The sequence below is a fragment of the Aeromonas sp. DNP9 genome, assembly GCF_001728955.1.
Taxonomy (GTDB): domain Bacteria; phylum Pseudomonadota; class Gammaproteobacteria; order Enterobacterales; family Aeromonadaceae; genus Aeromonas; species Aeromonas veronii.
Genome location: NZ_LYSQ01000006.1, coordinates 1 through 180,713, shown reverse-complemented (window position 1 = coordinate 180,713; position 180,713 = coordinate 1). Strand labels below are relative to the sequence as shown.

Sequence of the window (180,713 nt, the reverse complement as noted above, 5' to 3'; positions counted from 1 at the left end):
TTGATAACCATATCCAGCTGACCCGACATGAACATGGCTGCCTGCAGTTCGAGGTGACGCAAAGCAGACTCAACCCCTCCCGCTTCGAGGTCTGCGAGACCTTTCGCGATCCCACCGCCTTTGCCGCCCATCAGGCCCGGGTCAAAGCCTCCCGCTGGGGGGAGATCACGGTCAATGTCGAGAGACACTATACCGTGACGGGACTTGGCCAATAGCCGTGGCACCGCGCTCGCCCCTTTTCCACCGTCAATGATTGAGAGACTTATGATCCGCCCATTATCCAAATCCGATCTCGATGCCGCAGTCGAGCTCTGGTATCAGGCATCGGTACAAGCCCACGACTTTATTCCAGCAGCCTTCTGGCATGCGCAACGCACGGCGATGCGGGATATCTATCTGCCCGCCAGCCAGAGCTGGGGTTATGAGGAGGATGGACAGCTACTGGGCTTTATCTCCTGGTATCAGGGATCTGTTGCCGCACTGTTTATCTCCCCAGATCACCAAGCACACGGGTTGGGTCGCCAACTGCTCGAACACCTCAAAGCCCAATATGATCGACTCGAGTTGACGGTCTACGCCGAAAATGAGCAGGCGCGGCGCTTCTATTCCCGCAACGGTTTCAAAGAGGGTGAGCAGCAGTTGTGCGAGCATAGCGGCCACCCCGAGTTGGTGATGCATTGGCAACGAGGATAAGCGGGTCGCCCATAGCGATGGCGAGCACACTTTGCCTGTTTTGTGGTCGCCTTGAATGCCATGACGGCATTCTCTACAATGACCCACTTTTTATTCATTTCGGGTTATATCGATGAGCGATACCAGCACCAAACCGGCTCTGCCGGATCACCTCTCCTGCAATCCCCGCAGCCCTCACTATGTGGCCGCCTGCTTCGAGCACCCGATCGGTATTCGCCTGAACGGCAAAGAGCGCACCGATGTCGAGGAGTACTGCATCAGCGAAGGTTGGGTAAAGATCCCCTCCCCCAAAGCGCTGGATCGCCGTGGTCAGCCCATCCTGATCAAGCTCAAGGGCACCGTTGAAGCCTTCTACAGCTAATCAGCGCGCTGCAGTTTAATAAACAACAAGGCCACCCTCGCGGTGGCCTTGTTGTTTCCGGTATTGATGCTGGCGTCAGCGTTATCTAAGCGGCAGCCACCAGCCCACATTTCTCGCAGAGCGGCTCTTATACCCCCAGCCGATCGCGCAGGGTGTACCAGGCGGCGCCCGCGGCGGTGAAGGGGATACGGAACAGCCGACCACCCGGGAAGGGGTAGTGCGGCAGTTTGGCAAAGGCATCGAAACGCTCCGCCTGACCGCTCAGCACCTCGGAGAGCAGCTTGCCCGCCAGATGGGTACAGGTAACGCCGTGGCCGCTGTAACCCTGCATGTAGTAGATGTTGGGGCCGATGCGACCAAACTGCGGCAGGCGCGACAGGGTGAGCAAGAAGTTACCAGTCCAGGTGTACTCCACTTTGACGTCGGCCAGCTGCGGGAAGGTCTTGAGCATCTTGGGGATGATCAGCCGCTCGATATCCGCCGGATCCCGCGCGCCATAGACAACGCCGCCGCCATAGAGCAGCCGGTGATCGCCGGAGGTACGGTAGTAGTCGAGCAGATAGTTGCAATCCTCCAGACAGTAGTTCTGCGGCAGCAGTGAACGGGCCCGCTCCTCTCCCAGCACTTCGGTGGCGATCACCTGGGTGCCACAGGGCATGCTCTTGCTGGCCAGTTCCGGCACCAGATTACCGAGGTAGGCATTGCCCGCCACCACCACAAAGCGCGCCTTCACCGCCCCCTTGGCGGTCTTGACCAGTGCGGGCTGCCCCGGAGTGATGCTGGTGACGGCGGATTGTTCGAAGATCTGCCCGCCCTGGATGCGGATGGCTTCAGCCTCCCCCAACGCCAGGTTGAGGGGGTGGATATGACCGCCGCTCTTGTCGAGCAGGGCGCCGACATAGCGATCACTCGCGACCACCTCGCGCACGCCTTTGGCATCGAGCAGCTCCAGCTGGTCGTTGCCCCACTTCTCCCAGCGCGCCTTCTGCGCCTTGAGCTCGTGCAGCTGCTTCTCGGTCTCGGCGGCAAAGACCCCCCCCTCCTGCAGATCGCACTGGATGTTGTAGCGCTTGATCCGCTCGCGGATGATCTGGCCCCCCTCAAACAACATGGAACCGAGCAGCCTGGCCTGATCCGGCGGGCAGTTCGCTTCTATGGTGTCGATGTCGCGGCTGTAGGAGTTGACGATCTGGCCGCCATTGCGGCCGCTGGCGCCAAAGCCGACTCGTGCGGCCTCCAGCACCACCACCTTGTAGCCCTTTTCTACCAGATGCAGGGCGCTGGAGAGGCCGGTATAGCCCGCCCCGATGACGCAGACATCGCACTCCAGCTGCTCGTTCAATGTCGGATAGGGCGCGTGTTTATTGGCGCTGGCTGCGTAGTAACTGTTTACATGTTCGGTCATGATCCCTGTTTCCTTACCGGTTCGGTTGCCAAACTACTGTCAGGATTAAAAGCTCGCCGGGGTGTGGGCGCTGACGATGCGACAGGTCTCCCCCGACGGATTGCTGAAGCTGTGGGGCTCGCCGGTGTCGATCACATAGCTGTCGCCCGCCTCCAGCGGATAACTCTGGCCCGCCACCGTCAGGATCACCGACCCCTCCAGCACAGTGCCGACCTCTTCCCCCTGATGGGTCACCTGACCTCCGGTGTCGGTGCCGGGGGGATAGGTTTCCAGCATAAAGCCGAGCTGGCGGCGGTTGTTGCCGTTGTGCACCAGCTTGAGGGAGACCCCCTGACTGCCCAGCTCGATCAGCTGATCAGCCTTGATCACCACCTCCGGAGTGCGGCTCTCCTCCTCGGCGAAAAAGCGCGACAGCGGCAGGCCATAGATGGTGAGCAGCTTTTGCAGGGAGGCGACCGAGGGGCTCACCTTGTCCTGCTCGATCATGCAGATGGCGCCATGAGTCAGGCCGCTCAACTCGGCCGCCCGCCGCTGGGATAGCCCCAGCTGATGGCGTACCGCCGCCAGCCGTTCCCCCATGGTGCAAGCCCCGGCATCAGCCCCACTCAGCGGTCGAGCCACGCCCTCCCGGCTCTGTGGCCCGCTCATGAAAGACCCCCTGCTGCGCTATCTCTGCATCCTTGCATCATCAGCCTCTCCTGCTTGCGCGTGATCGCATCGGATCAGGCGCTGCCTGTTTACCCTGCTGGTTAAAATAGCCAACCAGCTTTCCCTTGCCGTTCACTATGTTACACAGCACTGCCGTTCATTATTTTGCACACCTGATTTACCATCTCCCGGTCGTCTGCCCACTTGCAGCCTGCAAGCGAACCGGAGAAAGCGCGCTACACAGCCCATTTTCTAGCATGGCGCCCCCCAGCAATTCAAATATATTTAACACTTGAAAAACATTTCAGCTCAAATTATGGTCTTCCTGTGCTTATTATTTTATACGGCAGCGGCGCAGGAAGGGTCGGCTCACTCCGGCAACCAGCTGCTCTGACCCACACTCGAGGCTTCTCATGTCAGGAACAACATCCCACTCCAGCTTGATCACATCCCGCGCCTATATAGATGGACAGTGGTGCGAGGCCGCCAGCGGCCGCACCTTCGAGGTCACCAACCCCGCCAGCGGTGCCGTCATTACCCAGGTGCCCGACATGGATGCCGAGGATACCCGCCGCGCCATCGCGGCCGCCCACGCGGCGCAACCCGCCTGGGCTGCGCTGACGGCCAAGGAGCGCAGCAACAAGCTCTACGCCTGGTTTGCCGCCATCACCGCCCACAGCGACGAGCTGGCCCGCATCATGACCTGCGAGCAGGGCAAGCCGCTGGCGGAAGCAAAGGGCGAGGTGGCTTACGGCGCCAGCTTTATCCAGTGGTTCGCCGAGGAGGGCAAGCGCGCCTATGGCCGCACCATCCCGGGCTTTAGCGGTGATCGCCGGTTGGCCACCATCAAGCAGCCGGTGGGCGTGGTCGCCGCCATCACTCCGTGGAACTTCCCCATTGCCATGATCACCCGCAAGGCGGGCCCTGCGCTGGCCGCCGGTTGCACTATCGTCATCAAACCTGCCGCCGAGACGCCGCTCTGCGCGCTGGCGCTGGCGCTGCTTGCCGAGCAGGCGGGCATCCCCGCCGGAGTCATCAATATCGTCACCAGCCATCAGGCGAGCGCAGTAGGCAACGAGCTGTGCAGCAATCCGGTGGTGCGCAAGCTCTCCTTCACCGGCTCCACCCGCATCGGCAAACTGCTGATGCGCCAGTGCGCCGACACCATGAAGAAGCTGTCGCTGGAGCTGGGTGGCAACGCCCCCTTTATCGTCTTTGACGACGCCGACCTCGATGCCGCGGTGGCCGGGGCGCTCGCCTCCAAATACCGCAACGCCGGGCAGACCTGTGTCTGCGCCAACCGCATTCTGGTACAGGCCAGCGTCTATGACGCCTTCGCCGAGAAGCTGACTGCCGCCGTCAAGGCCTTCAAGGTGGGGGATGGCATGGCGGAGGGCTCCCAGATCGGCCCGCTCATCAACCCCGCCGCCGCCAGCAAGGTGGCCGAGCTGGTGCAGCAATCGGTCGCCGCCGGTGCCGAAGTGCTGCTGGGGGGCGAAGCTCACCCCGCCGGTCTCCTCTTCTACCAACCCACCATTTTGGGCAAGGTGGATAAAACCAACCCCATCCTGCAGGAGGAGATCTTCGGCCCGGTCGCCCCGCTGGTGCGCTTCGAGACAGAAGCCGAGGCCATCGCCATTGCCAACGACACCCCTTATGGCCTGGCCGCCTACTTCTATGGCCGCGATATCGCCCGGGTATGGCGCGTCGCCGAGCAGCTGGAATACGGCATGGTCGGCATCAACGAGGGGATCATCTCAACCGAATTGGCTCCTTTTGGCGGGATCAAGGAGTCGGGGCTGGGCCGGGAAGGGGCAGCCGAGGGACTGGAGGAGTATCTCGAGACCAAATACCTCTGCTTTGGCGCCATTCGCTAGGGCAGCAACAGAGAGACAAGGCGCCGCCGATCTGGCCGATGGGCTGATCGGCGGTGATGGGCGCCACAACGCCTGCCACATTTTCAGGGAATATCGGGGGCTGCGGCCCCTCAGGGAGGAAAGATGAGTCAGTCAGAATCAAACAAGGCGTGGCAAGCGCGCCGCGAAGCAGCCGTGGTCAACGGCGTAGGCACCCTGCTGCCGGTCTTTATCGACCGGGCGCAAAACGCCGAGCTGTGGGATGTGGAGGGCAACCGCTACATCGACTTTGCCTCCGGCATCGCCGTGCTCAACACCGGCCACAACCATCCGAAAGTGGTGGCGGCGGTGCGTGAACAGCTGGAAAAGTTCAGCCACACCTGCTTTCAGGTCACCCCCTACCCCGGCTATATCGAGCTTGCCGAGAAGCTCAATGCCCTGGTGCCCGGCCCGACGCCGAAGCGCACCCTGTTTCTCTCTACCGGCGCCGAGGCGGTCGAGAACGCCATCAAGATTGCCCGCGCCCACACCGGTCGCAGCGGCACCATCGCCTTCAAGGGGGGCTTTCACGGCCGCACCATGATGGGGATGGCGCTCACCGGCAAGGTGGTGCCCTACAAGACCGGCTTTGGCCCCTTCCCGGGGGAGGTCTACCACATCCCCTTCCCCGCCGATTATCTCGGAGTGAGTGAAGAGGATGCCCTGCACGCCCTCGAGCTCTGCTTCAGCGCCGACATCGAGCCCTCCCGCGTTGCCGCCATCATTATCGAGCCGGTACAGGGCGAAGGGGGCTTCTACCCTGCCTCCCCGAGCTTTATGCAGAAGCTGCGCAGCGTCTGCGACCAGCACGGCATTCTGCTGCTCTGCGACGAGATCCAGAGTGGTTTTTGCCGCACCGGCAAGACCTTCGCCACCGAGTATGCCGGCATCGAGCCGGACATCATGACGTTGGCCAAGAGTCTGGCGGGGGGCTTCCCTCTCTCGGCGGTGGTGGGCAAGGCGGAGATCATGAACTCGGCCAAGCCGGGGGGCCTGGGTGGCACCTATGCCGGTTCCCCCATCGCCTGCGCCGCCGCGCTGGCGGTATTGCAGGTGATCGACGAGGAGAAACTCAACCAGAAAGCGCTGGATCAGGGGGAGCAGATCAAGGCGGGGCTGGAACGCATAGCCGAGCGTTTTGACTGCATAGGTCAAATTCGCGGCCCCGGTGCCATGGTGGCCATGGAGCTGGTGAAACGCCGTGATGCCAGCCAGCCCGATCCCGACCTTACCAAACGACTGGTGGCCGAGGCGGGCAAGCGCGGTCTGGTCCTGCTCTCATGCGGGGTGCGCGCAAATGTCATCCGTTTTCTCGCCCCCCTGACAGCCCCTGCGGCAGTGATTGACGAGGGGCTACAACTCCTTGAAAAATCACTGGAGGCCGTGCTGGCCTGACCAGCAGGAAAGTGACCACTCACCTGTGCAAATAAATGCAATTTTACCCCCTTTTTTTCTTGTCAAGGGGGCCCTGCAAATGCACAATGCGCCGCCACTGAAAGAACCGATGCAAAACAATGGCATCGGTTCTTTTTTAGACAGTGAACAAACCCATAAACGAGGCCGGATCACCCCCGGAAAAGATAGCGAGATTGGCAGCAGTCTCCCGACACCAAGTCTAGTGAGGAACAACATGGGGCATCTCAATGCTTTCCAACCGGCCATGGCCGGTGTGCGCCGCCCTGGCGCCCTTGATTCCCGGGCCTCTCTCCCGGTTTCGTTGATGGACCGTGCCACTCTGGCACTGCATGAGGAACATGCATAATGGCGGCCCAGCAGGTTGGTCTGAAAAAGACCCTCAAGCTGTGGCAGGTCGTGGTTATGGGACTGGCGTACCTCACCCCCATGGCTGTGTTCGACACCTTCGGCATCGTCACCGAGATCACCGAAGGCCATGTGCCGACCGCCTACCTGTTTGCCCTCATCGGCATGCTGTTCACTGCCCTGAGCTACGGCCATCTGGTGCGCAAGTTCCCGTCAGCCGGCTCCGCCTATACCTATGCCCAGAAGGTGTTTCACCCCTATGTCGGCTTTATGGTGGGCTGGACCTCCCTGCTCGACTACATGTTCATGCCGATGATCAACATGCTGCTGGCCAAGATCTATCTGGAAGCCCTCTTCCCGAACGTAGAGCCCTGGACCTATATCTTCGGTCTGGCGGCGGTGATGACAGCCCTCAACCTGCGCGGCATCAAGCTGGTGGCCAACTTCAACAGCCTGATCGTGGTGATGCAGTTCAGCATCATCGCCGTCTTTATCGGCCTGATCGCCTGGGGCGTTCACAATGGTGAAGGGTTGGGGACCGTGGCCAGCAGCCGTCCCTTCTTCTCCGAGCAGATCCAGGTGTCACCGCTGCTGATGGGGGCCTCCATCCTCTGTCTGTCGTTCCTCGGTTTTGACGCCATCAGTACCCTGTCGGAAGAGACCCCGGACGCGGATCGGGTGATCCCCCGCGCCATCGTGCTGACGGCGCTGATCGGCGGTGTGCTGTTCGTCACCACCTCCTACTTCCTGCAGCTCTACTTCCCGGACATCTCCCGCTTCCAGCATCCGGATGCGGTATTGCCGGAGATCGCCCTCTATGTCGGCGGCAAGCTGTTCCAGGCGGTGGTGCTGGTCTGCACCACAGTAGCGGTGCTGGCCTCGGGGCTCGCCTCCCACGCCGGTGTATCGCGCCTGCTCTACGTGATGGGTCGTGATCGCGCCCTGCCCGCCCGCTTCTTCGGTTACATCCATCCGAAGTGGCAGACGCCGGCGTTCAACGTACTGCTGGTCGGCCTGCTGGCCCTCTCTGCGGTGTCGCTGGATCTGGAGATGGCGCTGGCGCTGATCAACTTTGGCGCCCTGGTGGCCTTCACCTTCGTCAATCTGGCGGTGATTGCCCACTTCTATGTGAAGCTGGGCCGCAACAAGTGTCTCAAGGACCACCTGATGTATCTGCTGCTGCCGCTCTGTGGCGCCGCCTGCATCGGGGTACTGTGGCTCAACCTCGAGCCCTCCTCCTTCGAGCTGGGGCTGATCTGGGCGGCGCTGGGGGCCATCTACCTGTTCCTGCGCCTGACTGTGTTCCGCATCCCGCTGCATACCGCCGACAAGGTGGAGATCGCCCAGTAACCGCTGGCGCCCCTACCCCCGATAGCGAACAAGGAGCCTGCGGGCTCCTTGTTGTTTTTGCGGTGCTCTGGTGGCCAGCAGCACGGGTTGCCAGAAACGCGCTTTCTGCAGGAAGTGTGACTGATTTCAAATAACTACCCAGCCGGGCTGCTCGCCGTGCCATGGCTCGAGCCACCTTACCTCCTATTCATAGTCATTATAATGAATGGATATGCAAACCATCTTTTTCCATCTCTCCCCCTCTCATCCTCTGCCAGCCGATAAAATAGTAGGACTCGTGCCTGGGGAAGCTCCGGCAAATATGATCAGGATCAATGTTGAGGCGCTATGCACCCTGCAGCCCCGATTTGCCGATTTTTCATACGCCATGACAGGGTTCTCTTCCCCCCCGAAAAAGGGGGAGCGGCTCGGGGACGGCTGCAGGGGGCGAGTGACCACTTACCTGCTCCGTGCGTATGCAAAAAAATGCGTTAATCCGCCCTTTTTTGCTTGTCAAGGGGGCTGACCGAATGCACAATACGCCGCCAATAAAGGACCGATGTTCACTGCGACATCGGTTTTTGTATTTTTGAAGTGCAGTACAAACCCACCACAAGAGGCCGGAACGTTTCCGGAAGTGATATTCGAGATTGCCAAACAATCTCCCGACGTTGAGAGGATAACAATGGGGCGTTTTAATGCTTTCCTGCCGGTACAGCCCGGTATGCGCCTCCCCGGCGCCCTTGATGTACAGGCTTGCGAATCCATCGTATCCCTGCGCTCGTTGCAAGCACGTGCTGCGGCACTGATTGAGGAGAAAGCGTAATGGCATCGCAAAACGCCAAGCTGCTCAAGACCCTTACCCTGACACAAGTGATTGTGATGGGTCTGGCCTATCTGACCCCCATGGCTGTCTTCGACACCTTCGCCATCGTCGGTGACATCACCGATGGCCGGGTCGCCACCGCCTATCTGCTGGCTCTGGGTGGCATCCTGCTCACCGCTCTCAGCTACGGACATCTGGTACGCAAGTTCCCCTCTGCGGGCTCTGCCTATACCTATGCCCAGAAGGTGTTCAACCCCTACGTCGGTTTCATGGTCGGCTGGTCCTCCCTGCTCGACTACATGTTCATGCCGATGATCAACATTCTGCTGGCCAAGATCTACCTGACCGCCATGTTCCCGGGCGTCGAGCCCTGGGTGTTCATCTTCGGTCTGGTGACCGTAATGACCTTCCTCAACCTGCGCGGCATCAATCTGGTGGCCAACTTCAACGGTCTGATCGTGGTGATCCAGCTGGCCATCATCACCCTCTTTATCGGCCTGATGGCGTGGGGCATCTACCACGGTGAAGGGGCTGGCACCCTGATGAGCAGCCGTCCGTTCCACTTCGAGTCAGCACAGCTGGTACCGCTCTTTACCGGTGCGACCATCCTCTGCTTCTCGTTCCTGGGCTTTGACGGTCTGAGCTCTCTCTCCGAAGAGACTCCGAATGCCGGCAAGGTGATCCCCAAGGCGATCGTGCTGACTGCCCTGATCGGCGGCATCATCTTCGTGGTGGTCTCCTACTGCCTGCAGCTCTACTTCCCGAGCCTCGCCCGCTTCCAGCATCCGGACGCGGTACTGCCGGAGATCGCCCTCTACGTTGGCGGCACCTTCTTCCAGTCCGTGGTGCTGGTCTGCACCACGGTCGCGGTACTGGCCTCCGGCATGGCGGCTCACGCCGGTGTGTCGCGCATCCTCTACGTGATGGGGCGTGACCGCATGATCCCGGAGCGGGTGTTTGGCTACATCCACCCGAAATACCGTACTCCGGCCATCAACGTGCTGATGGTGGGCGGTCTGGCCCTCTCCGCCGTGTCGTTTGATCTGGATACCGCGCTGGCGCTGGTCAACTTCGGCGCACTGGTGGCCTTCAGCTTCGTCAACCTGTCGGTGATCGGTCAGTTCTGGGTGCGCGAGAAGCGCAACAAGACCCTCAAGGATCACGTCATCTACCTGTTGATGCCGCTGCTCGGTGCCGCCACCATCGGTGCCCTCTGGATCAACCTGGAGCAGAGCTCGCTGGAGCTGGGCCTGATCTGGGCTGGCCTCGGCGCAACCTATCTGTTCCTGCGTCTGGCGGTGTTCCGCATCCCGTTCCGTCAGTACGAGGAAGCGGCTGACGCCTGATCCTTTGCGGATAACGGATAGACAGAAGGGGAGCCATGGCTCCCCTTTTTGCTGCCGGTCTGTTGCCGGCCACACGGGCTTGGGCCCGGTCTGCTTACTGCTTATCCAGCACCGCGGTCGCCGCAGCCTTGAGCGGATCGCGAGCGATGGTTTTGGCATCCTGCTCTGCCTTGTGCAACTGCTGGTTTGCCTTGTCCATCTTCTGCTGCATACCGTTACTGCTCTCCTTGAGGTTGGCGCGCTTCTCGCCCAGCAGGTCGGTGCGGCTTTTTTGCACCTCGGCTTTCACCTTCTCTTTCTCCTGCTTCACCAGCTTGCTGGTATCACAGTTGCCCTTGACCCCCAGAGTGGCATTCACCGCTTCGTTTTTGAGGGCCTTGTCGAGGTTGCAATCTGTTTTCAACAGGCTGGCCTGTGCCCCCGCCGAGAGCAGCCCCAGCGACAGAGAGAGGATCCATGCACGCATCATCTTGTTTACTCCTGCTTGCCAATAAAGGGGCGCAGTGTAGCGATCACGTCCCGGCTGGCAAGGCGGCAGTGCCTTCGTTCCCCCTTTTGCCTCCCAGAGCCAACCGGCTCGGTCAGCGCTTGTCGCCGCAGTTCGTCGTCATAAAAACATCATCGAAATGTCACGTTGTCATATTTCTGTCATTAACCACTGATTAAATGCGCGGGTCATCAACAACCCAAGACGGAACGACCGTCTCAAGAGGCTTTATGCAACACCATCACTCCTTGTCACAGCCGCCCGCGACCCGCGCCCTGTTCAACTGGATGAGTGTCATCGTACTGGTCTACCTGATCCTGGTCGCCGTGGGCGCCATCTCCCACGGCTTCAAAGATTTCTCCGGCGGCGCCGAGGGCGCAGCCCAGATCTTCGCCTTTGCCAACAACCCCTTTGTCGCCCTGCTGCTGGGTATTCTCGCTACCGCGCTGGTGCAATCCTCCAGCACCGTCACCTCGGTGATCGTCGGTCTGGTGGCTGGCGGCCTGCCCATCAGCATGGCCATCCCCATGGTGATGGGTGCCAACCTCGGCACCACCATCACCAACACCATCGTCTCCATGGGCCATGTGCGGGATCGCGCCGAGTTCCGCCGCGCCTTCGCCGCCGCCACCGTGCACGACTTTTTCAACCTGCTGGCGGTGTTCATCTTCCTGCCGCTGGAACTGATGTTCGGCCTGCTGCAACACAGCGCCGAGTGGCTGGCCAACCTGCTGGTAGGCTCCGCCAACATGTCGATGAAGGGCATGGATTTCATGAAGCCGCTGACCGCACCGGCCCAGCAGCTGATTGACAGCGCCGTGGCCTTCCTGCCGGGCAAGGGAGCCGCCATCGCCACCATCATCATCGGTATCCTGCTGATCCTCGCCTGCGTCACTTATCTGGGCAAAGTGCTGCAACAGGTACTGGTTGGCCGTGCCAAAGAGGTACTGCACAAGGCGCTGGGCCGTGGCCCGCTGACCGGCATCACCTCCGGTGCGCTGGTGACCATCATGGTGCAGTCCTCCTCCACCACCACCAGCCTGATGATCCCGCTGGCTGGCGGCGGCGTGTTCAGCACCCGTCAGCTCTACCCCTTCACCCTGGGGGCCAATATCGGCACCACCATCACCGCCCTGCTGGCTGCCACCGCCATCAGCGGAGCCGGTGCCCAGCTGGCCATGACCATCGCGCTGGTCCACGTGCTGTTCAATCTCTTTGCCGTGGTGCTCATCTATGGCATCCCCTTCCTGCGTGACCTGCCGGTTCGCGCCGCCGAGGGGCTTGCCCGGGTAGGCAGCGAGAACAAGCTGTTGGCACTGGGTTATGTGGCGGGTCTCTTCTTCGCCCTGCCCGCCCTGATGATGGTGGCTGCCAAGTAAGCGTCACAACCATGACAAGGGGCGAGTCAGCGACTCGCCCCTTTTTGCGTCCAGCTCGCCGGGCTTTGCCTGCCTGCTCACATCCTCCCGCCCTGTGGCTCGCCATCAGGAGCGGTGCGCGATAAGATGGCGTCCTCATTGCACTTTTTACATTTCATGGAACAGGAAAAACCGATGAAATTCATACTGATCGCACTGCTCATCGCCGGTGTGGCCTACTACTTCTACTCCAGCAGCAACAACAAGAAGCTGGCGGCCGACAACGTGCGGATTGGCGCCGAGTTCCTCGCCAGCAACAAGGAGAAGCCGCTGGTGACCACCACCGCCTCCGGCCTGCAGTACGAAGTGCTGACCCCGGGCACCGGCACCGTTCACCCCACCGCCACTAGCAAGGTGAAGGTGCACTACGAGGGCAAGCTGCTGGACGGCACCGTCTTTGACAGCTCGGTCGCCCGTGGCGAGCCCATCGAGTTTGGCCTCAATCAGGTGATCGCTGGCTGGACCGAAGGGGTGCAGCTGATGGTGGAAGGTGAGAAGACCCGTTTCTACATCCCCGCCAACCTCGCCTACGGCGACCGTGCAGCAGGCAAAATCCCGCCGGGATCAGTCCTGATCTTCGACGTGGAGCTGTTGGGTATCCAGTAACTCGCTCTGCCATGCACTATCAGCAACAAGGCCAGCATCATGCTGGCCTTGTTGCTATGGGAGCGTCACTCCCCCTTGGCGATCCCTTCCCGGCGCGGATCCGCTGCGCCAAACCAGCCGCCAGCGTTGCGCTCAACCCCCTGCAGGCCGGAAGTTTGTTCATTGAGCACCACTTCGTGTCCCCTCGCCTTCAATCCCTCGACCACCGACATGGGGGTGCGTCCCGCTTCCAGCTCGGTGGGGCCGTTGCGGCTGCCAAAGTTGGGCAGGTTGATGGCCTGTTGCAGGTTCAGGCCCCAATCCTGGGTGCCGAGCAGGGTCTTGCCCACGTAGTTGATGATGGCGGAGCCCCCCGGCGAGCCCAGCGTCATGGTCAGCTCGCCGCTTGGCTTGTCAAACACCAGCAGGGGTGACATGGAGGAGCGGGGCCGCTTGCCCGGCTCCACCCGGTTTGCCACCGGCAGACCGGCGGCATCCACCGAGGTGAAGGAGAAATCGGTGAGCTGGTTGTTGAGCAGGTAGCCGTTGACCATCTGACGCGCTCCAAAACCATCCTCGATGGAGCTGGTCATGGAGATAGCCATCCCCGCCTTGTCGACGATCGAGACATGGCTGGTAGAGGGGAGTTCCGGAGTCGCATCCTTGCCGCGCACCAGCGCCAGTGGCGGCGTACCGGGCTTGGCAATCCCCATGGAGTGCTGACCGACAAGCTTGCCGCGCTCGGCCAGATAGCCCTTGTCCAGCAACCCCTTCACCGGCACCCTGACAAAATCGCTGTCGGCGACGTACTGGTTGCGATCGGCGAAGGCCAGGCGCGCCGCTTCACTGTAGAGGTGGATGGCCTCGCTGGAGGCAGCCAGCCCCCCCTCCTTCGTGGTGATCGGCTTGAGGGCCGCCATATCGCGGCTCTCCAGCATGCCGAAGATCTGGCCGAGTGCCAGAGTGCCGGACGAGGGAGTGGGAAAGCCGCAGATCTTGCTCTGGCGATAGTCAAAGCAGAGGCCATCCCGCACTTTGGCCTGATAGCTGGCCAGATCGGTGGCCGCCAGTACCCCGGGGTTGGTGGGATGTTGGCGTACCTTGGCCACCATGGCATCCGCCAGCGGCCCCCGATAAAAGGCATCTGCCCCCTCTGTGGCCAGAGTGCGCAACACCTTGGCCAGCGCCGGGTTGGTCAGCCGGGTGCCCGCCGTTTTGGGGCTGCCATCAACCTGATAGAAGTAGGCTCGCGCCTGCGGATCCCGTGCCAGATAGGGATCCTTGGCCAGCAATGTGGCCAGTCGTGGACTTATCACAAATCCTTGCTCTGCCAGCGTGATGGCAGGCTCGAACAGCGCAGCCCAGGGCAGCTTGCCATAACGCTGATGGGCCAGTGCCAGAGCGCGCAGGGTACCGGGAACGCCGACCGAGCGGCCCCCGACCACCCCGTCATAAAACGCCAGCGGCTTGCCATCTTGCATAAACAGCTGGTCGGTGGCGGCAGCCGGCGCCGTCTCGCGGCCATCCACCGCACTCACCTTGCGCCCATCCCACACCAGCAGCAGCGTCCCGCCACCGATCCCGGAGGATTGCGGCTCCACCAGCGTCAGCACCAGCTGCACCGCAATGGCGGCATCGACGGCACTGCCACCGGCCTTGATGATCTGGTAGCCCGCATCCACCGCCAGCGGGTTGGCGGCCGCCACCATGAAGTCATGGCCCTGCCAACCCTGTTTGTCGGTCCAGCCACTGGCCGCCTCCGGCGCGATCAGGGTCTGGGCTGGCGGGGTGTAGTGAAAGCCGTTGTCACTGGCACAACCGGCCAGCAGGGCAAGGGCGATAGCGAGCCCCAGAGGTTTGCGCAACATGACACTCTCCTTGTCTGTTTTATGACCATGAAGAGGGACTATGTCACGATTGGCGCTGGTAGCTCAAGTTATTGAACAAGATCAATATCTTACTCATCTATCAATAATGGCTATCCGTAACAGATATAAAAAAACCGCCCGAAGGCGGCTTTTACGATGGGATGGCAGAGGCCAAACAGGCGCAAGTCCGCTTAGATGGACTGCTCTTCGCCACCCAAGGCGGCAAACAGCGCCGGGATAAACTGGGACAGCTCGGCGGTGACCAGCGCGAAGTCGGCATCCAGACGGGCGGCCGGATCTTCGCTGGTGACGTCGTCGTTCTGCTCGCGCAGCTCTTCGCTGAATTTCAGGCGCTTGATGGAGAGATCATCCCCCAGCACGAAGCTGACGGTCTCGCCCCAGTTGAGGGCCAGCTTGGTCACCAGCTTGTCGTTGGCCAGGTGGTTCTTGATTTCATCCGTCATCAGATCCTGCTGCTTGCAGCGGATGATGCCACCGTGCTCCATGGCACTGCGCAGCTCGGCTTCATCTTCCAGGGTGAACGAAGCAGGCAGGTTGCCCTCGTTCAGCCACTCGGTCATGGTGATTTCGGGCGGGTTCTTGAGGGCCACCGGCACCACCGGCAGGGAGCCGATGGATTTGCGCAACAGTGCCAGCAGATCGTCCGCCTTCTTGGCAGAACCTGCGTCCACCACCATCAAATTGTCGGCCGGATTGATCCAGGCGAAAGTCTGGCTGGTACGACTGAAGGCACGGGGCAGCAGGGTGTGGAGGATCTCCTCTTTCAGCGCTTCCTTCTCTTTCTTTTTGAGGGCGCGTCCCTGTTCGAACTCGATCGCCTCTACCTTCTCGGCCAGCATCTCCTTGACTACGGTACCGGGCAGCATCTTCTCCTCTTTGCGGGCGCAGATGAGGATGTGACCGGAGGCAGAGTGGGTCAGGGTTGAGCCGAATTTGCCAAGGGGCTTGACCCACCCGAAACGGGAGATGTCCTGACTGCCGCAAGGGGTGAAGGCACAGGCTTCCAGCTGGGTTTCCAGCTGATCAACGGTCAGGTCAAAGGGGCGGGTAAAGCGATAAATCTGCAGGTTTTTAAACCACATGGCGTCCTCGGTCTCTAGATTGTCCGGCGGGCATTGTACTAGAGAGGCGCTTTGTGATCAGCCAATCATTCTCGCTAAATAAAGGGCGATCGACCTCACAGGGTCTCATTTATGTCACCAGTTTGTTCATCAAGTTCTCCTAGACTGCGAAAGTAAATTGTTAATAAGGATGAAGGTATGTTGCGGCCCAGTCGCCCGGAAGACATGGAAGAGATCGTCGAAATCTGGTTGCTGGCCTCCCTGCAGGCCCACGATTTCGTCGATGCCTCCTGCTGGTGGCAGGCCCAGGAGGATCTGCGTACCCGCTATCTCGATCGCGCCGCCATCTGGGTGTTCGAGGAGCGCGGCGATCTGCTCGGTTTCATGGCACTGGTGGACAACTATCTCGCCGCCCTGTTCGTGCGCCCCGACCGTCAGGGTCGCGGCGTCGGCCACGCCCTGCTGCAGGAGGCAAAGCGTCAGGGGGCGTCGCTCCACGCCCGGGTCTTTGTCGAGAATGATCAGGCGGTGCGTTTCTATCGCCGCCACGGCTTCGTCATCGAGGCCGAGGAGTCCGATCCCCTTACCGGCCACCCCCAATACCGGATGTGCTGCGAACCTGCCTGAATCGATGCCAGCCCCCTGTTTTACTTGAAAAAAGCACGGGGCATCCTCATCTTGTCACCATCGGGTGCCACCGGCACCGTCCCTGCAACCGGGCTGCTTTCCAATGAAAATCCTCCATACCGCCGACTGGCACCTTGGCCATCAACTCCATGGTCATGACCGCCGTTTTGAACACGATGCCTTTCTCGACTGGCTGAGCGACACCCTCAAGGCACGCGAGATCGACGCCCTGCTGGTGGCGGGTGATCTGTTTGATACCGCCAATCCGCCCGCCAGCGCCTGGCAGCAACTCTACCGCTTTCTGGCCAGACTGCGCGCCGAAATGCCCCGCCTCAACATGGTGCTGATCGGCGGCAACCACGACTCCCCCTCCAAGCTCGATGCCCCCCACGAGCTGCTGCGCGCCTTTGATCTGCATCTGGTGGGCAGCATCAGCCGCGACAGTGAGGGCAAGCTCGAGACCGACCGTCTGCTGGTACCGCTGCAAGACAAGGAGGGCAAGATCGCCGCCTGGTGCGCCGCCGTGCCGTTCCTGCGCAGCAGCGATCTGCGGGTGGAACAGCTGGCTGAGGGGCAGGACAGGCTGATCGAAGGGGTACGGCAGGTCTATGCCGAGGTGCTGGCCGAAGGGCGTGCTCGCTGCGGGGAGGCGCTGCCGCTCATCGCCATGGGCCACGCCTATCTGGCGGCGGGCCAGCTCTCGGAGCTGTCGGAGCGGCGGGTGCTTGGCGGCAACCAGCACGCCCTGCCTGCCGATCTCTTTGCCGCAGCCAACTACACGGCGCTCGGTCACCTCCATCTGGCCCAAAGCCCGGCCGAGGGGGTGCACTACAGCGGCTCGCCACTACCGCTCTCGCTTGCCGAAGCCAACTACAACCATCAGGTGCTGGAAGTGACCTTTGCAGAAGGCAAACTGACCGGATTGGAGCGGATCCCGGTGCCCCGCGCGGTGGAGATGATCCGCCTGCCCCAGAGCACCCTCGACGACGCACTCAAAGCCATCGCTTCGCTCGAGCTGCCTGCCTGTCCACAAGAGGCACAACCCTTCCTCGAAGTGCGGCTGCTGCTACCCAAGCCCGAGGCCCGCATCCGCGAGCGGATTCTCGCCGCCATCGCAGACAAACCGGTGCGTCTGGCCCGCATCAGCACCCAGTATCAGGGCTCGGGCGAAGGGCTGGCCGATGGTTGCGAGCGGCGCAGGCTCGATGAGCTCTCCCCCACCGAGGTGTTTCGCCTCTGCTATCAGCGCCAGTTTGAAGGGGAGCCCGAGGCTGGGTTAGTTGCCTCGTTTGAAGAGATCCTGGAGCAGGTGAAGGAGTCAAACCAATGAAAATCTTGTCTCTGTCAGGTGAGAATCTGGCCAGTCTGACCGGCCCCTTCACCATCGACTTTACCAAGGGGGCGCTCGGCGCCGCCGGTCTGTTTGCCATCACCGGCAATACCGGCGCGGGCAAGAGCACATTGCTCGACGCCATTTGTCTGGCCCTCTACGACGAGATGCCGCGCTTTATCGCCAATCGCAAGAACGTGGCCGAAGTGGGCCGCATGGATGATGAGGAGAAACTCAAGGCCAACGACGTGCGCGGCATCCTCAGTCGCGGCCACGCCAGCGGCTTTGCCGAGGTGCAGTTTCGTGACTGCGATGGTCGCATCTGGCTGGCCCGCTGGGCGGTGCGCCGGGCGCGCAACCGCTCGGAGGGGCGTTTTCAGGCGCAGGAGCGCACCCTGACCGATGTGGAGTCCGGGCAAGTTTTCTCCGGCAGCAAGCGGGAGCTGCAGGATCGCATCGATGAGCTGGTGGGTCTCTCCTGGGAGCAGTTCCGCCGCGCGGTGATCCTGCCGCAGGGGGAATTTGCCGCCTTCCTCAAATCGGATGCCAACGAGCGCTCCGCCCTGCTCGAACGGATGACCGGCACCGAGCTCTACTCCGCCATCTCCATCCAGACCTATGAACGGGCGCGGGAAGAGCAGCAGAAGCTGGCCACCATCGCCCAGCGCCTCGGTGACGTGGCGCTGATGGACGAAGCGACCCGCGAACAGTGGGTAAGCCAGCAGATAAGCCTCTCCACCACCCTCAAACATGAACAGCAACAGCAGCAGCTGATGCAGGACTTGCGCGACCTCAACAGCCGCATTGCTGCCCAGTTGCAGGGCTGCGCCGAGGGACAGGCGGCACTCGATGCCGCCCTGCAGGCCCACGGCGCCGCCGCCCCCGAGCGCGAGGAGTTTGCCCGTGCCGAACAGGCCCAGGTGGCCCGAGCCGATCACGACGAGCTGGCCCGCCTCACCCTTGAGGTACAGCAGCAGGAGAAGCTGATCGCCGAGCTGGGGCCTGAGCTGGCCAAGCTCGAGGAGCAGACCCAGCAGAGCGCGCTGACCGAGCAGCAGCTGCTGGCGGAGAAGATCGCCGCCGAGCGCGAATGGGGCGCCCTGCAACCCGAACTCAAGCGGGCGCAGGAGCTCGATACCCGCATCCGGGAAAAAGTGCAGCAGTTGCAGAAGATCCAGCAGGAGGGGGCGCAGGAGCGAGAAGTGCAGCTCACCCTCGAGAAGGGCTGGCGCGAGCAGAGCCGACAGGTGGAACTGCTCAAGCAGCAGCACCAGCAGTGGGGGCTCTGGCTCGAAGAGCACAAGGAGCTGGCACCGGTTGCCCGCCAGTGGCAGCCCCTGCTCAGCGCCATGCAGGATTGGGCCGAGGATGCCGACAAGCTGCAACAGCTGCTCACCCTGCGCGATCACAAGCTGCGCGCCCTGCAACAGTTGCAGCGCCAGCTGGAGCAAGGTCAGCAGGAGCGCGACTACTGGCAACATGAACAAGCTCGGCTGCAACAGCAACAGAACGAGCTGCAGGAGCAGCAGTGGGAGAGCCGCCTCGCCAAGGCGCAGGAGCAGTGGCAGCAGCAGACCGAACAACTGGGTCAGCTGCGCCAGTTGCTGGAGCTGGCCGATTATGGCCGCAACCACGGCGAACAGCATGACCGCTTGCAGCAGGAGATTGCCCAGCTGGAGCAGGCGCTCGGCAAACTCGCCACCCTTGGCGAAGAGCTGGCCCCCGCCCGCGAGCGGCTCGCCCTGCAGCGGGATGAGGCGCGCCATGCGCTGGAGCAGTCCCGCGCCATCGCCAGCTTCGAGCAGTATCGCCATATCCTGAGCGATGGCGAACCTTGCCCGCTGTGCGGTTCCGGGGAGCACCCCTACAGCCAGAGCCAGCCACAGGTGGCCGGCATTCTTGGTCAACTGGCGGAACGGGCCCGCAGTCTGGAGCTGGAGTGGGAGCGGCTCAATCATCAATACATTCAGTGCGAGAGCGAGCGTCAGGAGCTGGCCCGCCAGCTGGCGGTACGCCAGCAGCACCTGCCAGAGCTGGAAAACCGCGCCGAGCAGCTGACCCAGCGCTGGCAACAGCTGGGGGGAGATACCCTGCTCGGCCATCCGCTGCCGCTGCGCCAAAGCCCCATTGAGTGGAACGAGCTGATGAGCACCTTGCTTGGCCGTGGCCAGGCACTGGAGCAGGGGTTGGCCCAGAGCCAGCAGCAGCTGCGTCAGGCCCAGCTCGGTCAGCAACAGCTGCAAGGGGTACGTCAGCAACTGAGCCAATTGGCAGCCCAGCACCAGCAGTTTGACCAGCAGTGGCAGGAGGCCGACCGCCAGCGCATCGCGCTGGAAGGGGAAGTGAAGGGGATGGGTGAGCAGGAGGCGACCCTGCGCCAGCGCCTCGAACAGGGGGCCCACCGCCTCGATGAGCAGATGGGTGGCCAACCTTGGCGCCAATGGCTCGGCAGCCAGCAGTGGCACGAGTGGCAGCGAGCCTGCGAAGCCTGGCTGCACGGCCAGAGCGAGTGGGAGCGGCTGGCCAGCGAGATCGCCAGCCTCACCCCGGCCCTGAGCGCACAGGAGGCGCGCCTGCAGACCCAGCGCGAGCTGCTGCACAAGCTGGAGCGGGACTACAAGGAGCACGAGCAGCAGCGTCAGGGGCTGCTCACCAGCCGCGCCGCCTGTCTGGGTGGCGAGGAGATCCCGCTGGTCGAGAGCCGCTGGCAACAGCAGCTGCAACAGCTCGCCAGCGAACTGGAGCTGATGCAAAGCAGTGCCCGCGCTCTGCGGGAGCGGCAGACCGAACTCAAGACCCGCCTCACTCATGTGGAGCAGGAAAAGCAGACCAGCAGCCGCCGCAAGCGGGAGGTGCTGGGGCGCTGGGCTGCCCATGCCAGCACCCTCGGCATTGCCGAGTATGACCTTCGCCGCCTGCTCGCCATCACTCCCGATGAGCTCAAGGCGCGCCGCACTGCCCTGCAAGGGCTGGAAGATGCCCTTGGCGAGGCGCGTACCCGTCTTGCCGAGCGGCAACGGGCGCTGGCACTGGAGGAGAGTAAGCGGGATCGCTATCGCGAGCACCACCCCGAGCTGGCCGCCCTGCCGGATGCTGAGCTGAGCGAGCAGTTGGTGGCGCTCGATGCCCGCTGCCGCGCCCTTGAAGAGCAGCTGTTCGAGTGCAAGAGCAAGCTGGCACAGGCAGAAGCCGCCGCCCTCAAGGCGGGCAGCCTGCAACAGGAGCTGACCGCCCAGCAGGCGGTGGCCGACCACTGGCAGCAGCTGTGCGATCTGATCGGGCAGGCCAACGGCGCCAAGTTCCGCACCTTCGCCCAGAGCCTTACCCTCGAGCGTCTGCTGCTGGAGGCCAACGCCCAGCTCGCCGAACTATCACCGCGCTACCGGCTGGAGCGGGTACCCGGCACCGATCTGGCGCTGCAAGTGGTGGATCTCGACATGGGGGATGAGGTGCGCTCGGTGGACTCCCTCTCCGGTGGCGAGAGTTTTCTGGTGTCGCTGGCGCTGGCGCTGGCCCTCTCCAGCCTCTCGTCACGGCAGACCCAGGTCGAGTCGCTCTTTATCGACGAGGGGTTTGGCACCCTCGATCCGGACAGTCTGGATCTGGCGCTCGCCAGCCTCGACTCCCTCCAAGCCGCCGGTCGCCAGATCGGGGTCATCTCCCACGTCCAGACGCTGGTGGAGCGGATCGGCGTGCAGATCAGGGTCGAAGCCCTCGGCGGCGGCGAGAGCCGGGTGGTGGTCCCCTGAGTAGCATCAGTTCCATCACCAATACCATCGGCTCAACCCCCACGCCGTAAACAACAAGACCCCGCCAATTGGCGGGGTCTTGTTGAGAGGCAATCAACCGAAGCGGTAGGCCCCCATATAGAGGCTGCCGCCATCCCAGCTCTCGTGCAGCCGGGTCGGTGCCGCACCATCGGCTGCCCCCAACGCCACAAAGAGCGGGCGCAGGTGGTCATCGTGGGGATGGGACTCCACCGCTCCGGGGGCCTGCTGGCGATAGTCGAGCAGCGCCAGCCGATCCTCGTCGGCCATCTTCTGCTCCAGCCAGTCGACAAACTGGCTGGCCCACTCCGGCACCGGCGAGCCTTCCGGTGCCAGCGCCCGCAGGTTGTGGGTGATGGCACCGGAGGCGAGGATGCCAATCCCCTGACTGCGCAGCGCCCCCAACACCTCTCCCAACTGCCACAACTGGGCCGGGGTGAAGCTCGCGGGAATGGAGATCTGCACCAGCGGGATCTCGCTCTCAGGGTCGATCAGGGAGAGCGGCGACCAGACTCCGTGATCCAGCTCGCGCCGCACCGGGGTTGCGGTCAGTCCGGCCAGTGCCAACTGGTCGCTCACCCCTTGTTGCAGCCACTCGGGGCTGCTGGCAGGCCAGCGCATCCGGTAGAGGGGCTCGGGGAAGCCGTAAAAGTCGTACATCAAGGCCGGTTTGGGCTCGACGTTGATCTGCAGTTCGCGGCTGAACCAGTGGGCGGAGATGACCACCAGCCCCTTGAGCTCACCCAGACGCAGGGTTCGCAGAAAGCGGGTGGCGGGTTGCTCACGCAGCACCAGATCCGGTGCGCCGTGAGAGATAAACCAGACGGGGGCGAGGGACATAAAACGGACTCCAACAAAGTATCAGGGGCGATACCGGAGGGGATATCGCTGTTGGAATCGATTATCCCCCCGCCATTAAAGGTGAACAATCCAGCAAGATAGATAAGAACTATCAACCAATGGTTGATAATTTCACGCCTTCACGACCGGTAAACAGCAATAGATATCAAGGCTAAGGAGCATCCGGCAGTGGTCGGGCTGCACGAAGCGCCATCCGGGTCGCTGCACTGTGATCCTGCCACTCTCGCCACGCCAATCCCTCGGCGGCCGCCTCCCCTTTCACTGGATGGGAGAAGATCGCCAGCAGACCGGCATTATCAGGCCAGTAGCGAGCTGGAAGCGTCTGAACCAGCAGCAGGGCGGCGCCCAGCAAGAGCAGCGCCCATCCGGTTTCATGGCTGTTTTTCATCCCGACCTCCTTCACCCGCGCGCCAATGAACTAACATTTTTGCGCAAGCCGGTGACAAGACGGTGACAGCGAACGGGTGGTCATTTTACAACATCTGAACCTCAACCCGGCCAAACAACCACAGATGGCAACATTTGTATCCCTTCAGCCCGAACCTGTGGCCGTATGCTCTAAAATGTGACTCACAGGAAAACGTTATCCCTGAAAAGAAAACGTTATCTGGTCAAAACGTTGTTTCTGGATCATAAAAAGATTCCAAAAACTGGTGTATATTGCTCGGCGGAAATTCCTTAACCATGAAGATTGACATGAAAAAGACCAAAATTGTCTGCACCATCGGTCCGAAGACCGAATCCAAAGAAATGCTGGCCAAAATGCTGGACGCCGGCATGAACGTCATGCGCCTGAACTTCTCCCACGGTGACTACGCCGAGCACGGCAGCCGCATCAGCAACCTGCGCGCTGTGATGGCCGAAACCGGCAAGCACGCAGCTATCCTGCTGGACACCAAGGGTCCGGAAATCCGAACCATGAAGCTGGAAGGCGGCAACGACGTCGCGCTGGTCGCTGGCCAGACTTTCACCTTCACCACCGACCAGACCGTGGTTGGCAACAAAGACAAAGTGGCCGTGACCTATGCTGGTTTCGCCAACGATCTGCGCGTCGGCAACCGCATCCTGGTTGATGACGGCCTGATCGGTCTGGACGTTATCGAAATCACCGAGCGCGAAGTTATCTGTAAAGTGCTGAACAACGGTGACCTGGGCGAGAACAAAGGCGTTAACCTGCCGGGCGTCTCCATCAAGCTGCCGGCCCTGGCCGAGAAAGACAAGCGCGACCTGATCTTCGGTTGCGAGCAAGGCGTTGATTTCGTTGCTGCTTCTTTCATCCGTAAGAAAGAAGACGTTCTGGAAATCCGTGAGCACCTGAAAGCCCACGGCGGCGAGAACATCCAGATCATCTCCAAGATCGAAAACCAGGAAGGTCTGGACAACTTCGACGAGATCCTGGCTGTTTCCGACGGCATCATGGTTGCTCGTGGCGACATGGGTGTAGAGATCCCGGTTGAAGAAGTTATCTTCGCCCAGAAGATGATCATCGCCAAGTGCAACAAAGCCCGCAAAGTGGTTATCACTGCCACCCAGATGCTGGACTCCATGATCAAGAACCCGCGTCCGACCCGCGCCGAAGCTGGTGACGTGGCCAACGCCATCCTGGATGGTACCGACGCAGTGATGCTGTCCGGTGAATCCGCCAAGGGTAAGTACCCGCTGGAAGCCGTGACCATCATGGCCACCATCTGCGAGCGTACCGATGCCGTGATGCCGTCCAACCTGTCTGCTGCCAACGACAGCAACAAGCTGCGCATCACCGAAGCCGTATGTAAAGGCGCCGTAGAGACCTCCGAGAAGCTGGACGCCCCGCTGATCGTGGTCGCAACCGAAGGCGGCAAGTCTGCCAAGGCCATTCGCAAGTACTTCCCGAAAGCCTGGATCCTGGCTATCACCACCAACAAGAAAACTGCTGCCCAACTGGTTCTGACCAAGGGTGTAGTTGCTCACGTGGTTGACAGCATCGCCTCTACCGACGATTTCTATCGCATCGGTAAAGAAGCCGCGCTGGAAATCGGCATGGGTCTGAAAGGTGACGTGGTTGTGATGGTCTCCGGTGCTCTGGTACCGAGCGGCACCACCAACACCGCTTCTGTTCACGTTCTTTAATCAGAGCTGAACGAGTTGAAAACGGCGCCTGCGGGCGCCGTTTTTTTTGTCCCTCCCCCCTGCTTACCTGACAAGCCCGGTGTTAGAATCCACGCGAATTTAATCTATGCGGGAAATCTCCCGAATATCGCGTAATAACCCGGAAGTTATATGCCCTCAATACGTTTTAAAAGAGTCTCGGCCACCCTGTTGCCGCTGCTCTGTCTCCTCGCCAGCCTCTGCGTCCCGCAAGCCATGGCGCAAGATGTCCCCTCTCGCAACGCAGTTCAGCGAGCGCTGGATGGTCTGGGTAAATCAGAGACCCTGACCGTCAGTCAGCAAGCGGATCAGAAGTTGCTGACCGAAACCCTCGGTCTGCTCGACAGCATCGACAAGGAAGAGGCGAAGGCCAAGACCCAGGCCCAGCGGATCCGCAACCTGCCCACCGAACTCAGAGAGATCAGTGCCAAGCTCGATGCCCTGACCAAGGGCAAGAGTGCCGAGCAGATCAAGAGCGAATACGCCAGCATGAGTCTGGCAGAGCTCGACAGCCGTCAGCCGGAAGTGCTGGCCAACATGCAGGCGGCCCAGGAGGCCCTCGGCGCCATCGGCAGCCAGCTCACCAGCTTGCAGACCCTGCCGGAGCGGGCCCAGGCCAGCATGAGCCGTGCCTACCAGCGCAGTCAGGAGATCCGTACCCGCCTCAACGCCGGTGAAAGCGTCTCCAGCGCCGAGAAGATGAAGCTCGGTGCCGAACTGGCCCTGCTCGACCTGCAACTGGCCCACCTGCAAAAGGAGCTGGATAACCGTACCAGCATGCAGGATCTGGCGATCAAGCAGCGCGACTACCAGAGTGCCCGTCTCGCCAGCGAAGAGCAGAAACTGCAGCTGTTGCAGGATCAGAGCAGCGCCAAGCGCCTCGGCGACACCGAAAAAACCGCCGAGCAGACCGGTGAACTGGTGGCGACCGAAGACAGCCCGCTGGTGCAAAAAGAGCAGGAACTCAACCACCAGCTCAGCCAGCAGCTGATCGGTGCCACCACCAGCCTCAACTCGCTGGTACAGAAAAACCTGCAAGCCAAGAGCTGGCTGGAGCGCGGCATCCAGACCGAGCGCAACCTCAATGAACAGGTGCAGATGCTCAAGGGCAATCTGCTGCTGTCACGCATCCTCTATCAGCTCTACCAGCAGCTGGAAGCGGCGCCCACCATCGCCGTCAAAAATCTGGAAGAGCAGATTGCCGATCTGCATCTGGCCCAGTTTGAACTGAGCCAGCAGCGTGACCAGCTGTTCCAGAAGAACCTCTATCTGGACAATCTGATCGCCGGCAGCAAGGATCCGGTCAGCGAGGAGGACAAAGAGAGCCTTGCCAAGCTGCTCGACACCCGCATCAATCTGCTCGATCAGCTCAACCGCCAACTCGACAGCCAGCTCACCAACGCCATCAGCCTGCAGCTGACCCAGCAGCAGCTGGCTCGGGTCTATGCCTCTATCGAGTTTACCCTGCAGCAACACATCTTCTGGGTAAGCAGCAACAAGCCCATCGACAGCAAGTGGTTTATCAGCTGGCCCGCCCAGGCCTACAAACAGGCCTCCGACTGGGTATTGAAACCGGACTGGAAACGCTGGCGCGAAGAGCTCTTGGGGATCTCCCTGCTCGCCTTCCCGCTGCTGCTGATCGGCGGCCTGCTGGTCTGGAAACGTCCGGCGCTGGTTGAGCGCGAGAAGAAGATCACCAAGGACCTTGGCCGTTTCCGTCAGGACAGCCAGTGGCACACCCCGCGCGCCCTGCTCTATACCGTGCTGCAACGCCTGCCGGGCAGCATGTTCATTCTGGCTGGCGGTCTGCTGCTCACCTACTGCGGTCTGCTCAGTCCCAAGCTGATGTTCCAGATCACCCTGAACCTCGCCCTCGGTTATCTGGTGTTCAGCGTCTATCTGGCGGTGATGCGCCCGGGCGGCATCGCCGAAACCCACTTCCGGATCCCGAAAGCGGAGCTGCAGGCCAAGCGCAACAGCATGCGCTACATCTGGTTGCCACTGCTGCCGCTCATCATGCTCGCAACCAAGGCGGTGGTTGAACCCTCCACCCTGGGCAACGACGTGATCGGCCAGGCCATGACCCTGACCCTGCTGGGGCTGGCCGCCTATCTGGTGTTCCCCATCTCCCGCGCCCGCATCAAGGGCGAGGCGAGCATGCAGAAGTCGCTGATCGCCATCGCCCTGGCGCTGGCGCCGGTGGCGCTGATCGTGCTGGCGGTGCTCGGTTACTACTACACCGCGCTGAAGCTGACCGGTCGCCTGATCGAATCCTTCTACCTCATCATCATCTGGAGCCTGGTCTACCGCACCGCCCTGCGTGGTCTGGAGCTGGCTGCCCGTCGTCTGGCCTACCGCCGTGCGGTGGCCAAGCGTGAGCATAAATCTTCGGAAGATGCGGAAGGTGGCGAGTCCATCGAAGAGCAGCCCATGGATCTGGAGGATGTCAGTCAGCAGTCCCTGCGTCTGACCCGTACCGTGCTGATGCTGATCTTCGGTGTCGCCTTCTACTGGCTCTGGTCTGATCTGGTCGCGGTCTTCTCCTACCTCGACAGCATGGTGCTGTGGCACCGCAGTGAAGGCACCGGCGCCAACGCCGTGCTGTTCCCCATCAGCCTGAGTGATGTGCTGATCGGCTTCCTGCTGCTCGGCGGTGCCTGGTCACTGGCGCGCAACCTGCCCGGCTTGCTGGAGGTGCTGGTGCTCTCCAAGCTCAACCTGGCTCAGGGTACCGCCTACGCCATCACCACCATGCTCAACTACGTGCTGATCGGCTTTGGCTCCCTGACCGCTCTCTCCATGATGGGCGTGCAGTGGGACAAGCTGCAGTGGGTAGCGGGTGGTCTGTCAGTCGGTATCGGTTTCGGCATGAAGGAGATCCTCTCCAACTTCGTCTCCGGCATCATCATCCTGTTCGAGCGTCCGGTGCGGATCGGTGACACCGTCACCATCGGCTCCTTCTCCGGTACCGTCTCGCGGATCCGCATTCGCGCCACCACCCTGACCGACTTCGACCGCAAAGAGGTGATCATCCCCAACCAGCAGCTGATGACAGAACGGCTCATCAACTGGTCCCTGAGTGACACAGTCACCCGGGTGATCGTGCGGGTGGGCGTGGCGTACGGCTCGGATCTGGAGCTGACCCGCACCCTGCTGAAACAGGCGGCCGACGAAAACAGCCGCGTGCTGAAAGACCCGGCACCCATCGTCTACTTCCTCACCTTTGGCGCCAGCACTCTGGATCACGAGCTGCGCTTCTTCGTGAGCGAACTGGGGGATCGCAACCCGGCGGTAGACGAGTTGAACCGCAAGATCGACCAGCTGTTCCGCGAGAACGGCATCGAGATCGCCTTCAACCAAATGGATGTCTACATCAAGAACATGCAGGGCGAAGAGCAGAAGGTGGAGTCCAACTCCGCCGCCCTGCCGCCGCCCGCGGAAGATGGCAAGCAGCCAGCCTGATAGCGAACTGCATGAATCTGATGGCAACAGCCGCTCACCCTGGTGAGCGGCTTTTTTATGCCCTGTTTATGAAGATAGAGACGGCTATCCACCGCCAGCATGGCTGGCCGCCGCACAACAGGCAGCCACCACTCTTGATAAAATATAAAGAGAAATAAAAGTATAAAAACAAACACTTGCCCCACACCACTACTTACCGCATGGATGAAACCTGCGCCCTTCTCCCCTCACCGCGCCCCCCATACCGCGCTCGCTCCGGCTCCCGGACTTTTATAACTTTTTTTAATTTTATTTGAGTGTCCTCTTCATCCTGACCATTGCAAAGTGGCGCCATTCCAGCGCCGGGCCCAGTGACCACCGCCCGGCTGACACCGACTTGCTCATTTGATAATTGAAAGGATCCGAGAGATGAAACACCCCTTGATGGTAATGGGAATAGCCGCCTGTCTGGCATTAAGCGGCTGCCAGAATATGGACACCAAGAAAGTCCTGATAGGTGCAGCTGCGCTGGGGGCCATCGGCGCCGCTGGCTATTACGCCGGGAAAAAGCACAGCGATAACAAACACGAGCATGATGGCCAGCATGACGATAGCGATGACCAGCATATGGCCACCAGCAAGATGCCCCGTTACTGCTCGGGGGAAGCGGCCAGCAAATTCCATGTTTCCCCGCGCGATATCACCACCGAGTCGGCAGAAGAGAGTGGCCAGAGATACAAGGTCTATGGCCAGTACGAGACCGACGATGATGCGGTCGACTTTACCTGCACCTTCAATCACGACGGGCGCTTCCTCTCGGTCGTTCGCAGCTGATTGGCCAGCGGTTACAGCCAATTCACCACAGGCATCCCATACAGGACACTCACGATGAAACAGCAACGCAGCATGATCGTCAGCCTCATTGCGCTGGCTCAGACACGGATACCGGATGACATGCCGGCGTTCTGCCACGCCTTTGCCATCAAACCGGAAGACAAGCTCTATCTGCCACCTTCCGAGCGTGTGAAGATTTGGTGACCATCAGCAGGGGCCCTGGCCCGAAAAGCTCCAGCAGATGGACCACATCCACCTGAGCTGAAGATGACCGACACAGGAAGTATCTGTTTTACCCGGTCTGGTTTTTCCCGACCCGCATGTGCCTGACCATGTGGGCTTTTTTGATCTTATTGCTCCTCCCCCCTGCCCAACCAGCTTTCACTCGGCACTGTCGCAGCAAGCAACACCGACTCTTTTTCGCGTTTGCTATTGGCTGAAAATCCAGTGATGGAACCGCTATAAATCGGTTTACCGCCACACAGGTCTGACCTATGGTAAAGCATGCAAAAGATGCATCGTGGAGCCGCTTTTCCTATGAATGACCGAGAACTGCAACAGATCCTGTTTCGCTCCTTCGATGTGATCCCGCTGCCTATTCTGGTGTCAGAATCCATTGCCCGTCACGATGACTACTCACCCGACATGATCCCGCAGCGGCGCCACCGCTTTCTGAATAAAGCCTTTATTGAGCAGCTGGGCTACAACCTTGACGATCTGCCGGACATGGCCTCCTGGTTTCAGGTCGCCTACCCGGATGAAGGGTATCGCCGCACCATCATCGACTCTTGGCACTCCCAAGTGGAACAGAGCTTGTCGCAAGGGCTGGAGGTCGCCGAGATGCCTGCGCTGATCCGCTGCAAAAGCGGTCAGTCGCGCTGGTTTATCGTCACTGCCCAGCTGGGAGCCGATGCCATCCCGGATGGCCATATCGTCACCTTTCGCGATATCCACGACCTGCAGTGCATGGTGGAGGAGGTGAGCCGCCTCTCCTGCACCGATCCGCTCACCGAACTGACCAATCGGCGTGGCGCCCAGCAACAGTTGCAGGCCCTTTGGTTGCAAGGTGAGCCCCTCTCCGTGGTGCTGGGAGATATCGACCATTTCAAACAGGTCAATGACCGCTATGGCCACCCTGCGGGTGATGCCGCGCTCTGCGCCGTCGCCCACGCCATGGCGAGCCAGCTGTTGCCGGGAGAGAGTCTGGCCCGTTGGGGTGGAGAGGAGTTCCTGCTGATCCTGCCTGGTTGCGATATTGACCAGGCGGCACGGCGCGCCGAACAGCTGCGCCAGCATGTCACTACCACCCGCTTGCCATGGCAGGGGGATCAGCTATCCCTCACCATCAGTCTGGGGTGTGCCAGCATGAAGGGGCAGGAGGGCATCGACTATCTGCTGATGATGGCAGACCGGGCCCTTTATCAGGCCAAGGATCAGGGCCGTAACCGGGTTGTCATCTCGATGGAATAGAGTGGTAACCAGAATGGAAAGCCGACTCGCGGCCATAAAAAAACCGAAGCACAAAGCTTCGGTTTTTTACTGCGCAACTGGCGTGAGCCAGCCGGGCATTACTTCTTGATACGGATAACCGGGGTCTCGCCCACAGTCACGGCACCAGTCATTTTGATCAGCTCTTTGATCTCGTCCATGTTGGAGATGACAACCGGAGTCAGGGTAGACTTGGCTTTCGCTTCCAGAACGGCCAGATCGAACTCGATGATGGTGTCGCCGCGCTTGACCTGTTGACCTTCCTGAGCGATACGCTTGAAGCCTTCGCCTTTCAGTTCAACGGTGTCGATACCGAAGTGAACGAACAGCTCGATACCGGAGTCGGATTCCAGAGAGAACGCGTGGTTGGTCTCAAAAATCTTGCCGATGGTGCCGTCGCACGGAGCAACCATCTTGTTGCCAGCCGGCTTGATGGCGATACCGTCACCAACGATCTTCTCGGCGAAGACAACGTCAGGCACATCTTCGATCGGCACGATTTCGCCAGACAGCGGAGCAAAGATTTCGATGCCGCCGGTGTCAGAGCTATCGTCGGAAACCAGTTTCTTCAGTTTATCAAACAGACCCATATAAAGCTCCTAGAGATGATTTGTCGCTGTTTGCAGCCGATCTTAGCAGACTGCCTTCTGCTTAATAAAGTTATCTACGCATGCTTCGATTTCAGCGGCGGTGGCAAAGCTCAGTGCTTGATCAGCCATTGCCTTCACATCTTCGAAGTTGGTGTTGCGGATAAGCTTCTTGATACGCGGTACAGAGATGGCGCTCATGGAGAACTCATCCAGACCCATACCCAGCAGCAGCAGGGTAGCGCGCTCGTCACCAGCCAGTTCACCACACATACCGGTCCACTTGCCTTCGGCGTGGGACGCATCGATAACCATCTTGATCAGGGTCAGGACGGAGGGTGACAGCGGGTTGTACATGGCGGAGATCATCTCGTTACCACGATCGACAGCCAGGGTGTACTGGGTCAGGTCGTTGGTACCGATACTGAAGAAATCCACTTCCTTGGCCAGATGATGAGCCATCACGGCAGCGGCCGGGGTCTCGATCATGATACCCACTTCGATGGATTCATCAAAGGCTTTGCCTTCGGCACGCAGTTCGGCTTTCAGCGTCTCTACGGTAGCTTTCAGGCTACGGAACTCTTCGACAGAGATGATCATCGGGAACATGATGCGCAGTTTGCCGAAGGCAGAGGCGCGCAGAATGGCCCGCAGCTGAGCGTGCATGATGTCTTCGCGGTCGAAGAAAATACGCACGGCACGCCAGCCCAGGAAGGGGTTCATCTCTTTCGGGAAATTCATGTAGGGCAGCTCTTTGTCGCCGCCAATGTCCATGGTACGCACGATGATCGGCTGATCCGGCATCGCTTCGGCCACTTCTTTGTAGGCTTTGAACTGCTCTTCTTCGGTCGGCAGCGCGTCACGATCCATGAACAGGAACTCGGTACGGTACAGACCCACGCCTTCGGCGCCATTACGGATGGCACCTTCGGTATCCTTGACGGTACCGATGTTGGCGCACACTTCAACCTGGTGACCATCCAGCGTGATGGCAGGCAGATCTTTCAGCTTAGCCAGCTCATCTTTCTCGGCCTGGAACTGAGCCTGGAACTTCTTGGCTTCGGTCAGCTGTTCAGCGGTCGGATTGATGATGATCTGGTTGTTGATCGCATCCAGCACCAGCATGTCACCGTTCTTGACGCGCTCGGTGATGTCGTTGGTGCCTACCACGGCCGGCAGCTCCAGGGAGCGGGCCATGATGGAGGTGTGAGAGGTACGGCCACCGATGTCGGTGACGAAACCCAGCACATATTTCAGGTTAATCTGAGCGGTTTCAGACGGGGTCAGGTCTTTGGCGACCAGAATCACCTCTTCGTCGATGGTGCTCAGGTTGACAACGGCGATGCCCAGTACGTTCTTGACCAGACGGGTACCGATGTCACGGAAGTCGGTAGCGCGTTCGCGCAGATAAGGGTCATCCAGCTCGGCCATCATCTTGGCGTACTGTTCGATCACCTCATAGATGGCTTTGTCAGCGGAAGCCTTGTTCTCTTTGATGAAGGATTTGATATCCCCTTCCAGCTCCTCATCTTCGAGCAGCATGATGTGGCCTTCGAAGATGGCCTCTTTTTCCTCACCGAAGGTGCGACCGGCCATCTCTTTGATGGCTTCCAGCTGGGTAGCTGACTTGGTACGAGCTTCGAGGAAACGGTTGATCTCGGCATCAATCTGGTCAGCAGAGATTTTGCCCTGATTGATAACGATTTCATCTTCTTTAAGAAGAAGCGCCTTACCGAATGCGATACCGGGGGACGCAAGAATGCCAGATATCATAATCCTTCCTATTAAAACGACTGTGGGGGAGGAATCTAAAGCTGGATTACTCCAGCTCGTCCATCAGGGCAACCAGCTTCTCAACAGCTTGCTGAGCATCCGGGCCGTCAGCCTGGATAGTTACGTTGGTACCCTTGGTCAGGCCCAGGGTCTGCAGCTTGAACAGGCTCTTGGCGCTGGCGGACTTGCCACCGGAGACCACAGTGATCTCGCTTTGGAATTCTTTGGCTTCTTTCACGAACTGAGCTGCCGGACGGGTGTGCAGGCCGTTTTCAGCAGTAATAACAACAGACTTCTCGTACATGGTTTCACCCCATATTATTGATATTTTTTGGTGGATTGGTCGTTTTTGAAGCAACCTGACCCACCGTGTCAGTATGGATATGTTGTAAAGTAACGAAAGCAGACCCGCAATGGTTTAATCCAGGTCAAGTTTCTGTGCAGTAATCGGCGCGCTGGTTGGCAATTTTCAGTTATTGGGCTACAAGCCGCATCAGGACTGGCCTGAAATTATTTTATAACGAAAAATAACACTTTGTTACTTTGTGATACCCAGCCAGCAAACACCGCGTGACGCCGCACAGGATATGAGATTTAGAGCGGAATGTCTGCTTTTTTTCTCACTCCGGAACTTGTTATTTTACCCCAAAAAATAAGGATCAAGTGACACTAACAGGGGTTGAGTCTAGCCCATAAAGAAGCGGCGCTCCTGGGAGCGCCGCTGTTTTGAAAGATTCCGATCAGTTACTGCTGCAGTTCCTGCTCGCTGAACACCCCGGCAAACAGGGCGCTGGAGAGGTAACGCTCCGCCGCGCTCGGCAGGATGACCACTATGGTTTTGCCCGCAAATTCCGGCAGCTCGGCCAGACGGCTGGCAGCCACCACCGCAGCACCGGAGCTGATACCGGCCAGGATCCCCTCCTCCTCCATCAGGCGACGGGCCATCTCGATGGCTTCGTCACTGGTCACCTTCTCCACCCGATCGATGAGGGAGAGGTCCAGGTTACCCGGGATAAAGCCGGCACCGATCCCCTGGATCTTGTGGGGGCCCGGTTTGATCTCTTCCCCGGCCAGCTTCTGGCTGATGACCGGCGACTCGGCCGGTTCGACCGCGACAGAGACCACGGCCTTGCCTTTAGTCTGCTTCAGGTAACGGGAGACACCGGTAATGGTGCCGCCGGTGCCGACCCCGGCCACGAACACATCCACCTCACCGTCAGTGGCATCCCAGATCTCGGGGCCGGTGGTCTTTTCGTGGATCTCCGGGTTGGCCGGGTTTTCAAACTGTTGCAGCAACACATACTTGCCCGGCTCGGACTCGAGGATCTCGTTGGCCTTGGCAATGGCCCCTTTCATGCCGAGGGGCCCTTCGGTCAGCACCAGATTGGCACCGAGTGCCTTGAGCAGCTTGCGGCGCTCCAGACTCATGGTGGCCGGCATTGTCAGGGTGATGGGATAGCCGCGAGCTGCCGCGACAAAGGCCAGAGCAATACCCGTGTTGCCGCTGGTGGGCTCGATGATCTCCTTACCCTTGGTCAGGATGCCGCGCTTCTCGGCATCCCAGATCAGGTTGGCACCGATCCGGCACTTGACGCTGAAGCTGGGGTTACGGCTCTCGATCTTGGCCAGCACGCGGCCTTTGGTAACACGGTTGAGACGAACCAGCGGGGTGTGACCGATAGTCTGGCTGTTGTCCTCAAAAATTTTGCTCATGGCGCTATCCCTGTGTTTGTTACGACGATGAAACAAGATTACCCTGTGGTTTCTGAATGAGAAGTGACTATTCGTTATAACCATATGGTATTACAACATATAGAGCTTATTCTCTCTGGCCCCTGACTCCGGGCGCCAATCGCCAAAGGAACCGACGTTATGGGATTTTCAGGAAGCAGCCAGTATCTCGCCTCCGATGCATTGAAGATGGCGGTCAATGCCGCCATCACCCTCGAAAAACCGCTGCTGATCAAAGGGGAACCGGGCACCGGCAAGACGGTGCTGGCAGAAGCGGTCGCCGACCATCTTGGCACCGATCTCATTGCCTGGCATATCAAGTCCACCACCAAGGCTCAACAGGGACTCTACGAATATGATGCGGTGGCCCGGCTGCGCGACTCCCAGCTCGGCGACCCCAGAGTGGCCGATATCAGTCACTACATTCGTAAAGGCAAGTTGTGGCAGGCTTTTAGCGCCGAGCAGCGACCTGTGCTGCTGATCGACGAAATCGACAAAGCCGACATCGAATTCCCCAACGATCTGCTGCTGGAGCTGGATCGGATGGAGTTCGACGTCTATGAGACCGGCGAGCGAGTCAGGGCGCGCCAGCGGCCGGTGGTCATCATCACCTCCAACAATGAAAAAGAGTTGCCGGACGCTTTCCTGCGCCGCTGTTTCTTCCACTACATCCGCTTCCCCGACAAGGCCGAGATGCAGGCCATCGTCAAACTCCACTACCCCGACCTCAAGGAGAACCTGCTCGGCGAGGCGATGGATCTCTTTTTCGAGCTGCGCGAGGTAGAGGGGCTGCGCAAGAAGCCCTCCACTTCCGAGCTGCTGGACTGGATCCGCCTGCTCTTGGCCGACGATATCGCCCCCGAGGCGATGCGCGCCCGCGAGCCCGGCAAGCTGGTGCCCGCGCTATACGGTGCTCTGCTCAAGACCGAGCAGGATCTGCATCTATTCGAGAAGATCGCCTTTTTGGCCCGGCGCGGCAGCTGACTCATGCTGATCGACTTTTTTACCCACCTGCGCCGCCACAAGCTCCCGTGCAGCCTGCGCGAACTGCTGGACTTGCACGCCGCGCTGGCTGCCAGGCTGGTCGCTGTCGATATGGACGAGTTCTACCAACTCTCCCGCTGCCTTCTGGTAAAAGACGAGGCCCACTACGATCGCTTCGATCGCGCCTTCGCCGAATACTACGAGGGGCTGGACGCCATCCCCCTGCTGCCGGAGAGCCTGCCCGAGGAGTGGCTGCGCAAGGAGTTCGAACGGCTGTTGAGCCCAGAGGAGAAGGCGCTGCTCAAATCCCTCGGCGGACTCGACAAGTTGCTTGAAACCCTTAACCAGCGCTTAAGCGAGCAGAAAGAGCGCCACGCCGGCGGCAACAAGTGGGTAGGGACCGGCGGCAGCAGCCCGTTTGGCCATGGCGGTTTTCACCCCGAGGGGGTGCGCATGGGTGGAGAGGGGCAGCATGGCAAGGCGGTCAAGGTGTGGGAGGCCAGACATTATCGCAACTTCAGCGACGATTCACCGCTGGGGCAACGGGCCATCCAGCTGGCGCTGCGCAAACTCAGACGCTGGGTGCGCAAAGGCAATCCCGACGAGCTGGACCTCGACGACACCATAAAAAGCTCTGCCCGGCAGGGTTGGCTCGATGTGAAGCTGCGGCCCGAACGCCACAACGGGGTGAAGCTATTGGTTTTCTTCGATGTGGGAGGCTCCATGGATGCCCACGTGGCCGAGGTGCAGCGTCTCTTCTCTGCCCTGCGCCATGAATTCAAGCATCTGGAGTACTTCTATTTTCACAACTGCCTCTACGACTTCGTCTGGAAAGATAACGAGCGCCGCTTTGAGGAGCGGTTCGATACCCTGCGGCTGCTGCGCACCTACGGCAGCGACTACCGGGTGATCCTGGTGGGGGATGCCACCATGGGCCCCTACGAGATCACCTGGCCGGGCGGCAGTGTCGAGCAGTGGAACGAGGAGTCGGGTCAGGTGTGGCTCACCCGCTTGCAGCAGCACTTTCCCAAACTGGTGTGGATAAACCCCACCCCGCGGCGGGAGTGGCTCTGGCATCCCTCCATCAAACTGATGAATGACGTGGTTGGCGGACGGATGCATCCGCTGACCCTGGCGGGTCTCGCTGCGGCGATTGACCAGCTGTAACCCTCTCACCCCTATAAACCGACAAGCCGGGAACGCACCCGGCGAGGAGCAAAGATGACCTCTATCGTGATCAGTGGCTCAGGCCTCTATACCCCACCCTTTGCCGTCAGCAATGAAGAGCTGGTAGCCGCCTTCAACCAGTATGTGGATCTCTACAACGAGGAGAACGCCTCCGCCATCGATGCCGGCCAGCTTCCCGCCAAGCAGCACTCCAGCTGCGAGTTCATCGAGAAGGCCTCCGGCATCAAGAGTCGTTATCTGGTGAGCCGAGAGGGTGTGCTCAACCCCGACATCATGCAACCGCTGATGGCGGAGCGGCCCGATGAGATGCCCTCCATCATGGTGGAGATGGCGGTGGCCGCCGCCGAGCAGGCACTGATCGCCGCCGGCCGCGAGCCTGGCGAGATCGATCTGGTGATCGTCGCCGCCTCCAACATGCCGCGCCCCTACCCGGCGCTGGCCATCGAGCTGCAGCACTATCTGGGGGCGAGCGGCATGGCCTTTGACATGAACGTGGCCTGCTCGTCTGCCACCTTCGGGATCAAGACAGCCGCCGACATGCTGGCGGCAGGCAGCGCCAAACTGGCGCTGGTAGTCAATCCGGAGATCTGCTCGGGGCACCTCAATTTTCGCGATCGGGATAGCCACTTTATCTTCGGCGATGCCTGCACCGCGGTGCTGCTGGAGCGGGAGGCCGATTGCAAGGTGGCCAATCCGTGGCAACTGGTAGCCAGCAAGCTGGTGACCCAATACTCCAACAACATCCGCAACAACTTCGGCTTTCTGAACCGGCTGAGCCCGCGCACCCGCTACGGCGACGACAAGCTGTTCCGCCAGCAGGGGCGCAAGGTGTTCAAGGAGGTGTTGCCGCTGGTGTGCGAGCAGATAGCCAACCAGCTCGATGAGCAGGGCTGGCCCGCCGAGAGCCTGAACCGGCTCTGGCTCCATCAGGCCAACCTCACCATGAACCAGTTCATCGGCCGCAAGCTGCTGGGCCACGATGCCAGCCAGCAGGAGGCGCCGGTCATTCTTGATAGCTATGGTAATACCAGCTCGGCGGGTTCCATCATCGCGTTTCATCTGTACAATCGCGACCTTCCTGCGGGAGCCCGCTGCGTACTGTGCTCCTTTGGCGCAGGCTACTCCATCGGTAGCCTACTGCTGCGGCGCCTGTAATGGCGGGCCTCCCGCCGACATAACAACAACCAGCAACATGGGTGGGAATATGCAGAGGATCACGGGGCGCTGCGCCCTGCACTACGGGGTAACCCTGTCACTATTTTGTCTCTATGGCTGGCAGGTTTGCCCGTTTCTCGAGAGTCTCACCCTGCCCCAGTTGCTGGGGCCGACCCTGGTGACGTTCGCCATCATGTTCGCCGTGCGCAATTGGCTGCTCTCAAGTCGGCCCTTGGCGCTCAACGGGCTGGACGGGTTTGGACTGGAGGTGGGTTTCTACCTGCTGGGAGCACTGCTGCTGTCGGGCTACAACGCTCTGGCCCACGACTTCCCGCTGGAGAGTCACCTCAAGGTGCTGCTGGGGATGACCACCCTCGGCTTTCTGGTGGCGGCCGATCTGACCCTGGAGCGGGATTGGAATCGGGCCAGAACACGGCAAGCCGAGCAGAGCCTGGCACTGAGCCACCCGCTGGCCATGCCGCTGCCACGCAAGTTCACCCTCTTTACCCTGGCGACCCTCACCCTGCTGGGGGGGGTCTTCTTCTTGCTGTTCAACAAGGATCTGGAGTGGCTGGTGACGGTGGAGCGCAGCCTGCCGAGGGTCGATGCCCAGCACTACATCCTGTGGGAGATCGCCTTCGTAATGACGGTGACCTTCTGTTATCTCGCCCTCATTATTCACGGTTATGGTCGCAATCTCGGCCTATCCCTGCGCCAGCAGACCCGCACAATGGCCAGAGTACAGTGCGGTGACTTCGACGCCCGGGTGCCGGTCACCCGGGATGACGAGTTCGGTCTTATCGCCGCCAGCACCAATCAGATGATCGGCGAGCTGAAATCCCGCAGTGACGAGCTCAACCTGACCCGCGACGTGGCCATCCTCGGCCTCGCCTCGCTGGCAGAGACCCGGGACAACGAGACCGGCGCCCATATCATTCGCACCCAGCACTATGTGAAGGCGCTGGCGCAATACCTCAGTCGCAGTGATTGGGATCGCTATCAGCTCGATGACGCCACCATCGACCTGTTGTTCAAGTCGGCTCCCCTGCACGATGTGGGCAAGGTGGGCATTCCCGATGCCATCCTGCTCAAACCGGGCAAGCTGACCGACGAGGAGTTCGCCATCATGAAGCGCCACCCGCAGATCGGCGCCGATGCGCTGGCGAGTGCCGAGGCGCAGCTGGGCTCCAACTCCTTCCTGCGGCTGGCGCGGGAGATCTCCCTCACCCACCACGAGAAGTGGGATGGCAGCGGCTATCCGGCAGGGCTGGCGGGTGAGGATATTCCCCTCTCCGGGCGTTTGATGGCGGTAGCGGATGTCTACGATGCCCTCATCTCGAAACGGGTCTACAAACCCGCCTTCAGCCATGAGGACGCGAAGGAGATCATCGTGAAAGGGAGCGGCAGTCATTTCGACCCGAACATAGTCAAGGCGTTTCTCGCCTGCGAGGCGCAGTTCAAGGAGATAGCGGCCAAATTTCAGGATCATCGCTGAGTCGGCAAACCCGTTAACGAACCGACAGGTGAAAACTTCGCCTCCCCAAGCTGTTGACAATAAACTTATTTTTGCAAATCACCGCTATTTTTTGACCATTTGAGCGGCACAATCCCGACTCTGGATCACAAGATGAAGGGAAAGTGCCGTCATTTGTCTCTTGTCCACTCGGATAGCTTCCAATGAGTGCGAGGTTTGCTATCATCCGGAGACATTTTTACCTGTAACCGGTCACAAAAGAATCCCTCATGTACACACAGTTCTTTGGCCTCTCGGAACACCCGTTCTCCATCTCGCCCAATCCCAAATATCTCTACATGAGCGAGCGGCACGGGGAGGCTCTGGCCCATCTCAGCTACGGATTGCAGGATGGCGGCGGCTTTGTGCTACTAACCGGCGAAGTGGGCACCGGCAAGACCACGGTCTCCCGCTGCCTGCTGCAACAGCTGCCCGCCGAGACCGAGATCGCCTATATCCTCAACCCCTCTCTGACCGAACGGGATCTGCTGGCCGCCATCTGTGACGAGTTTCAACTCCCCTATCCCGAAGATGCCGGGATCAAGCGGCTGTTCGACCTTATTCGCGATCACCTGCTGGCCAACCTGGCGGCAGGCAAGCGCAGCGTGGTACTGGTGGATGAGGCGCAGCACCTGCTGCCCGGCGTACTGGAGCAGCTGCGTCTGCTCACCAACCTCGAAACCGACGAACGAAAACTGCTGCAGGTGGTGCTGATCGGTCAGCCCGAGCTGCAACAGATGCTGCGCCAACCCCTGCTGCGCCAACTGGCCCAGCGCATCACCGCCCGCTACCACCTGCTGCCCCTCTCCGCCACCGATGTAGATGCCTACGTCCGCTTCCGGCTGCAAGTTGCAGGCTGCGTACAACCCATCTTCACCCCGCGCGCCATCAAGACGCTTCATCGCCTGAGTGGCGGCATCCCCCGTTTCATCAACCTCATCTGCGACCGCGCCCTGATCGCCGCTTTCGCCCGTGGCAGCTACAAGATTGTCCACAGCGATATCAGCCAGGCTGCCTTCGAGGTCAATGGCGTTCGGGACGAAGGAAGCTGGGCCTCCGGTCTGATGGTGACGCTGGCGGGCTCCCTGCTGGTGGCCGCAGGCTGGTGGGGCTGGCAATTTTTCGGCGTGTTCCCCACCCGTCCGGTAGTCAAGGTCGAGGTGCCGGTCACCATCGACGAGACCGCCGAGCAGCAGGAGCAGCTGACCGAGGCGATCAATCAGGCCATCGACCCCGACAGCGCCATGCAGAATCTCTATCGGGTCTGGGGTTATGAACCGGAACCGTTCGAGGCAACCTGTGACAATGCCCCCCGTGCCGGTCTGCGCTGTCAGGAGGGAGAGGCAAGCCTCGACGAGCTGCGCGCCCTGCAGTATCCCGCCATGATCACGCTCACTGACCAGACTGGCGGCCTCTACTATGCGACCCTGGTCAATCTGGGGCCGAACAAAGCCAGCCTGATGATCGGTGACCAGAGCTGGCAGGTGGATCGCCAGTGGCTCAGCGACAACTGGGGCGGCAGCTACACCCTGCTCTGGCGCATGCCCAAAGGGGGCGTCAGCCTGATCGCCAGCAATGCCGGTCAGACCCAGATCCAGTGGCTCGACAACGCCCTGAGCCGTGCGTTGCAACAACCCGAGCGCAAGGTGCGCCGTTTCGATGGCGAGCTCAAGAACAAGCTGCAGCAGTTCCAGCGAGATCAGGGGCTCACCCCTGATGGCATCGCGGGCAGCAACACCCTGCTGCGTCTCAACGCCCTCTCCGGTGAACCCATGCCCAGACTGGAGGAGGCCTCCTGATGTCTACCCTGCTCAAGGCGCTGCGCCGTGCGCAGCAACCGCAACTCTCCGCCCATATTCCGGCCATGGGCTTGCCCATGCCCCGGGAAGAGGAGCGCAGCCCACGCCGCATCGGCTGGCTGCTGGCACCCCTGGCCCTGTTGCTGGGGGCGGGCGCCAACTATGGCTGGCATCTGCTCCACCTGCGCCCCATCGAGGAGAAGGTGGAGGTGAAAGAGGTGATCACTCCGCCCTTCGTGCGGGTCGAACCCAAGGCAATGGTGACCCGTCCACTGCCCCCGCCCCTGCCGGAGCCGGTGGTACAACCCAGAGCCGTGGCCAAAAACGAGGGGGTGAGTCAGGGGAATACCCCCACGCTGAGTCTGGCCGAGCAGCTGATGAAAGCCCTCAATGAAACCCCATTGCAGGAGACGCCACACGCCACTAGCCAGAACGTGCAACCGGCCCAGTTGATGGCGCTGGGCTCGGCGCCCCAGTCGGTGCGCCAGCAGGTGCCACAGCTGAGCTATGGCTCTCATGTATTCTCCTCCAACCCCGCCAAGCGCGCCGTAGTGCTCAATGGCCGGGAATACCGGGAGGGGAGCGAAATCGCCCCGGGAGTCGTGCTCGCGACCATCGACCAGCAATACATAGTGCTTCAGGTCGCCGGACAGAGCGTGACCCTCAAGGCGCTGCAGGATTGGCGAGGGTGAGTACGTACCGTACCCTAATGTTCGCTGGCAAGCAGGATGCACCTCACCTGAGTGCCACTTTTGTGAGCATTCAAAGGTTTACGGTGTGATGAAATATCCATTTTTACGGTTTGGTGCGCCCGGACCCGTTGTGTCACAGCCACCGGCCGTACACAATACGCAGCCGCCCCAGAGCCTGGAATTTGTTGATTAATATGACGCTACGATTCAGGGATGACATCTTGACCATGCTGCTGGCCCAGTGCCGGCGGCTTCCCATGACCAGAGTCACCCAGGTGGCCTTTCTGGCGCTGCTGATCATGCTGGCCCAGCAGAGCGCCGCCCTCACCTGGCGTCTGCTCACCCTGGCAAGCCCGCAAACCAGCCAACCGTGGCAACCCTCCGCCGTGGCGGTCAGCGGCGAGAACAACCCGCGCCTTGAACTGGGCGAGGTAAGCCGACTGGCGCTGTTTGGCAAGGCGATCCCCAAGGCACAGGCCAAAGCCGCCGTGGCCGCCAATGCGCCGCGTACCCAGCTCAATGCCCAGCTCAACGGGGTGTTGGCCAGCTCGGATCCCGCCAAATCCATCGCCATCATCGCCATGTCCGGCATCCAGAACTCCTATGGGGTCGGTGACATGATTGACGGCACCCAGGCGCGGATCCGGCAGGTCTATCCGGATCGGGTGATCATCGAGCGGGATAGCCGCGACGAGACCCTGATGCTGGATGGCGAGGAGTATGGCAAGCCGCTGCCGCAGACCAACGCTGCCCCCCTTGGCTCCCTACGCAGCGAGCTGATGGCCGATCCGGGCAAGATCACCGATTACCTCAATATTTCACCGGTTCAGGTGGATGGTCGCATGACCGGCTATCGCCTCAACCCGGGCAGCAATCCTGAGTTTTTCAACCAGAGCGGGCTGCAGGCCAATGACCTGGCCATCAGCATCAACGGGCTGGATTTACGGGACAACATGCAAGCCATGCAGGCGATGCAGCAGATGGCTGGCGCAACGGAAATGACAGTGACCGTCGAGCGACAGGGCGAACAGTTCGACATCTATGTGCGCTTGTCAGAATAATGATTTGGAGTCGTACCAATAATGACCACTAAAGGGAAAAGCTGGCGTCTGGCCACTATCGCAGCGGCACTGATGATGGCGGGCTCAGCCTGGGCCACCGAATACTCTGCCAGTTTCAAGAACGCCGACATTGAAGAGTTCATCAATACGGTGGGCAAGAACCTCAATAAAACCATCATCATAGAGCCCTCGGTGCGCGGCAAGATCAACGTGCGCAGCTACGACCTGCTCAATGAGGAGCAGTACTACCAGTTCTTCCTGAGCGTGCTCGACGTCTACGGCTTTGCCGTGGTACCGATGGACAACGGGGTGCTCAAGGTGCTGCGCTCGCGGGATGCCAAAACCTCCGCCATTCCGGTGGTGGATGGCAGCAACCCGGGCTCCGGCGACGAGATGGTGACCCGTGTCGTGCCGGTGCGCAACGTCTCGGTCCGTGAACTGGCGCCGCTGCTGCGCCAACTCAACGACAACGCCGGTGGTGGCAACGTGGTGCACTACGAGCCCTCCAACGTGCTGCTGATCACCGGCCGCGCCGCCGTGGTCAACCGTCTGGTAGAGGTGGTGAACCGGGTCGACCGCGCCGGCGATCAGGATGTGGACATCATCAAGCTCAAGTTTGCCTCGGCGGGGGAAATGGTACGGCTGGTGACCAACCTCAACAAGGATGGCAACCCGCAGGGCGGCACCGCCTCCCTGCTGCTCTCCCCCAAGGTGGTGGCCGACGAGCGCACCAACTCGGTGGTGGTGAGTGGTGAGCCGAAAGCGCGCGCCCGCATCATCCAGATGGTGCGCCAGCTCGACCGCGACCTGCAAAGCCAGGGCAACACCCGGGTCTTCTACCTCAAATATGGCAAGGCCAAAGACATGGTCGAGGTGCTCAAGGGGGTCAGCTCCAGCATCGAGGCCGACAAGAAGGGCGGCGGCGCAACCACAGGTGGCGCCAGCATCGGCGGAGGCAAGCTGGCCATTTCAGCCGACGAGACCACCAATGCGCTGGTCATCACCGCCCAGCCGGACGTGATGTCCGAACTGGAGCAGGTGGTGGCCAAGCTCGATATCCGCCGCGCCCAGGTGCTGGTGGAGGCGATCATCGTTGAGATAGCGGACAGCGATGGCCTCAACCTTGGCGTCCAGTGGGGCAATGCCAATGGCGGCGGCACCCAGTTCACCAACACCGGCCTCCCCCTCGGCGGCGTCATTGCGGCCGGCAAGGATTACCAGAACGGTGATTCGACTGCAGCCAGTAAACTTTTGGAAAACTTTAACGGCATGGCTGCCGGTTTCTATCACGGCGACTGGGCCATGCTGGCCACGGCGCTAGCCTCCAATACCAAGAACGATATTCTCTCTACCCCCAGTATCGTTACCATGGACAACAAGGAGGCCTCCTTCAACGTCGGTCAGGAGGTCCCGGTCCAGACCGGCTCGCAAAGCTCCACCTCCGGCGACAACATCTACAATACCATCGAACGCAAGACAGTGGGCACCAAGCTGGTGGTGACCCCGCAGATCAACGAAGGGGATTCGGTGCTGCTCACCATCGAGCAGGAGGTCTCCAGCGTAGCAAACAAGCCCGCAGAGGGGACAGCAAACCTTGGCCCCACCTTCGATACCCGTACCGTCAAGAACGCGGTGCTGGTCAAAAGCGGCGAAACCGTGGTGCTGGGCGGTTTGATGGACGAACAGACCAAGGAGTTGGTGTCCAAGGTGCCGCTGCTTGGCGATATTCCGGTGCTGGGCTATCTGTTCCGCTCCACCTCCAACAGCACCTCCAAGCGCAACCTGATGGTCTTTATCCGGCCAACCATCTTGCGTGATGCAGACGTCTACTCCGGCATATCCAGCAACAAATATTCTATGTTCCGCGCCGAGCAGCTCAATGCCGCTTCGCAGGAGGGGTATCTCACCTCCCCCGCCCGTCAGGTATTGCCTGCCTACGGTCAGGATGTGATGGTGTCGCCCGAGCTGCAAAAAGAGATCCAGAAGCAGATCAACGAGATGCGGAACAGACAGCAAAGCACTGTCGAGACCACCACCCCGTTTGTGCAGAGTAAGCCCTGATGAGTGCCTACCATCTGGATGGAAGCGCCGGGCCTGCGCCACTGCCCGAGCTCCCCTTTGTCTTTGCCCGCAACTTCGGGGTGATCCTGATTGAGCGGGACGGCGCTCCTGTGCTGCAGTGCCGCCCTGGCGTCACCCCGCAGGCCCTGCTGGAGGTGCGGCGGGTCGCGGGTTGCAGCTTCGCGGTTGAGCAACTCGACAACGACGCCTTCGAAGAGCTGCTGATGGCTCACTACCAGCGCGACTCCTCCGAGGCGCGTCAGCTGATGGAAGATCTTGGCAACGAGATGGACTTCTTCGCCTTGGCCGAAGAGCTGCCGCAAAGCGAAGATCTGCTGGACGCCGATGACGACGCCCCCATCATTCGCCTCATCAACGCCATGCTGAGCGAGGCGATAAAAGAAGAGGCTTCCGATATCCATATCGAGACCTTCGAGCGGGCGCTGGTGATCCGTTTTCGCATCGATGGGGTACTGCGGGAGATCCTGCGCCCCCATCGCAAGCTGGCCTCACTGCTGGTCTCGCGGATCAAGGTGATGTCGCGCATGGATATTGCCGAGAAGAGGGTACCGCAGGATGGCCGTATCTCGTTGCGTATCGGCGGTCGCGCCGTCGACGTGCGGGTCTCCACCATGCCGTCCAGCTACGGCGAGCGGGTGGTATTGCGTCTGCTCGACAAGAACAACGTGCGCCTCGAGCTCAAGCAGCTGGGGATGACCGCGGCCAACCGCACCATCATCAGCGAGCTTATTCGCAAGCCCCACGGCATTATTCTGGTCACCGGCCCGACCGGTTCCGGTAAATCCACCACCCTCTATGCGGCGCTGTCAGAAATCAACTCGCGGGATCGCAACATCCTGACGGTGGAAGACCCTATCGAATACGACCTCGAAGGGGTGGGCCAGACCCAGGTCAACAGCAAGGTGGATATGACCTTCGCCCGCGGCTTGCGCGCCATTTTGCGTCAGGATCCGGATGTGGTGATGGTGGGGGAAATTCGAGATCTGGAAACCGCTCAGATCGCGGTACAGGCGTCGCTGACCGGTCACCTGGTGATGTCGACCCTGCACACCAACACCGCCATTGGCGCCATCACTCGGATGCGGGACATGGGGATCGAGCCCTTCCTGCTCTCCTCGTCGCTCTTGGCTGTGCTGGCCCAGCGGCTGGTGCGCACCCTCTGCCCCGATTGCCGCGCCCCGCGCCCCATTACCGAGCAAGAGCGCCTCGCCATGGGCATCGAGCTGGCCCCCGATCAGCAGGTGTGGCGTCCGGTCGGGTGCGAGCTGTGCAACCACACCGGCTACCGTGGCCGGACCGGCATTCACGAGCTGGTGGTGATCGACGAAGCGGTGCGTGAAGCCATTCACAGTGCCAGCGGCGAGCTCGCCATCGAGCGACTGATCCGCGGCCACACCCCCAGCATCCGCCGTGACGGCATCGACAAGGTCCTCAAGGGGCAGACCAGCCTCGAAGAGGTGCTGCGCGTGACCCGGGAAGATTGAGATGGCGGCATTCGAATACAAGGCCCTCGACAACAAGGGGCGCAGCAAGAGCGGCGTAATGGAGGGCGACTCGGCCCGTCAGGTACGCCAGCTGCTGCGCGAGCAGGGGCTCACTCCCCTCGAGGTGAACGAGACCACCGAGAAGGCGAAACGGGAAGCGACCCGCTTCGCCCTGTTTCGGCGCGGTGCCAGCACTGCCGAGCTGGCCCTGATCACTCGCCAGCTGGCCACCCTGGTGGGGGCCGGGCTCACCATCGAAGAGGCGCTCAAAGCAGTCGCCGAGCAATGCGAAAAGGCCCACCTGCGCTCTCTGGTGGCGACCGTGCGCAGCAAGGTGGTGGAAGGTTATTCACTGGCCGACTCGCTGGGGGCCTTCCCCCATGTGTTCGACCAGCTGTTCCGTTCCATGGTGGCGGCCGGTGAAAAATCGGGCCATCTGGAGAAGGTGCTCAACCGCCTCGCCGACTACACCGAGCAGCGCCAGCATATGCGCACCAAGCTGCTGCAGGCGATGATCTACCCCATCGTGCTTACCTGCGTGGCTATCGGGGTTATCTCGATCCTGCTTACCGCCGTGGTGCCCAAGGTGGTGGCCCAGTTTGAACACATGGGCCAGCAGTTGCCGGGCACCACCCGCTTTCTCATCGGCACCAGCGAACTGATGCAGGCCTACGGCCTCTGGTTCCTGCTGCTGATCTTCCTTGGCAGCTTTGTCTGGCGCTGGTGGCTCACCGATGAAAAGCGTCGCCGACGCTGGCATCAAGTGCTGCTCGGCCTGCCGGTGATTGGCCGGGTCAGCCGCGGTCTCAACACCGCCCGTTTCGCCCGTACTTTAAGCATCCTCAATGCCAGTGCGGTGCCGCTGCTGGAGGGAATGAAGATCTCCGGTGAAGTGCTCTCCAACGACTTTGCCAGAATGCGCATTCTCGAGGCCGCCGAACGGGTGCGCGAGGGGACCAGTCTGCGCAAGTCGCTGACCGAGACCAAAATTTTCCCGCCCATGATGCTGCACATGATCGCCTCCGGCGAGCAGAGCGGCGAGCTCGACAGCATGCTGGAGCGGGCGGCAGACAACCAGGATCGGGAGTTTGAATCCCAGGTCAATATCGCCCTCGGGGTGTTCGAACCCATGCTGGTGGTCTCCATGGCCGGGGTGGTGCTGTTTATCGTGATGTCGATCCTGCAGCCGATCCTCGAGCTCAACAATATGGTGAATATGTAAGTTTCCGGTGTTCGGTGGCGCCGCTGGCGGCCCGTCGAACCCACCCTGTGATCACTCTCTGATGGGCTATCCCATCTCATTCGTTACGGAGCAACTCATGAACAAACGTCGTCAATCCGGTTTTACCCTGCTGGAAGTCATGGTGGTCATCGTGATCCTCGGCATTCTGGCCAGTCTGGTGGTGCCCAACCTGATGGGTAACAAGGAGAAAGCTGACCAGCAGAAAGCGGTCTCCGATATCGTGGCGCTGGAAAATGCCCTCGACATGTACAAGCTGGACAACAACCGCTACCCGACCACCGAACAGGGTCTGGATGCGCTGGTGGCCAAGCCCTCCATCGATCCGGCGCCGCGCAGCTACCGCGATGGCGGCTACATCAAGCGCCTGCCGCAAGATCCCTGGGGCAACCCGTACCAGCTGCTGAGCCCGGGCCAGTTCGGCAAGATCGACATCTTCTCCATGGGTCTGGATGGCGAAGCCGGTACCGATGACGACATCGGCAACTGGAACCTGAAGGATTTTCAATAAGTGATATGCCGCCACCGCACTCCTTGTGAGCTGACTGCATGAAGCGATCTCTCTCCTTTCATCGCCAATCCGGCTTTACTCTGCTGGAAGTGTTGCTGGTCGCCATGCTGATGGGGCTGGTGGCCACCGCCGTCACTCTCAGCATGGGAGGCGCCAGAGGGGATAGGGAGCTGGACAGGCAGGCGCGTCGCCTGATGGCGACGCTGCAGCTGGCGCAGGAGTACGCGGTGATGGATGGTCGGCTGGTAGGCATTCGCATCGAGGATAACGGCTGGCAGTTTATGCAGCGTCAGGCAAAGGATCGCAAGTGGCTGGCCCTGACTGGCGACAAGCAACTTGGGCCGGTGCAACTGGCCGAGAACATGACGCTGGCGCTGGAGCTGGAAGGCTTTGGCTGGCAGCCGGACTCCGACGAGAAAACCGAACAGAAGCGCGACGAGAAGGAGCGCACGCCACAGCTGCTCATCTTCCCGGGCGGCGAGCTGAGCCCGTTCGTGCTCACCTTCACCCAGCAGGATGAGGATGCCCGCTACACCCGCATCGTCAAGGGGGACGAGTTCGGCCGCCTCACCCTGCTCACCGGTGATGAAGATGAAGAGGTGAGCGAATGAACGCCCGCGGTATGACGTTATTTGAGAAAGGAGTGATGGTGGCGCCACCTCTGTGCCAACAACATGTGCAACGGGTGGCACGATGAACGCACGGGGCATGACATTACTCGAAGTGATGGTGGCGCTGGCAGTCTTTGCCATCGCGGGTCTCGCGGTAATGAAAACCGCCAGCGAACACCTCTCGGCCCTCAACTATCTGGAGCAGAAGACACTCGCCACCTGGGTGGTAGAGAACCAGCTGGTGCAACAGAAGCTCGAGAACAAGTGGCCCGGCGACAGCTGGGTGGAAGGGGATGAGCAGATGGCGGGCAGCACCTGGTACTGGCGCTATCGCGGCGTCGCCACCGCCGACAACAACTTCCGGGCACTCGATATGGAAGTGCGTACCGAGGCCAAGGCCGAGAACCCGGTCGCCATGATGCGGACCTATATCAGCCGATGACCCAGCTATCCGCCCGCACGCCTCGCCCCGTCGGCCATGCCGGTTTTACCCTGCTCGAAATGCTGGTGGCGATCGCCATCTTCGCTACTCTCAGCATGGGCGCCTATCAGGTGCTGCAGGGGGTGCTCACCAGCGACGAGGTAGCCAAGCGCAAGGAGGCCCGCCTCAACGAATTGCAGCTCGCCTTCACCCTGCTGGAGCGAGACATCACCCAGATGGTGCCGCGCAGCGGTCGCATCGAGGGGGAGAACAACAAGGTGCTACTGGCGGCTTCCCGGTTCGGCCAGCAGAGCGATGACTGGGGCATGGCCTTTATGCGCAGTGGCTGGCTCAACCCGGACGGCATGCTGCCTCGCTCCCATCTGCAACGGGTCGGTTGGCGCCTCAAGGAGCAGAAGCTGGAGCGCCTGAGCTATCTCTATCCGGATCCGGTGATCGGCACCGAGCCGCGCATCCAGCCGGTGCTGGCGGGAGTCACGGCGTTTCGCCTCTACTTCTTCGACAAGGGCAACTGGAAAGAGGAGTGGACCCAGCGCAGCGTGCTGCCCCACGGGCTGGCAGTGGAGCTGGATCTGGAAGATTACGGCACCATTCGCCGTCAGTTCCTGATTGGCGCCGGTGGCCAGCGCGCCGAAGAGAACAGCCAGAGCAGCAACCCCGACCAGGGGGGCGGCAACAACAGCAATAACGGGAACAACGGCGGCAACGGCAATACCAATGGCGGTAATGGTGACAGCCAGAACGGAGGGGACGCCAATGCGGGCTAATCTCGCCGCTCCCGGTCGCCAGCGCGGCATGGCGCTGCTGGTGGTGCTGCTGATCCTCTCGGTGATGGTGATCATTGCCAGCAATATGAGCGGCCGCCTGCAGCTTGAGCTGCGCCGCACCGCCAATATCACCACCGGCAAACAGGCGTGGTGGTATGCCCTCTCGGCGGAAGCGCTGGTGAGCAAGGTGCTGACGCAGGATTTCAAGGACAACCCCGAGGTGGTCAACCTCAGCCAGAACTGGGCCCGCAAGAACACTGTGTTTCCGGTGGACGATGGCCAGCTCAAGGGCGAGGTGACCGACCTGCAATCCTGCTTCAACCTCAACAGCCTGAGCGTGGCCTCCAAGGCGGGAAGCGGCGAGGAGCTGGCGCAGCAGCCCTATCCGGTGCAGGTGTTTCGCGAACTGCTCAAGCAGCTGGCGATGGATGATTACGAGGCGGCCCAGCTCACCGATGCTATTCGTGACTGGACCGACAAGGATACGGTGCTGGTCTCCAGCCTTGGTGCAGAAGACGCCTATTACGAGGGGCTCAAGCCACCCTATCTGACCGCCAACCAGTGGATGCTGGGCAAGGATGAGCTGAGGGCGGTGCGCGGGGTGACAGCCAGGGTCTATGCCAAACTGGCCCCCTACGTCTGCACCCTGCCTAACGACAAGTTGAAGATCAATATCAATACCCTTGCCCCCCAGCGCCCCGAGCTGCTGGTTGCCCTCTATCTGGGCACTATCGGGCTAGATGACGCCAAGCGGGTGCTGAACGAGCGGCCACAGAAGGGGTGGAAAGAGAGCAAGCTGATGACGGACATGCTCGCTCCGGTCGATTCGGTGAAAGGACTGAAAGAAGCGCTGGTGGTCAAGAGCGACTTCTTCGAAGCCCGAGTCGTGGCCGAGGTCGGCGACAACCGGGCCTGGCTCGAAACCCTGTTCCAGCGGGGCAAGGACAATAAACTGGTCATGCTGCGCCGCCTCAGTAGCGGCGCCGAATAAACAGCGCACCTGCAGGCCATCGCCTGCGGGTACGAGAGATGTTGGATGCAGCCTGCGGGCTGCGCACCGGTTGCCAGGGCGCACAACGCCCTTTGCAAACCGGTATCGCAGGAGAGAGATGCGTGAGCGAAAGTCTGGTCATCCGACTGGGGACCAATAAACAACAACCCGTGACCTGGCTGGTCTGGTCCGGTCAGGAGCAGGAGATCATCGCCTCCGGCACCCTGCCCTCGGCCGATGCCCTGGGCGAGCTGCAGGAGCGGGCCGGTGGCCGCCCCGTGGTCACGCTAGTGCCGGGCAGCGATCTGATCTTCCGGCGCGTCACCCTGCCGGGTCGCTACAACCGCCAGTCAGCGGCAGCCCTCCCCTACCTGCTGGAGGAGCAGATCGCCTCCGACGTGGACGAGCTCCATCTGGTGGTGCTGGCCCACGAAGGGCAACAGGTCGACCTGATGGCGGTGGATCGGCAGAAGATGGCCGAGTGGCTCGGCTGGCTCGATGCCGCTGGCCTCAAAAGCCTGCAACTGCTGCCCGATGTGCTGGCGCTGCCACAGGCCGCTGATGGCTGGTCAGCCCTGCAACTCGGCAGCGAGTGGCTGGTACGCCAGGGCCCCTGTCAGGGGATCGTCGCCGACGAGCCGCTGCTGGCCATCTTGCTGGCCGCCGAAGCGGAGCCGGTCACCATCCACAGCCACACACCGGTGCCCGCCATTGCCGCCGCCAACTGGCAGGCGGCGGAGCCTGAACTCCCCATGCTGCTGCTGGCCAAGGGGGCCCTCACCTGCCGGGCCAACCTGCTGACCGGCCCCTACCGGCCGCAGACCGAATATGCCCGCTATTGGTTGCAGTGGCGCAAGGTAGCCATCACCGCCGGTCTGTTGCTGCTGGTGGCCCTCGGCCAGCGCGGGGTGCAGCTCTATCAGCTCACCGAGCAGGACAAGGCGCTGAAAGCGGAGATCCGTGCCGTCTATACCCGCATCTTCCCGGGTGAGAGCCGCATCGTGAACGTGCGCAGCCAGATGAACCAGCATCTGCAACAGATGGGACAAGCCCCACAAAACGGCGTGCTGCTGATGCTCACCGAGCTGGCCCCCACCTTTGCCGAAATACCCGGTCTGAAACCGCAGGTGATGCGCTTTGATGCCAGTCGCCGCGAGCTGCGGCTGCAGGTGACCGCCCCCGGCTTTGCCGAGATCGAGCGGTTCCGCGAGCTGGCCGGCAAGCAATTCGAGGTACAGCAAGGCGAGGTGCGCAGCACCGAGGGCAAGGTAGAGGGCGCACTGGTGCTCAAGGGTAAATCATCATGATGGAAAAATTGCAGGGCTGGTGGCACGGCATCACAGCACGGGAACAGCGGCTGGTGGTCGCAGGCGGCGTTCTGCTGCTGGTCGGTCTCTTCTACTGGAGCGTCTGGCAGCCCATCGCCAACCGCATCGCAGAGAGGGAGCGGCAGGTGCAAAACCAGCAGCAGACGCTCGCCTGGCTCAAGGAGAAGGGTGAAGAGGTGCTGGCCATGCAGGGGGGCTCGGGTCGCCAGATCGACACCAGCGGCACCCTGGAAGGGGTGGTCAACCGCACCGCCTTCAACCACAAGATCAAGATTGCCCGGCTGCAACCCCAGGCGCAGGAGCTGCAAGTGTGGATCGACACGGTCCAGTTCGATGACTTGCTGCTCTGGCTCTCCACGCTGGTGGAGCAGCACGGCATTCAGGTTCAAATCATCGAGATCGCCCGCGAGGATCTGGCCCCGGGTCTGGTCAAGGTCAGACGTTTGCAGTTGAGTCGTCCACAATGAAAAAACGCATCCTGATTGCCAGCCTGTTTATGGCCGCCTATCTGCTCTTCCTGCTGGCCACCCTGCCCGCGGCACTGGTGGCTCGCCATCTGCCGCTGCCTGCCAACGTTGCAAATCTGCTGAAACTGGAAGGGGTGAGCGGCACCCTCTGGAGTGGCCAGATTGCCCGACTGCAATATGCCAGCGAATCGGTGAACCAGCTGCGCTGGGATCTCAACGGCTGGTCGCTGCTGCGCTTCGCCCCCGAAGTGGCCATTCGCTTTGGCGATCGCAACGGACTCAATGGTCAGGGCGTTGTCGGCTGGAATGGCGCCGCCTTCGGCCGGGATCTGACCCTCAACGCCCCCGCCCCCTGGTTGCTGAGCCGTGTGCCGATGCGCCTGCCGATCCCGATCTCCGTCAGCGGCCAGCTGCAACTCAAGGTGGAGCAATTTGCCCAAGGAACCTCCTGGTGTGACAACCTCTACGGCAACCTCGACTGGTACAATGCCAGCGCCGATACCCCGGCGGGCAAGCTGGATCTGGCCGACCCCGAGGTGAAACTCACCTGCCTCGACTCCAAACTGGTGGCCGAACTCAAGCAGGGCTCGGATGCGGTGCAGACCATGGGTCGCCTCGAGCTGCAACCCAATGGCCAATACCTGTTCCAGGGCACCCTGAAACCGGGCCCAGAACTGCCACCGCAGATGCAACAGGGGCTCCCCTTCCTCGGCCAGCCCGACAGTCAGGGCCGCTTCCCCCTGCGCTATCAGGGGCGGATCTAACCCCTATCCCGCTGACCCCGGAGCCACTCCGGGGTCAGCTTGTTTATCCCTTTGTGCCTTCTCCTCTCACTGCACTGACCCCCTCAGCCCTTCCTCATTTAACTCTGACGTACAGCCACGTCCCCTGTAAGAGTGTCTGATCCCCCTCTCTTTCAACCCGCTCTGCGCAGCAACAACCAGCCTCACTCGTCAATCCACTTGCCGCAAATGGTCAATGAGCGCACACCTCATTCAAAAAGTGGCAACTCGCCACAGCCAAATTAAATATCAATAAGATTGCATCATTTGATAAATGTGAGCTGTCACCCGTTATTGATCTTTTCCAGCCACATTCCAGCCACCCACAAAAGCATAAAAATAACTAGCTGAAAAATAACGATAAAAAATGAAAATCATCCTCTTCACGCCCCATTCAATCTCATTTCCTTTGTGCCAACCCATCAGAAATGTGAGCAACGGCAAAACAACAGGTCAACCAGAGACTATTGATAAAAACATCTAAATACCAGATGGAACCCAGAGACCGATACAATGAAGTCAATTTGAGATGATTGATGTGTCTTGATAACACAACAGGCAACCATCTCGACCGATCTGTTCATTTGGTTTTCAAGCGTTGAGGGAAGGGTTATGGAAAAGAAGCGTATCTACCTGTTTTGCTCTGCCGGGATGTCCACTTCACTGCTGGTTTCAAAGATGAAGGCGCAGGCAGAAAAATATGATGTGCCGGTGCTGATCGATGCCTATCCGGAGACCCTGGCTGGCGAGAAGGGACAGGATGCCGATTTGGTGCTGCTGGGCCCGCAAATCGCCTACATGCTGCCGGAGATCCAGCAGCAACTGCCGGGCAAGCCGGTCGAGGTGATCGACACCCTGCTCTACGGCAAGGTCGATGGCCTCGGCGTACTGAAGGCAGCGGTCGCCTCCATCAAGAAGAGCCTCGCGCAGTAAGGAGACCCCTGTGAGCAACATCATCGCATCGTTGGAGAAGGTCATACTGCCCATAGCCGTCAAGCTGGGCAAACAACCTCATGTCAACGCCATCAAGAACGGTTTTATCAAGCTGATGCCCCTGACGCTGGTCGGGGCCATGTTTGTTCTCATCAACAACGTCTTTCTGAGCTTTGGCGAAGGCTCCTTCTTCTACTCTATCGGCGTGCGGATCGATCCCGCCACCATCGCCACCCTTGATGGCCTCAAGAGTATCGGCGGCAACGTCTATAACGGCACCCTGGGGATCATGTCCCTGATGGCCCCCTTCTTTATTGGTCTGGCACTGGCCGAAGAGCGCAAGACCGACCCCCTGGCCTCCGGTTTGCTGTCGGTTGCAGCCTTTATGACCGTCACGCCGTTCAGCGTGGGCGAAGCCTATGCGGTCGGCGCCAACTGGCTGGGCGGAGCCAACATCATCTCCGGCATGCTGATCGGTATCGCCGTGGCCGAAATGTTCGCCTTTATCGTCCGTCGCAACTGGGTCATCACCCTGCCAGACAGCGTTCCAGCTTCTGTCTCCCGCTCCTTCTCGGCTTTGATTCCGGGCTTTATCATCCTCTCCATCATGGGGGTGATCTCCTACCTGCTGAACAATGCCGGCACCAACTTCCACCAGCTGATCATGGACTGTATCTCCACCCCGCTGGCCAATATGGGGGGTCTGGTGGGCTGGGTCTATGTGATCTTCTCCTCCTTCCTCTGGTTCTTCGGTGTACACGGCATGCTGGCGCTCACTGCGCTGGAGTCAGGCGTACTTTTCCCCTTCGCCCTGGAAAACGTAGCCCTCTACAACCAGTACGGTTCGGTCGAAGCGGCGTTGGAGGCAGGCAAGCAGTTCCACTTCTGGGCCAAGCCGATCACCGACTCCTTCGTCTTCCTCGGCGGCACCGGTGCCACGCTGGGCCTCATCATCGCCATCTTTATGGTCTCCCGTCGCGATGACTACCGTCAGGTCGCCAAGCTGGGTCTGCCCTCCGGCATGTTCCAGATCAACGAGCCCATTCTGTTCGGCTTGCCGGTCATCATGAACCCCATCCTGCTGGTGCCCTTCATCCTGGTGCACCCGGTACTGATGGGGATCACCATGGTGGCCTACTACGCCGGGATCATCCCGCCGATCACCAACATAGCGCCATGGACCATGCCGACCGGCCTGGGTGCCTTCTTCAACACCAACGGCAGCGTGGCCGCCTTCTGTCTGGCGATATTCAACCTTGGCGTCGCGACCATGATGTATATCCCCTTCGTGCTGATTGCCAACAAAGCGCAGAACGTCATCGATGAAGAAGAGGAGAGCGAAGAGGATATCGCTCTGGCTCTGAAGTTCTGATAACAGCCATTCCAATGACAGCAGGGGAGGAGCAAAACGCCTCCCCTAACAGCCTGGAGAAGTAACCCATGCAGTATCGTTTTCCGGATAACTTCTGGTGGGGCAGCGCCAGCTCGGCCCCGCAGATGGAAGGTGCCGCCAACCGCGGTGGCAAATCCGCCAATATCTTTGACTACTGGTTCTCCATCGAGCCACAGCGTTTCCACAACGGGGTCGGCCCGACCGACACTTCCGCCTTCTATGACAACTTCGAGAGCGACATCAAGCTGCTCAAGCAGCTGGGGCACAACAGTTTTCGCACCTCCATCTCCTGGTCACGGCTGATCCCGGACGGGGTGGGCGAAATCAACCAGGAGGCGGTCAGCTTCTACAACGCCGTCTTTGACCGGCTGCTGGCCGAGGGGATCACCCCGCTTATCAACCTCTACCACTTCGACATGCCGATGTGCATGCAGGAGTGTGGCGGCTGGGAAAGCCGGGAAGTGGTGGCCGCCTATGTGCGCTACGCCACCCGCTGCTTCGACCTGTTTGGCGGTCGCATCAAGCACTGGTTCACCTTCAACGAGCCGATCGTGCCGGTCGAGTGTGGCTACCTTGGCCACTACCACTACCCCTGCGTGGTGGATTTTGGCCGGGCGGCCACCGTCGCCTACCATACCGCGCTGGCCCATGCCGGTGCCGTGCAGGCCTATCGCGCCTGTCAGCATGATGGCGAGATCGGCATCATCCTCAACCTGAGCCCGACCTATCCCCGCTCACAGGATCCGGCTGATCTCGCCGCCTCCCGCATCGCGGATCTGCTGCTAAACAAGAGCTTCCTCGATCCGGCCCTGAAGGGGAGCTACGACCCCGAGCTGGTCGCGCTGCTAGAGCAGTACGACTTGCTGCCGCAGATCGAAGAGGGTGACAAGGCGCTGCTCGCCGCCGGCAAGGTGGATATCCTCGGCATCAACTACTACCAGCCGCGCCGGGTCAAGGCCAAAGAGGTGGCGTGGCAGGGTGTACCGCGCACGCCGGAAGATCTGTTCGACTACTACGAGATGCCGGGCCGCAAGATGAACCCCCACCGCGGCTGGGAGATTTACGAAAAAGGGATCTACGACATCCTCACCGACCTGCGAGTCAACTACGGCAACCTGCCCTGCTACATCTCGGAAAACGGCATGGGGGTCGAAGGGGAAGAGCGCTTTATCGGTCCCGAGGGACGGGTGGAGGATGACTACCGCATCCAGTTCATTCGCGAGCACCTCCAGTGGCTGCATCGCGCACTGGAAGAGGGCAGCGCCTGTCGCGGCTATCACCTGTGGACCTTTATCGACAACTGGTCGTGGCTCAACGCCTACAAGAACCGTTACGGCTTCGTCCGCCTCGATCTGGAGAGCCAGCAGCGCACCATCAAGAAGAGCGGCTACTGGTTTGCCGAGGTAGCGCGCAACCATGGTTTTAATTAACGGTTTCAATTAACGCATTTACGTAAGGAACGACACATGTTCGATCTGGACAACATCACTGAAGAGGCCACCACCAGCAACGATCTGGAAGAGGTGGTTATGGGGCTTATCATCAACTCCGGGCAGGCCCGCAGTCTCGCCTACACCGCGCTGAAAAAAGCCAAGGAGGGGGATCTGGCCGCCGCTCACCAGCTGATGGCCCAATCCCGCGAGGCGCTCAATGCCGCCCATCTGGTGCAGACCCAGCTGATCGAGGACGATCAGGGGGAAGGCAAGATCCCGGTCACCCTGGTGCTGGTCCATGCCCAGGATCACCTGATGACCTCCATGCTGGCCCGTGAGCTGATCAGCGAGCTGATCGAGCTGCACGAAAAGCTGCAGAACCAATAACCTCCGGACGGGGCGAAAGGCCCCGTCATCGGCCCGCAGATCAGGAAGCGACTCATGAGCGTTAAAACAATCCGGGAAACCGAACTGTTTAACAACAAACCGTTCCACATGTTCATCTACAACAAACAGGTGAGCGGAACCGGTTTGCACCAGCACGACTACTACGAGTTCACCCTGGTACTGACCGGTCGTTACTATCAGGAGGTCAACGGCAAGCGGGTGCTGCTGGAGCGGGGGGACGTGGTCTTTATCCCGCTCGGCTCCCGCCATCAAAGCTTCTACGAGTTCGGCACCACCCGCATCTTCAACGTCGGGATCACCCGTACCTATTTTGACGAGCACTTCAAATACCTGCTGCCGGAACACTTCGTCGCCTCACAGGCCTATCCGCTCAAGAGCGAGTTCCTCAGCTACATCGAGTCGGTGCTGGTCTCGCCGGGGTTTAGGGAAGAGGCGCTGACCGAATTTCTCGAAGTGGTGACCTACGCGGTGATGAACCGGCTGCGTCACTACAAGGACACCTCCGCCAGCGATGATCTTCCGCTCTGGCTCCACGAAACCGTGGAGCGGATGCACGATCGCCCCCTCTTTGCCGAGGATGCGCTGGCCAACATGGTCTCCCTCTGTGGCAAGAGCCAGGAGTATCTGACCAGGGCCACCCGGCGTTACTACAACAAGACGCCGATGCAGATCATCAATGAGATCCGGATCAACTACGCCAAGATGCAGTTGGAGGTGACCAACAACTCGGTGGCCGATATCGCCTTCGAGACCGGCTACAACGACGTCAGCCTCTTTATCAAAAACTTCAAGAAGCTCACCTCGTTTACCCCGGGCAGTTACCGCAAATATCTCTATCCGAAATTCGAAAGTTCAGCCTGAGACCAGCGACTTGCTGACCTAAACAACCCGGTTCAAGAGAACCAATCCATTGTGACCAGCCCCTGCCACAGGCGGCTGCGGCCCCTCTCACCATGAAGACAGAGCGGCCACCATCAAACCTAGAAAGATCAATGAAGAGGGATTTATGAGCGAGAAGATCAAGGTAGTCACCATTGGCGGCGGCAGCAGCTACACCCCCGAGCTGGTCGATGGTTTCATCAAGCGCTATGCCGAGCTGCCCATCAGCGAGCTGTGGCTGGTGGATATTCCCGCTGGCGAAGAGAAACTGAACATCATCTTCGATCTCTGCCAACGGATGATCCGCCAGGCAGGCATCCCCATGACCCTGCACAAAACCCTGGATCGCCGCGAAGCACTGGTGGGCGCCCACTTCGTCACCACCCAGCTTCGCGTCGGCCAGCTGCAGGCGCGGGAGAAGGATGAGCGCATCCCCTTGAGTCACGGCATGCTGGGGCAGGAGACCAACGGCGCGGGCGGCCTGTTTAAAGGGCTACGCACCATTCCGGTTATCTTCGATATCATCCGCGACATGGAAGCGCTTTGCCCGGATGCCTGGCTGATTAACTTCACCAATCCGGCCGGCATGGTGACCGAAGCGGTGCGCCGTCATACCAACTTCCGCCGCTTTATCGGGGTGTGCAACATTCCGGTCGGCATGCAGATGTTTGTGCGCGATGCCCTCCAGCTCACCGAGCGGGATCACCTCTCGATGGACTTGTTTGGCCTCAATCATCTGGTCTTTATCGGCGATGTGCTGGTAAACGGCGAATCCCGCTTTGACGAGCTGCTGGAAGGGGTCGCCGATGGCAGCCTGACCCGCGCCAGCTCGGTCAAGAACATCTTCGACCTGCCGTTCGACCCCGGTTTTATCCGCGGTCTTCGCCTGCTTCCCTGCTCCTACCTGCGTTACTACTTCAAGGAGAAAGAGATGCTGGGGATCGAGATGGGCGAGTTCTATAAAGGCGGCGCCCGGGCTCAAGTGGTGCAGCAGGTCGAGAAGAAACTGTTCGAGCTCTACCAGAACCCCGATCTGTGCGAAAAGCCCAAGGAGCTGGAGCTGCGTGGCGGCGCCTACTACTCCGATGCAGCCTGCGAAGTGATCAGCGCCATCTACAACGACAAGCAGAGCGAGCACTACGTCATCGTGCCCCATCAGGGCCATGTCACCAATATCCCGGCCGACTGGACGGTGGAGATGAGCTGCCTGATCGGCCGTGACGGCGCCATTCCCCATCCGCGCCTCACCCGCTTTGACGACAAGGTGAACGGGCTGGTGCATCTCATCAAGAGCTTCGAGATCGCTGCCGCCAAGGCCGCCATCAGCGGCAACTTCGATGACCTGCTGTTGGCGATGAACCTCAACCCGCTGATCCACTCAGACAACGATGCCCGCATCGTCGCCCGCGAGCTGTTGCTGGCCCACCGCGAACACCTCCCCAACTTCGCCGCCGCCATCGACGCCCTCGCCTGAGGCCAGCACGCCCCGCCCGAACCACCCGAACCAGCGGGGCGCTTAACCGCAAGAGAACTGTCATGAGCAAGAGATTGATCATCAACGCCGACGACTTCGGCCTCTGCCGCGCCCAAAACTACGGCATCATAGAGGCGTTCGATCACGGGGTCGTCAGCTCCACCACTGCGATTGTCACCTCCCCCGCCATCGAGCATGCCGCCTGGCTGGCCAAACGCTTCCCCGAATTGCCAGTCGGGCTGCACTTTATGCTCAGCTGGGGGAAGCCGCTCACGCCGCTCACCTCGCTGGTGAACGAGCAGGGCGAGCTCAACAAGGGGATCTGGCACAAGAGCGAGGCGGGAGAGCTGGATCTGGCCGAGATATCCGGCGAGCTGGCGAGTCAGTATCAGCGCTTTGTCGAGATCTTCGGCCAACGGCCGACCCATATCGACAGCCACCACCATGTTCATATGTTGCCGACTATCTACCCGCTGGTGGAGGCTTTCGCCAAGGCGCATGGCCTGCCACTTCGCATCGACCGGGGCGAAATAGCCCGCCACGGTCTGACCGTCACCCACCCGCAGAGCTGCGATCGGTTTGACGACCGCTTCTACGGCGCGCAGCTGACCCAAGCCGACTTGCTGCAACTGCTCGATGAGGCCAGTGAACAGGGGGCCCATTCGCTCGAGATCATGTGCCACCCCTCCTTTATCGATCTGGAGATGCAAGGCAGCACCTACTGCCAGCCCCGTCTCAACGAACTGGCTATCCTGACCGACCCGTCCCTGCCCACCCTTATCGCCGAGCGCGGCTACCGCCTCGCCAGCTATCGGGAGTGGCAATAGCCAGCACACCATCAGGTGGACCGGTAAAAACCGCAGACACAAAAAAGCCCAAGCGGGTGACCGCTTGGGCTTTCTCTTTGAATATGGCGGAGGAGGTGGGATTTGAACCCACGGATGGTCGCCCATCGCCGGTTTTCAAGACCGGTGCATTCAGCCGCTCTGCCACCCCTCCGAACGGCGTGCATACTACGCTAAGCCCTTGTTCATATGCAATACATATTTCCTGTGGGATAGTGTGCGGGAGCAAAATGGCAGGTGGCTTGAAATTGTTCCTCGTCATCCCTATTTGTTCTACATACAATGCGTAAACATGCAGTAACAAACAGCGATCACGAGGCGGCTGCTCGCCGTCTCACCCGGACATCAAGAGGACACCCAAGATGGATACCCGTTCTATCTACACTGGCACCCAAAGTGCCGTACGCGATACCAACAAGGTGCTGCGTAACACCTATATGCTGCTCTCCCTCACTCTGGGCTTCTCTGCCGTGGTGGCGGGGGTCGCTACCGTGATGAACATGCCCCCGCTGCACTGGGCCGTGTTCCTGATCGGTGTCTACGGTCTGATGTTCCTGACCGAGAAGAATCGCAACAACGGCATGGGGCTGGTCTTCACCTTCGCCCTGACCGGTCTGCTGGGCTATAGCCTGGGCCCCATCATCAACATGTACATGAACAATGGTGGTGGCGAGATCGTGATGACCGCCCTTGGCGGCACCGCGCTCACCTTCTTCGGTCTGTCGGCCTACGCCCTGACCACCAAGCGTGACCTCTCTTTCATCGGCGGCATGCTGTTCGTCGGTTTCTGGGTACTGCTGGTGGCCATGATTGCCAACATCTTCCTGCAGATGAGCGCCCTGAGCCTGGCCCTGTCCGCCATGTTCATGCTGTTCTCTTCCGGTGCCATCCTGCTGACTACCCAGCAGATCGTGCGCGGCGGCGAGACCAACTACATCTCTGCCACCGTCACCCTGTATGTCTCCATCTACAACATCTTCCTGAGCCTGCTGAGCCTGCTTGGCGGCAACCGCAACTAATCAGAAACCCCGCTTCGGCGGGGTTTTTATTGGCGCCGATTTTTGTCAGGATAAGTTGTAAATCAAGGATATGAAGCGAAGTGGCCCTGATTTGGATCAGTGCCACTTCGCGCTTGGCGGGCTACTATCTCGCTCTCGTTTCGATCAAGGGTTTCACCTGTCTCATGTCGATGGATCTCTCTGGCCTGCTGCGCCGACTGCTGACCGATAGTCACATCTACTTCGCCCTCAAGGTGCTGCTGGCCATTCTCGGTCTGCTCGCCTTCACCCTGGCCACAGGCAATATCCAGCTCACCGTACTGCTCTCCCTCGGGGTAGTGGCGGGCGCCATCGCCGAAACCGACGACAGCCTGTGGGGACGGCTCAAAAACCTCGCCATGACGCTCATCTGCTTTATGTTCGCGTCCCTGTGCGTGCAGTATCTCTACCCCACCCCCTGGCTGTTTGCCATCGGGCTGGCCAGCTCCACCTTTATCTTCGTGATGGTGGGGGCGCTCGGCGCCCGCTATGCCACCATCAGTTTTGGCTCCCTGCTCATCGCCATCTACACCATGCTGGGTGCCGCCAAGGCGCCGGATCTCTTCTACCAGCCGCTGGCCCTCGGCGCTGGCGCCCTCTGGTACGGGCTGGTCTCGTTCATCTGGCTCTGGCTGCTGCCCTACAAGACCCTGCACGAGCAGCTGGCCCAGAGCTACTTCGCCCTTGGCCGCTACCTGCTGGAAAAATCCCGCTTCTTCCCGGCAGACGAGCACGGCGCCCAGGCCATTCGCCACAATCTGGCCCAGCTCAACATCAATCTGGTGAGCGCGCTGACCCTCACCAAGTCGGCCCTCAACGCCCGTCTGAGCCGCCGCCATCCGGCGAGCCCCGAGCTGGCCAGCCTGCTGCGCCTCTACCTGCTGGCACTGGAGATTCACGAACGCGCCACCTCCAGCCACTACCCCTACAGCCGGCTGGAAGCAGAGCTCAAGCAGGGCATCGTACTGGAAGGATTTCAGGAGGTGTTTCTGCAACTCTCCGAGGCGTGCCAGCGGCTCGGTTACGCCATTCTGGTGCACAAGCCCTACGCCCATAACAAGCGCATCCACTGGACGCTTGAGGCCCTTGGCGATCAGCTGGAGTTCACCAATCTCAAGCAGCACTACCCGAAAACCCTGCTGACGCCGATGAAGTTCCTGCGCCGCAATCTGGCCAGCATCAACCAGCTGCTCGGCAGCGCCGAAGTGCTGCAAAACCCCGAGCAGCCGGAGCAGGAGCTGCCCGCGCTGGCCAAGCCGCCCCGCCTGCCGCTGCTGACCCAGCTCAAGCAGCACCTCACCTTGCACTCAATGGTGTTTCGCCATGCGCTGCGCCTATCCTTGGGGCTGGTGATCGGCTACGGCATACTGCAAGCCTTTGATCTGGAAAAGGGCTACTGGATTTTGCTGACCGTGCTGTTTGTCTGCCAGCCCAGCTACAGCGCCACCCGCCGCCGACTGGTGCAGCGGATGCTCGGCACCTTCGCCGGTATTCTGGTGGGCATTCCGGTGCTCTGGCTGTTCCCCGAGCTGCACATTCAGCTGGTGGTGATGGGGCTGGCCGCCTTCCTCTTCTTTACTCAGGTACGCAACAACTACAGTGCCGCGGTCTGCTTTATCACCCTCTACGTGCTGATGGCGTTCAACCTGCTCGATGGCATCGGCTTTGCGATCCTCGGGCCGCGGCTGCTCGATACCCTGCTCGGCTGCCTCATCTCCTACGGGCTGGTGGCCTGGCTCTGGCCGGACTGGCAGTACAAGCGGCTGCCGACCCTGATCGCCAATTCGCTCTCGGCCAACGCCCGCTACCTCTCGGCGGTGCTGGCAAGCCTCAAGCAGCAGCGGGACGAATCCATCGACTATCGGGTGGCGCGCAAGAGCGCCCATCTGGCGGACAGCGAGCTGGCTACCGCCTGGCAGAGCATGCTGGTGGAGCCGCAAAAGCGCCGCCGCTTCCTCGATCTCTGCTTTACCCTCACCTGGCGCAACCACGCCCTGCTCTCCTACATCTCGGCGCTGGGAGCCCATCGCGACAAGCTGGAGGCCATCAGCGGGCTGGATGAGGTGCGCCACCACATCTGCCACACCCTGGAGCAGGCTGCCGGCCATCTGGCGGGCAACCCCTCCAGCTCAATCGGTGGTCAGAGCCCCCTTCTTTGCACGGACAGCTGTCCGGACAGCAGCGAGGAGCAGCTGATGCTGACCCAGCAGCTCAACCTGATCAGCGAGCTGGCGGATCAGCTGCTGCATCTGGCCAACGAGAGCCGGTTGCTCACCGGGGATCAAGGCGCTACCATGCCCGCCCAATCCTGATAGCCCCATTAGCGAGGAGCCCCCATGTCTGCGTCCGAAAAACATCAGCTGGAATTCAACGGCCAACTCATCGAGACCGATGCCAAGGGCTACCTGCTCAACAGCAACGACTGGAGCGAGGAGCTGGCGCTGGTGCTGGCCGCGCAGGAGGGTATCGAACTGGAGGAGCCGCACTGGGAAGTGGTGCGCTTTGTGCGCGCCTTCTATCTGGAGTTCAACACCTCCCCCGCCATCCGCGCGCTGGTCAAGGCGATGGAGAAGCAGTACGGCCCCGAGAAGGGCAACAGCCGCTACCTCTACAAGCTGTTCCCGGAAGGCCCAGCCAAGCAGGCAACCAAGATTGGTGGCCTGCCCAAACCGGTGAAGTGCATCTGATCCCATGCATCTCATCCCATAACAACGGGGGCCGCAACTGCGGCCCCCGTTGTGTTTGGTGCGCTATCTTCGCGCACCGTCCATTCATATATCTCAGGCTTCCAGCCAGCCTTAACTCCGCTTGTCAGCCAGCGCCACCAGCTGCTCCGCAAGCCGGTGGCCGTGCAGGTAGGAGGCGATCAGCTCGCTATCCGCCTTGCCCGATTCAATCTGCTGATACCAGTGCGCCAGCATGGCGGCAAAGCCGCGCTGGGCCAGCACCGGCTGCCAGTCGTTGGGGCTAAGCATCTGCGCCTGCTTGTCGCGGGCGATGATGCCGCGAGTGCAGTTCTCAAGGTGCAGGGAGAGATTGTCGCCGTAGGCATCGATGCGCTCCTCGGTGATCCCGGCGCTGCGGTTCATGCTGCCGCTGATGGCGCGATCGCCGCTCTGCCAGCTGACGCTCACCCCAGCCAACAGGCTGTTGTCCTGCGCACAGGGGCGCAATACCGCATGGAGATCCCCCTGCGGCACGCCGCCATAGAAGCAGAGGCTGTCGAGCACATGGATAAAATCGTCGAACATAAAATCCCGCCCCTTGCCCGGCAGGGCGAAGCGGTGCTTTTGCCAGTTAAGCTCGGTGAGCGGCTGGGCCCGCGCCTCGGCCATGGCGGGCAGATAGCGGCGGTTAAAGCCGGTAAAGAGGGCGCAATCTTGCGCGATGGCGAGGTTGGCCAGCGCCTCGGCCTCGGCCAGATTGTCGCACAGGGGCTTGTCGACAAAGGTGGGGATCCCTGCCCGCAGGCACTGTTCGGCCAGCTCGCGGTGCACCGCGGTGGCGGCGTGGATCATCAAGGCGTCGGGGCGGCTGGCCAGCGTGGCCGCCACATCGGTAAAGCACTCGGCGACCCGATACTGGCGGGCCAGCTTCTCCAGCACAGCTGGATTGCGGGTGCAGAGCAGCGGGGTGACCCGCTCGTCGCTCGCCAGCAGCGGCAGATAGGCTTTCTGGGCGATATCCCCCAGACCAATCATGGCAATGCGCATCTCAACTCCTTTTCACTCGATAACGGGACAAGCGGATAACTGCCCGCACCATCGCAGGATTTGTCCCGCAGATCCAGCCTACCGTTAGCGCACTGGCTGGTAACGGCTTGTCTCTACAATCCAAAAGTTAAATATCCCGTAAAAGGGGTTTTTCCCCGAAAGCACTCTGCTCTCGGGGCTTTTTGTATAGCGGAGCCAGAACAACGACAGATTGTGATTTTATTTCGACGACGGCACCCAGATTTATGTCATCCGGGTCACTGTCAGAGCAGCCTCGTTTGGCTTACTATGGCGCTCTTGTCCCTGTTGCCGAGCAAAGGGACTATTTCAGGCCATTTGCCGGAATGGATTACCACTGACCAACGCCCTATTTGGTCGCAGCTTATTGGCGCGGCCACTATTGCCTGTGCGCTATCGGCGCCTATAAACGCGTTATTTATGGATGTATAACGATGAAATCATCAATTGCAGTCAAAGCCTTGTCGCCCTATATATTCGCAATATTGTCAGTTGGACTGATGTCCAGCGGATATCATGCGCTGCCGATCTATTGCGGCCTGGCCATTGTCGTCTATCCGGTGCTGGTTGCCATGCTGGCGGACGAGTGGGAAAAACAGGGGCTGGTCTATCGCGAATCAACCCAGGTCGAGGTTGATGTCAATGTGCGCGGGATCCTTATCAAAGAGCAGAGACGGCATCTGGAGAATCTCTATTTTGTCTCGCCGGAAGTGATGCAGACCAAACTCACCAGCCTCGCCCGCCTCAAACTGCTGTTCTGCGGCGCCATGTTTGCCGTGTCACTCTATGAACTCGCGCAGCAAGCCGAGGCACAATTTGCCCTGCACGTCGTCAATTTGATCGATATCTCCGACCTGATGATCGGCCTTGCTGGGGTGCTGTTTCTCGGCCACTGTGCGAGAAAAAGCCTCTCCCTCTACGGGACCTGTCGCCATAAAAACTATCTGGTGCAGAGTCATAACGAACCCGGCCTCCAGCTCTATAGCGCAGCCATTTCTGCCAAGGCGGCAAACCTGCAAGTGACCCATACCCGCATGTTCGATGCCTTATTGGCGTGGTATTGAGCAAGCTTTACCTCGAATAACGACGACTTGGGATAACGACCTTGCGACGTGTTTCCTCATCCTCGAAAGCGCACTGCGCTCGGGGCTTTTTGTATGGCGGGGGCAAACCTGCACAGAAGATAGAAAAAAGGAAGGAAGTCGAGACTTCCTTCCTTTTGGCTTGCGCAGCGGCCTGTGTCTCAGTTTATCTTGCCCATTTCAACGGCAAAGCTGGTCGCCAGCTGGGCAAACTTGAGGGCGTGGCCAGCCGAGGGATCCGAGTTTTGCAACGTATCCTGCGCCGTGTGGATCCTGGGGTTGTATTCGCTAAAGCGTGACTCGAACGGCATGGCGGCGGGGTAGCCCTGATTGTGCCAGGAGGCGTGATCCGAGCAACCATAGCCACAACTGTCATAGCCATAGCTGACTTGCGGCAAATAGGCATCGATCAGCTGGGTGAGGTAGCCGGTCAGCCCCTTGTCGGTGTAGTCAGTCATAAAAACGATGTCGTTCGCCGAGCCCTTGTAGTTGGTCATGTCCAGCTGGAGCGCGGCCAATACCTTGGTGTTGGCCGCCTTGTAGCGGCTGGCGATATCCTTGGAGCCTCGCAAGCCCACCTCCTCTGCCGCATAGCCGATAAATTGCAGGGTGCGCTCCGGCTGGCGGCCCTGTTCGGCAATGACCCGCAGCACCTCGGTCAGGGTGGCGATGCCGGAGGCGTCATCATCGGCGCCGGGGGCCAGCGTCTTGCTGTTGGGGGCCGAGCCTGCGGTGGAATCGAGATGGCCACCGAGCACCACCACCTCGTCCGGATAGCGGCTTCCCTTGAGGGTCAGCACCACCGATTGTTGCGGGTAGCCGCTATGTTTGACCCGGCTGACGCTGGCCCATGGCAGGGTGCTGCCGAGGCTCTGCCACTGGCTGGCCACCCAGTCGGCGGATTGCGTGCCGGTAGTGGTGGTGTAGTAGCGGTTGCGCCAGCCGGATAGCTTGCTGATGGTGCTGGCGATATTGCCTTGATCCAGATGGGACAGCAGCCGGTTGACACTGGCCCCCTGGGTCAATGGCGGTGCGCTGAACAGGTTTTGGCTAAGGGGCTGGGCCATGCTCTGCAGCGCATCGGCCAGGGTCGTGTGCACCACATAGCCTCCGCAGCGCTGGTGGCCTTCGTGCATCAGGTGCGAGAGGGAGCCAAGCTCGCTTGCCTCAATCTGGGCCAGCTGGATAGGCGCCCCGCTGGCACTGAACAGAGGGGAGAGCTTGGCATTGACCTGCTTGAGTTCAACCCCGCTATCGGCCCCAATCGTGATCCACACGGGCGCCCCCGCCTGAACGGCAAGGGGCATCAGGGGGAGCAAAAGGGCTGCAGTCATCGCTTTCATGTCGGATCCTTCCGGTTATGGTTAACAGTAAGTAGGCTTAATGGGCCTCATAGGAATACCAACCTAGTCTAGGCACTCACTGCTGTCAAAAAGGTGGATGTCCCGAAAAAAGGGCGCTTATTAGCGGCCAAGTGCTCTATGTCGATGCCTGCTCCCGTTCAAGCCTGACCCAATGCCTTTGTAATGCCTTGTCGATGTTTTTCCTCTTCCCCGACAGTGCCAGCTCTCGGGGCTTTTGCATGGCGGGGGCCAAAGCTGCAACAGAATGGGTTTCGTATTGAGCCCATTTTGGCTAACATGCCGCACTTCACGAAGCGACAAGGGCAAGGACGCGATGAGCAACAAGACACTGCAATCTCTCTTTCACTACAAACGCTGGGCCGATGGCGAACTGCTGGATGCGATCACCACACTCGATGCGCAGCAATATGGCGAGGCACACCACACCTGCCTCAGGATCTTCAACCATATCCATGTGGTCGATGCCATCTTCAAGGCCAATCTGCTGGGGGAACGCCACGGCTTTACCGCCACCAATACCCCGGAGACACCGACCCTCACCGCCCTGCGCAGCGCAGTCACCAAGCTGGATAACTGGCTGGTGGATTACGTCGCGTCGCTGAGCACGCAAGAGGGTGCAACCCCGCTCTCGTTTCGCTTTGTCGATGGTGACAAGGGGCAGATGAGCCGCGATGAAATGCTGCTCCATCTGGTGACTCATGGCGGCTATCACAGGGGAGCCATCGGGCGGATTCTGGTGCAGTGTGGCATCACGCCGCCGCGCGATACCCTGACCACCTTCCTGCATCGCAGCGAGCCGGAGCGACGTGGCCAAGATAGCGCGTCACTGGCGCAATAACGGAGTCTTGTCCTTATGAATCGTCTTGTATGTATTTCTCATCCGCTGCTGCTCGCGCTGCCATTGCTGCTAGGTGGCTGCGCCGCCGCCATCGATCACTATTCGGGGCGCTTTCGCGAGACCCTGACACGGGGACAACCCCGAGAACATATCCGTGCCGAGTTGGGCGAACCGCAGCCTTGTACACAAGGCCAATATATGGATACGCCGCAGGTCAAGGGGTGCGATCGCTTTACCGTGCTCGGCAAGATCCACAAGCGCGCTGACGGCAATGGCCAGGCCACGGCGAGCGCCGTGACATTGGGGCTGGGGGAGCTGATCCTGGTGCCGATGACGGTGGCCGGCGTGGCGGCGGACTACACCCAGCGCCACACCATTACCGTCTATTACGATCGGGACGATCACTACCTGTTTCACACCCTGCAGAACGCCAAGGGGCAGGAGGTAAGGCAATAAGCCCCCATCCCAAACGCGCTCACTGACCACTCAGCCGTGACCGGCGCAGTGGTTGGTTGAGCCTCTATTGCCCTCCCTACAGCCATCCTCTCTCCCCTCCCCTTGCTTACTGCTTTATCAGAAGTCATCAGCCTGTCATCTGGCTGACATCCCGCGGTCATTTTCAAGCCATAGAGTTTTTCACTTATTTTTCATATGGATAGATAAGGAACATCATGACTTTCCCGCGCTCTTCTTATGTGGCTTTGGCCGTCTCGCTGGTCTTGCTTGGCGGCTGCCAGTCAGAGAACGAATCGTCTGCCGACAGCCAGGGCAAAACGGCCTATCAATACAGCACCAAAGCGGTCTACAGCCCGCAGCAGCAGGCGGAGAGCTACGAGCCAGCGCCTCAGGGGTTCAGCCCGGTCTTTACCGAGATGGTGGCGCGCCACGGCTCGCGCTCCCTCTCCAGCCCGAAATATGACGTGCTGACCAAGCTGGTCTGGGAAGAGGCGCAGCGTCAGGGGGCGCTTACTACCCTCGGGCAGGGGCTGGGAGGCAAGGTCGATCTGGTGACGGCCGCCAACCAGAAACTGGGCTATGGCCTGCTATCGGCGCTGGGCAAGGAGGAGCATGCCAATCTCGCCACCCGGCTGGCGGCGCGGCTGCCGACCCTGCTCAACAGCAGCGAGCCCCACTGCATCAAGGTGGTCACATCGGGCAAGGACAGGGCCAACGAAAGCGCCTTCTACTTTATGGAGAGCCTCAAGCGCAACGTGAACTATGTCAGCGACTCGGCGCAGTGCTACCTCACGCAGGATGACCCCTCGAAGATCGACAAAAAGCTGGCCAACAAGTTCGAGCTCTACTTCCACAAGACCACGCCCGAGGGGGATTACGCCCGCTATCTGCCCGCCTATGAGAGCTACCAGCGCTTTATCGGCGACGAAGATGCCGCAATCGCCCCGGCCCCCGAACTGGCCAGGGCGCTGGATCAGCTTAAAAACCTGAGCAAGACCAAAGAGATGGCCCGCAGCATGCTGGAGCGTATCTACAGCAAGGGGTTTGTCGACTATCTGGCGGGCGGCGTCGAGTTTGTCGCCGTCAACCCGGAAGATGGCGGCATGACCTATGTGCGCGACGAAGTGGATGCCGCCCTGATGCTCTACAACCTCTTTATCATCGGCCCCGGCATGATCCGCGAAGCGCAGGCTCAGGGCAGCGAGCCCTGGGCGCTGGAACAGTTCCTGACCCCACAGGAGTCTGCCTGGTTCTCCTACCTCTCCGATGCGGAGGATTTCTACGAGAAGGGGCCGAGCTTTGCCAACCAGAGTGCCCCCTACGCCATTGCCCAGCCGCTGCTCGACGGCCTGTTTGGCGAGGTGCAACGTCAGGTGGTGGAGGGCGAGCAGAGCCGACGGGCCACCCTGCGCTTTGCCCACGCCGAAGCCATTATCCCCCTCGCCGCCCTGATGAAGCTGGAAGGGAGCCGTCAGGGGGCCAGCCCGGATCAACTGTTCAGCCAGCAGAACAACGAGTGGCGCGGCGGCTGGGTCTCCCCCTATACCGCCAATATTCAGTGGGATATCTACCAGAACGGGCAGCGGCAGGTGCTGGTCAAGATGCTCTACAACGAAAAGGAGATCGCCTTTAAGACGGGCTGCCAGCCCTACCAAAGCGGCAGCCACTACTACGACTTCGAGGAGCTCAAGCGCTGCTACGGCTATAACGGCTAACCCTTCGCACGCCGGATATGGCAATCACAAGGGGCGACCAGCAGGTCGCCCCGATCCACTCCCCTTCCCTGCTTGCCAAAGCGGGATATGGCTATAAAGCCACCTTCCGGTTCCATTTGCCGATCAAGCGCAAAAAATGATTAATTTCTAATAGTTAAGTCAATTTAAGGCTCGCCTCGGCAGTTTCGTTTGGCTTACCATGGCCATTCATAACCTGTTGAACTGCGATAGGTTGCTGCCAACGCGGGTCAAGGGAGCATATTGGAAGCTGTCATCCACGGGCGGTAGCGTGGAAATATGTTGTGATGTGTCTCACACAAAAAGGTGGATGTCCCAGATTTCCGCACCTTGCTCAGAAAGGTGGAAATCCAATAATCAATTTAAAAAACAATTGGTTATAAACACATTGACATAGACCACCTAATTGTGTCCATCATTGCTTGTGGTTAGCTCCATGTAGTGGCCTTGTTGGTACCGTGTTTCTCTGTGGTGGGGATTATGATAGTGGTTTACAGACAGACTTAATTGTGTGAAAATTGTCCGCTGTCAAAAATTTTGACTATACTTATAAAGTGTAAAATCCTAGGTGAGGTTAAGATATGAAACACAATAGCAAGTCAGCGATGAAACATGTTGAATTGCGTATAAGAGGTGCTTCTCATATCAAAAAAGTAGTAGTTAACACCAGCGCGTTTATTGATGAGATAATTGACAACGCCAGAGTCTCATATGAAATAGAAGGCAATTCTATTTCATCTAATGAGTGGGACAAAATTAAAAAGCTGCAGGTTATAATGCCAGAATTAACATTCCATATGGCTTCAGCTTCATGATATTGCTTGGCTAATTATTTTTTTCAAAAAAGAAGTTCTGCCACTAATCGCTTTTCGAACAGCATAGTGGTAGAACTTTTTTCTTTTTTTAGTTGAGAGCGCCTTTTGCCAACTAATTTTAAAACCTCTTGTCCTTGCGACGATCTCAAGATATAGCCTCATTGTTCTACCATTACCATCCATAAATGGGTGGATCCAAGCTAATTCTTTATGAGCAAAAACCAAAGCATCTATCATTTTATTTTGGTCAGAACCTACATGAGCTAAGTATTTTCTGGCAAATGAATTACAAAATTCAGCCATTTTTTGTGGAACAGAATCAGGATTTTCGGTTGGAAAGTTTCTGTTCGTGACTACCACCTCATCAACTCTATATTTTCCAGCCCAATCATAAATGCCATTAAACAAGTATTTATGACATTTTAAAAATGCCATTTCACCTAAAAATGAATTAGAGGTCATATAGTCCATTATGAGCATTTTGGATCTATATACTGAGTATATCATTTCAATTTTATCTAATTCATCTTGGTAGCGTGCATACATTAAATTATCAGGAGCAATATATCTCCCTCGCTCATTCTTATTATTTGAAACCAAAAAGAATCGTTCTGGGATATATTTTGCCCATGTGTAGGATAAAATATTTTGCGGGTGATTGGCGCGAAGGAAAAAAAAGCGCTGATTATTATGTATTCTCGTTCCAATTATTGTGGCACAGAAGATAGGAAGAGCCATAAAGTTTGCTATATAACAAATTGAGTCTCCTATTTGAATTTCGCTTCTAGATAAATCATAGAATGACTCATGGTTTTTTTTGAGATGCGCGATAGACTTGACAGGAAATTGCACTTTACTGCCAACAATTATTTCTGAACGATGTATATTCCAATAAAAATGCGTAAATCCATTTTTACTTGGTGTTGTTTTTATATGAACAATGTTGTCTTCAGCTTTAAATTCTTCTAAAGAATGGACGTTGGTAATCTTGATATGTTTGCTCATTGTCTATATCTCGTTCATCGCTCTCATGGGATATAGTACACCAATTTTCTGCCAAAGTTTTTCAACAATTTAGGTGCTATCTGCTTGCGATGCACTGCTAGTGCTCACATCTTGTATGCCTTCTCATGTAAGACTCAGCGAGTCTGCAGTTGTTGTGGTCAACTAAATCCTGATACTTGGTTAGGCGACCATCCGGTCGCCTTTTTTTCTGTCGCTTTCCAATCAGGAAATATTACCGCGCCGGTCGCTTGGCACCATTGCCTTTGGCCGCAGGCTTGCTGCCCTGAGCAGCGGGTTTGGCAGAGCCTGCGCTGGTTGGCGCTTTGCCCTTATGGGCGGGTTTTCCGGCAGCTTTACCCTTACCAGCATTCTTGCCTTCGCCCTGTGCGGCCGGTTTGCCGTTAGCCGCCCCTTTCTGCAACTGGGAACCCACCGGCTTGCCGCCCGTTGGCTTGTTGCCTGCGCCATTGCCGCGCTGGTGACTGATGTTGCTGTGACGGGTCAGGGCCGGTTTCAGCCCCTTGCCGCTGGCGGCGCGCTCGTTGCGACCTTCCGCTGGCACCAGACAGCCGGGGCCATTGCCAATCAGGTGGCCCTTGCCCATGGCGAGCAGGGCTTCGCGGATCATCGGCCAGCCTGCGGGGTCGTGGTAGCGCAGCAGCGCCTTGTGCAGGCGGCGGCGACGCTCGCCCTTGGCGACGAACACATCGCCCCCCTCGCGGCTCACCTTGTTTAACGGGTTTTTCTCCGTGTAATACATGGTGGTGGCGTTGGCGAGCGGCGACGGGTAGAAGTTCTGCACCTGATCGAGCTTGAAGCGGTTCTCTTTGACCCAGAGCGCCAGATTGACCATGTCTTCATCTGTGGTGCCCGGGTGGGCGGAGATGAAGTAGGGGATCAGGTACTGCTGCTTGCCCGCCTCTTTGGAGTATTTGTCGAACAGCTCCTTGAACTGGTAGTAGCTGCCCATGCCCGGCTTCATCATCTTGGAGAGCGGCCCCTCCTCGGTGTGTTCCGGCGCGATCTTGAGGTAGCCGCCGACGTGATACTTGGCCAGCTCCTTGATATAGCGGGGATCTTCCACCGCGATGTCGTAACGCACGCCGGAGGCGATCAGGATCTTCTTGATCCCCTTGAGATCGCGCGCCTTGCGATAGAGGTTGATGGTCGGGCTGTGGTCGGTGTCCATGTGCGGGCAGATGGTGGGCCAGACACAGGAGGCGCGACGGCAGGTCTGCTCGGCTTTGGGGCTCTTGCAACGCAGCTTGTACATGTTGGCGGTGGGGCCGCCAAGATCCGAGATGACGCCGGTAAAGCCCGGCACCTTGTCGCGGATATCTTCGATTTCTTTGAGGATCGACTCTTCCGAGCGGCTCTGGATGATGCGCCCTTCGTGCTCGGTGATGGAGCAGAAGGAGCAGCCGCCAAAGCAGCCGCGCATGATGTTGACCGAGGTCTTGATCATCTCGAAGGCGGGGATCTTCTCGTTGCCATAGGCCGGGTGCGGCACCCGCTGGTAGGGCAGGCCGAATACGCCGTCCATCTCCTCGGTTTCCAGCGGGAAGGCGGGCGGGTTGACCCAGACGATGCGATCGCCGTGAGCCTGCGACAGGGCGCGGGCACAGCCGGGGTTGGTCTCGTGGTGCAAAATGCGCGAGGCGTGGGCGTAGAGCACCTTGTCCTCTTTGACCCGCTCGAACGCCGGCAGCTTCACATAGGTTTTTTCCCACGGCTTGGGCTTGGCCGGTTGCACCAGCACGGGTTTGGCCTCTTGCGCGGCAGGCGCCGCGTCGGTGGCGTCGTCCGCGCAGGGCGCCCCTTCCATATAGGGGTTGGGGATGGGATCGATGCGGCCAATCTGGTCGAGCTTGCTCGAATCCACCCCTTTCCAGCCCGGCAGCGGCTCCTTGCGGATAACGGCAGTGCCGCGAATATCCTGCATGGTGTCGATGGTCTCCCCCGCTGCGATACGGTGAGCCACTTCCACCAGCGGCCGCTCGGCGTTGCCGTAAATCAGGATATCGGCCTTGGCATCGAGCAGGATGGAGCGGCGAATGGTCTCGGACCAATAGTCGTAGTGGGCGATACGGCGCAGGGATGCCTCGATGCCGCCGATGACCACCGGCACCTCTTTGAAGGCCTCTTTGCAGCGCTGGGTATAGACCAGGGTGGCGCGATCCGGCCGCTTGCCGCCCACATCCCCCGGGGTGTAGGCGTCGTCGTGGCGCAGCTTTTTGTCGGAGGTGTAGCGGTTGATCATGGAGTCCATGTTGCCCGCAGTCACCCCGAAGAAGAGGTTCGGTTTGCCCAGACGCATAAAGTCATCCTTCGATGACCAGTCCGGCTGGGCGATGATGCCAACCCGAAAGCCCTGCGCCTCCAGCATGCGGCCAATCACCGCCATGCCGAAGCTCGGGTGATCCACGTAAGCATCCCCCGTCACCAGAATGACGTCGCAGCTGTCCCAACCCAGCTTGTCCATCTCTTTGCGGGACATGGGCAGGAAGGGCGCCGTGCCGTAGCACTCGGCCCAATAGCGGGGATAGGAGAAAAGGTTGGTAACCGGCTGCATTTTAACCACCTGGAACAATTCGGGTCGCGCATTATACCGGTTGCGGTCAAGGGGAGCGATGGCTTTTTGTCCCTATAGATCCCGCGGAATAGGCCGCCGCCCACAATAGCAAGGGCGCCCGCAGGCGCCCTTGTGATGATGGAGGTTGATAACTGGCCCCCCGCTTGGGTTCAGGTCAGGATGCTGGTCATAACGCCGGAGGGTGCGACTCCCCTGCCCCCCTGGCGGCCAGTGCCTCGTCTACCTGCTGATCCCGCGCCCCTGTCATGCCTGCGTGACGGGCGAGCAGATGGTAGATGGCGGGCACCACCAGCAGGGTGACCAGGGTTGCCAGCGACAATCCGAAGAAGACCACTGTTCCCACCGCCATCCGGCTCTCGTAACCCGCCCCCATGGAGAGCATCAGCGGCACCGCACCGATAATAGCGGTGAGCGAGGTCATCAGGATCGGGCGCAAGCGGCGCACCGAGCCTTTGATTATCGCCTCGTCGAACCCTTCGCCGCGCTGGCGCAACTGGTTGATGAACTCGACGATGAGGATGCCGTTCTTGGTCACCATGCCGATCAGCATGATCATCCCGATCTGGCTGTAGATGCTCATCTCCTGCCCCGTCAGCCAGAGGCCGAGCAGGCCACCGAAGATACCGAGTGGCACCGTCACCATCACCACCGCCGGGGTCAGGGTGCTCTCGAACTGTGCCACCAGCACCAGATAGACCACCAGCAGGGCGAGGCCAAAGACCAGCACCATCTCCCCCTGATTGTCGCGGTAATCCTTGGAATCACCGGCGTAATCCACCGTCATGCCGGTGGGCAGGTTGGTGTTGGCCCAGCCATCGAGGAAATCGAGGGCCTCGCCCAGAGTGTGGTCGGGGTGCACGTCGGCGGTCAGGGTAATCGCTTTTTGCCGCTGGTAGTGGTTGAGGCGGTTGGCAGTCGCCACCTGCTTGACGGTGGCCAGAGTCGAGAGACTGACCATCTCGCCATTAGCGGCCTTTAGATAGATTCGACCGAGATCCGAGATGCCGTTGAACTCGGTCTGGTTGCCGCGCAGGTAGACGTCATACTCCTCGCCCCTGTCCACATAGGTGGTCTTGCTCGCCCCGCCCAGCAGGGTCTGCAAGCTGTTGGCCACGGTGGAGACCGGAATGCCGAGCTGGCTGGCGCTGTCGCGATTGATGGTCACCTGCAGCTCGGGGGTCTTCTCGGCATAGTCGAGATCCGGGCTCAGCATCAGGCCGCTGCCCTGCGCCGCCTGTTGCAGCGCCAACCCTTGCTGGTAGAGCTCGGCATAGTCGTTACCCTGCAGCACGAACTGCACCGGCGCGGTGGAGCCGCCGCGAAAACCGGGCTGGAAGGTGCGGATCATCACATCGGGAATGCCGGAGAGCTTGGCACCCAGCGAACGGGAGAACTCGGTGGCGGTGACGTCGCGCTCCGCCCAATCGGTGAGCTGGATGATCACCATACCGGTCTGATCGCCGCCACGGCCAAAGGCGGGAGTACTGAAGCTCAGCGCCTGCACCACCCCTTTGCCCAGCATCGGCATGATGGCGGACTCCACCTGCTGCATGTTGCGCTTCATCCGCTCGATGCTGGTCCCCTCCGCCCCCTTGACGAAGACATAGATGACGCCGCGATCCTCGGTCGGGGTAAGGCTGGTCGGCAGCTGGGCAAAGAGGGCCCCGATACCGCCCAGACAGAGCAGCAGCACCAGCGGCGTCCAGCGGGAGCGACGCAGCACCCATGCCAGCAGGTGGCGATAGTGCCCCTCCAGCCAGCCGAGCCCGCGATCGAGCCCGGCGGTGAGCCGGTTCGGTTTATCCAGCGGGCGCATCAGCCAGGAGCCCATGGCCGGGGTCAGGGTCAGCGCCACCAGCGAGGAGCAGAGCACCGCGAGCGAGAGCAGGATGGCAAATTCGGTAAAGAGCCGCCCCACCATGCCATCCATAAAGGCGATGGGGACAAACACCATCACCAGCACGGCGGTGGTGGCGATGACCGCAAAGCCCACCTCGCGGGTGCCGTGCCAGGCGGCCAGCAGCGGCGGTTCCCCCCGCTGCAGATGGTGGTGGATGTTCTCCACCACCACGATGGCGTCATCCACCACCAGGCCGATGGCGAGAATAAGCGCCAGCAGGGTGATGAGGTTGATGGAAAAGCCGAAATACCAGGCGCCGATAAAGGCAGAAATAAGCGACACCGGCACGGTAATGGCCGGAATAAGCGTGGTGCGCCCCTGCCCGAGGAACAGATAGAGCACCGCCACCACCAGCACGGCGCAGATGGCCAGGGTCTCGTACACCTCGTCGATGGCCTGCTTGATAAAGATGGTGGAGTCGTAATCCACCTCGAGCTTAGCCCCCTCCGGCAGGAAGCGCTGCATCTCGCCGAGTTTCTTCTCGATCCCCTGCGCCACCGCCAGCGGGTTGGCGGTGGACTGGGCGACGATGCCGATACCCAGACTCTCTTTGCCGTTGCGCTGATAGGCGCTGTCTTCGTTCTTGGCTCCCACCTCCACATCGGCGATATCGGCCAGATAGACGCTCTGGCCGTTGGCGGCTGTGGTGACTTGCAGCTGCTGGAAATCTTCCGCTGTGTGGTAGAGACGGGCGATCTGCACCGCCATGGTCATGGAGTTGTTGCGGATCTCGCCGCCCGGCAGCTCGATGTTCTCCCGCTTGAGGGCCTCTTCCACATCGCTCACCGTGATGCCACGGGCGGCCATGTCGGCAGGGCGCAGCCGCACATACATCACCTGGGTGAGATCGCCGGAGAGCGCCACTTCGCTCACACCGTCCACCAGACTCAGGGGGTCGACCAGCACGCGGTTGGCGTAGTCGGTCATGGCGGTGCGATCCATCTGGCTGCTGCTGAAGTTGAGCCAGATCGCCACATCGCCGTTGCCGCTGTCCTTGGTCACCAGCGGCTCGTCCACATCATCGGGCAGCCGTGGCCGCGCGCGAGAAAGGGCATCGCGCACATCGGAGATCCCCTCCACCATGTTCCAGCCGAGCTTGAACTCGACGGTGATCATCGAGCGCCCCTTGCGGGTCATGGAGTTGATGTTCTTGATGCCGCTGATGCCGGAGAGCTGATCCTCGATGGGCTTGGTGACCTGACTCTCCATCACCGAGGGGGCAGCCCCCTCATAGGTGGTGGTGATGGAGACCGAGGGGATCTGCACATCGGGCATCTCCCGCACCGTCAATTTGCTGAACGCGACCAGACCAAACACGGTGAGCAGGGCGCTGAGCACCACCGCCACCAGCGGGCGGCGAACTGAGATATCGGAGAGCCACATCAGCCGTTCACCTCGGCCAGATCGCGCACCAGCACCCCATCACGCAGATTGACCAACCCCTCGACCACGATGCGATCGCCGACCTTCAGCCCCTCGGTGACCCAGACGGTCTCCCCTTCGGTCTCGCCGAGCACCACAGGCACCCGCTTGACCCGGCCATCGGCCTCGAGACGGTAAACAAAGCGCTGCTCACCGGCGTACTCCACCGACTGGGCAGGGATCAGGGTGAGCTGCTGGGCGGGCAGCGCCAGCTCCACATTGAGCAGCATGCCCGGGCGCAACTGACCGTTGCCATTGGGGATCATCACCCGCGCCTTGATGTTCTGGGTATCGTTGGAAATGCGGCTGTCGAGAGTGGTCAGGGTGCCGTTGAATTGCTGATCCGGCCAGGCAGTGCTGGTGGCGGTGACCGCCATGCCCGGTCGCAGCAGGGAGAGGTAACGCTCCGGCACCGCCAGATCGAGGCGCAATTTGTCGAGCTCATCGAGATGCAGCAGGGTATCGCCGCTGTTGACCAGCGCCCCTTCGCTCAAGTCAATCAGGCTCACGGTACCGGCAAAGGGCGCCTGCAGGGTACGCAGGGAGAGCTCGTAGCGGGCGGCATCGAGGCGTGCCTGCACCTGGGCCACGGTGGCCTCCTGCCCCTCCAGCTCGGATTGGGTCACGGCGCCACGGGCCACCAGCTTGCGCATATCACTCAGCTTGCGGTTCTCGTCGCGCAGACTGGCGCTCTGCTCGGCCAGCTCCGCCTGCTGCTTGCCCGCATCCAGCGCGATCAGGGTCTCCCCCTTCGCCACGCTCTGGCCAGATTGCACCGCAATCTTGACGATGCGACCGGTCACTTCGGGGCTGATGATGACGGAACGATTGGCCGCCAGCTTGCCCACCAGCTTGAGGGTCGGCTCGGCCAGACTCTGTTTGACGGTTTGAGTGCGGATATTGACCTGTCTGGTCGGTGCTTTGGCGGCGGGTTCGCTGTGACGCAGCGCCCAGACGCCGGCAACCACGATTAGAAGAAGGCCCAAGCCGAGCCAGATACGCATTTTCATCGAACAGTCCATGAAGAGTGAGAGGGTAAATCCAGATTGGGGCCATTTTAGCCCCAGACTATGCCGTGACTATGTATAAATGTGACAAAACGTAACAAGAGCGGGATAAGCTCACTCTGTTTCAGGTCGCGCCGTTTGTTTTCACGCCACATCGCATACACTAACGACAATTTCCTTCGCAACCCGACTGACTGCCTATGCCCAAAATGTCTGACCACCGCTTTCTCACACGCCTGACCTGGCTCCTGTTCGCCGTGGTCATCCTGCTGATTGGTCTGACCTTGCGGCAAAGCCTGAAACAGATAGAACGCCTCTACCAGAGCGATACCCTCAACAGCGCCATCTACCTGCGAGATCGGTTCAAACAGACCGAAGTGTTTCTGGAGGCGATGCGCGGGCAGGCCGAAGAGCGACTGCGCAGCGACCCCCAGTCGGTGCTCACCCGCCAGCTCTATGGCCATATCGAGGCGCTGCCAGAGGGGCTGGCCCTCGACAAGCTCCCCGGTGATTTACCGGCCGGACTGGCGGGCAACCTCACCGGTGACGGCCCGCTGCCGCCCCCCGGCAGTGCGCGGGAGGCGCAACTTCATTTGGCCCTGAGCCTCTCTCCCTTGCTGGCCACCGCCAGCCAGCGCCTGGGCAGCGAGATCGCCTGGGCCTACTTCACCGGCGTGGACAATTTTATCTACCTCTATCCCTGGATCCCCTCCAGCCAGTTTCGTTTTGCCCGCAGCATCTATGACAAGCACTACTGGCAGGATGCGCTGATGTCACCCAACCCCAGCCGGGACACCATTCTCTCCCGCCCCTACGAAGATTTTGCCGGACTGGGCACCATGGTCACCATGTCCCAGCCTCTCTACAAGGACGGCTCGCTGGTGGGGATGATCAGCATGGACATCCTGCTCTCACGCTTGCAATCGCAGCTCAACCAGCTGGCGCCGGCGCTGGGTGAGTATCTGCTGCTCAATCAGTACCATCAGGTGCTGGCCAGCAGCGCACACCAGCCCGTGGTGCCGCAAGACCCCGAGCCGACCGACGAATACCAGTGGCAACAAGGGGCATTGCAGCTGACCATGGCCATCCCAGATACCCCGTTGCGACTGGTGCACAACGTCACCCTGCTGCCGCTGGTGTGGGCCATGCTCTGTCAGTCCACGCCGACCCTGCTCGCCATTCTCTTTATGCTGCTGGCAGCCCTCTCCAACCTGAGATCCCATCGCCTCAACCAGCGGCTCAATTACCTCTCCTGCCACGATGCCCTCACCGGCGCCTTCAACCGCCACTATCTGGTGCTGCTGGAACAGGCGGGCGATCTGGCCCGGTTGCAAGCGGGGATCCTGATGTTCGATGCGGATCACTTCAAACGGGTCAATGACAACTTTGGCCATGCCGTCGGCGACATCGTGCTGATCCGGCTGGTGCAGCTCTGCCAGCAGCAGATTAGGCCCACAGATCGCCTGATCCGCTGGGGGGGCGAAGAGTTTCTGCTGCTGATTGGCCGCGCTGATGCAACGCAGCTCGGCGAGCTGGCGGAGCGGCTGAGAAAGGCGGTAGCAGATCACGACTGGGCCGCCATCGAACCCGGGCTGGAAGTCACCATCAGCCTCGGCTATCTGCCCCACCAGGAGAACCTTCCCCTGCACGAAGCGGTACGCCGCGCCGATGTGGCGCTCTATCAGGCCAAGGCCAACGGTCGCAACCGCAGCGAAAGATGGCAGGGTGACGCCTCCTGACTCTCGGAGTAAGCTGAGCCCTCAACCCCTTTTTTGGAGGACTGTCGTGCCACGTAAACCCCGCGTAGGGCTCGCTCTCGGGAGCGGCGCCGCCAGAGGATGGGCCCATATCGGCGTCATCCGCGCCCTTGAACGTCTCGGCATCAAACCGGATTTGATCGCTGGCTGCTCCATCGGCAGCTTTGTCGGTGCCGCCTATGCCGCCGGTGAACTGGATCGGCTGGAAACCTGGGTGCGCGGCTTTACCCGCCTGCAGGTGGTCAGCCTGCTCGACCCGGCCCTCTCCGGCGGTCTGTTTCGCGGCGAAAAGGTGTTTGGTCTTGCCGCCAGTCATCTGGGGGATCCAGATCTCGAGAATCTGCCCATCCCCTTCGCCTGCATCGCCACCGAACTCGATACCGGCCGCGAAATCTGGCTGCAACAGGGCCCGCTGCGCCAGTCGGTGCGCGCCTCCTGCGGCATGCCGGGGATCCTCACCCCGACCCGGATCAACGACCGCTGGCTGGTCGATGGCGCCGTGGTCAATCCGGTGCCCATCTCGCTGGCCCGCGCCATGGGGGCCGAGGTGGTGATTGCGGTCAACCTCAACACCGATATGCACCAACCCTGGACCGACGAGCCGGATCAACCCGGCAGCGGCGGTCTGCTCAGCCAGTGGCTCAATCGCGGTGAAACCGCGCCAGCCACTCCGGGTCTGTGGAGCGTGATGAGTGGCTCCATCAACATCATGCAGGAGCGTATTACCCGCGCCCGGATGGCCGGTGACCCGCCGGAGATCCAGCTCTGCCCGCGCCTTGGCAGCTTCTCCATCATGGATTTTCATCGCGCCAGCGATGCCATCAACGAGGGGGAAGCCTGCGTCGAGCGCAATCTCGATCAGCTCAAGGATGAACTGGGCCGCCTCGGGTTGCTGGGCAGTTAGTTGTCGACATGCAGCGGTTTACAGATGAAAAAAGCGCCATTCGGCGCTTTTTTTTCAACTCACTTACCCGGTTACTCCTTACGGTAGAAGAGCAACCCGAGCAGAATCACCCCCACAGAGACCAGCAGATAGAGTCCCAGACTGGGATTGGTGATACCGCCATACAGAATGATGAGCGCGCCCAGGGTGGCGCAGGTCGGGATCACAAACCGCTTTATCCAGCCCAACTCGGTAAAGGTGCGCATGTACCAGACATAGAGGAACAGATAGAGGCCATAAATCAGCACGATCGGCATCTCGTCCAGAGCGATGTAACGACCGAATGTCTCGTTGATGCTGCAGTACCACAGCACTGAGTAGATCACCGACAACAACGCTGCCGCGAGGGCCGAGTTGATTGGCATGTGGTGATGCGGTTCGATACGACTCATCCACTTGGGGGCAGGCCCCTGATTGCGGATCGCCAGCGAGTAGGGAATGCGCATGGTCGCCAACACCAGACCATTCAGGGTTCCGAGGCAGGAGATAATCACAAACACGGTCAAAATGGTCGAGGCAGTCCCGCCAAACAGGCTGGTTGTCGCGAGATTTACCGCGTTATCCCCTTGCGCCACTATCTCGTCCGTCGGCAAGACGCTGGCGATCCCCAGAAAATAGGTGACATAGACCACAAAGACTATCAGGGTGCCAATCACCAGCGCTCTGGGCAGATTCTTCTTGGAATCGCGAATTTCGCTGTTGATGGTCACGGCGGCGATCCACCCCTCATAAGCGAAGGCGGTGGCAACCACGGCCGTGGCCAGAGTGCCTCCGGTGCTTCCTATCCCATCCATTGCCTGCACAAAGTTGGTCACGGTGACACCATTGAGCAAGCCTGAAATGGTGCCCACAATGGCAACCAGGATCAGCGGGATCAACTTGATCAGGGTAGAACCCACTTGCAGTTTGCCCGCCAGGACCGGGGTGTAGAAGTTGATCAGATAGGTGACCGTCATATAGACAGCCGCCAGTATCCAGGTCGCACCAGAGTTGGTCGGATTATCACTACCGAGCAAGATCATGGTGTACAGAGCGGCGACCCAGGCAAGGATGGCGGAAAGAGGGGCGTAATAGAGTACGCCTTTGAACCACCCCACCAGATAACCAAACATTTTGCCGTATGCCGCTTCGGCATAATCGACGATACCGTTGGACTTTTCGATCCGCTGGGCAAACTCGGCAAACACCAGCGCGCCGAAGATCATCGAAAATGCCCCCAGCGCCCATGCCAGCAGCGCAATGGCCAGATTACCGCCAGTCAGACGCAGTACATCATCGGCCTTGAAGAAGACACCGGAGCCGATCACCACGCCGACCACCATCGCAATGGCAGTCATCAGGCCATAGCGTTTATCCAACTCATTACTGCTCATACCCATACTCCATACGATTACTCATATCATCCTGAATGTAATAGTGTTCAGGTGGCCAGATACCACCAGGGGCCCACTTTTCGGGGCCGCTTATTCTCGTTGGCCTGCATGGATAATTCAAAGCGTGTTAGATCAAAATATCGATCGGCAACCCAAAAAAAATACCGCCCGAAGGCGGCATTTCTATTCACATCGATGATCACGCCTTGGCGAGGTCATCCGGGCCAATCTGGCCGATTTCGGCGACTTTCTTGTCTGCCAGCAGCCAGAGGGTGAACTTGTGCAGATCCGGGTGGTGCGCCAGGGCAACCAGGAAGGCGCCCCCAACTTCACGGTAACCCAGCTCGTAGTTTTTCAGCGTGGTGGGAGGAACACCCAGCAAATCTGCAAACTTCGGACGGCTCAAACCGACCGCTTCACGGATCTGACGGATCTTCTTGCCAACAGTGACGATATTTGAATTCATAATGTTCCATACTCCGTTTGGCGGATTTACTCCGCCTTTTATTTTTCGCGACGACTCGTAGTCAAGTGTATCAGTTTTGTTCGGACTCGTTATGGTCGAGCCTCTATCTTATGAGCGCCTTTCGGCGACAACCCTTGCCTTCAAGGGGGGATGGTAATCGCTCAGCCGCCTCAGGTAAACAGTCTCGAAAAGAAACCTTTATTGTGGCCCCCCCAATAACTCGTATAATCCGCCGGATACCCATTAAGAGGAATAAGTATGGCGTTTCCCGGCATTATCTCTCGCCTGCACCCCGTATCCAGCACAGAAGAACTGGCACAACAGCGCCTGCAAGGTGAACAATATCGCGCCGAAGCATTCTGGCTTCCGGCCTTGATGTCCAGCCACGCCAGCGAACTGCTGGCCACCCTGCCGGAGAGCTGCAGCCTGTTTCTTGAACAGGCATGCCCGGACCTGGCCTTGCGCAGCCACGACGGCACCCTGCATAACAATGAGCAGCTCGTCACGGTAAATGGTCAGGCGATTGCGCTGGCAACCACCCAAGGTGATGGTGGTCTGGTGCCCGAATCGGGCATGTGTGAGATGGCCGACTGGCTGGAGGCGGGACACCGTCATTTCATCTGTTCAGCTGCGGTTCAGCCTGTGGCTCGCGCCATCCTCAACATCTGGCCCCTTGACCCCTATCTGGCCCGACATTTCTTGATGACATTTACCCCCCTGCTGCAGAGCGCAACCCAGGCAGATTACCTCGCGGTCTTTGCCGCCAGAGCGAATCCTGCCAGCCCGCATAGCGACTGGGTTCAGGCTTATATGAAGCTGGAGAAGAAACTGCACAGGGCCTATCTGGATCACTAATTAATCAAAATAAACAGCCAGTTAAGGGCACGACACAATTTGCCACAAGGCTCATTTGTGAGCTTGATCATGTTTTAAAATCGGCATAGAGTGCGCCTCGTCATCGGAATGACATCAGTTGCCTGGCAGTGGTTTCTCACGCATTGCGTGCCATGCCAGCGCACTCGACACACCAGGAGAGTGTGCAACCCGGTTCTGCCGGGTCATCTGCCAGACTCGACGCCAGCCGTACGGCGGAGCCTGCAGCTTACATAAATTACAAAGTGTGAAGCACGTGAATAACGTGCGATCTCAACGAGGATTTTTTTATGATGAAAATGGCTCCTTCCATGATCGCCATCGCCATGGCTGCTCTGGGTGCTACCGCTGCTCACGCCGCTGACGACATCTACTTCGGTGCCGGTGTCGGTGCTACTCACTTCAACGGCCTGAACAAGCTGGAAAGCACCAATGTAGGCCAGGAAGACGCGGCTGCTGCCAACGCCTTCATGGGTTACAACTTCACCGAGAACTTCGGTACCGAACTGGGCTACCAGTACACCGGTCGTGGCAACACCGACGGCAACCGTTACGAGAGCCAGGGTGCCACCCTGTCCGGTATCGCCCGTCTGCCGGTTGGCAACGACTTCTCCCTGTTCGCTGAAGGCGGCGCCTACTGGGGTCACACCGATGGTCTGGGTACCAGCGACACTAAAGTTTCCCCGCTGGCCGGTGCTGGTGTGACTTACAAGGTAAATGACGCGCTGGATCTGCAAGCTCGCTACCGCTACATGTGGGACGTGGCTGACCTGCACGCCAACGGTGAGCGTTACAAAGCCAACCAGAGCATCGCTACTCTGGAAGCGGTATACCACCCGTTCCGTACTTCCTACGTAGCTCCGGTAGCTGCTCCGGTAGTTGAAGAAGCGCCGGCTCCTGCTCCGCAAGTGGTAGAGAAGAACTTCGCCCTGAACTCAGACGTGCTGTTTGCCTTCGGCAAAGACACCCTGAAGCCGGAAGGCGTTGCAGCCCTGAACGGTCTGTATCAGCAAATCGTTGAGTTCCAGCCGAAAGATGGCAACGCTGTTGTTGTTGGTTACACCGACCGTATCGGTTCCGACGCTTACAACCAGAAGCTGTCTGAAGCCCGTGCCCGTACCGTTGCCAACTTCCTGGTGAGCAAAGGTATGGCTGCCAGCAAAGTTGCCATCGAAGGTCGTGGCGAAGCCAACCCGGTTACCGGCACCAAGTGCAACGGCGTAACCGCTAAAGCTCAACTGATCTCCTGCCTGGCTCCGGATCGTCGCGTAGAAGTTCGCGTATCTGGCGTACAAGAAGTTCAGCAATAATCTGACCTCGTTCAGATAGTGCGAAAAAAAGGGATGCTGCGGCATCCCTTTTTGTTTGCCTGGTTCTCGCTTGCATCCCTCACTCCCGCCTCCCTGCCCTTGCCTGCCCCGTCTCGAAAGCATAAAGTAGTTGCGCCTGTAAGGTATTGGATAAGCACTAAAAAGCGCTTCTTGTCCGGTCTGTTGTCCATGACGCCAATGCATCATGAGAGTCCAAAGCCTTCGCTATCCACTTTGCTGGCGATTTTTCGCAGCAATAAAAACAAGTGCATTGCCCGACATGGGCTAACACAACGAGGATAAACCGATGAAACTCAAAATGGCTCCTACCCTGATTGCACTGGCGCTCGCCGCCGCAGGCACCACAGCTCAGGCTGCCGATGACTGGTACACCGGTGTTGGTGCAGGTTGGGCATATGCCCACGGTCTGGATGATTTTGGCAAAGACACTGACAAAGACGCCACCGCGCTGAGCCTGTTCGGCGGTTACAACTTCAACGACTACTACGCAGCTGAGCTGGGCTACCTCTACGCCGGTAAAGCGGGCGTTGATGGTGCCGATTTCAAAACCCAGGGTGCAACCCTCTCCGGTATCGCCCGCCTGCCGCTGGGCGACATCTTCTCGGTGTTTGCTGAAGGCGGTGCCTACTTCAATCACGTCAACGGCAATGGCAACAGCGACAACGGCACTGCGCCGCTGGCGGGTCTGGGTCTGACTGCCAAGCTCTCCGACCTTATCGATGTGCAAGCACGCTACCGCTATCTGTGGAATCTGGGTGACGAGCAGAAAACCTGGGAGAGCGACATGAGCGTCGCGACCCTGGAGCTGGTGATGCACCCGAATCGCACCTCTTATGTTGCCCCGGTTGCCGCCCCTGCGCCTGAGCCGGTTCCCGAGCCGGTACTGGTCGACAAGAACTTCGCCCTGAGCTCTGACGTGCTGTTTGCCTTTGGCAAATCCACCCTCAAGCCAGAAGGTGTCGCAGCGCTGAATACGCTGTATCAGCAGATCGTTGATGTTCAGCCGAAAGATGGCAGCGCCGTGGTCGTCGGTTACACCGACCGTATCGGCTCTGACGCCTACAACCTGAAACTCTCCGAAGCGCGTGCCCGTACCGTGGCCGACTTCCTGGTTGGCAAAGGTCTGCCGGCTGGCAAAGTTGCCATCGAAGGTCGCGGTGAAGCCAATCCGGTCACCGGTACCCAGTGCAACAGCGTCAAGGGCAAGGCTCAGCTGATCTCCTGCCTGGCACCGGATCGCCGTGTAGAAGTACGCGTCACCGGCGTGCAGCAAGTACAACAGTAATCCTGCAGTCCGACATAACAAGGAGGCCACCTGGCCTCCTTTTTCTTGCCGCTTATTTCACCCACTTTGTAACCCTCTATTGCCCCCTTCCTCTTCCCGTCTCGCGCCATGGTTCCCGGCGTGTCGCCCCCCATACCTCTTTGGTGGTTAAAAACAGCCCGTCACCTATACATAAGTGTGGGGTTTGGCCAGCAGGCAACCCCACTACACCAAACATCGACGAGGATACGCGATGAACATAAGAGTAAAACCTGTGTGGATTGCACTGGCATTGGCGAGCACAGGCGCACAAGCGGAACCGGTTCACGACTGGTATGCCGGGGTTGGCGGTGGCTGGGCCATTGCCCACAATCTGAATGATTTCAGTCAGGATGTCGGCAAGGATGCGACTGCGCTCTCCCTGTTTGGCGGCTACAACTTCACGGAAAATCTGGGGGCCGAGATTGGCTATCTCTCCACCGGAGACTGGGATATCAGCGGCCATGACTTCAACAGCAAGGGAGCCACGTTGTCAGTCATTGGCCGCCTGCCGCTCAGCGAGATGTTTTCGATCTTTGCCGAAGGCGGTGGCTATATCTATCACGTCGAGTCAGTCAATGGCGGGGACGACAACCTGGCGCCGCTGGCGGGTCTGGGAGTGACAGCCCGGCTCCATGACTGGGTCGATCTGCAGGCACGCTACCGCTACATAGTGCGCGTTGGCGATGATCCGGATAACGGCAAAGCCAACAGCGGCACCCAGCGTTGGGTCAGCGACATCAGCACCGCCACGCTGGAGTTGGTGATCCACCCGAACCGCAGCCAACCCAAAGAAGCGGCCCCCACGCCCGCCCCGGTCGTGGTTCCCCCGCCACCGGCCGAACCGGAGGTGGTAGATCAGACCTTCAACCTCAGTTCCGATGTGTTGTTCGCCTTTGGCAAAGCGTACCTCAAACAGGAGGGGATGAGTGCGCTGGACGATCTCTACCAGCAGATCGTCGATGTGCAGCCCAAGGATGGCAGTGCGGTCGTGATGGGGTATACCGACCGTATCGGCTCGGATGCCAACAATCAGAGGTTGTCAGAAGCTCGGGCCCAAACCGTTGCCGACTTTCTGATCAGCAAGGGATTGCCTGCCGACAAGGTGAGCATCCAGGGCAATGGCGCGAGTAATCCGGTCACCGGCAACCAGTGTGATGCCATCAAGGCGAAGGCGGCGCTCATCGACTGCCTTGGGCCGGATCGCCGGGTCGAGGTGCGTGTCACCGGCGTACAGGGTGGCAGCGAGTAGTTGATCTTGAGGCGACAACCATGTCAGACGTGCAGTAAAAAGGGATGCCGAGGCATCCCTTTTGCTTTGCGTCTTTTTGCAGAAATCAGAACGAGGTGCGGCGGTAGCGGCGATATTCCGGATGCCAGAAGTTGGCGTCGATGGCCTGATCGATCACCTCGTCCGGGGTCTGCACCGCCTTGCCCTGCAGCATGGCGGTCTTGGCTACCATCTTGGCGATGTAGCGGGAGACCTGATGGATATCCGCCAGATCCGGCAGCAAGGAGCCCTCCTCCCCTTTCACCAGCGGCGAACACTCCGCCAGCGCACGACTGGCCGACATCAGCATGGCGTCGGTCACCCGGGTGGCGCCGGAGGCGATGACGCCAAGGCCGATCCCCGGGAAGATGAAGGAGTTGTTGCACTGGGCGATGACGTAGCGCTTGCCCTTGTGCTCCACCGGTGCGAACGGGCTGCCGGTGGCCACCAGCGCCTGACCGTCGGTCCAGCGGATAAGGTCAGCCGGCGTCGCCTCGACCCGGGAGGTGGGGTTGGAGAGCGGGAAGATGATGGGACGGGCACAGTGCTTGTGCATGGTCTTGACCACCTCTTCGGTGAACAGCCCCGGCTGGCCGGAGACCCCGATCAGGATGTCCGGGCGACCATGCTCCATCACCTCCAGCAGGGAGATGTTGTCACCCACCGGCCAGTCGGCGATGCGCTCCACCGGTTGGGAGAGACGGCGCTGGAAGTCGAGCTGGTTGGGGATCTTGTCGGTGATAAGACCGAAGCGATCCACCATAAAGACCCGGCTGCGCGCCTGCGCATCAGTCAGCCCCTCGGCCTTCATCTGTGCCACGATCTGCTCGGCAATACCGCAACCGGCGCTGCCCGCACCGAGGAAGGCAACCCGCTTCTCGGAGAGCTTGGCGCCGGAGGCCTTGCAGGCGGCGATCAGGCTGCCCAGCGTCACCGCCGCAGTGCCCTGAATATCGTCGTTGAAGCAGCAGAGCTCGTTCTTGTAGCGGTTGAGCAGTGGCATGGCGTTGTTCTGGGCGAAGTCCTCGAACTGCAGCAGGATGTCGGGCCAACGGCGCTTGACCGCCTGAATGAAGGCATCGACGAACTCGGCATACTCATCCCCCGAGATACGCGGATTGCGCCACCCCATATAGAAGGGGTCATTCAGCAGTTGCTGGTTGTTGGTGCCGACATCCAGCACCACCGGCAGGCAGTAGGCGGGCGAGATACCGCCACAGGCGGTGTAGAGGGAGAGCTTGCCGATGGGAATGCCCATGCCGCCGATCCCCTGATCACCCAGACCCAGGATCCGCTCGCCATCGGTCACCACGATCACCTTGACGTTCTGCTTGGTGGCGTTTTGCAGCATGTCATCGATCCTGTCCTTGTCCGGATAGGAGATAAACAGGCCACGGGCGCGGCGATAGATGTTGGAGAACTCCTCGCACGCCTTGCCCACCGTCGGGGTGTAGATGATGGGCAGCATCTCGGTCAGGTGGTTGTGCAGCAGACGGTAGAAGAGCGTCTCGTTGGTATCCTGGATGTTGCGCAGGTAGATGTGCTTGTCCATGTCGTTGCCAAACGCCATGAACTGGCGATAGGCGCGCTCGGCCTGCTCTTCGATGGTCTCGATATTCTGGGGCAACAGACCTTCGAGGTTGAAGTTGCTGCGCTCTTCGCTGGTGAAGGCGCTGCCCTTGTTGAGCAAAGGGGTCTCCAGCAGGGCGGGACCGGCGTAGGGAATGTAGAGAGGACGTTTCTGGTTATTATCTTCAAACATGGATCTTGGTACCTAAACGGTTAGCTAGACGCAGGGACCCGCCGATCCTAGGGGCTTGTCTCATTAATTTCAAAGAGTTTGCACATCCGTTGCAAAAGGTTTGCGACCCAGTCGACGAAAGGCGCCGGGGGTCTGACCAGTCAGACGACGAAAGCGGTTGGCAAAGTTGGCCCCATCGCTGTAACCGACCCGGGCCGCCAGCTCGCCAAGTGGCCAGTTGGTATAGAGCAGCAGCTGGCGCGCCTTGTTCATTCTGAGCTCGGTCACCCTCGCCATCGGCCCCATACCGAACGCTTGCTGACAGAGACGATGCAGATGGGGAACGGAGCAGGCCATCTGTCGGGCCAGCAGGGCGACACTCCAGGGTTCGTCCAGGCGCGCCTCCACTCGGCGAAACAGTGCCTGCAATCTGAGTTCAGGGGTGCCGCGCACCTCCCCTTGCAGGGTGCGCTCCAGCAGCGCCAGCAGCAGGCTGAGCAGTTGAGGTTGCAGCGAAGAGCGAACCCCTTCCCCCTGCATCAGGCTGAGCAGATGATAGAGCTGATCGCCGCCATCCCCTTGCCAGATACGGTGGCCAAGGCGGTGCAGATGCTGCCAGCGCGGCACGTCATCAAGCAAAATCCAGCTGATCTGCCAGCTTTCGCCAATCAGCTTGAGCCCACCGGGGACGGCGGCCGGCAGGAAAATCAGCGATCCGGCAGGAATGGCTTGCTCCCCCTCGTCGGTGAGCAGCGCGCCACCCTCATCGTGACTCACCATCAGAATGTGAAACTCGGGGCGATTGCGGCGGATCAGGTAGTGCTCCCGAATGGTCGAGAGGCCGGTCAGGAAGATCCCCGCCTCGCCGAGCAGGGGCAGCCCTTCACGTCCCAGCATCTGCTCTTCACAGGCTGGCGCTATCTCCAGACACTCGCTGGCAAATGGCATAACACCTCAACAGGATAGTTTTACACAAGAAAACCGAGAGCTACTCACAGTGAGAAGAGCCTCATCAGCCCCTATCATACCCCTGACAAACCTTGCTTTTCTCATACCCGGTTAACAACTATGAATTATTGGCAAGCGATTTTAAAACAAACCACCGATCGCGAGTTCATGACCCGATTGTGGCGGCTGGCCCTGCCTGTCTCGCTGCAATCCATGATGTTCTCCCTGCTCGGCCTCATCGATATCATGATGGTGAGCCAGCTTGGCACCACGGCTGTGGCGGCGGTCGGCTTGGGTAACCGGGTCTTCTTTTTCAATCTGCTGGTGATAGCGGGCCTCGCGGGCGGGGTCTCGGTATTGGCAGCACAATACTTCGGGCGCGGGGAGATGGCCGGGGTGCGCCGCTCCCTGGCGCTGGCAATAGTGGGCGCCCTGCTGGTCACCCTGCCCTTTGCCTTCATCTATGTGTTATCACCGGGCAGCGTACTCGGCTTTGCCAGTCAGGATCCGGCACTGCGCGAGCTGGCGGATCAATTCTTGATGATCACCGGCGCCACCATCCTCTGTACCGCCATCGTGGTGCCGCTGGAATCAGCCCTGCGCTCGGTTGGCAATGCCGCCGCGCCGACCCGCATCGGCATTATCGCCATCATCGCCAACGTCATCCTCAACTACGCCCTCATCTTCGGTCACTTCGGCTTCGAGGCGATGGGGGTCGCCGGTTCGGCCTGGGGCACCACCATTTCACGGCTGCTGCAGACAGCCCTGCTGCTGCTCTACGTAAAGCGTTATGAGGCGCGCCTGATCCCGCGCGCACCAGACTGGCTGGCCGCCTTCAAGCGCAAGGAGGTGGTGCGCTTTACCCTGATCGCCCTGCCGCTGCTGTTCCACGACGGCCTCTGGGCCTTCGGCATGCTGATTTACGGCTTTCTTTACGCCCATCTTGGCACCGATTCGCTGGCCATCATGACCACCCTCGGCACCCTGGAGAGCATCCTTATCTCCCTCTTCTTCGGACTGGCGGTGGCCTGCTCCACCCTGCTCGGTCACCGGCTCGGGGCCGAGGAGTACGAGATTGCCTGGCAGCACTCCCAGCTGTTCCTGCTGCTTGCACCGATTGGCGCGCTACTGGTGGGGATCATCGTCTGGCTGCTGCAAGCCAACCTGCTGCAGTGGGTCGGCAACCTGCCCCCCGAGCTGATGACGGAAGCGGGACAGGTGCTCGGCATCATGTGCCTCGGGATGCTGCTCAAGGTGTTCAACATGGTGGGGATCATCGGGGTGCTGCGCTCTGGCGGCGATGTGAACTACAGCATCTTCATCGATATTGTCGGCATGTGGTGCATCGGCATCCCGCTCGCCTGGGTGGCGGTCACGCTGCTCGGCTGGCCCCTCTCCTGGGTGGTGGCGGTGGTGCTGCTGGAGGAGCTCAGCAAAGTGTTGCTGGTGCAGCGCCGTATTCGCCAGCGCTGCTGGTTGAAGAATCTGGTGATCGGATAAACAGCCATAAATCGGGGTCATATCAATGACAGAAAAACCCTGTTTGCAGTATGCTGGGCGCCTCTTCAATCAGAGACAGGGATCACGGTTTCCCTGTCCAGTAGTCGTTTAAGGAGACGAGCATGCAACCACAGAAAGAGCTGATCACCGAGACGGCCCTGCTTGAGATGGCCAACAAGATCATCAAAGAGCATGAAGACTTCATCCACGGTATGCGCGCCGATTCGGTGGAGCAGAAGGGGGATATTCTGGTGTTCAAGGGGGAGTATTTCCTGGCCGAAGATGGCACCCCGACCGGCAAGACCATGGCGGTCTTCAACATGTTCAAGCTGCTGGCCCAGCAGCTCTCCGGCAAGTACAAGCTGGCCTGATCTCGCCAGCTCATTGCCAACAGATGCCGCCCTCAGGCGGCATCTGTTTTTGCGCGGTTCTGCCCCTCGACCACCACGCAGTTGCGTCCCGCCATCTTGGCCTGATAGAGGCACTCGTCGGCACGGTTGATCAGAATATCGATGGTGTCATCGGCACGAGCCATGGCAATCCCGATACTCACCGTCACCTCCAGCAATTCGTCCGAGGTGGGGCTCTTCACCAGCCGCGCCTCGACAGCAATGCGCAGCCGCTCGGCCATTTTGCTCGCCAGTGCCGGATCGGCGCAGTTGTGCATCAGGATGGCAAACTCTTCGCCGCCATAACGCCCCAGCACCATGTCAGGCTCCAGCTGCTCCCCCAGGGTGGTAGCCACCTCCTTGAGCACCGCATCCCCCGCCAGATGGCCGTAGATATCGTTGATCCGCTTGAAGCGATCGAGATCCAGCAGCATCACCGCAAAGGGCTTCTTCTTGAGTTGCAGCCGGATTCTGGCCTGCTCCAGCTGCTTCATCAACAGGCGGCGGTTCATCATGCCGGTCAGCTCATCGGTGGTCGATTCCCGATATAGCCGCAGCAGCATGTTGAGCTGGCCGCACTGCACCCAGCAACTGGCCATGGTAAACATGCCGAGCACCCACACCTGATTCAGGGTAGCCTGACTCCAGATGCTCTGGCCCACCAGCAACCAGTGGCCCAGCAGCATGGTCACCAGCACCACGCCTGCCAGTTGCAAGCCGAGGGAGAGGGGGATGGGGAAAATGGCAAACAGGGTGATCAGCAGATAAGGAAAGGCCGCATAGCCCGCCTGTAACTCCTGTCCGGCGCCAAAGCTGTTCAGGCAAAAGAGGGAGAAGAGCATCATCACGGCCATCAGGTAGCCAAGGGCCAGCTTCATCCGCTCCCGCTTGAAGTGGATGAGGTACGAGAGCGGAATAAGTGGCGAGAGCGCAAGGGTGCAGAAGATCCTGGCCTGGAACAGCTGCTCGAAATGAACGGCGGGCAAGGTCAACCAATCCACCACGGCCCAGGCGGGCAATCCAAGCATCAGCAAGCAGGTCAGCAGGCGCAAACGCACCGTCATAAACCCCATGCGAGTACGAGTAAAGTCTTCGGAGTGAACCCTCGCACTCCAGAACTCTGACAACTTGAGCATCCAGAGTCTCCACGATGAATACTGAGGGCTCATTCTACACCTACAAAGTGGTAAGAATGTCATTTGCGGGAAGAATAAAAAGGAGAGGTCGTTCACACAAACCGACAGATGATAATCGCAGCGCGCAAACGTTTCAACCCATCAAAAAATAAACCTTTTTTTGCATAATTAGCGCTGGCCAGCCTCATTTCAATCACTACAATAGCGCCCAATTTTCTCCCCCTCCCCACACAATTCGAGGTACTTATGGAACAGGCTGCTGTCACACGCGCCAATCGAGAGGCACATCCACCCAGGCGAGCCCATAGCGAACTGGTCTATGGCATAGAGGATGTCCCGCCTCTGCCCCAGACGCTGTTCGCCGCCCTGCAGCATATGCTCGCCATGTTTGTCGCCATCATTACCCCGCCCCTGATTATCGCCAATGCCCTCGGCCTCCCTGCCGCCGACACCCGTTATATCGTCTCCATGTCGCTGGTCATGTCCGGCATCGCCTCCTTCATTCAAACCCGCCGCTTCGGCCCCATCGGTTCCGGCCTGCTCTCGGTACAAGGCACCAGCTTCAACTTCCTCGGCCCCATCATCGCCTCCGGTCTCGCCCTCAAGCAGGCCGCCATGCCCACCGAGGATCTGCTAGGCACATTGTTCGGCACCATGATGGTTGCCGCACTCACTATCGTGGTGATGAGCCGCTTCCTCCATCTGGTGAAACGGATCATCACCCCGCTGGTGACCGGCATAGTGGTGCTGCTGATCGGCCTGACCCTGATCAAAGTGGGCCTGATCAGCATGGGCGGCGGCTATGCAGCCCTCTCTGATGGCAGCTTCGCCAGCCACACCAACCTCTTCCTCTCTCTGCTGGTGCTCGGCCTTATCGTGTTGCTGCAACGCAGTCGCAACCCCTGGTTGCGCCTCTCCGCCATCATGATCGCCATGCTGGCGGGCTATGCCGTGGCCCTGCTGTTGGGCAAAGTGAGCGCCCCCACCTTCGACGGCCCGCTGGTGATGGTGCCCATTCCGCTCCACTACGGTCTCGGCTTTGACTGGCAGTTGTTCGTGCCGCTCGCCATCATCTTCGTGGTGACGGCGCTCGAAGCGATCGGCGACATGACCGCCACCTCGGATATCTCCGGCGAGCCACTGGAAGGGCCTGTCTATATGGAGCGGATCAAAGGCGGCGTGCTGGCCGATGGTGCCAACTCCATGCTGGCGGCAGTTTTCTCCACCTTCCCCATGTCCACCTTCGCCCAGAATAACGGCGTCATTCAGCTGACCGGCGTCGCCAGCCGTCACGTCGGGCTCTTTATCGCCGCCATGCTGGCCCTGCTCGGCCTGTTCCCGGCGGTCGCCAGTCTGGTGCAGCAGATCCCCGAGCCCGTGCTGGGGGGCGCCACTATCGTGATGTTCGGCACCATCGCCGCCGCTGGCGTGCGCATCATTGCCCGCGAGGAGCTGGATCGCCGCGCCCTGATGATCCTGGCAGTGTCGCTGGCCATGGGGCTAGGAGTCGCGCAGGTGCCGGAAGTGCTGCAACACCTGCCGGAGCTGGCCAAGAGCGTGCTCTCCTACGGCGTCGCCACCGGTGGCATTACCGCCATCGTGCTCAACCTGCTGCTGCCCAAGCGCGAAGCGCGTCACTCCTAAGAGATCGCCTACCGATAGCAAACAGCCCTGCACTGCGGGGCTTTACCTTGCCAGTCGCCACGGGTAGTGTGCTGGGCAGCTTTTTTGAGGATGCCGCCATGCCCTATCGCCTGCTCTCCCCCCTCCCCGATACCGCTTCACCCGCACAGATACTGGCGCAAGAGCAGTGCTGGCTGCGCGACTGCTCCCATGACGGTCAGCCCCGCGCTCACCTCTGGCAGGCGCCCCAATGCCTGATTGTCACTCGCAAGGATACCCGCCTCCCCCATTACGAAGCCGCCTGCCAGCAACTTGCAGATGAAGGCTGGCCGGTACATGTGCGCGACAGCGGCGGCACCGCCGTGCCCCACGGGGCGGGGATCCTCAACCTATCCCTGCTGCTGCCCCGAACCACCACAGATCTCGCCCACTACTACCGGCTGCTGGGGGCGCCGCTGCTGACCCTGTTGGCGGAGTACCGCCTTGAGGGAAGCTATGACTTCGTGCCCGGATCCTTTTGCGATGGTCAGTACAATCTGGTGATCGGGGGACGCAAGATCACCGGTACCGCCCAGCGCTGGCTGGCGCCGGGGCAGGATCACCAGGGCGCCGTGCTGGCGCAAGCCATGCTGCTGGTGGCGGGTGATGTGGATGAGGGAACCAGAATGGCGAGCCGCTTCTACGAATTGGCGGGCGGCGAGCTGCGTTTTATGGCGGGAACCTCCACCACGCTGGCAAGCTGCATCGGCTGGCGCGGTAGCGATCAGGCACTGGTAGAGAAAGTGCAAGCACGTCTGGATAGCCTGCTGAGCGAGGGGCTATCCCCCTCATTCTGACCTTATCCCGAAGGGAGAGGGAAAATACCCGACCATAGACACAGCGCACAAAAAAGCCACGACCGGAGTCGTGGCTTGTTCTTTTCAATGGACACGTGAAACGGGCCGAGGCGCTCAGGCCGTCTGCGGCTCCGGCTCGGCTTCGCTATCCAGATCCCGGCTAAAGTAGGCGCGGGTCTCGGCGATCACCACATGGCGCAGGCCGATGAGGCCGATGAGGTTGGGCACCGCCATCAGGCCGTTGACGATGTCGGCCAGCAGCCAAATCATATCCAGATGGAGGAAGGCACCGCTCGCCACCAGCACCAGATAGATGAGGCGGTATGGTTTGATCGCCTTCACCCCGAACAGGTACTCGGTGCAGCGCTCGCCGTAGTAGTTCCAGCCAAGGATGGTGGTAAAGGCGAAGAACAAGAGGCCAATGCTCACCAGATACTGGCCGATATGGGCATCAAGCCCCTGGGCAAAGGCCAGACTGGTCATGGCAGCGCCGCTCACATCGCCACTCCACACCCCGGTCACCACCAGCGTCAGACCGGTCATGGTGCAGATGATGATGGTGTCGATGAAGGTGCCGGTCATGGAGACCAGCCCCTGCTCCACGCACGAATCGGTCTTGGCCGCCGCCGCCGCGATGGGCGCCGAGCCCAGTCCCGACTCGTTGGAGAAGACCCCGCGCGCCACCCCGGACTGGATTGCCAGCATGATGCTGGCACCGACGAAACCGCCGGTCGCCGCATGGCCGCTGAAGGCACTCCCGATCACCAGCGCGATCGCCTCCGGCAAGGCACTGGCATTGTTCACCAGCACGCCCAGACAGGCGACGATGTAGAAGATGGCCATGAAAGGTACCACCTTGCTCGACACGCTGGAGATGGACTTGATCCCCCCCAGAGTCACCAGCGCCACGATCAGGGTCAGCACCACGGCGGTCGCTTCACGGGGCACCGAGAAGGAGAGGCTCATAGCGTCGGAGATGGCATTGACCTGCGGGAAGGTACCGATGCCGAAGAAGGCGACGCCGATACCGAACAGGGCAAACAGCTTGGCGAGCGGCTTGGAACCGAGCCCCTTCTCCAGATAGTACATGGGGCCGCCAGCCATCTGGCCGTTGGCATCCTGCTCGCGATATTTGACCGCCAGCAGACACTCGGCGTACTTGGTGGCCATGCCGAACAGCGCCGCCATCCACATCCAGAACAGGGCACCGGGACCGCCGAGCTTGATGGCGGTGGCCACCCCGACGATGTTGCCGGTACCGATGGTGGCAGAGAGGGCGGTACAGAGGGCGCCGAAGCTGGAGACATCCCCCTGCTTGCCCTGCCCCTGATCGCGGCCGAAGACCAGCCGCAGAGCGAGCGGCAAGCGCACCACCTGAAGCAGACCCAGACGCAGGGTGAGATAGATACCGGTCCCGACCAGCAGGATCAGCAGGGGCGGCCCCCAGATAAAGCTATCGATGGCGGTTAACGCCGATTGAATTGATGACATGCATCCTCCTTAAGAAACAGAAATTAAGGAGGAGAAGGATGATCTTCCCATAGGTGTCGCGATCCCCAGAGGCGATCGGATGCGGGCCAAGCCCAGGTACAACCATCCCATCCCCTCTGTCCTTTTGCCTGAGAGTTTCCGGCGCCAGCCTGCCCTTGCGGGTAGTCATGGTGCCTTGCTCCTTCGGCGCCCGATTTAACGGGTCTCTCCAGAGTATCGTCCAGTAGCAGTCCACACCGGTTGCCCGGTACCTGAAAGATTCACTTCTTCGGTGGATGGTTGCCCATCACTCTCCTGCTACCTTCATCCGAACTAGTTTGGATTAGGAAGTCGGCATGTTAATCCAAAAAATGTGAGCTGTCTCGCACTTGGCCGCCCCCATTTATATTTTTTTAGTGACCGCCAAAACCGCGGCAAGAATGTTAAATGTTAGTTAACTATCAACAAGTTAGGCTCTCACGGATCAAATGTGGCCCAAACGGGAAAAATGGCGGATAGAGAACAGTGATCCCTCTCGTTTCGCCAAGAAAATCTTGCCGACATATCCAATCAAAATGCTTGCACACAGAATCAATAAGCCGATAATCCGCTGCATAACCAAGCACTTTGCCATCAATTTATGCACTGTGTTCGGTTGGTCCCACCGGACCGCTCGCCTGACCCGGCCGTCGCCGGTTCAATCGCATATGGCTTGGGCATATCACGCCCCCTAAGGATGACCAAAAGAGAATGAACGAGACCCTGGTTGCAAAAGATGTGGTCGCACAAGATTACCGTCAGCTGGTTGAACAATTCGGCTCCCCCCTGCTGCTGCTCGACAAGGCAGCCGTCCGCAAACAGTATCGGGCGCTGGCCGCTGCCCTGCCCGATGTACGATTGCACTATGCACTCAAACCCCTGCCCCACGAGGCGGTGGTCTCTGTCTTGAAGGAAGAGGGGGCCTGTTTCGATCTGGCCACCAATGGCGAAGTGGATCTGGTGCGCAGTCAGGGGGTTCGCCCGGGCCGTTGCATTCATACCCATCCCATCAAGCGCGACAGCGATATCCGTTATGCGCTCGAGTTCGGCTGCACCGTGTTTGTCTACGACAACCCGCTGGAGCTGGAGAAGTTCATTCCCTACAAGGACGAAGTGAAACTGCTGCTGCGGGTCAGCTTCCCCAACCCCGAGACCAAGGTCGATCTCTCCAAGAAGTTCGGCTGCACTCCGGAGCAGGCGCTGCCGCTGCTGCAACTGGCCCACGCCAAGGGGATCAAGGTGATGGGGCTGTCGTTCCACGTCGGCTCGCAAGTGCCTCATGCCCGTCGCCATGTGCAGGCCATCGACGCCTGCCGCGAGATCATGGAGCAGGCCTGGGCGCTCGGGCTCAAGCCCTGGGTGCTGGATATCGGCGGCGGTTTCCCGGTGGATTATGAGGGGGGCGAGTTCGATATCGACGGCTTCTGCGCGCCGATCCGCGAAGCACTGGCCAAGTTGCCCGCTACCGTGCAGAAGATTGCCGAACCGGGCCGCTTTATCAGCGCGCCGGCCATGACTTCGGTATCCAGCGTGATGGGCAAGGCGCACCGCGGCGACAAGATCTGGTACTACCTGGATGACGGTCTCTACGGCAGCTACAACGGCCAGCTCTATGACCACGTCACCTATCCGGTGAGCACGCCTTATGCCAGTGGCGAGCAGCACAACTCGGTGCTCTCCGGCCCGACCTGCGACAGCGTGGATGTGATCCGCGATGGCATCATGCTGCCGGATCTGGCTATCGGCGAGTTGGTGGTTGGCAAGGTGATGGGCGCCTACACCTGGGCCTCGGCTTCTACCTTCAACTTCTTCCCCAAGGCCAGCATCCTGATTCTGGACAGCAGTCAGAAGGGGCAGAAGCTGGTGGCAGTAGCCTGAGCACACCGCTCGCCAACAGGTTCACTGGGCAAAACAAGAGGGGGAAGCTTGCGCTTCCCCCTCTCTCATTTCACCAACCCCTATCAGATAAACTGACTGGTCAGCAGCCAGCCGGTGTAAGCGACGAAGCAGGTGAGCAGCACGCCCCCCTCCAGCCGGTTGATGCGGCCCTGCCCCTTGCGGCCCAGACACATCACCAGCAGCAACAGGGTCAGCCCCATCATGATGCTCCAGTCACGGGTGAGCACCTCCGGCGCCACATCGAGCGGGTGGATGCCCGCCGCAATCCCCACCACCGCCAGGGTGTTGAACAGGTTGGAGCCGAGCACGTTGCCAAGGGCCAGATCATGCTCGTTCTTGCGAATGGCGATGAGGGACGAGGCCAGCTCCGGCAGGGAGGTTCCCACCGCGACTATGGTGAGACCAATCACCAGATCGCTGATACCGAGTGCCTGAGCGATGGTCACCGCCCCCCAGACCAACAGGCGGGAAGCGCCGATCAGCAGCACCAGTCCGACCACCAGCCAGAAGATGGCACTCTTGAGGGACATCCCCTCGCTCTCGATATCCTCGGCGGTCTCGGTATCCAGCGCATCGCCCTTGCCATTCATGCCAGCCCAGATGGACCAGCCCATCAGGGCAACGAAGACGGCCCCCAGAATGGCCGCATCCATCCGGCCCAGATGCCCATCAATCAGCAGGGCGCCGGAGAGCAGGGTAATACCGAGCAGGATCGGGATCTCCTTGCGCACAACCTGAGAGGCCACCGCGATAGGGCTGATCAGTGCCGTCAGACCCAGGATCAGCGCGATATTGGTGATGTTGGAGCCATAGGCATTGCCGAGCGCCAACCCGGGATTGCCCTGGGACGCCGCCAGCGCCGAGACCACCATCTCCGGGGCCGAGGTACCAAAACCGATGATCACCATGCCGATCAGCAGCGGCGGCATCCCCGCATAACGGGCAGTGGCGGCGGCACCGTCGACAAACTTGTCTGCACTCCAGACCAGCAGCGCCAGTCCGGCAATCAGGGCAACAAAAGCCAGGGTCATAGGATCTTCATCTCTTGTTATCTGCAACGAAGCGCCAGCCCGAACGGGCAGGCACCATGGGAAAGTGGCGCCAGTGTAGCTGTGCCACCTTCCATTTCAAGGGGAAATCAAACCGTGATTAACATTTCACAGTGCAGCCAGCAGGCTCGCGGCATCGGAGACCTCGAACTTGCCCGGTGCCTCCACAAACAGCTGCTCGACCACACCATCGTTGGCGATCAACGCAAAGCGCTGGGCACGGATGCCACCAAAGGCGCCGGTATCCTTGGCCAGATCCAGCGACCGGGTCCAGCTGCCATCGCCATCCGCCAGCATGGTGATCGCCTCGGCATTCTGGGCCGTCTGCCAGGCCCGCATCACGAAAGCGTCGTTGACCGACAGACAACAGATGGCATCCACCCCTTTGGCCATGAACTGATCGGCCAGCACCACATAGCCGGGCAGATGGGCATTGGAGCAGGTAGGAGTAAAAGCGCCGGGTACCGCAAACAGCACCACTTTTTTACCGGCAAACAGCGTCTGGCTATCCCGCAGCTGCTTGCCCTCGGCGGTGATAAAGGTAAATTCGCCAGCAGGCAGGGGTTGTCCTACAGCAATCATGATTTCTCGTCCTGAGTCGTGATGGGAAGTCGCCAGTTTATCCCAGAGTGACGATGTCGCCTAACAGCGGCTCTGAGCCTGACCATGGATAACGGCAGGCATTTTCCCCTTGGGCAGACTACTCTTGAGCTGGTTTCACGGCGCCAGGAGGCCCCATGCAACACTATTACGATGGTCTGGAAATTCGTCCCCCCACCATGCGCGAACAGCAGCAACTGGACCAGCTCAATCATCAGCTTACCCATGTCAGTCAATACTGCGCCGGTTACTCCAGCGCCTATCGCCAGTGCCGCCTCGAGGATCTGGCAGAGCTGGCCACCCTGCCACTGCTCGACAGCAAAGAACTCTTTGCCGCCCAGCAGGCTCATCCCCCCTTTGCCGGTCTCACCGGCCGCCCCGCCAGTCAAGCGCTGCGGGTCTTCTCCTGTCCGGGCCAGCTGGCCATCCCCGAATATGCCGGGGCAGACTGGTGGGGCGCCGCCCGGGCGCTGTTTGCCGCCGGTTTCAAGGCGGGGGAAGTGATGCTCAACGGCCACGACTATCACGCCGGCCCCACCGCCTTTATTTTCGATAACGGCGCCCGCCAGCTGGGCGCCCCCGTGGTGCCCTGCGGGCCCCACGATACCCAGCGCCAGCTGGAGGCACTGCTGCGCTATCAACCCACCGGCTATGTCGGCCCGCTGGTGACCCTGCTCGACCTGCTGGAAGCGGCCGAGGCTGCGGAGATCCCGAGCGACTCGCTGCGCCACGCCCTATTGTGCGAAGCAACCCATCCCGAAACGGCACCACTGCGCGCCATTCACGGCATTGCGGCCCTCAACTGTCTGGTGTGGCAGGATGTGGGGGTGGTGGCCTACGAGAGTCAGCCCGGTCAGGGCTTTATCGTCAATGAGAGCTGCATCGTCGAGATCATCGATCCCGCCAGCGGCAATCCCGTGAGTGGCGATGAAACAGGCCAGCTGGTGGTGACCCGACTCGATCTGGAGTATCCCCTACTACGTCTGGCCACCGACTGGCAGGGGCACTGGCTCGCCAAGCAGAGCGCTTGCGGGCGCACCAATCGGCGCCTCAAGCTGGTGTAGCAGACCCAGTAAATGCACAAAGGCAGACGGGCAGCCATCAGGCTGCCCGTCTTGTCTCTGGAGAAGAGAATATATGAAGTTGGTCAGCGCCTTGCCTGCCAGGTGGCGATGGCGAGCAGGGAGTCAGGGGTAAATTCGCTGGCGCGCTCGGCAATCTCGGCCAGGCTCATCCAGTGCACCGCGCTCACCTCTTCGGCCTGCAACTGCAGCGGCCCCTGATAACGGCAACTGAAGAGGCCGCCCCAGACCCGGTAGCCCTCCCCTTCTGCATAAAAGCTGCCAAAGCCCTGCAGAGGAACATCCATAATCCCCAGCTCTTCGGCCAACTCGCGCCGGGCGGAGCGCTCCATCTCCTCACCGGTGGTGACCACGCCACCGGCGCAGGCATCCAGCATACCGGGGCAGAAATCCTTGCTGAGGGTGCGTCGCTGCACCAGGATCCGATCCGCGTCGTCGAGCACCAGAATATAGCTGGCGCGATGGCAGAGATTCTCCCGCCGCACCTTGGCTCGCTCGGCCACGCCAATCACCCGGTTATTCCCGTCCACCACATCAACCCATTCCACGCACAGGCCCTTTTATTTGTTCCATTCAAGCCCGCAGTATATCGGTGCAGTGGTTTGCCATGGCACAACTTTTTCGATGACGCCGTCAATTTGCCGAACTCACTGGCAAAATAAGGATTCATGCAAATCTTTATAAACCGTCATATCAGTGTCATCGACCGACACCATAGTGTGCCCTGTCCAGGCAATCAGGGAACCGTGTGATGAAGGTATTCAAGCAGTTATCCCCACGGCAGATCGCTCGCTACATCAAGAGCTTTCATCGAGGCTATTTTGCCATCGAGTCGCTGGGGACATTTGAATTCAATGCGGGCAGGATCAGCCTCCATGGCCTGACCTGCCGCCAGCGGCTAAGACTGGCTCGCCAGATCAATCTGGCGGTCAGACAACTTGGTCACCGCGACCCCTTGCCGGACATGTGAGTCAAAGGGTCTTGCCCTACTGTCTGTTGTGCATCCATGCTTTGCCCGCCGGCTACTCGCCGCGCGGGCCGTTTTCGATATCGGTAATGATGCCGTTGCGCACCGTCACAAAGCGCATGAACTCGTTCTTGCCGAAGTTGTAGGTCCAGCGTTCACCATATTTGACCTGCACCATGTTGCCAAACTGGTTCTCCTCGTTGCGGTTGAGCTCTTCACGCAACATCGGCTCACCGCACTTGAGCAGCATCTCGGCGGTGGTGTCTCCCTCGGTGATCAGGGCGTTCTTGCAGCGCATGGCATCGGCACTGGCCGGAATGCTCAGCAGCAACAGAGCAAGCCCCGCTACTTTTTTCATCTTCTTGCTCATCGGGTTCTCCTTATCCTCTCTAATGAGTCGCAGTATGCCTGTTCCCGTTTCTGAAAAAACCAGTAAAAAGCGCAAAAGAGCCGCCCTTTCCTCCTTTCCAGCCCGCTGGTCGCGACAAATGATGTCTATCACATAACCCAAAAACAAACGGCGACCCGAGGGTCGCCGTTTGCATCAAGCCAGCAGGATCACAGGATGTCCAGCAGCTCGACTTCAAATACCAGTGCAGAGTAAGGCGGGATGGAACCCGCGCCACGGGCACCGTAGGCCAGATCGTGGGGGATGTAGAGCTTCCACTTGGAACCAACCGGCATCAGCTGCAGCGCTTCAACCCAGCCAGCGATCACGCCGGTCACCGGGAATTCAGCCGGCTGGCCGCGAGCGACGGAGCTGTCGAATACGCCACCGTGGGTGAAGGTACCGTGGTAGTGCACACGCACGGACTGACCGGCTACCGGAACGGCACCGTTGCCTTCAACCAGCACTTCGTACTGCAGACCGGAGTCGGTCACTTTCACTTCAGCGCGCTTGGCGTTATCAGCCAGGAAGGCTTCGCCGTCAGCAGCGGCGGCCTTGGCGGCGGCTTCCTGCTCTTCTTGCATACGCGCAGTGATCACCTGGAAGGCATCATTGATATCGTCACGGCTGACCGCGAACTCCAGACCATTCAGGGCATCTGCCAGACCTTGTTGCAGGGCCGGGATATCCAGACCGGCGAAGGCTTGCTGCGCCAGCTGATCACCCATGTTGCGGCCGATGCCATAGCTGGCCTTCTGTTCGATAGAGTCGTATTGGGACATTGAGATGTTGCTCCAGATCCATGTAGTAAAGAGGCGGGATAATATCAGACTTTTGGCCGGGGTGCTGCCGGGGGCGCCCCTGATTTCCCCGTCAGTGGGAGGAACTTCACACAAGATGCGGATGAACGCCGCCCAACGGCGGCGATCTGCTTAACCGCGATCCAGCAAGGCTCTGACCGCAGCCACCTTGGCGCCATCGGTGATATTGACCCGACCATCATCCGAAGTGCCCATATTCACTCCGTGCGGCACCATGCCACCGCGCCAGCCCATGCCGGACATATGCACTTCGCTCACCCCGGTGAACTCGATGATGGTACGCACGTTGTCGGCATTGACCCCGGCGCCCGGCATCAGGCTGGCACGCCCCGCCAGCGCCTGCTGCATCTCCTGCAGGGTCTCCAGCCCTGCCAGCGCGGTCGGCGCATGGCCCGAGCTCAGAATGCGCTCGCAACCTGCAGCAACTATGGTCTCCAGATCGAGGCGCCAGTCGGAGGAGAGGTCGATGGCGCGATGGAAGGTGACCCCCAACGGCCCTGCTGCATCCACCAGCTGTTTGAGCCTGGCGGCAGGCACCCGCCCCTCCTCATCCAGCAAACCGACCACCACCCCTTGCAGCCCCGCAGCGCGCGCGGCCGCGATATCTTTCAGCATCATCTCGAACTCGCCGTCGTTGAAGCAAAAATCCCCGGCGCGCGGGCGGATCATGGCATAAACCGGCACGCTGGCGTGGCGGGCTGCCTGCTGCATAAAGCCGTAGGATGGGGTCAAGCCGCCCAGACCCAGCGCAGAGCAGAGCTCGATGCGATCCGCCCCGGATTGCTGGGCGGTGAAGAGGGATTCCAGGTTGTCGATACAGATTTCAAGACGGGTCATGAGGACTCCTTTTTCGGGGAGATCAGACCCCACATCTGATCTCATAGATTGAGCAAGGCTGCGCCGCGCACACCACCGGCACCGCCGAAGCGGGCCTGGCGGATCTCGGGTAGGGCGACCCCGGGCAGCAAGTGACCGGGCAGACGCAGCGGCAGCTGTTCATAGAGGGCGGGCAGGCCGCTCAGGCCGCCCCCCAACACCACCACCTCGGGATCAATCACCGAAATGGCGGTGGCAAGCCCGGCGGCCATGATCTCCAGCCAGCAGTCGACCGTCTCGACCGCATGGGGTTCATGGGCCTCGAAGCGTCCCACAATCTGGTGACCCGTGGCGCGCTGGCCATGGAAATGATGATAGAGACGCTCCAGACCGGTGCCGGAGGCATAGGTTTCAAAACAGACCAGACGGCCGCAGCCGCAACGGGGACGGGGCAACTCGGGGTACTTCATCAGCATGGTCGCGGGCAAGGGGTAGTGACCAATCTCGCCAGCCAGCCAGTTGCGCCCCTGAATAAGCTTGCCCGCCAGATAGACGGCGCCGCCGATGCCGGTGCCGATGGTGACGCCGAGCGCACTGCCTGCGCCGTCGGCTGCCCCTTGATGCACTTCGGACCAGAGGAAGCAGTTGGCGTCGTTATCCACCTTGACCGGTCGCTCCAGCAACTCGGCCAGATCGGCGCCCAAATGGCGACCATTGATGGAGGGCAGATTGGCCGCCACTATGCTGTGATCCTGGCTGTTGATGACACCGGGAAAACCGATACCGACCGAGCCCAGTGCGCCGAAGCGGGCATCCGCCTGCTCGACCCGGGAGCGGATCAGCTGCTGCAGCCCCTCATAATCATTGCCCGGGGTGCTCATGCGCTCCTCGTGGCAGAGGTTCAATGCACCGTCATAGACCGCAAAGGCGATCTTGGTGCCACCGATATCAAAGCCGTAATACATGCCAGCACTCCCTTGTCAGCCCGTGTTTATCCAACTCTGTTCCAAGGGGGACATTGTATTAATTCGCAAAAAAAATAAAGTGACCGAAGGCGAAAAACGGGAGAGTGATCAGAGCAAACGGCTCATTTGTCGCTGCAGGCAGGGCTGCCCGAGGCTTATCAGGGTGCGCTCCTCGCCATCAAAGACGAAGCCGCGGCGCAGGTAGAATCCCTCACCGATGTGGTTGCCATCGAGCAGCCACAATTTGACGCTATGGCAACCGGCGCGGCGCATCTGCATCGCCACCGCCTGCCACAGCCGTTTGCCATAACCTTGTCGCCAGTGGTCGGGATGGAGGTAAAAAGCGCGGATCAGGGCATGGCTCTGCCCCGCTTCCTGCTGTGGTTGCCAGTAGAGCAGGCCAATAACCACCTCATCGAGACAAAGCAGCATGGGCCTTGGGCCCGGCTCGGCCAGACGGCTCTGCCAAATCTGCAGATGGGCGGTGACATCGAGCTGTTCCAGCAGGTCGGCGCCGAGCACCTGACCATAGGCAGCGAGCCAGCTGGCTCGCTGCATCACCGTCATGGCGGCGGCATCATCGCTGCGCGCCATGCGCAGGCTTATGCCTTGCATTGGGGCACCAGACCGTTGGCGCGGGCCTGCTCATAGAGCGGCAACACTTGCGCCTGTTGCGCCTGCAACTCGGCGATCCGGTTCTCGTTGCTCGGGTGGGTGGAGAGCAGTTGCGGCGGGGTGTTGCCACCGGCGGCGGCACTCATGTTTTGCCACAGGGGGATCGCCTCGGCCGGATTGAACCCGGCACGCGCCATCAGCTCAAGTCCCAGCCGATCCGCTTCGCTCTCCTGAGTGCGGCCATAGGGCAGCATCACCCCCACCTCGACCCCGAGGCCAAGGGCTGCCATGGTGGCGCCGCGATACTCGCTGGTGCCCATGGCAATGTCCGCAGCCGCCAGACCAATCCCCGCCAGCTGGCTGCGCGAGAGTCGTTCGTTGGAGTGTTGGGCCAGTACGTGAGTCAACTCGTGGCCGATGACGGTCGCCAACTGATCCTGATTCTTGGCCACCTTGAGCAGACCGCTGTAGACACCAATCTTGCCGCCGGGCAGGGCGAAAGCGTTGACCTGTTTGGAGTCAAACACCACCACTTCCCAGTTGGTGATGCCATAGCTGGCCGGCACCTGGGCGGTCACCGCCTTGGCGACACAGGAGACATAGGCGTTGAGTTTGGCATCCTTGCTCACCTTCTCCTGCTTTTTCATCTGCTCGAAGGAGTCAGCGCCCAGCTGGTTCATCTGCTGGGGAGAGTAGAGCAGCATCTGGCTGCGGCCGGTCGGCGACTGGGCGCAGGCGACCAGCAGGGAACTACAGAGGGCTACCATGCCAAACTTGGTGAGGGACGCAATCATGAAGGGATCCTTTGCCATAACGTTGCCCTATTCTCGGAAATGCCGCCCTGCTGCGCAAGGGAGCCAGCCCCCGGCTGGCGGAAAAATATCCATCCTGCGCTATTAACAAAACTGACAGCCGCCAAAAACAAAACGAGCCCGCTTGGGGCTCGTTTTATCAGGGCATGCTGACTGTAGGCAGTTACATGATACCCAGCTTTTTCAGGTCAGCCTGTACCACCTTGGCCGGCACCGGCACGTAGCCATCTTTGGCAACGATGTTCTGGCCTGCTTTGGAGAGCATCATCTTGACGAACTCTTGCTCCATCGGGGAGAGCGGCTTGTTCGGATGCTTGTTCACGTAAACGTACAGGAAGCGTGACAGCGGATACTTGCCAGTGATGGCGTTATCGGAGGTCGCTTCGATGAAGGTCTTGCCATCCTTGGAGAGCGGTACCGCACGCACGCCGGAGGTGACATAACCGATACCGGAGTAGCCGATGCCGTTCAGGGAGGCAGAGACAGACTGCACCACGGAGGCAGAACCCGGCTGCTCGTTCACGCCGCTCTTGAAGTCGCCGTTACACAGGGCGTGCTCCTTGAAGTAACCGTAGGTACCGGATACGGAGTTGCGACCGAACAGTTGCAGATCCTTGCTGGACCAGTTGCCGTCCAGACCCAGATCAGACCACTTGGTGGCAGCCTTGGCTTCGCCGCACTTGAGGGTGCTGGAGAAGATGGCGTCGATCTGCGGCATGGTCAGCCCTTTGATGGGGTTGTCCTTGTTGACGAACACCGCCAGGGCATCGACAGCAACGCGGATGGCAGTCGGCTTGTAGCCGTAACGCTTCTCGAATGCTTCCTCTTCACCGGCCTTCATGGCACGGCTCATCGGGCCGAACTGGGCAACACCTTCGGTCAGGGCAGTAGGGGCGGTAGAAGAACCGGCGGCCTGGATCTGCACGTTGACGTTGGGGTACAAACGCTTAAATTCTTCGGCCCACAGGGTCATCATGTTGGCCAGGGTGTCCGAGCCGACAGAGGACAGGTTGCCCGAAATGCCGCTGGTCGGTGTGTAATCCGGCAGGTCTTTATCCACACCGGCAGCCAGGGCGCTGACAGAAAACAGGGTTGCTGCGGTGAATCCGATTACACCAGCCAGTTTGTTGAGTTTCATCCAATCTCTCCAAAGTTACAGAAGGTCCGTTCTTAAGACGGCGCCAGTATCTGACCTGGCAGTGACAAATTTATGGATCTAATGTGACACTTTAATGACATGACGACAGATTTGAACAAATGAAAAGAGGGCCCGTTCAAAGGCCCTCTTTTTGCAGCTAACTCATTGCCATAAAAGACTATTTAATCACCACCATCCGGCTCGGAATGAGAAAGCTGAAGCGGCTGCCAAGGCCAACCCGACTCTCGATATCGAGCTGGCAGTCGTGATGACTGAGGGCATGCTTGACGATGGCAAGGCCCAAGCCTGAGCCGCCGGTATGGCGCGAGCGTGCCTTGTCGACCCGATAGAACCGCTCGGTCAGCCGCGCCAGATGCTCGGGGGCAATCCCCTCCCCTTCATCACTCACGGCAAACAGCGCCATCGCCCCCTGCTTGCGCCACTCCACGGTAATTTTTCGCCCCGCCGGGGTGTAGTGGATGGCGTTATAGACCAGGTTGGAGACGGCACTGCGCAACTGCTCCTGATCCCCGCGTACCAGCAGATTGGGCTGCACCACAAATTCGATCTGGTGGGCCCGTTCGCCCGAGAGCGCCCGCGCCTCCTGCTCCAGCAGCCCCAGCATGGCAGGCATGTCCACCAGATGGGAGAGATCCACGGTCGGGGCCGCCTCGATACGGGAGAGGGTGAGCAGCTGATTGACCAGATTATCCATCCGGATGGTCTGCTCCATCATCACCCGATGCGCCTTGGCCCACATGGCGGGCGGGGGCGGCTCCTCGGTCATCTCCAGATAGCCCTTGAGCACGGTCAGCGGGGTGCGCAGCTCGTGAGAGACGTTGGAGACGAAGTGCTTGCGGGTCTTCTCGAGACTGCGCAAGCGGGTGACATCGCGCACCACCAGCATCGCCTGATCCGAGGCGTAGGGCATGATGCGAAACTCGAGAAACTTCTCCTCATTGACTGGGGAGTGCATCTCGAGGGGCTCGTCATATGCCCCCTTGCCCAGATAGGCGTTAAAGGCCGGATTGCGAATGAGGTTGCCGATATGCTGGCCGGCATCCTCCGGCCAGCGAAAACCGAGCAGTTGCTCCGCCAGCCGGTTGCACCAGAGGATGCTGCCATCGGTGCGAAACACCACGGCGGCATCGGGCAGCGCCTCGGCCCCCTCCCGGAAGCGGCGGATCAGCCCCGCCAGCTCGCGGCGGCGGGCGCGGTGACGCTGCTGCAACTTGTAGATACCGTTGAAGATGTACTCCCAGCTGCCATTGCCGCTGGGGGGCACCAGACTGCGGTCGTGCCACAACCAGTCAGAGAGCCGCTTCTGGAAGCGATAGTGCCAGCCCAGATGCAACACCGCCGCCACCAACAGGCAGAGGGCAAGATGATCAATCAACCAGCCAACCAATGCGAAGGGGGCGTAAAAAAACGCCATTCGCCACAACTGTCGCCGCCAGGCGTAAGGTTGCAACATAACTGCCTCTAGAGACGGGTTGAGAAGCGGTATCCGGCTCCACGCACCGTCTGGATCAATCTGTCGTGCCCTGTCTCTTCAATCGCCTTGCGCAGGCGACGAATATGCACATCCACGGTTCTGTCCTCGACGTACACATTGGTACCCCAGACATTATTGAGCAGCTGTTCACGGCTGTAGACCCGCTCGGGGTGAGTCATAAAGAAGTGAAGCAGCTTGAATTCGGTCGGCCCCATGTCGAGCGCCTTCTCTTCGGCACTGACCCGGTGGGAGACAGGATCGAGTTTCAGCCCCTGCACCTCGATCACCTCGTCTACCGAGGTGGGCGACACGCGGCGCATCACCGCATGGAGGCGAGCGGTCAGCTCCTTGGGCGAGAACGGCTTGGTGATATAGTCGTCGGCACCGGCCTCCAGACCACGCACCTTGTCCTCCTCTTCACCGCGGGCGGTGAGCATCACCACCGGGATCTGGCGCGTCACCTCATCCTGCTTGAGCTGCTTGATAAACTGGATGCCACTGCCGCCCGGCATCATCCAGTCGAGCACGATGAGTTCGGGGTAGGGTTCGCGCACCTTCGCCAGTCCATCGGCGTAATCTTCCGCTTCAATCGTCTCATATCCCTTCTGCTCCAACACGAAGCAGAGCATTTCGCGGATCGGTGCTTCGTCCTCGACCACCAGAATTCGCTTAGCCATTCCCTTCTCTCTCCTCTGTGAAGATGGGTGCGCCAATTATTAGAATTTTCTGTGACACTTTTATGACTTTATGACAGGCGGGATGATAAACGTTTTCAGATTCAGTTGGCAGCAGTACGTTGCAACAAGTCCCACCGGTTGCCGCTAATATCCTCAAATACCACCACGGTGCCATATGGTTCATCGCGGGGCTGTTCACAAAAATGAACACCGTACGCCTGCATGCGCTGGTAATCCCCCCAGAAATCAGTGGTCTCGAGGAACAGAAATACCCGGCCACCGCCCTGCTGGCCGATGGCGGCCTGCTGCTGCGCATTGGCCGCTTGTGCCAGCAGCAGTGCAGAACCGGAGGCACCTTTGGGGGCAACCCGCACCCAGCGCTTGCCCGGTTTGCCCGGTTCATCGAGCCGAGTGTCCTCCAAAAGCGCAAAGCCAAGACCCTCGGTAAAAAAGCGAATGGCCTGATCGTAATCAGCCACCAGCAGGGTCAACGCCCCTATATGTTGTGACATGGCAGAAAATCCTCAACGGATGAGTCAACGGGCGCAATGCCCCCAGCAAGGGCGCATCATATCGGCTGGATGGGCAGGGCTCCAGTCGTCATGTGCGTCTTGAAAACGACCGATGAGGGGGAGTGAGCACTCAAGGGGCTTCGCGCAGCGTCCGGTAGAGGGTGGTGCGGCTGATCCCCAGCTGGCGCGCGGCCTCGCTCACATTGCCGCTGCATGCCGCCAGCGTTTGCTGCACCTGCCGCCGGGTTTGTTCACGCAAGCTGGTCGCCTCCCCCATCGGCAAGGCGCCGGGCTCTGTGGCCACATTGGGCAGATGCAGGTGGGCGGGTTCTATCCAACCCAACCCCTCTGCCAGCACACAGGCCACTTCCAGTGCCTGCTTGAGCTGGCGCACGTTGCCGGGCAGCGGATGGGCCAGCAGCTGTTGCTCCGCATCGCGGGTCAGACGCAGGGTCGGGTCCATCTCCGCCAACAGTCGCTGGATCAGCCCCAGACGCTCAGCGGCAGGCCAACGGCGCAGCGGCATCAGCTGCTGGCGCCAGCCGCAGATCCGGTAATAGAGGTCTTCGCGAAATGCGCCACTCTGCACCATGGCCGCCAGATCCCGGTGGCTGGCACTGACCAGCCAGAAATCCACCGCCTCCGGCTTGTGACTGCCAACCGGCGTCACGCTGCGCTCCTGCAATACCCGCAGCAGTCGGGTTTGAGCCTGCAGCGGCAGTTCGCCAATTTCATCGAGCATCAGCATGCCGCCGTGGGCTGCACGCAGATAACCCTGACTGCCCTGGCTGCGGGCACCGCTGAAGGCCCCGCCTACATACCCAAACAGCTCGGCTTCCACCAGATCTGCTGGTAACGCGCCACAGTTGACGCACACCAGTGGCTGCTCCCGCCGACTCGACGCTCGGTGCAGGGCCCGCACCAGATGCTCCTTGCCGCTGCCGGTCTCCCCCTCGATAAGCAGCGAAATGCCGCGCTCCAGCATCTTGAGCGGCACCTGCTGCGGATGTGGCACTGGGCTTGAGTGACCCGGCAGCGCGGTGGTGGCCGGTGTCGCGTCCGCTTCTGGCACCAGCCGCAAGCCACGCCCCTCGCGCAGCAGTTGCCTGCCGTCGAAAGGGTGCTGGCCGAGCCAGAGTCGGCCTGCCCGGTTGGCGCCGAGCAGTTCCCCCTCCTCTCCCAGCAACAGGCGAGCGGACCAGAGGCTCTGGGGATCGAGATCCACCAGCCAGCCCGGCTGGCGTGCCAACAGCGCGTTTTCGAGGGTCATGGCCAACAGCCGCACCGTGCCCAGCATGTCGCCATCGTGATGGGCCGCATCGGTGGAGATATCGAGCACCCCGAGTAATTGCCCATTCGGCCCGAGCAACGGACTGGCGCTGCAACTGAGGAAGCTGTGCTGGGCGAAGAAGTGCTGATTGCCTAGCACCTGCACTTCGCTCTGCTCGGCCAGCGCGGTACCGATGGCGTTGGTACCCTTGCTCGCCTCCCCCCAGCGGGCGCCACTGCGCAAAAAGATACGCTCGGCATGGCGGGCGAACCCCTCATCACCACTGGCGGCCAGAATGGCCCCCTCACCGTCACACAACAACAGGCGACAGGGGCGACCCGCCAGCAACTGGGCAAACAGCGGCAGCACGAAGCGCTGGAAGCAGGCGATCAGCGCCCTGTGCTGCTCCTGACGGGCCGACAGCTCCCCCTGGGGCAGCAAGTCCAGATCGGCACTCTGCTGGCGGCTCAGCCCCTGATGCAGGCAGCGCTGCCAGGAACGCTGGATCGGACCGGGACCGGGTTGAAGTGACTCACTCATCACGCCTCCTGTTCACAAACAGCACGACTGTCTCGGCCACTGTCCAGAAACGGTACAGTTTTATCGCAATAGCCGTGGTCATTGGTTAACCAAGATACGCTGCCATACCCCGCTTTGTAACGTTTTTGTAACCTTTTGCCTGCTGGTCAGACCCTTTGGCACGCCCCTTGCGATATCAGCTGGCAACCGGTCTGTCAGCCAGTCCGGTCAGGATCACATACATAAAGGATGATGAGATGATTTATACCGCTCCCGGTCAGGCAGGTGCCCTGGTCAGCTTCAAGTCCCGTTACGACAACTTCATCGGTGGTGAGTGGGTGGCGCCGCGCGCCGGCCGCTACTTTGAAAATATCTCGCCGGTGGATGGCAAAGTATTCTGCGAGGTCGCCCGCTCCGACGCCGCCGATATCGAGCTGGCGCTTGATGCCGCCCACAAGGCGTTCACCAGCTGGAGCAAGACCAGCGTCACCGAGCGCAGCAACCTGTTGCTGCGCATCGCCGATCGCATCGAGCAGAACATCGAGCGACTCGCCATCGCCGAAACCTGGGAGAACGGCAAGGCGGTGCGTGAAACCCTGGCGGCAGACCTGCCGCTGGTGGTGGATCACTTCCGCTACTTCGCTGGCTGCATTCGCGCTCAGGAGGGCTCGGCCGCCGAGCTGGATCAGAACACCGTCAGCTACCACTTCAAGGAGCCCATCGGCGTGGTCGGTCAGATCATCCCGTGGAACTTCCCGCTGCTGATGGCTGCCTGGAAGCTTGCCCCTGTGCTGGCGGCCGGTTGCTGCAGCGTGCTCAAGCCCGCCGAGCAGACCCCGGTCACCATCATGCTGATGATGGATCTCATCAAGGACATCCTGCCCCCCGGCGTAGTCAACGTGGTAAACGGCTTCGGCGCCGAGGCAGGTCAGGCGCTGGCCACCAGCAACCGGATCCAGAAACTCGCCTTCACCGGTTCGACCGAAGTGGGCGCCCATATCCTGCGCTGCGCCGCCGACAAGCTGATCCCCTCCACCGTGGAGCTGGGCGGCAAGTCCCCCAATATCTACTTCGCCGACGTGATGCAGCACGAGAGCAGCTACATCGATAAGGCGGTAGAAGGGATGTTGATGACCTTCTTCAACCAGGGGGAAGTATGTACCTGTCCCTCCCGCGCGCTGGTGCAGGCCAGCATCTATGACGACTTCATGGACCGAGTGCTGGCCCGTGCTCGCACCATAGTGCAGGGCAACCCCCTCGATACCGCCACTCAGGTGGGGGCGCAGGCGTCCCGCGAGCAGTTCGACAAGATCCTGGGCTACATGGAGATCGGCCGCGGCGAAGGGGCCAAGATGCTGATCGGCGGCGGTCCGGCCAAGGTGAGCGGACTGGAGGGGGGATTCTACATCCAGCCCACCATCTTCTCCGGCCAGAACAAGATGAGGGTGTTCCAGGAGGAGATCTTCGGGCCGGCGCTCGGGGTCACCACCTTCAAGGACGAGGCAGATGCTCTGGCGATTGCCAACGACACCCAGTACGGGTTGGGGGCAGGCCTGTGGACCCGCGACAGCAATCTGGCCTGGCGCATGGGGCGTGGCATTCAGGCTGGCCGGGTCTGGGTCAACTGCTACCACGCCTACCCGGCACACGCCGCCTTTGGCGGTTACAAAAAGTCGGGGATCGGCCGCGAGACCCACAAGATGATGCTGGACCACTACCAGAACACCAAGAACCTGTTGGTGAGTCACGACATCAACCCGCTCGGCTTCTTCTAGCGCAAGCAGATGTCATCAGAAAGGGCGCCTGTGGGCGCCCTTCTTGTTTTGCTTTACCAGATGACATGTCCGGCGATTAGTTATCTGCCCGATTGCTGGCGATAACGCTGGGGGGAGCAGCCGAGCTCCCGGTTGAACATGGCGATAAAGGCCGAGGTGGAGCCGTAACCGAGCCGCCAGCTGATCTCCTGAATGGGCATGTCCCCCTTGAGCCAGGCCAGCGCCTTGAGCAACCGCAGCCGCGCCCGCCACTGACCGAAACTCATCCCCAACTCCCGCAGGCAGCGCCGCGCCAGGGTGCGCTCTGTGGTGTGCAGTTGTCCGGCCCACTGAGCCAGAGTACGGGGATCGGCAGGATCGCTGTGCAACGCCGCCAGCATGGGAGCCAGCAGCTTGTCCTGACTCATCGGCAGGTAGCTCTCCTGACAGCGGGTGCGCGCCAGTCGCTCCACCAGTAGCTCGGCTTGGCGCTGATCCCACTCATCCGCCATATGGCTTACCCGCCGTTCGCAAAAGTCGCTCAGCAGGGCGCGAATAAGTGGGGTGAGCAGCAGCAATCTGGGCTCTGGCGGCAGCTTGGCCGCCAGCTCGTGGCTGACGTAGATGGAGGTGTAGTCGAGGGTCTGCTCGTTGTAGGAGGTGTGGTCGAGACCCGCCGGTACCCAGATAAGATAGTCGGCAGGGGCCACCAGTCGCTGATCCCCCAGCTCTATCTCCATGATCCCCAGGCTGATCATGTTGAGCTGGCCCCAGGGGTGGGAGTGCAGCACGGTCGCGCTGTCGGCCAGCATCTGCTGGTAACTGAAATAGAGCGGATTGGGAGCGGGCAGAACGACATCTACCGGCTGAAAGTGGTGAGTGGCCATCAGCGCCCCTTGTCAGCGAGAGAGAGGAGCAGGCTTGATACAACGCCCTGTTGGCTCGGTCTCCGGCACAGGCCAAAAGCAGCCATCAGTTGCGGGCAGACGCAGTCCGTATGGGCCGGAATAAGGTGCATCAGAAAGAGTTGTCTTTTCCGCTGGGTCATCTGTCTGTTTTACGCTACTTGATAATATAAAGACAAGGGTAGACTTGGCCCCCTGTTAATAAGGAGCCTCTGATGCGAATCTTTTCCCCTCTTCTCTTTCCGCTGATGGCTGTGCTGATCTGGGCTACCAATACCGTGGTGTCCAAGGCGGCCGCCAGCGTGCTCGACCCCGCGGCTATCTCCTTCTATCGCTGGGTGATTGCCGCCCTGGCGCTGACCCCCTTCTGTCTGCCCACCCTCTGGCGGCGACGCAGTGAGGTTCGCCCCTGGCTCGGCAAGCTGCTGGTGCTGGCGGCCCTCGGTATGGTGCTCTACCAGTGTCTGGCCTACTACGCCGCCCACAGCACCTCGGCCACCAATATGGGGGTGATCGGCTCCCTGATTCCGCTGCTCACCCTGCTGCAAGGGGCGCTCTTCTTCGGCCAGCGTCCCGGCAAACAGGCACTGTTCGGCATGAGTCTCTCCCTGTTCGGGGTGCTCTGGCTGCTTGGCAAGGGCGAACCGCTTGCCCTGCTCCACAACGGCATCAACCCGGGGGATGGCATGATGTTGTTGGGCTCCGCCAGCTACGCCCTTTACGGCCTATTGATCCGCCGCTGGCACCTGCCGTTTGGCCCCTGGCTCAACCTCTACATGCAGATCCTGCTGGCGGTACTGCTGCTGGTGCCACTCGCCCTCAGCGCCGACTCGATGGCAGTGCCGGCCGAAGGGTGGGGACTGGTGCTCTTCGCCGGGCTCGCCTCCTCCCTGCTGGCGGCTTACTGCTGGATGCGCGGCCTCGCCTGCATGGGGGCAGAGCGCACCTCGGTCTTTATGAACCTGATGCCGCTCTGTACGGCGCTGATCGCCGTCGTCGGCCTGGGGGAACCGATCCATGGCTACCACCTGCTGGGTGGCGGGCTTATTCTGGGAGGCGTGATGATCTCCCAGCTGAAAAAGCGTGTCCCACTGCCGGAACGCAATGCGGCCTGACGGGCAACATGCAAAAAACAACAAGGGAGCCGCTGGCTCCCTTGTTCATTTCTATCGTGCTCTAACGACGGTGAACCGACTTCACCCCGCCCGGCGCCAGCGGTAGCGCCGCTCCGGCCGCCCCCGCTGACCATAGTTGAGATCCACATCGACCCGGTCTTCCGACTCCAGATACTCCAGATAGCGGCGCGCCGTGGTGCGGCTGAGGGAGAGTCGCAGCGCCACCGTGTCGGTGGAGAAGACGTTCTCCGGCTCGCCCGCCAGCAGATCCAGCACCTGACGCAGGGTGATGCTGTCGATCCCCTTGGGAGTGACGCGCATCTCCTTGATCTGAGAGCGCCCTCCCTTGCCCAGCAGCTTGTCGAGATCTTCCTGCTCCAGACGACCCCGCTCGCAGAGGCGGCTGTGCAGTTGCAGGATCTCGTCCAGACTCTGCTGGATGCGAAACAGCCGCAATGGTTTGATGACATAGTCATGAACCCCCAGATTGAGGGCCTGCTGTATGGTCTCCACATCCCGCGAGGCGGTCACCATGATGACATAGGCTTCGCGGTTGTGGCTGCGCAGGCGGCTCACCCACTCAAGGCCGGAGCCATCGGGCAGGGAAACATCCACCAGCAGCAGTTGGGGCACCACACCAGCCATCATGGCATCGGCCTGGGCCAGGGTGCCGGCCCGCCCCAGCAGGGAGAAACCGGGTGTCGCCGCTACCAGTTCTGACAAGATGGCACCGATCCGATCGTCATCTTCAATAACAAGCGTGATTATTGGGTCCATGGCTCACATTAATTGGTTTTTATTCAAGTAGATACCAAACAGGGTGGTCTGCTCGGCGGTTCGCCGCCATTCTATCACACCCTCGTGCCGACCCACGGTCTCCTTGACCAGGAACAGACCCACCCCGTGATCGCCGCTCTGGCGACTCACCCCGTAATCGAACAGATGATCGGCCAACTCCTCGTCGACCCCCTCGCCGCTATCCTCCACCTCGATCACCAGCCGCCGCCCCACATCGCACAGGGAGAGCAGCACCCGCGGCGGCCGCTGCTGGCGGTTGCGCCAGGCCGCCTGCAGGCCGTTATCCAGCAGGTTGCCAATGAGGGTGATGAGATCGGCTGAGACCGAGGCCGGATACTCCGCCAGCGCCGAATCGGGATCGAGCTCCAGGGTCACCCCGAGCTCGCGGGCCCGGCTGAACTTGCCGAGAATAAGCCCCGCCACCGGCTTGTTGTCGATCAGCCGCAGCAGCTCCTGCAGCATGGTCTGGCACGCTTCGTTCTCCTGCTGGATCAGCTCCACCGCCTGATCCACATGGCCCAGCTGCAACAGGCCGGAGAGGCTGCTCAGCTTGTTGGCGAACTCGTGGCTCTGCATCCGCAGCATCTCGGCATACTGGCGCAGATGGGTCACCTGCACCCCCAGACTGGCGGCCACCTCCGGACGGCTGAAGATCAGCAACCGCCCCGGCCCCTTGCCCTGCACCGCCTGCCAGCGGCCGACGAAGGACTCTCCCTGAATGGTGAAGCTCACTTCCCCACCCTCCTGCTCCAGACAGGGGGCAAGGGGCGGCACCAGCTCCGCCAGCGACTGCCCTTGCAGGGCGTGGCGCCCGGTGACCGGCAGCCGCAGCTGATAGCTGGCGGTGCTGTTGATCATGTTGATGTTGCCGCGACTATCGAGGGCGATGACCCCTTCGGTGATGTGCTCCAGCACCAGATCCTGCAGGGTGAAGCGACGCACGATCGCCTCCGGCTCCAGATCGAGCAGGGTCTTGCGCAGCAGGTATTGCACCCAGAGCGCCAGCAGCAGACCACACCCCAGCACCGCTACTATGGCGCTGATGAGCAGGGCCACCCGCTCCATATAGATGCCCTCCACCTGCTGCATCAGGTAGCCCACCACCACGGCCCCCATGACGCGCCCGTCACCGCCCACCACAGGGGAGAAGCAGCGGATCGCCGGCCCCATGGTGCCCCGATCCTTGGAGCAGTAGCTGCGCCGCTCCTGCAGCGCGGGCCAGATATCCTCGCCGCGAAACTTCTGCCCCACCAGCTCGGGGTTGGGGTGGCTGAGGCGGCGACCATGCTCATCGGTCACCACCATATAGGTGGCATCGGTGCGGTTGCAGACCGCCTCCACATAGTCGCGCAGGGTAGGATCACTCCCCTGACGCAGGGCCTCGACCACCCGGGTATCGGCCGCCATGACCCGTGCCAGATCGCTCCCCTTATCCTGCAGGTTGCTCTCCAGCAGATGACGGATAAAGAGAGCCAGCAGGCTGCCCAGAATGAGGATCAGCAGCAGGGAGAGCCCGAGAGAGAGGGTGACCAACTGGTGGCGAAGTTTCATGCACATACCTTAAAACGTCAGGACGCTGCCCAATAGTGCGGATGCCACCAGGTCTGGTCAATCAAAGGTGCCGGATCGCCGACAAAATCGGCCAATCTTTCCTCGCGGGCGCAGAGCGCCACCGCTCTGGCGACGGCGCGGGCCACCTCTCCCACCTGTTCGATGGGGGGCAGCAGCCGGCCCGCCACCAGCGGATAGGCGCCGACTGCCCGCACCGCGGCCAGCAACATGCCATCGCTGATGCGGCGCGCCTTGACGGCGCAGGCTCCGAGGCCAATCCCCGGGAAGACATAGACGTTGTTGCACTGGGAGACCACCCGCCGCTCCCCAGCCACCGTCACCGGCGCAAAGGGGCTGCCGGTGGCCAGCAAAGCGCGGCCATCTGTGGCGGCCCACACCTGCTCGGGGGTGGCCTCGGCGCTGCGGGTCGGATTGGAGAGTGGCAGGATCACCGGCTGATCGCACACCTCCCCCATCGCCTGTAACACCTCGCCAGTAAAGAGGCCGCCCTGACCGCTCACCCCGATCAGCACCGCCGGGCGCACCTGGCGGATGGTCTCCAGCAGCGAACTGCTCCCCTCCTCCACGGCGCGGGCAAACGGCTGCTGGGCGCGAGTCAGGTTGGGACGATCGCTGCAGACCACTCCGTCCTGATCAAACAGCCAGACGCCATCGTGGCTCCCCGCAAGCTGGGCCAGCATGGCGGCGATGCCGCAACCGGCAGAGCCCGCCCCGACGATCAGCACCGGGGCATCGCACAGGGCGGTCCCCGCCTGTTGCAACCCGGCCAGCACGCAGGCGGAGGCGACTGCCGCCGTGCCCTGAATATCGTCGTTGAACATGCAGAGCTCGTCCCGATAACGGGTCAGCAGGTTGGCGGCATGCTTGCCGGCAAAGTCTTCAAACTGCAGCACCACCTGGGGCCAGCGCTTGCGAATAGCGGCCACCACCTTGTCCATAAAGTGGTAGTAGCTCTCGCCGTCGATACGCGGGGATTGCCAGCCGAGGTAGGAGTCATCCTCCAGCAGCTCGGGGTTGTTGGTGCCCACATCGACACAGAGCGGCAGGGTGCGCGCCGGATTGATGCCGCCAGCAGCGGAGTAGAGCGCCAGCTTGCCGATACAGATCCCCATGCCGCCGATACCGAGATCGCCGAGCCCCAGCACCCGCTCCCCATCGGAGATGACGATCACATCCACCTCCTGCTCCACCGACTCGAGGATGTCGTCGAGATCGTCCCTGTCATGCCAGGAGAGATAGAGCCCGTGGCTGCGCAGATAGAGATCGCTGTGGCGCTGGCACGCCTCCCCCACCACCGGGGTGTAGATGATCGGCAGCAGCTCCGGCAGGTGGTGGCGCACCAGATCGTAGAAGAGCACCGGATTGTCCTCTTGCAGCTGGCGCAGCAGCAGATGCTGGTCAAACGGACTCTGCATGGCGCTGACCAACCGATAGATCCGGCGCCGCTGCTGGGAGAGGGACTCCTCCTTGTGGGGCATACGCCCCCGCACGCCCTGACGCTTGCGTTCTGCATAGGGCAGGCTGGTGCCCATCATGATGTCGTTCATTTTGTTTGTTCCTCAATCCGGTATCAGGCGAGCAGGGAGATAAGAGCAGTAGCCAGGATCAGCATCACGGCGCCGCCAAGACGGGAGGATATCTGGGCAAAGGGCATCAGCTTCATCCGCTGGGCCGCCGAGAGCACGGCTACGTCGCCGGTGCCGCCCATGTTGGCCATGCAGAGCCCGCCGGTGATGGCCGCCTCGATGGGATAGAAACCGATCATCCGGCCCACCAGCGCCGCGCCGAGGGCGCCACCGATCACGGTGACCATGACCAGCACGAAGTAGCTGATGGAGAAGGCACTGATCAGTTCCGGAATACTGGTGTAGGCGACACCGATCCCCACCAGCAGGGAGGGGGTCAGGTTGCTCACCACAAACTGATACCAGTCGGCCGCCGCCTGCTCATAACGGCGCGGCAGCAGGCCGCTCACCTTGATAAAAGCGACCGCCAGGATCATCAGGGCGAAGGGGTGCATGGGGATAAAGTTGCCAAGCAGGGAACCCAGCACAAACATGCTGGAGCTGATGAAAAGGCCCATACCCAGACTCTGCAGGGTCGGCGCTTCGGCCTGCTCGTCAGCAATGCTCTGGCTATTCTCTTTGACCATCAGCTTGCCGTTGCCAGTCAGGGAGGGATAACGGCGACCAAGGCGCGCCAGCAGGGAGCCCACCAGAATGGCCAGGGTATTGGCGATCACCACCGCCGGTACCATGCGCGACAAGAGATCCGCACTGGACATCTGCATCGGGCCGGAGAGGATCTCCACCAGGGGCACCGCACCGGCGCCCATGCCACCGCCCATGATGGGCAGGCCGATCAGCAACACCGCATTCTTGAAGCCATACCCCATCAGGGAGCCGACCAACCCCACGCTCAGCAGCGCCAGTGCGACGCCGCCAAGAATGACCGGCAGGTAGCGCATGGCGGCATTTTTCAGCAGCGCGCCGCTCATGCCGAACACCGAACCGGTCACCAGACTGGCGATAAAGAAGTTGAGAAAGCCCCCCTCCTTCATGAAGTTGGTGATGACCTGCCCCGCCTGCACCGGCAGCAACTGATATTCAAACAGGGCGGCACCGCCGAAGATGGCGAGGATGGTGCCGCCCCCCAGGTATTCGCGGATCGGCATGATCCGCTCACCCAGCTCGGTCAGCAGGGTGCCCAGCACGAACATCAGCGCCAACGCACCGACCATGCCCAGCGGCAGCGAGCCATTCCAGCCGGAAAAGAGAACACAGGTCGCCAGCCCCAGAAATATAAAGAGAGGCATACCGGCAATTTGTTGGCCGCCCATCAAGGCGGCCTTTTCTTGTGTGGTTTGTAGGGGTAAGAGGTTTTTCATTGTTATGTACTCTGCGTGTAATTGTGGCCGCTACTTTATTGATCCCCCTCGCCCCTGTCGGTTAGCCAGACTGCAAAGCCATATAAAAACATTAAAAACTTAAACATCATGGTGCCGCCAACGCGTGCTGCACAATAGAACCCCCGACCACCGATGCCCTGCTCGACCAGGAAATTGGGCGATAAAACGAGCGAGCCCAATGGTGGATATTTGGGTGATCAGCAGTAATAACGATGTGATGATCTCTCCCCCTTCGGGGAAATAGCAGAGCCAGATGACAAGCTCTGCGACCATTTATCTCCACAGATCCTGTGAGTGATAATCAGCGGGTAGCATCATCGCCATGATGCGAGTGCCACGGCATGCCACATCAGGGTTTAAGTCAGCGAGCAGGAAGCACGTACGATGAAAAAGGGTGAGGAGAAAGATGCAAAAAGGGGAGATTGAAATAGTGATGAGTCAAGCCAGCGAATACCAGAGCACTGGCTTGAACTCACAAGGATCACACACGGTCAGGTCTATTCTGCCAACAGCAATGGAATATTGGCGGGGTCAAAATCATGACTGATATCGGTACTTCTGATAGCGCCTTCCCGATTCACGCCATGGTGTGACTCTGCACCATATTCTCCATCACTCAACAGCGCTTCAATTGCCAGATACACACATCCACTGTCATATCCATCCACAACCCGTTTCCCCCTTGTTTTATAACCACATCAATATTAGCGGATAAAAAAAGCGCCGCTCGCTGAAGCTGAAAATTTCATGAAAATAACTGCCGGATATCCTCCATTCACGGCGCAATATCCGAATCGGCAAGAGAGCCTCGAGTGGATTAGCCTCGAGAATAATATCAGGGTCTCGAATGCTGCCAACTCGCACCAGCGAAAGATCCGACCAGAAACATGATCCGCATCACACTATTTACTTAGCCTGCTAAACAAGTATGATACTTAGCAGGCTAAGTACATTGAGGATGAGAAGATGACGGATCTGGAAAGGTTGCGCGAGCTGTCGCTCGCCGAGCAGATAGCGCGGATGCACCGGCTATGGCGTACTGCCGCCGATCTGGAGCTGGCTCCCCTTGGCCTCACCCATCCCCGCTGGACTGCGCTCTGGAAGCTCTCCCGCATGGGGAACCATGTCAGCCAGAAGACCCTGGCCGAAGCCCTCGAAATAGAACTGCCATCCCTGATGCGCACCTTGGGCCAGCTGGAAGAGCAGGGACTGATTGAGCGCCACTGTTGCAGTCAGGACAAGCGGGCCCGCATCGTCTGTGTGACCCCGGCTGGCCAGACCCTGCTCGATCAGATCGCCGACCGCATCATGAATATCCGCCGGGAGCTGCTGGGGGGCATCGACGAGCAGACCCTGCAACTGTTTGAAGCCACGGTGCAGCGGATCTCGGCCAACGCCCTCAGCAAAATTGAACAACACCACGACCGACAAGCCGGAGGCGATACAAGCCCTCCCGAGACCGACACAGAGAGAGAATAAGATGACCCCGGATCAACAATTTACCCGCTGGATCAAATGGTCCATGGCGGGCTTTGCCACCTTGTTTGCCTATTTTCTGATAGCCGACCTGCTGATGCCCCTCACCCCTCAGGCGATGGCGACCCGGGTGGTCACCAAGCTGGCCCCCCAGGTGAGCGGCAAGGTGATCGAGGTCGCCGTTCACAACAACCAGCAGGTCAAGAAAGGAGATCTGCTGTTCAGGCTGGATCCGGCCCCTTTTGAACTGGCAGTGGAGCAGGCCCGCCTTGCGCTGGCACAGGCAGAGCAGCAGAACAGTGAACTGGATGCCGCCCTGACCGCCGCCGTTGCCGAGATCAACGCCAAAGAGACCCTGGCCAGCCAGAAGTGGCGCGAGGCTGAGCGGATCGATGCGCTGTACCAACGTCACATGGTTTCGCTGCAACAAAAAGATGAGGCTGACAGCGCCCTGCGCAGCGCCCAGGCCAACCTGCGCGCCAGTCAGGCCAAACTGGCCCAGATCAAGGCCAGTCGTGGCGTGACCGGTGAGGACAATCTGTTGCTGCGCCAGGCCCGCAACAAGCTGGCGCAAGCGCAGCTGGCCCTCTCTTACAGCCAGGTCCACGCGGATCAGGATGGCACCATCACCAACCTGCAGCTCAAGCCGGGCAGCATCGCCAGCGCGGGCAGCCCGCTGCTGGCGCTGGTGTCGGAACAGGTGGACGTCATTGCCGATTTTCGGGAGAAGAGCCTGCGCCATGTTGGCGAGCAAACCCGCGCACTGGTCGCCTTCGATGGCGAGCCGGGTCAGCTATATCCTGCCCGGGTAAGCAGTCTGGATGCCGGGGTGAGTGCCGGTCAGTTTGACGCCAACGGTCGACTGGCCGCGCCAGTGGAGTCTGATCGCTGGGTAAGAGATGCCCAGCGGATGCGGCTGCACCTCGAGCTGGACCAGCTCCCCGATCATCTGCCAGCCGGGGCGAGGGCCACGGTGCAACTGCTGCCGGAGAATGCCCTGACCGCCATGCTGGCACGGGGCCAGATCCACCTGCTCAGCCTGCTCCATTATGTCTACTAACCACGCCACTCACCCGTCGGCCAATACCGCCCCAGCCCACCCCGCCGGTGGTGCTGCCACCCACCTCTGGTATCGGCCCCTCACCGGCAACGAGCTACGCCAGTGCTTGCGCATCGCCTTTGGCTGCACCACGGGCTTTCTGCTCTGCAAGCTGTTTGGCTGGAATTACGGGGTCTTCTATACGGTCACACCGGTGCTGCTGCTGGGGATGGTGCCGGTGATGAATGGCCATGCCGCACGCCAGCTGATCGCGGCGGCGGTGGTCTGTGGGGTGGAGGTCGGGCTGCTGGGGGGGCTGTTTGGCAGCCATCCGGCGCTGATGACCCCTATCGCCTTTCTGCTGTTTCTCTACCGTTTCGCCGCCATGTCGCGGGGCAGCCTGTTTCTGTTCGGGGCCAACGGGGTGCTGAGCCTCAGCATCATGCTGCACTTTGCCAGCTATCCGCAGACCGACCTCAACGACCTGATCCTCAACAATATCTGGGCCAGCGTGCTGTCGGTGCTGATCGCTTACCTGATGACCATGCTGATCCCGGATGTGGAGGCCAGACCCAAGCCCGCCTCGGCCCCCAAGGCACCGCACCGGATGCGCCATGAAGCCCTGCTGGGTGCCACGGTGGCCACCCTGTCGTTTCTGGTATTTCAGGTGTTTGACCTGCGCGACTCCATGTCTGCCCAGGCCACAACCCTGCTGGTGCTGTTCCCCATGCACTGGAACGGCGCGCTGAGCTATGCCCGCAAACGGGCGATGGGCACCTTGCTGGGTGTCACCTTCGGCTTGCTCGGCCAGCTGCTGCTCTATGACTGGTCAGGGCAACTGCTGCTTGTCGCCCCGTTACTGTGGCTCGGCGCCATGCTGTTCAGCCATGCCCACGTCAAGGAGGCAGGCGGCTCCGGGGTCGGCTTCGGCGCCCTCACCACCCTCGGCATCCTGTTTGGCCAGTACCTCACCCCGGGCAACGATCTGGTGTTCAGCGCTCTCTACCGGGTGAGCAGCATCCTGTTTGCCATCGTGGCCACTCTGCTGGCCTGCTACCTCGTCCACCGGTTGCTCAACCGCTTCGAGGCAACCCGCTTCGGTTATTGATCTCCTGTTGTAAACACTGTTGTCAGCCCATGGATGAGCTCTCTTTCGCCCCGTCGCCTGCCGGGGCGTTTTTTCTCTCCCTCGTGTTCCTCCCTTGTCATCCCCCCGCCGCCACAGCTCAGCGCAGAAGTACGGCTATGCTTGTAAGGCTGCTGTCGATGAGGTGTACCTATGGTCGCGTTGCTAAAAAAATGGCTGGTTTGTCTGATGCTGTTGGCTACCAGCCCGCTCGGGGCCACCCCGCTTGTCATTGGTGCCGAAGATGACTGGGCTCCCTACTGCGAGCGCGACAATGACAATGAGGATGACCAGCCACGCGGACTGGCGCCTGAGTTGGTCAAGGCGGTGTTCGCCGCCGAAGGGATCGAGATTGTCTTTCGCACCCTCCCCTTCGCCCGCTGCATGCACGATGCGAAAAGCGGCAAACTTGCGGGGTGCTTCAACGCCACCATCACCGAAGAGAACCGCTACCAGTACCACTGGCACGATACCCCCATGTTCGAGGAGGATCTTGCCATCTTCGCCCTCGCCAGCGAGCCGCAACGGGATCTCAAGCTCACCTCGCTGGAGGGCAAGCGGGTGGGCATCACCCTCGGCTACACCTACCCCACCGATTTTATGGAGAACCCCAGGATCACCCGCTTTCAGGCCAAATCCGATGCCCAGATCCTCGAGATGCTGGTGCGCGGCCGGGTCGACTACATCCTGATGAACGGCATGCCGGGCTACCTCAAGATCCAGCAAAAACAGCTGACCGGCAAGGTGGTCAAGGTTGGCAAGCTCTCCACAGATGGCTTCTGGCTCGCCTTCTCCCGCCACCACCCGCAAGGGGAAGCGCTGGCCAAACAGTTCGAACAGGGGCTGCAGAAGATCAAAAACAACGGCATCTATGAGACGCTGATCCGCCAGTTTGAAACCAGACTTGGCCTCTACTGATTGACGATGCCTTCCTGATAGCGCCCCCTCATACTCGCGCGGTATGCCGGACAGCCAGCGACGCACCGAATGGCAACGCTGATTGCACAATCACGGCAACCTGTTAGGCTCACGCCCGTATGACACCAATGGAGCTGTAATCATGAATAAGGCACATATGATGGCCGCTGGTGCGCTGGCCCTCGGCCTGCTCGCCGGCTGCAATCAGGGCAATACCCTCTCAGTCACTGGTGGCGAACCGGTCAGTTACCAGTGCGAACAGGGCAAGAAGGTGCAGGTGCGCTACTTCTCTCTCTCCGACGAAAGCCTCAGCTTTATCAAGCTGTCACTGCCGGACGGCAAGGATTACACCCTGCCCCAAGCCATTTCGGCCTCCGGCGCCCGCTATACGGACGAACATGAGGCCGTCTGGTGGAACAAGGGGGATGAGGGCTTTGTCGAGCTTCGGGATCAGGATGGCGAGTGGCAGACCGCCTACAACGACTGCAAACAGCAATAAACGTGACCCCGGCCTGGCCGGGGTCTCTCTTTACTCTGGCATCAGAGTGGTGGGGGATCAGTTGATCTCGATCTCGAAGCGGTTGGTCACCTCGACCGGAATGGCATCCGGGTTGCCCTCTGCCGGGCTGTAGCGGATCCGCGAGAGGGTCGCCAGCGCGCTCTGCTCCAGCTCGCCGGGGGGCTCGGCCGCCACCACTTCCGGCTTGACCGGCGTGCCGCTGGCGTCGATTTGATAGCGCACTTCCACATACCCCTTGACCGGTTTGGCCGGCAGGGCGGGCTCGTCATTGCCAAGCCATGACCATTGCTTCTCCTGAACCCAGTAGCTGGACAACTGCTCGAGAGGGATAGCGATCGGAGCGCGCTCGTGCGCTACCTCCTGACGGGATGAGCACCCCAGCAACAGTGTCACTGCCAGACCTGACCATACTGCGACTTTCCACTTCATGTAACGCTCCTTGTTCTCTGCCGGTGCTTGTTGCCGGACTGCGGGCCGCTCAACTCGCGCCCTTTTGGTCAGTCACCCATCCTAACGAAAAAGTATTCGTATGAACATGAACAAAAGGGCCAACCCCGAGAGGTTGGCCCTTTTATCGTCAATAAGCTCACTAACCAGCCTCTGGCATCAGCCGCGCTTGTCGCTCACCACCAGCCAGAGCGCATGGACCATGCCCGGCAGACCGCCCATCAGGGTCAGCACAATGTTGATTAAAAAGTGCAGGCTAAAGCCCACCTGGATAAAAGCGCACACCGGGGGCAGGAAAATGGCCAGCAGGATCTTGAGCAGATTGTTCATCTCGGCTCTCCTTTTCAAAAAAGTCGTCAGGATTGGAATGAGCTAACCATAAACATCCCGGACTTCAACTGCAAACCAGACAGGGAATTCGCTCACCCGCATCACGCCAGGCATTGAGATCGTGGATCTGCTGATTGCTGCTGCCACGCCAGAGCAGGCCGGGGTCAGCCAACTCCTTTTCAAACTTGCCATCCACCAGCACATCCAGCAAGGCCACCAGCTCGCGCTGGGCCTCTGACAGTTCGCCGAGCAGATAACCGGTCCAGCACCAGATATCCTTGCCCGGACACTCGGCGCGCACCCGTTTCACCAGCGCCAGCACGTGGGGCACGTTGGTCGGGTGGAGCGGATCGCCGCCGGAGAGCGACAGACCTCGCCGTTTGATGCGGCTGTCGTTGAGATCCGCAATGACGCGATCGCTCATCGCCTGATCGAACGGCTTGCCGCCATCGAGCCGCCAGGTGCTCTGGTTGTAGCAACCCGGGCACTGGTGCTCGCAGCCCGAGACAAACAGGGTGGCACGGGTGCCGGGGCCATTGATCACATCGACCGGGTAGTATTGGTGGTAGTGCATTGCTTGTTTCCTGCCTCGTTCACGGGACTGCGGCATAACTGCCGCCCTCCAATGAAAATGGCCCCTTGAATCAGGGGCCAGCTCTTCATCGCCTGTGCGCTTACATATGTTTGACGCGGCGCTTCACCTCTTCCTGCTTGCCCGCATTGAAGGGGCGCGCATCCGGGCTGCCGAGGTAGCCGCAGACACGGCGGGTCACCGACACCTTGGCGGGGTCGTGGTTGCCGCAGCGCGGGCAGGTAAAGCCCTTGGAGGTGCACTCGAACTCGCCGGTAAAGCCGCAGTCGTAGCACTCGTCGATGGGGGTGTTGGTACCGTAGTAGGGCACCTTGTCATAGCTGTAGTCCCAGACGTTTTCGAGCGCTTCCAGATTGTGCTGGATGTTGGGGTACTCGCCGTAGCAGATGAAGCCGCCGCTGGCGATGGGCGGATAGGGCGCCTCGAAGTCCAGCTTGTCGTACGGGTTGACCTGTTTCTCCACATCGAGGTGGAAGCTGTTGGTGTAGTAACCCTTGTCGGTCACGCCGGATACCACACCAAACTCCTTGGCATCGATGCGGCAGAAACGGGTGCAGAGGTTCTCGCTCGGGGTGGAGTAGAGGCTGAAGCCGTAGCCAGTCTCCTCTTTCCACTCATCGATGGCTGCCCTGAGACGGGCGATGATGGCGATGGCCTTCTGTTGCAGCTCGGCGCTGTCAAACAGGTGAACCTTGTCACCAAACAGGGCGTTGATGGTCTCGTGAACCCCGATATAACCGAGGGAAATGGAGGCACGACCGTTCTTGAAGATCTCGCTGACGTTGTCGTCCGCCTTGAGGCGTACGCCGCAAGCCCCTTCCATATAGAGGATCGGTGCGACCCGCGCCTTGACGCCATCCAGACGGGTGATGCGGTACATCAGCGCCTTCTTGGCGACCCGCAGGGAGGCATCGAGACGATCCCAGAAGTCCGCTTCGTCACGGGATTTCAGGGCAATGCGCGGCAGGTTGAGGCTCACCACCCCCAGGTTGTTGCGACCTTCGTGGATCAGCTCTCCATTCTCCTCGTAGGCACCGAGGAAGGATCGGCAACCCATGGGTGTCTTGAAGGAGCCGGTCACCTTGACCACCTGGTCGTAGTTGAGGATATCCGGATACATCCGCTTGGAGGCACACTCCAGCGCCAGCTGCTTGATGTCGTAGTTGGGATCGCCCTGCTTGTGGTTGAGGCCATCCTTGATGGCGAACACCAGTTTCGGGAACACAGCGGTCTTCTTGTTCTTGCCAAGACCAGCGATACGGTTGCTGAGGATGGCGCGCTGGATCATCCGCGACTCCCAGCTGTCCCCCAAGCCAAAGCCAAAGGTGACAAACGGGGTCTGACCGTTGGCGGTGTGCAGGGTGTTGACCTCGTACTCCAGCGACTGGAAGGCGTCGTAGCACTCTTTCTCGGTGCGGGCCATGGCGTAGGCTTCCACATCGGCAATGCCCCACTCTTCGGCCACTTCGCGGTGCTTCTGCCAGCTGATGGTCACATAGGGTGCCAGTACTTCGTCGATGCGGTTGATGGTGGTGCCGCCATAGATGTGGCTCGCCACCTGGGCGATGATCTGGGCGGTCACGGCGGTGGCGGTGCTGATGGATTTCGGGGTATCGATCTCCGCATTGCCCATCTTGAAGCCGTGGGTCAGCATCCCTTTCAGATCGATCAACATACAGTTGAACATCGGGAAGAAGGGCGAGTAGTCGAGATCGTGGAAGTGCAGATCACCGCTCTCGTGGGCCTGAACCACATCACGGGGCAGCATGTGGCTGGTGGCATAGTGCTTGGCGACGATACCGGCCAGCAGGTCGCGCTGGGTCGGGATCACCTTGGAGTCTTTGTTGGCATTCTCGTTGAGCAGGGCGGCGTTGGTCTGCTCGACCAGACCGCGAATCTCTTGCGCCAGACGGCCGCGCGCCTCGCGAGCCTGATCCCTGTCGTGGCGATATTCGATATAGGCACGGGCGATGGCCTTGTCGTCGGAAGCCATCAGGTGGTTTTCGACCCGGTTCTGGATCTCGTGGATATCAACTTCACCACGCCCTTCCAGCTCCTGACTCACCGCATTGGCAATGCGGGAGGCGAGTGCCGGATTGGCCTGATTGACCGCTTCCGCCGCACGGCTGACCGCCTCTGCAATCAGCTGGGCATTGAATGGTGCGCGACATCCGTCACGTTTGATCACAACCGGTTTCATGGATTTTCCCCGTTAAAAGGCCAGGCATTTGCCTCTGGCTCACCCTTGTTGGGCCCCCCTCCCGGCATCTCGTCCTGGACGCAAATAAATTCAGCCGAGGCTTGACAAACCTGGGCTGAAGATAGGAAGGGAACAGCTTATACACAGCTTAATAACACAACATATAGGGATTAAAAACGAATGCATCCCTATATGTGGTGTCTATTAGGCACCAAAGCGAAGCCTCATTTCTTGATCCAGAACAGGTTTTTCAGCGAGCGGGACAGTTCACGACCAACCAAAAAGAGCTCCATTCAAATCCAATCTCAGGCAGAGTGCGGGCTGGCGTCCGATCCACCCACCCGAAAAAAAAATCGCCCCCCGCCGCACCGGTTTCGAGATGACAGCGTCAACCAAAACCACCCATACTGAACAAGAACTCTCTCCCCTCGACAAGGGATAACCCATGCGCATCTCCCTGCTGTTGCTACTGCTATCCACCCTCTCACTGCCGCTCTGGGCTGCCAACATTCTGGTGATCAGCAGCTACCATCCCGAATACCTTTGGGACCAAAGCTACAACAAAGGACTGCTCGATGGCTTACAGGGGGAGCACAAGATCACTCACTTCTATATGGACACCAAACGCCATCCACGGGAGAAGTTCGACGAGATCGCCCAGCAAGCCATCGCCTTTTATCTGAAGAGCAAACCGGATCTGGTGGTACTGGGGGATGACAATGCCATCAACTATCTGGCCAACGAGATCGCCTCGCTGGGTACCCCGGTGGTATTTCTTGGCATGAACGAGAATCCGCGCCTCAAGGGCTTTGTCGGCCACCCCAAGATCACCGGCGTGCTGGAGCGCCCCCTGCTCAAGCGCAACATCAGCGAAATAAGCCAGATGATGGGGGGGCTCGACAAGGCACTGGTGCTGTTTGATTCCAGCAATGTGGCCCTCACTGCCATTGAGGATGAATTCAAGACCCAGACCGAGCTGCGGGTCGGCCAGACCCGGATCAACAGCCAGCTGATGGGGGATTACAGCCTCTGGCAGGAGGCAGTGCTCAACGCCAAGAAAAACGGCTATCAGGCGATCTTCCTCGGCCTCTACCACACGCTGGTCGACGACAATGGCAAGCATGTGAGCGAAAAGACGGTGCTGGAGTGGACTAGCGCCAACACGCCGGTGCCGCTCTTCTGTTTCTGGGAATTTACCGTCGGCAAGGGGATGGCCATCGGCGGGCTGGTGCTGGACGGCCACGATCAGGGGATACAGGCCGCCAGCCTCATCAACACCATTCTGGCGGGCACCCTGCCCCGAACCATCTCCCCGCGCGCAGCACTGCGCGGCGAATATGTCTTCAGCAAGAGCGAGCTGGCCCGCTGGCAGCTCACAGTACCCGACAAATGGCGCCACAAGATCCTCTGGCGTGAGTAACCGCCGAAACAAAAAAGAGAACCCGGCCATGCCGGGTTCTCTTTTATCGGGTGCTGCGGTTAGCAGGCTTGGTGAGGGCTATCAGCCCTGCAACGCCTGTTGCAGCTCCTCTTCGGTCCAGATGGTAATGCCGAGCTCCTGGGCCTTGGTCAGCTTGGAACCGGCCGCTTCCCCCGCGACCAGCACATCGGTCTTGGCAGATACCGAACCCGCCACCTTGGCCCCCAGCGCCTGCAGCGCCGCCTTGGCGTCGTTGCGCGACAAGGTGGTCAGGGTGCCGGTCAGCACGAAGGTCTTACCGGCAAAGGGTTGCTCCGCGGCCTCTTTCTTCTCGATAGCCGGCCAGTGGATGCCGGCAGCCAGCAGAGCCTCCAACACCTCCACGTTGTGGGGCTGGCGCAGGAAGTAGTAGACATGCTTGGCCACCACATCGCCCACATCGGCCACTTCGAGCAGCTGCTCCACCGAAGCCGCGCGCAGGGCATCCAGGGTGAGGAAGTGGTTGGCAAGGTTGAGCGCAGTCGCCTCCCCCACTTCGCGGATCCCCAGAGCAAACAGGAAGCGCGGCAAGGTGGTGCTGCGCGCTGCATCGATTGCGGCTACCAGATTGAGGGCCGATTTTTGCCCCATCCGCTCAAGACCTGCCAGCTGGATGGCATTGAGGCTGAAGAGATCGGCGGGAGTCTTCACCAGCCCCTTGTCTACCAGCTGCTCGACAATCTTGTCGCCAAGGCCATCCACATCCATGGCACGACGGGCAGCGAAGTGCTTGATCGCCTCCTTGCGCTGCGCCTCGCAGAACAGGCCACCGGAGCAGCGGGCAACCGCTTCCCCTTCCAGCCGCTCCACCGCAGAACCACAGACAGGACACTCGGTCGGGAAGAGGATCGCGCGGGCATCGCTTGGGCGCTGCGCCTCCACCACGGCGACGATCTGCGGGATCACATCCCCTGCCCGGCGCACGATCACGGTATCGCCAATCATCACGCCGAGGCGCTCAATCTCGTCGGCGTTGTGCAAGGTGGCGTTGGAGACAGTCACGCCGCCGACAAACACCGGCTTGAGCTTGGCTACCGGGGTCACGGCGCCGGTGCGGCCGACCTGGAACTCGACGTTCTCAAGCTCTGTCATCTCCTCCTGCGCTGGAAATTTGTGGGCGGTCGCCCAGCGCGGGGCGCGGGCCACAAAGCCCAGCTCTTCCTGCAGGGGGATGGCATCCACCTTGTAGACCACGCCGTCGATCTCATAAGGGAGCTCGCCACGACGGGCCAGAATGTCGTCATGGAACGCCTGACAACCGGCGGCCCCCTCTTTGAGCTTCACCTCGGGACTGAGCGGCAGCCCCCACTCCTTGAGCTGATTGAGGCGACCAAAGTGAGAGTCACCGAGCAGCTCGCCGCCAACACCGACACCGTAAGCGTAAAAGCTCAGGGGACGGCTGGCGGTGATGCGTGAATCGAGCTGACGCAGGCTGCCAGCAGCGGCATTGCGCGGGTTGACGAACACCTTCTCGCCTGCGGCCAGCGCCTTGGCGTTCATCGCCTCGAAACCGGCCTTGGGCATAAAGACTTCGCCACGCACCTCCAGCCGCTCGGGCCAGCCAGTGCCACGCAGCGCGAGCGGAATGGCCTTGATGGTGCGCACGTTCTCGGTGATCTCCTCACCGGTGGCGCCATCGCCCCGGGTGGCCGCCTGCACCAGCTGACCATTTACATAGAGCAGGCTCACCGCCAGGCCATCGAGCTTGGGCTCGCAGCAGAAGGTGAAACGCACGTCACGCTTGAGGCGATCGCTCATCCGTTGTTCGAACGCCTGCAGCTCTTCGCTGCTAAAGACGTTGTCCAGACTGAGCATGGGGATCTCGTGGCGCACCTGACTGAACGCCGTCAGCGGCTGACCGCCGACCCGCACGCTGGGTGACGCCGGGGTTTTCAGCTCGGGATGGTCGGCCTCCAGCGCAATCAGTTCGCGCATCAGGCGATCGTATTCGGCATCCGGCACTGTGGGGTTATCCAGCACATAGTACTGGTGACCATATTCGGTAAGCAGTTCACACAATTGACGGTGGCGGGAGAAGGTGTCGCTCATGAAAAAGTCTCGAAGTGTGATTGAACATCCGGCCGGGGTAGAAACAAAAATGCGGTACCAGGGTACCGCACTTTTTCTTCACTCGACCCGCATGGCGTATTAGTCGCGGCTGGCCTCGTAGGCAGCCAGCTCGTGACGGTAACGGGCAATGGTCTCGTCGCTCAGCGGGCTGCGATCCATATCGGTCAGCATGGCATCGAGATCGCTGGCCAGCTGATCGGCAGCCTGCAGCATATCCTCGAAGGCAAACGCGGCATTGCTGCGCAGCGGCAGTTGCATAAACAGGGAGACACCCGGCGTGGTGAACTGCTCCATCCGGTACGGATTGAAGGTACCCGGCTTGACCATGTTGATCATGGAGAAGAGCACTTCACCCTTGCCGTTGGGATCTTCGTGACGGTGGAAAATATCCATCTCGCCAAACTTGAAACCCAGCGCCATCAGGGATGAGAGCAGGGTTGCACCTTGCAAGTCGTGACCCGGACGGCCCATCAGGTTGATGACATAGACATCCTGCCAGATCTTCTCGACCGGCTGGGGCGCCATGCGCGGCTCTTCAACCACAGGTGCAGGTGCCACATAGGCCGGCTCTTCATAAACAGGCTCGGGAGCCACATGACGGGGCTGCGGCTGATATTCCGGCTCGGGAGCACGCACCGGTTCTGCACGCACGGTGTCGGCGGTACGGACTGTCTCTGCACGGGCACCAAAAGTCGGAGCGGTCGCGTAAGCGGGCTCAACCAGCGGCTCGTCATCCAGCGACTGCATCATGGGCTCGCGCTGGGGACGGGAACGGTAGACCGGGGTACGACGATTGACCTGAGCAGGTTTGCGCACCGGCGCGGCGGGCGCCTCGTCGATCTCCTCGGGCAGCGGTTCGTCGAACGCTTCCTCCTCTTCATAGACAGGAGGCGGCGGAACCGGGCGGGCAGCAGGCTTGCGCACTACGGGCGGCGGCAGATCGTCCTCGTCATCTTCATCATCAAAGGCGGGGACGGCAGGGCGACGACCGAGTTCCGGCTGGCGGCTCTCTTCACTGCGCAGCTTGGGCTCGGCACGACGGCCACCACTGACCACACGTACCTGGCCGATGCCATCGCTGTCGAAGGCGTCGTTATCACGATCCCGCGACTTGGAGTCCATCCGTCCAATCGGTTTCTCTTTGATCGGTGCCTGACGATTCTTTTTGTTGCTCCACAACCCGTGAATGAGCAATGCCGCAATAGCAATACCGCCCAGGGCAACCAAGATGTAACGCAATTCCTGCATTAGCTGCTTCTCTTTCTAGTTTTGCTCAGCCAAAGCGACGGCTTCACCGATATCGACCGACACAATGCGAGAAACCCCGGGCTCTTGCATCGTGACGCCAACCAGCTGCTCAGCCATCTCCATGGAGACCTTATTATGACTGATGTAAACGAACTGTACTGTGCTCGACATCTCTTTGACAAGAGAACAGAAGCGACCGACGTTCACTTCATCGAGCGGTGCATCCACCTCATCCAGCAGACAAAAAGGTGCTGGGTTGAGTCTGAAGATGGCAAAAACCAGCGCAAGCGCGGTTAACGCCTTCTCCCCCCCGGAAAGCAGGGCAATGGTAGCATTCTTCTTACCCGGAGGTCTCGCCATGATGCTCACTCCGGCCTCCAAAAGATCATCTGAGGTGAGCTCAAGCCAGGCACTGCCCCCACCGAACACTTTTGGAAACAGGGATTTTAAATCTTCGTTGACCTTATCGAAAGTGTCCCGGAACCGTATTTGTGTCTCTTTATCAATTCTTTTAATGGCTTGGCTCAAGGTTTCCAGCGCTTGCTCGAGATCCTGACACTGATTTTCAAGATAGGTTGCCCGGGTTTTCGCCTCTTCGTACTCCTCCAGCGCCGCCAGGTTGATGGCGCCGAGCGCCTCCACTTGCGCCTCCAGGGTCTGGATCTCCTGCCGCAGCTTGCTGCGATCAGCGGCGATCAACACCGCCTGATCGAGATCTACCAGTCGAACCCCCAGCTCTTCGAACTGCTCGTGCAACCCCTGTCGACGGGTGAGGTTGCGTTCACGCTCAAGGCGCAGGGTTGCCAGCTTCTCTTGCAACGTCACTAGCTGCTTGTGATCGGCACTTCTGGCCTGTTCCAGCTCGGTCAGCTGGCGCTCCAGCTCCGCAAGCCGTTGATGGCAGGCGAGCTGCTGCGCCTCCAGATTGCGCTGCTCGGCCAGCAGGGGCGCCAGATCCGGCACTGCTTCACTATCCGGCCCTTTCAACCCGGCCAGCTCCAGCCCGAGCCTCGCCAACTCCTCTTCGCCCAGGGTAATGAGTTGACGCAGATTGCCCAACTCCAGTTGCAAACGCTGGCAGGCCGCTTGTTGCTGCTCGCGGCGCACACGGGCCTCGTCGACCGCCCGCTCGCAGCGGGTCAACAGCTCCTGAGCAACCAGCAACCCTTGCGTCAACGGCTCCCCCTGCTCCTGCAACTCGGCAAGGCGCGCCTCATCGAGTTCCAGTTGTTCACGGGCGCTGGCCAGTCGCTCTGCCTCTTCGGCCTGCTCCTGATCAAGCCGGATCAGCTCTTCGCCGAGCTGACCGAGCCGCTGCAACCGCTCCTGCCGCTGACCCTGTTGCAGGCTCCAGGCTTCGCGCAGTTGTTGCCATTTCTGCTCTTGCTCGCGCAAGGTTCGCTGCGACAACTCCTGCGCACTGGCAAGCTGGGCGCGCCGGGCATCGGCTGAGACAAGTTGCTCGCTCAGCTGTGCCAGCCCCGCGGCAACCTTATCCTGCTCGGTATGCAACCGCTCACGCTCACCGAGCAGCGCCATGGTGCCAAGCGCCGCGCCCTGCCCCAGATCTGCCCAGTTTGGCCCCAGCCAGTCGCCAGCAGGAGTCAGTACCGACTCACCGGCTGCCAGGCTTGGCTGGCGGGCCAATGCGGCTTCCCGGCTCTCCACCAGCCAGATGGCGTTGAGGAAGGCAGGAATATGCTCACCGCCCAGTTGCGCCGCCAGCGTACCGGCAACCGCCGGTTGTGCCGGGCCAATCCAGAGCCCCTCTTGCGCCAGATTGCACTCGTCCGCCGGCGTTGCGGTGAGCCAGCGACCCAGCACTTTATCGAGTGCCTGTGCCCATTCGGGGGCAACCTGCAACCGGTCGGCCAGAGTCGCCCCCTCCATCTGTTCGCCGAGGATCTGATCCAGGGTCGCCAGCCGCGCCTCCAACTCCCGCTGCAGGCTCAACTGCTGGCCATGCTGCTGCTTGAGTTGTTCATGGGCGTCGACCGCCTGCGCCAGCTGCTCGGTCAGCTCGCCATTGGCAGCCCTCGTCAGCTCCAGCTCACCACTCAGGGCATCGAGGGTAGGTTGCAGGTCATCGGCCTCAGCGCCGAGGGGGCCAGCGCGTTCATCTTCCAGCTTGAGGCGGGCCAGCCGGGTCTTGGCTTGCAGCTCCTGCAGGCCACCCAACCGGGTGCGGGTCTGGTTGAGCTGCCCCTGCAACCCGGCCAACTGTTGCTGCCACTGCTGCTGGCGCAAGCGAGCCTGTTCCAGCTGCTCGCTGGCGTGCTGGCGGGCCTCCTGCTGCTCGGTGAGCAACTGCTCACACTGCTCCAGCCGGGCGCTCTCCTGCTCGGCGCGCAATACCCCTTCGGTCAACTGATCCTGCTGGCTGGCAAGCTGCGCCTTGCGGGTAGCAATCCGCTCGCCCAGTGCCTGAGCTCGGGCCTGCCAGTCGCGCCCCAGTTCACTCTGGTGCAGTTGCTGTTGTTCGAGGCGGGCGATGGCTTGCCCACCGAGAAAAATCTGTTGCTGACGGCTCGCCTGCTCGGCTTGCGCCTCTTGTCTGGCGACCGACAGGGTGACGTGGCGCCCCTCATCGGCGGTACGCTTGGCATCGAGCGCCGCCAGCGCCTGCTCGGCCTGTGCCAGCTCTGTTTTGGCCTCGCCAAGGCGCGTCTCCAGCGCCCACAATTCGGAGCCAATCAGCTCGGCACGAGCGGCGCGCGAACGACTCTTGAGCTGTTTGTAGCGTTCGGCCGTTTCGGCCTGGGCTTTGAGGTGGTCAAGGCGCGAACCCAGCTCGCCGCGAATATCGCCGAGGCGCTCCAGGTTCTCCTGAGTGTGGCGAATGCGCTGCTCGGTCTCGCGGCGCCGCTCCTTGTAGCGGGAGACCCCGGCGGCTTCTTCCATAAAGAGCTTGAGATCGGCCGGACGCGACTCCACCAGTCGGCTGACGGTGCCCTGTTCGATGATGGCGTAGCTGCGGGGGCCAAGACCGGTGCCGAGGAAGAGGTCGGTCACATCCTTGCGGCGGCACTTCTGGCCGTTGATCTGATAGTGGTTGGAGCCGTCGCGCAGCACTTCGCGGCGCACCGAGATCTCGGTAAAGCGGCCGAACTCGCCGGGCACCCGGTTATGGGGATTGTCGAACACCAGCTCCACCGAGGCGCGCCCGTGCGCACTACGGTTGATTGAGCCGTTGAAGATGACATCGGTCATGTTCTCGCCGCGAAGATGGCGGGCGGAGCTCTCCCCCAGTACCCAGCGCACCGCGTCGATGACGTTGGATTTGCCACAGCCATTGGGGCCCACCACGGCGGTCATGTCTGCCGACAGTTCGATGCGGGTCGGCTCGACGAACGACTTGAAGCCGGCGAGTTTGATCAGTTTCAGACGCATGGCGACCTGTATCAGTGGCTAATTAAAGAGGAGGCGGGCAGGTGACTTTACCAAATCCAGACCCGGCTTTGTTTGTAATATGCAGGCATCATCCCCATTCATGCCCGATTTTTGGTCGCCACGGCACGAAATAAGGAATAGTCGGCGACTTTACCAAATCAAAGGCTTGTTTGTAATATGCTGGCAGTTCTCCCATGCATAGATGGAGCTCACATGAGCCAATCACCCCATATGGTCAAAGATTCAATCAGCGGTGCAGACTATTTCCTGCGCGGTTTTTCCCTCATTCGCCAACCGGGCATCCGCACCTTTGTGCTGATCCCCCTGCTGGTCAACTTCGTGCTGTTTGCCGGGGCCTTCTATGCCCTGCTGCTGCAACTGGACGGCCTATTCGCATGGCTCCATCAGCAGATCCCCGCCTGGCTCGACTGGCTGGACTACCTGCTCTGGCCCATCGCCCTCATTACCATACTGGTGGTCTTCTCCTTTATCTTCAGCTCGGTCGCCAACTGGGTAGCCGCCCCCTTCAACGGTTTGCTGGCGGAGAAGGTGGAGCAGATCCTCACCGGTCAGCCCGCCAATGACAGCGGCATGCTGGATATCGTCAAGGATGTGCCACGCACCTTCGGCCGCGAATGGACCAAGCTGAAGTATTACCTGCCCAAGGCCATCGGCTGCCTGATCCTGTTCCTGATCCCGGTGGTGGGCCAGACCCTGGCGCCGGTGCTCTGGTTCCTGTTCAGTGCCTGGATGATGGCGATCCAGTATGTGGATTATCCCTTCGACAACCACAAGATCGACTTCATCACCATGCGCGATGCCTTGAAGCAACGCCGCGGCAAGTGCCTCAGCTTCGGCGCTCTGGTGACCCTCTTCTCCGCCATTCCGGTGGTGAACCTCTTCGTAATGCCGGTTGCCATCTGTGGCGCCACCGCCATGTGGGTCGATCACTACCGGCAGGAGCAGTTGGGGCGCTAACCCTTGAACATTGATTAGAAAAAGGCACCCGAAACGGTGCCTTTTTCGTATTTAGCATGAATTAAATTAATGCATGCATTCGATAGCTTGTCCCATATGACACGAGTTGGTAGGATTCTGGCCTTTCTCGTTCCCTGGAATATCTCATGTTACATGCACTCTTCTTGGTGGGCCTGGTGGCCGAAGGGATGACCGGCGCGCTGGCCGCGGGTCGGCGACGGATGGATCTGTTTGGTGTGGTGATCATCGCCTCGGCGACGGCCATCGGTGGTGGCACCATCCGCGATGTGCTGCTCGGCCACTATCCGCTGCTCTGGATTGAGCATCCGGAATATGTGCTGCTGGTTGCCGCAGCTGCGATGGCGGGTGTGGTCTCCGCCCCCCTGATGCGTTACCTCGGCAAGCTGTTCATGGCCCTCGATGCCCTGGGACTGGTGGTCTTCTCCATCTTCGGTGCGGCCCGAGCGCTGGATATGGGCCACGGCGCCGGTATTGCCTGCATCATGGCGGTAGTGACCGGGGTCTTTGGCGGGGTGCTGCGGGATCTGCTCTGCCAGCGGATTCCACTGGTATTTCGTCGCGAGCTCTATGCAGCCATTTCGCTGATCACCGCAGCCCTCTACTGTCTGGCGCTGGATCAGGGCTTGCCCACCAACTGGGCCGCGTTCGGTTCCATCGGGATCGGCTTTGTGCTGCGGCTGCTGGCGGTACGCTTCAAGTGGGGTCTGCCCACCTTCAACTACCAGTACGCGACCCACTGAGTGCGCCAGCTTCTGGCGAGGCGGGTTGGATTACGAACAACAAAAAAGCGCCCGATTGGCGCTTTTTTCATGGACGTTCTGCGGCTCAGTTAATCCCTTCCGAGCTGAAGAAGGTCGCCTTGTCGGCGATAAAGCGGATCTTGATGTTCTTCCCTTCCCCGCCCCAGAGGCAGCTGGTGGTGCCCAGCGCATCATCACAGCGCTCCGCCTTGCCCAGAATGGTGCTGGCCTCGGCGTAACTCATCCCCATCTTCAACTGGTCGTAATTTTCACGGTTGAGCTTGCTGCAACCGGTCAACAACAGGGCGATCAGGCCGCCAATCACTATCTTTTTCATCGCTATCTCCTCTCTGGTGGGAAGAGCTTGGCAGCTTGCCAACCCCTTTACCAGCTGCGCACCGGGCCGGTATCGAGGTGAACGAAGTTATCACGGGGATAGTAACCAACCCCACCCACCTTGAGCTGGAGCGCCGCCTTGCGCAGATGGGCCAGCTGTACGCCGGGGATCCGCACATCCACCGCCTGCCCCAGGGTGTGGTAGCTGTGCTTGGCCACGCCGCGGCTCTTGTGGCGCTTCTGACGATTGGTCGCCGGGGCGCGATAGCCGGAGATCAGCTGGATTTCGCTGCGCCGGCCCAGCTTGTGCTGCAACAGAAACAGTTGATCAAACAGCTTCTTGTCGATGTTGAACACTTCATTGCGCCGGTAATCGCGGAAGATGTGATTGAGCTCGGCCAACCCGTCGCTCAGATAGTGGCCATTTTCCCAATAGCTGGCGCGCACCCGCTCGCCGGTATTGAGATTGAAGAAACTGAGTTCACGCCCGGTGGTACTGCGGCTGGCCAGTGCAGGGAAGGAGATCAGCGAGCTGCCCAGCAGGCAACCGGCTCCCAGCAACAGGCGACGTCGACTTATCTCTTGTTCCAGCATAAGGGGTTCGTCCATCGCAGATTCAAGCGAAAATAGTTGAATAAGATCACTGACTGAATGTGATACAGGCGCTTGAAACTACCCTCCGGCGGGGGGGCCTGTCAAACCTCAATCGCCCATAGAAAAGCCCGGCACAGGCCGGGCTTTTCACTCTGTGGCTGGGATCACAGCAGGCGGCTCTGGAAGCTGACCCGATCAAATCCGTAGATGTCGTTACGCAGTTGCTGGCGACCATTTTCGTCGATCCAGCTGCTCCAGTAGACGGTAAAGACCGGGATAGGCGTGGTGAGCGGCAACCATTTGGTCTGGCTCTCCTTGAGGATATTGGCCACCTTGTCTGGCTGATAGCGGGAGTCCGCCAACAACAGCTCGGCCAGATCGTCCGCATGTTCCACCCGGATGCAGCCCGAACTGAAGGCGCGCGCCCCCTGTTCGAACAGCGCCTTGCGCGGGGTGGAGTGCAGATAGATGGCGTCATTGTTGGGCAGGTAGAACTTGTAGCGCCCCAGGGCGTTGTGATCCCCCGGCTTTTGCCGCAGGCGATAGGGGAAACCGGCGGCCAGCGCCTGATGCCACCCCTCTTCGGTGAACTGGACCGGATTGCCCTCGCTGTCGATCACCTCGAACTGCTCGCGACTCAAGTACGCGGGATCCCGACCCAGCTTGGGCAGGATGTCCTTGCTCAGGATGGAGCGCGGCACATGCCAGGAGGGGTTGAGCACGATGGAGCGAATTTCGCTGGCCAGAATGGGAGTTGCCCGCTGCTCCTTGCCAACGATGACCCTGCTGGTAAACACCTCGTTGCCGGAATCCACCACACTCAGACGGTAGTCGGGAATATTGACCAGCACGTAGCGGCCACCGGCGAGCTGATCCACCAGATCACGACGCCACAGGTTGCGCAGCAGCAGGCTGGCGCGCACTTGCGGGCCGGTATTGAGCCAGGAGCGGGTCTGACGACCGATAATGCCGTCCGCGGTGAGACCGTGACGACGCTGGAACTGTTTGATGGCCTGCTCGGTATCACCATCGTAAATCTGATCAGCATGACTCGGGGCGCTGTCGCCCAGCTCGTTGAGCATGGCGCGGATTTGGCCGAGCTCGGCGGAGCTCTCTCCGGCACGCAGGGTCGGCATATCAAGGGTCGGCCACTTGCTGGCCATCGGCATCGCCAGCAGTTTGTGCACTTTGGCCCGCACCGCCTCGTATTCCGCCACCTGAGGGCGCAGGGATTTCACCTGAGTGAGCAGGTCATCATCGCTGGGCTGGGTCACCACAGGGCGGTTCAAATCGAGCTTGAGGGTCTTCATCTGCTCGCGAGAAACCAGATCCATCCCCCGCCAGGCGTGCTGGAAACGGCTCAGCTTGGTAAAAATGTCGTCATAGATGGCGCCACGCTTGTCTGCAGGAGTGGCCTGCAGGCGCTTCCACAGCGTGAAAAAATCGGGATGCAGCTGGGCCAGCACAGCCTCTTGCAACTGCTGCTCCAGCTCGATACGGGCCTGTTCGGCCTGACTGCCCTGATACCAGTCGTGTCCGGTTTCACTGGCCGCCACCACAACTTGTGCTTCGGTCGCATGTACCGCGCCAGCGGGCAAACATCCCAGCCACACCAGATTGGCAAGAGCCAGCCAATACTTCATCCCCATGGGTACCTCAAAACGGTTTGTTCACTCTGTCGGGCCTGACAAGCAGACCTGATGCTCAGGCCGCTCATGATGCGTGAACGGCCAATACTTTGCTAGCGCCCGGGGGCATAACGCTGCCAGATAATGTCATACGCATCTGTCTCCTTGAACCGCGCCAACGCCTGATTGAATTGTTGCAAGAACTGCGGCGAAAAGCTGCGCTTGCCCAACATAAAGAAGCTCGGCGATTCAGATACCACCATGGGGTGACTGGTGAACAGACCGCTCATCCCCTCCTTGTTGAGGGCGCTGGGGGTAGCCAACATGTCACCGAGGAAACCGTCGATCCGCCCGCGGGCCAGCTTCTCATAATTCTGCTGGTCGCTCACCGCACTCACCTGTTTGGCATAGCGAGCGAGCAGCGACATCACTTCATCACCATAGAAGTACTCTTTGGTGACACCGAGGGAGTAACCACTGGCCAGCCAGCTCGCCAGATCCTGCTCGGGGTAGTGGCGGCCCTTGCGGACCCACAGCAAGGTGCGCCCCGGGTTGTAGGAGTCGGAAAACCAGGCATAACGGGCGCGCTCATCATTGATGTTCGCTTCCATCGCCATGTCTATCTCGCCATACTCCATTTCGTGAAGTACCCGCTTCCAGGGCAACTCCACATAGTTGACCTTGCAGTGCATGGAAGTGAGTACAGCCGTCAGCACCTCGGCGGCATAACCGCGCACCTGTTGCGGTGAATCGGCTTCGTAATAATGGTAGGGGGGCCAGTTATCGTAACCGACCTGAATAGGCTCGGGACACAGGGCCCTGGCCAATGCCATTGGCACCCATAATCCAAGCAACAGACAGCAAGAGATCCACTTCATATGTCATCCTTGACGAATAGGTGAGTCATCATAAATCGCCCCCTGCAAAATGGCGATAGAGGCCAGATGACAATCGCATCCGCTAGAAAATGACGCAGCAAAGCACGTCTATTTGCCAAACGCCCTGCCGGAGCGCTACTGGCAACCTGCGCCCCGTCAGACCTGTTTAACCGGGAAACAGCAACGTTTGGAACAGGGGTAAAAAGGGGTTAATATGTGACCAAATATTTTTTTGTGATCCACTATGCTTTTTTTGCAATTGGATTAGCATATGCGCGACATCGGCCTACCCATTCTGTCAGGCATAGAGAGTGATATGACGTACAAAAAGTTCGGTTTTTTGACTGCCATTCTGGCGTTAAGCGGTTTTTATCTTTACACCCTCTATCTGGCTGCTCACCCCAACGTGAGCCTGGCCTACAAACTCTATTATCTGGAAGGCAAGACCCGCTTCTGGGAACACAACTCCAGCATGACCTATCAGCCGGGCAACGAGCTCAACCTCACCAAGCCGAGCCGTTTCCTGTCGAGCGAAGGCTGGGCTAAAAAGCCGAGCGAAGAAGGCACCCAGCTGAGCGGCAAAGGCGGCCTCTACTTCGTGCTGCCCAAGCAGGCCGCCAATCCGGAAGAGCTGACCATCCACGCTCGCGTCAACAGCCCGCAAGCGGGGGCTCTGCTGCAGGTGGCGCTCGGTCACGACTTTACCACCACGGTCAAACTGGCCAAGGCCGGGATTAACGAAATCCGCCTCAGTCTGCCGGGGGATTCACTCACCGCAGATCCCAAGCGCCCCAATTTTCTGGCGCTCTCGGCACCAACCCCCATCAACGTTCAATCAGTGCGCCTGACCGTTGCCCAGTGATATTTGCCCTGAACACCGTTTTATAAAAACTACTATCCAATAAGGACGTTCTTATGTCGTATCCAGATTTTCGACTCTCTCTGGTCGTTCCCGTTTACAACGAGGAAGAGAGCATCGATGCCTTCATCAACGCGATAGACAACGAACTGGCCCCGCTGAAAGACCAGCTTGAAATTGTATTCGTCAACGATGGCAGCCGTGATCGCACCCGTGAAGTGGTCGAGCAGGCCATCGCCCGCGATCCCCGCGTAACCCTGGTCAACCTGGCCCGCAACTTCGGTAAAGAGGCAGCCCTCACCGCCGGTCTGCATCAGGCCAAAGGGGACGCCATCGTGCCGATGGACGTGGATCTGCAGGATCCTCCCGCCCTGATCCTGGAGTTCGTCAAACTGTGGCAGACCGGTGACTACGACACCGTCTACGGCATCCGCGTCGATCGCAGCGCCGATACCCCGATGAAACGTCTGACTGCCGGCGGCTTCTACCGCTTCTTCAACGCCCTCTCCACCAGCACCAAGCTGCCGGAGAACGCCGGTGACTTCCGTCTGATCGACCGCAAGGTGGTGGAGGCGATCAAACTGCTGCCGGAGCGCAACCGCTTCATGAAGGGGCTGTTTGCCTGGGCCGGTTTCCGTGCCGTTGGCGTTCCCTACGAGCGCCCTGCCCGTCATGCCGGCGAGACCAAGTTCAACTACTGGAAACTGTGGAACTTCGCCCTCGACGGTCTGCTCAGCTTCTCCAGCTGGCCGCTGCGGGTGTGGAGCTATGTGGGCGTGAGCGTCTCTCTGGTCGCCTTCCTCTACATCCTGAAAATCATCACCCAGGTGCTCTTCTTCGGTATCGACGTACCGGGTTATGCCTCTCTGATGTCGGTGGTGCTGTTCCTCGGCGGTATCCAGCTGCTGTCACTCGGTATCATCGGCGAGTATATCGGCCGCATGTTCGTGGAAGTGAAACAGCGCCCGGTCTACCTCATTGAAGGGGTCTATGGCCAGTATGCCAAGCAGGATGCGGCCAAACCGCAGAGGGCTGACAGCAACCCGCAAGAGCAGCAGGAGCAAGCGCCTCAATGATCTCCCGCGAGGAATTCTGGCGGCTGGTACGTTTCGGTTTTGTCGGCGGGGGGGCAACCCTCGTCGACCTTGGCACCTCCATCGCACTGTTTCATACCTGGCCCACCATCTCGGAGCACCTGGTTACCACGCTGGCTTTTGCCATCGCGTTCTGGTTCTCCTTCTTTGGTCACCGCTACATCACCTTCCAGAAGCAGGGAGCCGCCAGCAAGTTTCTGCTGGTCGCCCTCTTCTCGCTGGCGGTGCGTAACCTGATCCTGAGCGGCCTGCTGTTTGCGGGGCTCTCCGGTCTGCTGCCGGTGGTCATCGCCACCCTGACCGTTACCGTCCTCACTTACGTTCTCTCTCGCGTCTGGGTTTTTGCCTGATGAATGATATGACCAATACTGCCCCGCTAACCGGGGCTGCACTCCCCTATCGCCCGTCACTGCGCATCAGCGGTCGTGACTGGCTGATGATCATCGCCGCCTTCATACTGAGCCGGGTGGCGCTGTATGGCATGGGTTACTTCGGTGTCCAGCTCTACGGCTCCCCCGACATCGGTCCGCTGCAGGCCTATTGCCAGTTCGACTGCGTCTGGTTCCAGCGCATTATCGAGAACGGCTACGACCTCTACCCGCGCTGGCTGAGCAAGGGCAATGCGGCCAACTGGGCCTTTATGCCGCTCTACCCGATGGTCTCCGGTGCCATCTCCAACCTGTTCAATGTCGAGAGCCTGATCGGCCTTATCATTGTGGCCAACGCCTCCTTCTTCGCCAGCCTGCCGCTGATGCTGCTGGTGCTGCGTCAGCTCAAACTGGGTGACGATACCGCCCGCTTCGGCGTATGGCTGCTCGCCTTCTCCCCCTTCTCCGCCTACTTCGTCTCCGGCTATACCGAGTCGACCTTTATGGCGCTGATGCTAGGGATGTTCCTGTTCGCCTATCGGGAGCAGTGGCTGATGGTGGCCGTGCTGGGGGTCTGTATCTCCGCCACCCGCAACCTGGGGGTGATGATGGTCTTCCCGGTGCTGATCCTGGCGCTGCAGGCTTACGGCTGGCGTGAATTTTTCCGCTTTACCGAGCGCGCCTTCAAGGTGGTGTTCACCCTCTGGATGATCCCCTTTGGCCTGTTTGCCTACATGGTCTACCTCTATCACCTGACCGGCGATGCCTTTGCCTTCAAGCACATTCAGGTGGCTTGGGGTCGCTATATGGACAGCCCGCTGGACTGGTGGCTAAGCGGTTTCGAGCTGGGCGGCCGCAAGGCTTACCTCTCCATCATGGTGATCTTCGGCTGGTGCCTGAACGGCTACCTGTTCAGCCAGAAGCGCTGGGCTGAAGCGACCCTGATGTTCATCTGCTGCACCATCCCGCTGATGACCGGCCTCAACGCCATGCCGCGCTATATGTTCGGGCTCTACCCGACCCTGCTGGCCATCATTCTGCTGACCCATCGCTGGCCCGCCATCCGCCCAGCAGTGCTCTGTATCAGCGGTATGGTTGCCTCCTTCATCGCGGTGGCCTTCGTCAACTTCAAGTTCTTCACCGTCTGATGTGACGACGATGCCTGATACACCAAATGCCGGTCACCTGACCGGCATTTTTTATAGGCGCCATTTATATCGACAGAGCATCCCACCACTTCCCCGTCACACTTTCCTCGGCTTGAAAACGTAACCATTTGAACTGATGTCACAAATCGGCATTTTGCCGATCCAAGGCACTCTTTGCTGCTCCTAGAATGGGCCCTTGTCCGAACTGCCCTGCTCAAGGAATGGCTTATGCGTCGTGCTCATCACTTATCCCCTCTCTGGCTCGCCCTGCTGGCCGCCCCTCTGTTCACCCAGCAGGCGATGGCCGCCCCCGAGGTTCGCCTCTATGTGGATGGTCAACCGGTAGCGGCCCCGATCGCGCTGGACAACGGCACGGTGGAGCTGACCCATCCCCTTGCCAAGGGGAGCCACCAGATCCGCATCAGCGACGCAGGCAACAGTTGCGGCACCAGCTTTGGCCCGAGCGAGAGCAAGCCGCTTCCCTTCGGCACCGCCCAACCCATGGACAAATGCAGCAAGGATCAGAGCTTTACCCTGCGGGTGATGCTGGCCGGGGAGTATCAGTTCACCTTCAACCCGGATACCCCCAGCCTCAAGGTGCTGCGGGCGACCAAGAAGAGCGAGTTCAAACGCCAGCCACCACAAGAGCCCTGCATCAGCTGGGATGGCGGCCCGGTCACCGTATCGCTCAAAGGGGTCTGGCCCGACGGTACCCGACTGAGGGATGCCTACTCGAAACAGGAGGCGGTGGTCAAACAGGGCAAACTGACCCTGACCCCGAGCAAAGAGAGCGGCGGCCTGCTGCTGCTCGAGCCGGTCAAGGCAGCCAAGTCAGCACCGTTCAGCTGGGATCAGGCGAGCGTCTATTTCCTGCTGACCGATCGCTTCCACAACGGCGATCCCGCCAACGACCACAGTTTCGGCCGCCAGAAGGATGGTCAGGATGAGGTGGCCACCTGGCACGGCGGCGACTTCAAGGGGCTGACCGAGAAGCTCGACTACATCAAGAGCCTCGGCATGAACGCCATCTGGATCACCCCCATGGTGGAGCAGGTTCACGGCTTTATCGGCGGTGGCGAGCAGGGCAATTTCCCCTTCTACGCCTACCACGGCTACTGGGCGCTCGACTTCACCAAGATTGACCCCAACTACGGCGATGAAGAGAGCCTGAAAACCCTGGTGGACGAGGCCCACAAGCGCGGCATGCGGATCATTCTCGACGTGGTGATGAACCACGCCGGTTATGCCACCCTCGCCGATCTGCAAGATCTGGGACTCACCGAGCTGACCCAGAACACAAACAAGCTGCCGACCGTCTGGAACCAGTGGCACCCGAGCGGCGGCCTCAACTGGCATGGCTACAACCAGTTCATCGACTATCAATCACCCGCGTGGAACAAGTGGTGGAGTGGTGACTGGGTGCGCGCCGGTCTGCCCGGCTACCCGCAGCCCGGCACCGACGATGTGGCCGGTTCGGTGGCAGGGCTGCCGGACTTTCTCACCGAATCGACCAAACCGGTAGGGCTGCCGCCGTTGCTGGCCGCGAAAAAAGATACCCTCGCCAAGGCGCTGCCCGACGCTACCGTGAGTGACTACCTGATCGCCTGGCACACCGACTGGGTGCGCCGCTTTGGTATCGACGGCTTCCGCGCCGACACAGTCAAGCATCTGGAGCCCGAAGTGTGGGCCAAGCTCAAGCATGCAGGCACCGCTGCGCTCAAGGAGTGGAAAGCCGCCAACCCGGACAAGGCCCTCGACGATCAGCCCTTCTACATGGTGGGCGAGGTGTGGGATCACGGGGTGGCCAAGGATTTCTGGTATCAGAACGGTTTCGATTCCCTGATCAACTTCGACTATCAGCGCGAGTTCGCACTGTCACAGGCCCAGTGCATGGCCAGCGCCGAGCCCACCTATGCCAGCTACGCCAGCCGCATCAATCAGGATCCCGAGTTCAACGTGTTGAGCTACATCAGCTCCCACGACACCAAGCTGTTCTTTGGCGACTATCAGGATGTGCCGCTACAGCGCCGGGTCGCCAACAGCTTTATGCTGCTGCCGGGCGGCATCCAGCTCTACTACGGCGACGAGTCCGGCCGGGGGCTGGCCAAGGATGGCGGGGTGTTCGATCAGGCGCTGCGCTCGGATATGAACTGGCAGGATCTGGCTAGCGGAGACAAGGCTGAGCTGGTCAAGCACTGGCAGCAACTGGGCCAGTTCCGCGCAGCCCATCCGGCTATTGCAGCAGGCAGTCACCAGAAACTCTCGGATGCTCCCTACGCCTTCGTGCGGGAGAAGGGGGATGACAAGGTGGTGGTGGTCTTTGCCGGTCGGCAGAAGTAACTCTTGAGCCACATTCACCAGCAACAGAGAGGGGAGCCACTGGCTCTCCTCTCTCGTTTATCTATCTGCCAAGGTTCACTGTGACTGGCGCGCCGCCACCGGCCACTGCAACCGCGCCTTGAGCAGGGTCTCCTGCCACAGAGGCCAAGAGAGCAGCGCCTGCTGATAGGCTCCGGCCTGACCGGGCAACAGGATGCCGTAGCTGGCCAGCCGATAGGCCATCACCGCATAGAAGGCGTCGACAATGCCCGCCTCGCCAAAGTAGAAGGGGCCCCGCGTCTGCGACCAGATCTCCTGCAAACGGGCCAGCTCACCGACCGCCTCCACCGGGGGATCGATACGGGTTGGCGCCCCAAGAAAGAAGGGGAGCAGAGAACGGATCTGCCGACATCCAGCGTGCAACTCGGCGCAGAGGCTGCGAGCCAGTGCCCGCTCGGCCAGCGAAACGGGATAGAGCTGGCGGTCGGGACAGAGCTCGTGAACATATTCGGCAATGGCCAGCGAGTCGTGAACCCGCACGCCATCGTGTTCGAGCCAGGGCACCAGACCGGCCGGTGCCAGCCGCTTGAGCCGCGCCAGCGACCTGGCATCCTCCAGATCGAACACCTGCTCCTGCCACGTCAGCCCGCTCATGGCGAGCACCAGTGCCGCCCGCATCGCCCAGGTGGAGCCGGTGCCCACCGCCAATACCAAGGAACCCATCTGTTGCCTCCTGCATGAGTTGCCTGCGACCAGCCGGTCTGCCCTTGATGGCAAAACATCCGATGGTCGCTTCACATTTGCGCACCGGCGGGTTTGACCCTCTTGGTGAGCGATGCTAGTTTGATTTTTCAAAACAATCAGTTAGCAACAATGTGAGCCATTAACCGAAATATGGACAGCCAATTTACCATCGTCATCGCAGATGACCACCCCCTGTTTCGGGGCGCCCTCTACCAAGCGGTGCACATGGCCATCAACGATGCTCAATTGCTGGAAGCGGACTCCATCGACAGCCTGACCAGCCTGCTCGGCGAGCACCCCGAGGTTGACCTGTTGCTGCTCGATCTCAAAATGCCCGGAGCCAATGGCTTCGAGGGGCTGGCCCACCTGCGTGGCCAATATCCCGACCTGCCCATCGTGGTGGTCTCCGCCTCGGAAGATGCGGCCATCATCCAGCAGGTGTTGCGGCTCGGCGCGCTCGGCTTTATTCCCAAGTCGGTGCCGATGAAGGAGCTGGTCAATGCCCTCAATACGGTGATCGGGGGGGATAACTGGGTGCCGGAAGGCATCTCGCTCCATCCCGAATCGGAAGATGGCCCCGATTTCGCCAGCAAGCTGGCCAGCCTCACCCCCCAGCAGTACAAGGTACTGATCATGCTGCGCGATGGCAGCCTCAACAAACAGATCGCCTGGGAGCTCAACGTCTCCGAAGCCACCATCAAGGCCCATATCACCGCCATCTTCAGAAAACTGGGGGTCAAAAACCGCACTCAGGCGGTTATCGCCCTGCAACAGCTCGATATCAAGGAGAGCTGAGCCCCGAACGCGGCGACACAGGCCAGATGAGATAGCCAGCCATGCTGGCTATTTGTTGCTCGACAATTAGCACGATCGTACTTTATGCTGCCAGCGCCAACGAGGAGAGAAGGATGAGTAAAGGGCGCCTGACCCGGGAAACCATTTTGCAGACCGCCTTTGAGCAGGCGAGCCAGCAAGGGCTGGAGAGCCTGACCATCGGCTCGCTGGCCAGCGCCTGCGAGATGTCGAAAAGCGGCCTGTTTGCCCACTTTCAATCCCGCGACAACCTGCAGATCGCCGTGCTGGAGTACGCCGCCGAGGTGTTCCGGCTGCGGGTGATCCAGCCGGTACGCCAGCAGGAGCACCAGAGCCAGCACGACAAGCTGATCGCCCTGCTGCGCGCCTGGCAGGCGTGGAACCACTGCTTCGCCGGACGCTGCATGTTTCTCGACGCCTGGACCTCGGTGCAGGATGGCCATGAGCAAAAGAGCCCCGTGCAGCAAGCCGCCCGGCAACTGGTGCGCTTCTGGCTCGACTATCTGGCCCGTCAGGTGATGCAGGGGCAGGCCGCTGGTGAGTGGCGACGGGAGATGGATTCCTGGCGCGCCGTTTACCGCCTCTATGGCCTCTATCTGGCGGATCAGGTGTTCAACGATCTCGAACTGTGTCAGGATCAGGCCCGCCACTTCTGGCCCGAGGTGGACGCTCTGCTGAGCAGCTGGCGCTGATGTTTTGGCATCCGTTCAACACGAATTTTTAAAAACCAACAAAAAAGCACGACCGTTCGCACATAAAAACCACAGGATGACCATGAGCAGCAAGATCTACTTCAACACCCGCCGCTTCAGCCCGAGCAAATGGCTGCTGGGGATCGGCACCCGGTTGCACCACAGACTCGCCCCCACCCATGCCAAGCGCACCGCCAGCAAGTTGCTGCTCACCCCCCAGCGCAACCAGCGGAATGGCCACGAGCCAGCGGGCCTGGTGAAGCAGGCCGTCCATACCAGCGAAGGGGTATTGATGAGCTATCGGCTCGGTCAGGGGCCGCTGTGGCTACTGGTGCACGGCTGGTCCGGCAGCGCCAGCCAGTTCTATCCGCTGATGAGCCATATCGCCGCGCAGGGTTTCACCGCCATTGCCTACGATCATCCGGCCCACGGCCAGAGCGCAGGCAACACAGGCCACCTGCCCCGCTTCGTACGCGCCTTCGACGAGCTGGCCGCCCGGCTGGCCACTGAAGTGGGCCCTGTCCATGGGGTTATCGCCCACAGCATGGGGGGCGCCGTCACCCTCTCCAGCCGTCAGCCGGGTATCGATACCCTGCCGCTGCTGTTGATTTCGCCGGTGCTCGACTATGTGCCCCAGCTCTACGGCATGGTGGCACGCTCCGGCTACTCCATCCGGCTGTTCGATGCGGTGGTCAAGGAGATTGAGCAGGAGTACCAGCACCCCTTGAGCACGGTCGATCCGCTGGGTCGCCTCGCCAGTCGCAACGGTGCGGCAATAATCGTGCATGACGAGGAGGACAGATTCGCCCCCCATAGCGACTCCTTGCGGGCCAGTCAGGATGGTCATACCCGGCTGGTGAGCACCCGGGGACTGGGCCACGGTCGCATCCTCGCCAGCGCCCCGGTATTCGCCGCCTTCGATCAGCTGGCGCGACCGGAAAATCCTCACCGCGCCCTTTGACATGGGGCCATGAAAAAAACGGGCCAGCGCCCGTTTTTATATTTGATACAGCGCCTTATAGTTAACTTGTCAGTGGGAACATTCTTGTCAGCACACAATAAGGCGCCAGCATATGGCCAGACCCAATACAGCGTTGTTGCTCACCGGTGGCGGTGCTCGCGCCGCCTATCAGGTCGGCGCCCTCAAAGCGATTGCGGAGCTCTACCCGCGCAATCTTGGCATCCCTTTTCCCATCCTGTGTGGCACCTCGGCGGGGGCCATCAATGTCACCGCGCTTGCCTGCTACGCCTCCTGCTTCCATCTGGGGGTGCGCAAACTGGAGTGGGTCTGGCGCCGTTTCGAGACTCACCACATCTTCGATTTTCACCCCGGCCGACTGCTGTGGCGGCTGATGTACGAAGGGTCGGCGGGGCTGATAAATCCCCACACCAACCACGCCTTTCACCTCTTTGACAACGCGCCGCTGCACCGCCTGCTGGATCAACTCATCGACTATCACCGCATTGATGACAACATCCTCTACGGCAGTCTGGAGGCGCTGGCCATCACGGCGTCGGATTACGATGACGGCCTCTCCACCACCTTCTTTCAGGGGCGGGCCGACCATCATCCTTGGGAGCGAGCCAGACGGCGCGGGGTACGCACCGTGCTTACATCGGAGCACCTGCTCGCCTCCTCGGCGCTCCCCTTTGTCTTTCCGGCCACCCGGATCGGCGAGAAGTTCTACGGCGACGGTTCCATCCACCAGCTGAGCCCACTCAGCCCCGCCATCCATCTGGGGGCGGAGCGGATCCTGCTGATCACCCTGGATCCGCCGGCCCACTCGGCGCCGACCCATCATCACGGCCATCTCACCAGCTCCAATATCGCCAGCCATCTGCTCGATACCGTCTTTACCGACACCCTCAACTCCGATCTGGAGCGGCTATGGCGCATCAACCAGACTCTGGATCTGATCCCGGAGCGGGAACGCAACCGCCTCAAGCTGAAGCGGGTGGAGACCTGCGTGCTGAAACCGAGTCAGGATCTCGACACCATCGCGCTGGCCTACCTGCGCAAACTGCCGCTAAAGTTGCGCCGCCTGTTGCGGGTACTGGGCGTGAAGGGGGATGAGACCAGCAGTCTGGCCAGCTTTCTGATGTTCTATCCGGGTTATTGCCAGCAACTGATCAAGCTGGGCTATCAGGACACCCTGAGGGAGCGGGAGCGGGTCGTCGCCTTCCTCGATATCGAAGGGCTACCAAAAGAGCGGGAATAAAGGGCGCGGCCGATGAGTCCGAGGGAACTCAGCGCCCCTCCAGCAAACGCTGCTCCGCCTGCTCCATGGCCACCACGGTGCCAAACAGGATCAGCCGATCGCCAGCCGCCAGCACCAGCTCGGGTCTGGGCTCCAGACTCTGATCGCCGCGCTGCACCTCCTTGATCCGCACCTCATCAAGTGGCAGCTCGCGCACTTCATGGCCCACCGCCCACGCCTGATCGTGCAGCAACAGCGGATGGAGGCGTTCAAGCAGCTGATCTGCCTCCAGATTGCTGGCACTCTGATCCCCCCAGTAGAAGCCGTGCAGGAAGCGATACTGACTGCCGCGCTCCAGCTCCATCCGGCGGATCACCCGACCGATCGGGATATCGCAGTTGAGCAGCAGATGGGAGACCAGCATCAGGGCCCCCTCCTGGGATTCAGGGATCACCTCAAACGCCCCCGCCTGCTTGTACTGCTCCAGAAAACTGTCATCCCGGGTACGCACCAGCACCTTGAGATCCCCCGCCAGTTCGCGGATCAGCGCCAGCATCGCCTCCACCCGCTTGCGGTCATCGAAGGTAATGATCACCAGCCGTGCCCGCAGCAGACCGGCGGCCAGTAGAATATCGCGGCGGCTGGCATCGCCGAAGGCCACCTGCTCCCCCGCCAGCTTGGCCTCGCTCACTCGCTCGGGGTCAAGGTCGAGGGCCAGAAAGGGGATTTCCTCTATCTTGAGAAAGCGGGCACAGGTCTGCCCCGCCCGGCCAAACCCGGCAATGATGACGTGCTGGTTTTTGCTCAGGCCCGACTGGGCCACCTCGGAGCGGGTCAGCAGCGCCGGATCGGTCAGGCTGCGAGCCAACGAATGGGCCTGAGTCACCAGCCAGGGGGTCATGGCGATGGAGATGATGCCGATGCCGATCAGCAGGGAGACCAGTTGCTGATCCAGCAAGCCGTGGTGCAGCGCCAGTGCCAGCAACACAAAGCCAAACTCCCCCACCTGACTCAGCATGATACCGGCGGCCATGCTGTCGCGCTTGCGCTCCCCCATCAGCCGCCCGGCCAGCAGCACCAGCAGGGATTTGCACAGCACCAGCAACACCACGCAGATCAGCACCTGCCACCATGCCCGCGCCACCAGCTCCCAATCCATGGCCATGCCGATGGTGATAAAAAAGAGCCCCATCAGCACGTCGCGAAAGGGCTTGATGTCTACCTCCAGCTGATGACGGTAGTGGGACTCCCCCAGCATCATCCCCGCCAGAAACGCCCCCAGCGCCATCGACAACCCGAGCGAATGGGTCATGAAAGCAGCGAGCAACGCCACCAGCAGGGCACTCAGCACGAACAACTCGTCGGAGCGGGCTCGCGCCACCTCGTGAAACAGCAGCGGCAGCAACCACTTGCCCACCGCCAGCAGAGTAAAGAGAGCAAACAACCCCTTGAGGGTGGCCCAGGCGATCTCGGCGGCCAGGGCGCTGCCCTGCACTTCCGGCTGGGCGAGGATAGGGATCATCACCAGCAGGGGCACCACCGCCAGATCCTGAAACAGCAGCACGCTCACCCCCAGCTGGGCGCGGCGGGTATGGAGCTGCTTCTGCTCGCCGAGCTGCTTGATCACCACAGCCGTCGAGGAGAGTGCCAACGTTCCCGCCACCACCAGCGACTGCGCCAGACCCAACCCCCACCACCAGCCGATGGCGAAAAAGAGCAGTGACGTGAGCAGCACCTGCAACATCCCGACCCCCAGCACCAACCGGCGCATCGCCAGCAATTTTGGCAGGGAGAACTCCAGCCCCAGCGAGAACATCAAAAAGACGATCCCGAGCTCGGCAATGGTCTGCATGATCGACTGGCCGGTGATCACCGCCAGCCCATGGGGGCCGAGCAAGACGCCGGCAATCAGGTAGGCGAGGATCACCGGCAAGCCGAGGCGCCGGAAAGTTGCCACCAGCAGGACGGCGGCGAACAGCAGGATCAACAGGTCGGTGTACAAATTTTCCTCTCCTTTTATCGACTTAAGCTTAGTCAGCCGATCTGGCGGGCAGGAAAGATATATTGGGCATGCCAATTGCAGGGAGGAGACAGTAGTCAGGTGTTACAGGTGGAAGACCATGGAAAATACGTCGTCACTTAATGGCTTTAGCCATGGCATCGAGCAGTGGGTTCGCCAGATGGAGCGGCTCACGCCGTTGCCCAGCGTTGAACGCAACCAGTTGCTCGAGCAGTTGTTGGGGCAGAGCGATCTCGGCGGTCTGCTGACAACTTTTGCCGATCGTGCGGCAAGAATTGTCAGGATCCACGGTCTCTACCTCGATTGTGGCCAGCCCCATGTGCTGATCCAGCACCCGCCGCTGGCCACCCTCAACCTGCACAACTATCCGTTCGAGCTGCGCGGTCAGCATGGCCAGCTGCTCGGCCAGCTTCACTACGAGCTGGAACATCCGCTGAGCGGCAGCCAGCAACGGGTACTGATGCAATACCATCAGCTGCTCTGCCTGCTGCTGCCCCTCTATCTGCGGCTGGAAAAACTGGATCAGCTGGTCCGGCTCGATCACCTGACCGGCCTTGGCAACCGCTCCTACTTTGACGAGGCCATCGGCCGCGCCATCGAGCAGCACAGCCGCGAGCCTCACGGTCTGGTGCTGGTGCTGCTGGATCTCGATCGCTTCAAGCAGATCAATGACACCTGGGGTCATCCGGTGGGGGATCTGGTGCTGAGCCGCTTCGCCCAGCTGCTCAAAGGGTGCATCCGCAGCACGGATCAAGCTTTCCGGCTCGGGGGAGATGAATTTGCCCTGCTGCTGCAACCGGCCGAACCCGAGGCGTGGCGCCCGGTCTGGCTGCGACTGCAGCATATGTTGATGACCAACAAGGAGCTCAGCACCTTCTCGGTCGGATGCAGCCTTGGCGCCGCCAGCTGGCAATCCGGGGTCGATGTGCCGAGCCTCTACGAGGCGGCCGACAGTCACCTCTACGCCCGCAAAAAAGCCGGCAAGGCCAGCCCTAACGAATAATCCCGAACTCTTCTTTGCTCCGGCACATGCGAGCCATGTGACCGGAGCTTCTTTTTTTGGGGCTAATCCCCCCTCACACCGAGATCACCTCAGGCAAGATCCTGCTCGGGTAGAACCGGGGCGGCACCGCTCCCCAGCCAATGGCACACCAGCCCGGCACCCTGCGCCATAAAACCGTCGCAGACAAAGAGCCCCACCACCGCCGCCACCTGCTCGCCATAGTAGAGGATGGGGATGCGCCCACGCTGCCACGAAGGCACGCCATACTCCTGCAAAAGCTTTTTCATCCGCCGACTACCGCTTCGCCCCACCGGTTTGAGGGGGATCCCGGGCGTTACCTGAAAACGCACCGAGAGTGGCTCGTCCGCTCGGGGGGAACGCAGCAGATCCTCGCCGTGCTCCGCCATACGCACCACCAGCTCGCCCAACCCGTCCGGCAGGGTCAGCGGCTCACCCACGGTGAGCGGCAATACCTGATGACAGGGTTGCAGGTCAGGGCTCACCAGATAGAGCCGCTCCTGATAACGGCGACAGCTCTGGCGCCCCCAGTTGAGCCGGGGATTGGCATCGCCGCGCGCCAACGCTACCTCCTGCCAGAGCCGGGCAAGCTGCTCACGTGATGGCATCTCCCCCCCCTGACGGCGGATCCAGTAGCGCAGCAGGTTGTTGCGCCGGGTGGATGAAAGGACGTGCAGCGGGCCTATATGGAGCGCATCCCCCTCGCCCGCAAGCTGCCAGTCACTCTCGGCCAGCTCCTCCAGCAGCGCCTCCTGCTCGGCGCACAAGGCCATGCTGCGTGCCGCGGTCTGGGCCATGGCGGGCCAGCGCGCCTTGAGCTGGGGGATAAACGTCTGGCGCAAAAAGTTGCGGTCATAGCTCACATCCTGATTGCTCTCATCCTCCACCCAGCCAAAGGGGAGGCTCGCTGCCGCCTCGGCCAGCTCGGCGCGACTCATATCAAGCAGCGGGCGCAGCAACAGGCCGCCGGCAAAGGGCTGGCTTGGCAGGATCCCCGCCAGTCCACGCAGACCGGCGCCGCGCTTGAGGGCCAGCAGCAGGGTCTCCAGCTGATCGTCCTGATGGTGGGCGGTGAGCAGCCACTCCCCCTCCCGCATCCGGGCGGTCAGCCGCTGGTAACGGGCGGTGCGGGCCTGCGCCTCCAGACTCTCGCCATTGCCGCGGATCAGAGTCACCCGCTCGACCAGCAGCTCCACCGCCAATTGCTGACACACGGCTTCACAATGAGCGACCCACTCATCGGCATGGGGACTGAGGCCGTGGTGCACGTGCAGGGCGCGAAGTAGCAGGCCATGCTCGCGGGCATACTGGGCCGCCAGCACCAGCAGCAGGGTGGAGTCGAGGCCGCCACTGAAGGCCACCAGCAGACCGGTGGAACCTTCCGGCGCTGGCATAGTCAGACAAAAGCGAGAATAAAGATGAGAAATCATAGGCTTCCCCAAAACGGACCGGCCGATCTTAGCAGAGTCGGGCTTATCAAGCTGCAACCCTGCTGCTAGAGTGAGGCTCGCCCGCCCTCTCCACCAGGCTGGCCGCAAGGCGGTCGCACAACTGATTGGAGCAAGGAAGATGGGCAGGGAAGCAAACAATCCGAATTGGAATCAAACAAGATGAACAATAAGAAAAGCTTACTGGCCGGCCTGATTGGACTGGCCCTGCTGGCTGGCTGCAGTCAGGCACCGCAAGACTCCCCCAAACACTCCGGGCTGGCGCTGGCCAATATGGACACCCAGGTCAAACCTGGCGATGACTTCTTCCGCTACGTCAATGGCAAGTGGCTCGCCACCGCCAAGATCCCCGACGATCGCCCCGCCGATGGCGCTTTCTACATGCTGCGGGACAAATCCCTCGCCGATGTGCGGGTGCTGGTCGAGGGGCTGGCCAAGCAGGAGGCCGCTACCGGCACGCCGACCCAGCAGATCCGCGATCTCTACGCCAGCTATCTGGATCAGGCTAGCCGTGACACCAAAGGGCTCACCCCGCTGGCACCGGCGCTGGCCGATATCGACCAAATCCGTGATCAGGCGGCACTGGCCCGCGCCTTTGCCCAAAGTGGCCGCATGGGCGGCGGCGCACCGTTCGGCATCTGGATCGACGCCGATGCCAAGTCTCCCGACCGCTATGCGGTCTACCTCTATCAAGGTGGACTGGGACTGCCGGATCGGGACTACTACCTCAAGCAGGATCCCGACAGCCAGGCCCTGCGCCAGAAGTACCAGCAGCATATCGCCGCCATGCTGAGCCGCCTCGGTGAGTCTGACCCGAGCGGCAAGGCCAAACGGATTCTGGCCCTCGAAACCCGGCTCGCCACCATCCAGTGGGACAATGTCGCCCTGCGGGATCGGGAGAAGAACTACAACAAGCGCCCCGCCAGCGAACTGGCACGGCTCGCCCCCCACCTCGACTGGCAGGCTTATCTCAATGCCTCGGGCATCGCTGGCCAGCCGGAGCTCATCATCGGTCAGCCGACCTATCTGAGCGCGCTGGATCAGGTGATGGCCCAGACCCCCATCGCCGACTGGCAGGCCTACCTCAAGTGGCAACTGCTGACCGACTACGCCCCCTATCTCGACAGCGAGACCGACCACGCCAACTTCGCCTTCTACGGCACCACCCTGAGCGGCACGCCCAAGCAGCGCGCCAGCTGGGAGCGGGCGCTCGGGGTGCTGAACGATCATCTGGGTGAAGCGGTCGGCCAGCTCTATGTGGCCCGCTACTTCCCGCCAGCAGCCAAGGAGCGGATGGAGCAGCTGGTGGAGAACCTGCGCACCGCCTACGGCCAGAGCATCAAGGAGCTCGACTGGATGTCGCCCGAGACCAAGGCGCAGGCCCTCGAGAAGCTGACCAAGTTCCGCCCCAAGATCGGCTACCCCGACAAGTGGAAGGATTACAGCGCCATCACCATCAAACCGGATGATCTGGTGGGCAACCTGCAACGCTCGCAAGCCTTTGAATACGCAGACAGTCTGGCGCGCCTCGGCAAGCCGGTCGACCGGGACGAGTGGCACATGTCGCCGCAAACGGTGAACGCCTACTACAACCCGAGCAACAACGAGATCGTCTTCCCGGCGGCTATTTTGCAGCCCCCCTTCTTCGACATGACGGCGGATGATGCGGTCAACTACGGCGCCATCGGAGGGGTCATTGGCCACGAGATGGGCCACGGTTTTGATGATCAGGGGGCCAAATCCGATGGCGACGGCATGATGCGCGACTGGTGGACACCGCAAGATCTCAAGGAGTTCCGCTTCCGCACCAGCCGTCTGGTGGCCCAGTACAACCGCTTCGAGCCCATCAACGGCCAGTTCGTCAATGGCCAGTTCACCCTGGGGGAGAACATCGGCGATCTGGGTGGTCTCACCATCGCCCACAAGGCCTACGAGCTGTCACTGGATGGCAAGGAAGCGCCGGTGCTGGACGGCTTCACCGGCGAGCAGCGCTTCTTCCTCGGCTGGGCGCAAGTGTGGAAAGGGATGTATCGTCCCGAGCTGATGCAGATGCTGCTGCGCTCCGACCCCCACTCGCCGCCCGAGTACCGGGTCAACGGCGTGGTGCCGAACATTCCCGCCTTCTACGAGGCATTCAACATCCAGCCGGGGGACAAACTCTATCTGCCGCCCCAGAAGCGGGTGAAGATCTGGTAACAGCATCACGGCGGGCTCCCCGGGAGCCCGCACTCAAGAGACAGCAAGAGGTTGCAAGATGAACAGAGCATTGATGATGGCTGGGCTGCTGACCCTGCCGCTGGCGGCACAAGCACAAGCCGAAGAGGGATTTAGCAAGCAACTGACCCTCCCCTCCGGGCAGGTGATCCGGGTGGCGCAGGGGGCCGGTGAGCCCGCCTCCATCGGCAGCTATGACGTGCGGCTCTATTCGGGCCAGAACGCCCAATTTCCACTGGATGAGTTTCAGGATGGCAAGGTGATGGCCCGTAACGGCTTTGTCCGGGAGCTGAAACTGGTCGATTTGAATGGCGACAAGCAGCCCGAGCTGGTGGTCATCATCGAGAGCGCCGGCAGCGGCAGCTATCAGGATGCCGATGCCTACACCGTCAGCCCGCAAGGGGAGCTGGAGATCTTCAATCAGGTCAAGGAGCTGGAGCCCAAAGAGGATGTGGTCAAGGCGCTCAAAAGCCCGCAAGACTAAGCCCTCTCCCCGAATCTGAAATATAAAAAGCCCTGATGATCAGGGCTTTGTTGTTTCTGCTGTTGACGCAAATAGCCTAGAGGCGGGTCGCCCGAATGGAGACCTGCGGCAGCGCCATCTCGTGCTGGGCCGCCACCAGTTGCAGCTCGTAGGCCCCCGCCAGCCAGGTGCGAGCCAGCACTGCATCGACGCTGGCGTTGGTACGTTCGAACGCCGCTACCGGGGTGCAACCGGCCAACAGATTGGCCAGCATGGTGGCGCTCAGCAGATCCCCCACCCCGATGGGGTGGCGGGCAAAAGGGTAGAGCGGGCGGGAGAGGTGAAAATTCCCCTCCTCGCACACCAGCAGCATTTCGAAGCGGTCCACGGCAAAGCCGGCCTTGCCCAGATGCTTGACCATCACCAGCTTGACCCCTTGCGCGCGCAGCTGCTGGCACGCCTCGATGGCCTCCGGCACATTGCGGATATCGCGGCCGGTGAGCTGTTCCAGCTCCAGCAGATTGGGGGCCAGCATATCGGCGCAAGCCAGTGCCCGATGTTTCAGAAAATCGGCGACGCCGGGTGCCACTATGCACCCCTTGTCGGGGTGACCCATCACGGGATCACAAAAATAGAGGGTGGCCGGATTGAGTGCCTTGAGCCGGGCCACCGCCACCAGGATCTCCTCCCCCTGTTCGGCCGAGCCGAGGTAGCCGCTCAAGATCGCATCGCACTGGGCCAGCACACCGATCTCCGCCAGGCCGTTTACCAGCTGACGGATATGACCGCTGGGCATCACCATCCCCTGCCAGCCTTCGCGGTATTGGGTGTGATTGGAGAACTGCACCGTGTTCATCGGCCACACCTCGATCCCGAGGCGACGCATGGGAAAAACGGCGGCGCTGTTGCCGGCACAGCCAAAGACTACGTGGGATTGAATGGAGAGCACTCGCTTCATGGTTGGCGACTCACGCAATAAGAACAGGAATTCCGGAGGGAAAAACGGGCCTTGCGGCCCGTTGTTGTCACTTTCGACTGTTGTCACTGTCGATTAACGCAGCACCTTGACGGTGTAGCTGCCATCGGCCTGACGATAGAGGCCGTGGATGTCGGTCTCGAAACCCGGGTAGTGGGCACCGATCTCGCACAGCATCTCGAGGAACTCGAGCACCGGCAGAGAATCCTGGGTCACCATCTCACCCGGCAGTACCAACGGAACTCCCGGCGGGTACGGCAGGATCATGTTGGCGCTGATGCGGTCAACCATGTCACGCAACGGCACTTCCACCACGTTGCCGGCCAGCTCTTGCTGCCATGCGGCGTGCGGAGTCATCTTCATCTCCGGCAGTACATCGAACGCCTTGAACATCAGCTCCGGCAGACGGTACTTGCTGGTCAGCTCGTGAATGCGCTGCGCCAGCTCCTGGATGCGCATCCCTTCGTAGAAGCTCGGGTCTTCACGATAGAGGCTCGGCAGGATGCTCTTGATGGTCAGGTTCAGGTCGTAGCCACGCTTGAACTCGGTCAGGGCACGCAGCAGCTGCATCGCCTTGGACTGATCGATACCGATGGAGAAGAGGAACAGCATGTTGTAGGGGCCGGTCTTCTCGACCACGATGCCGCGCTCATCCAGGAACTTGGAGACCAGAGAGGCAGGGATGCCCTTCTCCAGCAGCTGGCCGTCACGACCCATACCCGGAGTCAGCAGAGTGACCTTGATCGGATCCAGGTACATGTGGTTGTCATCGATGTCCTTGAAGCCGTGCCAGTCATCTTTCGGATCCAGCTTCCAGCACTCGACGGTGTCGATGTTGTCCGGCTGCCATACGTCGAAGAACCAGCCTTCGCTCTGATCACGCAGACGCTTGATCTCTTTGCGGAAGGAGATGGCGCGATCGATGGAGTCCTTGATCAGACGCTTGCCGGTGTTGCCACGCATCATGGCAGCAGAGATCTCGGTAGAGGCCACGATGCCGTACTGCGGCGAGGTGGAGGTGTGCATCATGAAGGCTTCGTTGAAGGTCTCTTCCTCCACGTCACCCTTGATGTGGATCATCGAGGCCTGGGAGAAGGCCGCCAGCAGCTTGTGGGTGGACTGGGTTTCGTAGAACACCTTGCCCGGCATCGCTTCGCCGCTCATGCCGCACTTGCCTTCATAGATCGGGCTGAAGTTGGTGTAAGGCACCCAGGCACTGTCGAAGTGGATGTAAGGAGTATCCAGCGCCTCCTTGATGAAGCCGGTGTTGTAGAGCAGGCCATCATAGGTGGAGTTGGTGACGACGGCGTAACGGGGAGCCTGGGCACCCGGTGTAGCGGCAACCTTGGCTGCGATGGTGTCGCGGCTGAATTCGCTCTGCGGGATACCACCCAGAATGCCGTAGGCGTTGCGGGTCGGACGGAAGTAGATCGGCGTCACGTCGTTCATCATCATCAGGTGAGTGAGCGACTTGTGGCAGTTACGGTCAACCAGCACTGTGCTGCCGGCAGGCGCGGAGTACATGCCGACGATCTTGTTGGCAGTAGAGGTGCCGTTGGTAACGATATAGGAGCGATCGGCGTTGAAGGTACGGGCGATGTACTCTTCGGCTTCCTTGTGCGGACCTGAGTGATCCAGCAGGGAGCCCAGCTCCGGCATGGAGATGGAGACGTCAGCCTTGAACGCGTTCGGGCCGTAGAAGTCATAGAAGATGCTGCCGGCCGGGCTCATCTGGAAGGCGGTACCGCCCATGTGACCCGGAGTACAGAAGGTGTATTTACCCTCTTCCACGTACTTGAACAGCGCCTTGGTAAACGGCGGCAGGATGGCGTCCTGATACTCCTGAGTGGCCTGACCCATCTTGAGGGCGATGTCATCGGCCATGCCGAGACGGTACTCGAAGAAGTGCACGTTCAGACGCAGGTCGGTCAGGTGAATGTCCAGGGTGGACTGGTCGTTGGCGAAGGCGAAGATCGGCAGCTTCTCGTTGCGATCGTGGATCTCCTTGCACAGACCCAGAGAGTATTTGTCCCAGTCGAAGATGGCGCCACAAACGCGGGGGTTCTTCTCAATCAGTTTCAGCAGGTCGGCGACGTCGACCGGATAAACAACCTCGAAACCCTTGCGCTCGAGGGAGGCTTGCAGCTGGCGAATGGGTTCTTCTTTAAAGAAAACGCCGAGGTGGTTGAGGATGGCAATGATATTCATCGTAATGCTCCACACGTAAAGGGGCGCTCTCCATCAGGGATGGTGAGTGAAGAGCGCTCGGAAGATAAAAGGGGAAATCAGTTGCTGGGTTGTTCGTTCAGCAGGGCATCGTGCTGACGCAGACCCAGTTTTTTGGCGTAGAACATCAGGATGATGAGCGACACCACGAAGGTAGCGGTGAGGTTGGAACCCTTGGCACCCATCAGGGCTACCAGACAGAAGACGCAGGCCACACCGGAGAAGATCATGGCGCCGATGCTGCGGGAGGTCATGCCTTCAAAACGGATCAGGTTAATGCTGGAGTAGAAGTAGGGCAGCATGGTCAGCAGCACCGCATCTGTGGTCAGCACGTTGAAGAGGTCGGCAGCGTGGGCAGACTGGGAGGTGAAGGCGGTCAGGCCAATCATCAGGGCAGTCATCTTCAGGGAGCCCAGGATCAGACCCTTCTTGGCCACGCCGTTCTTGTCCACTTCGCCGTAGATTTTCGGGAAGTTGCCGTCGTTGGCGGCACGCTTGCCCGCCTCGCCCACCAGCATCATCCAGGAACCGAGCGAGGTGAAGCAGGCCAGGGCGGTGAAGGCAGAGACGAACGGAGCAGACCAGCTACCGAAGATGGCGGAAGAGGCCATGGCAAACGGGGCGCCGGAAGCAGCCACTTCACCGGCCGGGAACATGCCGCTGATCACCTGGGTAGAGAGGATGTAGATAACACCCGCGATACCGGTACCCAGCATGGTAGCGAGCGGTACGGTGCGCTTGGGGTTCTTCACCATGCCGGAAGAGACGGCGGCAGATTCAACACCGACGAAGGACCAGAGGCAGATCAGCACGGCACTGATGACCGCATGCAGGTCGCTGCCGCTGGTGGTGTTCCAGTTCTGGCTGTAGACAGTGGCATCAAAATGACCCCAACCCATCACCGCAGTACCGACCACCGGCAGCAGGATCAGCACCAGACCCAGAGTACAGAGTCGGCTCACCCAGCTACCGCCAAGCAGGTTGACGAAGGTGAAGATCCAGACGGCAGCGATGGTGGCTGCGGCGGCCGGGATCGGGCTGTTGAGGATGGGGAAGAAGACGGAGAGGTAGGAGACACCGGTAATGGCGATGGCCAGGTTACCGATCCAGTTGGCGTGGTAATAAAGCACACCAGTCTGGAAACCGAACACCGGAGAGATCTCGCCAGCGTAAGCAATGGGGCCACCCTCTTGCGGGTTCTTGGTAGCAAGGCGGGCGAAGACAAAGGCGAGGCCCATGGCGCCTACCAGACAGATTGCCCAGCTAAAGACAGAGATGGAGCCGATGGTGGCCAGTGCCGAAGGCAGCAGCGCAATACCACTCCCCATCATGTTGCCGGCCACCACACCTGTACAGGCGATAAGGCCAATCTTCTTGCTCGTATCTAGGGACATAAGATCTCCGGTTCTATAAAAGGTCGGGTCGTCACATACACATTTGGCGGAACGCCCCGCCAAAGAATGGGCACAGACTAGGCCTCTCGTCCCCGAAAAACATAAGGAGCAGCTAACGGATAAAAATATGAGGCAACTTTTTTTACCCTCCTCGCCAACAAGATAAAAAACCTTTAAAAACAGCGAATTAATTATTTCCCACCAAGCTTTCTTGATAAAACCTTGATATCCGGCAGCCCGTATTTTCGCCTTGACAACCCCTTTATCTCGCCGTCTTGATATTTTTCCCGCGATAACCCCGGGATAAAGGGGTTCGCACAGAGCCGCCCCGCTCTCGCCCGCCCTGCCCATCTCATCGACCCGGCCAATCCCATCGCCGTCAGTGCCATCTGCTATGCAATTTACCCTCCCCCTGAATGACAACAGCTCTGCCTATCCGGGGTCATCGGCTCGCTCAATTCGCTGTTGGCAACCCGTGCAGCGCCATGGCCACACACGCCAAAAGACGTAATCGGAAGAAGTTCGCTCCGGTTGGACATTGCTGGAGGCATGGAAATGCAGGAACGCAGGAACGCAGGAACGCAGGAACGCAGGAACGCAGGAAATGGATGATGCGAAGAAACGCCAAAAACAAGCGGTATGCCCGGCACAGTTCACCTGAAGATCACCCGGGGTAACTCACCACGATATGGTGTGCAGAGCTCCTCTTTTCAGGAGTAGCAAGCCTGATAAAAGGCGGCCAGAAACGGCTCAGGCCACCCGAAGGTGGCCTGAGCGAAGAGCCAGATGTCATGCCGGCAGCAACAAAGGGCGCGGAATTAGAAGAGCTTCACCTTGCTCTGACCCAGTGCATCGAACAGCGCCGGAGTGAGGGTCTCCATATTGCTGTAGAAACCGAGCTGCTGGCAGAGCAGATAGGTCTGCTCGGTTGCCTCCATCAGGAAGGCCTGACTGTAGGCATCCCCCGCCGCCTCGGGGCGACCGTCCAGCTCCGCCAGCTTGCCCTGCAGTATGTAGTAGAGCACCGAGCGGCCGCGACTCGCCGCCTTCTCCAGCAGATAGTTGGCCTGCTGTTGCTGGCCGTTGAGGATCGCCTGCAGGGTCAACGCCTCCCACACCCGGGATGGCAGGGCGCCGCCATTTTGCACCACGCGGGCGAGATGGGTTCCCACCTCCTGCAGTCGCTCGCTCTCGGATTGCCCCGCCAGGGTGGCCAGCACCTCACCGGCTAGATAGCGCTCCGCCAGCAGCAGCGGCTGATCAGGCTGGAGCGCCAGCGCCTCTTCGAGCAGCTCGATACCACGCTTGAGGGCGACCGGATCCCGGCTGTTGGTGTAGTAGTGAGCCTCCATCATCGCCATCAGGGAGGCGTCATCGGTCGGCCACCCCATGCCCGGCTCGGCATCCGGCTGGTCGAGGGCGCGCAGCAGATCCTGACTGCTCTCCTGCAGCACGCCGTGCACGTTGTGGCGACTGAGCTGGTACTGATGGCTGAACAGCACCCGGTTGGTGTTGATATTGCGATACTCCAGATCGAGATAGGTGCCGCGCGGCTGGCGGGTGACCCGCACGCTCAGCTCCTTGCCGGGCATGATGCCCCCCATCAGAGTGGTGGCGCCGTACTGCACCCGCAGCGGCGTAGCCACGGCCACTTCCCCCATCAGGGCTCGGGTAATGCCATCGGCGAGGCGCACGTTCTCGTTGTTGTCATCCATGCCGGAGTGAAAGCGGAACACCAGCAGATTGGGATCCAGCATGGCGTGTACCTGGGGGCTGGTGTGCTGGTAGCTGAGCATGCTGACAATGGCGATCAGCACGATGGCAACGAAGATATCGAAACTCACCATCTTCCAGCGGCTGCGGGCATCCTTGGCGTGGGTGGAGATGGCGCGGGTCAGGGGCCCGGCGGGAAAAGGGGCAACATTGGGCTGTGCATCATCCTGCTCAGCCGCAGGCGGGCTCAGATCGGAGAGAGTCGGGTTGTCTGAGAGAACGGTATTGACCGCGGGCGCGGGCTGCTCGTCCGCCATCACCACGGAAACCACCTGCAGCGGCCGTACCGGTGCCACCAGCTTGTAGCCGCGCTTGGGCACGGTGACGATATAGTCGGTCGCATCGGTGCGACCATCTTTGAGGATCTTGCGCAGTTCGAAGATGGACTGGGTCACCACCTGATCGGTTACCTCGGCGCCATCCCACACCTCGTTGATCAGGGCATCGCGGCCAAACACAGTGCCGGCATTATGGGCCAGAAACCGCAACAGGTTGACCAGTCTGGGTTCGAGGTAGACCTCGCGGTCGGGGCGACACAACATGTTGTCGTCAACGCTCAGGGTCCAGTCGTGGATCTCAAAAACCGATTCGCTCATGATTCACTCGCTGCAGATGGTGACAATGCACGATGAGAGAGACGCAAAACCCGGGCTGACTGAACGGAACAAGGCGCTATCACCACAGGTGACAGATAAAAAGAGAACCGAAGCAATCACATCTCTGAGAGTCAGTCTGGCCAGGCCATCCTGTTTACGTCTGAAGGGCATCCTTGCGGGCATTCCGACCACCGGGATCGGAAGGGATCACTTTAAGCAAAACGCGAGCTGGATCCCACTTTTTTTGGCTATAAATCGCCGTTGAGTTGATCCGACACCGCACTTTTCGGCAAATAGCGTGCCAACTAGTATTCATATGAATATCCCATATGCCGTAATCAAAAAGCCCTGAACATCAGGGCTTTCTCATTTCTTCGACCATCGGGGAGATGTTACTTCGCCAGCGGGAGCGCATCCTGCTGACGACTGCGGCGCAGATGACGCCGCCACAACGAGAAGCCGCCGTAGCCAAGACTCAGCACCACCGCATAGAGCACCTGAGTGGCAAGCGCTACCAGCACCAGAGCGCAGAGCAGCACGCTTATCCCCGCCAGCCCCTTGCCCACCCCGCCGAGCAGGCGCCAGCCCGCCGCCATGCAGAGCAGGTAGACCAGCACGAAGTTGCCGTTGGCGTAGCGGATCAGCTCATCGAGCGGCAGTCGCAACCAGATGATCAGGGTGATGCAGAGCAGGCAGATGGCAAGCACCAGGCCGAGCGCCCGCAGCGGCGCGCCGCGCGCGGTGAGCACGGCCAGCGAGGGGGGCAGCTTGCCTTCCCGTGCCATGCTCCAGATCAGCCGGGCAAAGCCCTGAATGTAGATGTTGATGCTGGCAAAACAGGAGAGGTAGCCGAGCACCGCCACCAGCCACTTGGCGGTGGGGCCGAACAGCAGCGCCAGCAGGGAGGGGATGGCGGTGGCGTTTTTCGCCTCATCGCCGTAGAGCCCATATTTGAGCACCACCAGCGAGTGGATCCAGTAGATAAGCCCCGCCAGCAGCACCCCGCCAAGCAGAGCGATGGGGTAGTCCCGCTCCGGCCGCTTGAACTCCTCCCCCATATGGGCGAAGGCTTCCAGCCCGACGAAACACCAGAACATCACCGCCAACGCGGTGGCCATGGCAGGCCACTCGTCCGCGCTCGGCAGCGGCCGGGCCGCATCGCGCCAGCTCACCTCTCCCTTGAACCAGATAAGCAGGGTGAGCCCCAGAATAGCCAGAGCTATCAACAGCTGCAGGTTGCCGGAGGAGCGCGCCCCGCGCAGCCCCAGCAGGAATACCCCGAGCAGGGTGAGCAGCTGGATGGCCCAGAGGGTCCACTCCCCCATCTCGAACAGGGCGTGCCAGAAGCCGGCGGCAATCATCAGGGCGGCAGGCAGCCCCACCGGCAGCACCGCCAGAAAGAGGAAGGCGGAGAAGCGCTCAGCGCCGTTGCCAAAAGCGAGGCCGATCAGGTGCGGCGCGCCGCCCGCATGGGGATAGCGACGGCCGAGGCGAGCGAAGGTAAAGGCGATGGGCAGCACCAGCGCAATCAGCAGCAACCAGGCCCAGAGCGAGGCCCCGCCCGCCAGCGAGGCGGCAGTCGCCGGTACCACGAAGATCCCGGTGCCGAGCAGCGAGGTGGCGAGCAGCCCCATCCCCTGCCAGAGCCCGAGATCCTTTTTCAACCCAGACATATCCTTTTGTCCTGACTAAAAAAACATCCCGCCATGTTAGGCCTGCTCCGCCCCTTTGTTAAGTACGATGGTTAAGCGCGGTGGCGAGAATATGCAGCCTTTTATTCAGGCTCGCTCTCAGCTTGCAGGGATTCGGCCAGAAAATCCCCCAGCAGGGTGATCTTGAGCACCTGCCGCCGCGCCGCCGGATAGATGAAGTAGAGGGTCTTGGCCGGGCTCTGATAGCGGCCAAGCAGCGGCAGCAGACGCCCCGCAGCGATATGGTCACGCACCTGTTCGGCAGGCTGCAAGGTGATGCCAGCCCCCGAGAGCGCCGCCGTCAACAAGGCTGGCCAGTGATTGATGCGCAGGCGCGAGACAACCCGCACCTCCTCGCTCTGGCCATCCTCACCGACAAACTGCCAACGCTCGTGCTCGCCCCAGTTGCCGTGCAGGCACTGGTGGTGAGCGAGATCGGCCGGATGACGGGGCACGCCGTGGTGATTGAGGTAGTCGGGCGCCGCGCAGAGGCGGTAGTGCTGGGTCAGCAGCGGACGGGCAATCAGCGCCTCATCCTGCGGGCGCAGGGTGCGGATGGCGGCGTCGAACCCCTCCTCCACCAGATCGACCCAGCGGGGGGTGAGCTGCAGATCCAGATCCAGCTTGGGGTAGCGGTCGAGAAAAGCGGGCAGCAGCGGCACCAGCCGGTGATGGCCAAAGCTGAGGGGGGCGGCGATGCGTAGCCGTCCGGCCGGCTCGGCCAGCAGATTCTGGGTGAGCGACTCGGTCAGTGCCAGCTCCTCCAGTACCCGCTGGCAGCGGGACAGAAAAAGCTGGCCCAGCTCGGTGAGGGTCTGCTGGCGGGTGGTTTTGTGAAACAGCTTGCCCCCCAGCCACTGCTCCAGCCCCAGCACATGCTTGCCCACCATCTGGGCGCTGATCCCCTCTTCGCTCGCCACCGCGCTGTAGGAGCCGAGATCCACTACCCGGGTGAAGATTCGCATGCTGGTCAATCGGTCCACAACCCCTCCTTTTTGCCCGTTTCAAGGCCGTTTGGCCCGCGACAAGGGCCCTAATTCACAACCAAAAGTTTAGTAAGAAATGGATTTTAGCCAATTTATTTAATTTTTGGTTACCAATACAGTGATGCCGTCCCTTCCCCACAGGATAAATTCCCATGAAAAGCACCTATCTGGCCGCCCTGCTGGTCGGTCTGCTGGCCAGCGGCGCCAGTCAGGCCGCCGAGAGCAGCTTTATCAGCAACCACGACCATGCCCCAGCCTCAGCAACTCAAGCCCAGCCCGATATCTTTCGGGTCAGCCTGCTCGGCACCGGCACTCCGGTACCCCAGATCAGTCGGGGCGGTTACAGCACTCTGGTCGAAGCGGGCAACCAGAAGCTGGTGTTCGATTTTGGCCGCAACTCCACCACCCGATTGTGGCAGTTGCATATTCCCATCGGCCGGGTCAACGCCTTCTTCCTCACCCACTTTCACTCCGACCACACCAACGGGCTGGCGGATCTCTGGCTGACCGGCTGGCTGCAACCAGCCTATGGCCAGCGCCACGCGCCGATGGAACTCTACGGCCCCAAAGGCACCACAGCTCTCGCCCGTGGCTTGCAGCAGGCCTACGCCACCGACATCGCCACCCGGGTCAAGGATGAGGGAACGCCGCTGGACGGGGTGGAGATCAACAGCCACGAGGTCACCGCCGGGGTGGTCTACAACCATGACGGGGTCAAGGTAACCGCCTTTGACAACGACCACGGGGTCAACATCAAGCCGTCATTCGGCTATCGCATCGACTATCACGGCCACAGCGTGGTGCTCTCCGGCGATACCCGCTACAGCCCCGAAGTGGTGAAGCAGGCCAAAGGGGCCGACCTGCTGGTGCACTGCGTCTCCATGACCTCTGCCGAGCAGATGAAGGCCAACCCGGGCTACAAGGCGATCGCCGGACACCTCGCCTCCCCCGAGCAGGCCGCCCGCGTTCTGAACGAAGCCAGACCGGCCCTGACCGTGTTCAGCCACATCGGGCTCAACGGCAAGATCACGGTCAAAGATCTGGCGCAGGATCTGCGCGCCCGCTACTCGGGCCCCTTTGTCATCGGCAACGACCTGATGCAGATTGATCTGCCTACCACGGCCTCCGGCAAGGGCTATGCCCTCTGGCAGTCGGAGAATATCGACAACAAATAGAGGCACGGATGCCGGTCAGCCATGGCCGGCATCCGCAATCGACACCGGGGGCTATCTTTAAGGGGTGTTTGACCACAAGGAGTTATCTCTATGAGCCTGAAATGGAAGCACCTCGCCCTGGCCACTCTTCCCTTGTTCGGCATGTCGGCCGCTCAGGCGGCAGTATTGACCAGCCTTGAATGGCCCCCTTACACCAGCGCCAGCCTCCCTGAACAGGGCAAGAGCAGTCAGGTGGTGACCGCAGCCTTTGCCCTGGCTGGCGACCCGCTGACCATCAAGTTCTATCCCTGGCAACGGGCCGTGGACGAGGCGACCAACAACCCAGAGGTGCTGGGCTACTTCCCCGAGTATCTTGATCCCAAGAGCAGTTGCCTCTTCTCCGACCCCATAGGTAACGGCCCTCTCGGGTTTGCCCAGCGAGCCGATCAGCCGGTCACCTGGCAGAGCCTTGATGACCTCAAGGGCAAGAAAATTGGTGTCGTCACCGGCTATGTGAATACCACCGAGTTCGACGAAAAAGTGGCCAGCAAGGCGCTCTCGGCCGATGCCACCAGCTCCGACAGCCAGAACCTGCTCAAGCTCGGCAACGGTCGGCTCGATCTGGCGGTCATCGACCAGAATGTGATGACCTATCTGCAGGAGAGCGATCCCCAACTCAAGGACGTTGCCGCCAACCTCGGCTTCAACGGCAAGATCCTCGAGGACAAATCCCTCCACGTCTGCTTTACCAACTCCGCCAAGGGGAAAGAGGCGCGGGACAAATTCAACAAGGCGCTGGCCAGCGACGAGGTGAAGAAGCTGATGAAGTAGCGATACCGCATCCGCTCAGCGCCCCAAACAGCCATAAAAAAAAGCCGCCTCTTGCGAGGCGGCTTCTTCATTCAACTTGGTAACCGGTGTTATCAGGCAATCAGCTTGTAGATGATACCGGACATGGCGATCAGGCCGATGATGGTCACGAAGCCGTTGCTGATGTTGCCAGCGTATTTGCGCATGGCCGGAACCTTGGTGATGGCGTACATCGGCATCAGGAACAGCAGCATTGCGATGATCGGGCCGCCCAGGTCTTCAATCATGCCGAGGATGCTCGGGTTGATGGTAGCGATGGCCCAGGTGGTCAGGATCATGAACACGGCAGTGACTTTGTTCAGTTGCTTGGTGTCAACGTTCTTGCCCTTCTCGCGCAGCGCCTTGGCCATCAGGCCGTTCATGCCCTCTTGCGCACCCAGGTAGTGGCCCAGGAAGGATTTGCTGATGGCAACCATGGCGATCAGCGGAGCCACAGTACCGATAACCGGGTTATCGAAGTGGTTGGCCAGGTAGGACAGGATGGAGATGTTCTGTTCTTTGGCAGCAGCCAGGTCAGCCGGGGAGAGGCTCAGTACGCAGCTGAATACGAAGAACATAACGGTCATCACCATCATGACGTGGGCGCCCAGCAGGATGTTGCTGCACTTCTTCTCGGCACCTTCACCGTAACGACCTTTGTTGTCCACCGCGAAGGAGGAGATGATCGGGGAGTGGTTGAAGGAGAACACCATTACCGGGATAGCCAGCCACAGGGTCTTGATGAAGTCACCGTTGAAGGCGTCGGACAGGGCCGGAGCTTCAGTGATGATGGCACCGTTCCAGTGCGGGATCAGGTAGAACGCCAGACCCATCAGGGTGAGCACGAACGGGAATACCAGCACGCTCATCGCTTTGACGATAACCTGGCCGCCCAGACGAACAACCGCCATCAGACCGAGGATCAGGGCCAGTGACAGAACGGCACGGGGAGGTGCAGACATGCCCAGCTGGTGGACAATCACGCTCTCGACGGTGTTGGTGATGGCGACTGAATACATCAGCACGATCGGGTAGATGGCAAAGAAGTAGAGCAGGGTGATGAATTTGCCTGCGGTCTTGCCGAAGTGCTCTTCTACTACTTCAGTGATGTCGCCATCACGGGTAGAGCCGGACAGCACGAAGCGGGTCAGACCACGGTGAGCAAAGAAAGTCAGCGGCAGCGCCAGGATCAACATGGCAACCAGCGGCCACAGGCCACCTACACCGGCGTTGATTGGCAGGAAGAGCACACCGGCACCGATCGCGGTACCGTACAGACCCAGCATCCAGACCACATCGGCCTTGTTGACGCCGCGGGAGGTGTTGCTGGCTAAACGACCATCAGCTGCAATATTCATGTCAGACATACGTTGTTCCTGTCATCTAGGAAAATGGGATTCTTGTTTGGTCGGGCCTTGGCCCGGTTCCATCTCCCTGGAACGCCTGCTGTCCGTCCTTGATAATAACCTCTCGCCCCCCGGCAACCTGGCCATCACTCCTTGTGACAACAGGATTGCAACAAACAACAGTGCGAGATTTTGACCCTGAGGGTCGGCGCCCGTCTCACTTAACAACCGATTAACGTGCGCCACTCTTGATGGGCTGACTTTAATTAAATGCCCTTATTAATCACAGCGTTTTTTTGAATTAATCAACCAAAGTTTGATTTTGGTCGCCTTTCGGACGACCAAGATCACACTCAAAGCGCCTTATTGTGAGTTTTTTTTAACAATTCAACTTAGTTTCACTGGAATCAATGGCCTGCGAGCAGCTACATATTTGCAACAAGCCACCCATTTAGCGCGGATTGTGTGCAGCACAGCCTTGGCGTACCCTTGTGACTCACGCCTTTTTGTTGATTGATGATGACCATTACCCGTACCGATCTCGCCGAACTGGCGGTGTTTGCCGCCGTCGCCCGTCACCGCAGTTTCAGCAAGGCCGCCCTCGAGCTCGGGGTCTCCGCCTCCGCCCTCAGCCATAGCCTGAAGGGGCTGGAAGCAAGGCTGGGGGTGCGGCTGCTCAACCGCAGCACCCGCGCCGTGGTGCCGACCGAAGCGGGCCAGCGGCTGCTCAAGCAGCTGCTCCCCACCCTCAATACTCTTGAAGAGGCGCTTTGCGAGCTTGCCCGCAACAGCGATGAACCGGTGGGAAGGCTCAAGCTCTGCGCCCCCCGCGGCGCCATCGACAGCCTGCTGGCACCTGTGCTGATCGACTATCTGGCCCGTTATCCGCGGATGCAGGTGGAGGTAGTGGAGCAGGAGCTGATGCCCCGGCTGATTGAAGATGGTTACGATGCCGCGCTCTTTTATGGGGATCTGCTGCCCAAGGAGATGATCGGCATCCCCCTCGGCCCGCCCCAGCGCTATCTGGTGGTGGGCTCCCCGGCCTATCTGGCGGAGCACGGTACGCCAGAGCACCCGAGCGAGCTGAGTCGCCACGCCTGCATCGGCTATCGCCTCACCCCGCACCACCACTATCGCTGGGCCTTTGCCGCCGACGGCACCATGCTGGAGATCGAAGTGACCGGGCCGCTCACCACCAGCACCCCGGCCCTCTATCTGGGCGCCGCCGAGGCGGGGCTGGGACTGGCCTACTGTCTGGAAGAGGAGGTGAGCCAAAAAGTCGCGGAAGGGAAACTGCTCACAGTGCTGGAGCCCTGGTGCCCTACCTTTGCCGGCTTTTACCTCTTCTATCCCAGTCGGCATCAACTGGGCAGCGGCCTGCGCATCCTGATCGACATGCTCAAGGCTCACTATCAAAACCCCGGATTAGTGAGCAATACTCAGCAATTCATCAAGTGAAACCCTGATTATCACCAAATAAGTATTAATCTAGACTAGCTGTTCGATAATCGAACTCCCCGAGAGAACAGATATGTCTGCCTATTTAACACTGCGGCAACGGGCCATGACCCGTCGCTTCTGGGCTTACGCCCTCCCCTCCATTCTTGCCATGCTGGTCTCGGGGGCCTACTACCTCATCGACGGCATCTTCGTCGGCCACTATGTCGGCGCCGCTGGCCTCGCCGGGATCAACCTGGTCTATCCGGTCATCATGGTGCTGATCGGTCTGGCCGCCATGATCAGCATGGGGGCGGCCACCGCCATCTCCTTCCAGCAAGGGGCGAAAAACGACACGCTGGCCCGTCAGGCGCTGGTCAACGCCCTCTGGCTGCTGGCCGGTCTCGGGGTAGTTGCGCCGGTGCTGCTCTATTACACCCACACCGATATCCTGCTCGGGCTGGGGATTGAACAGGGCACCGAGACCTGGAAACAGGCGAGCGACTACCTCACCTGGATTGGCGGCGGTACCCTGCTGCTGGCCAGCAATCTGGCGGTGCCCTATCTGCTGCGCAACGATGGCCGCCCGAAGCTGGCCATGGTGCTGGTGAGCAGCGGCGCCGTGCTCAATATCATCCTCAACTACATCATGGTGGGTCGGCTGGGGCTGGGACTAATCGGGACCGCGCAAGCCACCCTGATGGCAGAGGGTGCGGTGAGCCTGATCGGCCTTGGCTACTTCTTTACCCCCTGGGCGCGGCTGCGCCTCAGCTGGCGGGATCTGGTGCCCAACCTCCCCGCCATGCCGCACCTGCTCTTTACCGGCCTGCCGAGCCTGATTGCCCAGTTCAACCTCGGCCTGCTGCTGATGCTGCACAACAGCCAGCTGATGGTGTATGGCAATGTGAAGGATCTGGCGGGCTTTACCGTAGCCGGTTACACCGAAGCGGTCTTTATCGTCATCCTGCAGGGGCTCGCCTTCGGCATTCAGCCGCTCATCAGCAAGGCAGCAGGGGCCAAGCGCCATCGCAACCTCAAGTACCTGATGGAGATGGGGCTCAAGTTCACCTTTATCTATGGCATGCTGGTGTGGCTCACCATCCAGCTGCTGCCGGGACAGGTCGCCATGCTCTATACCGGCAATCAGGATCCCGAGCTGCTGGCCGCTGCCATCAGCAGCCTGACCCTCAACCTCGGCGCCATTCCGCTGGAGGGGATCATCATGTTCGGCATAGTGCTGCTGCAATCCATGGCGCGTACCCGTCAGGCGCTGGTCATCTCCATCGCCAAAACCGTGTTGCTGCTGCCGCTCATCTTCCTGCTGCCACAACTGTGGGGGCGTGATGGGGTGCTGATGGCCCAGCCCGCGACCGTGCTGCTGCTCACCCTGCCGCTCTGCTGGCTGCTGTGGCGCGAGTGGCTGCGCCTGAAGATGGCCTGCGCACCAAAAGCCAAACACCGCCCACAACCGGCCCGCGCACGCGCCGCCGTCCAGCTGGCCCGTTAAGGCCACCCATCCCGCGTAGCAATAAAAAACCGGCATCATTGATGCCGGTTTTTGCTATATGGGCGGGTCTGCTTGCGCTGACACAACAAGCCAGGCCAACACCGCTGCCCACACTTATGCCAATACTTCTGGCCTGAGCTGGGCCATCAGCCCCGGGTTGTCGGAGTAATCCACCGGGATCGCCACCACAGCTGGCCCCTCCACCGCCAGTGCGGCCCTCAGGGTGGCGCGAAGCTCGTCGGCCGAGCGCACCGCAAACCCGGCCGCCCCGAACGATTCGGCATAGCGTTTGAAGTCGATGGGGCCAAAAGAGACGCCGGAGGTGCGGCAATACTTCTGCTGCTCCTGCATCGCCACCATGTTGTAGCCGTTATCGACCCAGATGATGTGAACGATATTGCTCTTGAGCCGCACCGCCGTCTCCAGCTCCATGCTCGACTGCATGAAGCTGCCATCCCCCGATACCGAGATCACCTTCTCACCCGGCCGCACCAGCGCCGCACCGATGGCCCACGGCAGTGCCACCCCCATGGTCTGCTGACCGTTGGAGATCAACACCTGACGAGCACGGAAGCTGTAGAGGTAGCGGGCAATCCAGATGTGGAAGCTGCCCATGTCGACGCAGAGGGTCATGTCATCGCGCACCAGATCCTGCAGCTCGCGCACGATACGCAAGGGGTGAACCGGATTGCCGTGCAGATCGTCGGCCCGCATTGCCAGTCGCAGCCGCTGCTGGCGCACCCCTTGCAGCAGCCGATCCACCTCGGGGGGACGGATTTTCGGATTGCCCATGATGCGGGTCAGCTGCAACAGGTTGGCCCGGATCGACCCCACCAGCTCGGCGGTCGGGCAGTAGCTGCTGTCGATATCGGCGGGCAGCACGTCGATATGGAGGATGCGCCGCTCCCTGTCGCCATTCCACAGCACGGGGTCGTACTCGATGGGGCTGTAGCCGATGCAGATCACCAGATCGGCCCCAGCCAGCAGCTGATCCCCCGGCTGGTTGTTAAACAGCCCCACCCGTCCGGCAAAATCATCGAAGTGGCAGCTGTCCACCACCCCGGCAGCCTGATAGGTACCGGTCACCGGCAGCCGCGCCTTGTCGAGGAAGGCACGCACTGCCTCGGCATTTTCCGGCCGGCTCGCCATCAGGCCGAGCAGCACCACCGGATTCTCGGCGTTACGCAGCAGGGTCAATGCCTGCTCCATATTCTGCTCATCGGCGCAGCCCGGCTCCGGCACCTCGCGTGGCACCAGCACATTCCCCTTCACCGGCTTGTTGATGATGTCCATCGGCAGGCTGACAAACGCAGCCCCCGGCCGTCCCAGCTCGGCGGCGCGAAAGGCGTTGGCCATCACTTCCGAAATTGCCGCCCCACTGTTGACCTGGGCGCTGAACTTGGTGACCGGACGGCAGAGGTTGACCGTATCCATGCTCTGATGAGTGAGCTTGAGGCCGTCGGCACGGCGCACCGCACCGCCCAGCGCCACCATGGGGTCCCCCTCCGAGGTGGCAGTCGCCAACCCGGTAATGAGGTTGGAGCAGCCGGGGCCCGAGGTGACCAGCGCCACCCCCGCCTTGCCGGTGAGACGCCCCACGGCGGCCGCCATAAAGGCGGCGTTCGCCTCGTGGCGCACCACTATGGTCTCGATGGGGGAGTCCTCCAGCGCATCGAACACCCGGTCAATCTTGGCACCCGGGATCCCGAACACCTGCTTGACCCCTTGCGCCTCCAGATGACGAACCACCAGCTCGGCACCGCACTTCCACTGTCTATTTTCCATGATATTGCTCCTTGTCTATCAGCCTTCGGCGGCCTGAATGGCGCGATCGAGATCGGCGGGGTTGAGGTCGGCCTGCCGGAAAGCGGGATCCGATGGCAGGGCCAGATTGAGGTGACGCACCACAGAAAGTCGCAGGGTGCCGTGGGCCATGGTGTAGTCGAGCAGATGGCCACCCCCCTTGCGATCGGCGGTGATCATGTGTTCGTGAAAAC

Annotated in this window: 156 protein-coding genes, 1 tRNA gene, 1 pseudogene and 1 riboswitch; of the genes and pseudogenes, 91 read left to right on the top strand and 67 right to left on the bottom strand. The window is 60.4% G+C overall.

Features of this window, described 5'->3' with window-relative positions; translation table 11 throughout:
* From A9G06_RS06155 to A9G06_RS06145, 3 genes are all read left to right on the top strand, one after another.
* Window positions 1-215, top strand: a 215-nt coding sequence (locus A9G06_RS06155; protein WP_069554600.1) for an antibiotic biosynthesis monooxygenase, incomplete at its 5' end; no start/stop codon positions are given.
* A 49-nt stretch (window positions 216-264) separates the two neighbouring features.
* The gene (locus A9G06_RS06150) at window positions 265-693 is read left to right on the top strand and encodes an N-acetyltransferase (protein WP_069554599.1); all 429 of its coding nucleotides are present in this window, start codon (window positions 265-267) and stop codon (window positions 691-693) included.
* Between the two features lie 112 nt (window positions 694-805).
* Entirely contained in the window at window positions 806-1,054 is a 249-nt protein-coding gene (locus A9G06_RS06145) for a DUF3297 family protein (protein WP_005338226.1), read from the top strand.
* A gap of 127 nt (window positions 1,055-1,181) precedes the next feature.
* Here A9G06_RS06145 and A9G06_RS06140 read toward each other — a convergent pair whose 3' ends face one another.
* On the bottom strand, window positions 1,182-2,459 hold the full coding sequence (locus tag A9G06_RS06140; protein ID WP_069554598.1) for an FAD-binding oxidoreductase: 1,278 nt from the start codon (window positions 2,457-2,459) through the stop codon (window positions 1,182-1,184).
* A 45-nt stretch (window positions 2,460-2,504) separates the two neighbouring features.
* Window positions 2,505-3,107: an HTH-type transcriptional regulator PuuR gene (gene puuR, locus A9G06_RS06135; protein WP_069554597.1), complete on the bottom strand. Its 603-nt coding sequence runs from the start codon at window positions 3,105-3,107 to the stop codon at window positions 2,505-2,507.
* A gap of 413 nt (window positions 3,108-3,520) precedes the next feature.
* On the opposite strand from puuR, the gene A9G06_RS06130 reads away from it, so the two are divergent.
* The 6 genes from A9G06_RS06130 to A9G06_RS06100 all read left to right on the top strand — a co-directional run bounded on the left by A9G06_RS06130 (window position 3,521) and on the right by A9G06_RS06100 (window position 10,264).
* Window positions 3,521-4,984: an NAD-dependent succinate-semialdehyde dehydrogenase gene (locus tag A9G06_RS06130; RefSeq protein ID WP_069554596.1), complete on the top strand. Its 1,464-nt coding sequence runs from the start codon at window positions 3,521-3,523 to the stop codon at window positions 4,982-4,984.
* A gap of 123 nt (window positions 4,985-5,107) precedes the next feature.
* Window positions 5,108-6,397 (top strand): 4-aminobutyrate--2-oxoglutarate transaminase, encoded by a 1,290-nt coding sequence (gene gabT / locus A9G06_RS06125; protein WP_069554595.1) that lies wholly within the window; start codon window positions 5,108-5,110, stop codon window positions 6,395-6,397.
* 79 nt (window positions 6,398-6,476) lie between these two features.
* On the top strand, window positions 6,477-6,764 hold the full coding sequence (locus tag A9G06_RS06120) for a hypothetical protein (RefSeq protein WP_139126166.1): 288 nt from the start codon (window positions 6,477-6,479) through the stop codon (window positions 6,762-6,764).
* Window positions 6,764-8,113, top strand: a complete 1,350-nt coding sequence (locus tag A9G06_RS06115) for an APC family permease (protein WP_058057765.1) — start codon at window positions 6,764-6,766, stop codon at window positions 8,111-8,113. The genes A9G06_RS06120 and A9G06_RS06115 overlap by 1 nt, the downstream gene beginning before the upstream one ends.
* A 538-nt stretch (window positions 8,114-8,651) precedes the next feature.
* Entirely contained in the window at window positions 8,652-8,918 is a 267-nt protein-coding gene (locus A9G06_RS06105) for a hypothetical protein (protein ID WP_021230505.1), read from the top strand.
* The gene (locus tag A9G06_RS06100; protein WP_058057766.1) at window positions 8,918-10,264 is read left to right on the top strand and encodes an APC family permease; all 1,347 of its coding nucleotides are present in this window, start codon (window positions 8,918-8,920) and stop codon (window positions 10,262-10,264) included. The genes A9G06_RS06105 and A9G06_RS06100 overlap by 1 nt, the downstream gene beginning before the upstream one ends.
* A gap of 94 nt (window positions 10,265-10,358) precedes the next feature.
* On the opposite strand, the gene A9G06_RS06095 is transcribed toward A9G06_RS06100, so the two are convergent.
* A complete protein-coding gene (locus A9G06_RS06095) occupies window positions 10,359-10,733 on the bottom strand; it encodes a hypothetical protein (RefSeq protein ID WP_253182312.1) in 375 nt (124 codons plus the stop codon).
* Window positions 10,734-10,981: 248 nt separating this feature from the next.
* Here A9G06_RS06095 and A9G06_RS06090 point away from each other — a divergent pair, with 248 nt between their 5' ends.
* Complete coding sequence (locus A9G06_RS06090; protein WP_069554592.1) at window positions 10,982-12,130, top strand: sodium:phosphate symporter; 1,149 nt, start codon at window positions 10,982-10,984, stop codon at window positions 12,128-12,130.
* Window positions 12,131-12,304: 174 nt separating this feature from the next.
* Window positions 12,305-12,775, top strand: coding sequence for an FKBP-type peptidyl-prolyl cis-trans isomerase (locus A9G06_RS06085; RefSeq protein ID WP_005347462.1), 471 nt, complete (start codon window positions 12,305-12,307; stop codon window positions 12,773-12,775).
* 65 nt (window positions 12,776-12,840) lie between these two features.
* On the opposite strand, the gene ggt is transcribed toward A9G06_RS06085, so the two are convergent.
* Window positions 12,841-14,622 carry a gamma-glutamyltransferase gene (ggt, locus tag A9G06_RS06080; RefSeq protein WP_069554591.1) on the bottom strand — a complete coding sequence of 594 codons (1,782 nt, stop codon included), beginning with the start codon at window positions 14,620-14,622 and terminating at the stop codon, window positions 12,841-12,843.
* A gap of 191 nt (window positions 14,623-14,813) precedes the next feature.
* A complete protein-coding gene (gene rdgC / locus A9G06_RS06075; protein WP_005347467.1) occupies window positions 14,814-15,725 on the bottom strand; it encodes a recombination-associated protein RdgC in 912 nt (303 codons plus the stop codon).
* Window positions 15,726-15,902: 177 nt separating this feature from the next.
* On the opposite strand from rdgC, the gene A9G06_RS06070 reads away from it, so the two are divergent.
* From A9G06_RS06070 to A9G06_RS06060, 3 genes are all read left to right on the top strand, one after another.
* Complete coding sequence (locus A9G06_RS06070; protein WP_005338252.1) at window positions 15,903-16,331, top strand: GNAT family N-acetyltransferase; 429 nt, start codon at window positions 15,903-15,905, stop codon at window positions 16,329-16,331.
* A 103-nt stretch (window positions 16,332-16,434) separates the two neighbouring features.
* Complete coding sequence (locus tag A9G06_RS06065; protein WP_069554590.1) at window positions 16,435-17,661, top strand: exonuclease SbcCD subunit D C-terminal domain-containing protein; 1,227 nt, start codon at window positions 16,435-16,437, stop codon at window positions 17,659-17,661.
* Window positions 17,658-21,410, top strand: coding sequence for an AAA family ATPase (locus tag A9G06_RS06060; RefSeq protein ID WP_069554589.1), 3,753 nt, complete (start codon window positions 17,658-17,660; stop codon window positions 21,408-21,410). Before A9G06_RS06065 ends, A9G06_RS06060 begins: the two co-directional genes overlap by 4 nt.
* 93 nt (window positions 21,411-21,503) lie before the next feature.
* On the opposite strand, the gene A9G06_RS06055 is transcribed toward A9G06_RS06060, so the two are convergent.
* On the bottom strand, window positions 21,504-22,268 hold the full coding sequence (locus A9G06_RS06055; protein ID WP_069554588.1) for a class III extradiol ring-cleavage dioxygenase: 765 nt from the start codon (window positions 22,266-22,268) through the stop codon (window positions 21,504-21,506).
* Window positions 22,269-22,440: 172 nt separating this feature from the next.
* Window positions 22,441-22,677, bottom strand: a complete 237-nt coding sequence (locus tag A9G06_RS06050; protein WP_069554587.1) for a hypothetical protein — start codon at window positions 22,675-22,677, stop codon at window positions 22,441-22,443.
* Between the two features lie 308 nt (window positions 22,678-22,985).
* On the opposite strand from A9G06_RS06050, the gene pykF reads away from it, so the two are divergent.
* From pykF to A9G06_RS06030, 5 genes are all read left to right on the top strand, one after another.
* Window positions 22,986-24,398: a pyruvate kinase PykF gene (gene pykF, locus A9G06_RS06045; protein ID WP_031227651.1), complete on the top strand. Its 1,413-nt coding sequence runs from the start codon at window positions 22,986-22,988 to the stop codon at window positions 24,396-24,398.
* A gap of 150 nt (window positions 24,399-24,548) precedes the next feature.
* Complete coding sequence (mscK, locus tag A9G06_RS06040; RefSeq protein ID WP_005359039.1) at window positions 24,549-27,878, top strand: mechanosensitive channel MscK; 3,330 nt, start codon at window positions 24,549-24,551, stop codon at window positions 27,876-27,878.
* 408 nt (window positions 27,879-28,286) lie between these two features.
* On the top strand, window positions 28,287-28,691 hold the full coding sequence (locus A9G06_RS06035; protein ID WP_069554586.1) for a hypothetical protein: 405 nt from the start codon (window positions 28,287-28,289) through the stop codon (window positions 28,689-28,691).
* A 54-nt stretch (window positions 28,692-28,745) separates the two neighbouring features.
* Complete coding sequence (locus A9G06_RS22250; protein WP_171903379.1) at window positions 28,746-28,895, top strand: hypothetical protein; 150 nt, start codon at window positions 28,746-28,748, stop codon at window positions 28,893-28,895.
* Between the two features lie 333 nt (window positions 28,896-29,228).
* Window positions 29,229-30,161: a sensor domain-containing diguanylate cyclase gene (locus tag A9G06_RS06030; protein WP_069554585.1), complete on the top strand. Its 933-nt coding sequence runs from the start codon at window positions 29,229-29,231 to the stop codon at window positions 30,159-30,161.
* Window positions 30,162-30,259: 98 nt separating this feature from the next.
* Here A9G06_RS06030 and crr read toward each other — a convergent pair whose 3' ends face one another.
* From crr to cysK, 4 genes are all read right to left on the bottom strand, one after another.
* Complete coding sequence (crr, locus tag A9G06_RS06025; RefSeq protein ID WP_005338264.1) at window positions 30,260-30,769, bottom strand: PTS glucose transporter subunit IIA; 510 nt, start codon at window positions 30,767-30,769, stop codon at window positions 30,260-30,262.
* Window positions 30,770-30,811: 42 nt separating this feature from the next.
* Window positions 30,812-32,539, bottom strand: coding sequence for a phosphoenolpyruvate-protein phosphotransferase PtsI (ptsI, locus tag A9G06_RS06020; protein WP_019446785.1), 1,728 nt, complete (start codon window positions 32,537-32,539; stop codon window positions 30,812-30,814).
* Window positions 32,540-32,585: 46 nt separating this feature from the next.
* Window positions 32,586-32,843, bottom strand: a complete 258-nt coding sequence (locus A9G06_RS06015) for an HPr family phosphocarrier protein (RefSeq protein ID WP_005338266.1) — start codon at window positions 32,841-32,843, stop codon at window positions 32,586-32,588.
* Between the two features lie 440 nt (window positions 32,844-33,283).
* Window positions 33,284-34,252, bottom strand: a complete 969-nt coding sequence (gene cysK, locus A9G06_RS06010; protein ID WP_005338267.1) for a cysteine synthase A — start codon at window positions 34,250-34,252, stop codon at window positions 33,284-33,286.
* Window positions 34,253-34,411: 159 nt separating this feature from the next.
* Between cysK and A9G06_RS06005 the strand changes: the two genes are divergently transcribed.
* The 25 genes and pseudogenes from A9G06_RS06005 (at window position 34,412) to chbG (ending at window position 60,714) form a co-directional block, all read left to right on the top strand.
* Entirely contained in the window at window positions 34,412-35,254 is an 843-nt protein-coding gene (locus tag A9G06_RS06005) for a MoxR family ATPase (protein ID WP_069554584.1), read from the top strand.
* Between the two features lie 3 nt (window positions 35,255-35,257).
* Window positions 35,258-36,421 (top strand): VWA domain-containing protein, encoded by a 1,164-nt coding sequence (locus A9G06_RS06000; RefSeq protein ID WP_069554583.1) that lies wholly within the window; start codon window positions 35,258-35,260, stop codon window positions 36,419-36,421.
* A gap of 54 nt (window positions 36,422-36,475) precedes the next feature.
* A complete protein-coding gene (locus A9G06_RS05995) occupies window positions 36,476-37,597 on the top strand; it encodes a beta-ketoacyl-ACP synthase III (protein WP_069554582.1) in 1,122 nt (373 codons plus the stop codon).
* A 49-nt stretch (window positions 37,598-37,646) separates the two neighbouring features.
* The gene (locus tag A9G06_RS05990) at window positions 37,647-39,092 is read left to right on the top strand and encodes an HD domain-containing phosphohydrolase (RefSeq protein ID WP_069554581.1); all 1,446 of its coding nucleotides are present in this window, start codon (window positions 37,647-37,649) and stop codon (window positions 39,090-39,092) included.
* 248 nt (window positions 39,093-39,340) lie between these two features.
* Complete coding sequence (locus tag A9G06_RS05985; protein ID WP_069554580.1) at window positions 39,341-40,909, top strand: ExeA family protein; 1,569 nt, start codon at window positions 39,341-39,343, stop codon at window positions 40,907-40,909.
* Window positions 40,909-41,601 (top strand): GspB family T2SS assembly factor variant ExeB, encoded by a 693-nt coding sequence (gene exeB / locus A9G06_RS05980; RefSeq protein ID WP_069554579.1) that lies wholly within the window; start codon window positions 40,909-40,911, stop codon window positions 41,599-41,601. Before A9G06_RS05985 ends, exeB begins: the two co-directional genes overlap by 1 nt.
* A gap of 227 nt (window positions 41,602-41,828) precedes the next feature.
* Window positions 41,829-42,662 (top strand): GspC family type II secretion system variant ExeC, encoded by an 834-nt coding sequence (exeC, locus tag A9G06_RS05975; protein ID WP_139126169.1) that lies wholly within the window; start codon window positions 41,829-41,831, stop codon window positions 42,660-42,662.
* Window positions 42,663-42,683: 21 nt separating this feature from the next.
* Entirely contained in the window at window positions 42,684-44,723 is a 2,040-nt protein-coding gene (gene exeD, locus A9G06_RS05970) for a GspD family T2SS secretin variant ExeD (protein WP_069554577.1), read from the top strand.
* A complete protein-coding gene (gene exeE / locus A9G06_RS05965; protein WP_069554576.1) occupies window positions 44,723-46,228 on the top strand; it encodes a GspE family T2SS ATPase variant ExeE in 1,506 nt (501 codons plus the stop codon). The genes exeD and exeE overlap by 1 nt, the downstream gene beginning before the upstream one ends.
* Before the next feature lies 1 nt (window position 46,229).
* Entirely contained in the window at window positions 46,230-47,450 is a 1,221-nt protein-coding gene (gene exeF, locus A9G06_RS05960; RefSeq protein ID WP_005338296.1) for a GspF family T2SS innner membrane protein variant ExeF, read from the top strand.
* Between the two features lie 97 nt (window positions 47,451-47,547).
* Window positions 47,548-47,979, top strand: a complete 432-nt coding sequence (gene exeG, locus A9G06_RS05955; RefSeq protein WP_069554575.1) for a GspG family T2SS major pseudopilin variant ExeG — start codon at window positions 47,548-47,550, stop codon at window positions 47,977-47,979.
* Between the two features lie 38 nt (window positions 47,980-48,017).
* Window positions 48,018-48,590 (top strand): GspH family T2SS minor pseudopilin variant ExeH, encoded by a 573-nt coding sequence (exeH, locus tag A9G06_RS05950; RefSeq protein WP_069554574.1) that lies wholly within the window; start codon window positions 48,018-48,020, stop codon window positions 48,588-48,590.
* Window positions 48,591-48,672: 82 nt separating this feature from the next.
* Window positions 48,673-49,032 (top strand): GspI family T2SS minor pseudopilin variant ExeI, encoded by a 360-nt coding sequence (gene exeI / locus A9G06_RS05945; RefSeq protein WP_005338301.1) that lies wholly within the window; start codon window positions 48,673-48,675, stop codon window positions 49,030-49,032.
* Window positions 49,029-49,676 (top strand): annotated as a pseudogene (gene gspJ / locus A9G06_RS05940) (type II secretion system minor pseudopilin GspJ); the annotation flags it as partial. The gene exeI and the pseudogene gspJ, both read left to right, overlap by 4 nt.
* Before the next feature lie 112 nt (window positions 49,677-49,788).
* A complete protein-coding gene (gene exeK / locus A9G06_RS05935) occupies window positions 49,789-50,790 on the top strand; it encodes a GspK family T2SS minor pseudopilin variant ExeK (RefSeq protein ID WP_083243736.1) in 1,002 nt (333 codons plus the stop codon).
* 122 nt (window positions 50,791-50,912) lie between these two features.
* On the top strand, window positions 50,913-52,097 hold the full coding sequence (exeL, locus tag A9G06_RS05930) for a GspL family type II secretion system protein ExeL (protein ID WP_069554572.1): 1,185 nt from the start codon (window positions 50,913-50,915) through the stop codon (window positions 52,095-52,097).
* A complete protein-coding gene (gene exeM / locus A9G06_RS05925) occupies window positions 52,094-52,585 on the top strand; it encodes a GspM family type II secretion system protein ExeM (RefSeq protein WP_069526321.1) in 492 nt (163 codons plus the stop codon). The genes exeL and exeM overlap by 4 nt, the downstream gene beginning before the upstream one ends.
* Entirely contained in the window at window positions 52,582-53,349 is a 768-nt protein-coding gene (exeN, locus tag A9G06_RS05920) for a GspN family type II secretion system protein ExeN (RefSeq protein WP_069554571.1), read from the top strand. The genes exeM and exeN overlap by 4 nt, the downstream gene beginning before the upstream one ends.
* 630 nt (window positions 53,350-53,979) lie before the next feature.
* On the top strand, window positions 53,980-54,300 hold the full coding sequence (locus tag A9G06_RS05915; protein WP_005350034.1) for a PTS sugar transporter subunit IIB: 321 nt from the start codon (window positions 53,980-53,982) through the stop codon (window positions 54,298-54,300).
* A gap of 10 nt (window positions 54,301-54,310) precedes the next feature.
* A complete protein-coding gene (gene chbC / locus A9G06_RS05910) occupies window positions 54,311-55,672 on the top strand; it encodes a PTS N,N'-diacetylchitobiose transporter subunit IIC (RefSeq protein WP_069554570.1) in 1,362 nt (453 codons plus the stop codon).
* A gap of 68 nt (window positions 55,673-55,740) precedes the next feature.
* Window positions 55,741-57,123 (top strand): glycoside hydrolase family 1 protein, encoded by a 1,383-nt coding sequence (locus tag A9G06_RS05905; protein WP_069554569.1) that lies wholly within the window; start codon window positions 55,741-55,743, stop codon window positions 57,121-57,123.
* Between the two features lie 36 nt (window positions 57,124-57,159).
* Window positions 57,160-57,513 carry a PTS N,N'-diacetylchitobiose transporter subunit IIA gene (gene chbA, locus A9G06_RS05900; protein ID WP_005350025.1) on the top strand — a complete coding sequence of 118 codons (354 nt, stop codon included), beginning with the start codon at window positions 57,160-57,162 and terminating at the stop codon, window positions 57,511-57,513.
* A 54-nt stretch (window positions 57,514-57,567) separates the two neighbouring features.
* Complete coding sequence (gene chbR, locus A9G06_RS05895; RefSeq protein ID WP_069554568.1) at window positions 57,568-58,395, top strand: transcriptional regulator ChbR; 828 nt, start codon at window positions 57,568-57,570, stop codon at window positions 58,393-58,395.
* Window positions 58,396-58,540: 145 nt separating this feature from the next.
* Entirely contained in the window at window positions 58,541-59,887 is a 1,347-nt protein-coding gene (locus A9G06_RS05890; RefSeq protein WP_069554567.1) for a 6-phospho-beta-glucosidase, read from the top strand.
* Window positions 59,888-59,949: 62 nt separating this feature from the next.
* Complete coding sequence (gene chbG, locus A9G06_RS05885; protein ID WP_069554566.1) at window positions 59,950-60,714, top strand: chitin disaccharide deacetylase; 765 nt, start codon at window positions 59,950-59,952, stop codon at window positions 60,712-60,714.
* Window positions 60,715-60,798: 84 nt separating this feature from the next.
* Here the strand turns inward: chbG and A9G06_RS05880 are convergent.
* Window positions 60,799-60,886 (bottom strand) — tRNA-Ser (locus A9G06_RS05880).
* Window positions 60,887-61,094: 208 nt separating this feature from the next.
* On the opposite strand from A9G06_RS05880, the gene A9G06_RS05875 reads away from it, so the two are divergent.
* From A9G06_RS05875 to A9G06_RS05865, 3 genes are all read left to right on the top strand, one after another.
* Window positions 61,095-61,751, top strand: a complete 657-nt coding sequence (locus A9G06_RS05875; RefSeq protein ID WP_005338308.1) for a Bax inhibitor-1/YccA family protein — start codon at window positions 61,095-61,097, stop codon at window positions 61,749-61,751.
* A gap of 164 nt (window positions 61,752-61,915) precedes the next feature.
* Entirely contained in the window at window positions 61,916-64,081 is a 2,166-nt protein-coding gene (gene yccS / locus A9G06_RS05870) for a YccS family putative transporter (protein WP_069554603.1), read from the top strand.
* A 24-nt stretch (window positions 64,082-64,105) separates the two neighbouring features.
* Window positions 64,106-64,456, top strand: coding sequence for a TusE/DsrC/DsvC family sulfur relay protein (locus A9G06_RS05865; RefSeq protein ID WP_005347582.1), 351 nt, complete (start codon window positions 64,106-64,108; stop codon window positions 64,454-64,456).
* 111 nt (window positions 64,457-64,567) lie between these two features.
* On the opposite strand, the gene A9G06_RS05860 is transcribed toward A9G06_RS05865, so the two are convergent.
* Window positions 64,568-65,482, bottom strand: coding sequence for a Gfo/Idh/MocA family oxidoreductase (locus A9G06_RS05860; RefSeq protein WP_069554565.1), 915 nt, complete (start codon window positions 65,480-65,482; stop codon window positions 64,568-64,570).
* A 518-nt stretch (window positions 65,483-66,000) separates the two neighbouring features.
* On the opposite strand from A9G06_RS05860, the gene A9G06_RS05855 reads away from it, so the two are divergent.
* On the top strand, window positions 66,001-66,564 hold the full coding sequence (locus A9G06_RS05855) for a hypothetical protein (RefSeq protein WP_234933241.1): 564 nt from the start codon (window positions 66,001-66,003) through the stop codon (window positions 66,562-66,564).
* Window positions 66,565-66,743: 179 nt separating this feature from the next.
* Here the strand turns inward: A9G06_RS05855 and A9G06_RS05850 are convergent, their stop codons facing one another.
* Window positions 66,744-67,925 (bottom strand): M28 family metallopeptidase, encoded by a 1,182-nt coding sequence (locus tag A9G06_RS05850; protein ID WP_069554564.1) that lies wholly within the window; start codon window positions 67,923-67,925, stop codon window positions 66,744-66,746.
* A gap of 334 nt (window positions 67,926-68,259) precedes the next feature.
* On the opposite strand from A9G06_RS05850, the gene A9G06_RS05845 reads away from it, so the two are divergent.
* The 4 genes from A9G06_RS05845 to A9G06_RS21855 all read left to right on the top strand — a co-directional run bounded on the left by A9G06_RS05845 (window position 68,260) and on the right by A9G06_RS21855 (window position 71,788).
* A complete protein-coding gene (locus A9G06_RS05845) occupies window positions 68,260-68,784 on the top strand; it encodes a DinB family protein (protein WP_069554563.1) in 525 nt (174 codons plus the stop codon).
* A 15-nt stretch (window positions 68,785-68,799) separates the two neighbouring features.
* Window positions 68,800-69,240 (top strand): hypothetical protein, encoded by a 441-nt coding sequence (locus A9G06_RS05840; protein ID WP_069554562.1) that lies wholly within the window; start codon window positions 68,800-68,802, stop codon window positions 69,238-69,240.
* A gap of 215 nt (window positions 69,241-69,455) precedes the next feature.
* A complete protein-coding gene (locus tag A9G06_RS05835; protein ID WP_069554561.1) occupies window positions 69,456-70,955 on the top strand; it encodes a histidine-type phosphatase in 1,500 nt (499 codons plus the stop codon).
* A 599-nt stretch (window positions 70,956-71,554) separates the two neighbouring features.
* Window positions 71,555-71,788 (top strand): hypothetical protein, encoded by a 234-nt coding sequence (locus A9G06_RS21855; protein ID WP_139126164.1) that lies wholly within the window; start codon window positions 71,555-71,557, stop codon window positions 71,786-71,788.
* On the opposite strand, the gene A9G06_RS21360 is transcribed toward A9G06_RS21855, so the two are convergent.
* From A9G06_RS21360 to A9G06_RS05820, 4 genes are all read right to left on the bottom strand, one after another.
* Window positions 71,783-72,793 (bottom strand): Fic family protein, encoded by a 1,011-nt coding sequence (locus A9G06_RS21360; protein WP_080767407.1) that lies wholly within the window; start codon window positions 72,791-72,793, stop codon window positions 71,783-71,785. The genes A9G06_RS21855 and A9G06_RS21360 overlap by 6 nt on opposite strands.
* Before the next feature lie 232 nt (window positions 72,794-73,025).
* On the bottom strand, window positions 73,026-75,365 hold the full coding sequence (locus A9G06_RS05830) for a YgiQ family radical SAM protein (protein WP_069554560.1): 2,340 nt from the start codon (window positions 75,363-75,365) through the stop codon (window positions 73,026-73,028).
* 187 nt (window positions 75,366-75,552) lie between these two features.
* Window positions 75,553-78,669 carry an efflux RND transporter permease subunit gene (locus A9G06_RS05825; RefSeq protein WP_069554559.1) on the bottom strand — a complete coding sequence of 1,039 codons (3,117 nt, stop codon included), beginning with the start codon at window positions 78,667-78,669 and terminating at the stop codon, window positions 75,553-75,555.
* A complete protein-coding gene (locus A9G06_RS05820) occupies window positions 78,669-79,718 on the bottom strand; it encodes an efflux RND transporter periplasmic adaptor subunit (RefSeq protein ID WP_069554558.1) in 1,050 nt (349 codons plus the stop codon). The genes A9G06_RS05825 and A9G06_RS05820 overlap by 1 nt, the downstream gene beginning before the upstream one ends.
* Window positions 79,719-79,915: 197 nt before the next feature.
* On the opposite strand from A9G06_RS05820, the gene A9G06_RS05815 reads away from it, so the two are divergent.
* Window positions 79,916-81,454 carry a sensor domain-containing diguanylate cyclase gene (locus tag A9G06_RS05815; protein ID WP_069554557.1) on the top strand — a complete coding sequence of 513 codons (1,539 nt, stop codon included), beginning with the start codon at window positions 79,916-79,918 and terminating at the stop codon, window positions 81,452-81,454.
* Window positions 81,455-81,500: 46 nt separating this feature from the next.
* Window positions 81,501-82,376: a patatin-like phospholipase family protein gene (locus A9G06_RS05810; protein WP_058057806.1), complete on the top strand. Its 876-nt coding sequence runs from the start codon at window positions 81,501-81,503 to the stop codon at window positions 82,374-82,376.
* Window positions 82,377-82,447: 71 nt separating this feature from the next.
* On the opposite strand, the gene A9G06_RS05805 is transcribed toward A9G06_RS05810, so the two are convergent.
* Both A9G06_RS05805 and A9G06_RS05800 read right to left on the bottom strand, forming a co-directional pair.
* A complete protein-coding gene (locus A9G06_RS05805; RefSeq protein WP_005338365.1) occupies window positions 82,448-83,788 on the bottom strand; it encodes an APC family permease in 1,341 nt (446 codons plus the stop codon).
* A 199-nt stretch (window positions 83,789-83,987) separates the two neighbouring features.
* Complete coding sequence (locus A9G06_RS05800; protein WP_005338367.1) at window positions 83,988-84,254, bottom strand: helix-turn-helix transcriptional regulator; 267 nt, start codon at window positions 84,252-84,254, stop codon at window positions 83,988-83,990.
* A 258-nt stretch (window positions 84,255-84,512) separates the two neighbouring features.
* On the opposite strand from A9G06_RS05800, the gene A9G06_RS05795 reads away from it, so the two are divergent.
* From A9G06_RS05795 to A9G06_RS05775, 4 genes are all read left to right on the top strand, one after another.
* Complete coding sequence (locus A9G06_RS05795) at window positions 84,513-85,109, top strand: hypothetical protein (RefSeq protein WP_069554556.1); 597 nt, start codon at window positions 84,513-84,515, stop codon at window positions 85,107-85,109.
* A gap of 308 nt (window positions 85,110-85,417) precedes the next feature.
* On the top strand, window positions 85,418-86,437 hold the full coding sequence (gene ompA / locus A9G06_RS05790) for a porin OmpA (RefSeq protein ID WP_041234103.1): 1,020 nt from the start codon (window positions 85,418-85,420) through the stop codon (window positions 86,435-86,437).
* 307 nt (window positions 86,438-86,744) lie between these two features.
* The gene (ompA, locus tag A9G06_RS05780; protein WP_005358919.1) at window positions 86,745-87,743 is read left to right on the top strand and encodes a porin OmpA; all 999 of its coding nucleotides are present in this window, start codon (window positions 86,745-86,747) and stop codon (window positions 87,741-87,743) included.
* Window positions 87,744-87,975: 232 nt separating this feature from the next.
* A complete protein-coding gene (locus A9G06_RS05775; RefSeq protein WP_069554554.1) occupies window positions 87,976-89,013 on the top strand; it encodes an OmpA family protein in 1,038 nt (345 codons plus the stop codon).
* Window positions 89,014-89,098: 85 nt separating this feature from the next.
* On the opposite strand, the gene A9G06_RS05770 is transcribed toward A9G06_RS05775, so the two are convergent.
* Both A9G06_RS05770 and A9G06_RS05765 read right to left on the bottom strand, forming a co-directional pair.
* Window positions 89,099-90,793, bottom strand: a complete 1,695-nt coding sequence (locus A9G06_RS05770; RefSeq protein ID WP_005338379.1) for an NAD-dependent malic enzyme — start codon at window positions 90,791-90,793, stop codon at window positions 89,099-89,101.
* Window positions 90,794-90,862: 69 nt separating this feature from the next.
* Complete coding sequence (locus A9G06_RS05765; protein WP_069554553.1) at window positions 90,863-91,720, bottom strand: AraC family transcriptional regulator; 858 nt, start codon at window positions 91,718-91,720, stop codon at window positions 90,863-90,865.
* A gap of 120 nt (window positions 91,721-91,840) precedes the next feature.
* Between A9G06_RS05765 and A9G06_RS05760 the strand changes: the two genes are divergently transcribed.
* Together A9G06_RS05760 and A9G06_RS05755 are read left to right on the top strand one after the other, a co-directional pair.
* Window positions 91,841-93,220 (top strand): MATE family efflux transporter, encoded by a 1,380-nt coding sequence (locus tag A9G06_RS05760; protein WP_005343930.1) that lies wholly within the window; start codon window positions 91,841-91,843, stop codon window positions 93,218-93,220.
* A 122-nt stretch (window positions 93,221-93,342) separates the two neighbouring features.
* On the top strand, window positions 93,343-93,591 hold the full coding sequence (locus A9G06_RS05755; protein ID WP_005338382.1) for a YciN family protein: 249 nt from the start codon (window positions 93,343-93,345) through the stop codon (window positions 93,589-93,591).
* A gap of 32 nt (window positions 93,592-93,623) precedes the next feature.
* Here A9G06_RS05755 and A9G06_RS05750 read toward each other — a convergent pair whose 3' ends face one another.
* Entirely contained in the window at window positions 93,624-94,745 is a 1,122-nt protein-coding gene (locus tag A9G06_RS05750; RefSeq protein ID WP_005338383.1) for a GGDEF domain-containing protein, read from the bottom strand.
* A 246-nt stretch (window positions 94,746-94,991) separates the two neighbouring features.
* Here A9G06_RS05750 and A9G06_RS05745 point away from each other — a divergent pair, with 246 nt between their 5' ends.
* Both A9G06_RS05745 and A9G06_RS05740 read left to right on the top strand, forming a co-directional pair.
* Window positions 94,992-96,389, top strand: coding sequence for a nucleobase:cation symporter-2 family protein (locus tag A9G06_RS05745; protein ID WP_040066712.1), 1,398 nt, complete (start codon window positions 94,992-94,994; stop codon window positions 96,387-96,389).
* 98 nt (window positions 96,390-96,487) lie between these two features.
* Window positions 96,488-97,204 (top strand): protein ligase, encoded by a 717-nt coding sequence (locus tag A9G06_RS05740; protein ID WP_069554552.1) that lies wholly within the window; start codon window positions 96,488-96,490, stop codon window positions 97,202-97,204.
* A gap of 114 nt (window positions 97,205-97,318) precedes the next feature.
* Here A9G06_RS05740 and A9G06_RS05735 read toward each other — a convergent pair whose 3' ends face one another.
* Window positions 97,319-98,695 (bottom strand): sodium:alanine symporter family protein, encoded by a 1,377-nt coding sequence (locus A9G06_RS05735; RefSeq protein ID WP_069554551.1) that lies wholly within the window; start codon window positions 98,693-98,695, stop codon window positions 97,319-97,321.
* A 106-nt stretch (window positions 98,696-98,801) separates the two neighbouring features.
* Window positions 98,802-98,917: riboswitch (glycine riboswitch) on the bottom strand.
* A gap of 507 nt (window positions 98,918-99,424) precedes the next feature.
* On the opposite strand from A9G06_RS05735, the gene A9G06_RS05730 reads away from it, so the two are divergent.
* Window positions 99,425-100,591, top strand: a complete 1,167-nt coding sequence (locus tag A9G06_RS05730) for a type III PLP-dependent enzyme (protein WP_043818871.1) — start codon at window positions 99,425-99,427, stop codon at window positions 100,589-100,591.
* A gap of 83 nt (window positions 100,592-100,674) precedes the next feature.
* Here the strand turns inward: A9G06_RS05730 and A9G06_RS05725 are convergent, their stop codons facing one another.
* Window positions 100,675-101,643: a calcium/sodium antiporter gene (locus tag A9G06_RS05725; RefSeq protein WP_069554550.1), complete on the bottom strand. Its 969-nt coding sequence runs from the start codon at window positions 101,641-101,643 to the stop codon at window positions 100,675-100,677.
* 126 nt (window positions 101,644-101,769) lie between these two features.
* Window positions 101,770-102,243 (bottom strand): peroxiredoxin, encoded by a 474-nt coding sequence (locus A9G06_RS05720; RefSeq protein WP_069554549.1) that lies wholly within the window; start codon window positions 102,241-102,243, stop codon window positions 101,770-101,772.
* 155 nt (window positions 102,244-102,398) lie between these two features.
* Here A9G06_RS05720 and A9G06_RS05715 point away from each other — a divergent pair, with 155 nt between their 5' ends.
* Window positions 102,399-103,325 carry a phenylacetate--CoA ligase family protein gene (locus A9G06_RS05715; RefSeq protein WP_069554548.1) on the top strand — a complete coding sequence of 309 codons (927 nt, stop codon included), beginning with the start codon at window positions 102,399-102,401 and terminating at the stop codon, window positions 103,323-103,325.
* 83 nt (window positions 103,326-103,408) lie between these two features.
* Here A9G06_RS05715 and yfcD read toward each other — a convergent pair whose 3' ends face one another.
* Complete coding sequence (gene yfcD, locus A9G06_RS05710; protein WP_021229132.1) at window positions 103,409-103,891, bottom strand: NUDIX hydrolase YfcD; 483 nt, start codon at window positions 103,889-103,891, stop codon at window positions 103,409-103,411.
* Between the two features lie 203 nt (window positions 103,892-104,094).
* Between yfcD and A9G06_RS05705 the strand changes: the two genes are divergently transcribed.
* Entirely contained in the window at window positions 104,095-104,313 is a 219-nt protein-coding gene (locus tag A9G06_RS05705; RefSeq protein ID WP_005338403.1) for a DUF1107 family protein, read from the top strand.
* 52 nt (window positions 104,314-104,365) lie between these two features.
* Here the strand turns inward: A9G06_RS05705 and A9G06_RS05700 are convergent, their stop codons facing one another.
* From A9G06_RS05700 to A9G06_RS05650, 11 genes are all read right to left on the bottom strand, one after another.
* Window positions 104,366-104,680 carry a DUF2845 domain-containing protein gene (locus A9G06_RS05700; RefSeq protein ID WP_033135134.1) on the bottom strand — a complete coding sequence of 105 codons (315 nt, stop codon included), beginning with the start codon at window positions 104,678-104,680 and terminating at the stop codon, window positions 104,366-104,368.
* A gap of 188 nt (window positions 104,681-104,868) precedes the next feature.
* Window positions 104,869-105,480 carry an FKBP-type peptidyl-prolyl cis-trans isomerase gene (locus A9G06_RS05695; RefSeq protein ID WP_005338405.1) on the bottom strand — a complete coding sequence of 204 codons (612 nt, stop codon included), beginning with the start codon at window positions 105,478-105,480 and terminating at the stop codon, window positions 104,869-104,871.
* 150 nt (window positions 105,481-105,630) lie between these two features.
* Window positions 105,631-106,356, bottom strand: coding sequence for a copper homeostasis protein CutC (locus A9G06_RS05690; RefSeq protein ID WP_069554547.1), 726 nt, complete (start codon window positions 106,354-106,356; stop codon window positions 105,631-105,633).
* Window positions 106,357-106,397: 41 nt separating this feature from the next.
* Complete coding sequence (locus A9G06_RS05685; protein ID WP_069554546.1) at window positions 106,398-107,300, bottom strand: ROK family protein; 903 nt, start codon at window positions 107,298-107,300, stop codon at window positions 106,398-106,400.
* Window positions 107,301-107,408: 108 nt separating this feature from the next.
* The gene (locus tag A9G06_RS05680; RefSeq protein WP_005338408.1) at window positions 107,409-107,915 is read right to left on the bottom strand and encodes a GNAT family N-acetyltransferase; all 507 of its coding nucleotides are present in this window, start codon (window positions 107,913-107,915) and stop codon (window positions 107,409-107,411) included.
* Window positions 107,903-108,709, bottom strand: coding sequence for a M48 family metallopeptidase (locus A9G06_RS05675; protein WP_005338409.1), 807 nt, complete (start codon window positions 108,707-108,709; stop codon window positions 107,903-107,905). Before A9G06_RS05675 ends, A9G06_RS05680 begins: the two co-directional genes overlap by 13 nt.
* A gap of 181 nt (window positions 108,710-108,890) precedes the next feature.
* Entirely contained in the window at window positions 108,891-109,865 is a 975-nt protein-coding gene (locus A9G06_RS05670) for a phosphate ABC transporter substrate-binding protein PstS family protein (RefSeq protein WP_005338411.1), read from the bottom strand.
* 178 nt (window positions 109,866-110,043) lie between these two features.
* Complete coding sequence (gene phoR, locus A9G06_RS05665; RefSeq protein WP_021229135.1) at window positions 110,044-111,339, bottom strand: phosphate regulon sensor histidine kinase PhoR; 1,296 nt, start codon at window positions 111,337-111,339, stop codon at window positions 110,044-110,046.
* Between the two features lie 8 nt (window positions 111,340-111,347).
* Window positions 111,348-112,037, bottom strand: coding sequence for a phosphate regulon transcriptional regulator PhoB (gene phoB, locus A9G06_RS05660; protein WP_005338414.1), 690 nt, complete (start codon window positions 112,035-112,037; stop codon window positions 111,348-111,350).
* 101 nt (window positions 112,038-112,138) lie between these two features.
* Complete coding sequence (locus tag A9G06_RS05655; RefSeq protein ID WP_021229136.1) at window positions 112,139-112,549, bottom strand: VOC family protein; 411 nt, start codon at window positions 112,547-112,549, stop codon at window positions 112,139-112,141.
* A gap of 130 nt (window positions 112,550-112,679) precedes the next feature.
* Complete coding sequence (locus A9G06_RS05650) at window positions 112,680-114,359, bottom strand: sigma-54-dependent Fis family transcriptional regulator (protein WP_069554545.1); 1,680 nt, start codon at window positions 114,357-114,359, stop codon at window positions 112,680-112,682.
* Window positions 114,360-114,595: 236 nt separating this feature from the next.
* On the opposite strand from A9G06_RS05650, the gene A9G06_RS05645 reads away from it, so the two are divergent.
* On the top strand, window positions 114,596-116,113 hold the full coding sequence (locus tag A9G06_RS05645) for an aldehyde dehydrogenase family protein (protein ID WP_042079825.1): 1,518 nt from the start codon (window positions 114,596-114,598) through the stop codon (window positions 116,111-116,113).
* 80 nt (window positions 116,114-116,193) lie between these two features.
* Here the strand turns inward: A9G06_RS05645 and A9G06_RS05640 are convergent, their stop codons facing one another.
* Complete coding sequence (locus A9G06_RS05640; protein WP_069554544.1) at window positions 116,194-116,979, bottom strand: helix-turn-helix transcriptional regulator; 786 nt, start codon at window positions 116,977-116,979, stop codon at window positions 116,194-116,196.
* Between the two features lie 233 nt (window positions 116,980-117,212).
* On the opposite strand from A9G06_RS05640, the gene A9G06_RS05635 reads away from it, so the two are divergent.
* Entirely contained in the window at window positions 117,213-118,112 is a 900-nt protein-coding gene (locus tag A9G06_RS05635; RefSeq protein WP_069554543.1) for a DMT family transporter, read from the top strand.
* An 81-nt stretch (window positions 118,113-118,193) separates the two neighbouring features.
* Here the strand turns inward: A9G06_RS05635 and A9G06_RS05630 are convergent, their stop codons facing one another.
* The 5 genes from A9G06_RS05630 to A9G06_RS22245 all read right to left on the bottom strand — a co-directional run bounded on the left by A9G06_RS05630 (window position 118,194) and on the right by A9G06_RS22245 (window position 124,058).
* On the bottom strand, window positions 118,194-118,889 hold the full coding sequence (locus tag A9G06_RS05630; protein WP_005338420.1) for a response regulator: 696 nt from the start codon (window positions 118,887-118,889) through the stop codon (window positions 118,194-118,196).
* A gap of 3 nt (window positions 118,890-118,892) precedes the next feature.
* Window positions 118,893-120,461, bottom strand: coding sequence for a sensor histidine kinase (locus A9G06_RS05625; RefSeq protein WP_069554542.1), 1,569 nt, complete (start codon window positions 120,459-120,461; stop codon window positions 118,893-118,895).
* A gap of 17 nt (window positions 120,462-120,478) precedes the next feature.
* Window positions 120,479-122,029: an NAD-dependent malic enzyme gene (locus A9G06_RS05620; protein ID WP_069554541.1), complete on the bottom strand. Its 1,551-nt coding sequence runs from the start codon at window positions 122,027-122,029 to the stop codon at window positions 120,479-120,481.
* 23 nt (window positions 122,030-122,052) lie between these two features.
* A complete protein-coding gene (locus A9G06_RS05615) occupies window positions 122,053-123,369 on the bottom strand; it encodes a 2-hydroxycarboxylate transporter family protein (protein WP_069554540.1) in 1,317 nt (438 codons plus the stop codon).
* Window positions 123,370-123,887: 518 nt separating this feature from the next.
* The gene (locus tag A9G06_RS22245) at window positions 123,888-124,058 is read right to left on the bottom strand and encodes a hypothetical protein (RefSeq protein ID WP_162838752.1); all 171 of its coding nucleotides are present in this window, start codon (window positions 124,056-124,058) and stop codon (window positions 123,888-123,890) included.
* Window positions 124,059-124,356: 298 nt separating this feature from the next.
* On the opposite strand from A9G06_RS22245, the gene A9G06_RS05610 reads away from it, so the two are divergent.
* From A9G06_RS05610 to A9G06_RS05590, 5 genes are all read left to right on the top strand, one after another.
* Window positions 124,357-124,869 (top strand): MarR family transcriptional regulator, encoded by a 513-nt coding sequence (locus tag A9G06_RS05610; RefSeq protein ID WP_005349886.1) that lies wholly within the window; start codon window positions 124,357-124,359, stop codon window positions 124,867-124,869.
* Window position 124,870: 1 nt separating this feature from the next.
* Window positions 124,871-125,926 (top strand): HlyD family secretion protein, encoded by a 1,056-nt coding sequence (locus tag A9G06_RS05605; RefSeq protein ID WP_069554539.1) that lies wholly within the window; start codon window positions 124,871-124,873, stop codon window positions 125,924-125,926.
* Window positions 125,916-127,013 (top strand): DUF2955 domain-containing protein, encoded by a 1,098-nt coding sequence (locus A9G06_RS05600; protein ID WP_216093210.1) that lies wholly within the window; start codon window positions 125,916-125,918, stop codon window positions 127,011-127,013. Before A9G06_RS05605 ends, A9G06_RS05600 begins: the two co-directional genes overlap by 11 nt.
* 207 nt (window positions 127,014-127,220) lie before the next feature.
* A complete protein-coding gene (locus A9G06_RS05595; protein ID WP_253182311.1) occupies window positions 127,221-127,949 on the top strand; it encodes an ABC transporter substrate-binding protein in 729 nt (242 codons plus the stop codon).
* Between the two features lie 142 nt (window positions 127,950-128,091).
* On the top strand, window positions 128,092-128,448 hold the full coding sequence (locus tag A9G06_RS05590) for an MliC family protein (RefSeq protein WP_069554536.1): 357 nt from the start codon (window positions 128,092-128,094) through the stop codon (window positions 128,446-128,448).
* A gap of 57 nt (window positions 128,449-128,505) precedes the next feature.
* On the opposite strand, the gene A9G06_RS05585 is transcribed toward A9G06_RS05590, so the two are convergent.
* From A9G06_RS05585 to nrdD, 4 genes are all read right to left on the bottom strand, one after another.
* Window positions 128,506-128,898 carry a TonB family protein gene (locus tag A9G06_RS05585; protein ID WP_005358848.1) on the bottom strand — a complete coding sequence of 131 codons (393 nt, stop codon included), beginning with the start codon at window positions 128,896-128,898 and terminating at the stop codon, window positions 128,506-128,508.
* Between the two features lie 177 nt (window positions 128,899-129,075).
* Window positions 129,076-129,246: a YqaE/Pmp3 family membrane protein gene (locus A9G06_RS05580; protein ID WP_005338440.1), complete on the bottom strand. Its 171-nt coding sequence runs from the start codon at window positions 129,244-129,246 to the stop codon at window positions 129,076-129,078.
* Between the two features lie 64 nt (window positions 129,247-129,310).
* The gene (gene nrdG / locus A9G06_RS05575) at window positions 129,311-129,820 is read right to left on the bottom strand and encodes an anaerobic ribonucleoside-triphosphate reductase-activating protein (protein ID WP_069554535.1); all 510 of its coding nucleotides are present in this window, start codon (window positions 129,818-129,820) and stop codon (window positions 129,311-129,313) included.
* A 100-nt stretch (window positions 129,821-129,920) separates the two neighbouring features.
* Window positions 129,921-132,038: an anaerobic ribonucleoside-triphosphate reductase gene (gene nrdD / locus A9G06_RS05570; RefSeq protein WP_042079841.1), complete on the bottom strand. Its 2,118-nt coding sequence runs from the start codon at window positions 132,036-132,038 to the stop codon at window positions 129,921-129,923.
* A 445-nt stretch (window positions 132,039-132,483) separates the two neighbouring features.
* Between nrdD and A9G06_RS05565 the strand changes: the two genes are divergently transcribed.
* Window positions 132,484-133,458 carry an ABC transporter substrate binding protein gene (locus A9G06_RS05565; RefSeq protein ID WP_069554534.1) on the top strand — a complete coding sequence of 325 codons (975 nt, stop codon included), beginning with the start codon at window positions 132,484-132,486 and terminating at the stop codon, window positions 133,456-133,458.
* 81 nt (window positions 133,459-133,539) lie between these two features.
* On the opposite strand, the gene ligA is transcribed toward A9G06_RS05565, so the two are convergent.
* From ligA to A9G06_RS05550, 3 genes are all read right to left on the bottom strand, one after another.
* Window positions 133,540-135,546 carry an NAD-dependent DNA ligase LigA gene (ligA, locus tag A9G06_RS05560; RefSeq protein ID WP_069554533.1) on the bottom strand — a complete coding sequence of 669 codons (2,007 nt, stop codon included), beginning with the start codon at window positions 135,544-135,546 and terminating at the stop codon, window positions 133,540-133,542.
* 99 nt (window positions 135,547-135,645) lie between these two features.
* The gene (gene zipA, locus A9G06_RS05555) at window positions 135,646-136,815 is read right to left on the bottom strand and encodes a cell division protein ZipA (protein WP_040066671.1); all 1,170 of its coding nucleotides are present in this window, start codon (window positions 136,813-136,815) and stop codon (window positions 135,646-135,648) included.
* 15 nt (window positions 136,816-136,830) lie between these two features.
* Window positions 136,831-140,205 (bottom strand): AAA family ATPase, encoded by a 3,375-nt coding sequence (locus A9G06_RS05550; protein WP_069554532.1) that lies wholly within the window; start codon window positions 140,203-140,205, stop codon window positions 136,831-136,833.
* 213 nt (window positions 140,206-140,418) lie between these two features.
* Between A9G06_RS05550 and cysZ the strand changes: the two genes are divergently transcribed.
* Complete coding sequence (gene cysZ, locus A9G06_RS05545) at window positions 140,419-141,183, top strand: sulfate transporter CysZ (protein WP_005338455.1); 765 nt, start codon at window positions 140,419-140,421, stop codon at window positions 141,181-141,183.
* Between the two features lie 146 nt (window positions 141,184-141,329).
* Window positions 141,330-141,944 (top strand): trimeric intracellular cation channel family protein, encoded by a 615-nt coding sequence (locus A9G06_RS05540; RefSeq protein WP_005338456.1) that lies wholly within the window; start codon window positions 141,330-141,332, stop codon window positions 141,942-141,944.
* A gap of 85 nt (window positions 141,945-142,029) precedes the next feature.
* Here A9G06_RS05540 and A9G06_RS05535 read toward each other — a convergent pair whose 3' ends face one another.
* The 4 genes from A9G06_RS05535 to A9G06_RS05520 all read right to left on the bottom strand — a co-directional run bounded on the left by A9G06_RS05535 (window position 142,030) and on the right by A9G06_RS05520 (window position 145,380).
* A complete protein-coding gene (locus A9G06_RS05535) occupies window positions 142,030-142,281 on the bottom strand; it encodes a hypothetical protein (protein ID WP_005338457.1) in 252 nt (83 codons plus the stop codon).
* 47 nt (window positions 142,282-142,328) lie between these two features.
* Window positions 142,329-142,874, bottom strand: a complete 546-nt coding sequence (locus tag A9G06_RS05530) for a DUF882 domain-containing protein (protein WP_005338458.1) — start codon at window positions 142,872-142,874, stop codon at window positions 142,329-142,331.
* A gap of 164 nt (window positions 142,875-143,038) precedes the next feature.
* Window positions 143,039-144,523 (bottom strand): L,D-transpeptidase family protein, encoded by a 1,485-nt coding sequence (locus A9G06_RS05525; RefSeq protein ID WP_069554531.1) that lies wholly within the window; start codon window positions 144,521-144,523, stop codon window positions 143,039-143,041.
* A 92-nt stretch (window positions 144,524-144,615) separates the two neighbouring features.
* Window positions 144,616-145,380: an ABC transporter substrate-binding protein gene (locus tag A9G06_RS05520; protein WP_069554530.1), complete on the bottom strand. Its 765-nt coding sequence runs from the start codon at window positions 145,378-145,380 to the stop codon at window positions 144,616-144,618.
* A 316-nt stretch (window positions 145,381-145,696) separates the two neighbouring features.
* Here A9G06_RS05520 and A9G06_RS05515 point away from each other — a divergent pair, with 316 nt between their 5' ends.
* From A9G06_RS05515 to A9G06_RS05495, 5 genes are all read left to right on the top strand, one after another.
* On the top strand, window positions 145,697-146,242 hold the full coding sequence (locus tag A9G06_RS05515) for a hypothetical protein (RefSeq protein ID WP_069554529.1): 546 nt from the start codon (window positions 145,697-145,699) through the stop codon (window positions 146,240-146,242).
* A gap of 53 nt (window positions 146,243-146,295) precedes the next feature.
* Window positions 146,296-147,315: a glycosyltransferase family 2 protein gene (locus A9G06_RS05510; RefSeq protein WP_069554528.1), complete on the top strand. Its 1,020-nt coding sequence runs from the start codon at window positions 146,296-146,298 to the stop codon at window positions 147,313-147,315.
* A complete protein-coding gene (locus A9G06_RS05505; RefSeq protein WP_005338463.1) occupies window positions 147,312-147,683 on the top strand; it encodes a GtrA family protein in 372 nt (123 codons plus the stop codon). The genes A9G06_RS05510 and A9G06_RS05505 overlap by 4 nt, the downstream gene beginning before the upstream one ends.
* Window positions 147,683-148,849 carry a hypothetical protein gene (locus A9G06_RS05500; RefSeq protein ID WP_069554527.1) on the top strand — a complete coding sequence of 389 codons (1,167 nt, stop codon included), beginning with the start codon at window positions 147,683-147,685 and terminating at the stop codon, window positions 148,847-148,849. The genes A9G06_RS05505 and A9G06_RS05500 overlap by 1 nt, the downstream gene beginning before the upstream one ends.
* A gap of 228 nt (window positions 148,850-149,077) precedes the next feature.
* Window positions 149,078-151,189, top strand: a complete 2,112-nt coding sequence (locus tag A9G06_RS05495) for an alpha-amylase (RefSeq protein ID WP_069554526.1) — start codon at window positions 149,078-149,080, stop codon at window positions 151,187-151,189.
* 75 nt (window positions 151,190-151,264) lie between these two features.
* Here A9G06_RS05495 and A9G06_RS05490 read toward each other — a convergent pair whose 3' ends face one another.
* Window positions 151,265-151,891, bottom strand: coding sequence for a glutathione S-transferase N-terminal domain-containing protein (locus A9G06_RS05490; protein WP_069554525.1), 627 nt, complete (start codon window positions 151,889-151,891; stop codon window positions 151,265-151,267).
* Window positions 151,892-152,062: 171 nt separating this feature from the next.
* On the opposite strand from A9G06_RS05490, the gene A9G06_RS05485 reads away from it, so the two are divergent.
* From A9G06_RS05485 to A9G06_RS05470, 4 genes are all read left to right on the top strand, one after another.
* Complete coding sequence (locus A9G06_RS05485; protein ID WP_005338467.1) at window positions 152,063-152,707, top strand: response regulator transcription factor; 645 nt, start codon at window positions 152,063-152,065, stop codon at window positions 152,705-152,707.
* 113 nt (window positions 152,708-152,820) lie between these two features.
* Window positions 152,821-153,417, top strand: coding sequence for a TetR/AcrR family transcriptional regulator (locus A9G06_RS05480; protein ID WP_069554524.1), 597 nt, complete (start codon window positions 152,821-152,823; stop codon window positions 153,415-153,417).
* Window positions 153,418-153,499: 82 nt separating this feature from the next.
* Window positions 153,500-154,378, top strand: a complete 879-nt coding sequence (locus A9G06_RS05475; RefSeq protein ID WP_069554523.1) for an alpha/beta hydrolase — start codon at window positions 153,500-153,502, stop codon at window positions 154,376-154,378.
* 112 nt (window positions 154,379-154,490) lie between these two features.
* Window positions 154,491-155,636, top strand: a complete 1,146-nt coding sequence (locus A9G06_RS05470; protein WP_005347843.1) for a patatin-like phospholipase family protein — start codon at window positions 154,491-154,493, stop codon at window positions 155,634-155,636.
* Window positions 155,637-155,664: 28 nt separating this feature from the next.
* On the opposite strand, the gene A9G06_RS05465 is transcribed toward A9G06_RS05470, so the two are convergent.
* Window positions 155,665-157,617 (bottom strand): monovalent cation:proton antiporter family protein, encoded by a 1,953-nt coding sequence (locus tag A9G06_RS05465; protein WP_069554522.1) that lies wholly within the window; start codon window positions 157,615-157,617, stop codon window positions 155,665-155,667.
* A 118-nt stretch (window positions 157,618-157,735) separates the two neighbouring features.
* Here A9G06_RS05465 and A9G06_RS05460 point away from each other — a divergent pair, with 118 nt between their 5' ends.
* A complete protein-coding gene (locus A9G06_RS05460) occupies window positions 157,736-158,638 on the top strand; it encodes a GGDEF domain-containing protein (RefSeq protein ID WP_005347848.1) in 903 nt (300 codons plus the stop codon).
* 89 nt (window positions 158,639-158,727) lie between these two features.
* Here the strand turns inward: A9G06_RS05460 and tilS are convergent, their stop codons facing one another.
* A complete protein-coding gene (gene tilS, locus A9G06_RS05455; RefSeq protein ID WP_069554521.1) occupies window positions 158,728-160,086 on the bottom strand; it encodes a tRNA lysidine(34) synthetase TilS in 1,359 nt (452 codons plus the stop codon).
* Window positions 160,087-160,266: 180 nt separating this feature from the next.
* Here tilS and A9G06_RS05450 point away from each other — a divergent pair, with 180 nt between their 5' ends.
* Window positions 160,267-162,300, top strand: coding sequence for a M13-type metalloendopeptidase (locus A9G06_RS05450; RefSeq protein ID WP_069554601.1), 2,034 nt, complete (start codon window positions 160,267-160,269; stop codon window positions 162,298-162,300).
* 58 nt (window positions 162,301-162,358) lie between these two features.
* Window positions 162,359-162,802: a PliI family lysozyme inhibitor of I-type lysozyme gene (locus A9G06_RS05445; protein WP_069554520.1), complete on the top strand. Its 444-nt coding sequence runs from the start codon at window positions 162,359-162,361 to the stop codon at window positions 162,800-162,802.
* Window positions 162,803-162,878: 76 nt separating this feature from the next.
* Here the strand turns inward: A9G06_RS05445 and pdxY are convergent, their stop codons facing one another.
* The 6 genes from pdxY to A9G06_RS05410 form a co-directional block, all read right to left on the bottom strand.
* Window positions 162,879-163,739, bottom strand: coding sequence for a pyridoxal kinase PdxY (gene pdxY / locus A9G06_RS05440; protein ID WP_069554519.1), 861 nt, complete (start codon window positions 163,737-163,739; stop codon window positions 162,879-162,881).
* 93 nt (window positions 163,740-163,832) lie between these two features.
* Window positions 163,833-165,965, bottom strand: coding sequence for a lysine decarboxylase CadA (locus tag A9G06_RS05435; protein WP_058059046.1), 2,133 nt, complete (start codon window positions 165,963-165,965; stop codon window positions 163,833-163,835).
* Between the two features lie 77 nt (window positions 165,966-166,042).
* Complete coding sequence (gene cadB, locus A9G06_RS05430; RefSeq protein WP_069554518.1) at window positions 166,043-167,377, bottom strand: cadaverine/lysine antiporter; 1,335 nt, start codon at window positions 167,375-167,377, stop codon at window positions 166,043-166,045.
* 818 nt (window positions 167,378-168,195) lie between these two features.
* Complete coding sequence (gene cadC, locus A9G06_RS05425) at window positions 168,196-169,746, bottom strand: lysine decarboxylation/transport transcriptional activator CadC (protein ID WP_069554517.1); 1,551 nt, start codon at window positions 169,744-169,746, stop codon at window positions 168,196-168,198.
* 392 nt (window positions 169,747-170,138) lie between these two features.
* On the bottom strand, window positions 170,139-171,419 hold the full coding sequence (yjeH, locus tag A9G06_RS05415; RefSeq protein ID WP_069554515.1) for an L-methionine/branched-chain amino acid transporter: 1,281 nt from the start codon (window positions 171,417-171,419) through the stop codon (window positions 170,139-170,141).
* 101 nt (window positions 171,420-171,520) lie between these two features.
* Window positions 171,521-172,420 carry a LysR family transcriptional regulator gene (locus A9G06_RS05410; protein WP_069554514.1) on the bottom strand — a complete coding sequence of 300 codons (900 nt, stop codon included), beginning with the start codon at window positions 172,418-172,420 and terminating at the stop codon, window positions 171,521-171,523.
* A 155-nt stretch (window positions 172,421-172,575) separates the two neighbouring features.
* On the opposite strand from A9G06_RS05410, the gene A9G06_RS05405 reads away from it, so the two are divergent.
* Both A9G06_RS05405 and A9G06_RS05400 read left to right on the top strand, forming a co-directional pair.
* Entirely contained in the window at window positions 172,576-173,598 is a 1,023-nt protein-coding gene (locus A9G06_RS05405; RefSeq protein WP_069554513.1) for an MBL fold metallo-hydrolase, read from the top strand.
* Window positions 173,599-173,688: 90 nt separating this feature from the next.
* Window positions 173,689-174,408 (top strand): ABC transporter substrate-binding protein, encoded by a 720-nt coding sequence (locus A9G06_RS05400; RefSeq protein ID WP_069554512.1) that lies wholly within the window; start codon window positions 173,689-173,691, stop codon window positions 174,406-174,408.
* A 92-nt stretch (window positions 174,409-174,500) separates the two neighbouring features.
* On the opposite strand, the gene A9G06_RS05395 is transcribed toward A9G06_RS05400, so the two are convergent.
* Window positions 174,501-175,793: an HAAAP family serine/threonine permease gene (locus tag A9G06_RS05395; RefSeq protein WP_005338498.1), complete on the bottom strand. Its 1,293-nt coding sequence runs from the start codon at window positions 175,791-175,793 to the stop codon at window positions 174,501-174,503.
* Window positions 175,794-176,291: 498 nt separating this feature from the next.
* On the opposite strand from A9G06_RS05395, the gene A9G06_RS05390 reads away from it, so the two are divergent.
* Complete coding sequence (locus A9G06_RS05390; protein WP_042055187.1) at window positions 176,292-177,230, top strand: LysR family transcriptional regulator; 939 nt, start codon at window positions 176,292-176,294, stop codon at window positions 177,228-177,230.
* Window positions 177,231-177,303: 73 nt separating this feature from the next.
* On the top strand, window positions 177,304-178,716 hold the full coding sequence (locus A9G06_RS05385) for an MATE family efflux transporter (RefSeq protein WP_069554511.1): 1,413 nt from the start codon (window positions 177,304-177,306) through the stop codon (window positions 178,714-178,716).
* Between the two features lie 114 nt (window positions 178,717-178,830).
* Here A9G06_RS05385 and alsS read toward each other — a convergent pair whose 3' ends face one another.
* Together alsS and A9G06_RS05375 are read right to left on the bottom strand one after the other, a co-directional pair.
* Window positions 178,831-180,501: an acetolactate synthase AlsS gene (alsS, locus tag A9G06_RS05380; protein ID WP_069554510.1), complete on the bottom strand. Its 1,671-nt coding sequence runs from the start codon at window positions 180,499-180,501 to the stop codon at window positions 178,831-178,833.
* Between the two features lie 18 nt (window positions 180,502-180,519).
* On the bottom strand, window positions 180,520-180,713 hold a 194-nt coding region (locus A9G06_RS05375), incomplete at its 5' end, for an acetolactate decarboxylase (RefSeq protein ID WP_171903378.1).

What these genes read in the sequence shown, in the direction of transcription:
- A9G06_RS06120 (WP_139126166.1), top strand. Translation starts at nt 6,477, where the DNA reads ATGCACAATGCGCCGCCACTGAAAGAACCGATGCAAAACAATGGCATC.
- A9G06_RS05470 (WP_005347843.1), top strand. Translation starts at nt 154,491, where the DNA reads ATGGCCAGACCCAATACAGCGTTGTTGCTCACCGGTGGCGGTGCTCGC.
- A9G06_RS05565 (WP_069554534.1), top strand. Translation starts at nt 132,484, where the DNA reads ATGCGCATCTCCCTGCTGTTGCTACTGCTATCCACCCTCTCACTGCCG.
- nrdG (WP_069554535.1), bottom strand. Translation starts at nt 129,820, where the DNA reads ATGCACTACCACCAATACTACCCGGTCGATGTGATCAATGGCCCCGGC.
- crr (WP_005338264.1), bottom strand. Translation starts at nt 30,769, where the DNA reads ATGGGTCTGTTTGATAAACTGAAGAAACTGGTTTCCGACGATAGCTCT.
- A9G06_RS06005 (WP_069554584.1), top strand. Translation starts at nt 34,412, where the DNA reads ATGGGATTTTCAGGAAGCAGCCAGTATCTCGCCTCCGATGCATTGAAG.
- A9G06_RS05480 (WP_069554524.1), top strand. Translation starts at nt 152,821, where the DNA reads ATGAGTAAAGGGCGCCTGACCCGGGAAACCATTTTGCAGACCGCCTTT.
- exeF (WP_005338296.1), top strand. Translation starts at nt 46,230, where the DNA reads ATGGCGGCATTCGAATACAAGGCCCTCGACAACAAGGGGCGCAGCAAG.
- exeB (WP_069554579.1), top strand. Translation starts at nt 40,909, where the DNA reads ATGTCTACCCTGCTCAAGGCGCTGCGCCGTGCGCAGCAACCGCAACTC.
- tilS (WP_069554521.1), bottom strand. Translation starts at nt 160,086, where the DNA reads ATGATTTCTCATCTTTATTCTCGCTTTTGTCTGACTATGCCAGCGCCG.
- A9G06_RS05750 (WP_005338383.1), bottom strand. Translation starts at nt 94,745, where the DNA reads ATGCTCAAGTTGTCAGAGTTCTGGAGTGCGAGGGTTCACTCCGAAGAC.
- ompA (WP_005358919.1), top strand. Translation starts at nt 86,745, where the DNA reads ATGAAACTCAAAATGGCTCCTACCCTGATTGCACTGGCGCTCGCCGCC.
- A9G06_RS05705 (WP_005338403.1), top strand. Translation starts at nt 104,095, where the DNA reads ATGAAGGTATTCAAGCAGTTATCCCCACGGCAGATCGCTCGCTACATC.
- A9G06_RS21855 (WP_139126164.1), top strand. Translation starts at nt 71,555, where the DNA reads ATGAAACACAATAGCAAGTCAGCGATGAAACATGTTGAATTGCGTATA.
- exeG (WP_069554575.1), top strand. Translation starts at nt 47,548, where the DNA reads ATGAACAAACGTCGTCAATCCGGTTTTACCCTGCTGGAAGTCATGGTG.
- A9G06_RS05795 (WP_069554556.1), top strand. Translation starts at nt 84,513, where the DNA reads ATGGCGTTTCCCGGCATTATCTCTCGCCTGCACCCCGTATCCAGCACA.
- A9G06_RS05715 (WP_069554548.1), top strand. Translation starts at nt 102,399, where the DNA reads ATGCAACACTATTACGATGGTCTGGAAATTCGTCCCCCCACCATGCGC.
- A9G06_RS05670 (WP_005338411.1), bottom strand. Translation starts at nt 109,865, where the DNA reads ATGAAACTCAACAAACTGGCTGGTGTAATCGGATTCACCGCAGCAACC.
- rdgC (WP_005347467.1), bottom strand. Translation starts at nt 15,725, where the DNA reads ATGTGGTTTAAAAACCTGCAGATTTATCGCTTTACCCGCCCCTTTGAC.
- A9G06_RS05460 (WP_005347848.1), top strand. Translation starts at nt 157,736, where the DNA reads ATGGAAAATACGTCGTCACTTAATGGCTTTAGCCATGGCATCGAGCAG.
- A9G06_RS06000 (WP_069554583.1), top strand. Translation starts at nt 35,258, where the DNA reads ATGCTGATCGACTTTTTTACCCACCTGCGCCGCCACAAGCTCCCGTGC.
- A9G06_RS05905 (WP_069554569.1), top strand. Translation starts at nt 55,741, where the DNA reads ATGCAGTATCGTTTTCCGGATAACTTCTGGTGGGGCAGCGCCAGCTCG.
- pdxY (WP_069554519.1), bottom strand. Translation starts at nt 163,739, where the DNA reads ATGAAGCGAGTGCTCTCCATTCAATCCCACGTAGTCTTTGGCTGTGCC.
- A9G06_RS05680 (WP_005338408.1), bottom strand. Translation starts at nt 107,915, where the DNA reads ATGCAAGGCATAAGCCTGCGCATGGCGCGCAGCGATGATGCCGCCGCC.
- A9G06_RS06145 (WP_005338226.1), top strand. Translation starts at nt 806, where the DNA reads ATGAGCGATACCAGCACCAAACCGGCTCTGCCGGATCACCTCTCCTGC.
- exeM (WP_069526321.1), top strand. Translation starts at nt 52,094, where the DNA reads ATGATGGAAAAATTGCAGGGCTGGTGGCACGGCATCACAGCACGGGAA.
- A9G06_RS05755 (WP_005338382.1), top strand. Translation starts at nt 93,343, where the DNA reads ATGCAACCACAGAAAGAGCTGATCACCGAGACGGCCCTGCTTGAGATG.
- A9G06_RS06070 (WP_005338252.1), top strand. Translation starts at nt 15,903, where the DNA reads ATGTTGCGGCCCAGTCGCCCGGAAGACATGGAAGAGATCGTCGAAATC.
- A9G06_RS05775 (WP_069554554.1), top strand. Translation starts at nt 87,976, where the DNA reads ATGAACATAAGAGTAAAACCTGTGTGGATTGCACTGGCATTGGCGAGC.
- puuR (WP_069554597.1), bottom strand. Translation starts at nt 3,107, where the DNA reads ATGAGCGGGCCACAGAGCCGGGAGGGCGTGGCTCGACCGCTGAGTGGG.
- A9G06_RS05385 (WP_069554511.1), top strand. Translation starts at nt 177,304, where the DNA reads ATGTCTGCCTATTTAACACTGCGGCAACGGGCCATGACCCGTCGCTTC.
- A9G06_RS05760 (WP_005343930.1), top strand. Translation starts at nt 91,841, where the DNA reads ATGAATTATTGGCAAGCGATTTTAAAACAAACCACCGATCGCGAGTTC.
- A9G06_RS05515 (WP_069554529.1), top strand. Translation starts at nt 145,697, where the DNA reads ATGACGTACAAAAAGTTCGGTTTTTTGACTGCCATTCTGGCGTTAAGC.
- cadC (WP_069554517.1), bottom strand. Translation starts at nt 169,746, where the DNA reads ATGAGCGAATCGGTTTTTGAGATCCACGACTGGACCCTGAGCGTTGAC.
- A9G06_RS05700 (WP_033135134.1), bottom strand. Translation starts at nt 104,680, where the DNA reads ATGAGCAAGAAGATGAAAAAAGTAGCGGGGCTTGCTCTGTTGCTGCTG.
- A9G06_RS05490 (WP_069554525.1), bottom strand. Translation starts at nt 151,891, where the DNA reads ATGGGTTCCTTGGTATTGGCGGTGGGCACCGGCTCCACCTGGGCGATG.
- A9G06_RS06140 (WP_069554598.1), bottom strand. Translation starts at nt 2,459, where the DNA reads ATGACCGAACATGTAAACAGTTACTACGCAGCCAGCGCCAATAAACAC.
- A9G06_RS05725 (WP_069554550.1), bottom strand. Translation starts at nt 101,643, where the DNA reads ATGACCCTGGCTTTTGTTGCCCTGATTGCCGGACTGGCGCTGCTGGTC.
- A9G06_RS05735 (WP_069554551.1), bottom strand. Translation starts at nt 98,695, where the DNA reads ATGTCATCAATTCAATCGGCGTTAACCGCCATCGATAGCTTTATCTGG.
- A9G06_RS05675 (WP_005338409.1), bottom strand. Translation starts at nt 108,709, where the DNA reads ATGATTGCGTCCCTCACCAAGTTTGGCATGGTAGCCCTCTGTAGTTCC.
- A9G06_RS05530 (WP_005338458.1), bottom strand. Translation starts at nt 142,874, where the DNA reads ATGCTGGAACAAGAGATAAGTCGACGTCGCCTGTTGCTGGGAGCCGGT.
- A9G06_RS05765 (WP_069554553.1), bottom strand. Translation starts at nt 91,720, where the DNA reads ATGCCATTTGCCAGCGAGTGTCTGGAGATAGCGCCAGCCTGTGAAGAG.
- A9G06_RS06035 (WP_069554586.1), top strand. Translation starts at nt 28,287, where the DNA reads ATGAAACACCCCTTGATGGTAATGGGAATAGCCGCCTGTCTGGCATTA.
- A9G06_RS06060 (WP_069554589.1), top strand. Translation starts at nt 17,658, where the DNA reads ATGAAAATCTTGTCTCTGTCAGGTGAGAATCTGGCCAGTCTGACCGGC.
- A9G06_RS06115 (WP_058057765.1), top strand. Translation starts at nt 6,764, where the DNA reads ATGGCGGCCCAGCAGGTTGGTCTGAAAAAGACCCTCAAGCTGTGGCAG.
- A9G06_RS05645 (WP_042079825.1), top strand. Translation starts at nt 114,596, where the DNA reads ATGATTTATACCGCTCCCGGTCAGGCAGGTGCCCTGGTCAGCTTCAAG.
- A9G06_RS05615 (WP_069554540.1), bottom strand. Translation starts at nt 123,369, where the DNA reads ATGAAAAACCTCTTACCCCTACAAACCACACAAGAAAAGGCCGCCTTG.
- A9G06_RS05875 (WP_005338308.1), top strand. Translation starts at nt 61,095, where the DNA reads ATGGATACCCGTTCTATCTACACTGGCACCCAAAGTGCCGTACGCGAT.
- A9G06_RS06090 (WP_069554592.1), top strand. Translation starts at nt 10,982, where the DNA reads ATGCAACACCATCACTCCTTGTCACAGCCGCCCGCGACCCGCGCCCTG.
- exeK (WP_083243736.1), top strand. Translation starts at nt 49,789, where the DNA reads ATGCGGGCTAATCTCGCCGCTCCCGGTCGCCAGCGCGGCATGGCGCTG.
- alsS (WP_069554510.1), bottom strand. Translation starts at nt 180,501, where the DNA reads ATGGAAAATAGACAGTGGAAGTGCGGTGCCGAGCTGGTGGTTCGTCAT.
- A9G06_RS06055 (WP_069554588.1), bottom strand. Translation starts at nt 22,268, where the DNA reads ATGTCCCTCGCCCCCGTCTGGTTTATCTCTCACGGCGCACCGGATCTG.
- A9G06_RS05620 (WP_069554541.1), bottom strand. Translation starts at nt 122,029, where the DNA reads ATGAACGACATCATGATGGGCACCAGCCTGCCCTATGCAGAACGCAAG.
- A9G06_RS05585 (WP_005358848.1), bottom strand. Translation starts at nt 128,898, where the DNA reads ATGAAGTGGAAAGTCGCAGTATGGTCAGGTCTGGCAGTGACACTGTTG.
- exeN (WP_069554571.1), top strand. Translation starts at nt 52,582, where the DNA reads ATGAAAAAACGCATCCTGATTGCCAGCCTGTTTATGGCCGCCTATCTG.
- A9G06_RS05995 (WP_069554582.1), top strand. Translation starts at nt 36,476, where the DNA reads ATGACCTCTATCGTGATCAGTGGCTCAGGCCTCTATACCCCACCCTTT.
- yjeH (WP_069554515.1), bottom strand. Translation starts at nt 171,419, where the DNA reads ATGTCTGGGTTGAAAAAGGATCTCGGGCTCTGGCAGGGGATGGGGCTG.
- A9G06_RS05865 (WP_005347582.1), top strand. Translation starts at nt 64,106, where the DNA reads ATGTCTGCGTCCGAAAAACATCAGCTGGAATTCAACGGCCAACTCATC.
- chbA (WP_005350025.1), top strand. Translation starts at nt 57,160, where the DNA reads ATGTTCGATCTGGACAACATCACTGAAGAGGCCACCACCAGCAACGAT.
- ptsI (WP_019446785.1), bottom strand. Translation starts at nt 32,539, where the DNA reads ATGATATCTGGCATTCTTGCGTCCCCCGGTATCGCATTCGGTAAGGCG.
- A9G06_RS05815 (WP_069554557.1), top strand. Translation starts at nt 79,916, where the DNA reads ATGCCCAAAATGTCTGACCACCGCTTTCTCACACGCCTGACCTGGCTC.
- cysK (WP_005338267.1), bottom strand. Translation starts at nt 34,252, where the DNA reads ATGAGCAAAATTTTTGAGGACAACAGCCAGACTATCGGTCACACCCCG.
- A9G06_RS05395 (WP_005338498.1), bottom strand. Translation starts at nt 175,793, where the DNA reads ATGTCTGACATGAATATTGCAGCTGATGGTCGTTTAGCCAGCAACACC.
- A9G06_RS05445 (WP_069554520.1), top strand. Translation starts at nt 162,359, where the DNA reads ATGAACAGAGCATTGATGATGGCTGGGCTGCTGACCCTGCCGCTGGCG.
- A9G06_RS05800 (WP_005338367.1), bottom strand. Translation starts at nt 84,254, where the DNA reads ATGAATTCAAATATCGTCACTGTTGGCAAGAAGATCCGTCAGATCCGT.
- A9G06_RS05610 (WP_005349886.1), top strand. Translation starts at nt 124,357, where the DNA reads ATGACGGATCTGGAAAGGTTGCGCGAGCTGTCGCTCGCCGAGCAGATA.
- A9G06_RS05505 (WP_005338463.1), top strand. Translation starts at nt 147,312, where the DNA reads ATGATCTCCCGCGAGGAATTCTGGCGGCTGGTACGTTTCGGTTTTGTC.
- A9G06_RS05840 (WP_069554562.1), top strand. Translation starts at nt 68,800, where the DNA reads ATGAATCGTCTTGTATGTATTTCTCATCCGCTGCTGCTCGCGCTGCCA.
- A9G06_RS05740 (WP_069554552.1), top strand. Translation starts at nt 96,488, where the DNA reads ATGCCCTATCGCCTGCTCTCCCCCCTCCCCGATACCGCTTCACCCGCA.
- A9G06_RS05630 (WP_005338420.1), bottom strand. Translation starts at nt 118,889, where the DNA reads ATGGACCCAATAATCACGCTTGTTATTGAAGATGACGATCGGATCGGT.
- A9G06_RS05435 (WP_058059046.1), bottom strand. Translation starts at nt 165,965, where the DNA reads ATGAATATCATTGCCATCCTCAACCACCTCGGCGTTTTCTTTAAAGAA.
- yccS (WP_069554603.1), top strand. Translation starts at nt 61,916, where the DNA reads ATGTCGATGGATCTCTCTGGCCTGCTGCGCCGACTGCTGACCGATAGT.
- A9G06_RS05405 (WP_069554513.1), top strand. Translation starts at nt 172,576, where the DNA reads ATGAAAAGCACCTATCTGGCCGCCCTGCTGGTCGGTCTGCTGGCCAGC.
- A9G06_RS22250 (WP_171903379.1), top strand. Translation starts at nt 28,746, where the DNA reads ATGAAACAGCAACGCAGCATGATCGTCAGCCTCATTGCGCTGGCTCAG.
- A9G06_RS06150 (WP_069554599.1), top strand. Translation starts at nt 265, where the DNA reads ATGATCCGCCCATTATCCAAATCCGATCTCGATGCCGCAGTCGAGCTC.
- A9G06_RS05540 (WP_005338456.1), top strand. Translation starts at nt 141,330, where the DNA reads ATGTTACATGCACTCTTCTTGGTGGGCCTGGTGGCCGAAGGGATGACC.
- A9G06_RS05825 (WP_069554559.1), bottom strand. Translation starts at nt 78,669, where the DNA reads ATGTGGCTCTCCGATATCTCAGTTCGCCGCCCGCTGGTGGCGGTGGTG.
- A9G06_RS05890 (WP_069554567.1), top strand. Translation starts at nt 58,541, where the DNA reads ATGAGCGAGAAGATCAAGGTAGTCACCATTGGCGGCGGCAGCAGCTAC.
- A9G06_RS05855 (WP_234933241.1), top strand. Translation starts at nt 66,001, where the DNA reads ATGTCCAGCGGATATCATGCGCTGCCGATCTATTGCGGCCTGGCCATT.
- A9G06_RS05635 (WP_069554543.1), top strand. Translation starts at nt 117,213, where the DNA reads ATGCGAATCTTTTCCCCTCTTCTCTTTCCGCTGATGGCTGTGCTGATC.
- A9G06_RS05485 (WP_005338467.1), top strand. Translation starts at nt 152,063, where the DNA reads ATGGACAGCCAATTTACCATCGTCATCGCAGATGACCACCCCCTGTTT.
- A9G06_RS06065 (WP_069554590.1), top strand. Translation starts at nt 16,435, where the DNA reads ATGAAAATCCTCCATACCGCCGACTGGCACCTTGGCCATCAACTCCAT.
- A9G06_RS05500 (WP_069554527.1), top strand. Translation starts at nt 147,683, where the DNA reads ATGAATGATATGACCAATACTGCCCCGCTAACCGGGGCTGCACTCCCC.
- A9G06_RS05605 (WP_069554539.1), top strand. Translation starts at nt 124,871, where the DNA reads ATGACCCCGGATCAACAATTTACCCGCTGGATCAAATGGTCCATGGCG.
- zipA (WP_040066671.1), bottom strand. Translation starts at nt 136,815, where the DNA reads ATGCAGGAATTGCGTTACATCTTGGTTGCCCTGGGCGGTATTGCTATT.
- A9G06_RS05590 (WP_069554536.1), top strand. Translation starts at nt 128,092, where the DNA reads ATGAATAAGGCACATATGATGGCCGCTGGTGCGCTGGCCCTCGGCCTG.
- exeI (WP_005338301.1), top strand. Translation starts at nt 48,673, where the DNA reads ATGAACGCACGGGGCATGACATTACTCGAAGTGATGGTGGCGCTGGCA.
- A9G06_RS05770 (WP_005338379.1), bottom strand. Translation starts at nt 90,793, where the DNA reads ATGTTTGAAGATAATAACCAGAAACGTCCTCTCTACATTCCCTACGCC.
- A9G06_RS05550 (WP_069554532.1), bottom strand. Translation starts at nt 140,205, where the DNA reads ATGCGTCTGAAACTGATCAAACTCGCCGGCTTCAAGTCGTTCGTCGAG.
- A9G06_RS21360 (WP_080767407.1), bottom strand. Translation starts at nt 72,793, where the DNA reads ATGAGCAAACATATCAAGATTACCAACGTCCATTCTTTAGAAGAATTT.
- ligA (WP_069554533.1), bottom strand. Translation starts at nt 135,546, where the DNA reads ATGAGCGACACCTTCTCCCGCCACCGTCAATTGTGTGAACTGCTTACC.
- A9G06_RS05595 (WP_253182311.1), top strand. Translation starts at nt 127,221, where the DNA reads ATGCTGTTGGCTACCAGCCCGCTCGGGGCCACCCCGCTTGTCATTGGT.
- A9G06_RS05655 (WP_021229136.1), bottom strand. Translation starts at nt 112,549, where the DNA reads ATGTCACAACATATAGGGGCGTTGACCCTGCTGGTGGCTGATTACGAT.
- cadB (WP_069554518.1), bottom strand. Translation starts at nt 167,377, where the DNA reads ATGTCCCTAGATACGAGCAAGAAGATTGGCCTTATCGCCTGTACAGGT.
- A9G06_RS05820 (WP_069554558.1), bottom strand. Translation starts at nt 79,718, where the DNA reads ATGAAAATGCGTATCTGGCTCGGCTTGGGCCTTCTTCTAATCGTGGTT.
- A9G06_RS05850 (WP_069554564.1), bottom strand. Translation starts at nt 67,925, where the DNA reads ATGAAAGCGATGACTGCAGCCCTTTTGCTCCCCCTGATGCCCCTTGCC.
- ompA (WP_041234103.1), top strand. Translation starts at nt 85,418, where the DNA reads ATGATGAAAATGGCTCCTTCCATGATCGCCATCGCCATGGCTGCTCTG.
- A9G06_RS06050 (WP_069554587.1), bottom strand. Translation starts at nt 22,677, where the DNA reads ATGAAAAACAGCCATGAAACCGGATGGGCGCTGCTCTTGCTGGGCGCC.
- A9G06_RS06015 (WP_005338266.1), bottom strand. Translation starts at nt 32,843, where the DNA reads ATGTACGAGAAGTCTGTTGTTATTACTGCTGAAAACGGCCTGCACACC.
- A9G06_RS06105 (WP_021230505.1), top strand. Translation starts at nt 8,652, where the DNA reads ATGTTCACTGCGACATCGGTTTTTGTATTTTTGAAGTGCAGTACAAAC.
- A9G06_RS06085 (WP_005347462.1), top strand. Translation starts at nt 12,305, where the DNA reads ATGAAATTCATACTGATCGCACTGCTCATCGCCGGTGTGGCCTACTAC.
- A9G06_RS05845 (WP_069554563.1), top strand. Translation starts at nt 68,260, where the DNA reads ATGAGCAACAAGACACTGCAATCTCTCTTTCACTACAAACGCTGGGCC.
- A9G06_RS05510 (WP_069554528.1), top strand. Translation starts at nt 146,296, where the DNA reads ATGTCGTATCCAGATTTTCGACTCTCTCTGGTCGTTCCCGTTTACAAC.
- nrdD (WP_042079841.1), bottom strand. Translation starts at nt 132,038, where the DNA reads ATGAAACCGGTTGTGATCAAACGTGACGGATGTCGCGCACCATTCAAT.
- A9G06_RS05600 (WP_216093210.1), top strand. Translation starts at nt 125,916, where the DNA reads ATGTCTACTAACCACGCCACTCACCCGTCGGCCAATACCGCCCCAGCC.
- phoR (WP_021229135.1), bottom strand. Translation starts at nt 111,339, where the DNA reads ATGTTGCAACCTTACGCCTGGCGGCGACAGTTGTGGCGAATGGCGTTT.
- A9G06_RS05990 (WP_069554581.1), top strand. Translation starts at nt 37,647, where the DNA reads ATGCAGAGGATCACGGGGCGCTGCGCCCTGCACTACGGGGTAACCCTG.
- A9G06_RS05695 (WP_005338405.1), bottom strand. Translation starts at nt 105,480, where the DNA reads ATGTCCCAATACGACTCTATCGAACAGAAGGCCAGCTATGGCATCGGC.
- A9G06_RS05805 (WP_005338365.1), bottom strand. Translation starts at nt 83,788, where the DNA reads ATGAGCAGTAATGAGTTGGATAAACGCTATGGCCTGATGACTGCCATT.
- exeH (WP_069554574.1), top strand. Translation starts at nt 48,018, where the DNA reads ATGAAGCGATCTCTCTCCTTTCATCGCCAATCCGGCTTTACTCTGCTG.
- A9G06_RS05475 (WP_069554523.1), top strand. Translation starts at nt 153,500, where the DNA reads ATGAGCAGCAAGATCTACTTCAACACCCGCCGCTTCAGCCCGAGCAAA.
- A9G06_RS05730 (WP_043818871.1), top strand. Translation starts at nt 99,425, where the DNA reads ATGAACGAGACCCTGGTTGCAAAAGATGTGGTCGCACAAGATTACCGT.
- pykF (WP_031227651.1), top strand. Translation starts at nt 22,986, where the DNA reads ATGAAAAAGACCAAAATTGTCTGCACCATCGGTCCGAAGACCGAATCC.
- A9G06_RS05685 (WP_069554546.1), bottom strand. Translation starts at nt 107,300, where the DNA reads ATGTATTACGGCTTTGATATCGGTGGCACCAAGATCGCCTTTGCGGTC.
- A9G06_RS05535 (WP_005338457.1), bottom strand. Translation starts at nt 142,281, where the DNA reads ATGAAAAAGATAGTGATTGGCGGCCTGATCGCCCTGTTGTTGACCGGT.
- A9G06_RS05650 (WP_069554545.1), bottom strand. Translation starts at nt 114,359, where the DNA reads ATGAGTGAGTCACTTCAACCCGGTCCCGGTCCGATCCAGCGTTCCTGG.
- A9G06_RS05450 (WP_069554601.1), top strand. Translation starts at nt 160,267, where the DNA reads ATGAACAATAAGAAAAGCTTACTGGCCGGCCTGATTGGACTGGCCCTG.
- A9G06_RS06100 (WP_058057766.1), top strand. Translation starts at nt 8,918, where the DNA reads ATGGCATCGCAAAACGCCAAGCTGCTCAAGACCCTTACCCTGACACAA.
- A9G06_RS05835 (WP_069554561.1), top strand. Translation starts at nt 69,456, where the DNA reads ATGACTTTCCCGCGCTCTTCTTATGTGGCTTTGGCCGTCTCGCTGGTC.
- A9G06_RS05720 (WP_069554549.1), bottom strand. Translation starts at nt 102,243, where the DNA reads ATGATTGCTGTAGGACAACCCCTGCCTGCTGGCGAATTTACCTTTATC.
- phoB (WP_005338414.1), bottom strand. Translation starts at nt 112,037, where the DNA reads ATGGCTAAGCGAATTCTGGTGGTCGAGGACGAAGCACCGATCCGCGAA.
- ggt (WP_069554591.1), bottom strand. Translation starts at nt 14,622, where the DNA reads ATGTTGCGCAAACCTCTGGGGCTCGCTATCGCCCTTGCCCTGCTGGCC.
- A9G06_RS06130 (WP_069554596.1), top strand. Translation starts at nt 3,521, where the DNA reads ATGTCAGGAACAACATCCCACTCCAGCTTGATCACATCCCGCGCCTAT.
- gabT (WP_069554595.1), top strand. Translation starts at nt 5,108, where the DNA reads ATGAGTCAGTCAGAATCAAACAAGGCGTGGCAAGCGCGCCGCGAAGCA.
- exeD (WP_069554577.1), top strand. Translation starts at nt 42,684, where the DNA reads ATGACCACTAAAGGGAAAAGCTGGCGTCTGGCCACTATCGCAGCGGCA.
- A9G06_RS06095 (WP_253182312.1), bottom strand. Translation starts at nt 10,733, where the DNA reads ATGATGCGTGCATGGATCCTCTCTCTGTCGCTGGGGCTGCTCTCGGCG.
- A9G06_RS05860 (WP_069554565.1), bottom strand. Translation starts at nt 65,482, where the DNA reads ATGCGCATTGCCATGATTGGTCTGGGGGATATCGCCCAGAAAGCCTAT.
- A9G06_RS05915 (WP_005350034.1), top strand. Translation starts at nt 53,980, where the DNA reads ATGGAAAAGAAGCGTATCTACCTGTTTTGCTCTGCCGGGATGTCCACT.
- chbR (WP_069554568.1), top strand. Translation starts at nt 57,568, where the DNA reads ATGAGCGTTAAAACAATCCGGGAAACCGAACTGTTTAACAACAAACCG.
- A9G06_RS05495 (WP_069554526.1), top strand. Translation starts at nt 149,078, where the DNA reads ATGCGTCGTGCTCATCACTTATCCCCTCTCTGGCTCGCCCTGCTGGCC.
- A9G06_RS05520 (WP_069554530.1), bottom strand. Translation starts at nt 145,380, where the DNA reads ATGAAGTGGATCTCTTGCTGTCTGTTGCTTGGATTATGGGTGCCAATG.
- A9G06_RS05830 (WP_069554560.1), bottom strand. Translation starts at nt 75,365, where the DNA reads ATGCAGCCGGTTACCAACCTTTTCTCCTATCCCCGCTATTGGGCCGAG.
- A9G06_RS05640 (WP_069554544.1), bottom strand. Translation starts at nt 116,979, where the DNA reads ATGGCCACTCACCACTTTCAGCCGGTAGATGTCGTTCTGCCCGCTCCC.
- A9G06_RS06030 (WP_069554585.1), top strand. Translation starts at nt 29,229, where the DNA reads ATGAATGACCGAGAACTGCAACAGATCCTGTTTCGCTCCTTCGATGTG.
- A9G06_RS05625 (WP_069554542.1), bottom strand. Translation starts at nt 120,461, where the DNA reads ATGAAACTTCGCCACCAGTTGGTCACCCTCTCTCTCGGGCTCTCCCTG.
- exeC (WP_139126169.1), top strand. Translation starts at nt 41,829, where the DNA reads ATGCTGCTGGCCCAGTGCCGGCGGCTTCCCATGACCAGAGTCACCCAG.
- A9G06_RS05525 (WP_069554531.1), bottom strand. Translation starts at nt 144,523, where the DNA reads ATGGGGATGAAGTATTGGCTGGCTCTTGCCAATCTGGTGTGGCTGGGA.
- A9G06_RS05745 (WP_040066712.1), top strand. Translation starts at nt 94,992, where the DNA reads ATGGAACAGGCTGCTGTCACACGCGCCAATCGAGAGGCACATCCACCC.
- mscK (WP_005359039.1), top strand. Translation starts at nt 24,549, where the DNA reads ATGCCCTCAATACGTTTTAAAAGAGTCTCGGCCACCCTGTTGCCGCTG.
- A9G06_RS05985 (WP_069554580.1), top strand. Translation starts at nt 39,341, where the DNA reads ATGTACACACAGTTCTTTGGCCTCTCGGAACACCCGTTCTCCATCTCG.
- A9G06_RS05400 (WP_069554512.1), top strand. Translation starts at nt 173,689, where the DNA reads ATGAGCCTGAAATGGAAGCACCTCGCCCTGGCCACTCTTCCCTTGTTC.
- A9G06_RS05390 (WP_042055187.1), top strand. Translation starts at nt 176,292, where the DNA reads ATGACCATTACCCGTACCGATCTCGCCGAACTGGCGGTGTTTGCCGCC.
- A9G06_RS05690 (WP_069554547.1), bottom strand. Translation starts at nt 106,356, where the DNA reads ATGACCCGTCTTGAAATCTGTATCGACAACCTGGAATCCCTCTTCACC.
- exeE (WP_069554576.1), top strand. Translation starts at nt 44,723, where the DNA reads ATGAGTGCCTACCATCTGGATGGAAGCGCCGGGCCTGCGCCACTGCCC.
- A9G06_RS05580 (WP_005338440.1), bottom strand. Translation starts at nt 129,246, where the DNA reads ATGAACAATCTGCTCAAGATCCTGCTGGCCATTTTCCTGCCCCCGGTG.
- chbG (WP_069554566.1), top strand. Translation starts at nt 59,950, where the DNA reads ATGAGCAAGAGATTGATCATCAACGCCGACGACTTCGGCCTCTGCCGC.
- cysZ (WP_005338455.1), top strand. Translation starts at nt 140,419, where the DNA reads ATGAGCCAATCACCCCATATGGTCAAAGATTCAATCAGCGGTGCAGAC.